This window comes from Citrobacter sp. RHBSTW-00524 (assembly GCF_013747755.1).
GTDB classification, from domain to species: domain Bacteria; phylum Pseudomonadota; class Gammaproteobacteria; order Enterobacterales; family Enterobacteriaceae; genus Citrobacter; species Citrobacter braakii.
The window spans coordinates 4,369,868-4,600,553 of record NZ_CP056421.1 but is presented as its reverse complement, the minus strand read 5'-3'; the positions used below and the strand labels follow the sequence as shown (position 1 = coordinate 4,600,553).

General features: G+C 52.3%; 198 protein-coding genes, 3 tRNA genes, 6 pseudogenes, 1 riboswitch and 1 other annotated feature (2 of these 209 cut by a window edge). Of the genes and pseudogenes, 114 read left to right on the top strand and 93 right to left on the bottom strand.

Annotated features, from left to right (window positions below):
• The 4 genes from HV229_RS22090 to ebgR form a co-directional block, all read right to left on the bottom strand.
• Positions 1 to 1,342 carry the 5' portion of an amino acid permease gene (locus HV229_RS22090; RefSeq protein WP_181546415.1) on the bottom strand. The gene continues 92 nt to the left of window position 1, outside the view, so 1,342 of the gene's 1,434 nt are visible here — the first part of the coding sequence; the start codon lies at positions 1,340 to 1,342; its stop codon lies off the left edge, out of view.
• A 65-nt stretch (positions 1,343 to 1,407) separates the two neighbouring features.
• The gene (locus HV229_RS22085) at positions 1,408 to 1,857 is read right to left on the bottom strand and encodes a beta-galactosidase subunit beta (RefSeq protein ID WP_016154597.1); all 450 of its coding nucleotides are present in this window, start codon (positions 1,855 to 1,857) and stop codon (positions 1,408 to 1,410) included.
• Positions 1,854 to 4,946 carry a beta-galactosidase subunit alpha gene (gene ebgA, locus HV229_RS22080; RefSeq protein WP_181546413.1) on the bottom strand — a complete coding sequence of 1,031 codons (3,093 nt, stop codon included), beginning with the start codon at positions 4,944 to 4,946 and terminating at the stop codon, positions 1,854 to 1,856. The genes HV229_RS22085 and ebgA overlap by 4 nt, the downstream gene beginning before the upstream one ends.
• Before the next feature lie 207 nt (positions 4,947 to 5,153).
• Entirely contained in the window at positions 5,154 to 6,137 is a 984-nt protein-coding gene (ebgR, locus tag HV229_RS22075; RefSeq protein WP_181546411.1) for a transcriptional regulator EbgR, read from the bottom strand.
• Positions 6,138 to 6,346: 209 nt separating this feature from the next.
• Between ebgR and HV229_RS22070 the strand changes: the two genes are divergently transcribed.
• Entirely contained in the window at positions 6,347 to 6,679 is a 333-nt protein-coding gene (locus HV229_RS22070; protein WP_016157522.1) for a tRNA-binding protein, read from the top strand.
• 90 nt (positions 6,680 to 6,769) lie between these two features.
• On the opposite strand, the gene ygjG is transcribed toward HV229_RS22070, so the two are convergent.
• Positions 6,770 to 8,149 (bottom strand): putrescine aminotransferase, encoded by a 1,380-nt coding sequence (ygjG, locus tag HV229_RS22065; RefSeq protein ID WP_049259762.1) that lies wholly within the window; start codon positions 8,147 to 8,149, stop codon positions 6,770 to 6,772.
• Between the two features lie 430 nt (positions 8,150 to 8,579).
• Here ygjG and HV229_RS22060 point away from each other — a divergent pair, with 430 nt between their 5' ends.
• Positions 8,580 to 10,100: a PAS domain-containing methyl-accepting chemotaxis protein gene (locus tag HV229_RS22060; protein ID WP_016154592.1), complete on the top strand. Its 1,521-nt coding sequence runs from the start codon at positions 8,580 to 8,582 to the stop codon at positions 10,098 to 10,100.
• A 53-nt stretch (positions 10,101 to 10,153) separates the two neighbouring features.
• On the opposite strand, the gene HV229_RS22055 is transcribed toward HV229_RS22060, so the two are convergent.
• Positions 10,154 to 10,828 carry a PadR family transcriptional regulator gene (locus tag HV229_RS22055; protein ID WP_161623113.1) on the bottom strand — a complete coding sequence of 225 codons (675 nt, stop codon included), beginning with the start codon at positions 10,826 to 10,828 and terminating at the stop codon, positions 10,154 to 10,156.
• A 236-nt stretch (positions 10,829 to 11,064) separates the two neighbouring features.
• Between HV229_RS22055 and HV229_RS22050 the strand changes: the two genes are divergently transcribed.
• Positions 11,065 to 11,838, top strand: coding sequence for a siderophore-interacting protein (locus tag HV229_RS22050; protein ID WP_019077743.1), 774 nt, complete (start codon positions 11,065 to 11,067; stop codon positions 11,836 to 11,838).
• Here the strand turns inward: HV229_RS22050 and HV229_RS22045 are convergent, their stop codons facing one another.
• Positions 11,839 to 12,687 carry a helix-turn-helix transcriptional regulator gene (locus HV229_RS22045; protein ID WP_016157517.1) on the bottom strand — a complete coding sequence of 283 codons (849 nt, stop codon included), beginning with the start codon at positions 12,685 to 12,687 and terminating at the stop codon, positions 11,839 to 11,841. It abuts the gene before it with no gap.
• A gap of 67 nt (positions 12,688 to 12,754) precedes the next feature.
• Here HV229_RS22045 and cfa point away from each other — a divergent pair, with 67 nt between their 5' ends.
• Entirely contained in the window at positions 12,755 to 13,909 is a 1,155-nt protein-coding gene (cfa, locus tag HV229_RS22040; protein WP_181546409.1) for a cyclopropane fatty acyl phospholipid synthase, read from the top strand.
• A gap of 65 nt (positions 13,910 to 13,974) precedes the next feature.
• Here cfa and HV229_RS22035 read toward each other — a convergent pair whose 3' ends face one another.
• Complete coding sequence (locus HV229_RS22035; protein WP_181546407.1) at positions 13,975 to 15,633, bottom strand: glycerone kinase; 1,659 nt, start codon at positions 15,631 to 15,633, stop codon at positions 13,975 to 13,977.
• 561 nt (positions 15,634 to 16,194) lie between these two features.
• Between HV229_RS22035 and HV229_RS22030 the strand changes: the two genes are divergently transcribed.
• Positions 16,195 to 17,292: a glycerol dehydrogenase gene (locus HV229_RS22030; protein WP_016154586.1), complete on the top strand. Its 1,098-nt coding sequence runs from the start codon at positions 16,195 to 16,197 to the stop codon at positions 17,290 to 17,292.
• Positions 17,293 to 17,384: 92 nt separating this feature from the next.
• Entirely contained in the window at positions 17,385 to 19,310 is a 1,926-nt protein-coding gene (gene dhaR, locus HV229_RS22025) for a dihydroxyacetone kinase operon transcriptional regulator DhaR (RefSeq protein WP_080859518.1), read from the top strand.
• Here the strand turns inward: dhaR and HV229_RS22020 are convergent.
• From HV229_RS22020 to HV229_RS22005, 4 genes are read right to left on the bottom strand one after another with little or no spacing between them, the layout of a single operon-like run.
• A complete protein-coding gene (locus tag HV229_RS22020; protein ID WP_016157513.1) occupies positions 19,288 to 19,818 on the bottom strand; it encodes a cob(I)yrinic acid a,c-diamide adenosyltransferase in 531 nt (176 codons plus the stop codon). The two genes, dhaR and HV229_RS22020, sit on opposite strands and share 23 nt — an antisense overlap.
• On the bottom strand, positions 19,819 to 20,172 hold the full coding sequence (locus HV229_RS22015) for a glycerol dehydratase reactivase beta/small subunit family protein (RefSeq protein WP_046276246.1): 354 nt from the start codon (positions 20,170 to 20,172) through the stop codon (positions 19,819 to 19,821).
• A 16-nt stretch (positions 20,173 to 20,188) separates the two neighbouring features.
• Positions 20,189 to 21,352 (bottom strand): 1,3-propanediol dehydrogenase, encoded by a 1,164-nt coding sequence (gene dhaT / locus HV229_RS22010; RefSeq protein WP_016243884.1) that lies wholly within the window; start codon positions 21,350 to 21,352, stop codon positions 20,189 to 20,191.
• Positions 21,353 to 21,374: 22 nt separating this feature from the next.
• A complete protein-coding gene (locus HV229_RS22005) occupies positions 21,375 to 21,803 on the bottom strand; it encodes a heme-binding protein (RefSeq protein ID WP_007372190.1) in 429 nt (142 codons plus the stop codon).
• Positions 21,804 to 22,194: 391 nt separating this feature from the next.
• Between HV229_RS22005 and HV229_RS22000 the strand changes: the two genes are divergently transcribed.
• The 7 genes and pseudogenes from HV229_RS22000 to HV229_RS21970 all read left to right on the top strand — a co-directional run bounded on the left by HV229_RS22000 (position 22,195) and on the right by HV229_RS21970 (position 29,580).
• Positions 22,195 to 23,862, top strand: coding sequence for a propanediol/glycerol family dehydratase large subunit (locus HV229_RS22000; RefSeq protein WP_016243883.1), 1,668 nt, complete (start codon positions 22,195 to 22,197; stop codon positions 23,860 to 23,862).
• 11 nt (positions 23,863 to 23,873) lie between these two features.
• On the top strand, positions 23,874 to 24,458 hold the full coding sequence (locus HV229_RS21995) for a propanediol/glycerol family dehydratase medium subunit (protein WP_057060391.1): 585 nt from the start codon (positions 23,874 to 23,876) through the stop codon (positions 24,456 to 24,458).
• Between the two features lie 2 nt (positions 24,459 to 24,460).
• Positions 24,461 to 24,889: a diol dehydratase small subunit gene (locus tag HV229_RS21990; protein WP_151394733.1), complete on the top strand. Its 429-nt coding sequence runs from the start codon at positions 24,461 to 24,463 to the stop codon at positions 24,887 to 24,889.
• Positions 24,890 to 24,900: 11 nt separating this feature from the next.
• Positions 24,901 to 26,715 (top strand): diol dehydratase reactivase subunit alpha, encoded by a 1,815-nt coding sequence (locus HV229_RS21985; RefSeq protein ID WP_181546405.1) that lies wholly within the window; start codon positions 24,901 to 24,903, stop codon positions 26,713 to 26,715.
• 109 nt (positions 26,716 to 26,824) lie between these two features.
• Positions 26,825 to 27,147 (top strand): annotated as a pseudogene (locus tag HV229_RS21980) (DUF1889 family protein).
• 393 nt (positions 27,148 to 27,540) lie between these two features.
• A complete protein-coding gene (locus HV229_RS21975; protein WP_181546403.1) occupies positions 27,541 to 28,857 on the top strand; it encodes a site-specific integrase in 1,317 nt (438 codons plus the stop codon).
• Between the two features lie 87 nt (positions 28,858 to 28,944).
• On the top strand, positions 28,945 to 29,580 hold the full coding sequence (locus tag HV229_RS21970) for an IS6 family transposase (protein ID WP_181546401.1): 636 nt from the start codon (positions 28,945 to 28,947) through the stop codon (positions 29,578 to 29,580).
• A gap of 217 nt (positions 29,581 to 29,797) precedes the next feature.
• Here HV229_RS21970 and HV229_RS21965 read toward each other — a convergent pair whose 3' ends face one another.
• The gene (locus HV229_RS21965; protein WP_023205627.1) at positions 29,798 to 31,189 is read right to left on the bottom strand and encodes an NAD-dependent succinate-semialdehyde dehydrogenase; all 1,392 of its coding nucleotides are present in this window, start codon (positions 31,187 to 31,189) and stop codon (positions 29,798 to 29,800) included.
• A gap of 325 nt (positions 31,190 to 31,514) precedes the next feature.
• Between HV229_RS21965 and HV229_RS21960 the strand changes: the two genes are divergently transcribed.
• Complete coding sequence (locus tag HV229_RS21960) at positions 31,515 to 32,219, top strand: IS6-like element IS26 family transposase (RefSeq protein WP_181546386.1); 705 nt, start codon at positions 31,515 to 31,517, stop codon at positions 32,217 to 32,219.
• A gap of 209 nt (positions 32,220 to 32,428) precedes the next feature.
• Here the strand turns inward: HV229_RS21960 and HV229_RS21955 are convergent, their stop codons facing one another.
• The gene (locus HV229_RS21955) at positions 32,429 to 33,034 is read right to left on the bottom strand and encodes a hypothetical protein (RefSeq protein WP_000669733.1); all 606 of its coding nucleotides are present in this window, start codon (positions 33,032 to 33,034) and stop codon (positions 32,429 to 32,431) included.
• 66 nt (positions 33,035 to 33,100) lie between these two features.
• Between HV229_RS21955 and HV229_RS21950 the strand changes: the two genes are divergently transcribed.
• Positions 33,101 to 33,798, top strand: a protein-coding gene (locus tag HV229_RS21950) for an IS1 family transposase (protein ID WP_249417776.1) whose coding sequence is annotated in 2 segments (ribosomal slippage) — positions 33,101 to 33,350 and positions 33,350 to 33,798 — 699 coding nt in all. Because the reading frame shifts where the segments join, the coding sequence is not laid out codon by codon here.
• A gap of 171 nt (positions 33,799 to 33,969) precedes the next feature.
• Here HV229_RS21950 and brxL read toward each other — a convergent pair.
• A pseudogene (gene brxL / locus HV229_RS21945) lies at positions 33,970 to 35,127 on the bottom strand (protease Lon-related BREX system protein BrxL); the annotation flags it as partial.
• A 51-nt stretch (positions 35,128 to 35,178) separates the two neighbouring features.
• Positions 35,179 to 35,883, bottom strand: coding sequence for an IS6-like element IS26 family transposase (locus HV229_RS21940; RefSeq protein WP_181546386.1), 705 nt, complete (start codon positions 35,881 to 35,883; stop codon positions 35,179 to 35,181).
• Between HV229_RS21940 and HV229_RS21935 the strand changes: the two genes are divergently transcribed.
• The 3 genes from HV229_RS21935 (at position 35,874) to pdxY (ending at position 38,403) form a co-directional block, all read left to right on the top strand.
• Positions 35,874 to 36,080, top strand: coding sequence for a hypothetical protein (locus HV229_RS21935; protein WP_181547753.1), 207 nt, complete (start codon positions 35,874 to 35,876; stop codon positions 36,078 to 36,080). The two genes, HV229_RS21940 and HV229_RS21935, sit on opposite strands and share 10 nt — an antisense overlap.
• A gap of 188 nt (positions 36,081 to 36,268) precedes the next feature.
• Positions 36,269 to 37,534, top strand: a complete 1,266-nt coding sequence (locus tag HV229_RS21930; protein ID WP_016151548.1) for an aromatic amino acid transporter — start codon at positions 36,269 to 36,271, stop codon at positions 37,532 to 37,534.
• Between the two features lie 11 nt (positions 37,535 to 37,545).
• The gene (pdxY, locus tag HV229_RS21925; protein ID WP_181546398.1) at positions 37,546 to 38,403 is read left to right on the top strand and encodes a pyridoxal kinase PdxY; all 858 of its coding nucleotides are present in this window, start codon (positions 37,546 to 37,548) and stop codon (positions 38,401 to 38,403) included.
• 470 nt (positions 38,404 to 38,873) lie between these two features.
• Here pdxY and HV229_RS21920 read toward each other — a convergent pair whose 3' ends face one another.
• On the bottom strand, positions 38,874 to 40,427 hold the full coding sequence (locus HV229_RS21920) for an L-lactate permease (protein WP_016151550.1): 1,554 nt from the start codon (positions 40,425 to 40,427) through the stop codon (positions 38,874 to 38,876).
• 580 nt (positions 40,428 to 41,007) lie between these two features.
• Between HV229_RS21920 and HV229_RS21915 the strand changes: the two genes are divergently transcribed.
• Genes HV229_RS21915 through HV229_RS21905 form a run of 3 tightly spaced genes read left to right on the top strand, consistent with a single transcriptional unit; the run spans position 41,008 to position 43,850 of the window.
• A complete protein-coding gene (locus HV229_RS21915) occupies positions 41,008 to 41,727 on the top strand; it encodes a (Fe-S)-binding protein (protein ID WP_016155592.1) in 720 nt (239 codons plus the stop codon).
• A gap of 10 nt (positions 41,728 to 41,737) precedes the next feature.
• A complete protein-coding gene (locus HV229_RS21910) occupies positions 41,738 to 43,165 on the top strand; it encodes a LutB/LldF family L-lactate oxidation iron-sulfur protein (RefSeq protein ID WP_016151552.1) in 1,428 nt (475 codons plus the stop codon).
• Positions 43,158 to 43,850: a lactate utilization protein C gene (locus HV229_RS21905; protein WP_016151553.1), complete on the top strand. Its 693-nt coding sequence runs from the start codon at positions 43,158 to 43,160 to the stop codon at positions 43,848 to 43,850. Before HV229_RS21910 ends, HV229_RS21905 begins: the two co-directional genes overlap by 8 nt.
• 49 nt (positions 43,851 to 43,899) lie before the next feature.
• Here HV229_RS21905 and gntP read toward each other — a convergent pair whose 3' ends face one another.
• Positions 43,900 to 45,243, bottom strand: coding sequence for a gluconate permease GntP (gene gntP / locus HV229_RS21900; protein WP_181546396.1), 1,344 nt, complete (start codon positions 45,241 to 45,243; stop codon positions 43,900 to 43,902).
• 260 nt (positions 45,244 to 45,503) lie between these two features.
• Here gntP and uxuA point away from each other — a divergent pair, with 260 nt between their 5' ends.
• The 5 genes from uxuA to HV229_RS21875 all read left to right on the top strand — a co-directional run bounded on the left by uxuA (position 45,504) and on the right by HV229_RS21875 (position 51,278).
• Positions 45,504 to 46,688 carry a mannonate dehydratase gene (gene uxuA, locus HV229_RS21895; protein WP_181546394.1) on the top strand — a complete coding sequence of 395 codons (1,185 nt, stop codon included), beginning with the start codon at positions 45,504 to 45,506 and terminating at the stop codon, positions 46,686 to 46,688.
• Between the two features lie 78 nt (positions 46,689 to 46,766).
• Positions 46,767 to 48,242, top strand: a complete 1,476-nt coding sequence (locus HV229_RS21890; protein WP_181546392.1) for a fructuronate reductase — start codon at positions 46,767 to 46,769, stop codon at positions 48,240 to 48,242.
• Between the two features lie 221 nt (positions 48,243 to 48,463).
• Entirely contained in the window at positions 48,464 to 49,237 is a 774-nt protein-coding gene (uxuR, locus tag HV229_RS21885; RefSeq protein WP_029139754.1) for a Uxu operon transcriptional regulator, read from the top strand.
• A gap of 647 nt (positions 49,238 to 49,884) precedes the next feature.
• Entirely contained in the window at positions 49,885 to 50,094 is a 210-nt protein-coding gene (locus tag HV229_RS21880) for a hypothetical protein (protein WP_047358398.1), read from the top strand.
• A gap of 176 nt (positions 50,095 to 50,270) precedes the next feature.
• Complete coding sequence (locus tag HV229_RS21875; RefSeq protein WP_016155597.1) at positions 50,271 to 51,278, top strand: porin; 1,008 nt, start codon at positions 50,271 to 50,273, stop codon at positions 51,276 to 51,278.
• Between the two features lie 59 nt (positions 51,279 to 51,337).
• Here HV229_RS21875 and HV229_RS21870 read toward each other — a convergent pair whose 3' ends face one another.
• The 4 genes and pseudogenes from HV229_RS21870 to HV229_RS21855 all read right to left on the bottom strand — a co-directional run.
• Positions 51,338 to 51,739: a hypothetical protein gene (locus tag HV229_RS21870; RefSeq protein WP_181546390.1), complete on the bottom strand. Its 402-nt coding sequence runs from the start codon at positions 51,737 to 51,739 to the stop codon at positions 51,338 to 51,340.
• A gap of 190 nt (positions 51,740 to 51,929) precedes the next feature.
• Positions 51,930 to 53,117 carry an MFS transporter gene (locus HV229_RS21865; RefSeq protein ID WP_181546388.1) on the bottom strand — a complete coding sequence of 396 codons (1,188 nt, stop codon included), beginning with the start codon at positions 53,115 to 53,117 and terminating at the stop codon, positions 51,930 to 51,932.
• A gap of 97 nt (positions 53,118 to 53,214) precedes the next feature.
• A complete protein-coding gene (locus HV229_RS21860) occupies positions 53,215 to 54,495 on the bottom strand; it encodes a DUF445 domain-containing protein (RefSeq protein WP_016151562.1) in 1,281 nt (426 codons plus the stop codon).
• A 74-nt stretch (positions 54,496 to 54,569) separates the two neighbouring features.
• Positions 54,570 to 54,884: pseudogene (locus HV229_RS21855) on the bottom strand (LysR substrate-binding domain-containing protein); the annotation flags it as partial.
• A 37-nt stretch (positions 54,885 to 54,921) separates the two neighbouring features.
• Here HV229_RS21855 and HV229_RS21850 point away from each other — a divergent pair.
• Positions 54,922 to 55,626 (top strand): IS6-like element IS26 family transposase, encoded by a 705-nt coding sequence (locus HV229_RS21850; RefSeq protein WP_181546386.1) that lies wholly within the window; start codon positions 54,922 to 54,924, stop codon positions 55,624 to 55,626.
• Positions 55,627 to 55,679: 53 nt separating this feature from the next.
• Here the strand turns inward: HV229_RS21850 and HV229_RS21845 are convergent.
• A pseudogene (locus tag HV229_RS21845) lies at positions 55,680 to 56,324 on the bottom strand (LysR family transcriptional regulator); the annotation flags it as partial.
• A 219-nt stretch (positions 56,325 to 56,543) separates the two neighbouring features.
• Here HV229_RS21845 and HV229_RS21840 point away from each other — a divergent pair.
• Together HV229_RS21840 and metC are read left to right on the top strand one after the other, a co-directional pair.
• The gene (locus HV229_RS21840; RefSeq protein WP_003019196.1) at positions 56,544 to 57,776 is read left to right on the top strand and encodes a dicarboxylate/amino acid:cation symporter; all 1,233 of its coding nucleotides are present in this window, start codon (positions 56,544 to 56,546) and stop codon (positions 57,774 to 57,776) included.
• A gap of 30 nt (positions 57,777 to 57,806) precedes the next feature.
• Positions 57,807 to 58,997 (top strand): cystathionine beta-lyase, encoded by a 1,191-nt coding sequence (gene metC, locus HV229_RS21835; RefSeq protein ID WP_016155600.1) that lies wholly within the window; start codon positions 57,807 to 57,809, stop codon positions 58,995 to 58,997.
• Between the two features lie 92 nt (positions 58,998 to 59,089).
• Here the strand turns inward: metC and mdtM are convergent, their stop codons facing one another.
• From mdtM to HV229_RS21820, 3 genes are all read right to left on the bottom strand, one after another.
• On the bottom strand, positions 59,090 to 60,331 hold the full coding sequence (mdtM, locus tag HV229_RS21830; protein ID WP_016151565.1) for a multidrug efflux MFS transporter MdtM: 1,242 nt from the start codon (positions 60,329 to 60,331) through the stop codon (positions 59,090 to 59,092).
• A 323-nt stretch (positions 60,332 to 60,654) separates the two neighbouring features.
• The gene (locus HV229_RS21825) at positions 60,655 to 61,305 is read right to left on the bottom strand and encodes a LysE family translocator (protein WP_181546384.1); all 651 of its coding nucleotides are present in this window, start codon (positions 61,303 to 61,305) and stop codon (positions 60,655 to 60,657) included.
• A gap of 48 nt (positions 61,306 to 61,353) precedes the next feature.
• Positions 61,354 to 62,169 (bottom strand): AraC family transcriptional regulator, encoded by an 816-nt coding sequence (locus HV229_RS21820; protein ID WP_181546382.1) that lies wholly within the window; start codon positions 62,167 to 62,169, stop codon positions 61,354 to 61,356.
• 230 nt (positions 62,170 to 62,399) lie between these two features.
• On the opposite strand from HV229_RS21820, the gene HV229_RS21815 reads away from it, so the two are divergent.
• The gene (locus HV229_RS21815; protein WP_103928879.1) at positions 62,400 to 62,891 is read left to right on the top strand and encodes an Rpn family recombination-promoting nuclease/putative transposase; all 492 of its coding nucleotides are present in this window, start codon (positions 62,400 to 62,402) and stop codon (positions 62,889 to 62,891) included.
• Between the two features lie 51 nt (positions 62,892 to 62,942).
• On the opposite strand, the gene HV229_RS21810 is transcribed toward HV229_RS21815, so the two are convergent.
• The gene (locus HV229_RS21810; RefSeq protein ID WP_181546380.1) at positions 62,943 to 64,355 is read right to left on the bottom strand and encodes a PLP-dependent aminotransferase family protein; all 1,413 of its coding nucleotides are present in this window, start codon (positions 64,353 to 64,355) and stop codon (positions 62,943 to 62,945) included.
• Between the two features lie 177 nt (positions 64,356 to 64,532).
• On the opposite strand from HV229_RS21810, the gene HV229_RS21805 reads away from it, so the two are divergent.
• Together HV229_RS21805 and HV229_RS21800 are read left to right on the top strand one after the other, a co-directional pair.
• Complete coding sequence (locus HV229_RS21805; RefSeq protein ID WP_181546378.1) at positions 64,533 to 64,697, top strand: DUF1127 domain-containing protein; 165 nt, start codon at positions 64,533 to 64,535, stop codon at positions 64,695 to 64,697.
• A 150-nt stretch (positions 64,698 to 64,847) separates the two neighbouring features.
• Positions 64,848 to 66,947, top strand: coding sequence for a DUF262 domain-containing protein (locus tag HV229_RS21800; protein WP_181546375.1), 2,100 nt, complete (start codon positions 64,848 to 64,850; stop codon positions 66,945 to 66,947).
• Positions 66,948 to 67,060: 113 nt separating this feature from the next.
• Here the strand turns inward: HV229_RS21800 and HV229_RS21795 are convergent.
• From HV229_RS21795 to HV229_RS21775, 5 genes and pseudogenes are all read right to left on the bottom strand, one after another.
• Positions 67,061 to 68,047 (bottom strand): annotated as a pseudogene (locus tag HV229_RS21795) (type I restriction endonuclease subunit R); the annotation flags it as partial.
• A 68-nt stretch (positions 68,048 to 68,115) separates the two neighbouring features.
• Positions 68,116 to 69,072 (bottom strand): GTPase, encoded by a 957-nt coding sequence (yjiA, locus tag HV229_RS21790; protein WP_016151577.1) that lies wholly within the window; start codon positions 69,070 to 69,072, stop codon positions 68,116 to 68,118.
• A 12-nt stretch (positions 69,073 to 69,084) separates the two neighbouring features.
• Positions 69,085 to 69,279 carry a YbdD/YjiX family protein gene (locus HV229_RS21785; protein WP_003830038.1) on the bottom strand — a complete coding sequence of 65 codons (195 nt, stop codon included), beginning with the start codon at positions 69,277 to 69,279 and terminating at the stop codon, positions 69,085 to 69,087.
• Between the two features lie 49 nt (positions 69,280 to 69,328).
• Positions 69,329 to 71,479, bottom strand: a complete 2,151-nt coding sequence (gene btsT, locus HV229_RS21780) for a pyruvate/proton symporter BtsT (RefSeq protein WP_003830033.1) — start codon at positions 71,477 to 71,479, stop codon at positions 69,329 to 69,331.
• A gap of 289 nt (positions 71,480 to 71,768) precedes the next feature.
• On the bottom strand, positions 71,769 to 72,311 hold the full coding sequence (locus tag HV229_RS21775) for a hypothetical protein (RefSeq protein ID WP_049269948.1): 543 nt from the start codon (positions 72,309 to 72,311) through the stop codon (positions 71,769 to 71,771).
• Between the two features lie 191 nt (positions 72,312 to 72,502).
• Between HV229_RS21775 and tsr the strand changes: the two genes are divergently transcribed.
• The gene (gene tsr, locus HV229_RS21770) at positions 72,503 to 74,164 is read left to right on the top strand and encodes a methyl-accepting chemotaxis protein (RefSeq protein WP_016151579.1); all 1,662 of its coding nucleotides are present in this window, start codon (positions 72,503 to 72,505) and stop codon (positions 74,162 to 74,164) included.
• A 39-nt stretch (positions 74,165 to 74,203) separates the two neighbouring features.
• Here the strand turns inward: tsr and HV229_RS21765 are convergent, their stop codons facing one another.
• The 3 genes from HV229_RS21765 to HV229_RS21755 all read right to left on the bottom strand — a co-directional run bounded on the left by HV229_RS21765 (position 74,204) and on the right by HV229_RS21755 (position 77,259).
• Positions 74,204 to 74,719: a GNAT family N-acetyltransferase gene (locus tag HV229_RS21765; protein WP_047358387.1), complete on the bottom strand. Its 516-nt coding sequence runs from the start codon at positions 74,717 to 74,719 to the stop codon at positions 74,204 to 74,206.
• Between the two features lie 52 nt (positions 74,720 to 74,771).
• The gene (locus HV229_RS21760) at positions 74,772 to 76,133 is read right to left on the bottom strand and encodes an MFS transporter (protein WP_181546373.1); all 1,362 of its coding nucleotides are present in this window, start codon (positions 76,131 to 76,133) and stop codon (positions 74,772 to 74,774) included.
• A 211-nt stretch (positions 76,134 to 76,344) separates the two neighbouring features.
• Positions 76,345 to 77,259 (bottom strand): GntR family transcriptional regulator, encoded by a 915-nt coding sequence (locus HV229_RS21755; RefSeq protein WP_016151582.1) that lies wholly within the window; start codon positions 77,257 to 77,259, stop codon positions 76,345 to 76,347.
• A 137-nt stretch (positions 77,260 to 77,396) separates the two neighbouring features.
• Here HV229_RS21755 and HV229_RS21750 point away from each other — a divergent pair, with 137 nt between their 5' ends.
• Both HV229_RS21750 and HV229_RS21745 read left to right on the top strand, forming a co-directional pair.
• A complete protein-coding gene (locus HV229_RS21750; RefSeq protein ID WP_047358386.1) occupies positions 77,397 to 78,419 on the top strand; it encodes a zinc-binding alcohol dehydrogenase family protein in 1,023 nt (340 codons plus the stop codon).
• Between the two features lie 13 nt (positions 78,420 to 78,432).
• Entirely contained in the window at positions 78,433 to 79,878 is a 1,446-nt protein-coding gene (locus tag HV229_RS21745) for a tagaturonate reductase (protein ID WP_181546371.1), read from the top strand.
• Positions 79,879 to 79,983: 105 nt separating this feature from the next.
• Here the strand turns inward: HV229_RS21745 and opgB are convergent, their stop codons facing one another.
• The 6 genes from opgB to HV229_RS21715 all read right to left on the bottom strand — a co-directional run bounded on the left by opgB (position 79,984) and on the right by HV229_RS21715 (position 85,711).
• Positions 79,984 to 82,275 (bottom strand): phosphatidylglycerol--membrane-oligosaccharide glycerophosphotransferase, encoded by a 2,292-nt coding sequence (gene opgB, locus HV229_RS21740; RefSeq protein WP_137380250.1) that lies wholly within the window; start codon positions 82,273 to 82,275, stop codon positions 79,984 to 79,986.
• A 230-nt stretch (positions 82,276 to 82,505) separates the two neighbouring features.
• Positions 82,506 to 82,997, bottom strand: a complete 492-nt coding sequence (locus HV229_RS21735; protein WP_016151586.1) for a DUF2501 domain-containing protein — start codon at positions 82,995 to 82,997, stop codon at positions 82,506 to 82,508.
• 70 nt (positions 82,998 to 83,067) lie between these two features.
• On the bottom strand, positions 83,068 to 83,805 hold the full coding sequence (gene dnaC / locus HV229_RS21730) for a DNA replication protein DnaC (protein ID WP_016155623.1): 738 nt from the start codon (positions 83,803 to 83,805) through the stop codon (positions 83,068 to 83,070).
• 2 nt (positions 83,806 to 83,807) lie between these two features.
• Complete coding sequence (gene dnaT, locus HV229_RS21725) at positions 83,808 to 84,347, bottom strand: primosomal protein DnaT (protein ID WP_016151588.1); 540 nt, start codon at positions 84,345 to 84,347, stop codon at positions 83,808 to 83,810.
• A gap of 123 nt (positions 84,348 to 84,470) precedes the next feature.
• Complete coding sequence (locus tag HV229_RS21720; RefSeq protein ID WP_016151589.1) at positions 84,471 to 84,944, bottom strand: threonine/serine exporter; 474 nt, start codon at positions 84,942 to 84,944, stop codon at positions 84,471 to 84,473.
• Positions 84,935 to 85,711, bottom strand: coding sequence for a threonine/serine exporter ThrE family protein (locus HV229_RS21715; RefSeq protein ID WP_016155624.1), 777 nt, complete (start codon positions 85,709 to 85,711; stop codon positions 84,935 to 84,937). Before HV229_RS21715 ends, HV229_RS21720 begins: the two co-directional genes overlap by 10 nt.
• A 458-nt stretch (positions 85,712 to 86,169) precedes the next feature.
• On the opposite strand from HV229_RS21715, the gene HV229_RS21710 reads away from it, so the two are divergent.
• On the top strand, positions 86,170 to 86,895 hold the full coding sequence (locus tag HV229_RS21710) for a response regulator transcription factor (RefSeq protein WP_047358383.1): 726 nt from the start codon (positions 86,170 to 86,172) through the stop codon (positions 86,893 to 86,895).
• Positions 86,856 to 87,533, top strand: coding sequence for a DNA-binding transcriptional activator BglJ (gene bglJ / locus HV229_RS21705; RefSeq protein WP_181546370.1), 678 nt, complete (start codon positions 86,856 to 86,858; stop codon positions 87,531 to 87,533). Before HV229_RS21710 ends, bglJ begins: the two co-directional genes overlap by 40 nt.
• 54 nt (positions 87,534 to 87,587) lie before the next feature.
• Here bglJ and HV229_RS21700 read toward each other — a convergent pair whose 3' ends face one another.
• Entirely contained in the window at positions 87,588 to 88,049 is a 462-nt protein-coding gene (locus tag HV229_RS21700; RefSeq protein ID WP_181546368.1) for a YbaK/EbsC family protein, read from the bottom strand.
• Positions 88,050 to 88,414: 365 nt separating this feature from the next.
• On the opposite strand from HV229_RS21700, the gene HV229_RS21695 reads away from it, so the two are divergent.
• Positions 88,415 to 89,758 carry a PTS sugar transporter subunit IIC gene (locus HV229_RS21695; protein ID WP_016151595.1) on the top strand — a complete coding sequence of 448 codons (1,344 nt, stop codon included), beginning with the start codon at positions 88,415 to 88,417 and terminating at the stop codon, positions 89,756 to 89,758.
• Between the two features lie 29 nt (positions 89,759 to 89,787).
• Here the strand turns inward: HV229_RS21695 and fhuF are convergent, their stop codons facing one another.
• Positions 89,788 to 90,576: a siderophore-iron reductase FhuF gene (gene fhuF / locus HV229_RS21690; RefSeq protein ID WP_047500102.1), complete on the bottom strand. Its 789-nt coding sequence runs from the start codon at positions 90,574 to 90,576 to the stop codon at positions 89,788 to 89,790.
• A gap of 108 nt (positions 90,577 to 90,684) precedes the next feature.
• Positions 90,685 to 91,761, bottom strand: coding sequence for a GGDEF domain-containing protein (locus HV229_RS21685; protein WP_016151597.1), 1,077 nt, complete (start codon positions 91,759 to 91,761; stop codon positions 90,685 to 90,687).
• 216 nt (positions 91,762 to 91,977) lie between these two features.
• Here HV229_RS21685 and HV229_RS21680 point away from each other — a divergent pair, with 216 nt between their 5' ends.
• Positions 91,978 to 92,253, top strand: coding sequence for a DUF1435 domain-containing protein (locus HV229_RS21680; RefSeq protein WP_019078313.1), 276 nt, complete (start codon positions 91,978 to 91,980; stop codon positions 92,251 to 92,253).
• A 39-nt stretch (positions 92,254 to 92,292) separates the two neighbouring features.
• Here HV229_RS21680 and HV229_RS21675 read toward each other — a convergent pair.
• The 4 genes from HV229_RS21675 to rsmC form a co-directional block, all read right to left on the bottom strand.
• Positions 92,293 to 92,378 (bottom strand) — tRNA-Leu (locus HV229_RS21675).
• A 31-nt stretch (positions 92,379 to 92,409) separates the two neighbouring features.
• Positions 92,410 to 92,495, bottom strand: a tRNA-Leu gene (locus HV229_RS21670).
• A gap of 28 nt (positions 92,496 to 92,523) precedes the next feature.
• Positions 92,524 to 92,610, bottom strand: a tRNA-Leu gene (locus tag HV229_RS21665).
• Positions 92,611 to 92,819: 209 nt separating this feature from the next.
• Positions 92,820 to 93,848, bottom strand: a complete 1,029-nt coding sequence (gene rsmC / locus HV229_RS21660; RefSeq protein WP_047358379.1) for a 16S rRNA (guanine(1207)-N(2))-methyltransferase RsmC — start codon at positions 93,846 to 93,848, stop codon at positions 92,820 to 92,822.
• Between the two features lie 103 nt (positions 93,849 to 93,951).
• Here rsmC and holD point away from each other — a divergent pair, with 103 nt between their 5' ends.
• The 8 genes from holD to HV229_RS21620 all read left to right on the top strand — a co-directional run bounded on the left by holD (position 93,952) and on the right by HV229_RS21620 (position 100,461).
• Entirely contained in the window at positions 93,952 to 94,365 is a 414-nt protein-coding gene (gene holD / locus HV229_RS21655) for a DNA polymerase III subunit psi (protein WP_003837254.1), read from the top strand.
• A complete protein-coding gene (gene rimI / locus HV229_RS21650) occupies positions 94,334 to 94,780 on the top strand; it encodes a ribosomal protein S18-alanine N-acetyltransferase (protein WP_005123887.1) in 447 nt (148 codons plus the stop codon). The genes holD and rimI overlap by 32 nt, the downstream gene beginning before the upstream one ends.
• A gap of 14 nt (positions 94,781 to 94,794) precedes the next feature.
• On the top strand, positions 94,795 to 95,475 hold the full coding sequence (gene yjjG, locus HV229_RS21645) for a pyrimidine 5'-nucleotidase (protein ID WP_016151600.1): 681 nt from the start codon (positions 94,795 to 94,797) through the stop codon (positions 95,473 to 95,475).
• Between the two features lie 92 nt (positions 95,476 to 95,567).
• Positions 95,568 to 97,157, top strand: coding sequence for a peptide chain release factor 3 (gene prfC / locus HV229_RS21640; RefSeq protein WP_016151601.1), 1,590 nt, complete (start codon positions 95,568 to 95,570; stop codon positions 97,155 to 97,157).
• Positions 97,158 to 97,462: 305 nt separating this feature from the next.
• Positions 97,463 to 98,080 (top strand): molecular chaperone OsmY, encoded by a 618-nt coding sequence (osmY, locus tag HV229_RS21635; protein ID WP_016151602.1) that lies wholly within the window; start codon positions 97,463 to 97,465, stop codon positions 98,078 to 98,080.
• A gap of 127 nt (positions 98,081 to 98,207) precedes the next feature.
• Entirely contained in the window at positions 98,208 to 98,369 is a 162-nt protein-coding gene (locus tag HV229_RS21630) for a DUF1328 family protein (protein ID WP_003019081.1), read from the top strand.
• A 245-nt stretch (positions 98,370 to 98,614) separates the two neighbouring features.
• On the top strand, positions 98,615 to 99,688 hold the full coding sequence (locus HV229_RS21625) for a patatin family protein (protein WP_019078315.1): 1,074 nt from the start codon (positions 98,615 to 98,617) through the stop codon (positions 99,686 to 99,688).
• Positions 99,685 to 100,461: a metal-dependent hydrolase gene (locus tag HV229_RS21620; RefSeq protein WP_053389011.1), complete on the top strand. Its 777-nt coding sequence runs from the start codon at positions 99,685 to 99,687 to the stop codon at positions 100,459 to 100,461. Before HV229_RS21625 ends, HV229_RS21620 begins: the two co-directional genes overlap by 4 nt.
• A 32-nt stretch (positions 100,462 to 100,493) precedes the next feature.
• On the opposite strand, the gene HV229_RS21615 is transcribed toward HV229_RS21620, so the two are convergent.
• A complete protein-coding gene (locus tag HV229_RS21615; protein ID WP_047358375.1) occupies positions 100,494 to 101,357 on the bottom strand; it encodes a YjjW family glycine radical enzyme activase in 864 nt (287 codons plus the stop codon).
• Entirely contained in the window at positions 101,329 to 102,879 is a 1,551-nt protein-coding gene (locus tag HV229_RS21610) for a YjjI family glycine radical enzyme (protein ID WP_181546366.1), read from the bottom strand. The genes HV229_RS21615 and HV229_RS21610 overlap by 29 nt, the downstream gene beginning before the upstream one ends.
• Positions 102,880 to 103,140: 261 nt before the next feature.
• On the opposite strand from HV229_RS21610, the gene deoC reads away from it, so the two are divergent.
• The 4 genes from deoC (at position 103,141) to deoD (ending at position 107,614) form a co-directional block, all read left to right on the top strand.
• Positions 103,141 to 103,920 (top strand): deoxyribose-phosphate aldolase, encoded by a 780-nt coding sequence (deoC, locus tag HV229_RS21605; RefSeq protein ID WP_016155634.1) that lies wholly within the window; start codon positions 103,141 to 103,143, stop codon positions 103,918 to 103,920.
• Positions 103,921 to 104,099: 179 nt separating this feature from the next.
• Positions 104,100 to 105,422 (top strand): thymidine phosphorylase, encoded by a 1,323-nt coding sequence (deoA, locus tag HV229_RS21600; protein ID WP_016151609.1) that lies wholly within the window; start codon positions 104,100 to 104,102, stop codon positions 105,420 to 105,422.
• Positions 105,423 to 105,472: 50 nt separating this feature from the next.
• The gene (gene deoB, locus HV229_RS21595; protein ID WP_016151610.1) at positions 105,473 to 106,696 is read left to right on the top strand and encodes a phosphopentomutase; all 1,224 of its coding nucleotides are present in this window, start codon (positions 105,473 to 105,475) and stop codon (positions 106,694 to 106,696) included.
• 198 nt (positions 106,697 to 106,894) lie between these two features.
• Positions 106,895 to 107,614 (top strand): purine-nucleoside phosphorylase, encoded by a 720-nt coding sequence (gene deoD / locus HV229_RS21590; protein WP_000224864.1) that lies wholly within the window; start codon positions 106,895 to 106,897, stop codon positions 107,612 to 107,614.
• An 85-nt stretch (positions 107,615 to 107,699) separates the two neighbouring features.
• On the opposite strand, the gene lplA is transcribed toward deoD, so the two are convergent.
• Together lplA and HV229_RS21580 are read right to left on the bottom strand one after the other, a co-directional pair.
• On the bottom strand, positions 107,700 to 108,716 hold the full coding sequence (lplA, locus tag HV229_RS21585; RefSeq protein WP_016151611.1) for a lipoate--protein ligase LplA: 1,017 nt from the start codon (positions 108,714 to 108,716) through the stop codon (positions 107,700 to 107,702).
• A 20-nt stretch (positions 108,717 to 108,736) separates the two neighbouring features.
• On the bottom strand, positions 108,737 to 109,378 hold the full coding sequence (locus tag HV229_RS21580; protein ID WP_016155636.1) for a YtjB family periplasmic protein: 642 nt from the start codon (positions 109,376 to 109,378) through the stop codon (positions 108,737 to 108,739).
• A 115-nt stretch (positions 109,379 to 109,493) separates the two neighbouring features.
• Here HV229_RS21580 and serB point away from each other — a divergent pair, with 115 nt between their 5' ends.
• From serB to nadR, 3 genes are all read left to right on the top strand, one after another.
• Entirely contained in the window at positions 109,494 to 110,462 is a 969-nt protein-coding gene (gene serB, locus HV229_RS21575) for a phosphoserine phosphatase (protein ID WP_003829946.1), read from the top strand.
• 83 nt (positions 110,463 to 110,545) lie between these two features.
• On the top strand, positions 110,546 to 111,928 hold the full coding sequence (radA, locus tag HV229_RS21570; protein WP_016151613.1) for a DNA repair protein RadA: 1,383 nt from the start codon (positions 110,546 to 110,548) through the stop codon (positions 111,926 to 111,928).
• Positions 111,929 to 111,993: 65 nt separating this feature from the next.
• On the top strand, positions 111,994 to 113,223 hold the full coding sequence (gene nadR / locus HV229_RS21565) for a multifunctional transcriptional regulator/nicotinamide-nucleotide adenylyltransferase/ribosylnicotinamide kinase NadR (RefSeq protein WP_016151614.1): 1,230 nt from the start codon (positions 111,994 to 111,996) through the stop codon (positions 113,221 to 113,223).
• A gap of 99 nt (positions 113,224 to 113,322) precedes the next feature.
• Here the strand turns inward: nadR and ettA are convergent, their stop codons facing one another.
• Positions 113,323 to 114,990, bottom strand: coding sequence for an energy-dependent translational throttle protein EttA (ettA, locus tag HV229_RS21560; protein WP_181546364.1), 1,668 nt, complete (start codon positions 114,988 to 114,990; stop codon positions 113,323 to 113,325).
• 408 nt (positions 114,991 to 115,398) lie between these two features.
• On the opposite strand from ettA, the gene sltY reads away from it, so the two are divergent.
• Positions 115,399 to 117,336 (top strand): murein transglycosylase, encoded by a 1,938-nt coding sequence (gene sltY, locus HV229_RS21555; protein WP_047358370.1) that lies wholly within the window; start codon positions 115,399 to 115,401, stop codon positions 117,334 to 117,336.
• An 89-nt stretch (positions 117,337 to 117,425) separates the two neighbouring features.
• The gene (gene trpR / locus HV229_RS21550; protein WP_019078321.1) at positions 117,426 to 117,752 is read left to right on the top strand and encodes a trp operon repressor; all 327 of its coding nucleotides are present in this window, start codon (positions 117,426 to 117,428) and stop codon (positions 117,750 to 117,752) included.
• Positions 117,753 to 117,827: 75 nt separating this feature from the next.
• Here the strand turns inward: trpR and yjjX are convergent, their stop codons facing one another.
• Positions 117,828 to 118,343: an inosine/xanthosine triphosphatase gene (gene yjjX / locus HV229_RS21545; protein WP_016151618.1), complete on the bottom strand. Its 516-nt coding sequence runs from the start codon at positions 118,341 to 118,343 to the stop codon at positions 117,828 to 117,830.
• A gap of 52 nt (positions 118,344 to 118,395) precedes the next feature.
• On the opposite strand from yjjX, the gene gpmB reads away from it, so the two are divergent.
• Positions 118,396 to 119,043, top strand: a complete 648-nt coding sequence (gpmB, locus tag HV229_RS21540; protein ID WP_016151619.1) for a 2,3-diphosphoglycerate-dependent phosphoglycerate mutase GpmB — start codon at positions 118,396 to 118,398, stop codon at positions 119,041 to 119,043.
• Here gpmB and robA read toward each other — a convergent pair.
• Positions 119,040 to 119,909 carry an MDR efflux pump AcrAB transcriptional activator RobA gene (gene robA / locus HV229_RS21535; protein ID WP_151216679.1) on the bottom strand — a complete coding sequence of 290 codons (870 nt, stop codon included), beginning with the start codon at positions 119,907 to 119,909 and terminating at the stop codon, positions 119,040 to 119,042. The genes gpmB and robA overlap by 4 nt on opposite strands.
• A 211-nt stretch (positions 119,910 to 120,120) precedes the next feature.
• On the opposite strand from robA, the gene creA reads away from it, so the two are divergent.
• The 4 genes from creA to creD are packed head-to-tail and all read left to right on the top strand — an operon-like array spanning position 120,121 to position 124,145.
• Complete coding sequence (gene creA, locus HV229_RS21530; protein ID WP_016151621.1) at positions 120,121 to 120,594, top strand: protein CreA; 474 nt, start codon at positions 120,121 to 120,123, stop codon at positions 120,592 to 120,594.
• 12 nt (positions 120,595 to 120,606) lie between these two features.
• Positions 120,607 to 121,296 carry a two-component system response regulator CreB gene (gene creB, locus HV229_RS21525; RefSeq protein ID WP_181546362.1) on the top strand — a complete coding sequence of 230 codons (690 nt, stop codon included), beginning with the start codon at positions 120,607 to 120,609 and terminating at the stop codon, positions 121,294 to 121,296.
• Positions 121,296 to 122,720 (top strand): two-component system sensor histidine kinase CreC, encoded by a 1,425-nt coding sequence (creC, locus tag HV229_RS21520; protein ID WP_181546360.1) that lies wholly within the window; start codon positions 121,296 to 121,298, stop codon positions 122,718 to 122,720. Before creB ends, creC begins: the two co-directional genes overlap by 1 nt.
• 57 nt (positions 122,721 to 122,777) lie before the next feature.
• On the top strand, positions 122,778 to 124,145 hold the full coding sequence (gene creD / locus HV229_RS21515; protein WP_181546358.1) for a cell envelope integrity protein CreD: 1,368 nt from the start codon (positions 122,778 to 122,780) through the stop codon (positions 124,143 to 124,145).
• A gap of 60 nt (positions 124,146 to 124,205) precedes the next feature.
• Here the strand turns inward: creD and arcA are convergent, their stop codons facing one another.
• Positions 124,206 to 124,922 carry a two-component system response regulator ArcA gene (arcA, locus tag HV229_RS21510; protein WP_001194359.1) on the bottom strand — a complete coding sequence of 239 codons (717 nt, stop codon included), beginning with the start codon at positions 124,920 to 124,922 and terminating at the stop codon, positions 124,206 to 124,208.
• 95 nt (positions 124,923 to 125,017) lie between these two features.
• Here arcA and yjjY point away from each other — a divergent pair, with 95 nt between their 5' ends.
• The 6 genes from yjjY (at position 125,018) to thrC (ending at position 131,284) form a co-directional block, all read left to right on the top strand.
• Positions 125,018 to 125,158 (top strand): protein YjjY, encoded by a 141-nt coding sequence (gene yjjY / locus HV229_RS21505; RefSeq protein WP_042998021.1) that lies wholly within the window; start codon positions 125,018 to 125,020, stop codon positions 125,156 to 125,158.
• 399 nt (positions 125,159 to 125,557) lie between these two features.
• A complete protein-coding gene (locus tag HV229_RS21500) occupies positions 125,558 to 126,244 on the top strand; it encodes a tRNA/rRNA methyltransferase (protein ID WP_047358366.1) in 687 nt (228 codons plus the stop codon).
• Between the two features lie 206 nt (positions 126,245 to 126,450).
• Positions 126,451 to 126,577 (top strand) — a sequence feature (Thr leader region).
• The gene (gene thrL / locus HV229_RS21495; RefSeq protein ID WP_032337689.1) at positions 126,456 to 126,521 is read left to right on the top strand and encodes a thr operon leader peptide; all 66 of its coding nucleotides are present in this window, start codon (positions 126,456 to 126,458) and stop codon (positions 126,519 to 126,521) included. (Overlaps the previous feature by 66 nt.)
• 23 nt (positions 126,578 to 126,600) lie before the next feature.
• Positions 126,601 to 129,063 (top strand): bifunctional aspartate kinase/homoserine dehydrogenase I, encoded by a 2,463-nt coding sequence (thrA, locus tag HV229_RS21490; protein ID WP_016155644.1) that lies wholly within the window; start codon positions 126,601 to 126,603, stop codon positions 129,061 to 129,063.
• Position 129,064: 1 nt separating this feature from the next.
• The gene (thrB, locus tag HV229_RS21485) at positions 129,065 to 129,994 is read left to right on the top strand and encodes a homoserine kinase (protein ID WP_016155645.1); all 930 of its coding nucleotides are present in this window, start codon (positions 129,065 to 129,067) and stop codon (positions 129,992 to 129,994) included.
• 3 nt (positions 129,995 to 129,997) lie between these two features.
• A complete protein-coding gene (gene thrC / locus HV229_RS21480; protein WP_181546356.1) occupies positions 129,998 to 131,284 on the top strand; it encodes a threonine synthase in 1,287 nt (428 codons plus the stop codon).
• A gap of 83 nt (positions 131,285 to 131,367) precedes the next feature.
• Here thrC and yaaA read toward each other — a convergent pair whose 3' ends face one another.
• Positions 131,368 to 132,141, bottom strand: a complete 774-nt coding sequence (gene yaaA / locus HV229_RS21475) for a peroxide stress protein YaaA (RefSeq protein ID WP_095715614.1) — start codon at positions 132,139 to 132,141, stop codon at positions 131,368 to 131,370.
• 77 nt (positions 132,142 to 132,218) lie between these two features.
• The gene (locus HV229_RS21470) at positions 132,219 to 133,649 is read right to left on the bottom strand and encodes a sodium:alanine symporter family protein (protein ID WP_016155648.1); all 1,431 of its coding nucleotides are present in this window, start codon (positions 133,647 to 133,649) and stop codon (positions 132,219 to 132,221) included.
• Positions 133,650 to 133,923: 274 nt separating this feature from the next.
• On the opposite strand from HV229_RS21470, the gene tal reads away from it, so the two are divergent.
• From tal to HV229_RS21455, 3 genes are all read left to right on the top strand, one after another.
• Positions 133,924 to 134,877, top strand: coding sequence for a transaldolase (gene tal, locus HV229_RS21465; RefSeq protein ID WP_016151631.1), 954 nt, complete (start codon positions 133,924 to 133,926; stop codon positions 134,875 to 134,877).
• A gap of 110 nt (positions 134,878 to 134,987) precedes the next feature.
• Positions 134,988 to 135,575 carry a molybdopterin adenylyltransferase gene (gene mog, locus HV229_RS21460; RefSeq protein ID WP_094760795.1) on the top strand — a complete coding sequence of 196 codons (588 nt, stop codon included), beginning with the start codon at positions 134,988 to 134,990 and terminating at the stop codon, positions 135,573 to 135,575.
• A gap of 124 nt (positions 135,576 to 135,699) precedes the next feature.
• Entirely contained in the window at positions 135,700 to 137,007 is a 1,308-nt protein-coding gene (locus HV229_RS21455; RefSeq protein WP_181546354.1) for an MFS transporter, read from the top strand.
• A 34-nt stretch (positions 137,008 to 137,041) separates the two neighbouring features.
• On the opposite strand, the gene satP is transcribed toward HV229_RS21455, so the two are convergent.
• On the bottom strand, positions 137,042 to 137,608 hold the full coding sequence (gene satP, locus HV229_RS21450; RefSeq protein WP_016155650.1) for an acetate uptake transporter: 567 nt from the start codon (positions 137,606 to 137,608) through the stop codon (positions 137,042 to 137,044).
• Between the two features lie 611 nt (positions 137,609 to 138,219).
• Here satP and dnaK point away from each other — a divergent pair.
• From dnaK to HV229_RS21415, 7 genes are all read left to right on the top strand, one after another.
• Complete coding sequence (gene dnaK / locus HV229_RS21445) at positions 138,220 to 140,142, top strand: molecular chaperone DnaK (protein ID WP_016151634.1); 1,923 nt, start codon at positions 138,220 to 138,222, stop codon at positions 140,140 to 140,142.
• A gap of 85 nt (positions 140,143 to 140,227) precedes the next feature.
• A complete protein-coding gene (gene dnaJ, locus HV229_RS21440) occupies positions 140,228 to 141,361 on the top strand; it encodes a molecular chaperone DnaJ (protein ID WP_008786151.1) in 1,134 nt (377 codons plus the stop codon).
• 190 nt (positions 141,362 to 141,551) lie between these two features.
• Positions 141,552 to 141,872: a LysR family transcriptional regulator gene (locus tag HV229_RS21435; protein WP_181546352.1), complete on the top strand. Its 321-nt coding sequence runs from the start codon at positions 141,552 to 141,554 to the stop codon at positions 141,870 to 141,872.
• A gap of 50 nt (positions 141,873 to 141,922) precedes the next feature.
• A protein-coding gene (locus HV229_RS21430; RefSeq protein ID WP_249417763.1) for an IS1 family transposase occupies positions 141,923 to 142,620 on the top strand; the annotation gives its coding sequence in 2 pieces (ribosomal slippage) (positions 141,923 to 142,172 and positions 142,172 to 142,620; 699 coding nt in all).
• Between the two features lies 1 nt (position 142,621).
• Positions 142,622 to 143,281 carry a hypothetical protein gene (locus HV229_RS21425; RefSeq protein ID WP_181546350.1) on the top strand — a complete coding sequence of 220 codons (660 nt, stop codon included), beginning with the start codon at positions 142,622 to 142,624 and terminating at the stop codon, positions 143,279 to 143,281.
• A complete protein-coding gene (locus HV229_RS21420) occupies positions 143,272 to 143,595 on the top strand; it encodes a phage holin family protein (RefSeq protein WP_047358360.1) in 324 nt (107 codons plus the stop codon). Before HV229_RS21425 ends, HV229_RS21420 begins: the two co-directional genes overlap by 10 nt.
• Before the next feature lie 902 nt (positions 143,596 to 144,497).
• Positions 144,498 to 146,210 carry an aryl-sulfate sulfotransferase gene (locus HV229_RS21415; protein WP_181546348.1) on the top strand — a complete coding sequence of 571 codons (1,713 nt, stop codon included), beginning with the start codon at positions 144,498 to 144,500 and terminating at the stop codon, positions 146,208 to 146,210.
• Between the two features lie 64 nt (positions 146,211 to 146,274).
• Here the strand turns inward: HV229_RS21415 and HV229_RS21410 are convergent, their stop codons facing one another.
• Both HV229_RS21410 and HV229_RS21405 read right to left on the bottom strand, forming a co-directional pair.
• Complete coding sequence (locus tag HV229_RS21410; RefSeq protein WP_181546346.1) at positions 146,275 to 147,846, bottom strand: bifunctional UDP-sugar hydrolase/5'-nucleotidase; 1,572 nt, start codon at positions 147,844 to 147,846, stop codon at positions 146,275 to 146,277.
• Between the two features lie 103 nt (positions 147,847 to 147,949).
• Positions 147,950 to 148,708: an outer membrane protein OmpK gene (locus tag HV229_RS21405; protein WP_181546344.1), complete on the bottom strand. Its 759-nt coding sequence runs from the start codon at positions 148,706 to 148,708 to the stop codon at positions 147,950 to 147,952.
• A 573-nt stretch (positions 148,709 to 149,281) separates the two neighbouring features.
• Between HV229_RS21405 and HV229_RS21400 the strand changes: the two genes are divergently transcribed.
• From HV229_RS21400 to nhaR, 6 genes are all read left to right on the top strand, one after another.
• Positions 149,282 to 150,775 (top strand): sulfatase-like hydrolase/transferase, encoded by a 1,494-nt coding sequence (locus HV229_RS21400; protein ID WP_080859392.1) that lies wholly within the window; start codon positions 149,282 to 149,284, stop codon positions 150,773 to 150,775.
• Between the two features lie 98 nt (positions 150,776 to 150,873).
• A complete protein-coding gene (locus HV229_RS21395) occupies positions 150,874 to 152,073 on the top strand; it encodes an anaerobic sulfatase maturase (RefSeq protein ID WP_181546341.1) in 1,200 nt (399 codons plus the stop codon).
• A gap of 24 nt (positions 152,074 to 152,097) precedes the next feature.
• Complete coding sequence (locus HV229_RS21390; protein ID WP_181546339.1) at positions 152,098 to 153,348, top strand: IS1 family transposase; 1,251 nt, start codon at positions 152,098 to 152,100, stop codon at positions 153,346 to 153,348.
• A gap of 118 nt (positions 153,349 to 153,466) precedes the next feature.
• A complete protein-coding gene (locus HV229_RS21385) occupies positions 153,467 to 155,182 on the top strand; it encodes an aryl-sulfate sulfotransferase (RefSeq protein WP_181546337.1) in 1,716 nt (571 codons plus the stop codon).
• A 156-nt stretch (positions 155,183 to 155,338) separates the two neighbouring features.
• Positions 155,339 to 156,505 carry a Na+/H+ antiporter NhaA gene (gene nhaA / locus HV229_RS21380; protein WP_181546335.1) on the top strand — a complete coding sequence of 389 codons (1,167 nt, stop codon included), beginning with the start codon at positions 155,339 to 155,341 and terminating at the stop codon, positions 156,503 to 156,505.
• Between the two features lie 38 nt (positions 156,506 to 156,543).
• Positions 156,544 to 157,443: a transcriptional activator NhaR gene (gene nhaR / locus HV229_RS21375; protein WP_016151636.1), complete on the top strand. Its 900-nt coding sequence runs from the start codon at positions 156,544 to 156,546 to the stop codon at positions 157,441 to 157,443.
• Positions 157,444 to 157,735: 292 nt separating this feature from the next.
• Here nhaR and rpsT read toward each other — a convergent pair whose 3' ends face one another.
• Complete coding sequence (gene rpsT / locus HV229_RS21370; RefSeq protein ID WP_003018940.1) at positions 157,736 to 157,999, bottom strand: 30S ribosomal protein S20; 264 nt, start codon at positions 157,997 to 157,999, stop codon at positions 157,736 to 157,738.
• Between the two features lie 105 nt (positions 158,000 to 158,104).
• Here rpsT and HV229_RS26395 point away from each other — a divergent pair.
• The 9 genes and pseudogenes from HV229_RS26395 to HV229_RS21330 all read left to right on the top strand — a co-directional run bounded on the left by HV229_RS26395 (position 158,105) and on the right by HV229_RS21330 (position 166,552).
• A pseudogene (locus HV229_RS26395) lies at positions 158,105 to 158,320 on the top strand (DUF2575 domain-containing protein).
• Positions 158,321 to 158,327: 7 nt separating this feature from the next.
• The gene (ribF, locus tag HV229_RS21365; protein ID WP_181546333.1) at positions 158,328 to 159,266 is read left to right on the top strand and encodes a bifunctional riboflavin kinase/FAD synthetase; all 939 of its coding nucleotides are present in this window, start codon (positions 158,328 to 158,330) and stop codon (positions 159,264 to 159,266) included.
• A gap of 37 nt (positions 159,267 to 159,303) precedes the next feature.
• Positions 159,304 to 162,120 carry an isoleucine--tRNA ligase gene (ileS, locus tag HV229_RS21360; protein ID WP_181546331.1) on the top strand — a complete coding sequence of 939 codons (2,817 nt, stop codon included), beginning with the start codon at positions 159,304 to 159,306 and terminating at the stop codon, positions 162,118 to 162,120.
• Positions 162,120 to 162,617, top strand: coding sequence for a signal peptidase II (gene lspA / locus HV229_RS21355; protein WP_003018932.1), 498 nt, complete (start codon positions 162,120 to 162,122; stop codon positions 162,615 to 162,617). Before ileS ends, lspA begins: the two co-directional genes overlap by 1 nt.
• Positions 162,618 to 162,733: 116 nt before the next feature.
• Positions 162,734 to 163,183 (top strand): FKBP-type peptidyl-prolyl cis-trans isomerase, encoded by a 450-nt coding sequence (gene fkpB / locus HV229_RS21350; protein ID WP_181546329.1) that lies wholly within the window; start codon positions 162,734 to 162,736, stop codon positions 163,181 to 163,183.
• 1 nt (position 163,184) lies between these two features.
• Positions 163,185 to 164,135 carry a 4-hydroxy-3-methylbut-2-enyl diphosphate reductase gene (gene ispH, locus HV229_RS21345; protein WP_016155658.1) on the top strand — a complete coding sequence of 317 codons (951 nt, stop codon included), beginning with the start codon at positions 163,185 to 163,187 and terminating at the stop codon, positions 164,133 to 164,135.
• Positions 164,136 to 164,201: 66 nt separating this feature from the next.
• The gene (gene rihC / locus HV229_RS21340; RefSeq protein WP_047358352.1) at positions 164,202 to 165,116 is read left to right on the top strand and encodes a ribonucleoside hydrolase RihC; all 915 of its coding nucleotides are present in this window, start codon (positions 164,202 to 164,204) and stop codon (positions 165,114 to 165,116) included.
• A 97-nt stretch (positions 165,117 to 165,213) separates the two neighbouring features.
• Positions 165,214 to 165,777, top strand: coding sequence for a glucose-6-phosphate isomerase family protein (locus HV229_RS21335; RefSeq protein ID WP_181546327.1), 564 nt, complete (start codon positions 165,214 to 165,216; stop codon positions 165,775 to 165,777).
• A complete protein-coding gene (locus HV229_RS21330; protein ID WP_047414458.1) occupies positions 165,770 to 166,552 on the top strand; it encodes a glucose-6-phosphate isomerase family protein in 783 nt (260 codons plus the stop codon). Before HV229_RS21335 ends, HV229_RS21330 begins: the two co-directional genes overlap by 8 nt.
• Positions 166,553 to 166,593: 41 nt before the next feature.
• On the opposite strand, the gene HV229_RS21325 is transcribed toward HV229_RS21330, so the two are convergent.
• The 5 genes from HV229_RS21325 to HV229_RS21305 are packed head-to-tail and all read right to left on the bottom strand — an operon-like array spanning position 166,594 to position 170,907.
• Complete coding sequence (locus HV229_RS21325; protein WP_016151643.1) at positions 166,594 to 167,412, bottom strand: PTS system mannose/fructose/sorbose family transporter subunit IID; 819 nt, start codon at positions 167,410 to 167,412, stop codon at positions 166,594 to 166,596.
• Positions 167,412 to 168,212 carry a PTS sugar transporter subunit IIC gene (locus HV229_RS21320; protein WP_016151644.1) on the bottom strand — a complete coding sequence of 267 codons (801 nt, stop codon included), beginning with the start codon at positions 168,210 to 168,212 and terminating at the stop codon, positions 167,412 to 167,414. The genes HV229_RS21325 and HV229_RS21320 overlap by 1 nt, the downstream gene beginning before the upstream one ends.
• 10 nt (positions 168,213 to 168,222) lie before the next feature.
• The gene (locus HV229_RS21315; RefSeq protein ID WP_003837349.1) at positions 168,223 to 168,717 is read right to left on the bottom strand and encodes a PTS sugar transporter subunit IIB; all 495 of its coding nucleotides are present in this window, start codon (positions 168,715 to 168,717) and stop codon (positions 168,223 to 168,225) included.
• An 11-nt stretch (positions 168,718 to 168,728) separates the two neighbouring features.
• Entirely contained in the window at positions 168,729 to 169,157 is a 429-nt protein-coding gene (locus HV229_RS21310) for a PTS fructose transporter subunit IIA (RefSeq protein ID WP_047358350.1), read from the bottom strand.
• A gap of 4 nt (positions 169,158 to 169,161) precedes the next feature.
• Complete coding sequence (locus tag HV229_RS21305; protein ID WP_016155664.1) at positions 169,162 to 170,907, bottom strand: class I mannose-6-phosphate isomerase; 1,746 nt, start codon at positions 170,905 to 170,907, stop codon at positions 169,162 to 169,164.
• 187 nt (positions 170,908 to 171,094) lie between these two features.
• Here HV229_RS21305 and HV229_RS21300 point away from each other — a divergent pair, with 187 nt between their 5' ends.
• The 5 genes from HV229_RS21300 (at position 171,095) to caiF (ending at position 178,574) form a co-directional block, all read left to right on the top strand.
• A complete protein-coding gene (locus HV229_RS21300; RefSeq protein ID WP_016151647.1) occupies positions 171,095 to 172,102 on the top strand; it encodes a LacI family DNA-binding transcriptional regulator in 1,008 nt (335 codons plus the stop codon).
• Between the two features lie 133 nt (positions 172,103 to 172,235).
• The gene (gene dapB, locus HV229_RS21295) at positions 172,236 to 173,057 is read left to right on the top strand and encodes a 4-hydroxy-tetrahydrodipicolinate reductase (protein ID WP_016151648.1); all 822 of its coding nucleotides are present in this window, start codon (positions 172,236 to 172,238) and stop codon (positions 173,055 to 173,057) included.
• Positions 173,058 to 173,512: 455 nt separating this feature from the next.
• The gene (carA, locus tag HV229_RS21290) at positions 173,513 to 174,661 is read left to right on the top strand and encodes a glutamine-hydrolyzing carbamoyl-phosphate synthase small subunit (protein WP_103283466.1); all 1,149 of its coding nucleotides are present in this window, start codon (positions 173,513 to 173,515) and stop codon (positions 174,659 to 174,661) included.
• Between the two features lie 17 nt (positions 174,662 to 174,678).
• Positions 174,679 to 177,906, top strand: a complete 3,228-nt coding sequence (gene carB / locus HV229_RS21285; protein WP_047498316.1) for a carbamoyl-phosphate synthase large subunit — start codon at positions 174,679 to 174,681, stop codon at positions 177,904 to 177,906.
• 272 nt (positions 177,907 to 178,178) lie between these two features.
• Positions 178,179 to 178,574 carry a carnitine metabolism transcriptional regulator CaiF gene (gene caiF / locus HV229_RS21280; RefSeq protein WP_016151651.1) on the top strand — a complete coding sequence of 132 codons (396 nt, stop codon included), beginning with the start codon at positions 178,179 to 178,181 and terminating at the stop codon, positions 178,572 to 178,574.
• Between the two features lie 42 nt (positions 178,575 to 178,616).
• On the opposite strand, the gene caiE is transcribed toward caiF, so the two are convergent.
• The 6 genes from caiE to caiT all read right to left on the bottom strand — a co-directional run bounded on the left by caiE (position 178,617) and on the right by caiT (position 185,747).
• On the bottom strand, positions 178,617 to 179,213 hold the full coding sequence (caiE, locus tag HV229_RS21275; RefSeq protein ID WP_047358347.1) for a carnitine operon protein CaiE: 597 nt from the start codon (positions 179,211 to 179,213) through the stop codon (positions 178,617 to 178,619).
• Between the two features lie 60 nt (positions 179,214 to 179,273).
• Entirely contained in the window at positions 179,274 to 180,059 is a 786-nt protein-coding gene (gene caiD, locus HV229_RS21270) for a crotonobetainyl-CoA hydratase (RefSeq protein WP_000004376.1), read from the bottom strand.
• Between the two features lie 54 nt (positions 180,060 to 180,113).
• On the bottom strand, positions 180,114 to 181,667 hold the full coding sequence (gene caiC / locus HV229_RS21265; protein ID WP_181546325.1) for a crotonobetaine/carnitine-CoA ligase: 1,554 nt from the start codon (positions 181,665 to 181,667) through the stop codon (positions 180,114 to 180,116).
• A 62-nt stretch (positions 181,668 to 181,729) separates the two neighbouring features.
• On the bottom strand, positions 181,730 to 182,947 hold the full coding sequence (gene caiB, locus HV229_RS21260) for an L-carnitine CoA-transferase (RefSeq protein WP_016155668.1): 1,218 nt from the start codon (positions 182,945 to 182,947) through the stop codon (positions 181,730 to 181,732).
• Positions 182,948 to 183,052: 105 nt separating this feature from the next.
• Positions 183,053 to 184,195, bottom strand: coding sequence for a crotonobetainyl-CoA dehydrogenase (caiA, locus tag HV229_RS21255; protein ID WP_003018898.1), 1,143 nt, complete (start codon positions 184,193 to 184,195; stop codon positions 183,053 to 183,055).
• A 34-nt stretch (positions 184,196 to 184,229) separates the two neighbouring features.
• Positions 184,230 to 185,747, bottom strand: coding sequence for an L-carnitine/gamma-butyrobetaine antiporter (gene caiT / locus HV229_RS21250; protein WP_181546323.1), 1,518 nt, complete (start codon positions 185,745 to 185,747; stop codon positions 184,230 to 184,232).
• A 480-nt stretch (positions 185,748 to 186,227) separates the two neighbouring features.
• Here caiT and HV229_RS21245 point away from each other — a divergent pair, with 480 nt between their 5' ends.
• From HV229_RS21245 to folA, 9 genes are all read left to right on the top strand, one after another.
• A complete protein-coding gene (locus tag HV229_RS21245) occupies positions 186,228 to 186,998 on the top strand; it encodes an electron transfer flavoprotein FixA (RefSeq protein ID WP_181546321.1) in 771 nt (256 codons plus the stop codon).
• A gap of 15 nt (positions 186,999 to 187,013) precedes the next feature.
• Positions 187,014 to 187,955, top strand: a complete 942-nt coding sequence (locus HV229_RS21240; protein WP_016155671.1) for an electron transfer flavoprotein subunit alpha/FixB family protein — start codon at positions 187,014 to 187,016, stop codon at positions 187,953 to 187,955.
• A gap of 49 nt (positions 187,956 to 188,004) precedes the next feature.
• Positions 188,005 to 189,291: an FAD-dependent oxidoreductase gene (locus HV229_RS21235; protein ID WP_181546319.1), complete on the top strand. Its 1,287-nt coding sequence runs from the start codon at positions 188,005 to 188,007 to the stop codon at positions 189,289 to 189,291.
• Entirely contained in the window at positions 189,288 to 189,575 is a 288-nt protein-coding gene (gene fixX, locus HV229_RS21230) for a ferredoxin-like protein FixX (RefSeq protein WP_000203736.1), read from the top strand. Before HV229_RS21235 ends, fixX begins: the two co-directional genes overlap by 4 nt.
• A 109-nt stretch (positions 189,576 to 189,684) precedes the next feature.
• Positions 189,685 to 191,028: an MFS transporter gene (locus HV229_RS21225; protein ID WP_016151659.1), complete on the top strand. Its 1,344-nt coding sequence runs from the start codon at positions 189,685 to 189,687 to the stop codon at positions 191,026 to 191,028.
• Between the two features lie 90 nt (positions 191,029 to 191,118).
• The gene (locus tag HV229_RS21220) at positions 191,119 to 191,352 is read left to right on the top strand and encodes a YgdI/YgdR family lipoprotein (RefSeq protein ID WP_003018880.1); all 234 of its coding nucleotides are present in this window, start codon (positions 191,119 to 191,121) and stop codon (positions 191,350 to 191,352) included.
• A 103-nt stretch (positions 191,353 to 191,455) separates the two neighbouring features.
• On the top strand, positions 191,456 to 191,986 hold the full coding sequence (gene kefF, locus HV229_RS21215) for a glutathione-regulated potassium-efflux system oxidoreductase KefF (RefSeq protein WP_181546317.1): 531 nt from the start codon (positions 191,456 to 191,458) through the stop codon (positions 191,984 to 191,986).
• The gene (gene kefC / locus HV229_RS21210; protein ID WP_181546315.1) at positions 191,979 to 193,841 is read left to right on the top strand and encodes a glutathione-regulated potassium-efflux system protein KefC; all 1,863 of its coding nucleotides are present in this window, start codon (positions 191,979 to 191,981) and stop codon (positions 193,839 to 193,841) included. The genes kefF and kefC overlap by 8 nt, the downstream gene beginning before the upstream one ends.
• Before the next feature lie 198 nt (positions 193,842 to 194,039).
• Complete coding sequence (folA, locus tag HV229_RS21205; protein ID WP_016151662.1) at positions 194,040 to 194,519, top strand: type 3 dihydrofolate reductase; 480 nt, start codon at positions 194,040 to 194,042, stop codon at positions 194,517 to 194,519.
• 94 nt (positions 194,520 to 194,613) lie between these two features.
• On the opposite strand, the gene apaH is transcribed toward folA, so the two are convergent.
• Genes apaH through lptD form a run of 6 tightly spaced genes read right to left on the bottom strand, consistent with a single transcriptional unit; the run spans position 194,614 to position 201,407 of the window.
• Positions 194,614 to 195,462, bottom strand: a complete 849-nt coding sequence (gene apaH, locus HV229_RS21200; protein WP_016151663.1) for a bis(5'-nucleosyl)-tetraphosphatase (symmetrical) ApaH — start codon at positions 195,460 to 195,462, stop codon at positions 194,614 to 194,616.
• Positions 195,463 to 195,472: 10 nt separating this feature from the next.
• Positions 195,473 to 195,850, bottom strand: coding sequence for a Co2+/Mg2+ efflux protein ApaG (gene apaG / locus HV229_RS21195; RefSeq protein WP_003018867.1), 378 nt, complete (start codon positions 195,848 to 195,850; stop codon positions 195,473 to 195,475).
• A 2-nt stretch (positions 195,851 to 195,852) separates the two neighbouring features.
• Positions 195,853 to 196,674, bottom strand: coding sequence for a 16S rRNA (adenine(1518)-N(6)/adenine(1519)-N(6))-dimethyltransferase RsmA (gene rsmA / locus HV229_RS21190; RefSeq protein ID WP_003018865.1), 822 nt, complete (start codon positions 196,672 to 196,674; stop codon positions 195,853 to 195,855).
• A complete protein-coding gene (pdxA, locus tag HV229_RS21185; protein WP_181546313.1) occupies positions 196,667 to 197,659 on the bottom strand; it encodes a 4-hydroxythreonine-4-phosphate dehydrogenase PdxA in 993 nt (330 codons plus the stop codon). Before pdxA ends, rsmA begins: the two co-directional genes overlap by 8 nt.
• A complete protein-coding gene (gene surA / locus HV229_RS21180; RefSeq protein ID WP_131380614.1) occupies positions 197,659 to 198,945 on the bottom strand; it encodes a peptidylprolyl isomerase SurA in 1,287 nt (428 codons plus the stop codon). The genes pdxA and surA overlap by 1 nt, the downstream gene beginning before the upstream one ends.
• A gap of 53 nt (positions 198,946 to 198,998) precedes the next feature.
• The gene (gene lptD, locus HV229_RS21175; RefSeq protein ID WP_115191005.1) at positions 198,999 to 201,407 is read right to left on the bottom strand and encodes an LPS assembly protein LptD; all 2,409 of its coding nucleotides are present in this window, start codon (positions 201,405 to 201,407) and stop codon (positions 198,999 to 199,001) included.
• 343 nt (positions 201,408 to 201,750) lie between these two features.
• Here lptD and djlA point away from each other — a divergent pair, with 343 nt between their 5' ends.
• Positions 201,751 to 202,566 carry a co-chaperone DjlA gene (gene djlA, locus HV229_RS21170; RefSeq protein ID WP_005124510.1) on the top strand — a complete coding sequence of 272 codons (816 nt, stop codon included), beginning with the start codon at positions 201,751 to 201,753 and terminating at the stop codon, positions 202,564 to 202,566.
• Positions 202,567 to 202,661: 95 nt separating this feature from the next.
• On the opposite strand, the gene rluA is transcribed toward djlA, so the two are convergent.
• The 3 genes from rluA to polB all read right to left on the bottom strand — a co-directional run bounded on the left by rluA (position 202,662) and on the right by polB (position 208,768).
• Entirely contained in the window at positions 202,662 to 203,321 is a 660-nt protein-coding gene (gene rluA, locus HV229_RS21165) for a bifunctional tRNA pseudouridine(32) synthase/23S rRNA pseudouridine(746) synthase RluA (RefSeq protein WP_016151668.1), read from the bottom strand.
• Between the two features lie 11 nt (positions 203,322 to 203,332).
• On the bottom strand, positions 203,333 to 206,239 hold the full coding sequence (gene rapA / locus HV229_RS21160) for an RNA polymerase-associated protein RapA (RefSeq protein WP_137379945.1): 2,907 nt from the start codon (positions 206,237 to 206,239) through the stop codon (positions 203,333 to 203,335).
• Positions 206,240 to 206,416: 177 nt separating this feature from the next.
• The gene (polB, locus tag HV229_RS21155; protein WP_080859379.1) at positions 206,417 to 208,768 is read right to left on the bottom strand and encodes a DNA polymerase II; all 2,352 of its coding nucleotides are present in this window, start codon (positions 208,766 to 208,768) and stop codon (positions 206,417 to 206,419) included.
• 600 nt (positions 208,769 to 209,368) lie between these two features.
• On the opposite strand from polB, the gene HV229_RS21150 reads away from it, so the two are divergent.
• Positions 209,369 to 209,752, top strand: coding sequence for a DUF4751 family protein (locus tag HV229_RS21150; RefSeq protein WP_016155677.1), 384 nt, complete (start codon positions 209,369 to 209,371; stop codon positions 209,750 to 209,752).
• Between the two features lie 44 nt (positions 209,753 to 209,796).
• On the opposite strand, the gene araD is transcribed toward HV229_RS21150, so the two are convergent.
• The 3 genes from araD to araB are packed head-to-tail and all read right to left on the bottom strand — an operon-like array spanning position 209,797 to position 213,772.
• Positions 209,797 to 210,492, bottom strand: coding sequence for an L-ribulose-5-phosphate 4-epimerase (gene araD / locus HV229_RS21145; RefSeq protein ID WP_047358339.1), 696 nt, complete (start codon positions 210,490 to 210,492; stop codon positions 209,797 to 209,799).
• Positions 210,493 to 210,549: 57 nt separating this feature from the next.
• Positions 210,550 to 212,052, bottom strand: a complete 1,503-nt coding sequence (gene araA, locus HV229_RS21140) for an L-arabinose isomerase (RefSeq protein ID WP_016155678.1) — start codon at positions 212,050 to 212,052, stop codon at positions 210,550 to 210,552.
• 10 nt (positions 212,053 to 212,062) lie between these two features.
• On the bottom strand, positions 212,063 to 213,772 hold the full coding sequence (gene araB / locus HV229_RS21135) for a ribulokinase (protein ID WP_075847948.1): 1,710 nt from the start codon (positions 213,770 to 213,772) through the stop codon (positions 212,063 to 212,065).
• Between the two features lie 339 nt (positions 213,773 to 214,111).
• Here araB and araC point away from each other — a divergent pair, with 339 nt between their 5' ends.
• The gene (gene araC / locus HV229_RS21130) at positions 214,112 to 214,957 is read left to right on the top strand and encodes an arabinose operon transcriptional regulator AraC (RefSeq protein ID WP_003018834.1); all 846 of its coding nucleotides are present in this window, start codon (positions 214,112 to 214,114) and stop codon (positions 214,955 to 214,957) included.
• 119 nt (positions 214,958 to 215,076) lie between these two features.
• Positions 215,077 to 215,844 (top strand): DedA family protein, encoded by a 768-nt coding sequence (locus tag HV229_RS21125; RefSeq protein ID WP_016151676.1) that lies wholly within the window; start codon positions 215,077 to 215,079, stop codon positions 215,842 to 215,844.
• 49 nt (positions 215,845 to 215,893) lie between these two features.
• On the opposite strand, the gene thiQ is transcribed toward HV229_RS21125, so the two are convergent.
• From thiQ to sgrR, 4 genes are all read right to left on the bottom strand, one after another.
• Positions 215,894 to 216,595 (bottom strand): thiamine ABC transporter ATP-binding protein ThiQ, encoded by a 702-nt coding sequence (gene thiQ / locus HV229_RS21120; RefSeq protein ID WP_153646632.1) that lies wholly within the window; start codon positions 216,593 to 216,595, stop codon positions 215,894 to 215,896.
• On the bottom strand, positions 216,579 to 218,189 hold the full coding sequence (gene thiP / locus HV229_RS21115; protein WP_131380622.1) for a thiamine/thiamine pyrophosphate ABC transporter permease ThiP: 1,611 nt from the start codon (positions 218,187 to 218,189) through the stop codon (positions 216,579 to 216,581). The genes thiQ and thiP overlap by 17 nt, the downstream gene beginning before the upstream one ends.
• Positions 218,165 to 219,148, bottom strand: a complete 984-nt coding sequence (thiB, locus tag HV229_RS21110) for a thiamine ABC transporter substrate binding subunit (protein WP_016151679.1) — start codon at positions 219,146 to 219,148, stop codon at positions 218,165 to 218,167. Before thiB ends, thiP begins: the two co-directional genes overlap by 25 nt.
• 32 nt (positions 219,149 to 219,180) lie before the next feature.
• A riboswitch (TPP riboswitch) is annotated at positions 219,181 to 219,402 on the bottom strand.
• Positions 219,403 to 219,448: 46 nt separating this feature from the next.
• The gene (sgrR, locus tag HV229_RS21105) at positions 219,449 to 221,104 is read right to left on the bottom strand and encodes an HTH-type transcriptional regulator SgrR (RefSeq protein WP_181546311.1); all 1,656 of its coding nucleotides are present in this window, start codon (positions 221,102 to 221,104) and stop codon (positions 219,449 to 219,451) included.
• A 99-nt stretch (positions 221,105 to 221,203) separates the two neighbouring features.
• Between sgrR and sgrT the strand changes: the two genes are divergently transcribed.
• Together sgrT and HV229_RS21095 are read left to right on the top strand one after the other, a co-directional pair.
• Positions 221,204 to 221,326, top strand: a complete 123-nt coding sequence (sgrT, locus tag HV229_RS21100; protein ID WP_016151681.1) for a glucose uptake inhibitor SgrT — start codon at positions 221,204 to 221,206, stop codon at positions 221,324 to 221,326.
• Positions 221,327 to 221,441: 115 nt separating this feature from the next.
• Complete coding sequence (locus HV229_RS21095; RefSeq protein ID WP_103928905.1) at positions 221,442 to 222,620, top strand: sugar efflux transporter; 1,179 nt, start codon at positions 221,442 to 221,444, stop codon at positions 222,618 to 222,620.
• Positions 222,621 to 222,665: 45 nt separating this feature from the next.
• Here the strand turns inward: HV229_RS21095 and leuD are convergent, their stop codons facing one another.
• The 4 genes from leuD to leuA are packed head-to-tail and all read right to left on the bottom strand — an operon-like array spanning position 222,666 to position 227,347.
• Complete coding sequence (gene leuD / locus HV229_RS21090) at positions 222,666 to 223,271, bottom strand: 3-isopropylmalate dehydratase small subunit (RefSeq protein ID WP_016151683.1); 606 nt, start codon at positions 223,269 to 223,271, stop codon at positions 222,666 to 222,668.
• Between the two features lie 10 nt (positions 223,272 to 223,281).
• The gene (gene leuC, locus HV229_RS21085) at positions 223,282 to 224,682 is read right to left on the bottom strand and encodes a 3-isopropylmalate dehydratase large subunit (protein ID WP_016155685.1); all 1,401 of its coding nucleotides are present in this window, start codon (positions 224,680 to 224,682) and stop codon (positions 223,282 to 223,284) included.
• Positions 224,683 to 224,684: 2 nt separating this feature from the next.
• Complete coding sequence (gene leuB / locus HV229_RS21080) at positions 224,685 to 225,776, bottom strand: 3-isopropylmalate dehydrogenase (RefSeq protein ID WP_181546309.1); 1,092 nt, start codon at positions 225,774 to 225,776, stop codon at positions 224,685 to 224,687.
• A complete protein-coding gene (gene leuA / locus HV229_RS21075) occupies positions 225,776 to 227,347 on the bottom strand; it encodes a 2-isopropylmalate synthase (protein WP_016151686.1) in 1,572 nt (523 codons plus the stop codon). The genes leuB and leuA overlap by 1 nt, the downstream gene beginning before the upstream one ends.
• 831 nt (positions 227,348 to 228,178) lie before the next feature.
• Between leuA and leuO the strand changes: the two genes are divergently transcribed.
• Together leuO and ilvI are read left to right on the top strand one after the other, a co-directional pair.
• Complete coding sequence (gene leuO, locus HV229_RS21065; RefSeq protein WP_016151687.1) at positions 228,179 to 229,126, top strand: transcriptional regulator LeuO; 948 nt, start codon at positions 228,179 to 228,181, stop codon at positions 229,124 to 229,126.
• A gap of 318 nt (positions 229,127 to 229,444) precedes the next feature.
• Positions 229,445 to 230,686, top strand: the 5' portion of a protein-coding gene (gene ilvI, locus HV229_RS21060) for an acetolactate synthase 3 large subunit (RefSeq protein ID WP_181546307.1). The gene runs 483 nt beyond the window's last position; the window shows 1,242 of its 1,725 coding nt (coding positions 1–1,242); it begins with the start codon at positions 229,445 to 229,447; its stop codon lies beyond the right edge, outside the window.

Genomic DNA, 230,686 nt, shown 5'->3' with positions numbered 1-230,686 from the left:
CGAGGAAAATAACAATCCCACCGACGTTATAGAATATAATGGTCATGATGTTACCGCCGGTCGGGAAGGTCGAGGCAATAAACCCGATGGTGAAAAGGACAATCAGCATCGATACCACAATAATGCCGGTTTTTTGCGAACCCATACGGAAGTCGCGCGGTAAGTGGTCCAGTTTTGCGCGCAGATTCAGGTAAGCCAGCATAATAAACAGCGGCGGCAGCATCGATGCGGCGGCGGTCATGTTGATGATGGTGTTCATTAAATCCTGCACGGTATTGGAGCCGAGCGTTGGGATAATCATCAGCGGGATAACAATCAGGAACTGAATCCAGGCTGCGCGGGCCGGAACGCCATTTTCATTCAGTTCGACGGTTTTTTTACCGAAAATACCCTCTGGAATTTCAGAGAAGAAAATTTTCACCGGCGTTGCGGTCCACATCAGCAGAGAGCCGAACATCGCGGTAAAGGAGACCAGGCCGACAAAGCGGTTAACGATCAGTTCCGGCAGGCCAAAGTATGCCGCCAGACCGTGGAATACCTGTACCGAACCACCGGTAAATTTCAGCTCTTTGCTGCTCACGAAGACGTTGATCAGTACCGAGGAGATGGAATAGAGCACGCCGATAAAAATCCCGGCAATGATAATGACCTTCACGAACGATTTTGACCCGCCCTTGACGTCGTTGACGTACACTGCCACCGACTCCGCACCGCCTGCCGCCATAAAGATCCAGGTGGTGATACCGAGGAAGGCCCAGTTAAAATTCGGGATCATTGCGTCTACGGTGATAGGGTCAGCAGGCTGTACGCCGCCAACCAGCGCAGTACCCGCCAGCAGGATGTAGGACAGGGTCAGCAGCAGCATCAATGTGGAGGTGACCGAAGTAATTGGTCCTAACATTTTTGCGCCGTTGGTCGAAACCCAGGTGGAGAAGGCAAACAGCACCATACTTAACACAGTGGTTGCGAACGGCGTCAGAATGTATTCGTAGCCTAAAAAAGCATATGAGGCGTAGGCGATAACACGGGGTAACAGCGAGGTAAAAAAGAACAGGTTAACGAACCAATAGGTATAGGCGGTAATAAATGCCCAACGTCCGCCCAGCGAACTTTTCACCCAAGCATAGACACCGGCTTCGGAGTTTTTATTCAGCGAAACAAATTCAGCGATGATTAAGCAGAACGGAATAAAGTAGAAGATCGTCGCGAGGAAAAACATCGGTGCGGATGCCAGACCCAGCTCAATATTATTGTTGATAACGTTATTAAAACTATAAACCGCGGCAAAGGTGAGTGAAAGTAAGCCGAACTTGCCGATGGTATTACGTTTGGTATCAGACATAGCACATCTCCGATTCCTGATTATTATAGGGTACTGGCGGCGCAACGTCGGCGCCGCCTGTGTTTTTATTTATTATGAAAATAACCATCTTCGATGGTGACTTTGAGTACAACTTTCTTCACTGCGTTATTACAAATAAAACGATAGGCTTCATGGTTGTCACAAATAACCATTTGTCCTTCGCGCACTTCTACGGTTTTTCCACAGCCTTTCAGATATTCGCGATCGGTTTCATCGCGATAATATTCAACCACCTGGAGATCCTCTTTGGCGGCATACTCTATTTTTTGCTGTCCTTGCAGGTAGTAATGGATTTCAAAATAACGACGATGACCGGTAAACAGTGCATCGGTCGCGGAGTCTGTCTCCACGCGATAGCTCAGGGAATCACCGATAGAGTGGGCAACGCCTGGTTGAATATTATCAATATTTTCAATCGCTTCGACGCAGCGCTGCCACTTCTTCCCGGATGCGTAAATTTGTTGGAACTGCGCTAAGTTGTCGATGATCCTCATTTTGTATTCTCGCTGTGCAAATTCGTGGAAAAGAGCCCGGTACCAAAGACGCGGCTGGCGGCGGTTTGAGCGCTAGATTCGCTACCGGAAACCGGCAACAACGTGAAGCCGTAGCTGAACGAACGGAACCAGACGCGCCAGGAATCAAGCACCTCGCTTCCCCACGAGTTGGAGCCTAAGCCCAGCACCTGGTGGTCCAGATTCAGGGTGATGTCATCGCTGCGCTGCAGCGCATTACAGTGCTGTGCGGCAAAGATATTTTCTGGCGTATAGCGCCAGGCGCTCAGGTTGACAGGGCGCTGCGGAACCACCAGCAGACCGTTGCCGTGGCGGTTGGTTAGCGTTGCCCAGCGCACGTCCTGACGATTGCCGTTGTTTTGCGGGAACGGATAGTTTTCGAACATCTCATCCACGCTGCTGCGCCAGATATCGATGATGTTGGCCTGTTGGCTATCGGCATAGTTTTCACCGGGACCACGTCCGTAATACGCCACCTGCCCCAAATCGCCGTTGATGCCCATCGTGAAGCCGATGCACGGAATAATGTCCCGGTACTCGCCGTAAGGCTGGCCGGAAAGCTCCACGTTCAACTGACCGTCTGCGGCAATCCGCCAGCGGTAGGTACAGCGCATACCGAAATCAAATACCGGCGGGGCGATAATCGTCTGGCTGGTTATCAACAGCGCGTCATCGGTTTGCTCAATGGCAAAATCGCGCAGATGCTCCTGCATAATCTGTAAATGATTTGGTTGCCAAAGGCCTTCGAACTCTTGTTTGTGGTTATCAATGGTTGGTTTGAAGAAATTAATCTTCGGCTCGCGGGTAATCAGCTCCTCACCGTTAACGGTCCAGCTAATGGGCTTACCGTTCAGTTTTGAGAAGGTCAGATGGAAGTTATAACCGCGTATGGTGCAGCTCTGGGGGCTGTCTTCCAGCGTCAGAGGGGTAGCGTTTTTCAGGCTAAACGGTACGGCAGCCGCCGTTCTGGCCTTCAGCGGGAACTGATAAGTCGCAATGTGGTGCCCGGCTTCGCTGTATGCCGTACGGGAATCTTTCGTCACGATGACGTTGAGGAACGCTTCGCGCGCATCCAGCTCCGGCAGTGTGCATTGCACTAGGGTATCGCTATTAGGAGGGACGTCGCGCAGTTTTATCTGCTGAGCAGAAAGCGTATCTCCTTCGGCGCGAACCTCAATATGCAAGGTGTAGTCGTCAAGCGTGGTAAACCACAGTTTGTTTTCTACCCGTAGCTCGCCGCGAACCAGATCCTGTGCGCGTACTTTTACTGGCGCAATCACCTGCTTGTACTCTTGCAGACCCGGCCCCGGGGTTTGATCGGAATAAATCAGGCCATCAAGGCAGAAGTTGTAGTTGTTCGGATAGTCGCCGTAGTCGCCGCCATATTTGTACCAGACGTTGCCGTCGTCATCTTTGGCCTGAATCCCGTGATCGCACCACTCCCAGACATAGTGTCCCTGAATGCAGTCATGCTGATAAAAGACGTTCTGATATTCCGTCAGCCCGCCGGGACCGTTGCCCATGGCGTGAGCATATTCGCAGATGATGCGCGGCTTAGGATGTGGATATTCGCCAAACTCATTCATCAGCGGCACACGGGTGTACATGGTGGAGATGATATCCACCACTTCGGCGTCACGATCTTCTTCGTAATGGATCAGACGCGTGTCATCCAGTGCTTTCGCGGCGTGATACATGGCGCGGATGTTACAGCCGTATCCGGATTCGTTGCCGAGCGACCAGATGACGATCGACGGGTGGTTTTTTTGTGCATGGATGTGGCGCACGATGCGCTCAACGTAGACGTTTTCCCACAGCGGATCGTCGGTTATCCGGCTGATATCGCCGATATTGGCGAAGCCGTGAGATTCAACGTCGGTTTCGGCCATCACGAACAGACCGTAGATATCGCACAATTCATAGAAGCGCGGATCGTTCGGGTAATGGGCGGTACGCACGGAGTTGATGTTGTGCTGCTTCATTAACAGCAGATCTTTTTCAACGCGATCCATGCCAACCGCACGGCCTTTAAGATGATCGTTATCGTGGCGGTTAACGCCATGCAGCATCACGTAGCGGTTATTGATGTAAAACAGACCGTCGCGAACTTTGATATCGCGGAATCCGACCCGCTGTGGCACGACCTCAAGGAGATTGCCGTTGGCATCTTTCAGCGTCATCACCAGATGATAAAGATACGGCGATTCCGCTGACCACTGCTGCGGCGCGCTAACCTTGAAATTAAAAGCGGTGCGGGTGTGTTGATCCACTGCCAGATTGTTAATCACGCCGCTATGCAGCGCCTGCTCACCGTCAAACAAGGTGTATTCGAGCGACGCCATCGCTGGCGTGGAACCCAGGTTTTCCAGCGCAATGTCGCAGGTGAGGATGGCGTCGCGATAGTCATCATCGAACTCGGTGCGAACGGTAAAATCCTGAATATGGGTCGCCTGTTTGCCTACCAGATAGACGTCGCGGAAAATTCCCGCCGACCACCACATGTCCTGGTCTTCAACGTAAGTGGAATCAGCCCATTGCATTACGCGAACGCACAGCAGGTTGTCACCGGTCTTCACCACCGCGCTGATATCAAATTCAGCCGTCAGGCGGCTGCCTTTGCTGAAACCGACGTACTGACCATTCACGTAAACTTCGAAGTAGGTTTCTACGCCATCAAATTTAATCAGCGTTTGTTTGCCCTGCCAGCCTTCGCTGAGGGAGAAAATGCGCTGGTAGGCTCCGGTGGGGTTATTGGTCGGAACGTAGGGGACATCAATCGGGAAAGGAAAACCTTCGTCGGTATACTGCAGTTTGCCGTGTCCTTCCATCTGCCACATGCCTGGGACGGTGATGCTGCCCCAGTCATTCATAAACTGCGACGTAAAGATTTCCGGCACCTGCAGCGGATGCTCAAAGAACTGAAAATTCCACTGACCGCTTAGCAACTGAAAGAGGCTGCTGGTTTCGCGGGCAAACGAGCGAGCCTGCGCAACGGAGTCATAAGAGAAAAAATATGCGCGTGGCGCCAGTCGATTTTCGTGGGTGAGCTGAATGTTTTCCCAGCGATTCATAAGGCCTCCCGGTGGAGAAAAATCGGAACCATTCATTGTAATGGTGAGTAAGTGTAATTGATGGTGATTTTAGTAAAAGTTTTACTAAAATATAGCGAGTGAGGTGATTTACTTTAACTGGATCACGAAAATAATGGGGGCGCAGAAAATAATGCATGACAATGCGCGCCCGGCATCAGAAGAAACCGGGCGTGTTTACTGGGGATTTTAGCGGGTGGTGCCGCGCAGTTTCAGCTTGCTGGGAACAAAAACCAGCAGAGGAAGCGCACGCCCATCGCGGGCTTTCTCAAACAGCAGGTTGACGCCCTGACTGCCCATCATTTCTGAATGGATGCGAACGGTGGAAAGCGGAGGAAAGGTGAAGCGCGCTGTCGGGATATCATTAACGCTAATCAGCGAAATGTCCTGCGGAATGTTCAGGCCACGCTCGTGAATGGCGCGCAGAACGCCAATAGCAATCGAGTCTGAAGCCACAAATAGGGCACCGGGATAGTCGGCTTTCGCCAGCATTTTTTTGGCCAGTTCATACCCTGATGAACTGGAGAAACCGCCGCGATAGATGTCCTGTTCAGAAACGACCTGCTGCAGACGACCGTATTCGACAAACGCGGCTTCACGGATATCTGCCTTGCCGGGTTCGTCTTCACCGCCGATGAAGCCAATGCGAGTGACGCCCTGGGCGATGAAGTAGTCGATACTCTCTTTACTGATGCGGGCCAGATCGATATCGACGGCGTCATATTCGCTGCCGGGTTCATGGAAATCGATAAAGCAGATGTTGTCGGTAAGCGCTGTTGCCGCATTACGCAAAGCCGGAGAAGGCTTGCCGACAATAAGAATGCCGGTAATGTTTTTGCTCTCCGGCAGCCCACTGTGCTCATAGCAGTTGGTCAGTTCGATCCCCAGCTTCTCACTCTGGGTTTCTATTCCGTGACGGATCGCGAGATAGTAAGGATCGTTGATTTCCAAATCCTGCTGGTAGCTGTAGAGCGCCAGAATATGCTGGGGGCCGAGCGCGCTGGTCTGGTTTTTACGAGCACTGCTGGTTTTGTACTCCAGTTTTTCCGCGATCTCCAGAATGCGATGCTTGGTCTCTTCTTTTACATTCAGCGTGGGGTCATCGTTTAAAACCCGGGACACTGTCGCCAGGGACACGCCAGCTTCGATTGCGATGTCTTTAAGTGTTGCCATGTTTGCCTTTTCCCTGAGTTACCTGCGCATTGTAAATGAAGTGCTTATCTATTCATCTGTTTTCAGTAAAAAAAGTACGTTTAATTGACATGCCTGGGGTAAAACTGGGCTTTCAGAGTGTGATGACTACGTCATTTTCCCGCTTTTGAGAACCATGCCAAGAAAATATTTTGCTAGTATTTAGTAAAATTTTACCAAAGGAGAACACAATGGATACCGTCGCATTTGCTGATTTTGCCCGAATGGAAATACGTGTTGGAAAAATCGCACAGGTAAAGCGCCATGACAATGCTGATAAGCTGTATATCGTGCAGGTGGATGTGGGAGAGCGTACGCTGCAAACCGTGACCAGCCTGGTGCCTTATTACAGCGAAGAGGAATTGATGGGGAAAACGGTGGTGGTGCTGTGTAATCTGCAAAAGGCCAAAATGCGTGGGGAAACGTCAGAATGCATGTTGCTGTGCGCTGAGACGGACGATGGCAGCGAAAGCGTGCTGCTGACGCCAGAACGCCTTATGCCAGCGGGTGTGCGGATTGTTTAAGTTGTGCTAATTGCCGGATGGCGGCTACGCTTTTCTCCGACCTACATTTGATCCCGTAAGCCTGAGATGCGCAGCGCCATCCGACCTGTATTACACCTGCTCCACGCTCACCCGTAATGCTGCCAGGGCTTTGCGCGTCGATCGCAATACCAGATCGCATTGCTCGATCGTTAACGTTAACGGCGGTTCGATACGGATCGTCTTTGCATTGTTTAGCGTGCCGGCAACCAGTACCCGCTGGCGGAACATCTCACTGGCAAAGTTGTAGCCGATTTCATTATCGACAAACTCAATTGCCATCAGCATGCCTTTACCGCGTACATCATGCACCAGGTCTGGGTACTCCCGCGCAAGCTGGCGGAAACCATCCAGCAACATATCGCCTTTCTGCTCCGCCTGAGCCGGTAAATTTTGCTCCAGCAGGACGTTAATGGTGGCTAGCGCAGCCGCACAAGCGAGCGGGTTGCCGCCAAACGTGGTGGTATGCAAGAAGGGATTGTCGAACAGAACGGAAAACACCTCTTCAGTGGCAATAGTTGCGCCAATTGGCATCACGCCGCCGCCCAGCGCCTTGGCCAGACACATAATGTCGGGCTGCACGTTTTCGTGCTCGCAGGCGAACATTTTGCCGGTACGACCCATGCCGGTCTGCACTTCATCAAGGATCATCAGCGCGCCAAACTCATCGCAAAGTTTACGCACGGCGGGCAAATACCCTTGCGGCGGCAGGATCACGCCCCCTTCACCCTGGATAGGTTCGAGGATCACGGCTGCGACGTCGTCACCGGTCTTTTTACACTCGCTGAGCATGGTGCGCATCGCGTTAATATCGCCAAACGGCACATGGCGGAAACCCGGCAGCAGCGGCATAAACGGTTTGCGGAAGGTTGATTTAGCCGTGGCGGACAGTGCTCCCAATGATTTGCCGTGGAATGCGCCGCTGGTGGCAATGAACGTAAATTTACCGCGCGGCGATTGATACGCTTTCGCCAGCTTCAGAGCGGCTTCAACCGACTCGGTCCCGCTGTTACAGAAAAAACTGTATTTCAGTTTACCTGGCGCCAGCGCGGCGAGGGTTTTTGCTAGCATGGCCCGCAGAGGGTCAAGTAGCTCTTGGCTGTGCAGAGGTTGTTTCGCGAGTTGATTCTGTACGGCGGAAACCACGACTGGATTACGGTGCCCCACGTTGAAAATTCCAAATCCACCCAGGCAATCGACGAACTCCTGCCCCTGGGTGTCGACAAGCGTATTCAGGCTTCCCGCTTGCCACTCTACGGCTCCGTAATCCCCGCCTGCAGTTACAGATTTTCGATACTCTAAGAACCCCGGATTGACATGCTCCTTGAAGTATTCAATCACCTCTCGGTTTAATGATTTCATTTCCTCATGATCAAGCGTGCGCTTTTCGATGAGATTTAGTGCGTGTGCGCTGCAGGCCAGGGCCGATGCGCTGGAAGGTAACCTGTTCAAAATATGCTCCCGGAGCTCGCGTATCACATGATACTGATTTAAGTATTGCAGTGATTGCGCCATTCCGGCGCGCTTAGCAAAAATCGGGATAAACACCAGGAAACATCTCATTCACGCAACATTTAATGCTGGTGTTTAACATTTGCTGGCATTTTGCCCAGGTTAAGACCGCGAAAACAGATCGGAAAAGCACTTTTCTGCGCTAAAAGTGAGCAATATTTGCACTGTGACGGTGCGTTGGTAGAAGTGTAGTTGAATAGTTACTGGATGAAAGTATTTTAAATCAATGGATTAGAATGCGTACAGATTTTGAGGTTTAATCGCAAATTGCGATCTAAATCAAATTTAACAACTAAAGATAAAAAAATTATCGCCGAAATAACATAAGCCGAAAGAGTTAACAACCAGATAACCTGCACAGGACGCAATCATGTCTTCTCATCCCTACGTTAGTCAGCAAAATACACCGCTGGATGATGATATCACCCTCATGTCGACCACCGATTTACAAAGCTATATCACCCACGCGAACGATACCTTTGTCCAGGTCAGTGGCTATCAACTGAATGAATTGCTCGATAAGCCGCACAATCTGGTTCGTCATCCGGATATGCCAAAAGCGGCGTTTGCGGATATGTGGTACACCCTGAAACAGGGCGAGCCATGGAGCGGGATTGTGAAAAACCGGCGTAAGAATGGCGATCACTACTGGGTAAGGGCCAATGCGGTGCCGATGGTGCGGGAAGGTCGTGTCACCGGATATATGTCGATTCGTACCCGGGCCACTGACGAGGAGATTGCGGCGGTAGAGCCTTTATATAAAGCGCTGAATGAAGGGCGTTGCAACCGACGTATCCATAAAGGACTGGTGGTACGCAAAGGCTGGCTGGGTAAACTCCCGGCGCTGCCGATTCGCTGGCGAGTGCGCAGCGTAATGGCAATTATGTTTATCGTACTGGCGGCCGCATTGCAGCAAATGGGCGCCGAATGGCCGTTACTGCTGATAAGCGCGCTGGTGATGATGCTGGGAACGGCTATTTTCGAATGGCAGATTGTGCGTCCTATTGAGAATGTCGCTCGTCAGGCGCTAAAAGTGGCGACCGGTGAACGAAACAGCGTGTCGCATCTTAACCGCAGTGATGAACTGGGCCTGATGCTGCGAGCGGTTGGGCAACTGGGGCTAATGTGCCGTTGGCTCATCCATGATGTCTCCAGTCAGGTGAGCTGTGTGCGCAGCGACAGCGAAACGCTGGCGAAAGGCAGCGATGATTTAAACAAGCATACGCAGCAGACCGTAGAGAACGTGCAGGAAACGGTGACCACCATGAATCAGATGGCGGCATCGGTGAAGCAAAACTCAGAGACCGCCGCCGCGGCCGACAAGCTCTCCATTGCAGCCAGCAGCGCGGCGACGCACGGCGGCGAGGCGATGGATACCGTCATCAAAACTATGGACGATATCGCCAACAGCACCCAGCGGATCGGCACCATTACCACGCTGATTAACGATATTGCTTTCCAGACTAATATTCTGGCCCTGAACGCCGCTGTTGAAGCCGCACGGGCGGGTGAGCAGGGGAAAGGGTTCGCCGTGGTGGCGGGAGAAGTGCGTCATCTTGCCAGCCGCAGCGCCAGTGCAGCCAATGATATCCGCAAGCTGATTGATGCCAGCGCCGATAAGGTGCAGTCCGGATCTGACCAGGTTCACGCCGCAGGGCGCACGATGGATGATATTGTGGCACAGGTGCAAAACGTGACGCAGTTGATCGCCCAAATCAGTCACTCAACGCTGGAACAGTCAGATGGTCTTTCGAGCCTGACTCGCGCAGTGAATGAATTAAGCAACATTACGCAGAAAAATGCCGAACTGGTTGAAGAGAGCGCCCAGATTTCCGCGATGGTGAAACATCGCGCTGGTCGTCTGGAAGATGCGGTTACGGTGCTGCATTAATATTAACGATAAAGGCGGAACGCAGGGTGAACGCGTTCCGCCTGCTCTGTAGATTAATCCAGTTGAGTAATATCCAGCGCAGCGCGATCGATAATACCGATGATTTTTTTGATCTGCGCATCGCTGGTATCACCATGATTGACCCGCAGGTCCAGCACGGCTTTGAAGTTCTCCAGCGCGCGTTTCATCTGCGGGTTCTTGCGTAATTCAAAACCCACGCAGCGGGCTTTAATACGTTCGTGGATATGTTCCAGATGCTCACGGTTTTCATCCAGCCACTGCTGGCCCTGGGTTGTGATCGCAATCTGTTTACGCCCGCCTTCCTCGTCGCTGATGGTGATCAGCTCTTGATCCTGCAAGAAATCCAGCGTCGGATAGACGACGCCCGGGCTCGGGGTATAGTTGCCCTGAGTCAGGGTTTCAATCGCTTTAATCAGCTCATAGCCGTGGCTGGCGTCGCGGGTCAGGATATCCAGAATGACCAGGCGTAATTCTCCGTGACCGAAGAAGCGCTGGCGACGACCGCCGCCGCGACCGTGGCGGTGTCCACAACCCTGTTCGTGGTGATGTTCTTTGTTGCAGCCTTCATGGCGATGTTCTTCACCTTTGCAGCAACCGGCATGGTGTTCGTTGTGGCGGCCTTCGTGGTGATGTCCTTCACCCTTGCAGCAGCCTTCGTGTTGGTGCTCTGTATGCTTGCAGCAACCTTCATGATGGTTTTGCATCATCGTCTCCTGATGTGTTTTAGATATATCTAATTTATATCTAAATATCATTTTTGCGCAAGGCTATAAAATATTTTTTATTTAACTTTATGATTTTTATCTGTTTTAAAGAGGTTGTTTTAGCCGGTTAATCAGAAGTCGACTATATCAAAAAAGTGCTTGCAATCTTTCTGATTAGCAATCATTATCATTTAAAAATTAATTTAGATATATCGTATTATCTTTCCGAAGGCGAAAAAATGACAAAAAACACCTCACGCTACCCGCAGCGCGTTCGCAATGAACTGCGTTTTCGGGAACTTACCGTCCTGCGCGTAGAACGTATTAGCGCGGGCTTTCAGCGCATTGTACTGGGCGGTGACGCTCTGGATGGTTTTAGCTCACACGGCTTTGACGACCATACCAAGGTCTTTTTCCCTGAACCGGGCAGCCACTTTGTGCCGCCGGTTGTCACCGATGAAGGTATTGTCTGGGCTGACGGCGTGCGTCCGATATCCCGTGATTACACGCCGTTGTATGATGAAGCACGCCATGAGCTGGCACTGGATTTCTATATTCATGACGGTGGCGTGGCAAGTACGTGGGCGATGAATGCCCGCGAGGGTGACAAGCTGACGGTAGGCGGACCGCGCGGTTCTTTGGTGGTGCCAGAGGACTATGCGTATCAGGTTTACGTGTGTGATGAATCGGGAATGCCTGCGCTGCGCCGACGCCTGGAGTCGCTCAGCCGTTTAGCGGTACGTCCGAACGTCACGGCGCTGGTAAGCGTGCAGGATGCCGCGTACCAGGACTATTTTGCCCATCTCGACGGATTTACTATTCAGTGGTTTATCGGCCATGACGAACAGGCGGTGAATGAACACTTATCGCAGCTAAGCGTGCCTGCAGATGATTATTACATCTGGATTACCGGCGAAGGTAAGGTGGTCAAAAACCTGAGTGCTCGCTTTGAAAGCGAGGCGTTCGATCAGCAACTTGTTCGCGCAGCGGCTTACTGGCATCAGCGTCGTTAATCAGTAATTAGATGGCGGAACGCCAAACGCCTGGCGGAATGCGTAGCTAAATGCCGCGGTGCTTGAATACCCTACGTCGAGCGCCACGGCGGTCACGCTTTTATTTTTCTTCAGCATTAATACGGATTCCAGAATACGCATTTTTTGCTTCCAGACGCTGAAAGGCAATCCGGTTTCTTTTTTGAAATGGCGTGAAAAGGTACGGGCAGACATACCCAGATGCTGCGCCCAGTATTCAACCGAATGCTCCAGCGCCGGGGATTCTTGTATTGTTCGGCAAACTTTGGTTAATTCGCGATCCTGCGGCCAGGGTAATACAAAAGCGACTTCCGGAAGCTGCAGAATAATGTCGACCAGGACGCTAACCAGCTTGCCCTCTTTTGACTGGCTATCATAATGGCCCGAAATTAAATTCGTGGCGTAATGAATAAACTCTCTGGCGAAATCACTGATAGCCACCACTTTACATTCATTGATGCTCTCTTCAAGAAAGCTCGGTTTAATATCCAGATTCTCTAAATACACATCATCCAATGCCCAAACCGCATGCTCCGTATGATTCGGGATCCAGATGCCATAATGCGCCGGGATTATCCAGCACTTGCCGGCAACATCAATACGCATACTGCCTTTGCGGGCGAAATGAAACTGCATAAAAGAGTGTGAATGCTGTGGAACATGATGATTGGCTTCCAGGACATAAGAGCGAAAGTAAACATCCTGCGGCAGTTCCGTCATGGAGTTATCCGGGAAGGAGTTCCACTGTTTTTGCACGAGAGTTTCCATAAATAGATCGTCAATGCTCCCGATGGTGTGTCCGCTGCTCGATAGATCTTGTCCGCGGATCATAATACATACACTCTTTTTTCCATAATAATCTTGCGTAAGAATTTTTAGCCCACCTTTGGTAAATACCATGAACTCGCTTTGTTCAGATGCTGTCATCGTCAATGAAACAAATGATAACTGGACCCGAATGGGAAAAGAGCTGCTTTCGCAAGCGGATATCAGGATTAATGGCTCCCGTGCCTGGGACATTCAACTTCATCATGCCGGTTTCTTTAAACGGGTACTGCAACAAGGCTCGTTAGGGCTTGGCGAAAGCTATATGGAAGGCTGGTGGGACTGCGAGCGGCTCGATATTCTGTTCTGCAAAATCCTGAAAGCAAAACTTGATCAGCAGATGCCGGGTAACCTGAAAGATATTTTACGTATTGCCAGCGCACGCCTGTTTAATTTGCAGTCGCGGAGCCGCGCGTGGATTGTCGGCAAAGAACATTATGATATTGGTAACGATCTCTTTGCGCTGATGCTTGATCCGCATATGCAATATTCCTGCGCTTACTGGAAAGATGCGACCACATTAGACGATGCGCAAAATGCTAAATTAAAAATGATCTGTGAGAAGCTACAACTTAAACCGGGTATGCGTTTACTCGATATTGGTTGTGGCTGGGGTGGACTGGCGGAATATGCGGCGCGTCATTATGGCGTGGCGGTGGAAGGCGTCACCATTTCCAAAGAGCAGCAAAAAATGGCGCAGCAGCGCTGTGAAGGACTGGACGTTAACATTCTGCTGCAGGATTATCGCGACCTCGATAAACACTACGATCGCATTGTCTCCGTGGGGATGTTTGAACACGTCGGGCCAAAAAACTACGACACTTATTTCAGCATCGCCGACCGTTGTTTAAAATCGGACGGACTGTTCCTGCTACACACCATTGGTAGCAATAAAAAAGGGATGAGCGTCGATCCGTGGATCAATAAATACATTTTCCCGAACGGCTGCTTACCGGCGATCTCCCATATTGCCGAAGCCAGCGAATCACGGTTTGTGATGGAAGACTGGCATAACTTTGGCAGCGATTACGATAAAACGCTGATGGCGTGGCACGAGCGCTTTAATCAAGCGTGGCCGGAGCTGTCATCACGTTATTCCGCCACCTTCAGAAGAATGTTTAACTACTATTTATGCGCCTGCGCCGGGGCTTTCCGCGCCAGAGATATTGAACTTTGGCAGGTGCTGTTTAGTCGCGGCGTAGAGGGCGGGATCCGCGTGTATCGTTAACGTTCTGCCTGATAAGCGAAGCGCCATCAGGCAGTAAATACCTGAGAAGCGCTCCTTGTTACATCTTAGCCCAGCTCACTCTCTGCCAGCGCTTTAAACACCATCGCTACGGCGTGCGCGCCGGGGTCCATATTTCCGAATAGGCTTTCGCTGCTCAGATACGATGCGCGACCCGCATTGGCTTTGCTCGACAAACAGGTTCGTTCGGCTCCCGCTTGCGCGGCGTCGAATGCGGCCTGCAGATTTTTCGGCTTTGTGAGCAGCGAGGTCAGGGCCGGTTGCAGCGCATCAATCATCGTGCGATCGCCTTCGTCTGCGCCGCCGTAGAACTTCATCTGCGCCAGCCCCGTATTTAGCGCTTCGACAACGTTAGCGCCCTGTTCCAGTTTCTGCCCGGCGGCGGTAAAGAAGATTGACATCAGCACACCGCTGGAACCGCCCATCACCACGGTCAGACGTTCGCCAATCAGCGCGAACAGCGTGGCAAGGTTATCCAGCGGCAGTTGCTGGCGATGCAGCAGGCTGGCAATTTCACGCGCGCCGGCGGCAAAGGTCGAACCGGTATCGCCATCGCCGACTTTGGCGTCCAGCGCATTCAGATGAGTCTCCAGATCGGAAAGGGTTGCGGTGACCAGCTCCACAACCCCGGCCACCAGGACGTTTGCCGAAGGCTGGAATTCCACGCGGGCGCTACGCTGAGATGACGCTACACAGGTGATTTCACGCGGTGGGACCGGCGTCGGCCAGTTGCTGGTTTCCACTTCGGTGAGCAGTGCTTTTTCGATGCTCTCTTCCAGCACGATGGCCGTCAGTGAGAAGCCTTTCATATCCAGCGCGGTGACCAGCGAGGCCGGGCCAATTAGCCAGTCGATACGCGAGTGCAGCGGGCTGCTGGCGAGTTCGCGGGTGATGATGGCCATTTCGGCCACGGAAACGCCGCCAAGATTATTAATCATCACCGCCAGACGACCGGTTTCAGGCAGGGCGGCCAGCAGTTTATCCACCATCAGGTTTACCACTTGCGCACTGTTTTGGGTGTCGATAACCGATGCGCCTGGTTCGCCGTGAATGCCCATACCCAGCTCCGCATGACCCGGATGATGACGAGGGGCTGCGTCGGTTTCTTGCGGCAGATGACAGCTGGAAAGCGCTACGCCCAGGCTAAAGGTGTTGCTGGCTGCGTACTGCGCTTCACGCAGGACGGTGGCGAGGTTATAGCCGCGTTCGGCAAAATAGCCTGCGATTTTATGCACCAGGATAGTTCCCGCAATGCCACGTGGGTGTTTGTTATCCGGCAGGGAGATGTCGTCGCCGACAATCAGCATTTCAACGTTATAGCCAAGGCGACGCGCCTTCTCGGCGGCGAGACCGAAATTAAGACGGTCACCGGTGTAGTTTTTCACAATCAACAAACAGCCAGCCTCACCGGTCACCGCCTGAATCGCGGTCAGTACAGCATCCACGCTCGGGGAGGCGAAAACGTCGCCGCAGACCGCAGCGGTTAGCATGCCTTTACCGATAAACCCAACGTGCGCGGGTTCGTGTCCCGAACCGCCGCCGGAAATGACCGCTACGTTATTTTTATTAAGGTCACGACGGACCACGATGCGAATGGCCGGATCGCTTTCCAGACGCGCCAGGTTATTCCATGGGCTGGCGATAATCGCCCCGTCGATGACGTCGCTCACAAGATGGGTGCGTTGGTTAAAAAAGAATTGAGACATAACGGCTCCTCGAGGTTGAGTGAAAGACAAACCCCCGAATGTAGGATCATGGTGCGGAGGCAATGAAGAGATTCTGGCGAAGTCAGCGTGGAAAAAAACAACGCTAAAATGAGTTTCATTACGGAACGCTGGCGTTGTTTTTTGTTCCGAAATGAAACTTAAAAAGGCGGGGAATGATCATAATGCGAGCTCGCTCGACTTTTTTCTCCTGCGATCAGCGCCGCTCATACGGCGCAGCCAGCCTTTTTTTGCCGGTTTTAATACAACTGCATGAGTAAAAGAGGAACTGAGCTTCGTGTTTGCTGGAGATTTGGGGGTAAATGAACGGATCGGGATCGCAAACCTTATCATTTTTGTGGATAAGCGTTCCAGAATGGAACGTGCGTCGTTTTTATCTGTTTCATATCAGAACAAAATGACGAAAGATTTTTTTGTTCACGCCTCGCCATACAGTTATTGCATCGCTCCGGTACCTCCTGTTTTTGCCGACAGCAACAGGCCAAACAGGTTAACGCCAGGGCTCACCATGTAAAAACATGTACTTATTTGAGGATGAAAGGAATGCTAAAAGTTATTCAATCTCCAGCCAAATATCTCCAGGGCCCTGACGCTTCCACCTTATTTGGTCAATACGCTAAAAATCTGGCGGACAGCTTTTTCGTGATTGCGGATGACTTCGTGATGAAGCTGGCGGGAGAGAAGGTACTCAATGGCCTGCACAGCCACGACATTAGCTGCCACGCGGAACGCTTCAACGGTGAATGCAGCCATATTGAAATTAATCGCCTGATTGCCATTCTGAAACAGCACGGTTGCCGCGGCGTGGTTGGGATTGGCGGCGGGAAAACGTTGGATACCGCCAAAGCGATTGGTTACTACCAGAAGCTACCGGTGGTGGTGATCCCGACTATCGCCTCTACCGATGCGCCAACCAGCGCGCTGTCGGTTATCTATACCGAAGCCGGTGAGTTTGAAGAGTATCTGATCTACCCGAAAAACCCGGATATGGTGGTGATGGACACCGCAATCATTGCCAAAGCGCCGGTACGCCTGCTGGTGGCCGGGATGGGCGATGCGCTCTCAACCTGGTTTGAAGCGAAAGCCTGTTATGACGCCAGAGCGACCAGCATGGCGGGCGGACAGTCCACCGTAGCGGCGCTGAGCCTGGCGCGTCTGTGCTATGATACCCTGCTGGCGGAAGGCGAAAAGGCACGCTTTGCCGCGCAGGCTGGCGTGGTGACTGATGCGCTGGAGCGTATTGTCGAAGCGAACACTTACCTCAGCGGCATCGGCTTTGAAAGCAGCGGTCTTGCAGGGGCGCATGCTATCCATAACGGTTTTACGATTCTGGAAGAGTGTCACCATTTGTACCACGGTGAAAAAGTCGCCTTTGGTACGCTGGCGCAGCTGGTGCTGCAAAACAGCCCGATGGAAGAGATCGAAACCGTGCTGAATTTCTGTCAGAAAGTAGGCCTGCCGGTAACGTTAGCGGAAATGGGCGTAAAAGACGACATTGACGGCAAGATCATGGCCGTGGCCAAAGCGACCTGCGCGGAAGGTGAAACCATCCACAATATGCCGTTCCCGGTGACGCCTGAGAGCGTACATGCCGCGATACTGACGGCAGACCTGCTGGGACAGCAGTGGCTGGCGCGTTAATCAGTCGTCGGTAAGTTTTTATCCGGCATCTTCTCCCCCCTCTGACAGTCTCTGCCGGAGGGGTTGTCTATGGTAAAACAGCGGAAAGGGATATGACGACGCACACTCAGGACATTGGGAAGGAAGTCTCTTCGGTCATTGCCCAGTCATGGCATCGTTGCAGCAAGTTTATGCAGCGGGAAACCTGGCAGGCGCCGCATCAGGCGCAGGGCCTGACCTTTGAGTCGATCTGTCGTCGCAAAACGGCGCTGCTGACGATTGCTCAGGCCGCGCTGGAAGATGCCTGGGAGTTTATGGACGGCCGTCCGTGCGCGTTGCTAATTCTGGATGAATCAGCCTGTATTCTCAGCCGTTGCGGCGATCCGCAGACGGTGGAGCAACTGGCGGAGCTCGGTTTTCGCGACGGCAGCTACTGTGCAGAAAGCATTATTGGCAGCTGCGCGTTGTCGCTGGCGACGATGCCGGGGCAGCCGACAAAAACCTCTGGCGATCAACACTTTAAACAGGCGTTGCATCCGTGGTCGTTCTGCTCTACGCCAGTATTCGATAACCATGGTCGACTGTTTGGCTCCATCTCGCTGTGCTGTCTGGTAGAGCATGAGTGCGTTTCTGATTTATCCCTGACGCTGGCGATTGCCAGAGAAGTCGGCAACTCATTGCTGACTGACAGCCTGCTGGCTGAATCCAACCGCCATCTGAACCAGATGTACGGGCTGCTGGAGAGTATGGATGATGGCGTGATGGCCTGGAACGAACAGGGCGTATTGCAGTTCCTCAATGCGCGCGCGGCTCTGCTTTTGCATCTCGACGCGCAGGCCAGCCAGGGGAAGAATATTAACGACCTGCTCAATCTCCCCATGCTGCTGCGTCGGGCGATCAAACATGCCCGCGGCCTGAATCATGTCGAAGTCACCTTTGAAAGCCAGCACCAGTTTGTTGATGCCGTCATCACCCTGAAACCGATTGTTGAAGAGCAGGGCAACAGCTTTATCCTGCTGCTGCATCCGGTGGAGCAAATGCGTCAACTGATGACCAGCCAGCTCGGCAAGGTGAGCCACACCTTTGAGCAGATGTCGACAGACGATCCAGAAACCCGACGTTTGATCCACTTTGGTCGTCAGGCGGCGAGGGGAAGTTTCCCGATCCTGCTGTGCGGGGAAGAGGGCGTCGGTAAAGAGCTACTGAGTCAGGCCATTCACAATGAAAGCGAACGCGCCAGCGGGCCGTATATCGCCGTGAACTGCCAGTTGTATGCCAACAGCGTACTGGGGCAGGATTTTATGGGCAGTGCGCCTACTGATGATGAAAACGGTCGGCTGAGCCGTCTTGAACTGGCGAACGGCGGCACGCTGTTTCTGGAAAAAATTGAATATCTGGCGCCGGAGTTACAATCCGCGCTGCTGCAGGTGATCAAGCAGGGGGTTTTAACACGCCTGGATGCCCGGCGGCTGATTCCGGTGGATGTCAAAGTGATCGCTACCACCACGGTTGATCTCGCGAATCTGGTGGAGCAAAACCGCTTTAGCCGTCAGTTGTATTACGCGCTGCACTCTTTTGAGATCGTTATCCCGCCGCTGCGGGTGCGGCGTAACAGTATTCCATCGCTGATTTATACGCGGTTGAATAGCCTGAAAAAACGCTTTTCATCCAGCCTGAAGATCGACGACGACGCATTGGCACAACTGGTGGCCTATTCGTGGCCGGGTAATGATTTTGAGCTGAACAGCATTATTGAAAACATCGCTATCAGCAGTGATAACGGCCATATTCGGCTGAGCAATCTGCCGGATTATCTGTTTGCCGAACGCCCTGGTCTGGAGACGGCATCTTCACTGCTGCCCGCCAGCCTGACCTTTACCGCCATCGAGAAAGAGGCGATTATCCATGCCGCCCGCGTGACCAGTGGGCGTGTTCAGGAGATGTCGCAACTGCTGAATATTGGTCGCACCACCTTGTGGCGTAAGATGAAGCAGTACGACATTGATGCCAGCCAGTTTAAGCGCAAACATCTGGAGTAGTTTCTTCGATTCTGGCCATCGAGAACAGCGCATCCGACAGCCGGTTGATATAACGCCTGGCCTCATCGCGTAACGTCAGCGTTCTGCCCATCGCGATGAGGATCCGCTCCAGCCGACGCGTCAGGGTTCGCGCAACGTGCAGCTGTGCCGATGCCAGATTTTTCCCCGGAATAACAAACTCTTTGAGCGGGCCGCTTTGCGCCATATTGCGGTCAATAAGCTGCTCCAGCGCCTGAATATCCTCTTCGCCAATACGCTGTTTTAAGCGTGTGAGTCCTTTCTGATCGCTGGCGAGTTCCGCCCCCAGTACGAACAGCATCTTCTGCATAGCGTGCAATTCCTGGCGTAGCTCGGCCTGGCGCGTGCTGGCATAGCAGACGCCAAGCTGGGAAATCAGTTCATCCACCGTGCCGTAGGCCTCAACGCGGATGTCGTCTTTATCGATACGGCTGCCGCCAAACAGCGCGGTCGTGCCGTTATCGCCGGTTCGGGTATAGATGCGGTACATTTATTTTATCTCGCTGAGAGGAAGAACTTTAACCAGTTGACCGGCATTGGCGCCGAGCGTGCGGATCTGTGCTGTCCCGACGCGGGTATGCCCGCAGACCAGCGCCCGATCCTCGGGCAACTGGGCATGGGTTAAGGCAATATCACCGGTGGCGTTGAGACCGAGACCCACGCGCAGCGTCGAACTTTTGGCCGCCAGTTTGCCGAGCGCCAGCGCGCAGTCATGATCGTCGCAACAGATTGCCCGGCAGGGAACGCCTTGCTCTTCCAGCCCCCAACACAGCTCATCAAGCACGCGAGTACCCTGCCAGCGTGAGTGATAAAACAGATGTACACCCGGTGATGAAAGTGACATTGCGCCCCCTGCGTTATCAGAATGCCTGACGGAAGATCTCGGCAATTTCTTTCTCGTTCCCTTTGCGCGGGTTGGAGAAGGCATTGCCGTCTTTCAGCGCCATTTCCGCCATATACGGGAAATCGGCTTCTTTGACGCCCAGCTCGCGCAGATGCTGCGGAATACCGATATCGGCTGACAGGCGAGCGATGGCGCGAATCGCCAGCTCGGCAGCATCCATGGTGGACAGACCGTCAGTGTTCTCACCCATAAACTCCGCGATGTCGGCAAATTTCTCCGGATTAGCGATCAGGTTATAGCGCGCCACGTGCGGCAGCAGGACGGCATTTGCCACGCCGTGCGGCATGTCGTACAGACCGCCAAGCTGATGCGCCATCGCGTGAACGTAGCCAAGGTTGGCGTTGTTGAAGGCCATACCCGCCAGCAAAGAGGCATAGGCCATATTCTCGCGAGCTTTCAGGTTGCTGCCCAGTGCTACGGCCTGGCGTAAGTTGCGGGCGATCAGACGAATTGCCTGGATAGCGGCGGCGTCGGTAACCGGGTTGGCATCTTTTGAAATATAGGCCTCAACGGCGTGGGTCAGGGCGTCCATTCCTGTTGCCGCAGTCAGTGGCGCAGGTTTGCCGAGCATCAGCAGTGGGTCATTAATGGAAACCGACGGCAGGTTGCGCCAACTGACAATCACAAACTTCACTTTGGTTTTGGTATTGGTCAGCACGCAGTGACGGGTGACTTCGCTGGCGGTACCGGCGGTGGTATTCACCGCGACGATCGGCGGCAGCGGATTGGTCAGGGTTTCAATCCCGGCATAGCTATAGAGATCGCCTTCGTGCGTCGCCGCGATACCGATGCCTTTACCGCAGTCATGCGGGCTACCACCGCCGACGGTAACGATGATATCGCATTGCTCTTTACGAAAAACGTCCAGGCCGTCGCGCACGTTGGTGTCTTTAGGGTTTGGCTCGACGCCGTCAAACACCACCACGTCAATACCGGCTTCACGCAGATGTTCGAGGGTTTTATCAACCGCGCCGTCCTTAATGGCTCGCAGACCTTTATCAGTCACCAGCAGCGCTTTTTTACCGCCCAACAGTTTGCAGCGTTCGCCGACAACGGAAATAGCATTCGGGCCAAAAAAGTTCACATTTGGCACCAGGTAATCAAACATACGATAGCTCATAATTTACCTTCTTAGATTTAAATTATAATTCAGAGAAACAATTCAGTGCGGTTTGCGCTAATAACATGTCTTGTTCGACAGTACCGCCACTTACGCCGACAGCACCGATTAATTTATCGTTTAACATGACAGGTAAGCCGCCACCAAAAATAACGATCCGCTGTTGATTCGTTAGCTGTAAACCATATAGTGACGCACCCGGTTGTACCGCGTCGGTAATTTCATGGGTCCCCTGCCGCAGACAGCAGGCGGTATACGCTTTATTAAGAGAAATATCACAGCTGGTGACGAACGCGTCGTCCATGCGTTGCATCAGCAGCGTGTTGCCGCCGCGATCCACCACGGAAAAGACCACCGGCACGTTGATCTCAAGCGCTTTAGCCTCGACGGCCTGCGCCATTTTTTTCGCCGCCGCCAGCGTAATGGTGGCGATTGGTTGGCTCTTATTCACAGTCTCTCCTGAAAATGTTGTAGGGCTGAGGTCACGAAAATATCGCGATACAGCTATTTTTATCATTGGGTTTGGCTTTATTTTCTCGCCGCGCGTTATTAAGTCAATAGGGTGAAAATTTAAAAAGTATTAATTTAATTTTGTGTATTAGTGTTTATTGATAATGATCATTTAACTCCGTCACAATTCGCTCCGAATATTCCTGAGAACCGTTTCAATATGGAACGATGAATTTTTATTACGTGCCAAATTGGAACGAAATTAATTTTATTTTTTTATTGCTGTGCTCATTTAGAGTTCGGCCATTGCTGATGAAAGGCGAATGCCGGGAGGTGTGTCCCCGGCAATCCGGCCCGGCGTCCCTATTTTTTATCTTTTGAGTCCATAAACTATGAGAAGATCAAAACGATTCGAAGTGCTTGCGAAGCGCCCTGTAAATCAGGATGGGCTGATTGGCGAATGGCCTGAAGAGGGGCTGATCGCCATGGAAAGCCCCTACGATCCGGCTTCGTCGGTGAAGGTAGAGAATGGTCGTATTGTTGAGCTGGACGGCAAGAGCCGCGCCGAGTTCGACATGATTGACCGTTTTATTGCCGACTACGCGATTAACGTGGCTGAAACTGAACGGGCAATGCGGCTCGACGCGCTGGAGATCGCCAGAATGCTGGTGGATATCCACGTCAGCCGGGAAGAGATTGTTGCTATTACCACCGCTATCACCCCGGCGAAAGCGGTGGAGGTGATGGCGCAAATGAACGTGGTGGAAATGATGATGGCGCTGCAAAAAATGCGCGCCAGACGCACGCCGTCCAACCAGTGCCATGTCACCAACCTGAAAGACAACCCGGTACAGATTGCCGCCGATGCGGCTGAAGCGGGGATCCGTGGTTTTTCAGAACAGGAAACGACGGTCGGGATCGCCCGCTATGCGCCGTTTAACGCCCTGGCGCTGCTGGTCGGTTCCCAGTGCGGTCGCCCCGGCGTGCTCACGCAATGTTCCGTTGAGGAGGCGACTGAGCTGGAGCTGGGGATGCGCGGGTTAACCAGCTACGCCGAAACCGTGTCGGTATACGGTACAGAGTCTGTGTTTACCGACGGCGATGATACGCCGTGGTCCAAAGCGTTTCTCGCCTCGGCCTATGCGTCTCGCGGACTGAAAATGCGTTACACCTCTGGCACCGGTTCGGAAGCGCTGATGGGCTATTCCGAGAGTAAATCGATGCTCTATCTGGAGTCGCGCTGCATCTTTATCACCAAAGGCGCGGGCGTACAGGGGCTGCAAAACGGTGCGGTCAGCTGTATTGGCATGACCGGCGCGGTGCCGTCGGGGATCCGCGCGGTGCTGGCGGAAAACCTGATTGCCTCAATGCTCGACCTTGAAGTGGCCTCCGCCAATGACCAGACCTTTTCCCACTCTGATATTCGCCGTACCGCCCGTACCCTGATGCAAATGCTTCCCGGCACCGACTTTATCTTCTCCGGCTATAGCGCCGTACCGAACTACGACAACATGTTTGCCGGGTCGAACTTCGACGCGGAAGACTTCGATGATTACAACATTCTGCAACGCGATCTGATGGTTGACGGCGGTCTGCGTCCTGTAACCGAAGAAGAAACCATCGCCATCCGCAACAAGGCGGCACGCGCCATTCAGGCGGTGTTCCGCGAACTGGGCCTGCCGCTGATTAGCGATGAGGAAGTTGAGGCCGCCACTTATGCTCACGGCAGCAAAGATATGCCCGCGCGCAATGTGGTGGAAGATCTGGCCGCCGTGGAAGAGATGATGAAGCGCAATATCACCGGGCTGGATATCGTCGGCGCGCTAAGCCGTAGCGGCTTCGAAGATATCGCCAGTAACATTCTCAATATGCTGAGACAGCGCGTCACCGGTGATTACCTGCAAACGTCGGCCATTCTGGATCGCCAGTTTGAGGTGGTAAGCGCCGTTAACGACATTAATGATTATCAGGGACCAGGCACCGGCTATCGCATCTCTGCCGAGCGCTGGGCGGAAATTAAAAATATCGCGGGCGTGGTTCAGCCAGGCTCAATTGAATAAGGTGGTACACCGTGGAATGCACAACTGAACGTAAGCCGGTTTTCACCTTGCAGGTAAGCGAAGGCGAAGCGGCTAAAGGGGACGAACGCGTAGATGAAGTGGTGATTGGCGTCGGTCCGGCCTTTGATAAGTATCAGCACAAAACCCTGATTGATATGCCGCATAAGGCGATTCTTAAAGAGCTGGTGGCAGGTATTGAAGAAGAGGGGCTGCATGCGCGGGTGGTGAGAATTCTGCGCACCTCGGACGTTTCTTTTATGGCGTGGGATGCGGCCAATCTCAGTGGTTCCGGCATTGGGATTGGTATCCAGTCGAAGGGAACCACGGTGATTCATCAGCGCGATCTGCTGCCGCTGAGTAACCTTGAACTGTTCTCTCAGGCTCCGCTGCTGACGCTGGAAACCTATCGCCAGATCGGTAAAAACGCCGCGCGCTATGCACGCAAAGAGTCGCCTTCGCCGGTGCCGGTGGTCAATGACCAGATGGTGCGCCCTAAATTTATGGCCAAGGCCGCGCTGTTTCACATCAAAGAAACCAAACATGTGGTGCAGGATGCTGCGCCTGTCACGCTGCATATTGTACTGGTGAGGGAATGACCATGAACGACAACATCATGACCGCGCAGGATTACCCATTAGCCACCCGCTGCCCGGAGAAAATCCGGACGCCTGGCGGGAAACCGTTAACCGACATTACCCTTGAGAATGTGCTGGCAGGCAAGGTCGGACCGCAGGATGTGCGTATTTCTCAGCAAACGCTGGAGTACCAGGCGCAGATTGCCGAACAGATGCAGCGTCACGCCGTGGCGCGCAATTTCCGTCGTGCGGCAGAGCTGATTACCATCCCAGATGCCCGCATTCTGGAGATCTACAACGCGCTGCGCCCGTTTCGTTCTTCATTTGCGGAACTACAGGCGATTGCCGATGAACTGGAATATACCTGGCATGCCACGGTGAACGCCGCCTTTGTCCGCGAGTCGGCAGAGGTGTATCAGCAGAGAAACAAGCTGCGCAAAGGTAGCCAGTGACGGAGGGAGGTATGCCGTTAATCGCCGGGATTGATATCGGCAACGCCACCACCGAAGTGGCGTTGGCACAGCATGGGCAGTTTATCGCCAGCGGGATTGTCGCCACCACGGGCATGAAAGGGACGCGGGACAACATTGCCGGGGTGGTCGCTTCTCTGCAGCAGGCACTGGATAAAACACCGTGGTCGCTTCAGGCCGTGGCGAAAATCTGCATCAATGAGGCCGCGCCGGTGATTGGCGATGTGGCGATGGAAACCATCACTGAAACCATCATTACTGAATCGACAATGATTGGCCATAACCCGCAAACGCCGGGTGGCGTCGGTGTGGGGATGGGAACCACCATCAGCGTGGATAAGCTGGCATCACTGAGCGAGGATTGCTTTGCACAGGGCTGGATCCCGCTGGTGGGCGAAGAGATCGATTTCCTCGAAGCGGTCTGGCTTATCAATACGGCGCTCGATCGTGGGATCAACGTGGTGGCGGCGATCCTGAAAAAAGATGATGGCGTATTGGTCAACAATCGCCTGCGTCGGGCAATGCCGGTGGTCGATGAAGTCACGCTACTGGAGAAGGTTCCGGAAGGTGTGCTGGCAGCGGTGGAAGTGGCGGCCGCCGGGCAGGTGGTTCGGGTATTGTCGAATCCTTACGGCATCGCGACCTTTTTTGCCCTGACGCCGGAGGAAACGCAAACCATCGTCCCTATCGCCAGAGCGCTGATTGGCAACCGTTCCGCCGTGGTGCTGAAAACGCCGCAGGGTGATGTGCAGTCGCGAACGATCCCGGCGGGTAAGATCTTTATTCGTGGCGAAAAGCGCGGTGGGGAAGCCGACGTAGCGCAAGGCGCGCAGGCCATTATGCAGGCGATGAGCGCCTGCGCGCCCGTGTGCGATATTCGCGGTGAAGCAGGTACGCACGCGGGCGGGATGCTTGAGCGGGTGCGTAAGGTGATGGCCTCGCTGACCGGTCATGACATGGACGCCGTGCATATTCAGGATCTTCTGGCGGTGGATACGTTTATTCCCCGCGCGGTGCAGGGGGGCATTGCCGGGGAATGTTCAATGGAGAACGCCGTTGGCATTGCGGCGATGGTGAAATCCGATCGCTTACAGATGCAGGCTATCGCCAGCGAGCTGAGTGCGCGGCTAAACACGCCCGTCGAAGTCGGTGGCGTGGAAGCCAACATGGCTGTGGCTGGCGCGTTAACGACGCCGGGATGCGCCGCTCCGCTGGCGATCCTCGATTTAGGCGCAGGATCCACCGATGCCGCCATTATCAATAACGATGGCGTAGTGAAGGCGGTACACCTTGCCGGGGCGGGGAATATGGTCAGCCTGTTGATTCAAACGGAGCTCGGCTTAAGCGATCCGTTTTTGGCAGAGGAAATTAAAAAATACCCGCTGGCCAAAGTGGAGAGTCTGTTCAGCATTCGCCATGAGAACGGCGTGGTGGAGTTTTTTCGCGAGCCGCTCAGCCCGTCGGTGTTTGCCAAAGTGGTGTATCTGAAAGACGGGGAGCTGATCCCGGTAGATAACCAAATCTCGCTGGAAAAAATTCGTCTGGTGCGCCGTCAGGCCAAAGAGAAAGTCTTTGTGACCAACTGTCTGCGCGCGTTACGTCAGGTTTCGCCCGGCGGCTCGATTCGCGATATCACTTTTGTGGTGCTGGTAGGTGGCTCATCGCTGGATTTTGAAATTCCGCAGATGATCACCGATGCGCTGGCGCATTACGGCGTTGTCGCCGGGCAGGGCAACATCCGTGGCACTGAAGGCCCGCGCAATGCGGTGGCGACCGGGCTGGTTTTAGCCGGAGAAGCAAAAAAATAGCGCAGAAAACAGCCGCGCAAGCGTTTAGCTGCGGGGTAAGTCAAAGAAAGGCGATGTTCTCTTTGATATCCCGGCGGAGTTGGGTACATAGTATCAAGGTGTCTCTCACGTGGTTAATTTTAAGGATAAGAGCATGCCAACAGCAATTGAAAAAGCCTTGGATTTTATTGGTGGTATGAACACTTCGGGTCAGTACCCCATTCAATGGATGAAAGCACCGCTAAGGGAATTCTAAAGTATTTGCATGACTTAGGTGTGCCAGCGAGTCCGGAAGTTGTGATGGCACGGGGTGAGCAGGAGGGATGGAATCCTGAGTTCACGAAAAAAGTGGCCGGATGGGCAGAAAAAGTCGCCTCCGGTAACCGCATCCTTATCAAAAACCCAGAGTATTTTTCGACCTATATGCAGGAGCAGCTCAAAGAACTCGTGTGAGCTGACTATCGAATAAAACGCTAACGGACGTTTCCATCTAAGGATGGCGGCGTCCAGAAGGGTTGCCACATGCTGCTTATTGGGCAGACATATCTAAACGAAAGATTAATAAAAAAGGACCTGCGATTTCTCGCAAGTCCTTGAAATTTGGTGGCCCCTGCTGGACTTGAACCAGCGACCAAGCGATTATGAGTCATAAAATCGGCATGCTTCTAATCGTTCGCTATTGACGCTTATTGTATTTTTAATTGTCTATAATCAATCAGTTATGATGTTGTTTTTGTTTCTGATTGGTTGTCTCGTCTCCTCATTGTACTATCGTTACCTGACCCATTACCTGACCCAAAATGGGCATCGGGTCAGGTAACGCTTATCCTTAGATAAGGTAACCTCATGGCCGCTAATCTTACCGAGACTGCTATACGCGGATTGAAGACAAAAAGCACGTCGTACTACGTGTGGAGCAACAGTGCTCAGCGTGGTACCGGCAGGCTTGGCGTTAAGGTTCAGCCTTCAGGCAGCAAAGTTTTTTATTTCCGTTACTACGTTGAGAAAGGGAAGAAAGAGAAATTCATTCAGTTGGGCATCTGGCCTGAGATGAAACTGGTGACGGCCAATGAGCTGGCGAAAAAATATGGAGCCTGGCTTGTTGAAGGAAAAGAGCCGCAGCAAGAGCTTGAGCAACAGCGCCTGGCCGAACAGCACATCATGCAGATCCATCGCTCGCAGGGCTCTTTTAAAGAGCTGGTACATGGCTACGTTAACAAGATGAAGCTCGACAATAAGCGGACCTGGGCCGATGTTCTGAAGCGTCTTGAAAAAGAGTGCTATTCAGTCATTCCTCGAGAGACCAAAGCGAAGGATGTCACGCCATTACAGATCAAAACCGTCCTCTCAGGCATTATCCAGCGAGATGCGGTGGTCCATGCGAACCGAATTCGTTCCTACCTGATGGCGGCATTCAACTATGGGCTTAAAGCCGATAACGATCCGATGAATACCAGCGTGGGCATTACGTTCGGGCTTGAAGTTAATCCGGTATCGGCCATACCGAAGCAGTCCTCTGCGGAGAAAGTGGGTGATACATGGTTAATGCTGGAAGAGCTACGTTTTGTCATGGAGCAGTTCGCTCAGGCAACTAACGTTGGGCCGTTGATGCAGCACCTTATCCGCTTCTGCGTTTATGCTGGCGGGCAGCGACCGTTTGAAATGATTGCCAGCCAATGGAGCGCGATTGACTGGCAGCAAAAGACGTTACTGGTCATAGCCGATGTATCGAAAAACAAACGGGAGCACCTGATCCCATTGACTGAATCGGCATTAAGTGAATTAGCCTCAGTGAAAGAACTGACTAAGGAAAGTAACAGCCCCTATATCTTCCCGCTCTCGACCAACGGCGAACGACCGGTACGTACCGATAGCCTGGCCCGTTCCATCATGTATTTCCGGGCTTTTAATCCTAAGTTTAAAGTTTTCACAGCGCGAGATTTACGTCGCACATGTAAAACGCTGATGGGGGAGGCGGGGATCAGCAAAGAGATCCGCGACCGTATCCAGAATCACGCTTTGAATGACGTCAGCTCGAAACACTATGATCGTTATGATTACTTGCCTGAAAAGCGCAGGGCGCTTGAGATCTGGGAAGATAGGGTCAACAACTATCAGCGACAGCAGGAAAACAACGTTGTGAACTTGTTTGGACGGAGGTAAGAGCTTGGCAAAATATGAGCTTAATGAATCGCCACGGGTTTAACAGACACCTCAGAGTCATTTAAGATGACTTAAAGAGAGGTGCCCATGAGCGGTAAGCGTTATCCCGAAGAGTTTAAAATTGAAGCGGTAAAACAGGTTGTTGATCGCGGCCATTCTGTTTCCAGCGTGGCAACACGTCTCGGTATCACCACCCACAGTCTTTATGCCTGGATAAAGGCATATGGCCCGGATTCCTCAACCAATAAAGTCCAGTCAGACGTGAAGGTCAATGGCCGCTGGGCGTATCTGTACCGGGCCGTCGACAGCCGGGGCCGCACTGTCGATTTTTATCTCTCCTCCCGTCGTAACAGCAAAGCTGCATACCGGTTTCTGGGTAAAATCCTCAACAACGTGAAGAAGTGGCAGATCCCGCGATTCATCAACACGGATAAAGCGCCCGCCTATGGTCGCGCGCTTGCTCTGCTCAAACGCGAAGGCCGGTGCCCGTCTGACGTTGAACACCGACAGATTAAGTACCGGAACAACGTGATTGAATGCGATCATGGCAAACTGAAACGGATAATCGGCGCCACGCTGGGATTTAAATCCATGAAGACGGCTTACGCCACCATCAAAGGTATTGAGGTGATGCGTGCACTACGCAAAGGCCAGGTCTCAGCATTTTATTATGGTGATCCCCTGGGCGAAATGCGCCTGGTAAGCAGAGTTTTTGAAATGTAAGGCCTTTGAATAAGACAAAAGGCTGCCTCATCGCTAACTTTGCAACAGTGCCAGGTATTGAATACAAGGGCATACCATTGGCTATTCCCATTTTGGCGCAGCCGCGTTCTGTGCTTTGTGCCAACACCAGTCAGTTTGCCAGTCGATTTGACTGTGGCGATAAAAGACCCGGCCAGGTGCTCGGGTCTTTATCGAACTAAATATGCTTCAAGCGCGATCAGAAGGGAGCGTTGATATCCACCACGTTGATCAACTTGTGGTTGACGAACTCTTTCAGGCCTAAGTCGATCAGTTCACGACCATAGCCGGAGCGGCGGATGCCGCCAAAGGGCAAATCAGCCTTAACCATGGTGGGGTGGTTGACAAACATCATCCCGGTAGAGACTTGCTTGGCTACCGCCAGACCGCGCTGTTCATCGGCGGTGAACACAGAGCCACCGAGGCCGAAGGGCGAATCGTTGGCAATGGCAATCGCTTCCTGTTCATCCTTTGCCTTGAGGATCATGGAGACAGGGCCGAAGAACTCCCAATAGTAAGCCGGGTTGTCCGGGGTCACATTGGTAAGTATGGTCGGCTGTACAAAAGCGCCTTGCTCCGGCACTTTGGGACCAACTTCGGTAGCTGTGGCACCATGCTCAACCGCTTCACGAATTTTCTGCTTCACTTCATCGGCAGCACCCTGGGAAGACAGGGGCGCCAGAGTCGTGTTCGGATCCATAGGGTCACCGGCTTTAAGCGCGGCTACGCCTTTGGTATAGCCTTCCATAAACTTGTCATAAATGGCTTCCACCAGGATCATCCGTTTGGATGAAACACATACCTGACCGGCATTCCAGTGACGGCCGAATACCGCCCAATCTATGGTTTTCTCAAGCTCGGCATCTTCCAGCACGATAAAGGCGTCAGAGCCGCCCAGCTCCAGAGTGGATTTTTTCAGCGCCTTACCGGCCTGAGAGGCAATAACGGCGCCTGCACCTTCAGAGCCGGTCAGAGCCACGCCATGTACCTTGGGTGAGTTGATGATCTGCTCGACTTGATCCCGGGTAGCATACAGGTTCTGGAAGGCGCCCTGTGGCAGTCCGGCATCCCGCATCAGGCTCTCAAAAGCGGCGGCGCACTGAGGCACATTGGAAGCGTGTTTCAGCAGCAGGGTGTTGCCGGCAGAAAGTTGCGGAGCCAAGATCCTGGCTATCTGGTAATAGGGGAAGTTCCAGGGTTCAATGGCCAGCAAGACCCCAAGAGGTTCATTGACCAGCAGCGCTTCCCCTTCGGCGGGATCGGCCACAGGCAGTTTCTGCGGTGCCAGCAGTCTCTCGGCATGCTCGGCATAGTATTCGAGGATCTGCGCCGACAGTTCTACTTCGGCCTCGGCCTCTCCAATGACTTTACCCATCTCTAGGGTCAGCAGCTCTGCATAGCGGCGCTTGCTGTCTCTGAGCAGGGCTGCAGCCCGATTGAGTATTTCAGCCTTGTTGGCAAAAGAGGTATTGCGCCAACTCAAAAAGGCCTGGTGGGCCGATTCAATTGCCTCTGTGACTTCGGCATCAGTGGCATTGGGAAATTCTTTGATGAGCTCTCCCGTGAAGGGATTGATCGTTGCATATGTCATGTGTTCCTCCCAGCGTTGCAAGTCATAGGGTATTGATGCCAACTCCTGTCATCGGGTGAAAATGTTTGAAGTTATCGTGGGTTTTGCCCCTCAGAGGCGAGTGGCAAGAAAAAGCTCAAACCTTTCTACGCTTTAAATGGCGACATTTGTGTGATCTTGATCGCATCAGTCGCCTGATGTCTACCGGTCGGTGATTTTTAATCCTTTTTTGTTAATTCTTTGTTTTTAAAAAACTTAAAAACAGCATTGACCAACAAAAATGGGCACTGTTGCAAATAGTCGGTGGTGATAAACTTATCATCCCCTTTTGCTGATGGAGCTGCACATGAACCCATTCAAAGGCCGGCATTTTCAGCGTGACATCATTCTGTGGGCCGTACGCTGGTACTGCAAATACGGCATCAGTTACCGTGAGCTGCAGGAGATGCTGGCTGAACGCGGAGTGAATGTCGATCACTCCACGATTTACCGCTGGGTTCAGCGTTATGCGCCTGAAATGGAAAAACGGCTGCGCTGGTACTGGCGTAACCCTTCCGATCTTTGCCCGTGGCACATGGATGAAACCTACGTGAAGGTCAATGGCCGCTGGGCGTATCTGTACCGGGCCGTCGACAGCCGGGGCCGCACTGTCGATTTTTATCTCTCCTCCCGTCGTAACAGCAAAGCTGCATACCGGTTTCTGGGTAAAATCTTCAACAACGTGAAGAAGTGGCAGATCCCGCGATTCATCAACACGGATAAAGCGCCAGCCTATGGTCGCGCGCTTGCTCTGCTCAAACGCGAAGGCCGGTGCCCGTCTGACGTTGAACACCGACAGATTAAGTACCGGAACAACGTGATTGAATGCGATCATGGCAAACTGAAACGGATAATCGGCGCCACGCTGGGATTTAAATCCATGAAGACGGCTTACGCCACCATCAAAGGTATTGAGGTGATGCGTGCACTACGCAAAGGCCAGGCCTCAGCATTTTATTATGGTGATCCCCTGGGCGAAATGCGCCTGGTAAGCAGAGTTTTTGAAATGTAAGGCCTTTGAATAAGACAAAAGGCTGCCTCATCGCTAACTTTGCAACAGTGCCGTATTCGCTGCTGTCCGGAGTGCGGACAGCATATGCGCAAAAAATAAACATCAGATTCTTTGTTGACGTACCGCTGGTAACATTAATGCTCTATCCAGTTGCTTTAGTGATATTTCCGGAAGTTTGTCACAGTTCATCAGACCATTTCAGCCCGCCCTTAAGAAGTGATCGGCTTATAGTTTTCAGGTCCCTTCCGTCCTGCAATCCCGGAGGTGATGATCTTCGTAATTTTGGAATCAGCCAGAAATCCCTTACTGAACTGAGCTCTGTTTTCGCGAATGAATCCTTTCAGAGCATTGTAGGTTCGCAGACGATACACACCGAGTTCAGGCAGTGAGGCTTTCAAGTTGAAATGGTTGTTTTTGATAATGTTTTCCACTTCGCTGAATATTGTGGGGGCAGTTTGCTCGTTGTTGATTTGCTGTGCTTCAATAAACGAGGCAGGAATACGATTTGCTTCCTCTTTGAGCAGACTGTCAATAATCTCGTTGGTCACTCTGGTTCTGTCACCGAGGACAAAGAAGAGATCCCACGCAAAGCGTTCTAGTTGGCGAAAGTTTCCTGGCCAAGGAGCGCACAATATTTTATCTATAACACCCTCTTCATAAACCGTAAAAAGCTGCGACAGCGCCTGCATCGATTTTCCATCGCTGGCAAAAACGGGCTGGTTAAAGGATTTCCATCGGTAGAGCGTGAGGATGAGTGTTAACAACGCGTGAGCACGGTCCTCAGCAAACAGCTCGTTGAGTGATTTGAATTTCACTACGTCTCGGAGGTGATGCTGCCAACTTACTGATTTAGTGTATGATGGTGTTTTTGAGGTGCTCCAGTGGCTTCTGTTTCTATCAGCTGTCCCTCCTGTTCAGCTACTGACGGGGTGGTGCGTAACGGCAAAAGCACTGCCGGACATCAGCGCTATCTCTGCTCTCACTGCCGTAAAACATGGCAACTGCAGTTCACTTACACCGCTTCTCAACCCGGTACGCACCAGAAAATCATTGATATGGCCATGAATGGCGTTGGATGCCGGGCAACCGCCCGCATTATGGGCGTTGGCCTCAACACGATTTTACGTCACTTAAACAACTCAGGCCGCAGTCGGTAACCTCGCGCATACAACCGGGCAGTGATGTGATTGTCTGCGCTGAAATGGACGAACAGTGGGGTTACGTCGGCGCTAAATCCCGCCAGCGCTGGTTGTTTTACGCGTATGACAGGATACGGAGGACGGTTGTGGCGCACGTCTTCGGTGAACGCACTCTGGCCACACTGGAGCGTCTTCTGAGCCTGCTGTCGGCCTTTGAGGTCGTGGTATGGATGACGGATGGCTGGCCGCTTTATGAATCACGCCTGAAGGGAGAACTGCACGTTATCAGCAAGCGTTACACTCAGCGCATTGAGCGACATAACCTGAATCTGAGACAACATCTGGCAAGGCTGGGACGGAAGTCACTGTCGTTCTCAAAATCGGTGGAGCTGCATGACAAGGTCATCGGGCATTATCTGAACATAAAACACTATCATTAAGTTGGAGTCATCACCCTTATTTGAACAGCTCTCTTTTTATTCAAACACAGCCAACAATACTCAGATGTAAGTATTTTTATATTCATGAATGGAGAGGCAAGGTCTGATGAATTTAATTACAGAACGTTCTTGAGCCATTGTCCTCTCCAGTTCATTAAAATAGTTACTACGTTAATTCACACCCAGCGCCTTATAAACAGCATCAACCGGGTCTGAGTAAAAACTCACCTGAAACTTGGTAAATAACTCTGCCGGAACCGTTGGAATATCCATAGCCGAGGACATCGGCAACAGAACCCGTTTTGCACCGCTGTCGAAGGCGAGCTGTAAACTGGCGGCAAGATCCTGCACCGGGTTAATTACCCCACCAAGCGTCATACTGCCCAACACCACCATCTGTTCCTGCACCGGTTTTGCCAGCAATATCGAACATAAAGCGATAAGCGCAGCAAGACTGGTTGCGGTGCTTGGGCCAGTATTATGCAGTTCAACGACATGAAGGTGATATTCATGATCGGAGAATTTCGCGGCCGCGCTTACCCGATTCAAATTGCCTTTGAAGTAATCGAAACCGACGCGGATAGCTTCTTTCGCGGAGGTATTTGAACCCAGACCCGATACACTATGCTTACCATTACCGGCAGTCATCTGTGTTTCAAAACGATACAGCCCGGTCATGCCGCTTTCTGCCTGAGTGACCAGATGCACAACACCCGGCTTTGGCATTCCGGCAGGAATAAGTTCGCTGCCGCCCTGTTCCGGTACGCTCACAAAAAACTCTTCCAGCGTTTCGTTGTCGATGTAGCTAAAGTTCACATCGAAGAACTCCAGACCGCCCAGTTTTTTAAGTTGCTCTTTCACGCGGCGACGAACTTCCATCGCATAGGTCAGGCAGACTCGCACATCTTCTTTGCTGTACGCGCCATCGGGATGCATGAGTTTTAACAACCCCGACACGGTACGTCGAACGGCAATAACGTCACGCTGGTTGAGGTTGTTACCCAGCTTAAAGAATTTATCAATCGCATCAGAGAAACTGCGTTTGCGCATTTCGCGCATATATTCAGCGAGATAATCCGTAATCAGCCCGTAACGGTTGGTAAAGAATTCCGGGCGCATTTTGGGGATTTCCCAACCGGGAATATAGGCATGAAAGCGGTCGAAAAATGCAGTATCAATCATCGCAGCCGGAAATGGCGCCAGCAAATGGCTGGTTTTAACGAGTGTCTCTACGCTTTGATTGATGTTGCCGACGAAAACCATCGACGCTTTACCTTCAATCGAATCTCTGCCGCGAGAGAAAGATCCTGACGCCATGTAATCTTTCAGGCACTGTTGCAAAGTTAGCGATGAGGCAGCCTTTTGTCTTATTCAAAGGCCTTACATTTCAAAAACTCTGCTTACCAGGCGCATTTCGCCCAGGGGATCACCATAATAAAATGCTGAGGCCTGGCCTTTGCGTAGTGCACGCATCACCTCAATACCTTTGATGGTGGCGTAAGCCGTCTTCATGGATTTAAATCCCAGCGTGGCGCCGATTATCCGTTTCAGTTTGCCATGATCGCATTCAATCACGTTGTTCCGGTACTTAATCTGTCGGTGTTCAACGTCAGACGGGCACCGGCCTTCGCGTTTGAGCAGAGCAAGCGCGCGACCATAGGCTGGCGCTTTATCCGTGTTGATGAATCGCGGGATCTGCCACTTCTTCACGTTGTTGAAGATTTTACCCAGAAACCGGTATGCAGCTTTGCTGTTACGACGGGAGGAGAGATAAAAATCGACAGTGCGGCCCCGGCTGTCGACGGCCCGGTACAGATACGCCCAGCGGCCATTGACCTTCACGTAGGTTTCATCCATGTGCCACGGGCAAAGATCGGAAGGGTTACGCCAGTACCAGCGCAGCCGTTTTTCCATTTCAGGCGCATAACGCTGAACCCAGCGGTAAATCGTGGAGTGATCGACATTCACTCCGCGTTCAGCCAGCATCTCCTGCAGCTCACGGTAACTGATGCCGTATTTGCAGTACCAGCGTACGGCCCACAGAATGATGTCACGCTGAAAATGCCGGCCTTTGAATGGGTTCATGTGCAGCTCCATCAGCAAAAGGGGATGATAAGTTTATCACCACCGACTATTTGCAACAGTGCCCTTACGCGCATATGGATGTGGTGGCTGACGGTATTATTAAACTTTACCAGCACAAAGAAGATATTCGCGGGCTGAAGTTTATTTACGAGCCGAAGCAGCTCCGTTTCTTTACTGCACGCTTTGACTATATCTAAATAATAATTATGGCCCCATCTCAGGATGGGGCTTTTTTGTATTTCTTTTCCATGAACAGGAAGCCTTTGCGGTGCCCGTTACCGTGACATAACTACAAAAGTAAACCCTGACTCCGACATTTTTATTATCCGCATGATGTACAAATGACAGCTGTAATTATAACGAATAGTCTACAGGAACATTTATCATGGATATTAATGCCATTGAGCGACAGAGTAGTACCCCCGGACTGATTAGCGGAACCATGTTGGTTATCGCGACCGTAGTGGGTGGAGGGATGTTTTCCCTGCCGATTGCGATGGCTGGCGTATGGTTCCCCGGTGCGTCAGTTATTCTTCTGTTTATCGCCATCATGATGTTATTAACCGGTCTGATGCTGGTCGAAGTTAATCTGCATTATGGCGCCGGTGCCAGTTTTAATACCTTTACTCAGGATTTATTAGGCCGAAAGTGGAATATTGTGGTCGGTATCGCTTTCGGCTTTGTGCTGTATATTCTGACCTATGCCTATATCTCTGGTTCGTCGGCGGTGATGGCGCAAACCGTGTTCAAATACAGCGGCGTGCGCTTTCCGGCGAATATCTCGGTGGTGATCGTCAGTATGCTGGTCGGGGCGATTGCCTGGTACAGCTCCTTGTTGGTTGGACGTATTACTACCGTGTTGATTATCGGTAAGTTTATTGCGTTCTTTGCCACCTTCTCTGGCCTGGTGGGTCATATCGAAGTGGCGAAACTCGTCGACAGCGTGGCGGTGGCGCTGCCCAATTCGCAGTACCTGCCGTATATCCTGATGACGCTGCCGTTCTGCATTATCTCGTTTGGTTTTCACGGTAACGTGCCGAGCCTGGTGAAGCTGTATGGCACGAGCGGGATCTCAAATATTACGCGTTCGATTATCATCGGCACGCTGTTTGCCCTGCTGCTGTATATCTTCTGGCTGGGCGTCACGATGGGCAACATCAGTCGTTCCTCGTTCCCGCCAATTATCGCCAAAGGCGGCAATATCGATGTGTTTGTCGAGGCCATCAGCGGGCTGTTCACCAGCCGTTATATGGATCTGATCCTGACCTTTTTCGGCAACTTTGCGGTAGCCAGTTCCCTGCTGGCGGCGACGCTTGGCCTGTTCGATTACATCGCCGACCTGTTTCACTTCCCGGATGACGGCATGGGTCGCCTGAAAACCGCGCTGGTGACCTACTTCCCGCCAGCCGCCGTGTGCTTCTTCTTCCCGAACGGGTTTGTCCACGCCATTGGTTACGCTGGTCTGGCCTTTACCATCTGGAGCGTGATCCTGCCGCCGTTCCTGGTGAAAGCGGCGCGGAAACGTTTTCCGACCGCCAGCTATACCGCGCCGTGTAATAACACCGTGCTCAATCTGGTCATTGTCTGTGGGGCGGTTGTCTATCTGACGGTTGTTCTGGACGTATTTGGTCTGCTGCCAACGTTTCGCTAGACGGAGTCAAAATGAAAAACGTGTTGTCTGTTCAGTCGTCAGTCGTTTATGGCTATGCCGGAAATAAAGCCGCCGTGTTGCCGATGCAGCTCTCGGGGATCGATGTCTGGCCGTTTTACACCGTACAGTTTTCCAACCACACCCAGTACGGGATGTGGCAGGGCATGGCGATGCCGCACGGCGAGCTGAGCGCCATCATCAGCGGGCTGGATGATCTGCAAAAACTGGCGCAATGCGATGCCGTGCTGTCCGGGTATCTCGGGGACAAACGCCATTGCGAAGAGGTGAAGCTCGCGGTCACCACCATTCGCCAGCGTAATCCGCAGGCGCTCTATTTTTGCGATCCGGTGATGGGCGACCCGCAAAAAGGCTGCATCGTCGCGCAGGGCGTGGAGTCCTTTTTTGTCGATGACGCCATTCAACTGGCTGATGTGATGGGGCCGAATCTCTATGAGCTGGGCGTGCTGACGGGCAGACAACTACGTAGTTTTGACGAGGTGGTGGAAGCGGCGCAGCAGCTGGTGGCGTGGGGCGTGAAGAAGGTGCTGGTGAAACATCTCGGCGACTGCTCGCGCGACAAACAGGCGTTTGAAATGCTGCTGGTGACGGCGGAACAGACATTACACATCGCCCGGCCGCTGTATACCTTTGCCAAAATGCCGGTGGGCGTTGGGGATCTGATTTGCAGCGTGATGCTGGCTTCACTGCTCAACGGTTATGAGGACAAGCAGGCGCTGGAGCGGACCACCAGTGTCGTCGACGCGGTGATGCGGCTGACGAAAGAGCACGACTCGTATGAACTGCGGCTGATAGACGCGCGTCACCAGATAATGGATCCGCAAATTCGCTATCAGGCAACGGTGCTGTAGCGCCGCAAGGAGGCTCTATGTTTCTGACACTGCTACGATTTCAGCATCCGCTGATCTACCGTTTTGCATGGCTTCGTCTGTGGGTCAGGGTGTTAAGAGCGTGCGGGCTGCGTAAGTGAAAGGGGAGAACATTTTCTCTGCTGCCGGATGCGGCGCTTGCGCCTTATCCGGCCTACAAATGAGCGTGAAACGTAGGCCCGACAGGCGAAGCGCCATCAGGTATTAGCGCCAGGCATTACACGCGGAAGTAGCGTGGTGGGATCAACGCGGAAAAGGCGTCGAACTTCTTCACCATCTTTTTCCAGAACAACATAACAACAATCCTCGATTTGAAACATCGGCGCTATTTTAGTCAGCGCCGACAAATCGTAAAGCCAGTCGCTTCGTTTCGATCCTGAAGCGGTGTAAACCTTTTTGGTCACCGTGTCGTCAAATACGGTTGCCGTAAATTTGACGGGGTTGACAAGGGATTACGCCATAAACCAGTAATAAAAGAGACCGACTTTCAGGCCGAGGATCACAATGTAGGCGCAGCAGTATTTCATGGTGCCAGACATTATCTGGTTGGCCTGTCCGTCCATTTTGGTGGCTGAAACCGCAATGGCGATACTCTGCGGCGAAATCATTTTCCCCCCTGTTGCGCCAGAAGTATTTGCCGCCGCGAGCCAGTTGGGATCGATATGCAGTTTACTGGCGGCAATGGTTTGCAGTTTGCCGAACAAAATATTCGAGTTGGTATCGCTGCCGGTAACAAACGTGCCCAGCGCGCCAATCACTGGGGCAAGGAAGACGTAGGAACTGCCGGTCAGATCGACAATCGACTGGGCCAGCGTGGAGATAATCCCGCTGAGATCCATCACCGTGGCCAGCGCGACAATCGCCATAATCGCCACAATGGAATTTTTAAGCTGGAAAATGGTTTTGATAAACACTTCCAGCATCCCGCGTGCGGACGCTCCCTGAATAAAACCGCCGATAAGGGTCGCAAAGATGATCAGCATCCCCGGCGTGGTCACCCATTCAACTTTCAGCGCCAGCGTGTTGCCGTCGGCGAGCGTGAAATGCAGCACCGAGGCCAGTTGGGACGCCGCGCCTTTGATCGTCGGGAACAGCGGTGAGCACAGCAGGATAAAAACAAAAATAAACAGATAGATAGAGCCTACGCGGAACAACACTTTTGCCGAGCGCGGCGTGGTTTCGCGGGTATGGCTGACCTCAATGCGCCACTCGGGATCGGTTTTCCCTTTGCGCAGGCGGCTGACCATCGCCACGGCAAACAGGCTGACCAGGCTACCGGCAAAGGCGGGCAATTCCGCGCCAAGATGAATGGCGACAAAATATTGCGGAACCAGCGTGGTGATGCCGCAAATCAGCGTGATCAGAAATACGCCACGAATGGCTTTCAGGCCGCCGCCAATAATGCAGACAATGACAAACGGCAGCAGGATATTAAACAGCGCGAGCTGCAGAATAATGGTTCCGCCTAAGGTATACACCGGCAGATTAACCTGTTCCGCCAGAATAGATACCGGGATCCCGACCGCGCCGAACGCGGTGGGAACGGTATTCGCCACGAGAGAAGCGATCGCCGCCTTCAGCGGGTTGAATCCCAGCGCAATAAGAATGCCGATCGGAATAGCGACCGCCGTGCCATAACCTGCCGCGGCTTCAAGGAATCCGCCGAAGCACCATGAAATCAGTAGCACCTGAATACGCTTATCTTCGCTAATGCTGGCGAGAATATCGCGCAGAATATCCAGCGCTTTGGTTGCCTGCATGACGTTATAACTGAAGATGGCGCCGAGGATCACAATCACAATCGGCCATAACCCTTTCAGGGCGCCATAGCCTATCGCGGCTTTCAGATTCTGTACGGGCATTTCCCAGAATATGGCCGACAGCGCGGCAGTGAATACCAAAGAGATCAACACGGAATAATGGATGGGCATTTTCAATTTCAATATTAAAAATACCATCAGTAGTAAAGGAGAGAGTGCCAGGGCAAACATAAAATATTCGTTCATTGCTATTCCTGATTGGTTCATTAAACCTGATTTATATTTATGGTGGGGAGGCTACATTGCTGGGTTAATAAAGTATGTAAACTGAATCGCTTCAGTGAATAAAGTAATTATGATTTGTAGTTTTGTAACTATTGTAATCTTTTAATTAAAATCCAATGCCAGATAAATATACTTAAGAGTAAGCTGAATACCTATAAATAGTTATATGATAACCTTTTTAATAATGCTGGTGATGAGAATAGTAAGCACCTGAAACTGTTTTTAAGGTGTTCATAACGCTGTGGTTTTAAATATAAAAATGTGAGCGAGAACGAAAGAAATAAACCTGGTTGTTGCATATGGGGGTTGATTAGGGGATTATTTGGTTTTGTCATACAAATGAAAATACAGACATATGCGACTGTCCTGACTTAAGAAGCGGAGAGTCGGCATCAAAGGAAAACGACCCGAGCATCACCATGAACCCAGGTATTAGTAAAAACAGCAAATAGAAAAACTGGGCGTGAAATACGGCTGAACCTTTGCTTGATATCGCGATATCAAGCGCAATAAACAGAAATGAAGCAATGGAGTAGTTATTGTGAATGTAAATTTCTTTGTTACCTGCATTGGTGACGCACTGAAATCACGGATGGCACGAGACTCCGTATTGCTGCTGGAAAAACTGGGTTGTCGCGTTAATTTCCCCGAGAAGCAAGGGTGTTGCGGTCAGCCAGCCATCAACAGCGGTTACATCAAAGAGGCGATCCCTGGGATGAAAAACCTGATCGCCGCCCTGGAAGATAACGACGATCCGATTATCTCGCCAGCAGGCTCCTGTACCTACGCGGTAAAAAGCTATCCGACGTATCTGGCCGATGAACCGGAATGGGCGCTGCGTGCCGAAAAGGTTGCCGCGCGTATGCAGGATCTCACCTCCTTTATCGTCAACAAGCTGGGCGTGGTGGACGTCGGCGCCAGCCTGCAGGGCCGCGCTGTCTATCATCCCTCTTGTAGCCTGACTCGAAAGCTGGGAGTAAAGGAAGAGCCGCTCACGCTGCTGAAAAACGTGCGCGGGCTGGAGCTGCTGACGTTTGCCGATCAGGATACCTGCTGCGGCTTTGGCGGGACGTTCTCGGTCAAAATGGCCGAGATATCCGGCGAGATGGTGAAAGAGAAAGTCTTACATTTGATGGATGCGCAGCCGGAATATTTGATTGGCGCAGACGTCAGTTGCCTGCTGAACATTGGCGGTCGACTGCAACGGGAAGGCCAGCCGGTCAAAGTGATGCATATTGCTGAAGTGCTGATGAGCCGCTGAGGGGAAAGAGATGTCGATAAAAACCAGCGATGTAGAATTTAAACTGCGCATTCGTCAGCAGATAGAAGATCCGATCATGCGCAAAGCCGTGGCCAATGCGCAGGAGCGTATTGGCGCAAATCGACAAAAAATGGTCGATGAGTTAGGCCACTGGGAAGACTGGCGCGATCGTGCCAGCCAGATCCGCGATCACGTGCTGAGCAACCTCGACGCTTATCTGTATCAACTCTCCGAGAAAGTGACGCAAAACGGCGGCCACGTCTATTTCGCCAAAACCAAAGAAGAGGCCACCGCCTACATTCTGCAGGTCGCGCGAAGCAAAAACGCGAAGAAGGTGGTGAAGTCCAAGTCGATGGTGACCGAGGAGATCGGCGTCAACCATGTCCTGCAGGATGCGGGAATCCAGGTGATCGAAACCGATCTCGGGGAATACATCCTGCAATTGGATCAGGATCCGCCTTCGCACGTCGTGGTGCCGGCTATTCATAAAGATCGCTATCAGATCCGCCGCGTGCTGAACGAGCGTCTGGGGTATGACGGCCCGGAAACCCCGGAAGCCATGACCTTGTTCATTCGCCAGAAGATCCGCGAGGATTTCCTGAGTGCCGAAATCGGTATTACCGGCTGTAACTTTGCCGTGGCGGAAACCGGTTCAGTATGCCTGGTGACCAACGAAGGCAACGCGCGCATGTGCACCACGCTGCCGAAAACGCACATTGCGGTGATGGGCATGGAGCGTATCGCGCCAACCTTTGCCGATGTGGATGTGCTGATCACCATGCTGGCGCGCAGCGCCGTGGGCGCTCGTCTGACGGGCTATAACACCTGGCTGACCGGCCCGCGTGAGGCGGATAACGTGGACGGACCGGAAGAGTTCCACCTGGTGATTGTCGATAACGGTCGCTCGCAGGTGCTGGGCTCTGAGTTTCGCGATGTGCTGCGCTGCATCCGCTGCGGGGCCTGTATGAACACCTGCCCGGCGTATCGCCACATTGGCGGGCACGGCTATGGCTCTATCTATCCTGGACCTATCGGCGCGGTGATTTCTCCACTGCTCGGCGGCTATAAAGATTTTAAAGACCTGCCGTACGCCTGTTCCTTATGTACGGCCTGCGACAGTGTTTGCCCGGTGCGTATTCCGCTGTCAAAACTGATCCTGCGTCATCGCCGGGTGATGGCCGAGGAGGGCATTACCCCGAAAGCTGAGCGACGGGCGATCAAAATGTTCGCTTATGCCAATAGTCATCCGGGGCTGTGGAAAGTCGGGATGATGGCGGGCGCGCATGCGGCAAGCTGGTTTATCAATGGCGGCAAAACCCCGCTCAAGGTTGGCGCGATTGGTGACTGGATGGAGGCGCGCGATCTGCCTGATGCTGACGGCGAGAGCTTCCGCAGCTGGTTTAAGAAACATCAGGCGCAGGAGAAAAAGAATGGATAACCGTACCGCGTTTTTAAACACCATCGCCCAGGCGCTGGGTCGCCCGCCGCGTTTCGAACCGCAAGCGGATGCCGCGCCGGTTAACAATTATGCCAACGAGCGCCTGACCGAACTTAGCCCGCAGCAGCGCTGCGATGCGTTTATCCAGTTCGCCAGCGAAGTGATGCTGGCCCGCTGTGAACTGACTCGCGAGGACCAGGCCGCAGAAGCAGCGCTACGCCTGTGTGAAGAATTGGGTCAGCCGGTAGTGCTGAGCGGCGACAGCCGACTGGTGGCGCTGGGCATCACCGAACGCTTGCAGCAGGAATGCAACGCCGTGGTCTGGGATCCGGCGCGAGGCAGCGAAAATATTACCGAGGCCGAGCAGGCGAAAGTCGGCGTGGTGTATGCCGAGTATGGCCTGACTGAGTCCGGCGGCGTGGTGCTGTTTTCCGCGCCGGAGCGCGGGCGTTCTTTGAGCCTGTTGCCGGAATCCTCGATTTTCGTGCTGCGTAAAAGCACCATCCTGCCGCGCGTGGCACAACTGGCAGAAAAACTGCATCAGAAAGCGCAGGCCGGTGAGCGTATGCCGTCGTGCATTAATATTATCAGTGGACCCAGCTCGACGGCGGATATTGAGCTTATCAAGGTGGTTGGGGTGCATGGCCCGGTGAAGGCGGTGTATCTGATTATTGAGGATTGTTAAGGCAGGAGAAAGAACCGCTCTGGCGCTGTGGGCCAGAGCGGTATCGACGTTATGCAATCATGCTGATGATCAACACGATTACCAGGCCAACCACGGAGTTCACCAACTCCAGCAGACCCCAGGTTTTCAGCGTATCCTTCACCGACAGGTCAAAGTAGCCTTTGAACAGCCAGAACGAGGCATCGTTGATATGGGTCAGGGTGTTGGAGCCTGCCGCCGTCGCCAGTACCAGCAACGCCGGATCGACGCCCACCAGTTGACCGGTTGCCGGGTCGAGAATGGCTGCGCTGATAATCCCCGCTGCCGTCATGGCTGAGACCACGCCCTGACCGGTTGCCAGACGAATAAGCACGGTTATCAACCACGCCATGATGTACGGAGAAATATCGCCGTGCGACATCAGCATGCCGATGGTATCGCCGATGCCGGTATCGATAATGGTCTGCTTCAGTACGCCGCCCGCGCCGATGATCAGGATCACCATGGCGATGCTTTTCACCGCGTTTTCAAAGGCGTTCATCACCCACTGCATGTCGTGACCACGCGCGGTACCAAACAGCACGAAGGCGACAATCATGGCGATAAACATCGCAATTGGCGAGGAGCCTAAGAAGTTGACCACTTCCCACGCCTGCGTTCCTTTCACCAGCCAGATGTTGGCGATGGTGGTGGAGATCATGATGATCGCCGGGATCAGTGGAACCAGAATAGAGATGCCGAAAGACGGTAGATTGTTCTGGTCAACCGGTACGTCGGCCTTCATGAATGACGGCGTCGGGCGATCGAGGTTGCCGAGGAACTTTGGCAGGATAAGCCCGGCGCAGATCACGCTCGGAATAGTCACCAGAATACCGTAGATGTAGACCATACCCATGTCAGCGCCGTAGGCGTTAACCAGCGCGACCGGACCAGGCTGCGGTGGGAACAGAGAGTGGGCGGTGGTGGCGGCGGCAACGGCAGGAATCGCCAGCTTGAGGAACGGGATCTTCGCTTCTGCGGCAATGACGATCACCAGCGGCGCCAGCATAATAAACGCCACTTCATAGAACATCGCCAGGCCGAAAATCAGACCAATAATGATCACCGACAGCTGTACATAGCGCAGACCGAGTCGCGCCAGCAGCGTATGAGCAATCTGATGCGCCGCTCCGGAATCGACCATCAGCTTACCGATGACTGCCCCGAATACCACGATAATCGCCAACTCACCCAGCGTGCTGCCAAAGCCGGATTTCATGGTGTGCAGCAGCGCCATTAAGTCCATACCCGCCAGCATGCCGACCGAGAGCGCCGCCAGCAGCAGGGCGACCATCGAGTTTATTTTGAATCTTAGATTGAGCACCAGCATCAGACCGATGCCGAATACGACCCACAGAATATTGAGAACATGCATATAACGTCTACCTTTATTGGTTGAACTATTATGATTTTGGTTGAGATGTTATCTGCATTGGTTAACCATTGATGCGATGAATGTCACATTGCGTTACATGTTTACATCTTTACTGCGCTTCCTGGCCGCAAAATGGCGATCTAATCAGCAAAAATCGTGATTTGGTTAACCAATTCATTCCTTCAGGTTGACATGTCATACCAAAAGGAGGAATTTATGTGCCATATCGTCGAGTCCATAACGTAAATGAGGAATAAAAGATGGAACAGACATGGCGCTGGTATGGTCCTAACGATCCGGTCACCTTAGCGGATGTACGTCAGGCGGGTGCCACGGGCGTGGTCACCGCCTTGCACCATATCCCGAACGGGGAAGTGTGGACGGTTGATGAGATCCTAAAACGCAAAGCCATTATTGAGCAGGCGGGCCTGGTCTGGTCGGTCGTCGAAAGCGTACCGATCCACGAAGACATTAAAACCCGTTCTGGTAACTATCAGCAGTGGATCGCCAACTACCAGCAAAGCCTGCGTAACCTGGCCCAGTGCGGCATTCGTACCGTGTGCTACAACTTCATGCCGGTTCTCGACTGGACCCGTACCGACCTGGAATACGTCCTGCCGGACGGCTCCAAAGCGCTGCGTTTTGACCAGATTGAATTCGCCGCCTTTGAGCTGCACATCCTCAAACGTTCGGGCGCGGAAGCGGATTACACCGCCGAAGAGATTGCTCAGGCGAATGAACGCTTCGCCACCATGAGCGATGAAGACAAAGCGCGTCTGACCCGCAATATCATCGCCGGTCTGCCGGGCGCGGAAGAGGGCTATACGCTTGACCAGTTCCGCCAGCATCTTGCGCGTTATAAAGATATCGATAAAGCCACACTGCGCGAGAACTTTGCCGTCTTCCTGAAAGCAATTATTCCTGTGGCGGAAGAAGCAGGCGTGCGGATGGCGGTACACCCGGACGATCCGCCGCGCCCAATCCTCGGCCTGCCGCGCATTGTTTCCACCGTGGAAGATATGCAATGGATGGTCGATACGGTCAACAGCATGGCGAACGGTTTTACCATGTGCACCGGCTCCTACGGCGTCCGGGCGGACAACGATCTGGTCAACATGATCAAGCAGTTTGGCCCACGTATTTACTTCACCCACCTGCGCTCCACGCTGCGTGAAGATAACCCGAAAACCTTCCATGAAGCGGCGCATCTTAACGGCGACGTCGATATGTACGAAGTCGTGAAAGCGATCGTTGAGGAAGAGCAGCGCCGTAAAGCCGAGGGTAAAGAGGACCTGATCCCAATGCGTCCGGACCACGGCCATCAGATGCTTGACGATCTGAAAAAGAAAACCAACCCAGGCTACTCCGCGATTGGTCGCCTGAAAGGGCTGGCGGAAGTGCGTGGCGTTGAGATGGCTATCCAGCGCGCTTTCTTTAGCCGCTAAAGCGAGTTGCCGGTCACCTGTCTGGCCGGCTTTTTCTTTTCTCTTCCGTTGGTCATTCAACGGGTTCTGGAGTTCACGATGACAACGACAATTGCCAATAGCAACCTGCCGGTTGCTCGCCCTGCATGGGACAGCTCGCGCCTGCAATCCCGCATTGTTCACCTGGGATGCGGCGCATTTCACCGCGCGCATCAGGCGCTGTACACCCATCATCTGCTGGAAACCACCGACAGCGACTGGGGGATCTGTGAAGTTAACCTGATGCCGGGTAACGACCGCGTGCTGATTGAAAACCTGCGCAAACAGCAACTGCTGTATACCGTGGCGGAAAAAGGCGCGGACAACACCGTGCTGAAAGTGATTGGCTCGATGAAAGAAGCGTTGCACCCGGAGCTTGACGGCTGTAATGGTATTTTACAGGCTATGGCGCGCCCGCAGACGGCAATTGTCTCGCTGACGGTCACGGAAAAAGGCTACTGCACTGATGCTGCCAGCGGTCAGTTAGATCTCAATAACCCGCTGATTAAACACGATCTGGCGAATCCAGGCACGCCGAAATCGGCGATTGGTTACATCGTGCAGGCGCTGCATCTGCGTCGTGAGCAAGGGCTTGCAGCCTTTACCGTGATGTCTTGCGATAACGTGCGTGAAAATGGTCATGTGGCGAAAGTCGCGGTGCTGGGTCTGGCGCAGGCGCGCGACCCGCAGCTGGCGCAGTGGATTGAGGCTAACGCCACTTTCCCGTGCACCATGGTCGACCGCATTGTTCCGGCGGCGACGCCAGAAACGTTGCAAGAGATTGCCGACCAGTTGGGCGTGTACGATCCGTGTGCTATCGCCTGTGAGCCATTCCGTCAGTGGGTTATCGAAGATAACTTTGTTAACGGTCGCCCTGACTGGGATAACGTTGGTGCGCAGTTCGTTGCCGATGTGGTGCCGTTTGAAATGATGAAACTGCGTATGCTCAACGGCAGCCACTCTTTCCTCGCGTATTTGGGCTATCTCGGCGGTTATGAAACTATCGCCGATACTATGACAAATCCGGCGTACCGCAAAGCGGCGTTCGCGCTGATGATGCAGGAGCAAGCGCCGACGCTGTCGATGCCGGAAGGCACCGATCTTAACGCCTATGCGACGCTGCTCATTGAGCGTTTCAGCAACCCATCACTGCGTCACCGCACCTGGCAGATTGCGATGGACGGCAGCCAGAAATTGCCGCAGCGCCTGCTGGATCCGGTGCGTCTGCATCTGCAAAACGCCAGCGACTGGCGTCACCTGGCGCTGGGCGTGGCGGGCTGGATGCGCTACACCCGTGGTGTGGATGAACAGGGGCAGGCCATTGATGTTGTCGACCCCTTGCTGGCTGAGTTCCAGCGCATTAACCAACAGTTCCAGGGGGCCGAACGCGTGACGGCGCTGCTGGGGCTGAGCGGCATTTTTGGCCATGATCTGGCGGAAAACGCTGATTTTGTGGAGACAATTATCGCGACGTATCAACAGCTGTGTGAACACGGTGCACGCGAGTGCGTTGCGGCGTTAGGCGCTGACGCATAATCCCCGAAGTATGACGGGTCAATCAAAATGCTGATTTGGTTGACCCGTTTTCTGTTTTTGGCTTCCCGCAAATGCTATAGTTCAGGCGAAAAAACGTTTTTTGTAGGCTTGATAAGATGCGTCAGCGTCGCCATCAGCCAACGGCACAGGTGCCGGTTGGCAGCGCATGTGCCTTATCCGGCCTACGGATCTGAATTGACGCATCTGACGGACATAACACGATGAAATCGAACACTTCTCAACAAAGACCCTACCAGGAAGTGGGTGCAATGATCCGCGATCTGATTGTCCAGACGCCGTACCAGCCCGGGGAGCGTTTGCCGCCGGAACGTGAAATTGCTGAGATGCTCAACGTCACTCGCACGGTGGTTCGCGAAGCGTTAATTATGCTGGAAATTAAAGGTCTGGTGGACGTGCGCCGCGGCGCCGGGATTTACGTACTCGACAATGCAGATGCGCAGACCATCGACAGTACGGATGTCAATCATTGCAATGACGCGGGTCCGTTTGAGCTGCTGCAGGCGCGACAGCTGTTGGAAAGCAATATCGCCGAATTCGCCGCGCTGCAGGCAACGCGTGAAGATATCGTTAAAATGCGCCAGGCGTTACAGCTGGAAGAGCGAGAGCTGGCCTCCAGCGAAGCGAACGGTTCTGAAAGCGGCGACATGCAGTTCCATCTCGCCATAGCCGAAGCCACGCATAACAGCATGCTGGTGGAGCTGTTTCGCCAGTCATGGCAGTGGCGTGAGAACAACCCGATGTGGATCCAGCTCCATAGCCACCTCGACGATACCCATTACCGTAAAGAGTGGATGGGTGACCACAAACAGATCCTGGCGGCATTAATCAAAAAGGATGCCCGCGCAGCCAAGCTGGCAATGTGGCAGCATCTGGAAAACGTCAAACAGCGCCTGCTGGAGTTTTCAAATGTTGATGACATCGACTTTGATGGTTATCTGTTTGATTCCTGGCCGCTGGATAAAGTTAACGCCTGATTTTCCTTCCTCTCCCATGCGGGCTGTTGCAGCCCGCGCGACACTTTTCAGCACAAAAGTTTATTGCATAACAACGCTTTTTTCTCGTCATGAACGTCACGTAAAAAAAGGTTTCCATCACCTCAGATGATGATTTTTCCTCCGTCGTTACGCGGTGAAAATTGATTTATATCAATTAAAAACAACTTATTTTTGCATGCGAAAAAATGCATTGTTTACCTTATTTTTACCTTTCCGTGCTTATTTTTAGACAAAACGGGCCTGTGTTAAGTGAGAATCAAACTGATTTCCGCGGTGGTCAGAGCGAGGCTGCCCGGAATAACAGTGCATAAAAACAGGCGCTTCACGGAAATGTAGACATTAATAACGGCACGTAACTTATTGGCTGTAATGATGTTTTGATTTGAGGTCATGTTTATTGTCAATAGTTTTGGCTTTTTTAATCAAATGAATAAAAGTGAAAATATGTAAAGTTAAAATTACACATTATTCTATAATCAAGTTATCTTTCATTTGAAATGCTGTTCCAGTTTTTTGTCCGTTATTAACAGTTTCATTACTATTGTCACTGTATTTTGCCGTTGACATGTTTTTACACTGACTGCATATTTCATCGCCATAAGCGTGTTTGCGTTCAGGAGATGATAATGCCCTCTCGAGATTACCCCGATATTAGAAAGGCCAGGGGTACCCGTTCAAAAGATATGGTTCTTTTAAGTGCCCGTGTCGATACCTCTCTGTGGGAATATGTTCGTACGCTGGCATTTGAAACCCGTAAAAGTAAACAAGATATTATTGCCGAAGCAATAATGTTATATCGCTCTGTTAATGAGAGCGTAAGCGAAGAATCCAAGTAATTACTCTCTGTTCGGGTTTTATTTAACCCAAAATGATATGTGTCTTGCCACTTTATTATTACCTTCATTGGTGTGTTAGAGGTTTTCCCCTTTTCCATAGGGGGCTTTTTTATGCGGGTATTCTGCCTTCATAACAAAGTTGATAGCAAAATTCACAATTAAAAGTGAGTAATAACATGAAAAAGTCAGCAGTGGCATTAGCTGTAATGGTATTAGGGGTAACCTCCGTTCATGCAGCGGAAATTTATAATAAAGATGGCAACAAACTGGATCTGTACGGCAAAGTAAAAGCGGTCCATTCCTGGACTGGCGGCACCGATGCCGACGGTACATACGCGCGTCTGGGTTTTCGCGGTGAGACACAAATCAACGATCAACTGACCGGTTATGGCCAATTTGAAAGTCAGTTTGATGCCTCTAAAGCAGAAGGTTCTCAGAATGGCGTCAATACACGTCTGGCGTTTGCTGGCCTGGATTATGGCCATGACGTTAGCTTTGACTACGGTCGTAACTACGGTATTGCTTACGACGTGGGAGCTTACACTGACACTCTTTCAGAGTTCGGCGGCGACTCCTTTGAAGATACTGACCGCTTCCTTACTACACGTACTGCTGGCGTTGCAACACTCCGCACCAAAAATCTGTTTGGAGCCGTTGATGGTCTGAACATTGGCGCGCAATACCAGGGCCAGGATGACACTAACATTAGCCCGGCAAAACAGCATGGCAATGGTTATGGCTTCTCCCTGGGTTATGACAATATTGCGGATTCCGGCGTATCTGCGATTGCGGCCTACACCACCAGTGCGGTGACTGCTCTGCAGAAACGAAGCGGCTGGGATGGCGAAAACGCAGAGTTCTGGGGCGCGGGTCTGAAATATGATGCTAATGCCATCTACGTCGCGACCATGTACGGCGAGTCCCACAACCTGATTCAGGATGCGGATAAAGCTGAGCACTTTGAAGCAATGGCTGCGTATGTGTTTGATTTTGGTCTGCGTCCGAACGTGGGTTACGTTCACGCGCGTGACAACAACAATAATGACCTGACTGAATACGTAGCGTTGGGCACGGATTACTACTTCAACAAAAACATCGTGGCTGATGTGGGTTACAAAATTAACCTGCTCGATGGCAAAGACGACGACAACCAGGTTGTTGCAGGTCTGACCTATCAGTTCTAATTTGTTGTACTAGCATAAAAGGCGTCTTAGTTAAGACGCCTTTTTTACCTCTGCCGTGTTTAAACTTGCTGACTCTCTTTCACCGGTCCACAGCTAAACAGCCATTGCCAGATGCCCACTTTTACCCATGCGACCACGCAGATAATCAGGTAAAAAAGTGGATTATGCGTAATGGTAACGTACATGACCTCCATTAAATCCACATGCAAATTTCCGGCAATTGCCATATTGATAACAAAAATTGAGGCTACCGCGCTGGCCAGTAAAATAAATACGGCCTGAAGCTGGGTTATCTCTGGTAACCTGCCAGAGGCCCATTGCCATAAAAATGTTGTTGTTAACAGGAATATAAGAAACAATCCTAACGCGCCAAACAGGCCAAAGTCTTTATAATCCTTTAGCGTGCCAATTAAACCCACCAAAATAATTAACCCCAGTAGTATTTTTTTAAACCATGACATGTACTTTTCCCGAAGATAGTGTTGATGCTGAGTTAATATGTCCATTTTTACGCATTTTAAATTGAGTTTATAAATGAACAGCCGGGAATTATAAATTGTCTGGCGGGTAATTGCTGATTATTTGTTGTTTATTAAATGTTGACATTTGATTGCGGACTAATCCTAAGATACCTCTTTATAAGGTTGTCGATTATACCCTTTTGGGGGAGGCGAAACGCTGTTTGTATAATTGTGTGAGGCTAATCAGTGCCGCAATAAACAAGGCGACGCCACCGCATAGCGTGGCATTAACGATCGCTTGAGCGCCGCTTCCCAGCAGGCTGGTTAAGAGCGGCCCGAGTATTTGACCAATGCCGTAAGTCAGGGTGACCAGGCCCAGCAGATTAATATTGCGCGGTACGCTAAGTTGACGGGCGAGCGGCATGACCAGCGAAGTGGTCCCCATAAACGTTGCGCCAAAACCCACGCTGCTTATCACCAGCAGCGGCAAGGAGTCGCTGGCGAGTGTCATGACCACGCAAGCGCTTTGGATCAGTAAATTCGCCGTCAGGCATTGCAATACCCCCCAGCGTCGGGCAGCCCACAGCCAGGCGAAACAACCCGGAATAATCGATATGCCGACCAACGACCAGAGATGGGCCGTCATCAGCGGCGACCCGGCACTTTTCGCCATCAGTGGCAGGTATGTAGCGACAATGATGTAGCCAAATCCGGCCAACCCATACAGTAGCGCCAGCAGCCACCAGGACATAGGCTGATGCTCTGTTTTTACCGGTGCTGCGGCGGGGAGCGCATGGTCGCGAGATGGCAGGAGCATAACGAGTAGCACAAAGAATACAGCGGAAGCTGCCGCTGCCCCCAGCCAGAGCGTGTGCGATGACAGCGCAAAATGCAGACCGCTGATGACATATTCATTGCCCAGCAAAATGCCTGCGCCAACGCCGGAGAACAATGCGGCGATCACAAAGGGATGCCGGGTATGATGCAGGACGATCATCGAACCAAAAATCATCATACCGGCACTGGCGACGCCTGCCAGAAAACGGATCAGCATCACCAGAGCGGGCTGCTTAACGCTTGCCATTGCCAGAATCAACCCTGCGGTAGCGAGCGCAGAAGTTAACAACATCGGGCGTAAACGTGAGGGAAGATGGAAGAGCCCGAAGGAGAAGAGCAGGCTTCCCGCCAGATATCCGGCGTAGTTGGCGCTGGCAATCCAGGAGAGCTGGTCAAACGTAAACTGACCTTCCGACAGCAGTACCGGGAGCATCGGCGTATACAGAAAGCGTCCAATTCCCATGCCCAGCGTTAAGACCAGCATGCCAAAGAGCGCGACGCTGATGGCATGACGATTTGAATCGGGGCTTCCCTGGGACATACGGACTCTCATTTCACGCTGTTAGGTTGATAATTGTTATATTACATGTGCAAATGATAATGAAAAGTAAAATAAAAATGGGCGTTTTACTTTCTCCTTAAAAATTCGCCAGTGTCAGCAGGGAAGGAATTTGCGACAACAGATATAACACCAGCCCAATAGAACCGCCGACCAGCGTGCCGTTGATGCGGATAAACTGTAAATCTTTGCCGATGTTTAGCTCAATTTGCTGCGACATATCGCGCGCATCCCAGCTTTTCACCGTGTCGCTGATGTGGCGCGTCAGGAAGGTGGCGAACTCCGGCGCAACTTTATACGCGGCCTGCTCCAGATGCCCATTCAGTGAGGCGCGCAGGGCGCTGTCGGCAACCAGTGTTTCGCCGAACCACTGTCCGGCGCTGGCGATGCGCTGCTTCACGCGCGAATCGTCAGCGTTAATGTCGGTTTTCACCCACTGGCGCAGGTCTGCCCACAGTTCGCCAAGATAACGGTTGAAGGCTTCGTCTTCCTTCAGATAGTTTTTCATGCTTTCGGCCCGCACGGCCATCTCCGGATCGTGTTTGAGCTTATCGATTAGCTTAAACGTGGCGCGATCGAAGGCGTGGCGGATCTGATGCGCCCGATCGTGGCTGATGTCATCCAGTAAGGAATTAACGGCATCAGACACCAGTTCGGCGCTGTGCTCGCCCAGCCATTCAGTTGGCAGGATCTTCGCTTTCAGCGGATGCTCGGTCTCCAGCCAGTGCACGATCTGTCGGGCGATAAACGCCCGCGAGCTGTCGCGCTGGAGCAGGGCGATAAGTTGGGCGATCAATGTGTCGAGCAACACCTGATGGCGGTTGTTTTTGGTCATGCTTTCCAGCATCAGCGCGCTGGTACCGGAGAGATCGACCTTGTCGATGGCTTTGTGCACTGCCCGCTTGATCAGCCGCTGAATGCGGGCGTCGTCGGTGAGTTCGAGAAAACCGCTCATGATCTGCAGCAGATGCTGGCCAATTCGCTGGGCGTTTTCCGGCTGGCTGAACCAGTTACCGATCAACAACGCCGGTTCATGGCGGCGGATCAGGGCGATCAGGGACTGGGTGTCGAGAAATTTTTCCTGCACAAACTGACCGAGATTCTCCCCGATCCGATCCTTATTGCGCGGGATAATCGCCGTATGTTGCGAGATGAACGGGATTGGTACCCGACGAAAAAGCGCCACCACGGCGAACCAGTCCGCCAGCGCGCCGACCATCGCCGCTTCGGCGATCGCTTTGATCCCGAGCACCCAGAAGTTAGGCGGCAGAAACAGCGTGATGACGAAGGTAGCGGCGGCAATCAGCAGCAATGAGAGCGCCAGTCGCTTGGCGCGTTTGAGTTCAGCAATTTTATTCATAGGCTTAAGGATAGAGCCAGACGGGGGGATCGCGCAAAAAATGTGGAGCGCCTCCCATTTTCAGACGACAAAGCTTACTCCGGGATCCAGTTGTCCCAGGCGGGTAAGGGGCCGAGTTCCGCCACCAGAAAATCGATAAACGATCGCACCTTCGGATTGCTGTACTTACTGGGAAAATAGAGCGCATACAGGGCGTGGGTTTCGCAGGTGATGGTGCCGTCGAGCATCAGCGGCGTTATCTCTTCTTTTTGAATATGATCGCCAATCAGATAGGTGGGCAAATACGCCACTCCCTGATCTTCTAACACCGATTTCAGCAATACCAGACTGCTGTTGGCCTGGATAGGCATATGCAGTTTTAACGGCACTGTTGCAAATAGTCGGTGGTGATAAACTTATCATCCCCTTTTGCTGATGGAGCTGCACATGAACCCATTCAAAGGCCGGCATTTTCAGCGTGACATCATTCTGTGGGCCGTACGCTGGTACTGCAAATACGGCATCAGTTACCGTGAGCTGCAGGAGATGCTGGCTGAACGCGGAGTGAATGTCGATCACTCCACGATTTACCGCTGGGTTCAGCGTTATGCGCCTGAAATGGAAAAACGGCTGCGCTGGTACTGGCGTAACCCTTCCGATCTTTGCCCGTGGCACATGGATGAAACCTACGTGAAGGTCAATGGCCGCTGGGCGTATCTGTACCGGGCCGTCGACAGCCGGGGCCGCACTGTCGATTTTTATCTCTCCTCCCGTCGTAACAGCAAAGCTGCATACCGGTTTCTGGGTAAAATCTTCAACAACGTGAAGAAGTGGCAGATCCCGCGATTCATCAACACGGATAAAGCGCCAGCCTATGGTCGCGCGCTTGCTCTGCTCAAACGCGAAGGCCGGTGCCCGTCTGACGTTGAACACCGACAGATTAAGTACCGGAACAACGTGATTGAATGCGATCATGGCAAACTGAAACGGATAATCGGCGCCACGCTGGGATTTAAATCCATGAAGACGGCTTACGCCACCATCAAAGGTATTGAGGTGATGCGTGCACTACGCAAAGGCCAGGCCTCAGCATTTTATTATGGTGATCCCCTGGGCGAAATGCGCCTGGTAAGCAGAGTTTTTGAAATGTAAGGCCTTTGAATAAGACAAAAGGCTGCCTCATCGCTAACTTTGCAACAGTGCCGTTTTAACTGATGCAGACGATCCTGTTCATCCGCCACCTTCAGCACCGGCGTGAGACCAGGGTAAACCAGGCAATCATGATCGACCAGATCGCTACGACGCTGGGGCATGCCTTTTTTGGCAAGGTAGCCGGGTGAGGCGCAGTACGCCCAGCGGACAGGCACCAGCTTGCGCATTGCGTAGTTCTGCGGTGGTGCGGTGGAGATTCGCAGGGCGATGTCGAAATCTGTTTCGTTCAGATTCACGAAGTTATCGTTGAGATCGATATACAGATTCACATCTGGGAACTGGGAACGATATTTATCCACCAGGTTCACCAGCCGGGAATAACCAAACGCAATTGAGCAGGTTATGCGTAATTCACCTTGCGGGCTGTGGTAATAACCGGAGGTGGTATTCAGCGTTTCATCGAATTCTTTCAAAAGCTTATTGGCGCGGTTAAAGAGATATTGCCCGGCATCGGTCAGGGTAATACTGCGGGTGGTACGTTTAATTAATGTCGTGCCTAACGTATCTTCCATTGCCGCCAGGCTTTTGCTGACCGCAGATGGCGAGACGTTGAGCTGCGCCGCGGCTTCTGACAATCCTCCGCAGTCGACGATTTTAATGAAAAACTCCAGATGCTTGAGTGAAATCGGCGTACTCATAGTTTCCTTTTATTCACAAGTGATTTGCAAAAACGGTACGAATAGGCCGTTACATTCGCGTTTTAAACATGCAACTATTGAATCACAGGAAACAACTTGCTGGCAAAATGAAAAAATAACAACTTAGGTGAGTTACGTCACAAAATAAAAGGAGGCGAAACGGAAACTCATCACATTGTGAATTTAATCTCATTAAATATTATTCTAAAGGTACCGATTATGTGGTCACGACTCGAACCCTACAGATCGTCGATTATTTTATTAGTTGCTCTGGTGATTGGCGGCTTATTAGGTATTTATGCCCCCTCGTTTGCAAGTAAACTCCAGCCAATCGGCCAGATATTCTTAAATCTGCTATTTATGATTATTGTGCCGCTGGTGGGGATCAGCGTCATGTCTTCGATCGCCAGTATGACCGACCTGAAAAGGCTGGGGCGCATTATGGCGATTATCTTTATTGTTTCGATCGCGATGGCCTTTATTCCGGCCGCCGGGATAGTCGCGCTGGCGCTATGGTATAACCCGGCGCAGGGCGTCACTATCGATCTTTCGCAGTCGGTGCAGGCGGGCAGCGGTAAGATGGATTTTGTCAGCATGATCACGACCAGCGACTTTATCGGACTGTTTTCTAAGTCCAATATTCTGGCGCTGATTGTGATGGCGATTATTGCTGGTGTGGCGATTGGTCAATCGGATCAGGCCGGTAAGCGCATTGCGTCGCTGCTGGAAGATGCCAATACCGTGATCATGAAGATCGTCTCGATCATTATGAAGGTTGCACCGATTGGCCTGGGCTGCTATTTCGCTGCCACTATGGCCAGTCAGGACTCTGCACTGCTGCTGACCTTTGCTCGCGCCATCGGCCTGTTCATGGTGGCCACGCTGGTCTACTTTGTTTTTGGCTCGATTCTCTATTCGTATATTGGCGGCGGTATTCCGGCGGTCAAAGCTTTCTGGCGTAATGCGATTGAACCGTCTGCGACTGCGCTGGGGACTTGCTCTTCGCTGGGGACTCTCCCGGTGACGCTGCGTGCCGGTAAGGCGATGGGGATTAACCCGGAAATCGTTGATGTCTCCATTCCGCTACTGGTTAACCTGAACAAAGGTGGCGTGGCGATGATTGCCGCGCTGAAAATTGTCTTTATCTATTCCGTGCTGGGCATGGAGTTCACCACCGAGACCTTCTTCCTGACCATGCTGATTGCGGTGCTCTCCGCCATTATCGTCGGCGGCGTACCGGGCGGGGCATTCCTCGGTGAAATCTTTATCGTCACTACGCTGGGCCTGCCAATGGAAGCGATCCCGATGTTGGTAGTGCTGGGCACGATTACCGATGCGCCTGCCACACTGATTAACGTTATCCATGATTTGAATGCGGCGCAGATTGTTGAACGGTTCGCTGGAAAAAAGCAGACCAACACTGAAATAAACTCTACTGCTGCGGTGGTATAGGTTTCACACGGATTAAGAACAGGAGATGTTATGAAAGACGCAATGAAGCTTGAGACGCAATTAGTTGTTGCGGGTCGCGACAAACGCTACACCCAGGGAGCGGTGAATCCGGTTATCCAGCGCGCCTCTTCGCTGGTGTTTGATACCGTGAAAGACAAAAAATTCGCCACCGCTAATCGCGCAAATGGCGAGCTGTTTTACGGTCGTCGCGGAACCTACACCCACTTTGCCTTCCAGAAGGCAATGAGCGAACTGGAAGGCGGCGTTGGCTGCGCGCTTTACCCGTGCGGCGCTGCGGCGGTGACCAATGCGATTCTGGCGTTTGTTCAGGGTGGCGATCATATTTTGATGACGGGCGCGGCCTACGAGCCAACCCAGGATTTTTGCAATAAGATCCTGAGTAAATTCAATGTGGAAACAACGTATTACGATCCGTTGATTGGTGCTGGTATCGTTGATCTTCTGCGTCCGGAAACGAAAGTTGTATTCCTCGAATCGCCAAGTTCGATCACCATGGAAGTCCAGGATGTACCGGGGATGGTGAAAGCTATCCGCGCGGTTAATCCGGAGATTGTCATTATGATCGACAACACCTGGGCGGCGGGTGTGCTGTTCAAAGCGCTGGAATATGGCGTGGATATTTCCATTCAGGCGGGAACGAAGTACACCATCGGTCATTCGGACGGCATGCTGGGCACGGCGGTGTCCAACGCGCGTTGTTGGGATCGTCTGCGCGAGAACTCCTATTTGATGGGGCAAACGCTGGATGCCGATACGGCCTACAACGGCAGCCGTGGATTGCGCACCCTGGCGGTACGTCTTAAGCAGCATCAGGAGAGCAGCATCCATATTGCCCGCTGGCTGTCGGCAAGGCCGGAAGTGGCGCGGGTGAATCATCCGGCATTACCGGAATGCCCGGGGCACGAGTATTTTCAGCGTGACTTTGCCGGAAGCTCAGGCCTGTTCTCGTTTGTGCTGAAAAAGAGACTGACCGACGAGCAGATGGCGAATTTCCTCGATAACTTCTCGCTGTTCCATATGGCCTATTCGTGGGGCGGATTTGAGTCGCTTATTCTGGCGAATCAGCCGGAAGAGCTGAACAGCATTCGCCCAGCCGGAGAGGTGGATTTCAGCGGCACCCTGGTCAGGGTGCATATTGGCCTTGAGGATATTGGCGACCTGATTGCCGATCTGGAAGCAGGGTTTGCGCGCATTGCTTAAGATAATGTGATGGTTGCCGGATGCGGCGCAGGCGCCTTATCCGGCCTATCACTACGACATAGGCCGGATAAGCGTCAGTGCCATCCGGCTGGTTAGTTTTCAGTGGCTAACGTTGTTGTTTCATGCTGGCGAACCCGTTTCAGTAAGCCTGCCAGGGTAAAGACGACAGCAATACCCGCCGCAACCGCGAGCAGATGAAACGAAATCCTGCCGCCGTTAAACCACAGCCAACGTCCGATTTCGACAGAAACCGCCATCACCGTCAGGATGACCATATTCAGCGACGCCGAGACCGTACCCTTCGGTAAGTTGTTGGAAAACAGCGTAAAGCGGAACAGCGTCGGAAAGATCATACCAATGCCAAACGCATACAGGCTGGTTCCCAGCACCGACCACAGCCAGACGTGCGGCCACAGCAAATTGCCGGCAATCAGCACCGCCAGTCCGCTCAGTTGAATGGGTGCCGCCCGCCAGATAAAGCGTGGCTGGGTTGGATCCTTCACAAAACGAACAACCACCATATTGGCGACGATCACCGCGCCAAAGACCGGTGCCTGCGCCCAGGCAAACTCTGATGTGCTCATACCGCCAGCGTCGATCAGGATCACCGGCGAGACCGCCACCCAGCTCATCATCGGGATATAGCTTAACGACAGCGTGGCTGCGCCAAACAAGAACACCCGGTTGCGGAAAACGTCGCGGAAATCACGCAGTACGCCGCGTGCACTGAACGGTACCGCGCCGCGCTTAACGGTTTCCGGCATTGCTAACGCTAGCCCAATCAGGGCGATAAGCCCCATGGCGGCGATAATGGCAAACAGGACTTTCCAGTGTACAAAGTGCATCAGCGCTGCGCCGGAGAGCGGGCCGATAACCGGCGCAACCAGCACAATGGAGGTGATTATCGCCATTAACTTAATGGCCTTCGTTTGCCCAAACGCCTCCTGAACCGTGACATAGCCAACGGTAGCGATAAAGCAGATGCTGGTGCCCTGTACAAATCGGGCGACCAGAAATTGCGTCATTGAGGTGGTCAATAGCGTGGCAGCGCAGGCGAGCGTAAAAATTAACGCCCCCGCAATCAGCACCGGTCGACGGCCAATCCGGTCGGAGAGCGGTCCCAGCAGCCATTGCAGCGCCATGCCGCCAGCCAGATAGAGGCTCACCGCAGCGGGGGCCAGGCTGACGTCGGCGTTGAAATCACGCACCACATTGATGATGCCTGGCTGGATCAGGTCCGTCGACAGATAGGCGGCGAAGTCATATAAAATCAACGCGACAGGAAAAAATAGCGTCGTGGTGCGTTGGGAGAAAAACGCGAGAATCCGTTGCATAAAACAGCTCCTTTTCGGGAGAAAACCCTCAACGGGAATAGCGAAATTCAATACCGTCTTTGAGACGTCAGACCGATGACAAAAAAAAGCAGACTGCAAATGTACTGAATTTCATGTAATCAAAAACGCTGCCTGCGCGAGGCGCAAACAGGAGAAACGTTTTCAGACTCGGGTCAGAAAACGTAACGATTACAGGTAACAATCAGCACATCGCACCTCGGGAAGAATTGGTTGAATGGATAATAGCCACCCAAAGTGTAATGCGGATTGGATATTAATTAAACGAGTTTATCCGCTTTATTTGCAGAAAATTACCACGTTAATCAGGGTACGATGCTCTGCAAAAACCGCAGCGCGATTGCACAACCGAAGATGATCAACACGCCGCCAGCGATACGCTCGATCCACAATATCCCTCGGGTTAACCGCCGCTGGATCTGCGGTAAGCCGATGAACATCACGATCAGCAGATCCCAGAACAACACCACGCTGGTCATCCAGATCCCGCTCATGGTTTGTTGCAGCAGCGTCACCGACGGGCCGAGCAGGGCGGTCATTAGCGCCAGATAGAACAGCGCATTTTTTGGGTTGAGCAGCGACGAGCCTAATCCCAGCAGCAGCTGTTTACCAAATCCTGGACAGGTAGACTGGGCGTCTGCTCCGGTCAGGGTTTGCGGGCGGCTGCGTATAAGCAGGCTGCCAATCCATAATAAATAGAGCGCGCCCAGCAGCTCAATAACCTTAAACAGCAGGGGAAGCTGGCGCAGGATCCCCCAACCAATAATCGCCAGCAGAATATACAGCCCGTTGCCGATGGCGATCCCCACGCACAGTCCGGCGCTGCCGCGCATCCGGTAACGTACGGCGTAACCGACCAGTAAAAAGAAGTCCGGCCCTGGGCTGAGTAGTGCAACAAAATGCGCCAGCGCCAACGCGGGAAAAGCAGACGGAAAAAGTTCAGCAAGCAGCGACATAGCGACCTCAGAAAATGAAACAGAGATCAGCGTACGCCTGACGCAACGCTAATTATTGTCTGATATTGATCGTCCCAATGCGTACTGGCGTGGTGTGGCTGCTGTGTAGCGAACAAAGGTGCGATGGAAATGGCTCTGGTCGGCAAACCCGCTCTGGTAGCCGACATCGACAATCTCGTCCCCGGCCCGTAGCCGCTGACGGGCATAGTCAATCCTCACGATGTTCAGATAATTTCCCGGCGTCAGCCCGGTGTCCTGCTTAAAGGTCCGAATCAGCGTCTCTTTACGCATGTGACACTCATCTGCCAGCTCATCCAGCGAGGGTGGGGAGTGCAGACTGGACTGCAACCGCTCGCGCAGATACTGGCTGGTGACGCTTAGGTTTTCCGGTGTTACCGACTGCAATGGCAGCGAGCGCAGCAATGCTTGTGCGGCATCAGTTATCTGCGTCGTTTGCCGTTGCGGCATGAGCGCCACAAGGTGCATGTAGCACTGGAATAATTGCGGGTCGCGGATAACAGGAGTGCGCGTACAAAGCCGTTGATTGCTGTTCAGCGCAGGCAGATGGGCAAGACACCACCGGGCATCAAGATAAAGCATGTGATAGCTGCGAAATTGCCCGTTGACGGGATTACAGCTGTGAGGTGCCAGTGGTGGGATCACAATGAGATCGCCCCCCTTCAGATGGTATTCCTTGTCATCGCACAGGCAGCAGGTTCCTCCCTCGAGAATTGCCCCAATCGAGAGCTGAGAGTGGTGATGGCGCTTATAGGCCTGCTGACTTTGCCAGGTGCTGCGAAGCTCCAGCCACGGCAGTTGCTCATCACGCCAGAACGATTGTGGAATATCTCGGGTATGCGTCACATCGTGTCCTCCATGAAAGTGATGATTTGTTATAGCACAGGCCCTGCGGTGAAAAAGCGGGAATGTGCATTGAGGTCGTGATTCTGCGTGATGCGTTCCAGACAAATGCAGACGTTACAAAGGGGCGTTTTTATCCCGGAAATCGCCTCGCAAAGAGAGAAAGTTACAGGTGAGGGTGTGGTTTACCAGCGCTACAGTCACGGCATCTTATTTCCAGGTGATGGATCGCCATGAACAAAGCACCGACTTCCACCCCGCATGATGCGGTCTTTAAAACGTTTTTGCGCCACCCTGAGACAGCTCGGGATTTTCTACATATACATCTTCCCGCTTCGCTGCGCGAACTTATGGGGCTGGTCGAGCAAATTGTTTCCCTGCTACTTACCGGACTGACTAATGACAGCCAGATAAAGACGCTGTTTAATTATATTTTACGAACTGGCGATGCACCTCGATTTAGTGAGTTTATTCGTGAGGTTGCCGAACGTTCACCGCAGTATAAGGAGCATTTGATGACGATCGCCGACAGATTGCATGAGGCAGGGCTACAAAAAGGCAGGCTGGAAGGGTTACAGGAAGGACGACAAGAAGGGCTTATAGAAGGGCGACGTGATGAGGCGCTCCGTATTGCCCACACCATGCTGGCAGACGGTATTGATATCTGCACGGTACAAAAAATTACCCGGCTTTCCGCAGAAGATATTCAGGGTTTAAGTCATTAGATATGACTTAAATCGTATAATCGCCTGCCCGGAATCACCGGGCGGTCCGGTTTACTCTATCGCCATCTTTACCGCCTCGCCGAGCTTTTGCATCACTTGCTGGTGCTTCTCGTTTGGCGGTAACGCGCAGTTGATGCGCACGCAGTTGCGATACTTTCCGGATGCGGAGAACAGCGATCCCGGTGCGACCTGGATTTTCAGGCGACAGAGCTGCTTAGCGACGCAGACCATATCGACCTGGAGCGGCAGCTCGACCCACAGCATAAAGCCGCCTTTTGGTCGTGTGACGCAGATCCCGCAGGGAAAATATTCCCGTACCCAGCAGGTGTAGATCTCCATATTACGCTGATAAATCTGGCGCATACGCCGGATATGCCGATGGTAATGACCTTCGCGCACAAAGGAGGCTGCTGCCAACTGCGTAGCGGGAACGTTAGTACCAATGACGGCGTACTTCATATGTAGCAGTTTATTGTAATAGCGACCGGGAACCACCCAACCCACGCGCAGTCCGGGGGCTACGGATTTGGTAAACGAACTGCAGAGTATTACCCGGCCGTCACTGTCCCAGGAGTGGATCGTACGCGGGCGCGGATACTCTGTGGCCAGTTCGCCATACACATCATCTTCAAAAATGACGATGTCGTGACGCTGGGCGAGGGCGAGCACCGCCCGCTTACGCGCATCCGGCATAATGAACCCGAGAGGGTTGTTGCAGTTGGGAACCAGCAGCACGCCTTTAATCGGCCACTGATCCAGCGCCAGCTCCAGCGCTTCAATGCTGATCCCGGTATCCGGATCGGTTGGGATCTCAATCACCTTGATCCCCAGGCCGCGCAGTAGCTGCATTGTGCCGTAGTAGGTGGGGGATTCAACGGCGACAATGTCCCCTGGCTGACAAACCGCCAGCAGCGCCAGCGACATTCCGCTCTGGCTCCCGTTGGTTATCACAATATCATCGGCGTTGAGGAGTGAACCGCTGTCCAGCATCAGACGGGCGATCTGCTGGCGCAGATCCTGGCTGCCGGGAAGCTTGTCGTACCCCAGCACTGCCTTCAGGTTATGCTGCACTACGCGGCTGAGTTCGCGCCAGAGCGGTTTCAGGCTCGGTTGACTGACATCTGGTGCGCCGCTGCTGAAGGGGATCACAGATTTATCGCTATGCCCTTTTAGCATATCCAGCACCAGATCCCACTGCGTTATCTCGACCGGACGCTGCACCGGGCGTGACATCGGCGGTACGGGCGGCAGCGCTTTTTGCGGCGCGACAAAATAACCGGAACGCGGCTGCGGGGTGATCAGTTGCCGCTGTTCCAGCATCTGATACGCCTGCTGGACGGTGCTGATACTGACCCCGTGCTCCTGACTCAGGTTACGTACCGAAGGCAGTTTTTCGCCATGGCGATACAACCCCTGCTCAATGCGTTCGGCCAGCAGATTGGCCAGATGTTGATAACGCGTCATGCTGTATCCCTCATGGGTATCATACAGATAAAAAAACCAGTACAGATTGGCGTGAAAAAAGCGATGCAGAACTCTTTTTAACCAATCTGTATGTTAAATAAAAGTACTTTGTGAGTCTGTATTGCTTAGGGCCAAATCCGTGAAGATAAAGCCTCAGACAAGGCGGGGAGGCAAGGTATGGAATTTCATGAGAATAAAGCAAAGCAGCCATTTATTGGGTTTGTTCTGATCTGGCGGGCATATAAGGGGTGGCGGTTACGGGCGCAAACGCGGCGCGTATTGCAACAGATGAGTAATGAGCGGCTGCGGGACGTCGGGCTGCGACGCGATCAGATCGAATAGCCGCGGATGGTGTTTCCTGAACGGTTTTGTGGCGACCTCGTTTGTGGTGGGGCGATGGAAGAGGAAGGACTGGGAGAAATTGCTCCTGGTTCTGCCAACGAAGGGAGTATTATTGAAGCACTTTTGCTTCATGGAAGGATTATTATCAGGATGAAAGCTACAGAAGCCCGATTACTCGATTTCCTCAAACGCTCACAGCAATTTGTTATTCCCATCTATCAACGAACCTATTCATGGTCTGAGCAGCAATGTCGTCAGCTTTGGGACGATATTCTCCGTGCCGGACAACGTGACGATATTTCGGCCCACTTTATTGGCTCCGTTGTTTATATAGAGCAGGGACTGTATCAGGTTTCGGGGATTTCTCCGTTACTGGTTATTGATGGTCAACAGCGCCTGACGACGGCGATGTTACTCCTTGAGGCGTTATCCCGTCATCTTGGCGATGAAGAGTTGATTGATGGCTTCTCCGCCATGAAGTTGCGCAATTACTATTTGCTCAACCCCTACGAGTCCGGAGAGCGGGGATACAAGTTGTTGCTGACGGAGACGGATAAAGATAGCCTGCTGGCACTGATTAAACAAAAACCGCTGCCTGAAAACGGTTCGCAGCGGATTGAGGCCAATTTTAACTTCTTCGATGAACAAATCAGCAAATTAGGCGATGACTTGATTTCGCTGTGTCGTGGGCTATCAAAGCTATTGATTGTCGATGTCGCACTGAATCGCGGGCAGGATAACCCGCAGCTAATTTTTGAAAGCATGAACTCTACGGGCAAGGCGCTCAGCCAGGCCGATTTAGTGCGTAATTATATCCTGATGGGGCTGGAGCCGGAACATCAGACGCGGCTGTATGACGACCACTGGCGACCGATGGAAATTGCTTTCGGACAGAAAGGCTATAGCGAATATTTTGACAGCTTTATGCGTCATTATCTGACGGTCAAAACGGGGGATATTCCTAGGACCGATGAAGTTTATGAAGCATTTAAGTTACATGCGCGTAGCCAGGCTATCGCCGAAGAGGGTGTGGATGCGCTGGTAGCGGATATTCAGCGCTATGCGGAATATTTCTGTGCGATGGCGCTGGGGAAAGAGAGCGATAAGCAACTTGCTATAGCGTTTCAGGATTTACGGGAGTTAAAGGTTGATGTTGCTTATCCGTTCCTGCTGGTGCTGTACCACGATTACCGGGAGGGCAATTTATCACACGATGATTTTCTGAGTGCGATACGCCTGGTTGAGTCGTATGTTTTCCGCCGCGCGGTGTGCGCTATTCCCACCAACTCGCTGAACAAGACCTTCGCCACATTTTATAGAGTACTGGATAAAGAAAACTATCTGGAAAGTATTCAGGCGCATTTACTGGAACTGCCGAGCTATCGACGTTTCCCGGACAACGATGAATTTAGCCACAAGTTAAAAGAGCGCGATCTGTATAACTTCCGTAGCCGTAGTTACTGGCTACGCCGCCTGGAAAATTACGGGCGCAAAGAGCGCGTGGCGGTGGATGAATATACGATTGAACATATTATGCCGCAGAATGAAAATCTGTCGGCAAAATGGCGTGAAGAGCTGGGCAGCGACTGGCAGCGGATACATAAAGAGCGGCTACATACGTTGGGAAACCTGACGTTAACCGGCTATAACTCCCGTTACAGCGATAAAGCCTTTGTGGAAAAACGCGATATTGATGGCGGCTTTAAAGAAAGCCCTTTGCATTTAAACGCCGGATTAGGGCTGTGCGAGAAGTGGGATGAAGCGGCGATGGATGCTCGGGCTGAGCGGCTGGCGAAGCGTGCCGTTCAGGTCTGGAGTGCTCCTGAGTTGGATGAAGATGTTCTTGATGGCTATCGTCAGCAGCCTGAAAAAGCGATGAACTACAGTCTGACGGATTTCCATCAACTGGAGGTCGGCTCACATAGCCGGATGCTATTTGACCAACTGGCACCAGAGATTTTAAAGCTGGATGCGAGTATCACACAGGAAGTGCTGAAGCTGTATATCGCCTTCAAGGCGGAGACCAATTTTGTGGATGTCGTACCGCAGAAAAGCCGGTTGCGCCTGTCGCTGAATATGCCGTTCCATGAACTGGTCGATCCGAAAGGGATGGCGAAAGACGTAACGGATCTTGGTCGCTGGGGCAATGGTGATGTAGAGGTCGGTTTCAGCGATATTGCCCAGCTACCGTATGTGATGGGGCTGATTCGCCAGGCATTTGAAAAACAGATGGATAGTGCGGTGGTATAGCCTCGTCGTAACCCCGGCAGCATGGAGGCTGCCGGGGATAACGACTAGCATAAGTCACTATTGATAAGAAATATAAATCAGGCCGGATAAGCCATCCGGCAATAATCAAAACCTTAAGTAGGCAACGCGAAATGCCCCGTCGCCATATCAAACATCAGGCGGGCAAAGCCCTTAGCGCACTGCGGGTTCGATAAATACTGCAGCATAAATTCTTGTCGCGCTTCGTCACTGTCCATCACCGCGTCGTCTACCGCCTTGAAAAAACCGCCTAATATTGCCTGCTCGGGACTGTTATTCCTGATTTGTTTCATCACCGTTTCATTCTCAGTGATTTTATTAAACACGGTCATTGCGCTGCTGAGCATATCTTTATCCGTCAGATGGTCGGTGATAAACAGTTCATTCATTCGCGATAAAATATGCGACAGAAATTCCTCTTTCTTGTCTTTTGGTTTTGCCGTACCCACGTCGTTACTGGGATCAAGTGTATATTTCGCATCATCTTCTTGTAGTTTCAGATGTTGTTCGTGGATCTTTGATAAGCGATAGTGGCTCATCTCCACGTTACTGAGATCAATCTCGTCCTCTTCCAGATGTTGCTCATGCAACAGCGGGCGCAGATGGCGGGCAAACAGGCTTAGTTTCTCCAGATCTTTGTCATCGTACTCGACGATCTGCGACATAAACTCGTAGAAGCGAACAAAACTGCCAAGATCTTTCTTGAAAATCTCCAGACGATCTTTTTCCTGCTTGCAGGCGTTAAAGCTATTTTCCGCATTGGCAATTAATACCGTATCGCTTGTTTTTTTGGTGCGCTCAAACATCTCTTTTGCCATCAGGTAAGCATCGATTGCCAGGGCGTAGCGCTTTTTCCAGCGTTCGACCGCCGGTTTGCAAATATTGCTGATTGCCGCGTTGGATTTATTTTTGCTGAAGAATGCTATGCAGAATTGCTCCACTTCATTCCACTGGAAAATCTGCGTGGCACGCAGTTTTTCAAACAAATCGAACACCTGCTGCGGATCGCTGACGTCGGTCAGTTCCGCCGTCTGGTAATAAGGCTGGAACACGATGAGGATCTTGTCCGGTCTGTGGGCGTAGGTTTTGAGACATGGTGGGGAATTGTAGGCCCGAAAGCTGTGTGCCATCGGGCAATCCAGAATGAGGGTTACTTCTTCAATCCCGCAAACGCGGCTCTGATCTCGTCTTCCGGCAGGTTAATACCGATAAACACCAGCAGGCTGTGGGGTTGTTCGTCGTCCCACGGGCGATCCCAGTCGGCGCTGTACAGACGCTGAACGCCCTGGAACAGCAGGCGGTTCGGCTCGCCGTCAATCCACAGCATGCCTTTGTAGCGCAGCAGCTTCTCGGCGGATTCCAGCAGCAGATTTTCCATTACCCGCGACACGTCACTGATGTTTACCGGGTAATCCAGCTCGACGACGATCGAGGAGATATCATTTTGCTTGTCGGCGATAAAGTGGAAGCGCGGTTTGGCGCTGACCACGTTCTCCTCGAGCATGAAACCGTTGGTATCGAACAGCAAGGAGAGGTCGATATCACCATGCGTGACGGTATACACCGGGGCGCGGGCGTTGATGCGCGCCAGGCGCTCACGCAGTTTCTCGCTTTCACCCGCCACGTCGGTTTTGGTCAGCAGGATGCGGTCAGCGTAGCCTACCTGTGACTGGGCGATGGTGAACTGGTTCATCTGCTCGTCGGCATGTACCGCGTCAACCAGCGCAATCACACCGTCCAACAGGTAGCGTTCGCAAATCACTTCATGGGAGAAAAAGGTCTGAATAATCGGGCCGGGGTCGGCCATGCCGGTGCACTCGATCACCAAACGGTCGAAATGGATGGCGCCTTTGTCGAGGTTGTCGAGCAGATCTAACAGTGCGTCTTCCAGCTCACTGGAGCGTGTACAGCAAATGCAGCCGTTGGTCAGGGTTTTGATCTGCGTGGCGCGGTCGCCAATCAGCTGATCGTCCACCGAGACTTCGCCGAATTCGTTTTCGATAACGGCAATCTTATAGCCGTGCTGCTCGTTGAGAATATGGCGCAGCAGGGTGGTTTTACCCGCGCCAAGAAAACCGGTGAGTAGGGTAACTGCAATCGGGGTCATTCATTTCTCCTTCTAACAGCAACTGCTTCCGCCGCTACCGTAGCGGGCTTCCTGGCGCTCGCGGAAGAATTCTTCGTAGGTCATGTACGGCTTATCGGGATGGTTGGTCTTCATGTGCTCGACGTAGTTGTCGTAGTCCGGAATGCCAATCAGCATCTTTGCCGCCTGACCGAGGTATTTTTTTGCCTGACCTAAAGTACCAAACATAAACAATCCTGATAAGCGAAAAGCCCCGCCGAAGCGGGGCTAAATACGGTTAGTGATGTGAAGAGGTCTTCACGCCGCCTTCCGGCACCGGTACATACGGCGTCTCTTTATCAGAGCGACCGTTGATGGCGCGGGCTTTCTGCCAGGTACGGAACCCGTAGAAAATGATGCTGTACACCACCACCAGGAACAGAATACTCAGGCCTGCGTTGGTGTAGTTGTTGACGACGATGTGGTTCATGTTGGCAATCTGCTGAGCGGTCAGTTCGCCGCCGTTAGCAATCTTCTCTTTGTACTGATTCGCCATGAAGAAGAAGCCTTCCATCTGCGGGTTGGTGCTGAACAGTTTCAGACCCAGCGCCCAGGTGGTGCAGATAAGCAGCCATACTGCCGGAACAACGGTAACCCAGATGTATTTGGTGCGCTGCATTTTAACCAGTACCACGGTGCCCAGAACCAGTGCCACGGCAGCCAGCATCTGGTTAGAGATACCGAACAGCGGCCACAGGCTCTTAACGCCGCCCAGCGGGTCAACAACGCCTTGATACAGCAGGTAACCCCACAGGCCTACGCAGCCCGCAGTACCGATGATACCCGCAACCAGAGAGTCGGTTTTCTTCAGGAACGGAACGAAGTTCCCCAGTAAATCCTGCAGCATAAAGCGGCCAGAACGGGTACCGGCATCCAGTGCGGTCAGGATGAACAGTGCTTCAAACAGAATACCGAAGTGGTACCAGAAGCCCATATCAGCCATCGGTAGCACTTTGTGGAACACGTGAGCGATACCAACGGCCAGCGTCGGCGCGCCACCTGCGCGGTTCAGAACGGACGGTTCACCGATGTCTTTCGCGGTCTGCAGGATCTGCTCAGGCGAAATGACGAAGCCCCAGGAGCTGACGGTCGCCGCCGCATGTGCGGTTACGTCTTTCAACTGCGCCATAATCAGCGGGGCGTTCTCGCCGCTCATTTCATGCAGGTTCGGCATGGTGATGCCAAGGCCTGCTGGCGGGGTGTTCATTGCGAAGTACAGACCCGGTTCGATAATGGACGCGGCAACCAGCGCCATAATCGCCACGAAGGATTCCATCAGCATGGCGCCGTAACCGATAAAGCGCGCGTCGGTTTCACAGGCCAGCAGCTTCGGTGTGGTACCAGAAGCGATCAGCGCGTGGAAGCCAGATACCGCACCACACGCGATGGTGATGAACAGGAACGGGAACAGCGCGCCTTTCCACAGCGGACCAGTACCATCAACGTACTGAGTCATCGCCGGCATTTTCAGTTCCGGGTTGAGGATAACAATCCCCACCGCCAGACCGACGATAACGCCGATTTTCAGGAAGGTAGCCAGATAGTCGCGCGGCGCGAGGATCAGCCATACCGGCAGCAGCGCAGAGATAAACGCGTAGCCGATCAGGGTAAAGGTAATGGTGGTGTCTTTAAAGGTCAGCGCCGGGCCCCAGTACGGGTCGTGAGCAATCACGCCGCCGAAGTAGATAGACGCAACCAGCAGCACAATACCAATCACCGACACTTCGCCCACACGACCCGGTCGCAGGAATCGCATGTAGATCCCCATGAATAGCGCGATAGGTACGGTTGAGCAGACGGTGAACACCCCCCACGGGCTTTCAGCCAGCGCTTTCACCACGATCAGCGCCAGTACCGCAAGGATGATGATCATGATTAAGAAGCAGCCGAACAGCGCAATGGTTCCCGGGATCGGGCCCATCTCTTCTTTGATCATCTCACCCAGAGATGCGCCGTTACGGCGTGAAGAGATAAACAGCACCATGAAGTCCTGCACCGCACCGGCCAGCACGACACCCGCCAGCAGCCACAGCGTACCGGGCAGATAGCCCATCTGCGCGGCCAGTACCGGCCCAACCAGCGGACCCGCACCTGCGATAGCGGCAAAGTGGTGGCCAAACAATACGTTACGGTTGGTTGGAACGTAGTTCAGACCGTCATTGTTGATGACCGCCGGCGTGGCACGCGTCGGGTCAAGTTTCATCACCTTTTGGGCGATGTACAGACTGTAGTAACGATAGGCCACCAGATAAACAGAAACTGAGGCGACCACGATCCACAGGGCACTGATGTGCTCACCCCGACGTAATGCCACTACCGAGAGGCAGAATGCACCGATGATTCCGAGAATCACCCAGGGTATGTGCTTGAATATCTTTTTCGTATCCATAGTAAAACCTGGTATCTAATTAATAATTGGCCGAAGCCGCGTGGGTTTGATCTTGTGTTTGAGGAGGTAAATTGACTGCTATGTTGGGGGGATCTTGCCAGAGAAGTACGCGCGTAAAGTAAGGTAAATAAGTGAGCGGTTGTATGTCAGCTTAAGCGGTCCCAAGTGTCAGTGAGCGGTAAGCAATGGGGGTGAGTGGGGGCATTTATGTGATTGAGATCACGGCATTATAGCGTTCGCCCATCTACATGCCGAGTTTTCCAACTGACGAAGCATCTCACTGAGATACTTAGATCACGATATAACAGTAAGGCGTTTGTTCGATGTCTTTAAGCAACACATGTTTCTTACGTGATTTAGTCAGGTAATATTTTTCATCCAGATAATAGTCAATCAGTTCATCGAGGCGCTCTTTGTCTATGCGGGGCGTTACTCCTAACGTCCAGAAGCTACGCAGCTCTAATTCCGAACGTTTGATTTTTGCGCTTTTAACCAAATCCGCAATCATATTTCTGACGCAGCTTGTCGGATCCTGGTTCTGCTTGAGCTCAAGCGCAATGTAGCTGTCCTGCGTCCATCCTTTTTTCCGCAATAAGAAATCTGCACGCACAGACACACGCTGTGGATTTTTCCGCAGATCGCAAGCGAGGGTCTGTTCACGCCACCATTCATGACCTGTCGAAGCCAACAGATTGGCAAATTCTATCTGCATCCACACTTCCCAACCGGAGATGTTGTACTGATCGATGATATTGAGCTTTTGACGAACATCTTCACGTTCAAAAAAGTGGTGTGCGAGAGTGGATAGGTGATCAAAATCGCGATTCAACATAGAAGCATCCTTTTCTTAAAAAACGGGAATCCTACACCTAAGGCGCAACAGAACGACAAATTTTTTGCGTAATTTGTCATAGGGAACGGGATTTAATGTGAAAACGATAATTCTGTGGCAATTGCTGACACCATAAAGTTTTCTCTTTCCAGGCCGAAAACCAGAGTATCTGTCTAGCGGAAAGAGAAAACATGTTAAAACGAATGAAGATTGTTACCAGCTTACTGCTGGTATTGGCGCTATTTGGCCTTTTACAGCTCGCCTCCGGCGGCTTGTTTTTTAACTCACTTAAGAATGACAAAGAGAACTTTACCGTTCTGCAAACCATTCGCCAGCAGCAGTCTGCGCTGAACGCCACCTGGGTTGAGCTGCTGCAAACGCGTAATACCCTGAACCGGGCGGGTATTCGCTACATGATGGATCAGAGCAATATCGGCAGCGGTGCGACCGTTGCTGAGCTGATGCAGGTAGCCAGCACGGCGCTGAAACTGACGGAAAAAAACTGGGCGATTTACGAGTCGCTCCCGCGCGATCCGCGTCAAAGTGAAGCCGCGTTCCAGGAGATCAACCGCACCTATGACATCTATCACGGCGCGCTGGCGGAGCTGATCCAGTTACTGGGTGACGGGAAGATCAATGCGTTCTTTGATCAACCCACGCAGAGCTATCAGGATGGTTTTGAGAAGACATACATCAACTACATGCAGCAGAACGATCACCTGTATGACATTGCGGTTGCAGATAACAACAGCTCTTACAGCCAGGCGATGTGGGTACTGGTCTGCGTGCTGATTACCGTACTGGCGGCAATTATTGCGGTCTGGTTCGGCATTAAACTGACTCTTATCTCCCCAATGAACCGTCTGATCGACAGCATTCGTCATATCGCCAGCGGCGACCTGGTGAAGCGTATTGAGGTGGAAGGTTCCAACGAGATTGGCCAACTGGCGGAAAGCCTGCGTCATATGCAGGGTGAGCTGATGAACACCGTGGGTGATGTGCGTAACGGTGCCAACGCGATTTACAGCGGGGCCAGCGAGATTGCGATGGGCAACAACGATCTCTCCTCGCGTACCGAGCAGCAGGCTGCATCTCTGGAAGAAACCGCAGCCAGCATGGAACAGCTGACGGCGACCGTGAAGCAGAACGCCGAAAACGCGCGTCAGGCTAGCCATCTGGCCCTGAGCGCTTCTGAAACCGCGCAGAAAGGCGGCAAAGTGGTGGATAACGTGGTGCAAACCATGCGCGACATCGCTTCCAGTTCGCAGAAAATCGCCGACATTATCAGCGTCATCGACGGCATTGCCTTCCAGACCAATATTCTGGCGCTCAACGCCGCGGTAGAAGCCGCGCGTGCGGGCGAGCAGGGCCGTGGTTTTGCTGTGGTTGCGGGTGAAGTTCGTAACCTGGCCCAGCGTAGTGCGCAGGCCGCGCGCGAGATCAAGAGCCTGATTGAAGACTCGGTCAGCCGTGTGGATGTGGGTTCAACGCTGGTAGAAAGCGCTGGTGAAACCATGGATGAGATCGTCAATGCGGTAACCCGCGTGACCGATATCATGGGTGAAATTGCCTCTGCTTCTGATGAACAGAGCCGCGGTATCGACCAGGTCGGTCTGGCCGTTGCAGAGATGGATCGTGTGACGCAGCAGAACGCCTCGCTGGTGGAAGAATCCGCCGCCGCCGCTGCGGCGCTGGAAGAGCAGGCCAGCCGCCTGACCCAGGCCGTTGCCGTGTTCCGTATTCAGCATGACCAACAGCGCGCGCGTGACGTTGCTGCCGCTAAACCGGTTTCAACGGTCCAGCCGCGAAAAGCTGCGGTAACGGATGCCGGGGATAACTGGGAAACGTTCTAAGTTGGTAATGCCCGATAAGGCGTAGTCGCCCGCGGGCAATTAACGCAGCATCAGGCGCATGGCGCAGCGTAGTTCGTACGTCTGCCCGTGCGCCGCTTCGTCTTCTCTTTTCTGGCGCAGCAGTGCAGGAAGCGTCTCGTCAGCCAGCATTTCAAACCCCAATCGTGCGTACAATGGCGCATTCCACGGCACATCACGGAAGGTGGTCAGCGTGAGCGATGTATAACCTTTCTCGCGCGCCTGTTCGGCAACATAGCCAATCAATCTGCGACCAATACCTTTTCCCTGCCACTCCAGATGCAGTGAAAGTTCAGCAATAAACAGCGATGACCCCAGTGTTTCGGCAACTAAAAAACCGACCGGATGCTCGTCGACCTGCGCCAGCCAGCTCATGCCAGCAGCGGCAAATGCCCGATGCTGGTCAACCGATATAATCTGGTCGTCAGCAATCCACGCCAGTTCGGGGATGAGTAAAAAACGTTGCCCCGCAGATCGTTCGATGGCGGGAAGAGCGGCAGTTTCTGCCAGAGTGGTGGAGCGTAAGGTGATGTTCATTTGTCGAGCATAACATGCCCGATAAGCGCGGTGTTATCGGGCATCATGAGGATTAATCTTTACGCGGATCGCTGATGGGTTGGCGCACCAGGAAGATGTAGGCGAGGGCTCCCACCATGGTGACGCAGCCACAAATGATCAGCGCCAGACGGAAAGAGTTGGTGGTATCAACAATAAATCCGGTGACGATTGGTGCAAACGACGCGCAGATAAAGCTGGCAAAGTTCTGGATACTGCCCACGGAGGCGGTCATGCGTGAGGCGACGGCTACGTGGATCAGGCCCCAGCACGAGGTGCCGGCGAAGTGGATACAGAACAGCGCCATACCGATCAGTAAGACGGCGGCCATCGACGTTGTGGCCTGCGGCACGATGAAAGTGAAGGCCGCAGAACAGAACATCCCGGCGATAATACAAATCTTACGGCTCTTAATCGGTGCCATACCGCCTTTCACCAGCCAGTCGGTGACAAAACCGTTAATTAACATGCCGGCTGCGCCAAACAGGAATGGGATCGCCGCCATTAATCCGGTGCTTTTTAAATCCAGGTTGTAGGAGGTTTGCAGGTAGCCTGGCAGCCACGCCAGATATAACCACGCGGTGTAGTTGATGCCGCTAAAGCCCAGCATCATGCCCCACATAGTGCGGTTGCGGAACAGGCTGCGCCATTCGGCAAAGCTCAGCGGATCGCGGCGGGCATTGACGCTACCGGCGTTCAGATACGCTTGTTCAGTAGCGCTCAGCGCAATCTGCTCGCGGTTGCGATATAACATGTACCAGCCGATGGCGAGGAAAATACCCAGCAGGCCGATGGTAATAAACATCCAACGCCAGCCCATCACCAGCATCATGGCAGCCAGAATCGGCGGGCTAATGGCAACACCGATGGTGGAAGCGGCGTTGAATAACCCCATTGGGCGACCGCGCTCTTTGATGTTAAACCAGTCGTTGATGACCTTTACGCCGCACGGGTTCATGGGCGCTTCGCCGATCCCCATCCCGATACGCACGAGAACAAACTGAGTGAAGCTGTGAACCATGCCAGACATCGCCTGAAACAGCGACCAGAAGAACATCCCCAGCCCCAGCATAATGCGCGGACCTTTGCGATCCAGCAGCGGGCCGCAGGGCAGCTGTGCAATACCGTAAGCGAGAGAAAACACTGACAGCAGTACGCCGATTTGCGTGGCGCTCAGCCCCAGTTCTTCACGAATCGTTAAGTTGGCGACCGACAGTGAACTGCGGTCGAGATAATTAATCACCGCAGCAAAAAATAATAAAATCATTGCTGTGGTCTGAATACGTTTTATTCGGCTACTGCGTTGCACCATGCCCTCAGGCGGAACGTTAATATCCGCAGATGACGACGTGCCAAACGAAGAACTCGGGTCGAGGGTAATATTATTTTTTTCCACGCCGGACTCCTGAACCTCAATAATTTATTTTCACACAGCCGGGCTGTGCAGTATTGAAAAATACCAGTGATGAATCAATTTGCTCATCACCGCTCACAAAAGTTTTTAATGCAGTCGACTTAGCGTGAGCATAGGCAAGCGGTATTTTTCCGGCGTTTTTATTTTTATAAAATCGTGCTCCCGGTAATGGTTTGCTGTTTTTTATCGGTACTTAATGAGCGGCGCTATGGCTTTGGTTGATGGAGCGAATCATCGATTGTTTGGCTGAATTCAAATGGTTACAGAGCGCCAGGGTGGCATCCAGGTCGCTGCGGCAAATCAGTGCGCTGAGGATGGTCATATGCTCATCAATGGCAATGATATTGCGCTGCTTGAGGTCGCTTTCATCCCACTGATAATGAAAGTGGAAAATCACGGAGATGATTTCAAGTGATTGATTAAAAAATATATTATCTGCTGCGGAGAGGAGTAAAGCATGAAACTCACGGTCTAACTGCGAGAACATACGAAAGCTGCTGCCGATGCTGTCGCGCAGGACCCGGTGGCGCTCAAGCAGTGTTTTAGCCTGCAGCCAGCGCGGGTCATCGTCGGGCAGATTGAGAAAATGCTGCAGGGAATGGGTTTCCAGCATCTCTCTGAGTTCAAACAGCTGTTCCGCATAGGCCTGATCGAACTGCTTCATGCTCCAATGGCCGCGTTTTTCGTTTTTGATCAGATTGTAACGTTCGAATTTTAAAAGATATTCTCTCACCACCACCGGGCTGACCCCTGCAGCTCTGGCAAGCTGTAGTTCGGAGAAACTCTCGCCTGCGCGTAGCTGACGCTGGTTGATCATGGTGAAAAAAGCCTGCTCAAAAATCCGGTTTTGCTCAGTCATGGAGGCGGTGGTACAGGCAAAACCGTCGTCATGGTCGGGTTTACGTACGATGACATAGTGGCTGCCGACCTGGGTCAGCACGCCGCACTCGCCTAAGTGGCTCAGCATATGGCGCACGGTGGTGCGGCTGATGTTGTACATCTCCGCCAGCGCGCTTTGCGACGGGAGGGGGGAAGGGATATGACCACGCGCCATATCATCGATTATCTGGTTAATCACATTGTGGCGTAAGTTCTGTGAACGGCTCATGGCTTCTCCTTTTTGCGTATTAAAACCCGATTTAAAACATTTTTATGCGCTGGGATTCACAGATTGTGTTTCTGCTTTCTCCGGCTTTTTTATTTTCGTTGATATCTGAGGCAACAAAAAAACAGGAGAGCAGAATCATGTCTACGATGAATACGTTGATTTGCCAGGAACCTAAAAAATTAGTCTGGAAAGAGCGTGAAATACCTATTCCGGGTGAGGGTGAAGCATTAATAAAAATTAAATCAGTCGGGATTTGCGGTACCGATATTCATGCCTGGGGCGGCAATCAGCCATTTTTCAGCTATCCACGTGTGCTGGGTCATGAAATATGTGGGGAAATTGTTGGGCTGGGCAAAAATATACAGAATTTGAAAAATGGTCAGCAGGTGGCGGTTATTCCTTACGTGGCCTGCCAGCAGTGTCCTGCCTGTCTGAGCGGGCGCACTAACTGCTGCGAGAAGATTTCGGTGATTGGCGTGCATCAGGATGGCGGCTTCAGCGAATACCTGTCCGTACCGGTCACCAACCTGTTGGATGCGCAGGGCATTGATCCGCAGGCGGCGGCGCTGATTGAGCCTTATGCCATTAGCGCGCATGCGGTACGCCGGGCGGCAGTGGCTCCGGGTGAGCAGGTGCTGGTGGTCGGTGCCGGTCCGATTGGTCTGGGCGCGGCGGCGATTGCCAAAGCCGATGGCGCACAGGTGGTGGTCGCCGATACCAGTCCGGCTCGCCGGGAGCATGTGGTTTCCCGGTTGGGGCTCCCGGTTATCGATCCGTCTGCTGAAGATTTTGATGCGCAGTTGCGTAACCAGTTTGGTGGTTCGCTGGCGCAAAAGGTCATTGATGCCACGGGCAATCAGCATGCGATGAACAACACGGTGAATTTGATTCGCCATGGCGGCAGCATTGTTTTCGTTGGGCTATTCAAAGGCGATTTGCAGTTCTCCGATCCGGAGTTCCACAAGAAAGAGACCACCATGATGGGCAGTCGCAACGCCACACCGGAAGATTTCGCCAAAGTGGGCCGCCTGATGTCGGAAGGCAAACTGACCGCCGACATGATGCTCACGCACCGTTACGCATTTGCCACACTGGCGGAAATCTACGAACGGGATGTGATTAACAACCGTGAACTGATTAAAGGCGTGATCACGTTCTGAGAGGATAAATGCGATGAAGACATTGAATCGACGTGATTTTCCGGGGGCAAGCTACCCAACGCGCGTGATCCAGTTTGGTGAAGGGAATTTCCTGCGAGCGTTTATCGACTGGCAACTGGATATCCTCAACGAGCAAACCTTTCTGAACGCTGGCGTGACCATCGTTCGCCCGATCAATAGTGATTTTCCACCGTCGCTGAATACCCAGGACGGGCTGTATACCACGCTTATTCGCGGTCTAAACTCGCAGGGCGAAGCGGTGAGCGAGGCGCGGCTTATCCGTTCGGTGAATAACGAAATCAATCCGTATCAGGACTTCGCGGCGTATCTGGCGCTGGCCCACAATGCGGATATTCGCTTTGTGTTTTCAAATACCACCGAAGCCGGAATTAGCTATCACGCGGCAGACCGGGTCGATGATGCGCCGCCGGTAAGCTTTCCGGCTAAACTGACACGTCTGCTGCTGGAGCGTTTTAATCATTTTGAGGGCGCAGTGGATAAGGGGTGGGTCATTATCCCGTGCGAGCTTATCGACTATAACGGCGAGGCGCTCAAAACGCTGGTACTGCAGTATGCGCAGGAGTGGCAGCTTCCCCCGGCGTTTGCCGACTGGGTGGCGACGGCAAACACCTTCTGTTCCACGCTGGTCGACCGCATTGTCACCGGCTACCCGCGAGAAGAAGCCGCCGCGCTGGAAGCTACGCTTGGCTATCACGATGCGTTTCTCGATACCGCGGAGCATTTTTACCTGTTTGTGATTCAGGGGCCGCAGTGGCTGGCCGAGGAGCTGAATCTGGCGCAGTGCCCGCTGAACATTCGGGTAGTGAGCGATATTAAACCGTACAAAGAGCGTAAGGTCGCCATTCTCAATGGCGCGCATACGGCGTTGGTGCCGGTGGCCTGGTTGTGTGGGCTGGAGACCGTCGGTGAAGCGATGCAGGATGCCGATGTCCGTCACTTTGTCGAGCGGGCGATTAGCGAGGAAATTATACCGGTATTGGATCTCCCGGCGGATGAACTGCGTGAATTTGCCGACGCGGTGAGCGGGCGTTTTCAAAACCCCTACATCCGTCACCAGTTGCTTTCCATTGCGCTTAACGGGATGACCAAATTCCGTACCCGCATTTTGCCGCAACTGCTGGCGGGCCAGCAAAATGGGCGCTGGCCCGTGCGGTTAACGTTCGCCCTCGCGGCGCTGATGGCGTTTTATCGCGCAGAGCGGGAGGGAGAACGCTATCCGATACAGGATGATGAGCAGTGGGTTAGCCTGTATGCCAGTCTGTGGCCGCGAGTTGGCAAAGATTTAACGCTGCGTGAACTGGTGGATACTGTGCTCGGCGATGCGGCGCACTGGGGGGAAGATTTGACGTTACTGCCCGGGTTTGCCGGGCAGGTGACGGCAAACCTGGAAATGATTCTGGTGCAAGGGATGCGCCAGGCAGTGAAAAGTCTGGAATAAGGTTGCCATGCAGCGCCCGGTGTGGTGTTGGGCGCTGTTTTTTTTCAGACAATAAATGCGGCTGGCTGTAAGGCTGATAAGCGAAGCGCCATCAGCCATTTCATGTTACGAGCCCTGAGCGACCACTTTGATTTCAACCATCCCGATCCCCAGCTTACGCGGCGAGTGGCCGAGAATATTGCCCTCGTTGGTGGCGACCGGATCGGGCGGGACAATCACCAGCGTATCGGCATCCGCCGGGTTATCAAAATGCAAGGTAGTGGTAGTGACATCATGGCCTAACACCAGCATCTGTTCCTCGTGGCCAACGCGCACGGGAATAGGACGATTGGCGTTGTCGCCGAAGGCTTTCGCGGTGATGACCAGATCGAATTTCTTCGGCAGCGGGGCCTTGTACTCGATGGTCACCTCTTTGCTGAGCTGCGCATTGGACCAGCGCCCCCAGGATTCGGGGCGTGATATGCCGCTAAACTGTTTAACCTCTTCCGGCGCGCCCGCCACGTTGAAGACGAAGCTGTCGGCTTTGTAGCGAATGTCGTTATCGACAATTTTCAGCGTATCGACGTTACCTTTGTAGCGCTCCATGTCGATCACCGTGTCTTTAAACACGGTTTTACTTTTCCATTTGGCTTTGTCGACGTGCTGCACGATTTGCTGTCCGCCTAACTGGCCTTGCGATACGCACCAGTCGGTGGAGAGCGCCAGCTCCGGGGCCCATAGCTGCGCCATTTTGTAGCAGCGATCAACCCAGACAAAGTTATCTCGCGGCGCGAAATCTGCCAGTTGGAAGCGCAGCGGGGCCGAGTATTCGCTTTCCGGCAGCGGCTCGACGCGTTTGTCCGATACGCGCAGCAACAACGGCAGGCGGAAATGGCTGCCGGAGAAAGAGATCATGTTTTTGTCCTGGTCGACGGTGAACTCTTTCATCTCTTTCGGAAAATTCCACAGGCGAATGATATCGGGCTTCCACGCCAGCATTTTTTCTTTGATGTTCAGGAACACTTCAGACACGGATTCGCTCGACAAACTGCTGCGGCCAAGACCGATAAAGTTATCGCCACCGAGAATATCCAGTACCGTTGCCCCGTTATCCATCGTGTTACGCTTCACCGCCAGCGTGTCCTGCTGTGGCTGGTCGCCGCGCAGCACGAAGAACAGGTTGTTGCGATCCTGCTTGTTCAGATACTTCCATGCGGTGTTGTTCATCGCCAGATGATCGGAAGAAACCACGATGACGGTATCTTTGAACCACGGTGAGGCTTTGATCTTATTGATAAATTCGGCAATGTTTTCCTGGCTGCAGCTGACCGCGCTGAAGGATTGGTTGGCCTTCCCGTCGATGTCATAACGTTTACGGTTGCAGCTACGTGAGATAAATCCATCTGGATGATGGGTATCCACAGTCAGCGTAAACAGTGAAAAGCGCTGGCCCGAACGTGAAAGCTCTTCGAATTTTTTCCACGCTTCATCCAGCACGGTATCGTCGTAGAAGCCCCAGTCGTTGCGATAGGCCGGGTCCGCAACCACGCTTTTTAACTCTTCCGCACCGTACAGATGATCAAAACCGTGAGATTTCAGGAACACGTCTTTGCCGGCAAAGCGCAGGTTGGCTCCCTGCACAAAGTAGTTTTGATAGCCGGAGTTTTTCAGGATATCGCCCAGACAGATATTGTTGGGGAAGAAGCTGGAGACCGACGCCGAGGCGTTGCCTTCAAACGGCGCAAACAGCGGAATACCACACTGTGAGGCGACCATGCCAGCGATGGTGTAATCGGTACCCGGCAGTTGCATGGTATTGCTGAAATCCAGACCTTCGTTTTTCAACGCACCGAGTTCCGGGGTCAGATCCGGGAACGCGTCGTTGTTAAAATAGGTGCGCTCGAGGCTTTCACCATAGATATAAACCAGGTTCAGCTTCGGGTTGGGAATCGTTTTTGACGGCTCTTTATAATAGGTTGGGAAATCCGGATCGCCATCGCGCGACTGCGACTTTACCAGTTCGGTTATCTGGTGAAACGCCGGGCTGGCGTCTACGGAGGCCAGCGCCAGCAGCAGGGCCAGCAGACTGTAACCCACATGATGCGGATGATGGCGACGGCGGCGCAGAATCCAGCCGAGAGCGACAAAAACGGTCGTCAGCGCCAGCGCAATCCCGACGCCAGGTAAGATATATTTTCCAATTCCCGCGCCGGTCAGGCTGTTGGTCAGCGTGTACAGAACTGCGTCATTGATACCGTCGCCGGTGAAATAGTCACTGGCATACAGCGTGATATTCAAGACAATAAAAATCCCCAGCACCGTTAACGTGGCAGCAAACCACCAGGTGTTGCGACCCGCTTTCCAGGCGTAAATCAGCACTGAAGCGAGAAACAGAGTAATGGAGATGAGTTCTGACAACGATCGATCCTCAGTAAACCGGGCAAACGCCAGGCAGGCTAATGATTTTGGGAAAGCACAATGTAATAGCGATGTTGCATTGCTGCAATTGTAGTGACATTAAATTACGTTGTTATTCAGAATTGGTTTAGATATGCGTGTTTTTAGCGGGGGATTTACTGATTATTTGACGTGTGAATTTTATGGGGAGCAGGTTGATGCCGCGCAGGGTATACGCGGCATGTCGTGCGTCAGGAAATGAAGTTCATACCCTGTTTTAACACGAGATCGCAGGCCTTGGTTTTTACCTGCTTCGCCAGCGAGCTGTTGCCAATTGTGTTCAGGTCCAGTTGTTGACCATCTTTGGCGTTGAGCAGCCCCTGAATGCCGTCCATATAGTTGGTGTCTTGTTTCTGCTCCGGAGCACTGAGGCCTAGTTTATCCAGCACCTGGTTTTTGACGTTCTGCGTGTCGGTGACCGAGGCCAGTTTCTGTTTCGCGCAATATTCCAGGATCCCGGCGGCGTTATTCATGCTGCTGGAGGTCAGCGACTGATTGCTGCCATTCAGTAGACTGGTCAGGGAAGAGAGCGACGAGCCGCCCTGCGAGCCGGAGCTTTGTTTGCTCAGTTCGCTGGCCGCGCTGGAGAGCGAATCCTGCCAGGAGGCGGCGAAAACGCTGGTCGAGATGAGCGTGCTGGCGGCAAGCGCACAGCACAGCAGACGTTTGGTTGTTTTCATCATTATATGCAACTCGTGTTATGCCTTTTCAGCGCAGTATAGCGCCGGCAGTCTTAGGAGTGGTCCTAATACGTTAATACTCTTTACCGGTTACCCGACTACGGTAGCTTTCCCAGTTAAAAATCACCCACAGGCTGTTGCCAAGGCGCATACGGTCCATTACCCGCTCGCCCAGCAGTTTGTTCATTTCATCCATATTGCTGTTGGTCAACATACCGGTCGGGCGTTTTGAAGACGAGCGGCGATCGACGATCTGGTTGATGATCACTTTTTCATAGCGGGATTCGGTCTGCACGCCGATTTCGTCGATCACCAGCAAATCGACATTGCTGAGATCGTTGAGTAGCTGTTCTTCGCTGGTTTCACGGTTGCTGAAGGTATCTTTCATGGCTGACATAATGTCCGCAACGGTGATAATCAGCACCGACTTGCCGCGCAGCAGCAGTTCGTTGCAGATAGCGGCGGCCAGATGGTTTTTGCCGGTGCCGGGCTTGCCAGAGAAAATAAAGCTGGCGATGTTGCCGTCAAACTCTTCAACGTACTGGCGAGCTTTGCTCAGGGCGTTCATCTGACCTTCGCATTCCACCCGATAGTTATCGAACGAACAGTTCTGATGCAGTGGACGAATACCGGAACGGTTGAATGTGCGCTGCATTTTCATGGCCCGGTTTTCACGGGCCAGCGCTGCGGCGCGAATTTCACCTTGCTCTTTTTGCCATGCCAGCAGCTCCTCGCCCGTTTTAAAGGCTGGCTCGACATTAGCCGGCATCATTTTTTGCAGACGTTTCATCAGGTCGCCAACGTTTTTCATCGTTATCCTCTAAAACCCGGTGGAATATGGTTGTCAGGCTCGCTGACACTGTTCACATCGCGCTTCGGCATTCCGCCATTGCTGGCCCGGCCAATCTGGATGCTGCGTGCCAGTTTTTGCTGCCACTGAATATGGTGAAAGACTTTGCCTTCGGCCTGCCAGTAGGCGACAAATGAGGCCAGTTCCTCGGCGGTGACCGGTTCTCTTAACGCCACGCCCCACAGGGCGGCCTGGCGCTGAAAGTCGGCATCGGGCTGCCAGTCAGCGTACATCGCAAATTTCCCCATTGGCACGACAACAGGAGCGGTTTGCGGCTCTTCATAAAATTGTGCATCCAGCGTCACATCGCTTCCCGGGCGTGACAGCTTCTCTTCAAGCGCCAACAACTCGGCCAGTCGTGCAGGCGTCACCGCGTAAAATGCTGGCGCGTTATTGGCGAATACGGCTACGGCACCGCCCGCAGACCTGGCCAGCACCGTATGGTGATCGTGTAGTAAGGCGTCAATGCTAGTGACGTCCGGCGTCAAAATTTTGCTGGGCATAATGTTTCTCAATACTGAACAACAACCGAGAAGGGGACTGCTTTTATAGTAACACAGAGAAGAAGGAGAGCAGCAGATGAGGGGATGATTCCCCTCATCTGCGAGGGCTAACAAAGCGTGCCGCTAAACGCGCGGGCGTTTGCGATACAGCCATAATCCCGGTACGGATAGCCCGATAGAGAGCGCTCCGACAATCGATGAGGCTTTCAGAAAATTGGTCAACAGCGTGATCATCAGCGCTTCGCTGTAACCAAAATGGCCGATTTTTACCGCCGAGATCATGGCGGTATAGGCAGAGATCCCAGGGAACATGGGGATTACTGCCGCAACGGTGAAGACTTTCGGATGCGCCAGATACCAGCGTGACCACTGGATCCCAATGCAGCCCACCAGTAGCGACGCCATAAAGGTTGACCATTCGATATTAAATCCTGCGCTCATCATCACCATTCGTGAACCGTGGCCGAGTGCGCCGAGTAACGCGCACCAGGGGAGCGCCCGATGTGGTACGTTAAATACCATGGCAAAGCCAAGCGCCGGAATCGCCGACAGGATCATGTCCTGCATTAGCGCCAAAATGAAATCAATCACGCCCATCCGCGCAGCCCCCATAAGGTCATCGACATGACTACGCCAATGCAGGTCGCCAGCGTCAGCAGACTGGCAATAGCCCAGCGAGCGAGCCCTGTATTAATGTGTCCCTTAAACATATCCGCGACGGAGTTGATCAACGGAAAACCCGGAACCAGCAGCAGCACGCTGGCGGCCATGGCGATGGTTGGAGTGTGGTTAAACGTCGGCAACGTTAGCAGCAGACCAGAAATCGAGGTTGCCACAAACGCAGTAATGCAGAAGTTGATTTGCGGGTGCAAATGCCGGGACGCCAGAATCTGGCGAATATACATTGCCACCATACTGGCGAAAAAGGTGATCACCGCGCCATCCCATCCGCCATTATTGAGTTTACAAAAGCAGGCGCAGGACAAGCCGACCATAAAGGCGACCAACCATCTTGGATAGCGCAGCGGTTTAATCTGGCTAAAGCGTTTCTCAACGCCTTTAACATCCAGCAGTTTGTGTTCCGCCAGAATAACGATGTGCTGCACCTCCGTCACGACGTGCATGTTAATTCCGCGATCCTGATTTTTTCGCGTTGAAGTCAGGCACTGCCCGTCTTTAATGGTGGTCAGGACGATGGCGTTAGAGGAGATAGCGCTTTCTACGCTATCCATGCCAAGCGCTAGCCCGAGGCGGGTGGATAGCTCGTCAACCAGCGCACTTTCTGCCCCATGCTGAAGTAAAAAAAGACCGCATTGAATACATAACCGTGTAACCGTTCGCTGTGACGACTGCTCTGTTTGCATGACTCGCTCTGACTGAAAAGGATCTCTTTGCGTGGCGGATGTCTTCTTTTTATCATGAAGCATGATCCTGTTGGCTCTGGCTAAGATCAATCTTTGCGTCGAAAAAAGATGCAGATCGTACGTTTGATGCGTTTGCACATCTCACTTGCTTATCAATAAAGACGGCGCTTATGAAAATGTAATGTTATTTATCAGGATGGAAAATACGTAAGCAACGCTAACGATCTATTGTAGTTCTTTTAATTGTACAAAGAGTGTATTCATGAGTAATTATTGGCATGATGGTTCAATAGTTTGATGCTACTGGGATTGTAGCGGTATAACTTTGTTTATAAATAAAAGCCAAGGATAAACAATTCACCTCGTCTATTGTTTAGGGTTTCCTGTTAATTAATACTTTTAATTTATCAGGGGATTTTTAATAAGTGCGAATACGGACTGGTGAGTGTGGAGGAGATATGTTGCCAGGACGCTGCAAAAACGCAATTATTATTAGTAAATTACCGATCGTACAAACCGGACTTAAAGGTGTAATGCAGGGGCAGTTCGCTGATTATGAACTTACCTACTGCCGCTCCGTCGAAGAATTGACGTTGCTGCAGCTGCGTTGTGCCGATTTGGTGATTGCTGACTTATCCGGAGACTGTAATCATCCACGTTCAGTCTGCGAACAATATTATTCTTTATTATCTCAATACCGCGATATTCACTGGGTATTTCTCGTTTCTCGTGTTTTTTATCCGCTGGCCATTGAATTGCTGATGTGCCCTGTCAGTTCGCTGTTATCTGATGCCGAGACGATTGAAAGTTTGGTGAATGTTATTCACGCAGGAAATAGCCGTGCCGAGAGAATTAGCAAGTCTCTGCTCTCTCCGCCCCTGATGCCAGAATTAGCAGACCATAGCGCCCGCTCAATTGTACTTACCCTCTCGGAGAGGAAAGTGCTGAGACTCCTGGGAAAAGGTTGGGGAATTAATCAGATTGCGACATTGCTGAAGAAAAGCAATAAAACAATCAGCGCCCAAAAGAACAGTGCTATGCGCCGCTTGTCGATACATAGCAATGCAGAAATGTACGCCTGGATAAACAGTTCTCAAGGATCGCGAGAATTGAATTTACCTTCAGTTTATGGAGAAACCACGGAATGGAAAGCCGAAGCATCAAAAGAAACGTTGCGCTGGTAGAGAAGTGCGCGATGAGTAGCGTCGGTATTAAGAGCCTGTTTAATACCATGCCGGATAACCAATACGAACTTCATATCTTTTCGAGCCAGCCTGCATTTAGTCAGGTTATGTTAAAAACGTCGTTTTCGGCGGTTATTTTCTCCCTCTCTGCAATCAGAACCGATCGCAGGGCCGGGTTAGCTTATCTGACGGAACTGGCTGTAAATTTTCCGCGTATTCGCCGGGTGGTGATTGCTGATGATGAAGCTGAAGCACGATTAATCGGCTCTTTGTCACCTTTGCCGTTAGATGGCGTTGTGAGCAAATCTTCTTCATTAACGGTACTACAGGACGCGTTATTTACAGTATTGAACGGTCCCAACCGGGGAACCGAAGGTTTTAAAAACCATTGGTATATCAATCAAAGCCGTATGCTCAGTCCAACAGAACGAGAAATACTGCGCTTTATGTCGAATGGCTATTCAATGCCGCAGATCGCTGCTCAGTTAGAGCGGAATATTAAAACCATTCGGGCACATAAATTTAATGTGATGTCCAAGCTGGGCGTGAGCTCAGATGCCGGACTGCTGGATGCTGCAGATATCCTGCTGTACCTGCGTGCAGGTGAACCTGCACCTTTTCTACAGGCGGCTTCTTAGCGGGTAATGTTAGATCGTTTCGTGCCGGGTTTCGTTATCGGCACGGAACGTGAATCATCCCTGACACACATCCACCCAGGTGGCGGAAGTCAGCTCAGCCATCCTTTCTGGCGTGATACGAACGGCGCTGTGGATGGCGCCTGCGGCGGGAAGCACTTCAGCGTAATGCTTCAACGAAACGTCGCAGTACACCGAAATCGGCATTTCCAGTCCGAAAGGGCAAACACCGCCAACGGGATGGCCCGTCGCGTTCACTACTTCATCGCTACTCAACATACGGGCTTTGGCACCGAAAGTGCTCTTTAGCTTTTTGTTATCCAGCCGGGCATCACCTTTGGCGACGACCAGAATAATGTCGTTCTTAACCTTCAGCGAAAGCGTTTTCGCGATCTGGCCTGGTTCGACGTTATGGGCTTTCGCTGCCAGATCGACGGTAGCTGTGCTCTGATCTAATTCGATAATCTCAATATCTGGTGCATATTGCGCTAAAAATTGGCGTACTGATTGCAAACTCATTCTTCTCTCCAAATTGCCTACAGGCAGCTCCATCCAGCAGAAAACCGCATAGCGTAATTTGTCATAGGGGCAAGCTCGCTGTAAATATTTTAATGTAACAACATGGCAACATTGGCAGTTTTTCGATCGTCTTCACAATCAAAGAAACCGGTTACAGTAACCGGTTGCAGAATGCTCAAATGGCGATTAATACTGAAGTTGTCACTTCCTCTGTATCACATAATAAGAGCCATCTATGAAACTGAACTCAAAATGCAGTAGCGCTGGCGTTCCTCCCTGCACGGTTGCGAAAAGTAGTAATGGGCTTTACGTGGTGGTGTTGATACCAGCACGGTTGCAGGGTTTTGCACAATGGGAGAACGGCTATGTCTACTAATCATGCTGTATTTAATGTGATTTTCCGCTTCGTTGAAAATTACGTCAGCCCTGTTGCCGGGCGCATCTCTTCACAACGTCATGTGATGGCTATCCGTGATGGGTTTATTTCGGCGATGCCCTTTATGATCGTAGGCTCGTTTCTGCTGGTTTTCGCCTATCCGCCTTTTTCTCCGGATACTACCTGGGGGTTTGCACGTGCGTGGCTGGATATGGCGAAACAGTTTGAAGGCCAAATCCTCACACCGTTTGATATGACGATGGGGATCATGTCAGTCTACATATGTGCGGCTATCGCTTATAACCTGGGCAAGCACTATGTGAAGTCACATCAGCTAGATCCCTTCATGTGTGCGATGCTATCGATCATGGCTTTTTTGCTGATTGCTGCACCGAAAACCAAAGGCACTATGCCGGTTGATAGCCTGGGCGGTACGGGGATTTTCACTGCCATCCTGGTGGCTATTTACTGCGTTGAAATGATGCGCTTCCTGAAGGCGCACAACATCGGCATTCGTTTACCCGATCAGGTGCCGCCGATGATCAAAAACTCCTTCGATCTGCTGATCCCTGTGCTGGTGGTGGTACTGACGCTGTACCCGCTGAGTCTGGTGATTCAGTCGCAGTTTGACATGCTGATCCCGCAGGCCATCATGGCCATCTTTAAACCACTGGTGTCTGCAGCGGATTCTCTGCCAGCGATACTGCTGGCAGTGCTGATCGGCCATCTGCTGTGGTTTGCCGGTATACATGGCGCGGCAATTGTGTCGGGAATGCTGCAAATGTTCTGGCTCACCAATCTCGGGATGAACCAGTCGGCGCTGGCGCAGGGCGCGCCTTTACCGCATATCTTTATGGAAGCGTTCTGGACGTTTTTTATTGTGGTTGGAGGTTCCGGCGCGACGATGGGGCTGGTGATTTGCTATCTGCGTAGCCGTTCGGCCCATCTGCGATCGATCGGGCGTTTGAGCGTTGTCCCGAGCATTTTTAATATTAACGAACCGGTGATTTTCGGTACGCCGATTGTCATGAACCCGGTGTTCTTCATTCCCTTCCTGCTGGCCCCGATGGTGAACGCGGTGCTGGCCTGGGCGGCGATGAAGCTGGACTTAATTGGGCGGGTGATTTCAGTGGTTCCCTGGACGGCCCCGGCACCGGTTGGCGCGGCGTGGGCGTTAGGCTGGGACTATCGTGCGGCCATTCTGGTTGTCCTGCTGGCACTGGTGTCTGCCGTCATCTACTTCCCATTCTTTAAGGTTTACGAAAAGCAGCTATTAGCGCAGGAAAAAGAAGAAGCACAGCGTATAGAAGAAGAAAATCAGCAGGTTGCATAACTGACGGGCGAGGGGCTACGGCTCCTCGCTTACTTCAGCGTGCAGTCACCGCATTGCTGGACATCGGGCAGGCGATAGCGCTGGCAGCAGGTTCTGCGCACTAACAGTCCCTCGCGCGGAACAACGGTACGCCACAGGGGATTATCCTGACCGCAGGAGAGTTGCTTCTCAAAAAAACAGGTCTGGCGCAGTGTGGTCAGCAATTCTTCACCTAATAACGGCTTCATTTCCGTTAAATACCAGTGAATTAAATATCCGGTATTGCTCCAGATAAGCTTCGCATTGATCTCGCCTGTCGCTTCCAGCGCCTGCACAACCGGCGTCAGCGCTGAGAGAATCAGCGTTTCCATGCGTTGCTGAGGAGACTGGGCCGTGACCTGGTGATCCTGATGCACGTCGATCCAGAAGCAGGCAGCACGGCCTGTTTCGTGGAATTCTACGTGCATGTGTTCAGGAGAGACGTCGATGGCCTCTTTTTGCGTCAGCAGGGCCACCATGAGCGGAGGCATCATCAGGCCGATATACCACTGCGCCCAGAGAGAAATCAGCGGCTTATTTTCGCGTGGCAGCGTGGGCTGATTGCGATAAATATGGTCCGAATAGACAGCCAGCAATGAACTTAGCGTCGTTGATTGCGTCCATTCATGTAGCGTCATTGCACCTGGCACGGGTGTTTCGTCAAGACGAATGAAGTCCAGCAGGTGCTCACGGGTGTTGGCTATCGTTGCGCGTACGGCAGCAGCCAGCGAGGGTATCTTTGCAGGCAGAGGGCTACGCCAGATGACATCTTCAACGATCGGTGCGGAACGATAAGCCATGTCGATATAAGGATGTTAATCTTAATGATAATGATTGCTAATCCTATAATTGACATTGAGCGATGGCAAGATCTTTGTCGCCATCCCGAGCGACACCGCACAGATAGCTCAGGCAGAAGGGCAGTTTACCCGCAGGTCATCGCTGACCAGCGTACTGTTGCGCCCAAGGCTCTTGGCCTCATAAAGGGCTTTATCCGCTCGGGCAACAGCGGCATCAATATCCTGCTCGACCAGAGGCGCAATACCAATACTCACGGTTACGTTGGTTGCCACGCTCTCGTTAAACATGTGAGGAATTTTAAGGTCGTACACCTTCTGGCGAATACGTTCGGCGGCAGCCTGGGCCTGCTGGGGATCGACCGCGGTCAGCAAAACCATAAACTCTTCCCCACCAAAGCGCGCCACCACGTCCCGGGAGCGCACGGAGTCACGAATCGCGGCAGAGACGCGGATCAGTGCCTGATCTCCCATCATATGACCGTAGTGATCGTTATAGGCTTTGAAATGGTCGATATCCAGCAGCAAGACGTAGTGCTTCGCGTTGCTCAAGGCCAACAGCGTATCGAGTCGGTGTTGCAGCCCCCGACGATTGTACAAACCGGTTAGCGGGTCGAGCATGCTGAGCCCGTTCAGGGTCTCCCGTTCTTCCAGCAGTTTGTACATTAGCTGCTGGGCGAAGCCATCGTAGCGTTTTTGTATCACATGCTGGATGGCGATCCCGGCCATGGGCAGCGCCATAAAATAGATAATTCGCAAACCATGCTCGCTGCCATTCAGCCATAAACAGACGGCGACGGAAGGCAATGAGTGAAGCGTAAACGCGATGATATTATTGGCAAAAGCGATAGAACCAATAAACAGCACGCTGAGAAGCGCGATTAATAGAAAATAATAATCATTATGACCCAGAGCGTTATATTTCAGGAAAATATGTAATGCCCATAGCAAACCAAAAACGATTGAAATAAAAGGAAGATTAATTCTTTTATCCACATATTTCCTATGCCATGCCAGCAACAATGTACTCATCACGAGAATCAGCAATGCTGGTACTGACAACGCCTTGACGGCAAACAGGGGAAAAAAAAGCGTAAACAGCGCGGAGACTGCGTTGAGTAGCAGAAACAATCGTAAAGAGAGTTGGTATTTTTTGGTGCGCAGAGCTCGCCAGGATTGTACTGTCATAGGTAAATATTGTTAGTTATCTGCAATGTACGAAGTTGTGTTGGTAAATAAAACAAATAACGAACGGGGTATCATTCGCAGAGGTTTTTATTGTTTTTAGTTGAAAAGCTAACCGGCGAGCAATTTATCACCTTAAATTATTCATGTCATCAATCGTTAAGTAAAACTCATATAATTGATAGTGCCTCCCAGCTGACAAATGAGAAAATTTATCATATGATATTGGTTATCATTATCAATGTCATAGGTGGTACCATGTTGCAACGTACGCTGGGCAGTGGATGGGGTGTTCTGCTGCCGGGAATACTGATTGCCGGGATGGCATTTAGCGACCTGTCGGTCTACGTATGGAAGGCGATGATTGTATTAGGATTACTGTTGACTTCACTCATGCTGTACCACAAGCGTTTGCGGCATTTTGTACTGTTGCCTTCATGTGCGGCACTGATCGGCGGCATTGTTCTGGTGATGATGAACGGGAATCAGGGATGAACAAAACAGGGAAGAAAATCGAGAGGGAAATAAGATAATTGGTGCGAGGGGGGGGACTCGAACCCCCACATCCTAAGGACACTAACACCTGAAGCTAGCGCGTCTACCAATTCCGCCACCTTCGCACAGTCATCTTATTTTTTGATATCGCCTCGTTGGTGCGAGGGGGGGGACTCGAACCCCCACATCCTAAGGACACTAACACCTGAAGCTAGCGCGTCTACCAATTCCGCCACCTTCGCCCAGTGCGAGCAATATCAACGTGGATTATGGTGCGAGGGGGGGGACTTGAACCCCCACGTCCGAAAGGACACTAACACCTGAAGCTAGCGCGTCTACCAATTCCGCCACCTTCGCATACCATCGACACTCAAAAAAGTATCGTTACCACGGAGGCGCATTCTAGTGGTTTTCAACTTTTCGTCAATAGTTAATTGCCCAGGACGCGCTTAATTGATGTAAAAATGGGCGCTAAACGCAGGCCGTGTAAACGAAGTGCCACCCCGCATTTAGCAAACCCTGCCGGATGGCGGTGCAGGCACCTTATCCGGCATGGGATGGCCGTTCTACTTCTTCGCCTGACGCGTCATGATGGTGCGATAGACCTTGAAGCGACCGGTCTGCGCGATAACTTCGTGGAAGCCAAACACTTCATCCAGTACCTTCGGATAAGGCAGGAAGGCGTTCGCCACGATACGCAGTTCACCGCCGCTGTTGAGGTGGCGCACTGCACCGCGAATCAGCGTTTGCGCGGCATCGAGGCTGGTCTGCATCCCGTCGTGGAACGGTGGGTTGGAGATGATCATATCAAAGCGACCCGTCACGTCAGAAAAGACGTTACTGGCGATTACGTCTCCTTCAATACCGTTGGCAGCAAGCGTTGCGCGGCTGGCTTCAACGGCGGCGGCACTAACATCGCACAGGGTTAAGCGCACTTTTGGCGAGTGGCTGGCTAAGGCGACGGAGAGTACGCCTGCACCGCAGCCGACATCCAGAACTTTGCCTTTGGTGTGCGGCGTCAGCGTGGAGAGCAGCAGTTGGCTGCCAACATCCAGGCCGTCACGGCTGAATACGCCCGGCAGCGTTTTGATGGTCAGATTTTCGGTCTGGTATTCATCCCAGTATTTTTCTGCATCAAAGACCGGCTGTTTTTCCAGACGACCATGGTACAGGCCACAGCGACGCGCGCTGTCGACTTTGTTCAGCGGCGCGTATTCGGCCAGCATCTGCTCTGCGCTACGAACGCCGCTGCGGTTCTCACCAACAACAAAAATATCGGTGCCCACCGGTAACAGCGACAGAATGTTCATCAACTGGAACTGGGCTTCCGGCTTATTCTTCGGCCAGTAGTAGATCAGCGTATCGCTATCGGCAACGTCATCGGTCTGGGCGACGAGGCTAAAGCGAACGTTGTCGCCCATCTGGCGGTTAAGCACCTGCCAGTGGTGAAGCTGCTGAGTGTGCGCACGGCTGGCGGCGCATTCAAAATGGGCAGGCAGGTCATCCTGCAAATCACCGGCAAACAGAATACGGCTTTGTTCGAAATCATCACTGTGGCGCAGCAAGACTTCACTTGCCGGGGTAAAAGCAGACATGGAGTGCTCCTTAAATTGTACAGCGGGGGATTATAGTTGTTTGATGGCACGGATTCGACAAATTTGCTATATTTGCGCCCCTGATAGACAGGAGTGTTTCGCTATGACATCCCGACGAGACTGGCAGTTACAGCAATTGGGCATTACGCAGTGGTCATTGCGTCGTCCCGGCGCACTGCAGGGCGAGATCGCGATTTCAATTCCTGCGCACGTCCGTTTGGTGATGGTTGCTGCACAATTACCCGCACTAACTGAACCGTTGATGAGCGATATTTTACGCGCATTAACCGTCAGCCCGGATCAGGTTTTACAACTGACGCCTGACCGCGTCGCCATGCTGCCGCAGGGCAGTCGCTGTAATAGCTGGCGGCTGGGAACCGAAGAGCCGCTGCTGCTGGAGGGCGCTCAGGTCGAGAGTCCTGCGTTTAATGAATTACGGGAAAACCCCGCGGCCCGCGCCGCGTTATGGCAACAAATCTGCGCATATGAACACGATTTCTTCCCTCGAACCGACTGATTTACCTGCAGCATTTCAGATTGAAAAACGCGCTCACGCTTTTCCGTGGAGTGAAAAAACATTTGCCAGCAACCAGGGCGATCGCTACCTCAATTTTCAGTTGAGGGTTGACGACGTAATGGCCGCCTTTGCGATTACACAGGTCGTGCTGGATGAAGCTACGCTGTTCAATATTGCCGTCGATCCTGACTTTCAGCGCCGGGGCCTGGGGCGTGAGCTACTGGAATACCTGATCGATGAGCTGGAAAAGCGTGGCATTTTGACACTGTGGCTTGAAGTACGCGCCTCAAATGCTGCCGCTATCGCGCTGTACGAAAGCCTGGGCTTTAACGAGGCGACGATCCGGCGCAATTACTATCCGACGGCCGATGGTCATGAAGACGCCATTATAATGGCATTGCCAATCAGCATGTAAGACAAGGTGTAATGATGAAGAAGTGGGACTGGATTTTCTTTGATGCCGACGAAACGCTGTTTACGTTTGACTCGTTTACCGGCTTACAGCGGATGTTTCTCGACTATAGCATTACCTTTACCGCTGAGGATTTTCAGGACTACCAGGCCGTAAATAAACCGCTGTGGGTGGATTATCAAAACGGTGCGATTACCTCATTACAACTCCAGCACGCTCGTTTTCAGAGCTGGGCTGAACGCCTGAAGGTTGAGCCAGGCCAGCTTAATGACGCCTTTATCAATGCGATGGCGGAGATCTGCTCGCCGTTGCCAGGGGCGGTTTCTCTGCTCAATGCGATTCGTGATAAAACAAAAATCGGTATTATTACTAACGGCTTTACGGCGTTGCAGCAAATCCGCCTTGAGCGGACGGGGCTGCGCGACTATTTTGACCTGCTGGTGATTTCTGAGCAGGTTGGCGTGGCAAAACCCGATCCCCGTATTTTTGACCATGCGCTGGAGCAGGCGGGCAATCCTGAGCGTTCCCGCGTACTGATGGTGGGCGACACCGCAGAGTCCGATATTCTTGGCGGCATTAACGCCGGGCTATCCACCTGCTGGCTAAATACGCACCACCGCGAGCAGCCAGCGGGCATTCAGCCGACCTGGACCGTGGCGTCATTAAGTGAACTGGAGCGGCTCCTGTGTAAACACTGATTGCCTCCCCCCCGTTGATGGGTAAAATAGCCGCAATTTTTCGTATTCAACTTGCACGGCCTGTTGCCGTGCTTACCTAAGAAGATTTGACTATGACGTTGTCTCCTTATTTGCAAGAGGTGGCCAAACGCCGCACTTTTGCCATTATTTCTCACCCGGATGCCGGTAAAACGACAATTACTGAAAAGGTACTGTTATTCGGACAGGCGATTCAGACCGCCGGTACGGTAAAAGGCCGTGGCTCCAGCCAGCATGCGAAATCTGACTGGATGGAAATGGAAAAACAGCGTGGTATCTCCATTACCACCTCTGTGATGCAGTTTCCATATCATGACTGCCTGGTAAACCTGCTGGACACCCCAGGGCACGAAGACTTCTCTGAAGATACATACCGTACTCTGACGGCGGTGGACTGCTGCCTGATGGTCATCGACGCCGCAAAAGGTGTTGAAGACCGGACCCGTAAGCTGATGGAAGTTACCCGTCTGCGTGATACCCCGATCCTGACCTTTATGAACAAACTCGACCGTGACATCCGCGATCCGATGGAGCTGCTGGATGAAGTCGAGAATGAACTGAAAATCGGCTGTGCGCCGATCACCTGGCCGATTGGCTGCGGTAAGTTGTTCAAAGGCGTCTATCACCTATATAAAGACGAAACTTACCTGTACCAGACGGGTAAAGGCCACACCATTCAGGAAGTGCGCATTGTTAAAGGTCTGAACAACCCGGAACTCGATGCCGCCGTGGGGGAAGACCTGGCACAGCAGCTGCGCGACGAGCTGGAGCTGGTGCAGGGCGCGTCTAACGAGTTCGACCATGAGCTGTTCCTCGCGGGCGAAATCACCCCGGTATTCTTCGGTACCGCGCTCGGTAACTTCGGCGTTGATCATATGCTGGATGGCTTAGTGGAGTGGGCGCCTGCGCCGATGCCGCGTAAAACCGACACCCGTGTCGTTGAAGCATCAGAAGAGAAGTTCACCGGCTTTGTGTTTAAAATTCAGGCCAACATGGACCCGAAACACCGTGACCGCGTGGCGTTTATGCGCGTGGTGTCCGGCAAGTACGAGAAAGGTATGAAAATGCGCCAGGTGCGCATTGGTAAAGACGTGGTTATCTCCGATGCGCTGACTTTTATGGCTGGTGACCGTTCTCACGTGGAAGAAGCGTATCCGGGCGATATTCTGGGTCTGCACAACCACGGCACTATCCAGATTGGCGATACCTTTACCCAAGGCGAAATGATGAAGTTCACTGGTATTCCGAACTTCGCGCCGGAGCTGTTCCGTCGTATTCGTCTGAAGGATCCGTTGAAGCAGAAACAGCTGCTGAAAGGGCTGGTTCAGCTGTCCGAAGAGGGCGCAGTGCAGGTTTTCCGTCCGATCGCTAATAACGATCTGATCGTGGGCGCTGTTGGTGTGCTGCAGTTCGACGTGGTGGTTTCACGACTGAAGAGCGAATACAACGTTGAAGCGATTTATGAGTCGGTCAACGTAGCGACAGCACGCTGGGTAGAGTGTTCTGACGTGAAGAAATTCGAAGAATTCAAGCGTAAAAACGAAATTCAGCTGGCGCTGGATGGCGGCGATAACCTCACTTATATCGCGCCGACCATGGTTAACCTGAATCTCACCCAGGAACGTTACCCTGACGTTCAGTTCCGCAAAACGCGCGAACACTAATCGACCTTCAGGGCACGGTATCCGCCGTGCCCTACAACTTTTCCTGTCTTTTAAATCCCTTGCGGAATGTTCTTAAAACCTCTCGTTTTTCTTTTGTTTGCACGTTTTTTAGTCAATCTGGACTGCGATCACGAAATCCTGAACTATATTTAACAATGTGATGACATAAATGTCGGCGTTAAATGCTTTTTAGGCTGCCTGTTGCAGCTTCTATTGCTGATATTTATTCCACTTACAAGATTAGTTGCTGGCTCAAGCCGTTTACGGCAGAGCGCAGCTTTTAGCAAACATACAGGAATACATCGATGACAATGACAGGACTTAAGATTTCTAAAACGCTGCTGGCCGTGATGCTGACCTCCGCTGTTGCAACGGGTTCTGCTTATGCAGAAAACTCCACGACGGATAAAACGCAATCCGGCGTCGAAAGTGCGGGGCAGAAAGTCGATAGCTCCATGAACAAAGTCGGTAATTTCATGGATGACAGCACCATCACTGCGAAAGTAAAAGCCGCGCTGGTGGATCACGATAGCATTAAGAGCACCGACATTTCCGTTAAAACCGACCAGAAGGTGGTGACGCTAAGCGGGTTTGTTGAAAGCCAGGCACAGGCCGAAGAGGCAGTTAAAGTCGCCAAAGGCGTTGAGGGTGTGACCTCCGTTAGCGACAAACTGCACGTACGTGATAGCAAAGACACTTCTGTAAAAGGCTATGCGGGCGATACGGCAATCACCAGTGAGGTAAAAGCCAAGCTGCTGGCCGATGATATTGTCCCTTCCCGCAAAGTGAAAGTTGAAACCACCGATGGCGTGGTACAGCTTTCAGGAACCGTTGAATCACAGGCTCAAAGCGATCGCGCTGAGAGCATCGCCAAAGCGATTGATGGCGTGAAAAGCGTCAAAAACGATCTTAAAACTCACTAATTAGACTTAATTCGTCCTCCCGACGTTTGTCGGGAGGCGTGTTGTGCACCACACTGAAAATATCGCCGATGGGCAGCCTGAGTGCTCATATCAAGCGGTGACATTAACTATGGTAAAGGAGAAGCGCATGTTTCGATGGGGCATCATATTTCTGGTTATCGCGTTAATTGCCGCTGCACTGGGTTTTGGTGGACTGGCGGGTACCGCTGCTGGCGCAGCGAAAATTGTTTTTGTGGTGGGGATCATTCTGTTTCTGGTCAGCCTGTTTACAGGTCGTAAACGGCCCTAGCGACATCCCCTTTATTCTTCAAGTTAAAGGTGCGTTGGCTACGCGTGCTCGCCCGTATCACTTACCAGAGTAAGCAGATCGGGATTCACGCCCTTGCCGCCTTCTTGTGACTCGAATTATTTTGGGGATTAACCGTAAAGATAACTTGCTACTAAGCCAGTCCACCGGACTGGCTTTTACGGTTTTAGCATCAGGCAATTTGCGTTACTTTGTTGTTCTATTACAAAAACAACAGGAAGGCAGAGGTGGGGCAGAGAATACCCGTCACGCTCGGCAATATTGCGCCGTTATCGTTACGTCCGTTTCAACCAGGCAGTATGGCGCTGGTGTGTGAGGGCGGCGGACAAAGAGGCATCTTCACCGCTGGCGTACTGGATGAATTCATGCGCGCGCAGTTCAATCCTTTTGATCTCTTCTACGGGACCTCCGCTGGTGCGCAAAACCTTTCAGCCTATCTTTGTAACCAGCCGGGTTACGGCCGTAAAGTCATCATGCGTTACACTACCCGACGTGAATTTTTTGACCCGGTGCGCTTTGTGCGCGGGGGAAACTTAATCGATCTCGATTGGCTAGTGGATTCGACTGCGTCTCAGATGCCACTGGCGATGGATAACGCCGAGCGCCTGTTTGCCGCAGGGAAATCGTTTTATATGTGCGCCTGTCGGGGCGATGACTACACGCCTGGCTATTTTTCGCCGAACCGGCAAAACTGGCTCGATCTTATTCGTGCCTCCAGCGCGATTCCCGGGTTCTACCGCGCAGGGGTTGCGCTGGATGGTGTGAATTATCTCGATGGGGGAGTCAGCGACGCCATTCCCGTGCAGGAAGCGGCGAAGCAGGGGGCAAAAACGCTGGTGGTTATCCGCACCGTGCCTTCGCAAATGTATTACACCCCGCAGTGGTTCAAGCGTATGGAACGCTGGCTGGGCGAAAGCAGCCTGCAACCGCTGCTGAATCTGGTCCAGCACCATGAAGCCAGCTATCGCGCGATTCAGAGTTTTATTGAGAAACCGCCGGGCAAGCTGCGTATCTTTGAGATCTACCCGCCCAAACCGCTCCATAGCATGGCATTAGGAAGCCGTATTCCGGCGCTGCGGGAAGATTACAAGACCGGACGCCTGTGTGGTCGTTACTTCCTGGCAACCGTCGGCAAGCTGTTGGCGAAAAATGCGCCGTTGCCTCGTCAGACGCCGAAGATTATGGTGCCGGGACCGGTCGTGGTTCCACCTGCGCCGGTGGCTAACGACGCTCACGCCCCCGTGGTGACCAATGCGCCTCAGGCTAACGACACGACGTTTAATAATGAGGATTTGGCGTGAGTTATCGTTTTATTGATACGCATTGTCACTTTGATTTTCCGCCGTTTACGGGCGATGAATCTGCCAGTATTCAGGGCGCGACTGACGTCGGCGTGCAAAGCATTATCGTTCCGGCCACCCAGGCGGCAAATTTTTCCCGTGTACTGGCGTTAGCGGAAAATTACCCTCCATTGTTTGCCGCCCTGGGGCTGCACCCCATTGTTATTGAGCAACATAGCGATGACTGCCTGGAGCAGTTGCAGCAGGCGCTGGATAAGCGTCCGCAAAAGCTGGTGGCGGTAGGCGAGATTGGGCTGGATCTTTATCGGGACGATCCGCAATTCGATAAGCAAGAGCGGCTGCTGGAAGCGCAGCTTAAGCTGGCGAAGCGTTACGAATTGCCGGTGATCCTGCATTCGCGGCGCACTCATGACAAGCTGGCGATGCACCTGAAACGCCATGCTTTACCGCGAACCGGCGTGGTGCATGGATTTTCCGGGAGCGTGCAGCAGGCCGAACGTTTTGTGCAACTGGGCTACAAAATTGGCGTGGGCGGCACCATTACCTATCCGCGCGCCAGTAAAACCCGCGAGGTAATGGCGCAACTGCCGCTGGACTCACTGCTGCTGGAAACTGACGCGCCGGATATGCCGCTCAACGGCTTTCAGGGACAGCCGAATCGCCCGGAGCAGGTGGTCAGAGTCTTTGATGTCCTCTGCGAGCTGCGCCCGGAACCTGCGGATGTTATCGCTGATGCGCTGTATCGCAATACGACGGCGTTATTTGATTTTTAATTGCCGGACTACGGATACGTCGCATCCGGCAATTACAGGTACAGCGCCGGGAAGATCAAATTATCCACTCCGCGCTCGCGCAATCCTTGCGCCAGTTGCTCCACATCCTCAGGCGTGGCGCTCGGCCAGTCCTTCGCTTCGCCGTACACCCCGTGCGCATGAAAGGCATTTAGCCGCACTGGTACATCACCTGAACGTTTGATAAACGCCGCCAGTGCATCGATATGCTGTAGATAATCCACGTGGCCAGGAATAACCAGCAGGCGCAGTTCCGCAAGTTTTCCCTGCCCGGACAAAAAGGTAATGCTTTGTTTAATCAGCGTGTTATCGCGGCCAGTCAACTGTCGATGACACGCGCTATCCCAGGCTTTTAAATCGAGCATTACGCCGTCGCATACCGGCAGCAGTTTTTGCCAGCCGGTTTCGCTCAGCATGCCGTTGCTGTCTACCATGCAGGTCAGGTGTTGCAGTTGCGGATCGGTTTTGATCGCGTTAAACAGCGCCACGATAAACGGCAACTGGGTGGTCGCTTCGCCGCCGCTGACCGTAATTCCTTCAATAAACAGCACCGCCTTGCGAATATGCTGCAGCACTTCATCAACGCTCAGGGTTTGCGCCATCGGCGTGGCCTGCTGTGGGCACATGTGCAGGCAGGTATCGCACTGCTGACATACGTCGGATTGCCATCTCACTTTCCCCGCACTCAGGCTCAGCGCCTCATGCGGGCAATGCAGGACACATTCCCCGCAGTCGTTGCAGCGTCCCATCGTCCACGGATTGTGGCAATTTTTACAGCGCAGGTTACATCCTTGCAGAAACAGAGCCAGGCGACTGCCCGGCCCGTCGACGCAGGAGAAAGGAATGATCTTACTTACTGAAGCGCATCTGCTGTTCATGGCTAATCACGCGAGGTTGTCGTTCCAGAATGCGGGTATTGCGCGCGGCTTCTTCGCCCAGCCAGGTGGTGTTGGTGCGTGAACCTTCGGCGCGATATTTTTCCAGATCCGACAGGCGTACCATATAGCCGGTGACGCGGACCAGATCGTTACCACTCACGTTGGCGGTAAACTCACGCATCCCAGCTTTAAACGCCCCGAGGCACAATTGCACCAGCGCCTGAGGATTGCGCTTGATGGTTTCATCCAGCGTGAGAATGTCGCTGATCCCAGCGTGATAATACGCATGATGCGGCGCGACGGTTTGCAGGTGAGTGATCGGATCCGGCTCATCGCCGTAGGGCAGACGCGCGCCCGGCGTGGTGCCGATGTCAGAACTGATCCCTGACTGTGCGTGCAGCATTGCGCGCTGCTTCCAGCCAAATTTCACCGGGGTACTTTCTACAAACTCCGCCAGTTGGGCGCTGATGCGATAGCCGAGCTGATTGGCGACCTCGTCTTTTCCGTAGCGAGCATTCTGCCCCGCCTTATCGCACAGCAGATTCACCGCCTCCGCCAGGCCATACATGCCGAACATAGGGACAAAACGTTCGGGATCAATCAACCCTTCCTGCACCAGGAAGCTATTCTCAAAGAAATGTGATTTTTCATAGAGGAATTCACATCGTGAATCAATGATGGCGATTTGCTGCTGGCAATAGTGCGGTAGGGTGCGCGTAAAGAAGTCATCGACAGAGGTGCTGCGCTCTGCGATGGCTTTCAGATTGAGCCTGACCAGCGTGCTTCCACCCCCGGCGAGCGGCAATGAGTTGTAACAGCTGACGACGCCATACTGACCTTTTGTGAAAATTTTATCATTTTCGGGGCCGTTGGAAATGTGCGGCTTACTGCACTCGCAGATATTTTGCGCCACGTTGAGCAGCAGGTTGTCAGGTGTAATTTGCGGATCATAAATGAACGTCAGATTAGGCGAAACCTGCTTTAACTCTGCATCTGCGCGTAAAATTGCACGGGTGACAGGCGTATCTGCGGGGCCGATATTGGCATGCATAAATGCATCTGGCAGGGTTCTGTCGAGATAACGCCAGAAACGTTTTATTCGAATATCGATCTCATCTTGTGTTAGAATTCTAACATACGGTTGCAACAGAACGTCGAGCTGGCCGAGATAGACCGGCATCGAGGTGACTGACGGAACGTGGTGATACAGGATGGTGAGTAAGGATAACGCGTCATCAAGATCCCTGGCTCCTTCCAGTTCCAGCCATGAGGAACCGTTGGCCAGAAAACGCGCGTAGTCGGGTAAAACATAGCGCGGTTTGAACGGGGCATGACCTTCATACATATCGCAGATCACCCCGTCATCCAGCGCCTGGCGAGCCTCAGCAGGTAGTTGCGGGTAAGGCAGCGCGTTTTCAGCCTCCAGCGCCAGGAAGTGGCGTTTCTGCTCAGGGCTGAGCACCGGACTGGTCACGATTTGTTGGCAACGCTGTTGCAGCGCGAGTTCGCTTGAAGTGGGCATCGTTGATTCCTTTTAATCCCGAAGGTGTAACGCCATTGTAGAAAGCAACGCCGCCACAACCTTTGATCCGGATGCGCCTGATGCCACCGCATCCCTTCTTGAAAGGTAATTTATTTGAAGTAGATCTCATTAGAGTAATGCAAATCTGTATGTGGTTTTCATTAACTGTGATGTATATCGAAGTGTAATAGCGAGCGGATGTTAGAATACTAACAAACTCGCAAGGTGAAATTTTATACGGCGATGCCGTTGGAGAATGTTATGACCGATTTAACAGCAAGCAGCCTGCGTGCACTGAAACTGATGGACCTGACCACTCTGAATGACGACGACACCAATGAAAAAGTGATCGCGCTGTGTCATCAGGCGAAGACCCCGGTAGGCAACACTGCCGCTATTTGCATCTATCCGCGTTTCATCCCTATCGCGCGTAAGACGCTGAAAGAGCAAGGCACTCCGGACATCCGTATTGCAACCGTGACCAACTTCCCGCACGGCAACGACGACATCGAGATTGCGCTGGCTGAAACCCGCGCGGCGATTGCCTACGGCGCGGATGAAGTTGACGTGGTGTTCCCTTACCGTGCCCTGATCGCCGGTAACGAGCAGGTTGGTTTTGATCTGGTTAAAGCATGTAAAGATGCGTGTGCGGCGGCAAACGTGCTGCTGAAAGTGATCATCGAAACCGGTGAGCTGAAAGAAGAGAGTCTTATCCGTAAAGCATCTGAAATCTCCATCAAAGCGGGGGCTGATTTCATCAAAACCTCTACCGGTAAAGTGCCGGTAAATGCGACGCCGGAAAGCGCACGCATCATGATGGAAGTGATCCGCGACATGGGCGTTTCTAAAACTGTAGGTTTCAAACCGGCAGGCGGCGTGCGTACCGCAGAAGATGCACAGCAGTTCCTGGCGATTGCCGACGAACTGTTTGGCGCTGACTGGGCCGATTCCCGTCACTATCGTTTTGGCGCATCCAGCCTGCTGGCGAGCCTGCTGAAAGCGCTGGGGCACGGCGATGGTAAGAGCGCAAGCAGCTACTAATTACTCGTCATACTGCAAGCCGCAGGTGCGTTAGCTGCACTCCCTCACCCCAGTCACTTACTGTAGTAAGCGCCTGGGGATGAGCTTCCTTGCCGCTTCCTGCGACTCGAATTGTTTAGAGTAATCATTCATTGCAGTGGGTTTTCCGCTGCATTTAACCTGATTTATCGGGGGTTACCATGTTTCTCGCACAAGAAATTATTCGTAAAAAACGTGATGGTCATGCGCTGAGCGATGAAGAGATTCGTTTCTTTATCAATGGGATTCGCGACAACACCATCTCTGAAGGGCAAATCGCCGCCCTGGCGATGACCATTTTCTTCCACGATATGACAATGCCTGAGCGTGTTTCGCTGACCATGGCAATGCGTGATTCAGGAACCGTGCTGGACTGGAAAAGCCTGCAGCTGAACGGCCCGATTGTGGATAAACACTCTACCGGCGGCGTGGGTGACGTAACATCACTGATGTTAGGCCCGATGGTCGCTGCATGTGGCGGCTATATTCCGATGATCTCCGGACGTGGTCTGGGGCATACCGGCGGTACGCTCGATAAACTGGAAGCCATCCCAGGGTTTGACATCTTCCCGGACGACGCGCGTTTCCGTGAAATTATTAAAGACGTGGGTGTGGCGATTATTGGGCAAACCAGCTCGCTCGCACCGGCGGACAAACGTTTTTATGCCACCCGCGATATTACCGCGACGGTGGATTCCATCCCGCTGATTACCGGCTCTATCCTGGCTAAAAAGCTGGCGGAAGGGCTGGATGCGCTGGTGATGGATGTGAAAGTCGGCAGCGGTGCCTTTATGCCGACCTATGAGCTTTCTGAAGCGCTTGCCGAAGCGATTGTCGGCGTGGCGAACGGGGCGGGTGTACGTACCACCGCGCTGTTAACCGATATGAACCAGGTACTGGCATCCAGCGCAGGTAACGCGGTAGAAGTCCGCGAAGCGGTGCAGTTCCTGACAGGTGAATACCGCAATCCACGTCTGTTAGACGTCACGATGGCGCTGTGCGTGGAAATGCTGATCTCCGGCAATCTGGCGAAAGACGATGCCGAAGCCCGTGCGAAATTGCAGGCGGTGCTGGATAACGGCAAAGCGGCAGAGATTTTTGGTCGCATGGTTGCAGCGCAGAAAGGCCCGACCGATTTCGTCGAAAATTATGCGAAGTACCTGCCGACGGCAATGCTCAGCAAAGCGGTATATGCTGATACCGAAGGTTTTGTCAGCGCTATGGATACCCGTGCGCTGGGAATGGCGGTTGTTTCCATGGGCGGCGGTCGTCGTCAGGCTTCGGACACCATTGATTACAGCGTTGGCTTTAGCGACATGGCGCGTCTGGGCGACAGCGTAGACGGACAGCGTCCGCTGGCGGTGATCCACGCCAAAGACGAAGCCAGCTGGCAGGAAGCGGCGAAAGCGGTCAAAGCGGCAATTAGCCTTGACGATAAAGCGCCAGAAATTACACCGACAGTCTATCGTCGTATTACCGAATAACTGTATACTGATCTGATCGCTTTTTTGCGGCGCAGATGTTGGAGAACAAGATGAAACGTGCATTTATTATGGTGCTGGACTCCTTTGGTATTGGTGCGACTGAAGATGCGGATCGCTTTGGCGACGTAGGCTCAGACACTATGGGACACATTGCAGAAGCCTGTGCGAAAGGCGAAGCTGACAAGGGTCGCAAAGGTCCACTGAATCTGCCTAACCTGACCCGTCTGGGCCTGGTGAAAGCTCACGAAGGTTCTACCGGTAAAATTGCTGCTGGTATGGACGGTAACGCGGAAGTGATTGGTGCCTACGCCTGGGCGCATGAACTCTCTTCCGGGAAAGACACGCCGTCTGGCCACTGGGAAATCGCGGGTGTTCCGGTTCTGTTTGACTGGGGTTATTTCTCCGATCATGACAACAGCTTCCCGCAGGAACTGCTGGATAAACTGGTCAAACGTGCCAACCTACCGGGCTACCTCGGCAACTGCCACTCTTCCGGTACCGTGATCCTGGATCAACTGGGTGAAGAGCATATGAAAACCGGCAAGCCGATTTTCTATACTTCTGCAGACTCCGTGTTCCAGATTGCCTGTCACGAAGAGACTTTTGGCCTGGATAAACTCTACGAACTGTGTGAAATCGCTCGTGAAGAACTGACCGAAGGTGGTTACAACATCGGTCGTGTTATCGCGCGTCCGTTTATCGGTGATAAAGCGGGTAATTTCCAGCGTACCGGTAACCGTCACGATCTGGCCGTTGAGCCGCCAGCACCGACTGTGCTGCAGAAACTGGTCGACGAGAAAGACGGTCACGTGGTTTCCGTCGGTAAAATCGCGGATATCTACGCTAACTGTGGCATCACCAAAAAAGTGAAAGCTACCGGCCTGGACGCGCTGTTCGACGCCACCATCAAAGAGATGAAAGAAGCGGGTGATAAGACCATCGTCTTCACTAACTTCGTTGATTTCGACTCTTCCTGGGGACATCGTCGCGATATCGCTGGTTACGCTGCAGGTCTGGAACTGTTCGACCGCCGTTTGCCTGAACTGATGGAACTGGTGGGTGAAGATGACATTCTGATCCTGACCGCTGACCACGGCTGTGACCCGAGCTGGACCGGCACTGACCACACCCGTGAGCATATTCCGGTGCTGGTTTACGGCCCGAAAGTGAAACCAGGCTCTTTAGGTCACCGTGAAACTTTCGCGGATATTGGCCAGACGCTGGCGAGCTACTTTGGTACATCGCCGATGGACTACGGTAAAAACATGCTGTGATACCCGTTGTCTTTCGCGCTGTAGATGCGTTGACTTCATTCGCTCACCCCGGTCACATAGGTAATCTATGCTCCCGGGGGTTCCGAATTCGTCGCCTTCCTACAACGCGAATCCTTAGGGTATTTGAATTCGTTTTGTCGGTTGGGTAAGGCAGTGCTACCCCCCCGACAAAAACAATAAATCAAAAGGGAACTGAAGATGGCAACTCCACATATTAATGCAGAAATGGGTGATTTCGCTGACGTCGTATTGATGCCGGGCGACCCGCTGCGCGCAAAGCATATTGCTGAAACTTTCCTCGAAGATGTTCGTGAAGTGAACAACGTTCGCGGCATGTTAGGTTTCACCGGTACTTACAAAGGCCGTAAGATCTCCGTTATGGGTCACGGGATGGGTATCCCGTCCTGCTCTATCTACACCAAAGAGCTGATCACCGATTTTGGCGTGAAGAAAATCATTCGCGTAGGCTCCTGCGGCGCTGTGCGTATGGACGTTAAACTGCGTGACGTGGTTATCGGTATGGGCGCCTGCACCGACTCCAAAGTAAACCGTATCCGTTTTAAAGATCATGACTTCGCAGCTATCGCTGATTTCGACATGGTGCGTAATGCAGTTGATGCGGCAAAAGCACTGGGCGTAGACGCGCGCGTGGGCAACCTGTTCTCCGCTGACCTGTTCTACTCTCCGGACGGCGAAATGTTCGACGTAATGGAAAAATACGGCGTGCTGGGCGTGGAAATGGAAGCGGCGGGTATCTACGGCGTTGCGGCTGAGTTTGGTGCGAAAGCGCTGACCATCTGCACCGTGTCCGACCATATCCGTACTCACGAGCAGACCACTGCCGCTGAACGTCAGACGACCTTCAACGACATGATCAAAATCGCACTGGAATCCGTTCTGCTGGGCGATAAAGAGTAAGTGTTGTGATGCCCGGTAGCGCTGCGCTTACCGGGCATACAATCGATGTATGCCGGACCGCCATCCGGCATTTTCAGGCCAGCGTTTAGCTCACTGCACTGGCAATCCACGCTGACAGCTCGCGTAACTCTTTCTCCTGCTGTGGGAAATCAACCAGCAGCGCTTCGCACTCCTGTTGCAGCATATCCGCACGGTACAAACACCCCTGCAGACGACCCGCCAGCGCTTCTAACGGCGCGGGATTGAGGCTGTCGGTAAAGACCTGCGTACGGGTGATATGACCTTTTTCCACGTCGAAATGCAGCTCAACGCCGCCCCAGGTGAAACGCTCGTCCAGAAGGTGCGAGAACGCAGGCGCCTGACCAAAATTCCACTCCCAACTGCTCTGACGGGCAAAGGTTTCGGCAAAGTTCGGCAGATCCGGGGTTTTGTCCGGCGAGATAATTTCCGCTTCGACACGTTCGCCGTAGTGGGCAAAAAAGGCTTCCGTGATGGCCTGACAGACCTGTTGGTGGGTGATGCCCGGCAACAGCTCCGTTAGATTCGCTACGCGTGAGCGAACCGAGGTGATGCCTTTGGCGGCGAGTTTCTTTTTATCCGGATTGAGATAGTTTGCCAGGCGGCTGAGATCGGCGTTCAACAACAGCGTGCCGTGGTGGAATCCGCGGTCTTTCGTTTCCCGATAAGCAGAGCCGGAAACTTTGCGATCGCCGTCTGGCGTTTTCACGACCAGATCGTTACGCCCGGAGGCGTCGGCGTCTACGCCCAGCGCGTTCAGGGCATGGAGGACAATAGCGGTAGAGATGGTTTTGTCGTACTCCGGTTTACCGGCCATAAAGGTAAAGCAGGTATTGCCTAAGTCATGGAACACCGCGCCGCCGCCGCTGCTGCGACGGGCGAGCCGCACGTTATCTTCTTCCATACGGCGGGTATTACACTCTTTCCACGGGTTTTGCGCCCGGCCAATCACCACCGTATCGGCGTTACGCCACAAGAACAGGACGCGCTGCGTGGCGGGCATCTGGCGAAAAATGCACTCTTCGACCGCGAGGTTAAACCACGGATCGTAAGAGTCTGAGATAAGCAGGCGTAGTGTCGTCATGGTCGATTTCCTTTCTGTTATTACTCTTTCTTCTCGTTGTCTTCTTCCTGTACCGGTTTATTGGCGGTCAGCAGGAAAGGGGATTGCTGCCAGCGGGTGCGCTTGCCTTGCAATAAGGTACGGGTGAGCACCACGCCAATTGCCAGTGACAGAAGCAGCATTAGGCGTAAGATGTTGGTGGTGTTATCCACCTGCTTGGCTTCGGTGGCGAGCGTGTGGGTATCCAGCGTCAGGCGTAGATAGCCCAGCGGACCATTTCTTCCCTGAATGGGCTCGACAATCTGCTGGTTAAAATAGCCCCCGGCTTTTTTGCCGTCCAACGCCAGTCGGTCTCGAACGTTGACGCTCTCACCGGTGCGTGTAATCAGGTCTCCCTTTTCATCGTAGACCCCCGCATCCAGAATACGGCTACTTTCCGTGAGCTGCGAGAGTACCGCTTTAATGCGCTTTTCATCCGGCGTTTCGGTACGCATCAGCGGGGCGACGTTCAAGGAGACCTGGCGAGCCAGCGTGCGCGCCAGCTCTTCGAGCTGCGGATTACGCTGCTGTTGGTGGCTTTGACTAAACCAGGACGCGCCCTGCATCAGAGCAACGAGCAGCGCAAGGCAGGACAATACAATCACTGCACGATGAAGTCGGAATTTCAGTTTTGTGCGAGCCATATTCCACCTGCTGAAAATTTGAGACTTAATGTTGCCAGAAGCGCTGGTTACAGGGTAGCCTCATGCGTTATTTTCCCCTGATGATTCCGACCCGAACGATTTTACAGGAGCTTTAATGCCTAACATTACCTGGTGCGATCTACCTGAAGATGTTTCTCTGTGGCCAGGTCTGCCTCTCTCTTTAAGCGGTGATGAAGTCATGCCGCTGGATTACCACGCGGGCCGCAGTGGCTGGCTGCTGTACGGTCGTGGGCTGGATAAACAACGGTTAACGCAATACCAGAGCAAACTGGGGGCGGCGATGGTGATCGTGGCGGCGTGGTGCGTTGAGGATTATCAGGTGATTCGTCTGGCGGGCTCGTTAACGCCGCGTGCGGCAAAACTGGCGCATGATGCCAAACTGGATGTTGCGCCACTGGGTAAAATTCCGCATTTGCGCACGCCGGGTTTGCTGGTGATGGACATGGATTCAACGGCTATCCAGATCGAGTGTATCGATGAAATTGCCAAACTGGCGGGAACCGGCGAAATGGTTGCGGAAGTCACCGAACGCGCGATGCGCGGCGAGCTGGACTTTACCGCCAGCTTGCGCAGCCGCGTGGCGACGTTGAAGGGCGCTGATGCCAATATTTTGCACCAGGTGCGCGAAACGCTACCACTGATGCCTGGCCTGACTCAACTGGTGTTAAAACTGGAAACGCTCGGCTGGAAAGTGGCAATTGCCTCCGGCGGTTTTACCTTCTTTGCCGATTATCTGCGTAACAAACTACGTCTGACGGCGGCTGTGGCAAACGAGCTGGAGATCATGGACGGTAAATTCACCGGCAACGTGATCGGCGATATCGTCGATGCGCAGTACAAAGCCAACACCCTGACCCGCCTGGCGCAGGAGTATGAGATCCCGATGGCGCAGACGGTGGCGATCGGCGATGGCGCCAACGATCTGCCGATGATCAAAACGGCTGGACTGGGTATAGCGTATCATGCCAAACCCAAAGTGAATGAAAAGACGGAGATTACGATCCGTCACGCTGACCTGATGGGCGTGTTCTGCATTCTCTCTGGCAGCATGAACCAGAAATGATTTAATTGCCTGATGGCAAAGTGACCGTAGGCCGGATAAGCGCCCACGCTGTCCGGTAAACGCGCTAACGAAAGAGGTAAAACGTGGCCAAAGCTCCAAAACGCGCCTTTGTTTGTAACGAATGCGGGGCCGATTACCCGCGCTGGCAAGGGCAATGCAGCGCCTGTCAGGCCTGGAACACCATTACCGAGGTACGCCTTGCCGCGTCACCAACGGTGGCGCGTAACGAGCGGCTCAGCGGCTATGCCGGGAATGCGGGCATCGCAAAAGTGCAGAAGCTGTCTGATATCAGCCTTGAAGAGTTGCCGCGTTTTTCCACCGGATTTAAAGAGTTTGACCGCGTGCTGGGCGGCGGTGTGGTGCCCGGCAGCGCCATCCTGATTGGCGGCAACCCCGGCGCAGGGAAATCAACGCTGCTGCTGCAAACGCTGTGCAAGCTCGCTGAGCAGATGAAAACCCTGTACGTCACCGGCGAAGAGTCTTTGCAACAGGTGGCGATGCGCGCGCATCGACTCGGTCTGCCGACGGCGAATCTGAACATGCTGTCGGAAACCAGTATCGAACAAATTTGCCTGATTGCCGAAGAAGAACAGCCGAGGCTGATGGTTATCGACTCCATTCAGGTGATGCACATGGCGGACATTCAGTCTTCGCCGGGCAGCGTGGCACAGGTACGCGAAACCGCGGCTTACCTGACCCGCTTTGCCAAAACGCGCGGCGTGGCGATTGTCATGGTCGGCCACGTCACCAAAGACGGCTCGCTGGCCGGTCCAAAGGTGCTGGAGCACTGTATTGACTGCTCGGTTCTGCTCGACGGCGACGCCGATTCTCGTTTTCGTACTCTGCGTAGCCATAAAAATCGCTTTGGCGCGGTGAATGAGTTGGGCGTCTTTGCCATGACCGAACAGGGGCTGCGTGAAGTTAGCAACCCTTCCGCTATCTTCTTAAGCCGTGGCGATGAAGTCACCTCCGGCAGTTCGGTGATGGTGGTCTGGGAAGGCACGCGCCCGTTGCTGGTGGAGATTCAGGCGCTGGTCGACCATTCGATGATGGCGAATCCGCGTCGTGTGGCGGTCGGTCTGGAGCAGAACCGTCTGGCGATTCTGCTGGCCGTGCTGCATCGTCACGGCGGCTTGCAGATGGCGGATCAGGACGTGTTCGTCAACGTGGTCGGCGGTGTGAAGGTTACCGAAACCAGCGCCGATCTGGCACTGCTACTGGCAATGGTTTCCAGCCTGCGCGACCGACCGCTGCCGCAGGACTTAGTGGTCTTTGGCGAAGTGGGACTGGCGGGCGAAATCCGTCCGGTACCCAGCGGCCAGGAGCGTATTTCCGAAGCGGCGAAGCACGGCTTTCGTCGGGCGATTGTTCCTGCCGCCAACGTGCCGAAAAAAGTGCCGGAAGGGATGCAGGTCTTTGGCGTTAAGAAGCTTACGGATGCTTTAAGCGTGTTTGACGACCTATAATAAAATACCCGTCGTCTTTCCGGCGGTATTGGGTATTACGTTTATTTTTACAGCAGGAGGCTCTTGTGTCATTTGATTATCTGAAAACCGCCATTAAGCAAAAGGGCTGTACCCTGCAACAGGTGGCAGATGCCAGTGGCATGACCAAGGGATATTTAAGCCAACTGCTGAATGCCAAAATTAAAAGCCCCAGCGCGCAAAAGCTGGAGGCGTTGCACCGGTTTCTCGGGCTGGAGTTTCCGCGCCAGCAGAAGAATATCGGTGTGGTATTCGGTAAGTTTTATCCGCTGCATACCGGCCATATCTATCTTATCCAGCGCGCGTGTAGTCAGGTCGATGAACTGCATATCATCATGGGGTATGACGACACGCGCGATCGCAGCCTGTTTGAAGACAGCGCTATGTCGCAACAGCCCACGGTGCCCGATCGTCTACGCTGGCTGCTGCAAACCTTTAAGTATCAGAAAAATATCCGTATTCATGCCTTCAACGAAGAGGGTATGGAGCCGTATCCACACGGTTGGGATGTGTGGAGCAACGGGATCAAAACGTTTATGCAGGAGAAAGGGATCCAGCCTAACTGGATTTACACCTCTGAAGAGTCAGATGCCCCGCAGTATCTGGAACATCTGGGGATCGAAACCGTGCTGGTGGATCCCAAACGAACGTTTATGAACATCAGCGGCGGGCAAATCCGTGAGAACCCGTTTCGCTACTGGGAGTATATTCCTACAGAAGTGAAGCCGTTTTTCGTGCGCACCGTGGCGATCCTCGGCGGAGAGTCGAGCGGAAAATCGACGCTGGTGAACAAGCTCGCCAATATCTTTAACACTACCAGTGCGTGGGAATATGGGCGTGATTACGTCTTCTCCCATTTGGGCGGTGATGAGATGGCGTTGCAGTATTCCGACTACGATAAAATCGCCCTGGGACAAGCCCAATACATTGATTTTGCTGTCAAGTATGCCAATAAAGTGGCGTTTATCGACACCGATTTCGTTACCACTCAGGCCTTCTGCAAAAAGTATGAAGGGCGTGAACACCCGTTTGTGCAGGCCCTGATTGACGAGTATCGCTTTGACCTGGTGATCCTGCTGGAGAACAATACTCCATGGGTGGCGGATGGCTTACGCAGTCTCGGCAGTTCGGTTGACAGAAAAGCGTTTCAGTCGCTGCTGGTCGAGATGCTGCAGGAAAACAATATCAATTTTGTGCACGTTCAGGAGCCCGACTATGACGGTCGATTTCTGCGCTGCGTGGAGTTGGTGAAAGAGTTGATGGGCGAGCAGAGATAGCGTAAATGCCGGATGGCGTTGCGCTTATCCGGCCTACAAGTCGGACTCACCTCGTAGGCCGGATGAGGCGTAACGCCGCCATCCGGCGCTTAACGGTAATTACTTCGAAATACGCTTGTACTTAATACGCTTCGGCTCCAGCGCATCTGCGCCCAGCGTGCGTTTCTTGTACTCTTCGTATTCGGTAAAGTTACCTTCGAAGAACTCAATCTTACCTTCATCCTGGTAATCCAGAATGTGGGTCGCGATACGGTCGAGGAACCAACGGTCGTGCGAGATGACCATCGCGCAGCCCGGGAACTCCAGCAGGGCGTTTTCCAGCGCGCGCAGGGTTTCGATATCCAGGTCGTTGGTTGGTTCATCAAGCAGCAGCATGTTGCCGCCAACCTGCAGCAGCTTCGCCAGGTGCAGACGACCGCGCTCACCGCCGGAGAGTTCGCCTACGCGTTTACCCTGATCAACACCTTTAAAGTTGAAGCGGCCTACGTAGGCGCGGCTTGGCATCTCGGTGTTGCCGATCTTCATGATATCCAGCCCGCCGGAAACTTCTTCCCACACGGTTTTGCTGTTGTCCATGGCGTCACGGAACTGGTCAACGGAAGCTAGCTTGACGGTTTCACCCAGCGTGATGGTGCCGCTGTCTGGCTGTTCCTGACCGGACATCATACGGAACAGGGTAGATTTACCCGCGCCGTTCGGACCGATGATGCCGACGATGGCGCCTTTCGGTACGGAGAAGCTCAGGTCGTCAATCAGAACGCGATCGCCGTAGGATTTACGCAGATTGGTGACTTCAACGACTTTATCACCCAGACGTGCTCCTGGTGGGATAAACAGTTCGTTGGTTTCGTTACGCTTCTGGTATTCGGTGTTGTTCAGCTCTTCAAAGCGTGCCAGACGGGCTTTACCCTTAGACTGACGGCCTTTAGCGCCCTGACGCACCCACTCCAGCTCTTTCTCAATGGATTTACGGCGAGCCGCTTCCTGAGACGCTTCCTGCGCCAGACGCTGATCTTTCTGCTCCAGCCAGGAGGAGTAGTTGCCTTCCCATGGAATACCTTCGCCGCGGTCAAGCTCCAGAATCCAGCCCGCAACGTTGTCGAGGAAGTAACGGTCGTGGGTAATCGCCACCACGGTACCTTCGAAGTCGTGCAGGAAGCGTTCCAGCCACGCAACGGATTCGGCGTCCAGGTGGTTAGTCGGTTCGTCGAGCAGCAGCATGTCTGGTTTTTCCAGCAGCAGGCGGCACAGCGCGACGCGGCGGCGTTCACCACCGGAGAGGTTCTCAATTTTAGCGTCCCAGTCCGGCAGACGCAGGGCGTCAGCGGCACGCTCAAGCTGCACGTTCAGGTTATGGCCGTCGTGTGCCTGAATGATCTCTTCAAACTTGCCCTGTTGCGCAGCGAGTTTATCGAAGTCGGCGTCCGGCTCGGCGTACTTTGCGTACACTTCATCCAGACCTTTCAGCGCGTTAACCACTTCGGCAACCGCTTCTTCCACGGATTCACGAACGGTATGTTCCGGGTTCAGTTTCGGTTCCTGCGGCAGGTAACCGATTTTAATGCCAGGCTGTGGGCGAGCTTCACCTTCGATATCGGTATCAATGCCGGCCATGATGCGCAGCAGGGTCGATTTACCCGCGCCGTTCAGACCAAGAACACCGATTTTGGCGCCAGGGAAGAAGCTCAGTGAGATGTTTTTAAGAATATGACGTTTCGGCGGAACGACTTTGCCGACACGATGCATGGTATAAACAAATTGGGCCACGTTGGACTCGCCTCTTTATTTATCCCGTCATACTTCAAGCTATAGATGCGTTGGCTGTGAGTTACTCGGCTCATCCATGAGCCTCGCCCTTGCGGGCCGCTGCTCCGCAGCGTTCAAATCTGTTCCTGACAGATTTGTCGTTCCCCCCAGTCACGCACTTTGTACGCTCAGGGGATTTACTCCCTCGCCGCCTTGCTGCAACTTGAATTATTTAGGGCTAATTATTGGTAAATAGTTATCAAAGGCGAAGTGTAGCCTTTTTCATTGCCCAATCCCAGCCAGCAGATCTCACTCGCAACAAAAGTAAAAAAGTGTCCGTGACGTGGCGCATTCTGCAATGTCTGGTTAGCATGAACTAATTAAGCGGCATGATGCTGCACAGACGTAACATGAGAAGAGGAAGAGCTTGTGGACAAAGCCAATCAATTTACCTGGCGCCTGCTGGCGGCCAGCGTATGTCTGCTGACGGTCAGTCAAGTGGCGCGAGCCGATTCCCTGGATGAGCAGCGCAGTCGCTATGCGCAAATTAAACAGGCCTGGGATAACCGACAGATGGATGTCGTAGAGCAGATGATGCCCGGCCTGAAGAATTATCCTCTGTATCCTTATCTGGAATATCGTCAGATTACTGACGATCTGATGAATCAGCCCACCATTACCGTTACCAATTTTGTGCGCGCCAACCCGACGCTGCCCCCCGCGCGTACTCTGCAATCACGTTTCGTGAATGAACTGGCGCGACGGGAGGACTGGCGTGGACTGCTGGCGTTCAGCCCAGAAAAACCGGGTACCACGGAAGCGCAATGCAACTATTACTTTGCGAAATGGAGCACCGGGCAAACCGAAGAGGCCTGGCAGGGCGCGAAAGAACTGTGGTTGAGCGGGAAAAGCCAGCCCAACGCCTGTGACAAATTATTCGGCGTATGGCGCGCCTCAGGAACTCAGGATCCGCTGGCGTATCTGGAGCGTATTCGTCTGGCGATGAAAGCCGGGAATACCGGTCTGGTCACGGCGTTGGCTGGACAAATGCCCGCGCAATACCAAACTATCGCTTCGGCGATCATCGCGCTGGCCAACGATCCGAATTCGGTGATGACCTTTGCACGCACCACTGGCGCGACGGATTTCACCCGACAGATGGCGGCGGTGGCTTTTTCCAGCGTGGCGCGTCAGGATGCGGAAAACGCCCGCCTGATGATCCCGTCTCTGGCGCAGGCGCAACAGCTGAATGACGAGCAAACCCAGGAGCTGCGCGACATCGTCGCCTGGCGTCTGATGGGCAATGACGTTACCGATGAGCAGGCCAAATGGCGCGATGACGCCATTATGCGCTCGAATTCCACCTCGCTTGTGGAACGCCGTGTGCGCATGGCGCTGGGAACCGGCGATCGTCGTGGTCTGAATACCTGGCTGGCGCGTCTGCCAATGGAAGCAAAAGAGAAAGATGAGTGGCGTTACTGGCAGGCGGATCTGCTGCTTGAGCGCGGGCGTGAGGCGGAAGCCAAAGAGATCCTGCACCAGCTCATGCAGCAGCGCGGTTTCTATCCGATGGTGGCGGCACAGCGTCTGGGTGAAGAGTACGAGCTGAAAGTGGATAAAGCCCCGGCAAACGTTGACTCTGCGCTGACTCAGGGACCGGAAATGGCACGTGTGCGCGAGCTAATGTACTGGAACCTGGACAATACCGCGCGCAGTGAATGGGCGAATCTGGTCACCAGTCGCACGAAGTCTGAGCAGGCTCAGCTGGCGCGTTACGCGTTCAACAATCACTGGTGGGATCTGAGCGTACAAGCGACGATCGCCGGTAAGCTGTGGGATCATCTGGAAGAGCGTTTCCCACTGGCCTACAAGGATCTGTTTACACGCTACACCAGCGGCAAGGATATTCCGCCAAGCTATGCGATGGCGATAGCGCGTCAGGAAAGCGCCTGGAACCCGAAAGTAAAATCGCCGGTTGGTGCCAGCGGGCTGATGCAGATTATGCCGGGTACGGCGACGCATACGGTGAAAATGTTCTCGATTCCAGGTTACAGCAGCCCGAGCCAACTACTGGATCCTGATACCAACATCAACATTGGTACCAGCTATTTACAGTATGTCTATCAGCAATTCGGCAATAACCGCATTTTTGCGTCGGCGGCCTATAACGCTGGACCGGGGCGCGTTCGCACCTGGCTTGGCAACAGCGCGGGTCGTATCGATGCTGTCGCGTTTGTCGAAAGCATTCCATTCTCTGAGACGCGTGGCTACGTGAAGAACGTGCTGGCTTATGATGCGTACTATCGCTATTTCCTCGGTGACAAACCGGAGTTGATGAGCGACGCAGAATGGCAACGTCGTTACTGATCGTGTCGGTTGTGTTATGCTATCGTACTCGTTAAAGAGTACAAAAGGGGGAGGCAAGCACGCTTCCCCCGCAACGATGGCGATAACTTATGACTCAGCAATCACCCTATTCGGCAGAGATGGCAGAACAGCGTCACCAGGAGTGGTTACGTTTTGTCGATCTGCTTAAACACGCCTATGAACAAGACTTACACCTGCCCCTGCTCAATTTGATGTTAACGCCGGATGAGCGCGAAGCGCTGGGCACGCGCGTGCGTATCATTGAAGAGCTGCTGCGCGGCGAGATGAGTCAGCGCGAGCTTAAAAACGAGCTCGGGGCGGGGATCGCCACCATTACACGGGGGTCGAACAGCCTCAAATCCGCACCGGTGGATCTGCGTCATTGGCTGGAGCAGGTGCTGCTAAAAAATGCCTGATGGCGCTTCGCTTTCAGGCCTAATTATGTGGCGCGGTTGTGGCCGGATAAGGCGAAGCCGCCATCCGGCACAACGCTATAAATACACTGCGTTATGAAACGGGCTGAGCGCCAGAATCACCGCCTGGTGGTATACGCTTGAGCGCGTCAGCTTGCCCGCGGTAAAGACGCCGATTGCGCCCTCTTTACGGCCAATCTCATCAATACCCGTGTAGTCCGACATCACCGGACCGAGCGCTTCGCCTTGACGGACTCTGTCGAGAATGACAGCTGGCAATGGCAGCGTGGCTGAACGGGCTTCGCCGCGCTGGACGCCATTATCAATCACTACCCAACTGAAGGTCGCATCGTCGTCAATTCCCGCTTCAATAGCGACCCAGAAATCAGCCTGCGGGTGCAGACGGCGCGCATTATCAACGCGATTTCGTGCGCCAGTGCGCGTTTCCTGGTTTCCGAAAGGTTGTTCCGGCACGCCACTCTCGACGGCGACGGGTTCAATATGGCAGGATCCTTCCCCGAAAATCTCTTCAAATGCCCGCAGAATTGCCTGAATTTTGGCAGGATTGGTGGTCGCAGAGATAACCTTGTGCATAATTAAGCTCAGTTTGAAAATTCATCGCATCGCAGTATAACGGAAAAAAAGCATGTTACAGGTATACCTTGTTCGCCATGGCGAAACGCAGTGGAACGCCGAGCGACGTATTCAAGGCCAGTCAGACAGCCCACTGACCGCTAAAGGTGAACAGCAAGCCATGCAGGTGGGCGAACGCGCCCGCACGTTTGGTATTACGCATGTCATCAGCAGCGATTTAGGTCGTACACGACGCACCGCAGAAATCATCGCCCAGGCCTGTGGCTGTGATATCACCTATGACTCACGTTTGCGCGAGCTGAATATGGGCGTGCTGGAGCAACGCCATATCGATACGCTGACGTCGGAAGAAGAGGGCTGGCGTCGCCAGTTGGTGAACGGTACGGTGGAGGGGCGTATTCCTGAAGGGGAATCGATGCAGGAACTGAGCGATCGCGTCCACGCGGCGCTGGCATCCTGTCTGGAGTTGCCGCCGGGGAGTCGTCCGCTGCTGGTCAGTCACGGTATTGCACTGGGTTGTCTGGTGAGTACGATTCTGGGATTACCGGCATGGGCTGAACGTCGCCTGCGTCTGCGCAACTGTTCTATTTCTCGCGTCGATTACCAGGAAAGTTTGTGGCTGGCGCCGGGATGGGTAGTTGAAACGGCAGGGGACATCTCACATCTGGACGCCCCTGCGTTAGACGAACTGCAGCGCTAGCGGCGAATCGGAATCAGGAATTCGCAGCGCAGGTTGATCGGGCGATCTCCCGCTTTGGCATCTTCTGCCGGGTAGTATCGCTCGATATCCTGCCCTTTACGGCGCGTCAGGTTCAGCATTGGCATGCATGTGCCGTAAACCGTCAGGATAAACTCCTGTACGCCGGTCCCCAGCCCTTCATAGGTAAACATCACATACTCGCCGCCCTGTAGCAGGATAGGCTGTGCCGACGGCACATAACCATTGGCCTGTTCCGGCGTCAGTGCTGTGGTGTAAAACACTTCCTGCTCGTCATCTTTTTCAATGCTCGGACGCGTTTCGTTCAACCCGTACAGCACAGGTGGGATCGCAGGAGCCTGGCTAAGGAAGTCGCGCCAGAACTGAATTCGCATTTCATGACGGAAATCTGAAATCTGCTCCAGCGAGCAGGAATAGCTTTGCGTGGTGCCAAGCAGTTGCGTATCTTCCAGCGTGACAAACTCGTGCGCAGGCATGGCAAATTCACCCAGTCGCATAGGCGGGCGAATACCAAACGCGCTCCAGTCCGGCGAACGGCGATACAGCGCAGGCGTTTGGGAAAACTGTTTCTTGAACGCGCGGGTAAAGGTTTGTTGAGAGTCAAAGCGATATTGCAGCGCAATATCCAGAATTGGGCGTGCAGTCAGGCGCAGCGCCACTGCGGATTTCGATAAACGACGGGCGCGGATATAGGCGCCAATAGCATGGCCCGTCACGTCCTTAAACATTCTCTGCAGGTGCCACTTGGAATAGCCTGCTTTTGCCGCCACATTGTCAAGCGACAAAGGCTGATCCAGATGACCTTCCAGCCAGATTAATAGGTCGCGAATAATGCCAGCCTGATCCATAAAATATCCTCATCCTTTCAACAACGAGTACCTGACGTCAGGTATGAGGATAATAGCATTTTTTGCTGTTTTAGCATTCAGTGTTTTTTTTGCTCATAAATGCTTTTTTCGATCATTCGAAAGCGTGATTATTGTAATCCTGTGATCTGTATACGTTTTATCTTAGAATGTCGAATAATTACACAGAGTAACTTTTAAAAATGGTAACAATATGAAATATAAGAGCTTAATCATTTCCTCAATTCTGCTGATGTTGGCGCAGGTCGCCCATGCGGAGCAGATTGGATCTGTCGATACGGTGTTCAAAATGTTTGGGCCGGATCATAAAATTGTGGTCGAAGCGTTTGACGATCCAGATGTTACCAACGTGACCTGCTACGTGAGCCGGGCGAAGACCGGCGGCATCAAAGGTGGGCTGGGGCTGGCGGAAGATACCTCCGATGCCGCCATTTCCTGTCAGCAGGTGGGGCCGGTAGAACTGAGCGACAGAATCAAGAACGGCAAAGCGCAGGGCGAAGTGGTATTTAAAAAACGTACCTCGCTGGTGTTTAAATCCTTACAGGTCGTGCGTTTTTACGACGCGAAACGTAATGCCCTGGCCTATCTGGCCTATTCAGATAAAGTGGTCGATGGATCGCCCAAAAATGCCATCAGCGCGGTGCCCATCATGCCGTGGCGGGAATAACAAGGAAGCAAAATGCAACAACCGTTGATCTGGTTGGTTGAGGATGAGCAGGGCATTGCCGATACGCTCATCTACATGCTGCAGCAGGAAGGTTTTAGCGTGGAAGCGTTTGAGCGCGGGTTACCTGCGCTGGAGAAATCTCGCCAGCGTTGTCCTGATGCGATCGTTCTGGATGTCGGACTACCGGATATCAGCGGTTTTGAACTGTGTCGACGCCTGCTGGAGCGGCATCCAGCGTTGCCGATCCTGTTTCTGACCGCGCGTAGCGATGAGGTGGATCGCCTGCTGGGGCTGGAAATTGGCGCGGATGACTATGTTGCCAAGCCTTTCTCACCGCGCGAGGTGTGCGCCCGCGTGCGTACGCTGCTGCGGCGGGTGCAGAAATTCTCTGCTCCTTCATCGACGACGCGTTGCGGCGATTTTGAACTTAATGAGCTGACCGCGCAGATTACCTGGTTCGGCAAGCCGTTAAACCTGACGCGCTATGAATTTCTGTTGCTGAAAACACTGCTGTTGTCGCCGGGGCGCATTTACTCACGCCAGCAGTTGATGGATTTAGTCTGGGCCGATGCACAGGACACCTTTGACAGAACGGTCGATACCCACATTAAAACGCTGCGCGCCAAGCTGCGGGCTATCAACCCTGAGCTTTCCCCCATCAATACGCATCGCGGTATGGGATATAGCCTGAGGAGCGTCTGATGCGCATTGGCATGCGTTTGTTGCTCGGCTATTTTCTGATTGTTGCCGTCGCCGCCTGGTTCGTTTTGTCGATTTTTGTACAGGAAATTAAACCAGGCGTCCGCCGGGCAACCGAAGGCACTTTGATTGATACCGCCACGCTGCTGGCTGCGCTGGCGCGCGATGACTTGCTCTCTGACTCTCCAGCCAACGGCAAGCTGGCGCAGGCATTTTCGCAACTGCATAACCGCCCATTCAGCGCCAATATCAGCGGCATTAACAAAGTCCGTAATGAATACCATGTCTACATGACGGACGCGCAGGGTAAAGTGTTGTTTGATTCCGCAAACCAGGCTGTCGGTCAGGACTATTCTCGCTGGAACGACGTGTGGTTAACCCTGCGTGGGCAATATGGCGCCCGCAGTACGCCGCAAAACCCGAACGATCCGGAAAGTTCAGTGATGTACGTGGCCGCGCCGATCGTAGACGGCGGACGTATTATCGGAGTGCTTAGCGTCGGTAAACCGAATGCGGCGATGGCGCCGGTGATTAAACGCAGTGAACGGCGGATGCTGTGGGCCAGCGCCGTATTGCTGGGCATTGCCTTAGTGATTGGCATCGGGATGGTATGGTGGATAAACCGCTCCATCGCCCGGCTGGCGCGCTATGCCGACTCCGTTACCGAGAATCGCCCCGTCCCACTGCCTGATTTAGGTAGCAGCGAGCTACGTAAACTGGCGCAGGCGCTGGAAAGTATGCGACTGAAGCTGGAGGGCAAGAACTACATTGAGCAGTATGTTTATGCGTTAACGCATGAACTGAAAAGTCCGCTGGCGGCCATTCGCGGCGCGGCTGAGATTTTGCGCGAAGGTCCGCCGCCGAACGTGGTTGCGCGCTTTACCGATAATATTCTGACGCAAAATGCGCGCATGCAGGCGCTGGTCGAAACCCTGTTACGCCAGACGCGACTGGAGAATCGACAGGACATTACGTTGACGCCAGTGGCGGTAGATGCGCTGTTTGCTCAGCTCAAAGAGGCACGCAGCGTGCAACTGGCGGCAAAAAACATCACGCTTACCATTATGCCTTCATCGCTTAGCGTCGCCGCCGATCCTGCGTTACTGGAGCAGGCATTGGGGAATTTGCTCGACAACGCTATCGACTTCACGCCACAGGACGGGACGATTACGCTGAGCGCGCATCAGCAGGATGAACTGGTCACGTTGCAGATAATCGACAGCGGCAGCGGGATCCCCGACTTCGCGTTGCCGCGTATTTTTGAGCGTTTCTATTCGCTGCCCCGTGAAAATGGGCATAAGAGCAGCGGTTTAGGGCTGGCGTTTGTCAGTGAGGTTGCGCGACTGCACGAGGGGACGGTGACATTGTGCAACCGACCACAAGGCGGCGCACAGGCCTCGTTTACGCTTCACGGTCACTTCACATAACTTCAAATTCTCCGCACATAGCTGTTCTACCTTGCTGATATTGCAAAGGAGAACGCTATGTTTAAATCACCCCTGTTTTGGAAAATAGTCACCTTAGGTGGCGCAATACTGCTGCTGTTAATTCCGCTGACGATGGTCAGGCAGATCATCGTGGAGCGATCGGATTACCGCGATAAAGTCGAAGATGCTATCCGACAGAGCACCAGCGGGCCGCAAAAGATGGTAGGACCGCTGATAGCCATTCCGGTAACGGAACTTTACACCTCACTGGAGGATGGCAAAGAAATCCAGCGTAAGCGTAGCTATATCCATTTCTGGCTGCCGGAGTCGTTGGTAGTTGAGGGGAATCAGAACGTTGAAGCGCGTAAAATCGGTATTTATGAGGGCCAGGTCTGGCACAATGATGTTTCGGTGAAGGCTGAGTTTAACGCCGAACGGTTAAGTGATTTAAATCATCCAAATATCAGCATCGGCAAACCGTTTATTGTGGTTGGCGTGGGGGACGCGCGTGGGATTGGCGTGGTAAAAGCGCCGCAGGTCAATGGAACGTCGCTGGCCGTTGAGCCTGGGACGGGGCTGGATGGACGTGCGCAGGGGATCCACATTCCGCTACCCGATGCGAGCTGGGTTGAGCAAAATCTGAGCATGGCGTTGTCGCTTAATTTGAGCGGAACCGGCGATTTCTCCGTCGTTCCGGTTGGGCGTAACAGTGAAATGACCTTAACCAGCAACTGGCCGCATCCCAACTTTCTTGGGGACTTTCTCCCGGCTAAGCGCGAAATTAGCGAATCAGGATTCAAGGCTCAGTGGCAAAGCAGCTGGTTTGCGAACAACCTCGGCGAGCGCTTTAACGACGAAAAGATTGGTTGGCTGGGCATGCCAGCGTTTAGCGTCGCCGTCGCCACGCCTGCAGATCAGTACCAGTTAACGGACAGGGCGACAAAGTATGCCATCCTGCTGATTGTGCTGACCTTTATGTCTTTCTTCGTCCTTGAAAGTATGACCAATCTGCGCTTGCACCCGATGCAGTATCTGCTGGTGGGGCTATCGCTGGTAATGTTTTATCTGCTGCTGCTGGCACTGTCGGAACACATCGGTTTTACGGCGGCGTGGATAACGGCAAGTCTGGTGGGGGCGTTGATGAACGGTGTGTATCTGCAGGCGATATTGCAGGGCTGGCGGAGCAGTATTTTGTTCACCGTGGCGCTGCTGGGGCTGGATGGTGTGATGTGGGTGCTGCTACGTTCACAGGATAGCTCTTTACTGCTGGGAACCGGCGTGCTGTTGTTCGCGCTTTGTGGGGTCATGTTCCTGACGCGTCATCTTGACTGGCACTCGCTGGCACAGCCAAAAGCAAAGCCAAAATCTACAGAACTTCCAGAGCTTCAGCCTGCGCAGAGCGACGAATTTCGCTTGTGGAAATAGAGCGGTAGGGAAATGAAAAACGGCGCATAAAGCGCCGTTTTTATACCAGTGAGGATTGAATTAATCCTGCAGGTCGCCGCAGAAACGGTAGCCTTCACCGTGAATGGTGGCGATGATTTCTGGCGTATCCGGCGTTGATTCGAAATGTTTACGAATGCGGCGGATCGTCACGTCAACGGTACGGTCATGCGGCTTCAGTTCGCGACCGGTCATTTTTTTCAGCAGTTCTGCGCGAGACTGGATTTTGCCCGGATTCTCACAGAAGTGAAGCATGGCGCGGAATTCGCTGCGTGGCAGTTTATACTGCTCACCGTCAGGACCAATCAGAGAGCGGCTGTTGATGTCCAGCTCCCAGCCATTGAACTTGTAGCTTTCGACGCTACGGCGTTCTTCGCTGACAGTACCCAGGTTCATGGTACGGGACAGCAGGTTACGAGCACGGATAGTCAGTTCGCGCGGGTTAAACGGCTTGGTGATGTAATCGTCTGCGCCGATTTCGAGGCCGAGAATTTTATCGACTTCGTTATCACGGCCCGTCAGGAACATCAGCGCAACGTTAGCTTGTTCGCGAAGTTCGCGCGCTAACAGCAGGCCATTTTTCCCAGGCAGATTGATATCCATAATCACAAGGTTGATATCATATTCAGAGAGAATCTGATGCATTTCCGCGCCATCTGTCGCTTCGAATACATCATAGCCTTCTGCTTCGAAAATGCTTTTCAACGTGTTGCGTGTTACTAACTCGTCTTCAACGATAAGAATGTGCGGGGTCTGCATGTTTGCTACCTAAATTGCCAACTAAATCGAAACAGGAAGTACAAAAGTCCCTGACCTGCCTGATGCATGCCGTAAATTAACATGATCGGCGTAACATGACTAAAGTACGTAATTGCGTTCTTGATGCACTTTCCATCAACGTCAACAACATCATTAGCTTGGTCGTGGGTAGTTTCCCTCTGGACCCGACAGTGTCAAAAACGGCTGTCATCCTAACCATTTTAACAGCAACATAACAGGCTAAGACATGCCGGACACCCAATAAAACTACGCTTCGTTGACATATATCAAGTTCAATTGTAGCACGTTAACAGTTTGATGAAATCAACGTATCCAAATGTTTGCTTTCATCACAAAATTGCAATATTACAACTAGTTGCACGAGCAAATTAATAAATGTAATGAATCCAACCAGTGCGATCCATTTTAAATTAAATTATCATGGATAAACAGAGGGATATGCAACTTTTGTTAACATAAAAAGCAATAGTACACCCGGGAAATAGTTTAGCATTTTTTAATGGATGCGAAATGCTTTTTCAGTGATTTCTGTTAAAAATATGTAAATTCGCACTGCGTAATATGTTGAAGCACGTCACATTATTCCTTGCAGACTGGCCAAAAAGAGTATCGAAATGCGTTTAACAATTATTCTGGTTGCCCCCGCCAGAGCGGAAAATATTGGTGCGGCTGCCCGCGCTATGAAGACCATGGGGTTCACCCAATTACGCATCGTTGACAGCGAAGCCCACCTGGAACCCGCCACGCGATGGGTCGCGCATGGTTCTGGCGATATTATTGATAATATTAGCGTTTTTTCAACGTTGGCGGAGGCGCTGTACGACGTAGATTTTACCGTCGCGACCACTGCGCGTAGTCGGGCGAAGTTCCATTACTACGCTACGCCGGTCGAACTGGTTCCTCTGCTGCAGGAAAAATCAACGTGGATGGATCATGCCGCGCTGGTTTTTGGTCGTGAAGATTCAGGGCTGACCAACGAAGAATTGGCCCTGGCGGATGTACTCACCGGTGTACCTATGGTGGCTGACTATCCTTCACTCAATTTGGGGCAGGCGGTGATGGTGTATTGCTATCAATTAGCAGGTTTAATACAACAACCCGTCAAAAACATTGAGGTGACGGATGAGCTTCAGCTACAGGCATTGCGCGCGCGCGTTTTGCGTTTATTAGCCACGCTGAACGTTTCTGACGACATCAAGTTGACGGACTGGCTGCAACAGCGAATGGGTCTGTTAGGGCAGCGAGATACGGCAATGTTGCACCGTTTTTTACATGATATAGAAAAAAGCATCGCGAAATAAAGTATCGAACTGTTTTTACTGTGTGGTGTTTTATTCTGGATTCAAGTAGGGGTGACATACTGTATTGGTCGAAACTAAAAGGGCAAGCAGTTGCTCGTGAACAAGTTTCGGAATGTGACCAATTTAAAAATTTATTGACTTAGGTCAGCAGATACTTTAACCCTAAAAGAATACAGGACAGATAATAAATAATTACAGAGCACACAACATCATGAAACGCATCAGCATCACCATTACCACAACCATCACCATTACCACAGGTAACGGTGCGGGCTGACGCGTACAGGAAACACAAGAAAAAGCCCGCACCTAAACAGTGCGGGCTTTTTTTTCGACCAAAGGCAATGAGGTAAACCATGCGAGTGTTGAAGTTCGGCGGTACATCAGTGGCAAATGCAGAGCGCTTTCTGCGGGTTGCCGATATTCTGGAAAGCAATGCCAGACAGGGGCAGGTCGCGACCGTTCTTTCTGCCCCCGCAAAAATTACCAACCATCTGGTGGCGATGATTGAGAAGACCATCGGTGGTCAGGATGCTTTAGCCAATATCAGCGACGCCGAACGCATTTTCTCTGAGCTGTTGGTGGGTCTTGCCGCCGCGCAACCGGGTTTCCCGCAGGCTCCGCTCAAAGCCTTTGTTGAACAAGAGTTTGCACAGATTAAGCACGTCCTGCACGGTATCAGCCTGCTGGGTCAGTGCCCGGACAGCATCAATGCCGCGCTTATTTGCCGTGGTGAAAAAATGTCGATCGCCATCATGGCTGGCCTGCTGGAAGCGCGCGGGCACAACGTGACGGTCATCGACCCGGTAGAGAAATTGCTGGCGGTAGGCAATTACCTCGAATCTACCGTTGATATTGCCGAATCTACGCGCCGCATTGCCGCCAGCCGTATTCCTGCGGACCATATGGTTCTGATGGCAGGATTTACCGCCGGGAATGAGAAAGGAGAGTTAGTGGTGCTGGGGCGTAATGGCTCTGACTACTCTGCCGCAGTACTGGCCGCCTGTTTGCGCGCCGATTGTTGTGAGATCTGGACCGATGTCGATGGCGTATATACCTGCGATCCGCGCCAGGTACCCGACGCCCGACTGCTGAAGTCGATGTCTTATCAGGAAGCGATGGAGCTTTCTTACTTCGGCGCTAAAGTGCTGCACCCGCGCACCATTACCCCTATTGCCCAGTTCCAGATCCCGTGCCTAATTAAAAATACCGGCAATCCACAAGCGCCCGGCACGCTTATCGGTGCCAGCAGTGATGATGACGATTTGCCGGTAAAAGGGATTTCTAACCTCAATAACATGGCGATGTTTAGCGTCTCCGGCCCTGGGATGAAAGGCATGGTGGGGATGGCGGCGCGTGTTTTTGCCGTGATGTCGCGCGCAGGCATCTCGGTGGTGCTGATCACCCAATCCTCTTCTGAATACAGCATCAGCTTCTGCGTCCCGCAGGGCGACTGCGCGCGTGCGCAACGCGCCATGCAGGATGAATTCTATCTCGAACTGAAAGAAGGCTTGCTGGAGCCGCTGGCGGTGACTGAGCGTCTGGCGATCATCTCGGTCGTTGGCGATGGTATGCGCACGTTGCGTGGCATCTCGGCGAAATTTTTTGCCGCGCTGGCTCGCGCGAATATTAATATCGTGGCAATCGCCCAGGGCTCGTCTGAGCGTTCCATTTCGGTAGTGGTGAATAATGACGACGCGACCACTGGCGTGCGTGTGACCCATCAGATGCTGTTCAACACCGATCAGGTGATTGAAGTATTTGTCATTGGTGTTGGCGGCGTGGGCGGTGCGCTGCTGGAGCAGCTTAAACGTCAGCAAACCTGGCTTAAAAAGAAGCATATCGATCTGCGCGTGTGCGGTGTGGCGAACTCGAAGGCCCTGCTGACCAACGTCCATGGTCTGAATCTGGAAAACTGGCAGTCGGAGCTGGAAAGCGCGAAAGAGCCTTTCAACCTGGGGCGCTTAATTCGTCTGGTGAAAGAATATCATCTGCTCAATCCGGTGATTGTCGACTGTACGTCAAGTCAGGCGGTCGCGGATCAGTATGCGGATTTCCTGCGCGAAGGCTTCCATGTGGTCACGCCGAACAAAAAGGCCAACACGTCGTCGATGGATTACTACCATCAGCTGCGTTTTGCTGCGGCGAAGTCTCGTCGTAAATTCCTGTACGACACCAACGTAGGCGCGGGCTTGCCGGTAATTGAGAACTTGCAAAATCTGCTCAGCGCGGGCGATGAACTGCAACGTTTCTCCGGTATTCTTTCTGGTTCGCTGTCGTTTATTTTCGGCAAGCTGGATGAAGGAATGAGCTTCTCCGAGGCCACCACCATGGCGCGTGAGCTGGGCTATACCGAACCCGATCCACGTGACGATCTATCCGGTACGGACGTGGCGCGTAAGCTGCTGATCCTGGCCCGTGAAACCGGTCGTGAGCTGGAGCTTTCTGACATTGTCATTGAGCCGGTCCTGCCAAAAGAGTTTGATGATTCCGGTGATGTTTCCGCGTTTATGGCGAAATTGTCGCAGCTGGATGACGCCTTTGCCGCGCGTGTGGCGAAAGCCCGTGATGAGGGGAAAGTATTACGCTATGTTGGCAATATTGAAGAGGATGGCGTCTGTCGCGTAAAAATAGAAGCAGTAGACGGCAACGATCCGCTGTTCAAAGTGAAAAACGGTGAAAACGCGTTGGCGTTTTACAGCCATTATTATCAGCCGCTACCGTTGGTTCTGCGCGGATACGGCGCGGGTAACGATGTGACGGCGGCGGGCGTATTTGCCGACCTGCTACGTACCCTTTCATGGAAGTTAGGAGTCTGACATGGTGAGAGTTTATGCCCCGGCTTCCAGCGCCAATATGAGCGTCGGGTTTGATGTGCTCGGAGCGGCGGTAACCCCGGTGGACGGTTCGCTGTTAGGCGATGTGGTATCCGTTGAGGCGGCTGACCATTTCAGCCTCAACAACCTCGGTCGCTTTGCCAATAAGCTGCCGCCTGAGCCGCGAGAAAATATTGTCTACCAGTGCTGGGAGCGATTCTGTCAGGAGCTGGGTAAAAGCGTTCCGGTGGCGATGACGCTGGAAAAAAATATGCCGATTGGCTCCGGGTTAGGCTCCAGCGCGTGTTCCGTTGTGGCGGCGCTGGTCGCCATGAACGAGCATTGCGGTAAACCGCTCAACGATACGCGCCTGTTGGCGATAATGGGTGAGCTGGAAGGGCGTATCTCCGGCAGTATTCATTACGATAACGTCGCCCCGTGCTTTTTGGGCGGCATGCAGTTAATGATCGAAGAAAACGGCATTATCAGCCAGCAGGTGCCAGGCTTTGATGAGTGGCTGTGGGTCCTCGCGTATCCGGGGATTAAAGTGTCGACGGCAGAAGCGCGGGCGATTTTACCTGCGCAGTATCGCCGTCAGGACTGTATCGCCCACGGGCGGCATCTGGCTGGGTTTATCCATGCCTGCTATTCCCGTCAGCCAGGGCTTGCCGCGAAGCTGATGAAAGATGTCATTGCTGAGCCGTACCGTACCCGCCTGCTGCCAGGCTTTAGCCAGGCGCGTCAGGCGGTAGCGGAAATCGGGGCGCTGGCCAGCGGTATCTCCGGTTCGGGGCCGACGCTTTTCGCTTTGTGCGACAAGCCGGATACGGCGCAGCGTGTAGCAGACTGGCTGGGTAAAAATTATCTGCAAAATCAGGAAGGCTTTGTTCATATTTGCCGGTTGGACACGGCGGGCGCACGGGTACTGGGATAATCAATGAAACTGTATAATCTGAAAGATCATAACGAACAGGTCAGCTTTGCACAGGCCGTCACGCAAGGGCTTGGCAAGAATCAGGGATTGTTTTTTCCGCACGATTTGCCGGAATTCAATCTGTCAGAAGTCGATGAGATGTTGAACCAGGATTTCGTTAGCCGCAGTGCGAAGATCCTTTCCGCATTTATCGGTGATGAAATCCCCCAGGAGATTCTGGAACAGCGCGTGCGTGCGGCGTTTGCCTTCCCGGCACCGGTTGCTCAGGTTGCCGTGGATATCGGCTGTCTGGAGCTGTTCCACGGCCCAACGCTTGCATTTAAAGACTTTGGCGGGCGCTTTATGGCGCAGATGCTGACGCATATCAGCGGCGACAAACCGGTCACCATTCTGACGGCGACCTCTGGAGACACTGGTGCGGCAGTCGCACATGCCTTTTATGGCCTGAAAAATGTGCGCGTGGTGATCCTTTATCCGAACGGCAAGATTAGCCCATTACAGGAAAAACTGTTCTGTACACTGGGTGGCAATATTGAAACCGTGGCGATTGATGGCGATTTTGATGCCTGTCAGGCGCTGGTGAAACAGGCGTTTGATGACGAAGAGCTGAAGGTCGCTTTGGGGCTGAATTCGGCTAACTCAATCAACATTAGTCGTCTGCTGGCGCAAATCTGTTACTACTTTGAGGCCGTGGCTCAACTGCCGCAAGAGGCGCGTAATCAACTGGTTATTTCCGTTCCCAGCGGCAACTTTGGCGATCTGACTGCCGGGCTGCTGGCAAAATCACTGGGCTTGCCGGTGAAGCGTTTTATCGCGGCGACCAACGTCAACGATACGGTTCCACGCTTTCTTGCACAAGGTGAGTGGGCGCCGAAAGCGACTCAGGCGACGTTGTCGAATGCGATGGATGTCAGCCAGCCAAATAACTGGCCGCGGGTGGAAGAACTGTTCCGCCGTAAGATCTGGCGTCTGAATGAGCTGGGTTATGCCGCTGTTGACGATGCCACTACTCAGGACACGATGCGTGAGCTGCATGAGATGGGGTACACCTCAGAACCGCATGCGGCGGTGGCTTACCGTGCGCTGCGTGACCAACTGAACCCTGGCGATTACGGCCTGTTCCTCGGCACTGCGCATCCGGCCAAGTTTAAAGAAAGCGTTGAAGAGATTCTTGACCTGACGCTGGCTCTGCCAAAAGCGCTGGCGGAACGCGCGGACCTGCCGCTGCTTTCTCATCACCTGCCTGCTGATTTTGCTGAACTGCGCAAGCTGATGATGACCCGCGGTTAACGGTTGTGCCCGCTGGTGCTTTGCTTAGCGGGCCTACAAACCTGTCGGCCGGATCGGGCGTTCGCCGCCATCCGGCCTTTTTACTACTGCTCCTGGCGTTTAAACACCAGTTCGCCATTTCCTGACGCTTCTTCATCAAAGAAATAGCCTTCTCTGTTAAATGCGGTCAGCTGTTCTGGCTGCGTTAAGCGGTTCTCAATAATGTAGCGACTCATCAGGCCGCGCGCTTTTTTGGCATAGAAGCTGATGACTTTGAACTTGCCGTTCTTCTCGTCGAGGAAGACCGGTTTGATAAGCTCCGCATTGAGCTTTTTCGGCTTCACGGATTTAAAATACTCATCCGAGGCGAGGTTAATCACTACGCTGTCGCCTTGCGCTTCCAGCGCTTCGTTAAGTTTATCGGTGATGGTATCTCCCCAGAACTGGTAGAGATCTTTACCTTTCGCATTGGCCAGACGAATACCCATCTCCAGACGGTAAGGCTGCATCAAATCCAGCGGACGCAAAACGCCGTACAGCCCGGACAACATCCGTAAGTGTTGCTGAGCGAAGTCGAAATCCGCTTCGCTGAAGGTTTCAGCCTGCAGTCCGGTATACACGTCGCCTTTAAACGCCAGAATGGCCTGGCGTGCGTTTTCCGGCGTGAAGTCAGGCTGCCAGTCATGGAAACGCGTGGCGTTCAGATCCGCCAGCTTGTCGCTAATTCCCATCAGCTTGCCAATTTGCGGAGCAGAGAGTTGGCGCGCCACGTGAATAAGCTGCTGAGAGTGATCCAGCAGTTCGGGCAATGTATGACGTGTCGTTGCCAGCGGACTTTGGTAGTCGAGCGTTTTTGCAGGTGAAATCAGAATCAGCATATCCAGTCCTTGCAGGAAATTTACTGCGACTTTAGCAAAAAAAACGACAGAATTGATCGATGGTTGCGATTGCCGCGCTATCCGCGCGGCGTCTCATCCCAGCTTTCGGGCGCAAGTTGTTGTCTGATATCAGGATAACGGCGCGGATCGAATTCTGGGCGCACCCCGAGTTTGCGTTGGCGTAGATAGTCGCAGGCGATCGTCTGCACAACCGGTGAAAGCAGCAGAATCGCCGTCAGGTTAGTGATGGCCATACACGCCATAATGATGTCCGCCAACTGCCAGATCAGCGGAACGCTGACTAACGTTCCGCCGATAACGGTGCTAACGGTGGCGATCCGTAATAGCCAGATGACGCGGATATTGTCCAGCTTCAGGAAAACGAGGTTGTTTTCCGCATAGATGTAGTTGGCCACGATAGAGCTAAAGGCAAACAGAATCACAATTAACGCCACGAATCCGGCACCCCATTCTCCCGTCACTGAAACCATCGCTTTCTGAAGTAACTGGATGCCTTCCATCGGTACATAGCTGGCGTCATTACCCGCCAACAGAACAATCATCGCGCTGGCCGTACAGAGAATCAGCGTATCAACTAATACTCCGATCATTTGCACAATGCCTTGTGCCGCAGGATGCGGAGGCCAGGATGCTGCTGACGCGGCCGCGTTCGGAGTTGATCCCATTCCGGCCTCATTAGAAAACATACCGCGTTGAAAGCCGCTGGCAATGGCCTGGCTTAGTGTATACCCGGCGGCACCGGCTGCGGCTTCCTGCCAGCCAAAGGCACTTTTTATAATGGTCATGATAATGCCGGGGAGCTGTCCGAAATGCCACAGACAGATGACGATGCTGCAACCGACCCACAACAGCGCCATCATCGGAACGAACCATTGCATCAGGCGGGCAACGCCTTTAATGCCGCCAATGATTGCCAATAATGACACTATTGCCAGTGCGATACCGGTAAAGAGGGGAGGGATATCAAAAGCAAAGGTCAGCGCATGAGAGACCGAATTTGCCTGAACGCTGTTAAAAATCAGACCATAAGCAATGAGTAAAAAGATGGCAAAAAGAACGCCCATCCAGCGCATGCCCAGCCCACGCTCCATATACCACGCAGGACCGCCGCGAAACTGTCCCTTGCTGTCGCGCTCTTTATACAGTTGGGCAAGAGAGCTCTCGGCAAATGACGTCGCCATACCAATGATCGCCGAGACCCACATCCAGAACACGGCTCCCGCGCCGCCAGCGGCAATCGCCAACGCCACGCCCGCCAGATTTCCGCTACCGATACGTGCGGCAAGACTGGTGCATAAAGCCTGAAAGGAAGTTAAACCGCCCGGCTGCGGGCTGATGCTGTTTTTAAGACTTTTGCCAAACTGGCGAATATAGCGAAACTGAATAAACCCTGTACGCCAGGTGAACCAACATCCTGCGCCAAGCAGGAGGTAGATCATCACCGATCCCCAGAGTATTTCATTAATAAATGAGAAAAAATCAGGCATTAACATCCCTCTTGTTGATGCCGGTAAGCGCGAATATTCCCATGTAAGCGCTACCAATAATCGACCAGTATATACCTTATAGGGTGATTGATTGCGGGAGTTTATCATAACAATCGTTATATCCCTTAATTGCGCATCACAGGCTTGGCGATGCGTAATCAGGGCTGAGCGGCTGGTCGGACAATCCAGGCGGTTGCGCTGAGAGTGCGTCGTGCTATCATCAGGGAAGATCGGTTACATCCCCCTAACAAGCTGTTTAAAGAGAATCGCTATCATGACGGACAAATTGACCTCCCTTCGTCAGTTCACCACAGTAGTGGCCGACACCGGAGACATCGCGGCAATGAAGCTGTATCAGCCTCAGGATGCCACAACTAACCCTTCTCTCATTCTTAACGCAGCGCAGATCCCGGAATACCGCAAGCTGATTGATGACGCTGTAGCCTGGGCTAAGCAGCAGAGCAACGACCGTGCGCAGCAGGTCGTCGACGCGACCGACAAGCTGGCAGTAAATATCGGTCTGGAGATCCTGAAACTGGTCCCAGGTCGTATCTCCACTGAAGTTGACGCTCGTCTGTCCTACGACACCGACGCGTCCATCGCTAAAGCAAAACGCCTGATCAAAATGTACAACGATGCTGGCATCAGCAACGATCGCATCCTGATTAAACTGGCTTCAACCTGGCAGGGCATCCGTGCCGCTGAGCAGCTGGAAAAAGAAGGCATCAACTGTAACCTGACTCTGCTGTTCTCCTTCGCGCAGGCGCGTGCATGTGCAGAAGCTGGCGTATATCTGATTTCTCCGTTCGTTGGCCGTATTCTTGACTGGTACAAAGCCAATACCGACAAGAAAGAGTATGCACCGGCAGAAGATCCGGGTGTGGTTTCCGTAACGGAAATCTACGAGTACTACAAACAGCACGGTTACGAAACCGTAGTTATGGGTGCGAGCTTCCGTAACATCGGCGAAATCATTGAGCTGGCAGGCTGCGATCGTCTGACGATTGCTCCGGCACTGCTGAAAGAACTGGCGGAAAGCGAAGGTGCTATCGAACGTAAACTGTCTTTCTCCGGCGAAGTGAAAGCGCGCCCTGCACGCATCACCGAAGCTGAGTTCCTGTGGCAGCATAACCAGGATCCGATGGCTGTAGACAAACTGGCGGACGGTATCCGTAAGTTTGCTGTAGACCAGGGTAAACTGGAAAAAATGATCGGCGATCTGCTGTAATCATTAGTGCGTGGCCCTGATATGGGTCACGCTACCTCTTCTGAAACCTGTCTGTCCTTCCCTTCGCAGTGTATCATTCTGTTTAACGAGACTGTTTAAACGGAATAATCATGAATACTTTACGCATTGGCCTGGTTTCCATTTCTGACCGTGCTTCCAGCGGCGTTTACCAGGATAAAGGTATCCCGGCCCTTGAAGAGTGGCTGGCGTCAGCCCTTACCACCCCTTTTGAGCTGCAAACGCGATTGATCCCGGATGAACAGGCGATCATCGAACAGACCTTATGCGAGCTGGTAGACGAAATGAGTTGTCATCTGGTGCTGACTACCGGCGGAACGGGTCCGGCCCGTCGTGACGTAACGCCTGATGCGACGCTTGCCGTAGCCGACCGTCAGATGCCGGGCTTTGGTGAACAGATGCGCCAGATAAGCCTGCACTTTGTGCCAACGGCGATTCTTTCCCGTCAGGTTGGCGTGATTCGCAAGCAGGCGTTGATCCTGAATCTGCCTGGGCAGCCAAAATCGATCAAAGAGACGCTGGAAGGTGTGAAAGATGCCGACGGTAAGGTTATCGTGCCGGGTATTTTTGCAAGTGTACCGTATTGTATACAGCTATTAGATGGGCCGTATGTGGAAACCGTAGCGACTGTTGTAGCATCTTTTCGTCCTAAAAGCGCAATACGCGATACAAAAGCCTGAAAGTAGCCCGATCGTGACATAAGTGCCAATGACAGTGGAGTATTGAATTGTTTACGATATAGTAATTTTTGCTTTACATATATCGACGAACAGATTCAATTACTTCACTGACTCATGGTTTGCTATGTCACAACACACTCGACCGCTGAATCGCCAGGATTATAAAACCCTTACGCTTGCTGCCCTTGGTGGTGCGCTTGAGTTTTATGATTTCATTATCTTTGTCTTCTTTGCCGCTGTTGTTGGCGAGCTCTTCTTCCCCGCAGACATCCCTGAATGGCTACGTCAGGTGCAAACCTTCGGCATTTTTGCCGCCGGCTATCTGGCGCGTCTGCTGGGGGGCATCATCATGGCGCACTTTGGCGATCTGGTCGGGCGCAAGAAAATGTTCACCCTGAGCATTTTGCTGATGGCGATACCGACGCTGGCGATTGGCCTGTTGCCTACTTACGCCTCAATGGGGATCCTCGCGCCGCTGCTGTTACTGCTGATGCGTATTTTGCAAGGCGCTGCCATCGGCGGAGAAGTTCCGGGCGCGTGGGTGTTCGTGGCGGAGCATGTACCGGAGCGTCGCATCGGCATTGCCTGCGGAACGCTGACTGCCGGCCTGACGGTGGGAATTCTGCTGGGGTCAGTGGTTGCGACGCTGGTGAACACCAGCCTGACGCAGCAGGCGGTGCATGATTACGGCTGGCGTATTCCTTTCCTGCTGGGGGGCGTGTTTGGGCTGGTGGCGATGTACCTGCGTCGTTGGCTGCAGGAGACACCCATATTTCTCGAAATGCAGCAACGTAAAGCGTTGGCGCAAGAGCTACCGGTGAAGTCAGTGGTGAGCAAACATAAAAAAGCGGTGGTTATTTCAATGCTGCTGACCTGGCTGCTATCGGCTGGGATTGTGGTGGTGATCCTGATGTCACCAGTCTGGTTGCAGAAGCAGTATGGCTTTGCGCCGGCGCTAACGTTGCAAGCCAACAGTGTCGCTACCATTATGCTGTGCGTCGGTTGTCTGCTGGCCGGGTTTATTGTCGATCGGGTCGGCGCCAGCAAAACCTTTATTGTCGGCAGCCTGATGCTGGCCTGTTCAAGCTGGTTTTTCTATCACCTGACCGGCAGCCATCCCCAGCATTTGTTCCTGTTATACGGGCTGGTGGGGTTATGCGTTGGCGTGGTGGGGGCTGTGCCTTATGTGATGGTGCGCGCGTTTCCGGCGGAAGTCCGCTTTACCGGAATATCCTTTTCTTACAACGTGTCGTACGCCATTTTTGGTGGTCTGACGCCAATCGCCGTCACGATGTTAATGAGCGTGTCGCCGATGGCTCCGGCCTGGTATGTGCTGGCGTTATCGCTGGTAGGGCTAGGTTTGGGGATTTGGCTGCGACAGGATCTTTATCATCGCGATTCGAGCGTACAGGCAGAGTTACAGCGCTTGTAAGGAATATCCCCCCGTCAGGGGGGATAGCGTCAGATTAGTGCGCTTCACCAATCGGCAGGATGGTACGGCCAAATTGTTCGTTCAGCACTTCACCCATCGCCAGGTAAATGGCGCTTGCGCCACACACTAAGCCTACCCAGCCAGCAACGTGAATGATCGCTTCGTTACCCGCAATGTTGCCCACGGCCAGCAGGGCGAACAGCACTGTCAGGCTCAGGAACACGAACTGCAGCATGCGCGCCGCTTTCAGCGTACCGATGAACATGAACAGAGTGAACACGCCCCACAGACCGAGGTAAGCGCCCAGGAACTGACCATTGGTTGCATCCGCCAGGCCCATTTTCGGCATCAGCAGGATCGCAACCAGCGTCAGCCAGAACGAACCGTAGGAGGTAAAGGCGGTTAAACCGAAGGTGTTGCCTTTTTTATATTCCAGCAGTCCGGCAAAAATTTGCGCGATACCGCCGTAGAAAATGCCCATCGCCAGAATAATAACGTCCAGAGCGAAGAAACCCGCGTTGTGCAGGTTAAGCAGAATGGTGGTCATGCCAAAGCCCATCAGGCCCAGCGGTGCCGGATTAGCCAACTTAGTGTTGCCCATAATTCCTCAAAATCATCATTGATTGAATGGTGAAATAGTTTCCCCGAATAACGATCGCTGTCTTCGGGGCGCGGCATGATAATCAGGGGAGAGGGCACTGTCTATGATCTAACGAAGGGTAAATGAATTATTTTCCCTGTGATGGGCATCACGCTTGCCAGTTACGGCGGTGCTGCTCAGCAGAAGGCTCATAAGCAGGCTGGCGGAAAGGGTTAACACAGATTTCATGGAGTTTCTCTTTGACGGCTGCAAAAGTGTGTGACTTCAGACCATATTACCGTCGTCATAAAAACGATTCATGCTCGTAATCTTTTCTTTTTATTACAATTTTTATGTGAATAACTTTCCTGATTTAATTGGTTGTATGAATTAATTCTGGTTGGCGACTATTCATTTTTCTCTCTTTTTGCCTTTTTTCTGCGAATTTAATGCCACAAGGCTAAAAAAATTTTTCATGCCCCCCTTGATGACGTGGGTTACGACCCCATCTTGTAGACAACCGCAGTGGTGAGTCTGAAAAAAAACGATTCAGGGTAGTTGAAACCGCACGTTTCGCCCTTATTACAGATTCACAACCACATGATGACCGAATTTTTAGTGGAGACGTTTAGATGGGTAAAATTATTGGTATCGACCTGGGTACTACCAACTCTTGTGTAGCGATTATGGATGGCACTACTGCACGTGTGCTGGAGAACGCCGAGGGCGATCGCACCACGCCTTCTATCATTGCTTATACCCAGGATGGTGAAACTCTGGTTGGTCAGCCGGCTAAACGTCAGGCAGTGACAAACCCGCAAAACACCCTGTTTGCGATTAAACGCCTGATTGGCCGCCGCTTCCAGGACGAAGAAGTGCAGCGTGATGAAGCCATCATGCCGTACAAAATCATCGGTGCTGACAACGGTGATGCATGGATTGACGTAAAAGGTCAGAAAATGGCACCGCCGCAGATTTCTGCTGAAGTGCTGAAAAAAATGAAGAAAACGGCTGAAGATTACCTGGGTGAACCGGTAACTGAAGCAGTTATCACCGTACCTGCATATTTTAACGATGCTCAGCGTCAGGCAACCAAAGACGCCGGCCGTATCGCAGGTCTGGAAGTAAAACGTATCATCAACGAACCAACCGCAGCTGCACTGGCTTACGGTCTGGATAAAGAAGTCGGCAACCGTACTATCGCGGTTTATGACTTGGGTGGTGGTACTTTCGATATCTCTATTATCGAAATCGACGAAGTTGACGGTGAAAAAACCTTCGAAGTTCTGGCAACCAACGGTGATACCCACCTGGGTGGTGAAGACTTCGATAGCCGTATGATCAACTACCTGGTTGACGAATTTAAGAAAGATCAGGGTATCGACCTGCGTAACGACCCGCTGGCGATGCAGCGTCTGAAAGAAGCCGCTGAGAAAGCGAAGATCGAACTGTCTTCCGCTCAGCAGACCGACGTGAACCTGCCGTATATCACTGCAGACGCGACTGGTCCGAAACATATGAACATCAAGGTGACCCGTGCGAAACTGGAAAGCCTGGTTGAAGACCTGGTTAACCGTTCTATCGAGCCGCTGAAAGTTGCTCTGCAGGATGCTGGTCTGTCTGTTTCCGACGTTCAGGACGTTATCCTGGTCGGTGGTCAGACTCGTATGCCGATGGTACAGAAGAAAGTTGCTGAGTTCTTCGGTAAAGAGCCGCGTAAAGACGTTAACCCGGACGAAGCTGTGGCAATCGGTGCTGCCGTTCAGGGTGGTGTATTGACCGGTGATGTGAAAGACGTGCTGCTGCTGGACGTTACCCCGCTGTCTCTGGGTATCGAAACCATGGGTGGCGTGATGACTGCACTGATCGCGAAAAACACCACTATCCCGACCAAGCACAGCCAGGTGTTCTCTACCGCTGAAGACAACCAGTCTGCGGTAACCATCCACGTGCTGCAGGGTGAACGTAAACGTGCCGCTGATAACAAAGATCTGGGTCAATTTAACCTGGATGGCATCAGCCCGGCTCCGCGCGGTATGCCGCAGATCGAAGTTACTTTTGACATCGATGCCGACGGTATCCTGCACGTTTCCGCGAAAGACAAAAATAGCGGTAAAGAGCAGAAGATCACCATCAAGGCTTCTTCTGGTCTGAACGAAGAAGAAATTCAGAAAATGGTTCGTGAAGCAGAAGCGAACGCAGAATCTGACCGTAAGTTTGAAGAGCTGGTTCAGACCCGTAACCAGGGTGACCATCTGCTGCACAGCACTCGCAAGCAGGTTGAAGAAGCAGGCGACAAACTGCCGGCTGATGACAAAACTGCCATCGAGTCTGCACTGACTGCGCTGGAAACTTCTCTGAAAGGCGAAGACAAAGCGGATATCGAAGCGAAAATGCAGGCGCTGGCACAGGTTTCCCAGAAACTGATGGAAATCGCTCAGCAGCAGCACGCACAGCAGCAGGCTGGCGCAGCAGGTGCTGATGCTTCTGCAAACAACGCGAAAGATGACGACGTTGTCGACGCTGAGTTTGAAGAAGTGAAAGACAAAAAATAATCGCCCTTTGAACGGGTAATTACTGGCACGGGCGAAGAGGTTTCCTCTCCGCCCGTGCACGCATGTTAGGGGCAGATAAAAAGAGATGGCTAAGCAAGACTATTACGAGATTTTAGGCGTTTCCAAATCAGCGGAAGAGCGTGAAATCAAAAAGGCCTACAAGCGCCTGGCCATGAAATATCACCCGGACCGCAACCAGGGTGATAAAGAGGCCGAAGCCAAGTTTAAAGAGATCAAAGAAGCGTACGAGATCCTCACCGATGCGCAAAAACGTGCGGCTTATGATCAGTACGGCCATGCAGCGTTTGAGCAAGGCGGTATGGGCGGCGGCGGCGGTTTTGGCGGCGGGGCCGACTTCAGCGATATCTTTGGTGACGTGTTTGGCGATATCTTTGGCGGCGGTCGCGGTCGTCAGCGCGCCTCACGTGGTGCTGATTTACGTTACAACATGGATCTCACTCTGGAAGAAGCCGTGCGTGGCGTCACCAAAGAGATCCGTATTCCGACGCTGGAAGAGTGTGATGTTTGCCACGGCAGCGGTGCGAAGGCGGGCACGCAACCCCAGACCTGTCCAACCTGTCACGGTTCTGGTCAGGTGCAGATGCGTCAGGGCTTTTTTGCCGTACAGCAGACCTGTCCACACTGTCAGGGCCGCGGTACGTTGATTAAAGACCCGTGCAACAAATGCCATGGTCATGGTCGCGTTGAGAAGAGCAAAACGCTGTCCGTTAAGATCCCGGCTGGGGTTGATACTGGCGACCGTATTCGTTTAGCGGGTGAAGGTGAAGCCGGTGAACATGGCGCGCCAGCAGGCGATTTGTACGTTCAGGTGCAGGTAAAACAGCACCCAATTTTCGAACGTGAAGGCAATAACCTGTACTGCGAAGTGCCGATTAACTTTGCGATGGCAGCGCTGGGCGGCGAGATTGAAGTGCCGACGCTGGATGGGCGCGTGAAGTTAAAAATCCCGGGCGAAACGCAGACCGGCAAACTGTTCCGCATGCGTGGTAAAGGCGTTAAGTCAGTACGCGGCGGCGCACAGGGCGATCTGCTGTGCCGTGTGGTGGTTGAAACCCCGGTAGGCCTCAACGACAAGCAGAAGCAGTTGCTGAAAGATCTGCAGGACAGCTTTGGCGGCCCGACCGGCGAGCAAAACAGTCCGCGCTCTAAAAGCTTCTTCGACGGTGTGAAGAAATTTTTTGACGATTTGACGCGCTAATTTACAGCTGTCTTATTAATTAAAAGGCCTTGGATTGAAGAATCCTGGGCTTTTTATTTTTGTATCGAATACAAAAATAATGAGTTAGATATAAAGAATAAATCTTCAGGAAAAATGATGAGAAATGATTTTTTAAAATAAAGATTTTCTTCTATTTTTTGCTCAGTTAATAGAAGAAAAGGTGAGTGAAATGCTTGTGCGCGAAAATGATTTTGACTTCAATTTAATTAAGATATTTAATGCCGTTGTGGAGTCCGGAAACGCTTCTCGAGCTTCCGAGAGATTATCCATAACACCAGCTGCTGTTTCTCAGGCGTTAAGTCGATTACAGAATATTTATTCATTTAAGCTCTTTGAACGAACCCGAAAAGGGTTGACGCCTACGAAAAAAGGATTGGAACTCCATAAGGCCTATAGCCATGTTGTGAATGTAATCAACGCTACATATTCACTTTCAAAGATTAACTACGATCCTCCAGCAATAACTTTATTAGGGAGTGATATTGGGTGATGCTGCCAACTTACTGATTTAGTGTATGATGGTGTTTTTGAGGTGCTCCAGTGGCTTCTGTTTCTATCAGTTGTCCCTCCTGCTCAGCTACTGAAGGCGTAGTGCGTAACGGTAAAAGTACTGCCGGACATCAGCGCTATCTCTGCTCTCACTGCCGTAAAACATGGCAGCTACAGTTCACTTACACCGCCTCTCAGCCCGGTACACACCAGAAAATCATTGATATGGCCATGAATGGCGTCGGATGCCGCGCCAGTGCACGAATTATGGGCATTGGCCTCAACACGATTTTACGACACTTAAAAAACTCAGGCCGCAGTCGGTAAACTCACGTATACAACCGGGCAGTGACGTCATTGTTTGCGCGGAAATGGACGAACAGTGGGGTTACGTCGGCGCTAAATCCCGCCAGCGCTGGTTGTTTTACGCGTATGACAGGATACGGAGGACGGTTGTGGCGCACGTATTCGGTGAACGCACGTTGGCCACGCTGGAGCGTCTTCTTGGCCTGCTGTCGGCCTTTGAGGTCGTGGTATGGATGACGGATGGCTGGCCGCTTTATGAATCACGCCTGAAGGGAGAACTGCACGTTATCAGCAAGCGATATACGCAGCGCATTGAGCGGCATAACCTGAATCTGAGGCAGCATCTGGCAAGGCTGGGCAGGAAGTCACTGTCGTTCTCAAAATCGGTGGAGCTGCATGACAAAGTCATCGGGCATTATCTGAACATAAAACACTATCAATAAGTTGGAGTCATTACCTGATATTGTAGAGAATTATTATCTCCATCATTTTATTAGGAATGATGAGTTAATTGAAAAGTATGAAATAAATCATTATGCAGTAAATAAAAATAGCGAAGATACTTTGGCTGAAATGTTACTTTCTGGAGTGGGTGATATTTTAATTAATCTTTCACCACCAAAAAACTTTGATATTGAAGTTCATCTTATTGACGTCTTTAGGCAATATGTTTGTATTTGTGGCAACGACAATCCACTATCAATCTTAGAGCAAATCTCACTACACCATTTTTATACTTTTTCACATGCGGTATATCAATCTGATATGTTCTCTCCGGAAGTAATGGTTTATACCAATAGCGTTGATCATAGAACAGAACGTAAAATAGGTTATCGCAGCGATTCTATGTTAGGGGTAGTCAATATAGTAGAAACAACAAATATGATCTGCATTGTACCTCTTGAGTTGGCTTCATTTTTTAAATATACCAGAGGGTATAATATTAAAATATTATCACTGCCTGATGAAATATTTTTTAAAACAATCCCTGTTTATGCATCTTTATATAAAAAAAGCAAATATTATGTTGTGCTTAGAGAGTGGATAGTGATACTGCAATCTAAATATTCATCTATAAATGATCGGGATAATTTATGTCAATGATAATAAGTTCAGAACCTGCCTTAAAATATATTATAGAGCTAGAGACTATTCTTGCGATTATTATCGTGAGTGCTTGGGGGGGAGTCGTTAGCTATCTCATGAGAGAAGCCCGGGGACGAAAGAAAAAAAATATAGCAGGATGTTTAAAACAAGTCATTATTTCATGTTTTACAGGTTTTTTACTCTCTGGCATTGCTCTTGATAAAGGTGCTGGTATAAATATGATACTCATATTGTCAGGGCTGGGAGGGGTTTTTGCTGGGCCCGTACTGAAAATGTTGAAAGATAAACTGGCACAGGTTTTTGCTAAGTGAGCTGTATTGCCCGTCCATGGGCATTACCATACTTAAAGCAAGTAAAATCTTAGTGTGATATATAGAATTATTGTAATAAATAAAATCATTGCATAATAATACAGAAACGGTTTCTGCAGGAAATGATGTTTGCTATTTAAGCATTTTATTTCTATGTTTTCATTAATCTGTACTCCTTGACGTGGAATTGTAATGAACAAATTGTCAATGCCAAAAATTCTCAGGTCTTTTCTGACCAGATAGAGTAGTTGAGTCAGATTAGCATCACTTATAAATGTACTCCTGTCCTCCCATAATGCTTCCGCAATATGATTTTTCCTTATCACCAGTTCTTGCGCATGAGTTAGGATGAAATTTAAACATTTAGAACGCATATGAGTAAGTTTTATAGTTCGCTTCCCATCTTTACTTTTTAATTCATGGCTGGCGTTATCATACATACAACTATTTTTAATAATGTAAATGGTCATTTATATACCATGGTTAGTTTAATGTGTTCAGAAATATTAAATACAAATTTTCTGTTATTCAATACATATGCATACCTGTTGCATGTAAAAACGATACGTGTCACATAAGTTATGATATTTTTAGTTTGTATTAATTTTAAATTAAATAGGAGTTATTTATTTAATTGGCCATTAGGGGGGTAGGGAGGCATTATTGAGTTTTTTGACATAGGCTGAATGGCAATTTATAGACTTTTATTTGGGGATATATGGCATAGCATATTAATAGATGGTTTTATAGTCACATAAATTTTTTGTTTCTTCATAAAGATGTTTTTTTAGATTATTTTATTACTAGTTATTTGTACGAATACTACGGTTCTGTTTATCTTACCAGCTATCGGGATTATATAGCCGATTGGAAATGAAAACTTTTTGTGAAAGGATAGAGATATGCAAATTAATAAATTACAAATTAGTCAACCAGAACCTCGTATGCCAGTTAACCAGAAAATTGATGTTGATAACGCAACGGTGCTTTCGCATAATGCAATCTATCAAACACTCCTCTCTGCAGTGATGGAAACTAATGATTATGATAATGCCATAGTTACGTTAGATCCTTATAGTACGGCACCTTTAAGCCTATATCTGGGTATTTGGGGGAAATTGAATGAAGATATCAAAATTAATGTGCAGGATAGCAAGGGGATAACGGTAGCTGTATCCTGGACCTACAGCATGCAGACCGGTGCAAACCTGATTCCAGTTTCGGGTCTGGTTGCCGGGGAGGATAATGTCGTTACCTTAATCTCAGGTGCGCAGATTGTTGGGCAATACACGGTAACCCCATCAGCATTGCCGCCATCGGATTCTGCTGATATCAGTCTTGGCTTCCCTGTCATCACTGTGACAAAGTCAGTTGACGATTCCTCATTAGTTGCAGATGGCCTTTATTTTTCAACATATTTTGATCGCTATAATCTTGCCTTTGATCAAAATGGCATCGTTCGTTGGTATGTCTCTCAGGCAATTCCTTCTTATAACTTTGTCCGAACAGACAGCGGGCATTTCCTGGCTACGTCACAAGGAATTAATCACTGCCTGGATATGTACGAATTTGACGTAATGGGCAGAGTATATGCAGTCTATCTCCTTGATAATGAGTTTCATCACTCCATTCTGCCATTAGAGAACAATCTGGCTATTGCCCCCTCGGAATATACTAATGGACGTCCAGATGATTACTCAACAGGTAAAGATGGTGTTTCCATTATCGATCTCACTTCAGGGCTTGAGGTTGCTTATTATGACATGTTAAACGTGATGGACTATTCTCGTTCGCCACGTCCATCAGGAAGTGCACCGGGTCAATCGGCTACGATGGATGACTGGCTGCATATCAACCAGAGCTATATTAATACAACCAATAATGTGCTGGTTTCATCAGGGCGTCACCAAAGTGCCATCTTCGGTGTTGATGTCGACTCGGGCCAACTGCGTTTTATTATGTCTGATCATGAAGACTGGGCCTCCGACTTTGAGGAATACTTGCTGACACCAGTCGATGAGTCAGGTAATCCGCTGTTTGATTTTTCTACTCAAGATGGAATTGATTTAGCGAACAGTAATTTCTGGACATGGGGGCAGCATAATATCGTAGAGATTCCAAATGCTGAGATCGGTATTCTGGAGTTTTTAGTTTTTGACAATGGAAATTATCGTTCTCGAGACGATGCCAGGAGCTTGTTGCCAAAGGATAACTTTAGCCGGGTAGTTCAGTTTAGAATAGATCTAAACACGATGACGGTAACACGCTCGTATGAATATGGGAAAGACGAGGTTGGTAGCAGGGGCTACAGCAGCTTCGTAAGTGCCAAGCATTTATTGAGCAATGGTAATCTGGTCATCCATTTTGGTGCAAGCACCATGGATGAAAATGGTCGTCCTCTATCTGCCCAACCGGGATACAGTGATATTGTGGATCCGCAAGATGGAAGTCAGGCGCTGGGGATGTTGGTATTACAAGAGATCAATAAGCAGACGAAACAGCTTCTTTTTGAGGCGACGGTAACGTCAGGTTATTATAAAAATGCTGAAGTAAATGGTGATGATTATCGTTATGATATTTCTGCTTTCAGAGTTTATAAACTGCCATTATTTTGATAAGTAAAAATGAATGCGGCCATGATTGTGGCCGCATTATGTATTAAATGATCTTACTAAAAAATCATTTGCTAATATCGTCAACACGCATTGTGTGATCAGGAACAATGTTCTTCACATGCTCCATGTAATCGATTATTGCCTGAGCGGTTTGTAATCCCTTAATGTATTCAACATTTTTACTATTGGTGAAACTAAATCCACCACCGCCTTTCCCGATAAAAGAATCCAGAGCAATAGTATAAAATTGACTGTCTTCTACCGGTTTTCCTTTAATATTAAACGAAACAATACGCTGCCCCAACGGTTTTGTGCTGTCGTATTTAAACTGTACCGTTTTTGACGCGTGTAGCGTCCCATTTTTCAAATCTGCGGCATGAGACATAATTGACCTGAGATCTTTACCGCTGATCTCCACACTCATTACATCATTAGTGAATGGATACATGCTCAATACATCACCATATGTAATGTTGCCTTTGGGTAATTCGGAACGAATACCGCCAGCATTATAGAATGAGGCATCGGCGTAAGGTACCTTATACATCAAAGCATCAGTAATTAAATTACCTGTAGTAGCAGATTCACCATAAGAACGGGTCAAAATCTCAGGTGAGTAGGCGACGACTCTGTCGGTAATTTTCTTAACTTTATTGTTCCACTCATCGATTTTTGCCTGTGTTTGCGGATCAGGCTTATAGGTATCTGCGTACATCGTGATTAGCTTACCATTGTAGCTATCCACTTTTTTGGTTTCAGGGTTCCAGTCGAGGACTAACTTGCCTAACTCAATCGTGTAGGCATTAGTTGAAACCACCAACGTATCGCCGACTTTAATGGGTTCTGGAGTACCTTTATGGGCATGGCCGGTGATCAGTACGTTCAACCCGTAGCCTTCAAGCGTTTTAGCCATTTCAACGTCAGCTTTCAGCGCACGGGCAACGTCTTCATCACCACCGCTGGATTGACGACCCGGTACACCTTCATGCGCGAGCAGTACTGTCAGGTCAACTTTCCCTTTCAATTCTTCCAGTTGTTTCTTCACATACGGTACGGGATCCTGGCAGTCAACACCTTCACGGACGCCTGCGGCAATTGCTTCATAAAATGCCGAAACGCCGTGCATCCCAATAACACCAATTTTCAAACCATTTTTTTCGACGATGGTATAAGGTGTTTTAATTAATGGTTTATCACTATTGCTGTAAAACACGTTGTTGAGCAGTACCGGAAATTTAAGTTTACTCAGTTGTGTGACTAGATTTTCATGTCCATGGTCAAACTCATGATTTCCTACCGAAACGGCATCATAGGGCATGGTATTCAAAATATCGATAATGGCTTCACCTTTGGTTAAGGTGCTGATATAAGGGCCAGTAAAATAGTCACCTGCATCAAAGAAAAAAACATCTTTATCTTTTTCTTTGGCATCCTTAACTATTTTAGAGATAGGAGCAAATCCTCCTACCTCACGTGTCTTCGACACAGAAGGAATAATCCCAGGTGTAACGTGAGCATGCAAATCATTTGTGTAGTAAATGGTAATATCTCTGGCATCTGCGGTAAAGGTTATAGCAGATGATAAACCAATACATAAAGATAAGAGGGACAACGAGAATTTATTATTCATATTCATATTCCATTTATTCGATATATTGACAATTACACTTCACCGCATCTGATATATCGGATGCAGAGTTTCAAACTGGGTTATTACTTTTTATTTATTTTGATAGTAATCAGAACTCGAAGCCAATCATATAATTCATACGGTCACCATAATCTTTATAACCTAATTTATTATTAAAGTAACGATAGGATACCGATGCAGTCCAGCTAGGTATAAATTTCCATGTGAAAGTCACAGCGCCATTCAGGCCAGTATGTCCACCTTGTTGCTCTGCATAGGCATCATTACGATCCATTTCAATTTCATTCCAGTTGGAAACAGCAAATTTTTCGTTAAACATTTCAAAATTATATGTAGCAACCCAACCAAGTACATATCCGTTAAGGCCAGTAGCCTGACCGTATTTTTTTGACGTATAGTCGTTGGATAAATTGTGTATAGCCACATAGGGTTTAATGAACCATGATTTTTCTACCAGACCAAGGTAGCCGACCCCATACATCATATTCAATTCATCACCAAACGTGTTCTCCATCGACATATAGAGTTTGGTCATCAACGTAAAATCAGAACCTTCTATCGGACGATAATGTCCGAGAAACTGAGTAACGTGGTTCCGTCCTTCGACTGGATGGTTGAGAACGTTCATTTCGTAAAATGAAGCAAATTCACCTCTGTCGAAAACGGCGCCAAAATCAGCCACCGCTTTCCACACTTCACCACGATCGACGTTTACGAAACCTTTATTCCAGTCACCATACCCGAGACTAATTTTCCCATATACGCGTTTTAGTTCAGCTGAATGACCATTAAAACAGGCTAAGATAAGGCATGCACCAAGTAGACTATTAATGTATTTTTTGTTCATGCTCAGCTCCGTGAGGTAAAGAAAATAATAAAGTGTAATGCTTTTGAAAAAAAGGAAGTCTATTGGTTGATGTTTTGTTTGTGAGTGATAGGTGTCGCAAAAATACCAGTGTTCGAATATTAATTTGAGAAAGTGTCGGGAGGTGTTGTTTTTTTTATGCTAACTTTATGTTTTTTTGAATATAAGGCGTGTTACCGGAGTAACGCGAATCTTTTTTTATCGATGCTTTTGATATTCTTTTTGTATGACTTATTCGCTATTAGCAACTTAGTGCCGAGAAAACAACATATGCTGACATTAACGAGATATAGAGAGGGTCAGGGAGGTGTTTGGGATCTTCGTCACTTGTTATTGTGCAGTTTTTTAATAGAATTTTCTGGTAAGTTTATATAAATAAAAGTGATATTTTAATTATTAATATAGCGCCTGTGAATGTATTTGTTTCTTTATTTTTTTCAATCACTCTTTATTGCATGCTGATGTAATAGTGAGTGCCAGAAATCAACCGAAAATATTAAGCCTTTTGGCAAGTTTATTGCGTAATTGGTGATGTGATAATTCAAAGGAGTTGAAATGAAAAGAACTGTTGTTGCCAGTATGATCGGACTGGCCTTATGTGCCGGAAGCGTATCGTCAACCGCGCAGGCTGCTACGGATAAACGTCCTAACTTAGTCATCATTCTTGCTGACGATTTAGGCTATGGCGATCTCGCGACTTATGGCCATCAAATCGTCAAAACCCCTAATATCGACAAGCTGGCGCAGGAAGGGGTGAAATTTACCGACTACTATGCACCTGCGCCGCTGTGTTCTCCTTCTCGTGCTGGTTTATTAACGGGGCGTATGCCGTTTCGTACCGGGATACGCTCATGGATCCCTGAAGGGAAAGACGTCGCATTAGGGCGCAATGAATTGACGATTGCTAATCTGCTGAAAGAGCAGGGCTACGACACGGCGATAATGGGCAAATTACACCTGAATGCCGGAGGAGATCGCACCGATCAGCCGCAAGCGAACGATATGGGATTCGATTACACTCTGGTGAATGCTGCCGGGTTCGTAACGGACTCAACTTTAGATACCGCAACAGAGCGCCCGCGTCATGGCATGGTACATCCAACCGGTTTTGTGCGTAATGGCAAGCCGATTGGCAGAGCGGAGACCTTCAGTGGAGAATTAGTAAGCTCTGAAGTCGTGAACTGGTTGGACAATAAGAAAGATGATAAGCCGTTTTTCTTATACGTCGCCTTCACAGAAGTTCATAGCCCACTGGCATCGCCGAAAAAGTATCTCGATATGTATTCACAAAACATGAGCGACTACCAGAAACAGCATCCGGATCTGTTCTACGGAGATTGGGCTGATAAACCGTGGCGCGGCACGGGAGAATATTACGCCAATATCAGCTATATGGATGCGCAGGTCGGTAAAGTAATGGATAAGATTAAGGCAATGGGTGAAGAAGATAACACCATTGTCATTTTTACCAGCGATAACGGACCGGTCACACGCGAGGCTCGCAAAGTGTATGAACTGAACCTGGCGGGCGAAACGGATGGGCTTCGCGGTCGTAAAGACAATTTGTGGGAAGGCGGCATCCGTGTTCCTGCAATCATCAAGTATGGTAAACATATTCCGCAGGGGATGGTAACGGATACGCCGGTTTATGGTCTCGACTGGATGCCGACGCTGGCAAATATGATGGATTTTAAACTGCCAACAGATCGTACCTACGATGGGCAGTCTCTGGTGCCATTACTGGAACAGAAAACGTTAGCGCGTCAGAAGCCACTCATTTTTGGTATTGATATGCCATTCCAGGATGATCCAACGGATGAGTGGGCTATTCGCGATGGTGACTGGAAAATGATCATCAATCGCGAAAATAAACCTAAATACCTCTACAACCTGAAAAAAGATCGTTTTGAAACCCTTAATCAGATTGGCAAGCAGCCTGATATCGAAAAACAGCTGTACGGTAAGTTCCTGAAGTACAAAAAGGATATTGATAACGATTCCTTAATGAAAGCCCGAGGTGAAAAACCGACGCCGGTAACCTGGGGTTAATCGGATAACAACAAAAAAATAGAGTATGCCACTTAGGGCTATGCCCGCCTGGCTCAGTATTTTTATGCTGAGCCGGGTTCTTTTATTTATGGACCTCCGTGATGCAAAGGAAAAGTTGTCAGGTAATGGTTAAGCCAACAGGATCAGTATGCAATCTGGACTGCAAATACTGTTTTTACCTGGAAAAAGAGAAACTCTATCCAGACAGAAAAGCAAATTTCAAAATGTCAGATGAAATGCTTGAATTATTCATCAAGCAACACATTGCCGCACAGGATGTGGATGACGTCATTTTTGCATGGCAAGGTGGAGAACCGACTCTGATGGGGCGCGCGTTTTACCAGCGGGCGATTGAACTTCAGCAGCGTTACGCTGAGGGGAGAACCATAGTAAATACCTTTCAGACTAATGGCGTTTTGATCGACGAAGAATGGGCTGAGTTTTTCAAGAAGAATGATTTTCTGGTGGGGATTTCTGTTGACGGTGACGCCGCGCTACATGATGAATGGCGTGTTACTCGTTCGGGTAAACCGACACATGAGAAAGTGGAGCAGGCCATTAAACGCCTGGTACGTCACGGCGTTGAGTTTAATACGCTGACGGTGGTTAACCACACTAATATGTCTCATCCACTGCAGGTTTACCAATATCTGAAAAGCATTGGTAGCCAGTATATGCAGTTTATTCCATTAGTGGAGAGGCGTAGTGACAACAGCGATGCCGAGTTGGCTGCACCCTGTGATAAACAAACGAAAATGATGCCGTGGTCCGTTGACTCACTTGAATTCGGCCATTTTCTCAATGCTATTTTTGATATCTGGATCCGTGAGGATATTGGTAATATTGGCATACAGATATTTGAGCAGACGCTGGCTGCCTGGTGCGGATTACCTCCGCATGTGTGCGTGTTTTCTCCAACGTGCGGCAGTGCATTCGCAATGGAAATGAATGGTGATGTTTATAACTGCGATCACTTTGTCTATCCGCAGTACAAACTAGGGAATATTCAGCATACAACGGTGCGTGCGATGAACAATAGTGAGCAAAATCGGCAATTCGGCAATGATAAAAGCCGTACCATGGCGCAAGAATGTTACTCCTGTCAGTGGCGGTTTGCTTGCAATGGGGGATGTCCTAAACACCGATTTCTCCCCTCAGTCTTAGGAGTATCGAATCAGAACTTTTTATGTGCTGGTTATCAGTTGTTTTTTTCCCATACTGCACTAGCGATGGGGGCGATGAAAACGCTCTATGAAAATAATATTTCGCCAGCAGAGATAAAAACAATATTTGTGTGATAGTAATATTCGCAGGGAGTGAATATGTTTTCGCGAATCAATGTTGATGCCTGTAAAACACCTACTTGTAAAAATATGGGTATATTAAATAGTCCGGATTATTTAACCCAAGGGAAGGAGATTCTGTGTAGAGAATGTGGATTTTTGTTCCCCATCATTTCTGAGTACTCGCTCAATCTCTTCCGTCAGTCGGCAAACCAGGCCTGGAAGGGATTGATTAAAGCTTGTCCTGGCTGCGGTAGTTCATCACTAAAAAAATATGGATTTTCCGCTCAAGGAGAGGCGCGACTATACTGCCTTGAGTGCCACAAAACGTTTGTTTCCCCGGGAGAACATAAGGCAGATATCCGTCAGGAAAACCTTGCCAGACTTATCCAGGAAGGCGCTTCGTTGTCTGATATTAGAGCGACACTTTCATTAGACAGCACGGGTCTAAACCGTGCGCTACAAAAATTATCCCGCAAGGTAAATGAGGCTGAACGAGAGTTCGTTTTTCCTGCGTTTGATCTGGCGATGAGTACGTGCGCTTTTCGGGTTAAATTTAATGGCGGCGACAACAGTTTGTATGCTCTGGTTACGGCAGAAGAGAGCAGTGGCAGGGTTATCGCTGTGACAACTAATTATTCCACGCAGCCTATCGAAAACGAATATCAGTACATTTCTGAATACGAGGAACGTCTGCCGCCTGGGACGTTAGCGCATCTTGTCCAACGCAAAGAACTCATGACGATGCGGCGAAATACCCTATTTGATATCGACTATGGTCCCGCCACGCTTTACAAAAACGATCCCGGGATGTTGGTAAAACCAGTTCTTCCCGCGTACCGGCATTTTGAGCTGGTCAAAGAGCTTACGGATGAGCACTCCCTCAATGTTCAGCACGACATCGATCATGAGTGTTTTATATTAGGAGGATGTATGATGGCTAATCTGCAATCTGTGCGGCAAGGTCGTTGTCATATATCATTTGTAAGAGAAATGGGGGTTTCACCTCCAGATAAAGACTTTCCTTATCGAGTGTTCCTTAGTGGCGGAATACGCAATAATGTCTGGCGAGCCTTCTCAACACGCGGTTACTCTAAAGCCGTATGTAACCTCACAGGAAATAAAAAAACGAGTATGCTACGCTACGCTACCTTAACGGGCTGCACTAAATTTATTCAGTTTTTGCATACGCATCCGTTTTTCTTTCAGCTTAGTCGCCTGTCTCCTGCCAATGTTACGGTCGTACTGAATTATTTAAAATTTGAATATAATAAAAATATAATGCGATAACGGAATATTTTTATTGATATTAATTGATGCTTTTTGATTGCCTAATTGATACATCCCCAGTGTATTTATTTTATTGTTCCGCTGTGGAACGATGAAATGAATACATTGGACACGCATAATGAAAAAGATTATTTCCCCCGATATTAAGTTGCCTACACCTCGTCCCGCTGTTAATCAGGAGATTGACAGCAATAATGAGATGGTTCTCAGTCATACAGCTGTTTATCAAGATTGTCTGGCTCGGATCACTGATGAGAATACGTTGGAAAATGCGGTCATTGTTCTAAACCCTTATGGTACAGCGCCTTTAAGTGCATATGCCGGTGTTTGGAGTGATGAGGAACGTACTGTAACGCTGAAAATTCAGGATCTGGCGCAAAGTGCGATACAAGTCGTGCAAGATTTTACGTTGAATGTGGGGGCGAATCTGCTGCCTGTACTTGGCCTCGTGGCAGATGTCGATAACCAACTGGCTATTTTGGTTGATGAAGTCGTTATCGCCACTTATACGATAGCAACCCAACCTTTACCTGCAACGGATTCTGCAGATGTGCAGTTAGGGTTTCCTGTTATCAATGTGACTCAACCGGTGACTGACGCTGACCTGATTGCGCCGGGCTGCTATTTCATTACGCATTTCGACCGCTATAACTACGCTCTGGATCAGGATGGCGTGGTGCGTTGGTACGTGACACAGGACTTCCCGTCATTCAATTTGGTGCGCATTGATAACGGTCATTTCTTGGCTACATCAGAAGCTAAAAACACCTACCTTGAGATGTATGAGTTCGACATGATGGGACGGCTGTATACTTTTTATATTCTGGATAACCAATTCCACCACTCAATTTGGCAATGGGACAGTAATACCATCGTCGCGCCTTCCGAATATACCTCGGGCAGACCAGATTCACTGAAGACTAATGAAGATGGCGTCTCAGTTGTGGATTTATCTACCGGGCTGGAAATTGCCTATTACGACATGGCCGCTATTCTTGATACCTCACGTACAGCGAGACCAACGGGGACGGCACCTGGTGAAGATCCGACCGCTCAGGACTGGCTGCATATCAACCAAAGCTATGTTAATGAAACGAATAGTTTGCTGATCGCTTCAGGGCGTCATCAGAGCGCTGTTTTTGGCATCAGCCTCGAGACTGAATCGCTGCAGTTTATTATGTCCACGCATGAAGATTGGAGCGAGGAGTATAAGCCTTACCTTCTGACTCCGGTCGACAGTGATGGTGTCCCTCTTTATGACTTCAGCAATCAGGATGATGTGGATGCGGCAAACCGTGATTTTTGGTCGTGGGGACAACACAATGTGACTGAAGTGGCTAATGACGAACCAGGAATGGTCGAATTTATGGTATTCGACAATGGTAACTATCGCTCTCGTGTTGATAGTAAAAGCCTGCTTCCACCAGATAATTACAGCCGGGTTGTACACTTTATCGTTGATTTGAACGCAATGACGGTAATGCGCCCTTTTGAATACGGTAAGGAGTTGGGAGCTCGCGGTTATAGTAGTTGTGTAAGCGCCAAAGAGGTGTTGCAGAATGGCAACATCGTTGTGCATTTCGGCGATTGCACATTTGACGAAAATGGCCGAGCTATCTCTTGCCAGCCGGGGGATAGCGACATTATTGACCCGCAGGAAGGAAATGAAGCATTGGGGAATTTGCTTCTGCAAGAAATTGAACCGGTAACCAAGTCGGTGCTTTTTGAGGCGACAATGACCTCTGGTTACTATAAAAACGAGGAAGTGAATGGCGTAGGCTATCGCTATGACATCACCAGTTTCCGCGTTTATAAAATGGGACTGTATGCCTGATTAGGTCTCAGTGTTTTGCGCTCTATGCCCGACATCTGTTCGGGCTTTTTTGTTCGTAAAAACCGATCTGTTCATCATGAATAATCTAATTTTAACGAGCTTTCTGAAGGTGTAAGATAGTATTTACGAAGTATTCACCCAATAGAGAGAATAAAAGTGAAACATCTGCATCGTTTTTTTAGTAGTGACGCCTCGGGGGGCATCATTCTGATCATCGCTGCCGTGGTTGCTATGCTGATGGCAAATATCGGGGTTACCAGTGGATGGTACCACGCCTTTCTGGAAACGCCCGTTCAACTGCGGGTTGGCGCGCTTGAGATCAACAAAAATATGCTGCTGTGGATCAATGACGCGTTGATGGCGGTGTTCTTCCTGTTGATCGGTTTGGAAGTGAAGCGTGAGTTAATGCAAGGTTCGCTGGCCAGTCTGCGCCAGGCGGCGTTTCCGATCATTGCCGCTATCGGGGGCATGATTGTCCCGGCGCTGCTGTATCTGGCATTCAACTATGCTGACCCTATCACCCGTGAGGGTTGGGCGATCCCGGCGGCAACGGATATCGCTTTTGCATTAGGCGTGCTGGCGCTGTTGGGCAGCCGTGTCCCGCTGGCGTTGAAAATCTTCCTGATGGCGCTGGCGATAATCGATGACCTCGGCGCTATTGTGATCATCGCGTTGTTCTACACCAGCGATCTCTCGCTGTTGTCGCTGGGCGTTGCCGCGTGCGCGATCCTTGTCCTGGCAGCATTGAATCTGTGCGGTGTAAGACGTACCGGTATTTATATTCTGGTTGGCGTAGTGCTGTGGACGGCCGTACTGAAGTCTGGCGTGCATGCAACTCTGGCGGGCGTGATCGTCGGTTTCTTCATTCCGTTGAAGGAAAAACACGGGCGTTCACCGGCGAAGCGTCTGGAGCATGTTTTGCACCCGTGGGTGGCATACCTGATCCTACCGTTGTTTGCCTTCGCTAACGCGGGTGTCTCACTGCAGGGCGTCACCATTGATGGACTGACTTCGGTGTTACCGCTGGGGATCATTGCTGGCCTGTTAATCGGGAAACCACTGGGTATCAGCCTCTTTTGCTGGCTGGCGTTACGCTTCAGGATGGCGCAATTGCCGGAGGGAACGAATTTCCAGCAAATTATGGCGGTCGGTATTCTGTGCGGCATTGGCTTTACGATGTCGATTTTCATCGCCAGCCTGGCGTTTGGGACCGTCGATCCTGAGCTGATTAACTGGGCGAAACTGGGGATCCTGATCGGTTCTTTGCTGTCGGCGGTAATAGGTTACTGCTGGTTACGTACCCGGTTGAACGCAGAAGCCTGACGGGATAACCCTTTCGTGACAATTTTCAGGGAGAGTGTATGTCTCATATAAACTACAACCACCTGTACTACTTTTGGCATGTATATAAAGAAGGATCGGTGGTTGGTGCAGCAGAGGCGCTTTATCTGACACCGCAGACCATTACCGGGCAGATTAAAGCGCTTGAGGAACGCTTACAGGGAAAGTTGTTCAAGCGGAAGGGGCGTGGACTGGAGCCCAGCGAATTAGGCGAATTGGTTTTTCGTTATGCGGATAAGATGTTCACGTTAAGCCAGGAAATGCTGGATATCGTGAACTATCGCAAAGAGTCGAATTTACTGTTCGATGTCGGCGTGGCGGATGCTTTGTCCAAACAGCTGGTCAGCAGCGTGCTGAATGCCGCAGTCGTTGAAGATGAACAAATCCATCTGCGTTGTTTTGAATCAACGCACGAGATGCTGCTTGATCAGCTCAGCCAGCATAAACTGGATATGATTATCTCCGACTGCCCGATCGATTCTACGCAGCAGGAAGGGTTGTTCTCAGTGCGGATTGGCGAATGCAGCGTGAGCTTTTGGTGCACCCAGCCATTGCCTGAGAAACCATTTCCGGCCTGCCTCGAAGAGCGTCGCTTGCTGATCCCTGGACGCCGTTCGATGCTCGGGCGTAAGCTGTTGAACTGGATTAACTCACAAGGGCTGAACGTTGAAATCCTTGGCGAGTTTGATGATGCCGCGCTGATGAAAGCGTTCGGCGCAACGCATAACGCTATTTTTGTTGCGCCTACGCTTTACTCCCACAATTTCTATGCCGATGATTCAATTGTTGAAATTGGACGCGTAGAGAATGTGATGGAGGAGTATCACGCCATATTTGCGGAAAGAATGATCCAGCATCCAGCGGTGCAGCGTATTTGCAATGCGGACTACTCGGCATTATTTAAGCTGCAATCAGCCTGATCGTCGTAATGCTTCCGGCTGCGATGGTTGCCTACAGCCGGAAGGATTCTACTGCTTTAATAAATTCCGGTACTGACCACCTTCGCGGATAAATACCGGAATTCTGTTCCGTGGCCAGCCGTTTTCACGCATCTCTCGATATCTCTTGGGGCGGTTATCCACCTTCGGCCAGACAGAGACTATCAGCTCAATGCCTAGTGAATGACGGTTGCTGTCGAATCCGGCTGCAAACGACGGGCATAAAAAAACCCGCTTACGCGGGTTTTTTCACAAAGCGACAACAAGCAGGCGATTAAGCCAGTTTGTTGATCTGTGCAGTCAGGTTTGCTTTATGACGTGCAGCTTTGTTTTTGTGGATCAGACCTTTAGCAGCCTGACGGTCCACGATCGGTTGCATTTCGTTAAATGCTTTCAGTGCAGTAGCTTTGTCGCCAGCTTCGATAGCTGCGTATACTTTCTTGATGAAAGTACGCATCATAGAGCGACGGCTAGCGTTGTGCTTGCGGGCCTTTTCAGACTGAACGGCGCGCTTCTTAGCTGATTTGATATTAGCCAAGGTCCAACTCCCAAATGTGTTCTATATGGACAATTCAAAGGCCGAGGAATATGCCCTTTTAGCCTTCTTTTGTCAATGGATTTGTGCAAATAAGCGCCGTTTAAATTGCAGCACTCGTTGCGTAGTGATGGCGCAGGATTCTACCAGCTTGCGGGGCGTGAATACAGCCTTTCCACGAGAAAAATTGCATTGGTGTGCCCGTGAAGGGCGTCAATTTGTTTCATAACGATGAAAACCATCCTCTTTCTGTTTCGTAGAAACAATCGCCGGTTAACGTTGAACGCGGTACAGGGTATACTTTCACGATTTTCACTGTTTTGAGCCAGACATGAAGCTGATACGAGGCATACATAATCTCAGTCAGGCCCCGCATGGGTGTGTGCTGACTATTGGTAATTTCGACGGCGTGCACCGTGGCCATCGTGCGTTGCTGCAGGGCTTACGGGAAGAAGGGCGCAAACGCAATTTACCGGTGATGGTGATGATTTTCGAGCCGCAGCCGCTGGAGCTGTTTGCGACGGACAAGTCACCTGCGCGCCTCACCCGCCTGCGGGAAAAACTGCGTTATCTGGCGGAGTGCGGCGTTGATTACGTGCTGTGCGTGCGTTTTGACAGGCGCTTCGCTGCATTAACGGCGCAGACCTTCATCAGCGATCTGCTGGTGAAGCGCCTTGGTGTACAATTTCTTGCCGTTGGTGATGATTTCCGCTTTGGCGCTAGCCGTGCGGGCGATTTCTTGTTATTACAGGAAGCGGGCGCTGAGTATGGTTTTGATATCACCAGCACCCAAACCTTCTGTGAAGGCGGTGTGCGCATCAGCAGCACCGCGGTACGTCAGGCGCTGGCGGAAGATAACCTGCAACTGGCCGAAAGCCTGCTTGGGCATCCTTTTACTATCTCAGGACGCGTAGTTCACGGTGACGAGTTAGGGCGCACTATCGGTTTTCCGACGGCAAACTTACCGCTTCGTCGCCAGGTTTCTCCGGTGAAAGGGGTTTATGCGGTTGAAGTAATGGGGCTGGGTGACAAACCTTTCCCCGGCGTCGCCAACATCGGCACACGCCCGACGGTAGCAGGCGTACGCCAACAGTTGGAAGTGCATCTATTGGACGTTGTAATGGACCTGTATGGTCGCCATATAGATGTAGTACTGCGTAAAAAATTACGCAGCGAACAGCGATTTGCCTCGCTGGATGAACTAAAAGCGCAGATTGCGCGTGATGAGTTGACTGCCCGTGAATTTTTTGGGCTAACAAAACCGGCTTAATGCCTATACGAGTTTTAAATACGGAACCGAGAATCTGATGAGTGACTATAAATCAACCCTGAATTTGCCGGAAACAGGGTTCCCGATGCGCGGCGATCTCGCCAAGCGTGAACCGGGAATGCTGGCGCGTTGGACTGATGATGACCTGTACGGCATCATTCGTGCGGCCAAAAAAGGCAAAAAAACCTTCATTCTGCATGATGGCCCTCCTTATGCGAATGGCAGCATTCATATTGGTCACTCGGTTAACAAGATTCTGAAAGACATTATCGTGAAGTCCAAAGGACTCACGGGATTCGACTCGCCTTACGTTCCGGGCTGGGACTGCCACGGTCTGCCTATCGAGTTGAAAGTAGAGCAGGAATACGGCAAGCCGGGCGAGAAGTTCACCGCCGCTGAGTTCCGCGCCAAATGCCGTGAATACGCAGCGACGCAGGTTGACGGCCAGCGTAAAGACTTTATCCGTCTTGGCGTGCTGGGCGACTGGTCGCATCCGTACCTGACCATGGACTTCAAAACTGAAGCCAACATCATTCGTGCGCTGGGTAAAATCATCGGTAACGGTCACCTGCACAAAGGTGCGAAGCCGGTGCACTGGTGCGTTGATTGCCGTTCCGCGCTGGCGGAAGCGGAAGTTGAGTATTATGACAAAACCTCCCCGTCCATCGACGTTGCGTTCCACGCCGCCGATCAGGACGCGGTAAAAGCGAAATTTGGCGTTTCTGACGTCAATGGCCCGATCTCACTGGTTATCTGGACTACCACCCCGTGGACGTTACCGGCGAACCGCGCAATCTCTCTGGCGCCTGATTTTGACTATGCGCTGGTGCAGATTGACGGGCAGGCTGTGATTCTGGCGAAGGATCTGGTTGAAAGCGTCATGCAGCGTATTGGTGCGGCTGAATACACTATTCTGGGCACCGTAAAAGGCGCCGAGCTGGAACTGCTGCGCTTTACCCATCCGTTTATGGGCTTTGACGTGCCGGCTATTCTTGGCGATCACGTTACGCTGGATGCGGGTACCGGTGCGGTCCATACCGCCGGCGGCCACGGTCCGGATGACTACGTCATTAGCCAGAAATACGGTCTGGAAATCGCTAACCCGGTTGGCCCGGACGGCGCATATCTGGCGGGTACCTATCCGGATCTGGACGGTGTGAACGTCTTTAAAGCCAACGACAAAATCGTTGCGCTGCTGAGCGATAAAGGCGCTCTGCTGCACGTTGAGAAGATGCAGCACAGCTACCCGTGCTGCTGGCGCCACAAATCGCCGATCATCTTCCGTGCGACTCCGCAGTGGTTCGTCAGCATGGATCAGAAAGGTCTGCGCGCGCAGTCGCTAAAAGAGATCAAAGGCGTGCAATGGATCCCGGATTGGGGCCAGGCACGTATTGAATCGATGGTTGCCAACCGTCCTGACTGGTGTATCTCCCGTCAGCGTACGTGGGGGGTGCCGATGTCTCTGTTTGTTCACAAAGACACCGAAGAGCTGCATCCGCGTGCTATCGAACTGATGGAAGAAGTGGCCAAACGCGTTGAAGTTGACGGCATCCAGGCGTGGTGGGATCTCGATCCGAAAGATATCCTCGGCGATGAAGCTGACCAGTATGTCAAAGTCCCGGATACGCTGGACGTGTGGTTCGACTCCGGTTCAACCCACTCATCCGTTGTGGACGTGCGTCCTGAGTTTGCAGGCCATGCGGCAGATATGTATCTGGAAGGTTCTGACCAGCACCGCGGCTGGTTCATGTCTTCTCTGATGATCTCCACTGCAATGAAGGGCAAAGCGCCATACCGTCAGGTACTGACCCACGGTTTCACCGTTGATGGTCAGGGTCGTAAAATGTCCAAGTCTATCGGTAACACCGTAAGCCCGCAGGACGTAATGAACAAACTGGGCGCGGATATTCTGCGTCTGTGGGTCGCTTCTACCGACTATACCGGCGAAATGGCCGTTTCTGACGAAATCCTGAAACGTGCTGCCGACAGCTATCGTCGTATCCGTAACACCGCACGCTTCCTGCTGGCGAATCTGAACGGGTTCGATCCGGTAAAAGATATGGTGAAACCGGAAGAGATGGTGGTGCTGGATCGCTGGGCGGTAGGTTGTGCACAAGCGGCGCAGGAAGAGATCCTGAAAGCTTATGAAGCCTATGACTTCCACGAAGTAGTACAGCGCCTGATGCGCTTCTGCTCTGTAGAAATGGGTTCGTTCTACCTCGACATCATCAAAGACCGTCAGTACACCGCGAAAGCGGACAGCGTGGCGCGTCGTAGTTGCCAGACTGCGCTGTTCCATATTGCAGAAGCACTGGTACGCTGGATGGCGCCGATCATGTCCTTCACCGCCGATGAAATCTGGGGTTACCTGCCGGGCGATCGTGAGAAGTACGTCTTTACCGGTGAATGGTACGAAGGTCTGTTTGGCTTAGGCGAAACCGAAGCGATGAATGACGCCTACTGGGACGAGTTGCTGAAAGTGCGCGGCGAAGTGAACAAGGTCATCGAGCAGGCGCGTGCGGATAAGAAAGTCGGTGGTTCGCTGGAAGCGGCGGTTACCCTGTACTCTGAACCAGAGCTGGCGGCGAAACTGACCGCGCTGGGCGAAGAGTTGCGCTTTGTTCTGCTGACCTCCGGTGCAACGGTTGTGGATTATGCAGCGGCCCCTGCTGATGCTCAGCAGAGCGAACTGCTCAAAGGTCTGAAAATCGTACTAAGCAAAGCCGAAGGTGAGAAATGTCCGCGCTGCTGGCATTACACTACCGATGTCGGCCAGGTGGCGGAACATGCAGATATCTGCGGACGCTGTGTCAGCAACATCGCCGGTGATGGCGAACAACGTAAGTTTGCCTGATGAGTAAGCCTCTTTGTTCAACAGGACTACGCTGGCTGTGGCTGGTGGTAGTCGTGCTGATTATCGATTTAGGCAGCAAATACCTGATCCTCCAGAACTTTGCTCTGGGGGATACGGTGTCGCTGTTCCCGTCGCTTAATCTGCACTACGCGCGTAACTATGGCGCGGCGTTTAGCTTCTTAGCCGACAGCGGTGGCTGGCAACGTTGGTTCTTTGCCGGTATCGCCATTGGTATCTGCGTTATCCTGATGGTGATGATGTATCGCTCGAAGGCGACGCAGAAGCTAAACAACATCGCGTATGCGTTAATCATTGGCGGTGCGCTGGGCAACCTGTTCGACCGCCTGTGGCACGGCTTCGTGGTTGATATGATTGACTTTTACGTCGGTGACTGGCATTTCGCGACATTCAACCTTGCTGATACGGCGATCTGTATCGGTGCGGCATTGATTGTCCTCGAAGGCTTCTTACCGTCGAAAGAGAAAAAAGCCGCATAAAAAATGCCGGATGGCGCTACGCTTACCGGGCCTACAATATACTGCGATCCTTGTGGGCCCGGTAAGCGTAGCGCTATCGGGCAAACAGGCGGCAGCAATTTTAAAGAGCAACCTGCATGTCTAAATCAGTACAGAGTAACAGTGCGGTGCTGGTGCACTTCACCCTTAAGCTCGACGATGGCTCCACCGCAGAGTCAACCCGCAATAACGGCAAGCCTGCGCTGTTTCGCCTGGGCGACGATTCTCTGTCTGAAGGACTGGAACAACACCTGCTGGGGTTAAAAGAAGGTGATAAAACCACTTTTGCTCTGGAGCCGGATGCCGCCTTCGGCGTGTCCAGCCCGGACTTAATTCAGTATTTCTCGCGTCGGGAATTTATGGACGCGGGCGAGCCAGAAATTGGCGCTATCATGCTCTTTACCGCAATGGACGGCAGTGAGATGCCTGGTGTGATCCGCGAAATCAACGGTGACTCGATCACGGTTGATTTCAACCATCCGCTGGCCGGGCATACCGTTCATTTTGATATTGAAGTGCTGGAAGTCGAACCGGCACTGGAGGCGTAAAATGCAGATCCTGTTGGCCAACCCGCGCGGTTTTTGCGCTGGCGTAGACCGCGCTATCAGCATTGTGGAAAACGCGCTGGCTATTTACGGCGCACCGATTTATGTCCGTCATGAAGTGGTGCATAACCGCTATGTGGTGGATAGCCTGCGCGAGCGCGGCGCTATTTTTATTGAGCAAATCAGCGAAGTACCGGATGGCGCGATCCTGATTTTCTCCGCTCATGGCGTGTCTCAGGCGGTGCGTAACGAAGCCAAAGGCCGCGACCTCACGGTTTTTGATGCGACCTGCCCGCTGGTAACGAAAGTGCATATGGAAGTTGCCCGCGCTAGCCGTCGCGGTGAAGAGTCAATTTTAATTGGTCACGCCGGGCATCCGGAAGTTGAAGGCACGATGGGCCAGTACAGTAACCCGCAGGGGGGAATGTATCTGGTCGAATCACCTGAAGATGTGCTGAAACTGAATGTAAAAAATGAAGGCAAATTGTCCTTCATGACGCAGACTACTCTCTCCGTTGATGACACCTCTGACGTTATTGACGCGTTGCGAAGCCGTTTCCCGAAAATTGTCGGGCCGCGCAAAGACGATATCTGTTATGCCACGACCAACCGTCAGGAAGCGGTCCGTGCGCTGGCGGAGCAGGCCGATGTTGTGCTGGTGGTCGGCTCGAAAAACTCTTCTAACTCCAACCGTCTGGCTGAACTGGCCCAACGAATGGGGAAAGCGGCGTATCTGATTGACGATGCGACCGATATCCAGGAAGCGTGGGTGAAAGAAGCCAGGTGCGTGGGCGTGACGGCCGGTGCCTCGGCGCCTGATATCCTGGTTCAAAACGTGATTGCTCGCCTGCAGGAGCTTGGCGGTGGGGAAGCTATTCCGCTGGCAGGGCGTGAAGAAAACATCGTTTTCGAAGTACCGAAAGAGCTGCGTGTGGATGTTCGTGAAGTAGAGTAAGTCTTTCCGGTTACGATTATGAGAAGATGCCAGACTTAACGTCTGGCATTTTTTTATGGAGAAACCATGCGCTTACCGATCATTCTTGATACCGATCCCGGCATTGATGATGCTGCCGCTATTGCCGCCGCGCTGTTTGCCCCTGAGCTGGATCTGCAACTGATGACCACGGTAGCAGGTAATGTGTCGGTGGAAAAAACCACCCGTAATGCATTGCAACTGCTGCACTTCTGGAATGCGGATATTCCACTGGCGCAGGGGGCATCGATGCCGCTGGTGAGACCGCTACGAGATGCCGCTTCCGTACACGGTGAATCAGGTATGGAAGGGTATGAATTTGTCGAACATGACCGCCAGGTGATGGCAAAACCTGCCTTCCAGGCCATTCGCGATGCGTTGATGCATGCCCCGCAGCCTGTGACGCTGGTGGCAATTGGCCCCCTGACCAACATTGCGCTGCTGCTGACTCATTATCCTGAATGCATATTCAACATTCACCGTCTGGTGATTATGGGCGGTTCTGCCGGGCGCGGGAACTTCACGCCAAACGCCGAGTTTAATATTGCTATTGATCCCGAGGCCGCCGCAAAAGTCTTCCAGAGCGGGCTGGAGATTGTGATGTGTGGGCTGGATGTCACTAATCAGGCCATGCTCACGCCTGACTATCTGGCGACGTTGCCGCAGCTTAACCAGACGGGAAAAATGCTGCACGCGCTGTTTAGCCATTACCGTAGCGGCAGTATGAATACGGGGCTACGAATGCACGACCTGTGCGCTATTGCCTGGCTGGTGCGCCCGGAACTGTTTACCCTGCAGCCGTGCTTCGTGGCGGTTGAAACCCAGGGTGAATATACCTCGGGTACGACGGTGGTGGACATTGAAGGACGTTTAGGGCATCCGGCAAATGCCCTGGTCGCGCTGGGGCTGGACGTTGAGGGGTTCCAGCAGTGGGTGGCAGAGGTACTGACGCTGGCACCTTGAGGCTGTGATCCGGCCCGCAATATGCAGATAGCGATAGCAGGTTAATCGATTAATCTGCTAATCTGATCCTGTTGTTCTCCTCGGGCCGGAGACACATATGAACCTTTCTTTTATCCAGCCACCGCAGGTGGCGTGGGCAAGCGGCGCTTTAGCTGATGGCCTGTTATTGCGTAAATCCACCCGTATTGAGGATCTTCCAGACGTTTTTGCCGATGAACACGCCCGTCAACAGCTGGTTGGCGAGCAGGTCGTGTATGACGTCGAGATGCTGGATACCTCTCCCGCTGAAGGTGAACTCTACACCGGTGTTACCCATCTTTACCCTGGCCGGGTCGGCTGTGAGTATTTTATGACCCGCGGGCATTTCCATGCGCGCCGCGAACAGGGGGAAGTCTATTTTGGTCTGCGTGGCACCGGTTTGCTGCTGTTGCAAACTGAGCAGGGCGAGGCGAGGCTGGAAAAAGTATTCGCGGGATCTGTCCACATTATCCCCGGCTTTACCGCGCATCGGTTAATCAACACCGGGGAAGAGGTTCTGTCGGCGCTCGCCGTATGGCCAGGGATTGCGGGTCATGATTATGCAGCGCTCGCCAGCGGCTTCAGAATAAGGGTCTTTGAGGAAAATAAGACGGTTCAGGCGAAGGAGGTACAGAATGGGTGACTTAGCGCATTCTTACGGCCTGGATATGACGGTCCATCATCACCCGCTTGGTTTTAGCTATGGGGATGAGGTTACCGGGCCGATGCCGGAGATTCGTCAACTCGACCAGATTCGCGCCTCGCTGCGCGATCCGCACTGTGAAGGGCCGCAAGAGGTGTATGCCATAGCGATGGATGTGGCGCGAATGCAGGATCGCGAAGAGTTGAAAAAGCGGATGCTGTTGTTTGGTGTGGTGACCTATGCGGCGGGACGGCTGGGAGAAGAGCCGGTGCGTAGTCAGGGACATATTCATCGTATTAGTCAGCACAGCGGCTGGTCTCCGCCGGAGCTTTATGAAATCTGGCAGGGAAAAGCGATCATTTATATGCAGGAATATGTTGAGGACGACCCAGGCCGCTGTTTTGCTGTAATTGCCGGACCCGGTGAGAAAGTGTTGGTACCACCCGGTTGGGGGCATGCGACTATATCCGCAGACCCGGATGTACCGTTAACCTTTGGCGCGTGGTGCGATCGTGAATATGGTTTTGAGTACGACGCTGTGCGTGCGCATAAAGGACTGGCATGGTATCCGCTGCTGCAGGGCAACAACGTTATCTGGCAGCATAATCCGCGTTACATCCCTGGACGACTGCAGGCCGTTACGCCCAGACAATATACGGAATTCTCGATTACCTCCGCACCTGTTTATCAACAATTCATCGAGGACCCGGCGCGTTTCCAATTTATCTCACGCCCGGACAAGCACCCCGAGCTATGGCAAAACTTTCATCCATAAAAAAACCGGGGCATAGCCCCGGTTGTACCGTTTTCTTTGTGTTATCCCGCAAACAGGCCCGTGGCGACGCCGAGGGCGGCCAGTATCAACAGTAAAATCATCGCTTTCACTGGTGATACACCGCGCTTGGCCATCAGATACCAGGTACCAAGCACCACAATCAGCGGCAGTAACTGCGGGAAGATACCGTCCAGCATCTGTTGAACATGGATATTCACCCCATCTTTGGTAATAAACTCCAGCCCGGTGCCAAGCTTAACGTAGCTGGCCGCCACGCCCCCCATGACAAACACACCCAGCAGCGATAACGCTTCACGCAGACGGGCAGACTTGCTGCTCACCAGCATTTCCACCGAGCCAGAACCCATTTTGTAGCCTTTCAGGAACAAGAACCACGAACCGGGAATGATGATGGCCAGCCAGGCAACGGTATAAAACAGCGGCCCGAGAATGTTACCGCCGGCCGCCAGGGCCATGCCGATGCTGAGCAGGATAGGGATCAGCATGCCAGGGATCATTGAATCGCCGATCCCGGCAATAGGGCCCATCAGGCCAACCTTCAGGGTATTGATGGTCTCCCCATCGATCGGCTCACCGTTCGCTTTTTTCTCCTCCAGCCCCAGCACCATGCCGTTTACGATCGCGCCTATCTGGGGTTCCGTATTATAGAATGAGGCATGACGGCGCAGCATTTCAGTACGTTGGGCTGCGTCGGGATAGAGCTTTTTCGCCACCGGAAGCATACTCAGACAAAAGCCAAAAGATTCCAGACGTTCAAAACTCATCGATGACAAGTTGTGCATCATCCATGCGCGCCAGCAGCGGCGAAGATCTTTACGCGTAAGTGTACGTTCTTCCATCAGAATTCATCCTCATCATCATCGGCTACCGACTTTGCATTCGCGGCCTGCGGCGGTTCCGGTTTGTAGTTGTAATGGATCAACGCCAACAGCGAACCGACGATCACCAGCGCGACCATGTTGAGTTTTAAAAATACGATGCAGACAAAACCGACGAGGAAGTAGATCAGCATGGTGTAGTTTTTGATGATCTGCTTCAGCAAAATCGCGATCCCGACGGCGGGTAAAATGCCGCCCAGTACGTTCATCGTTGACAGAACTATTTTCGGCAAGCTGTCCATAAAACCGCTGATGTATTGCGCGCCGAAGTAAACCGCAATAAAAGTTGGCACAAAACGCAGGACAAAGTTTGTCACCTGTGGCCAGATGGCGCTGTTCAGGTAAATACCGCGTTCGTCGCCCCGTTCCAGCGCCACATCTGCCCGGTGATTCCAGAAAGAGTTCAGTACCATCATCGCGTTAAACAAAATGGTTCCGGCGATACCGATGGTCGCCGCCAGCGCGACCGCGACCTCGGGGCCTTTTCCTGAAAGGATCCCTAAAGCGATTGCGGGGTAAGCGACAAAGTTGAGATCGGCCGGCATCGAACCGCCAGGCGTTACCATCGCGATATATACCGCCTGAACCGCGACGCCAATCATGATCCCGGTTTTAATGTCGCCGAGAATAATCCCGACCAGCATTCCAGAAATCAGCGGGCGGGTGATCAGATACCAGCCGCCGGTCAGCCCCAGAAGCCAGGGACTGCTGAGGGCGCCGAGATAGCAAAGTATGCCAATCAACGTAGCTTCGATAATCATCGTGCGCTCCTTATTTCAGCTTCTGACGTGCGTCCTGCCAGCTGTAGCAACTGGCATCAGGAACCAGGCGAAACTCAACCAGGTGCCCATGTTGCGTCAGCCAGTCAAAGGCGGCAATTTCATCCCCGTTGACCGACTGATTCGGGCCGATGGTGGTGGTATCAGCACGCGCGCTCATCGGACCTACATTAATCTTGCCGTTGGCATTTTTCAGGCTGATACCTGCTTCTTCAATGCGTTTGAGCGTGACGGGTGATTTGCCAATGACGAAATAACGTTTCTCGCTGGCAATGACTTTTGGCAATTTTTCAATCGCGGTGGCCGTATCAAACAACCAAACTTTGGTGTCCTGTACGGCGCCTTTCATCACCGAAGAGAGCAAAGGGTCGGCCGCGACGGCGTCGTCTATAGCAACGATCCCATCACAGGGCAGCTCTTTGGCCCAACGTGTCACGAGCTGCCCATGGATTACGCGGTCATCGATACGTACAAAAGAAATACTCATAGTGTTTTCCTTTAAAAATCGTCGGACTGAACGGATAAAACCGGGGCGGCTTTAATCAGCGTGGGTATCGTCAGCGCCAACAGCTCGACGGCTGCGGCGTGAACATCCGTTAAATGGCAAATCTCCTCGCTTTGTAACAGCATCGGGAAATTGACCCCCGCTACGACGGCAACGGGAGGAACCGTTTGTGAAGAAAAAGCATGATGACAGGCGACATTCCACGGCGTACCGCTTTGCATGTCACACAGCACCAGTACGCCGTCAGCGTCTTTTCCGGCACTGGTGAGAACCTGTGAGAACGTCGCTTTAAACCCTTCGATACCTGCCTGTTCACTCAGCGTGACGGGGTAAATATGCGGTAATTCTCCATAAACCATACGACCGCTGGCGAGAAGCGCGTCCGCCAGGGGACCATGGGTGGCAACAATTACGTTAATCATGCGCTTATCCTCTAACCCAGGCTTTAATCGTGGCGAGCTGTTGACCGACGCCTTTGCCAAACGGCGAAATACGATATTCTCCGACGGCGGCAGGGATGATAAAGGTCTCTGCATAGTTGACGACAAACGGGGGAAACGCGCCGCTCGGGCTTTCAACAACGGCCTGCGCACCTTCGACCAGGTTCAGGACGTTGACGCCGCCATGGGTATGGTGAGTGACCGGTGCCGTAAACCAATGGCGACGCGTTTCGATAAATTCGCGTTCGTGCATTCCGGTTCTTTCTTCCCGCCAACCCTCCCCTTCAGCAAGGGGTTCAATACGGTTGACGAGGTTGTCGTGCACCCATTGCGTGTCGCGCTGCCAGTCAATAACCTGCTGACCGTGATCCAGATGCACCGGACGCGGTAAGCCGTCTAACCCTAAGCGGCCCCAATCCCACAGCTTGAAGGTGAAGATATAGGGCGTTGCGCTGATCTCCAGCACCATGGTTCCTGCACCCGAGCAGTGTACGGTTCCGGCAGGGATCAGGAAGTGATCGTGTTTATGTGCAGGGATCTGGTTAACGAATCGTTCATCATCAAAGGTTTTTTCGCCACGACCCGCGGCCCGGAGGTCGTCGAGCATATCCTGCGGTGCGATCCCGGTTTTGGTCCCGAGATACACCACGGCGTCCGGCTCGGCTTCGAGAATGTAATAGCTCTCATCCTGGGTATAGTGCATACCAAACTGCTGTTGAATGTACTCAGTGAGCGGATGAACCTGAAAACTCAAATTCTGGCCGCCAATAGTGTCGAGGAAGTCAAAACGGATCGGGAATTCCGCGCCAAAGCGTGCGTGAACTTTTTCACCCAGCAGGGGGCGGGGACAGGTCAGCACCAGATCCTGAGAGGGGATCTCGATCCGCACGTTGCCAAAACGCAGTAACAGGCTGTTTTCCTCGGGCACGCAATCAAAACACCACGCGTAATTGGGGGCTGAGGGATCGAGATCGAAGCGTTGTTTCATCCATTGCCCGCCCCAGACGCCTGGGTCAAAGAAAGGGGCAACGCGAAACGGTTGTTCGGTGGTTTGTTGCAGACCGGCGCGTAACGCGTCGCCGCTGACCATCGCGGGACTATTTTCTACCGTGGTATCGAGCAAATAATCGGCGCGTTTGAGTAACGGCGTTTTGTGTTTGTCGAATACCCGCCATTCAATGAAAAAAGCACGTTTGTAACGACGAAGAATATCTTCATCCTGGTTTTCTGCACCCCAGTTACCCAGCCCGTTATGACGCATACGCTGTTGAATTTCCCAGCGCGGAAGATCGGCATAAACCAGTACGTCACCAGGGTGTGCCAGCGCAGCGCCCGAGCCGTACACGACAACCAGCCCTGTGGTAACGGCATCAATCTGTTGGCGGAGTTGGCTGAGTTTGTCGCTATCAAAAAATTCATCCAGGTGATGACAGGAGAGAACGCCGAATACGCGATCGTCGGTAAGGTTACGCGCCAGTAAATCATGCAGGGCCTGCTCATCGCGGCGGGCGGATTCAATATTTAGCACCAGTGCGGTATCTAATGTCGTAACAAGCTGTTGCTCCAGCTCGTCAAGCCGCACGCCCGGATAGCAATCCACGATCAATACGGTTTTGGCGGCGGTAGAAACCCTGGTGTTAAGCACTGAATGAATTGACGACCAACCCTGCCAGGCGTGGTTGTCATAGCCCTGAACGTTAACCTCAGGGAATTTATTATAGGTTGTACGCATATTCTGTCTCCGTGTTGGCTTATTTAAGATTAATCGATTAACCTTATTTTCATAGTGTGGTTAACGCGATTAACCCGCCATAATCAGAATCCAGTGCGGTGAAATGCACGTTAGCGTGATGTGAATCACACGTAAAAAGGCAATATTTCGGTTATTCGATTAACCTTCGAAATAAACAGGAGAGGTCATGACTACAGTCACGCTGGCGCAGGTTGCTGAACGCGCGGGAGTCTCCACGGCAACCGTTTCAATGGTGTTGCGTAACCGGGGGCGCATTTCTCAGGCCACACGTGACAGGGTGCTCAAAGCGCTGGACGATGCCGGCTATGTTTATAATCAAACCGCCGCCAACCTGCGTAACCGGAGCAGTAATCAGGTCGGATTGTTGTTACACGATATCACTAACCCTTTTTACGGTGAGATGACTGCAGGGCTAAGCCATGAGATGGAGCGGCATGACCTGCTTCTGTTTCTGGCAAACAGTGAAGAGTCAGGGGAGCGGCAGCAAAAATTTGTCGACTCGTTGATGCGCAATAATGCCTGCGGCATGGTGCTCTGCGCGGCGCGCGAAACACCGACCTCCTTCTTCGAGGCGCTGAAAAGGCGCAATATTCCCGCCATCATGGTGGTTCGCCCTCTTAGCGATCCTGATTTTGATTTTGTGGGAACCGATAACTTTCTCGGTACGCAAATGGCCACCACCCATTTAGTCAAAATGGGGCATAAGAATATTGCGTTTATCGGTGGTAGCCCAAGTTCCGGGAGCCGGGCACAGCGTATCGGTGGATTCACCAGCACGTTGCTGGAGCAGGGAATATCGCCGAATCCGCAATGGATAGTGGCGACGCAGGCCAGCCAGATTGACGGCGCAAAAGTGGCAGAGTCGCTTCTTATGCGGTTCCCGGAAATTACCGCCGCCGTTTGTTATCAGGATATTGTGGCGCTTGGGGTTATGCAGGCATTACGTAAAATGGGGCGTGAACCAGGGCGCGATTTTGCGCTGGTGGGGTTCGATGACATCACCGAGGCGGCGCTGGTACAACCTGCGCTCACCACCGTGTCGGTGGCCGCAAAAGAGATAGGTCGCAAGGCTGGGGAGCTACTTTATAGTCGCATTCAGGGAAATGACGAACCTCCGAAACGCATTATTCTGCCACCTGCGCTGGTGGTCAGAGAATCATGTGGTTTTCGCTGATCGTCATGCCTTTTACTGATATCTCTCCCTGTTTATCATTAAATTCTAATTATCGACGTTTTCGGCTGGCGGCGCAGCGATGTGCTGGTTAATCTGAAAACGATTTACGTAAAATTAACAAAAGAGAATAGCTATGCATGATGCACAAATCCGCGTTGCCATCGCGGGAGCCGGAGGGCGCATGGGGCGTCAGTTGATTCAGGCCACTCTTGGCATGGATGGCGTACAGCTCGGCGCGGCGCTGGAGCGCGAAGGTTCTTCTTTGCTGGGAAGCGATGCCGGAGAATTAGCGGGAGCCGGTAAAACGGGCGTTACCGTGCAAAGTAGTCTTGAGGCGGTGAAAGATGATTTTGATGTTTTCATCGATTTTACTCGCCCGGAAGGCACGCTGGCGCATCTGGCGTTTTGCCGCCAGCACGGTAAAGGGATGGTGATTGGCACCACCGGTTTTGATGACGCGGGCAAACAGGCTATTCGTGATGCTGCGCAGGATATTGCTATCGTTTTCGCCGCGAACTTTAGCGTTGGCGTTAACGTCATGCTTAAGCTGCTGGAGAAGGCGGCGAAAGTGATGGGTGATTACACCGATATTGAGATTATTGAAGCCCATCACCGTCATAAAGTGGATGCGCCGTCAGGCACTGCGCTGGCGATGGGGGAGGCGATTGCCGGGGCGCTGGATAAAGATTTAAAAGAGTGTGCCGTCTATTCGCGTGAAGGTTACACCGGTGAGCGCGTACCCGGTACGATCGGTTTTGCCACGGTGCGGGCGGGAGATATCGTTGGTGAGCATACCGCGATGTTTGCCGATATTGGCGAGCGCATTGAGATCACGCATAAAGCCTCCAGCCGTATGACCTTTGCCAATGGCGCAGTACGATCGGCAATTTGGCTGAAATCAAAGTCAAACGGTCTTTTTGATATGAAAGATGTGCTTGATTTACGCAGTTTATAACTTTTATTACCCTTCGTGATGTGGTTATTGTAATCATAACTATTTGATTACATAGGGCAATATTTTATTGCCCTTTTATTTTTCGCTTTTTAATTTGATTTTTTATTTAATGACCTATTTGTTGATGTTTTGCAGGGTTATTTTGTTATTTCAATGTAAATTTTGACCAAATGGTCCACTTTTATCTATCGCGCTTCCTGTTTTTACACTCTTTATCTTCCGCAAGCGTTTTCCACCCCAAGTTAGCTGATCTTTTTGCCTGTTAAATCGTGTGTTTTATCTCAGTGGCGTAAAATAATAATAAAAAATGCCCTTTTGGGTAGACTTTTACGTGGGCTATCTCTAGAATGCCGCCGTTTGCCAGAAATCCATAGGTAAGCAAATTTGCATTGATTCATGAGGTGTTAATGAATTAATATGCAAATAAAGTGAGTGAATATTCTCTGGAGGGTGTTTTGATTAAGTCAGCGCTATTGGTTCTGGAAGACGGAACCCAGTTTCACGGTCGGGCCATAGGGGCAACAGGTTCGGCGGTTGGGGAAGTCGTTTTCAATACTTCAATGACCGGTTATCAAGAAATCCTCACTGATCCTTCCTATTCCCGCCAAATCGTCACTCTTACTTATCCTCATATCGGTAATGTCGGCACCAATGAAGCCGATGCAGAATCTTCTCAAGTACATGCGCAAGGCCTGGTCATCCGCGACCTGCCGCTGATTGCCAGCAACTTCCGCGATACCGAAGACCTCTCTTCTTACCTCAAACGCCATAATATTGTGGCAATTGCCGATATCGATACCCGTAAGCTGACGCGTTTGCTGCGTGAAAAGGGCGCACAGAACGGCTGCATTATCGCGGGTGATAACCCGGATGCGGCGCTGGCGCTGGAAAAAGCGAAAGCCTTCCCAGGTCTGAACGGTATGGATCTGGCGAAAGAAGTGACCACCGCGGAGCCTTATAGTTGGACGCAAGGAAGCTGGACGCTGGCCGGTGACCTGCCGGAAGCTAAATCCGCCGATGAACTGCCGTTCCACGTAGTGGCCTACGATTTTGGCGCTAAACGTAACATTCTGCGTATGTTAGCGGATCGCGGCTGCCGCCTGACGGTTGTGCCGGCGAAAACCTCTGCTGAAGATGTTCTGAAGATGAATCCGGACGGTATCTTCCTGTCCAACGGTCCTGGCGATCCGGCGCCGTGCGACTACGCGATTACCGCGATTCAGAAATTCCTCGAAACCGATATTCCGGTATTTGGCATCTGCCTCGGCCATCAGCTGCTGGCGCTGGCAAGCGGTGCGAAGACCATTAAGATGAAGTTTGGCCACCACGGCGGCAACCATCCGGTAAAAGATATTGATAACAACACCGTGATGATCACCGCTCAGAACCACGGTTTTGCGGTCGAGGAGGCCTCCATGCCTGCCAACCTGCGCGTGACCCACAAGTCGCTGTTCGACGGCACCCTGCAGGGGATTCATCGTACCGACAAACCGGCGTTCAGCTTCCAGGGGCACCCTGAAGCAAGCCCGGGTCCACACGACGCTGCGCCGCTGTTCGACCACTTTATCGAGTTAATTGAGCAATACCGTCAGTCCGCGAAATAATCAGGAGTAAAAGAGCCATGCCAAAACGTACAGACATAAAAAGTATCCTGATTCTGGGCGCGGGTCCGATCGTTATCGGTCAGGCGTGTGAGTTTGACTATTCCGGCGCGCAGGCTTGTAAAGCCCTGCGTGAAGAGGGTTACCGCGTTATTCTGGTGAACTCTAACCCGGCGACAATCATGACCGACCCGGAAATGGCCGATGCCACCTACATCGAGCCGATTCACTGGGAAGTGGTACGCAAAATCATTGAGAAAGAGCGCCCGGATGCGGTGCTGCCAACCATGGGCGGTCAGACGGCGCTGAACTGTGCGCTGGAGCTGGAACGCCAGGGCGTACTGGCTGAGTTCGGCGTGACCATGATTGGCGCGACGGCGGATGCCATTGATAAAGCGGAAGACCGTCGTCGCTTCGACATCGCGATGAAAAAAATCGGTCTCGATACCGCACGTTCAGGCATCGCTCACACTATGGAAGAGGCGCTGGCGGTTGCCGCTGACGTAGGCTTCCCGTGCATTATCCGTCCGTCCTTCACCATGGGGGGCACCGGCGGCGGTATCGCCTACAACCGCGAAGAGTTTGAAGAAATTTGCGAACGCGGTCTGGATCTTTCCCCAACCAACGAACTGCTGATTGATGAATCGCTGATTGGCTGGAAAGAGTACGAGATGGAAGTGGTACGTGATAAAAACGACAACTGCATCATCGTCTGCTCCATCGAAAACTTCGACGCGATGGGCATCCATACCGGTGACTCCATCACCGTTGCGCCAGCCCAGACGCTGACCGACAAAGAATATCAAATCATGCGTAACGCCTCGATGGCGGTACTGCGTGAAATCGGCGTTGAAACCGGTGGTTCTAACGTCCAGTTTGCGGTAAACCCGAAAAACGGTCGTCTGATTGTTATCGAGATGAACCCGCGCGTCTCACGCTCCTCGGCTCTGGCGTCCAAAGCAACCGGCTTCCCGATTGCTAAAGTCGCAGCCAAGCTGGCGGTAGGTTACACCCTCGACGAACTGATGAATGACATCACCGGCGGGCGGACTCCGGCTTCGTTTGAGCCGTCCATCGACTACGTTGTGACGAAAATTCCACGCTTCAACTTCGAGAAATTTGTTGGCGCTAACGACCGTCTGACCACCCAGATGAAATCTGTCGGTGAAGTGATGGCGATTGGCCGCACCCAGCAAGAGTCTCTGCAAAAAGCGCTGCGCGGTCTGGAAGTGGGCGCGACCGGCTTCGACCCGAAAGTAAGTCTGGATGACCCGGAAGCGCTGACCAAAATCCGCCGCGAGCTGAAAGACGCAGGCGCCGAGCGTATCTGGTACATCGCCGATGCTTTCCGTGCTGGCCTGTCCGTCGATGGCGTGTTCAACCTGACCAACATCGACCGCTGGTTCCTGGTGCAGATTGAAGAACTGGTGCGCCTGGAAGAAAAAGTCACAGACCTTGGCATCAACGGCCTCGACGCTGACTTCTTGCGCGTACTGAAGCGCAAAGGTTTCGCCGATGCGCGTCTGGCGAAGCTGGCCGGCGTACGCGAAGCGGAAATCCGCAAGCTGCGTGACCAATATAACCTGCACCCGGTCTACAAGCGCGTGGATACCTGCGCGGCAGAATTTGCCACCGACACCGCTTACATGTACTCCACTTATGAAGACGAGTGCGAAGCGAATCCAACTCAGGATCGTGACAAGATTATGGTGCTGGGCGGTGGTCCAAACCGTATCGGTCAGGGCATTGAATTCGACTACTGCTGCGTACACGCCTCGCTGGCGCTGCGTGAAGACGGTTACGAGACCATCATGGTCAACTGTAACCCAGAAACCGTTTCTACCGACTACGATACCTCCGACCGTCTGTACTTCGAGCCGGTAACGCTGGAAGACGTGCTGGAAATCGTGCGCATCGAGAAGCCGAAAGGCGTTATCGTGCAGTACGGCGGCCAGACTCCGCTGAAGCTGGCGCGCGCGCTGGAAGCGGCAGGCGTGCCGGTTATCGGCACCAGCCCGGATGCTATCGACCGTGCGGAAGACCGTGAACGCTTCCAGCAGGCGGTTGACCGTCTGAAGCTGAAACAACCGGCGAACGCCACCGTGACCGCCATTGAAATGGCGGTTGAGAAGGCGAAAGAGATTGGTTACCCGCTGGTGGTGCGTCCGTCCTACGTTCTCGGCGGCCGCGCGATGGAAATCGTCTACGACGAAGCCGACCTGCGTCGCTACTTCCAGACTGCGGTCAGCGTTTCTAACGATGCGCCGGTACTGCTGGACCGTTTCCTTGATGACGCGGTGGAAGTGGACGTGGACGCCATCTGCGACGGCGAAATGGTGCTGATTGGCGGTATCATGGAGCACATCGAACAGGCGGGCGTGCACTCCGGTGACTCCGCATGTTCTCTGCCTGCGTATACCCTGAGCCAGGAAATTCAGGATGTGATGCGCCAGCAGGTGCAGAAACTGGCCTTCGAACTGCAGGTTCGCGGTCTGATGAACGTCCAGTTTGCGGTGAAGAATAACGAAGTTTACCTGATTGAAGTGAACCCGCGTGCGGCGCGTACCGTTCCGTTCGTCTCCAAGGCAACGGGCGTACCGCTGGCGAAAGTCGCGGCGCGCGTGATGGCCGGGAAAACGCTGGCACAGCAGGGCGTCACCAAAGAAGTTATCCCGCCGTACTACTCGGTAAAAGAAGTGGTGCTGCCGTTCAACAAGTTCCCGGGCGTTGATCCGCTGTTAGGGCCAGAAATGCGCTCTACTGGTGAGGTGATGGGCGTGGGTCGTACCTTCGCGGAAGCGTTCGCCAAGGCACAGCTCGGCAGCAGCTCCACCATGAAAAAACAGGGTCGTGCGCTGCTCTCCGTTCGCGAAGGCGATAAAGAGCGCGTGGTTGACCTGGCGGCGAAGCTGCTGAAGTTTGGTTTCGAGTTGGATGCGACGCACGGCACCGCGATTGTGCTGGGCGAAGCCGGTATCAATCCACGTCTGGTGAACAAGGTGCATGAAGGCCGTCCGCACATTCAGGACCGTATCAAGAATGGCGAGTACACTTACATCATCAACACTACCGAAGGCCGTCAGGCGATTGAAGACTCCAAGCTCATTCGCCGCAGCGCACTGCAGTACAAAGTGCATTATGACACCACCCTGAACGGCGGTTTCGCAACGGCGATGGCGCTGAATGCCGATGCTACCGAGAAGGTGACCTCGGTTCAGGAAATGCACGCGCAGATCAAAAAGTCATAAAAAAAAGGCCCGGTGATAATTGCGCTAACCGGGCCTGCAATATAATTTGGAAAGGGTTTCTGTAAAGAAACCCTTTTTTATCTCTCATAAGGTCATTCCTGGCCAACCGTGCTTTCATAACCACATTTTCAATGTAATAAGCACGATGTTGCTCACACTAATCAACATTCAAGTCGCATACTATCCATTATATCCACAATTTTAATATGGCTTAGTTTTTATTAATTTGGACAGGCCGTAGCCAGATTTTTAATTTGTGAAATGGTGTGCTTATGTGTGAAAAATATGTTGAAAGACCGCTTTATTTGTTAATTGCTGACTGGATGATGGCTGAAGATCGTTGGATCACAGCAAAGGAAATTTCCCGCCATTTTGATATTGAACACTGCAAAGCAATTAATACGCTCTCTTATATTCTGTCGGAAGTGGGAGAAATTGTTTGTGAAGTTAAGATGATCCCTAATCAAATTGCAGGTCGCGGCTGCCAGTGCCAGCGTTTGGTGAAAGTCATCAGTATTGATTCTCATCTCTACAGACGCTTGAATCACAATTTGCAGGAAAAAAAGGTGAGTGTGGCGAAAACGCCGCGACTGCCAGCGGTTCCCCCAACAGAGCTTAACCGTGAGCAGAAATGGCAGATGATGCTCTCCAAGAGCATGCGTCGATAATGGTGATTTGCCGGATCGGCGTGAGCGCTTCTCCGGCATAAATTACCGTGCTGATTTTGGCTTTACGTCCGTCGTGCCTTTCAGGCGCGGCCGGTTTTTTTCGACCTGCGTTAATGGCAAGGTTTCGTGTAGTCCTGTTTGGCAGCGGATTGCAAGGTCCTGATACTCTTTGGTGTTCAGCCGTTTCCAGTGCAGCTCCTGGTCCGTGACTTCACGCAGTACGCGAACCGGTGAACCAACCAGCATCTGCCTTGCCTCTCCCTGAAATCCGGCTTTGACAAAGCTCATGGCAGCGACAATGCTCTCTTCGCCAATCACCGCGCCGTCCATAATCACGCTGTTCATGCCAATCAGCGCATCTCTGCCCACCACGCAGCCGTGCAGGATTGCGCCATGGCCGATGTGTCCATTCTCATGCACGATAGTGTCGGTGTCGCAGTAGCCGTGCATGATGCAGCCATCCTGCAGGTTAGAACCGGCTTCCAGAATCAGGCGACCATAGTCACCGCGCAATGAGGCGTGTGGACCAATATAAACCCCGGCCCCCACGATGACATCGCCAATCAGCACAGCGCTGGGATGGACATAGGCATCCGGATGTACCACCGGAATCAGGCCCTCAAAGGCGTAATAGCTCATTGTCTTATCTCGGTTTTATTGCCGGATTGCGGCGTAAATACCTTATCCGGCATAGGCACATTAACGACCTTTCCATACCGGATCGCGTTTTTCCGCAAATGCCTGTGGTCCTTCGAGCGCATCTTCCGAGTGCAGCACCGATGGATAGTGCTTCAGCACACCGCTGCGGATGTACCGGTAGCCTTCTTCCACCGGCATTTCGCTGGTCGCACGGTAAATCTCTTTCAGCGCGGCGATAGCCAGCGGGGCGCTATTCACCAACTGCTGCGCCAGTTCGCGCGCGCTATCCATCAGTTCGCTCTGGCTGACAACGCGGTTGACGATGCCCCAGCGCAGTGCTTCTTCGGCGCTCATTCGTCTGCCGGTCATCACCATTTCGTTGACGATTGCCGGTGGCAGCAGTTTAGGTAAACGCAGTACGCCGCCGCTGTCAGGCACGATCCCGAGTTTTGCTTCCGGCAGCGCGAAGCTGGCATTTTCCGCACAGACGATAAAATCCGCCGCCAGCGCCAGCTCAAAACCGCCGCCAAACGCGTAGCCGTTTACCGCGGCGATGACCGGCTTATCGAGGTCGAAAATTTCGGTTAAACCGGCGAAGCCGCCTGGGCCAAAATCGGCATCTGGCGCTTCACCTTCGGCCGCCGCTTTTAAGTCCCAGCCCGCAGAAAAGAATTTCTCTCCGCCGCCGGTGATAATTGCTACGCGTAATTCCGGGTCATCACGAAAATTAAGAAAAGCTTCCCCCATTGCAAAGCTGGTTTTAGCGTCAATGGCATTGGCTTTAGGCCGGTCAAGGGTAATTTCCAGGATCGGGCCGTTACGGGTCAGATGTAATGATTCACTCATAGTTCATCTCCAGATAATTAGGTTTCCCGGCCGGAGGAATTCCGACCGGAAGGGTTATTTCAGATTTTTTTTGATTATTTTTCCTGAACAATTGCGCGGCAGGTCGGTTCTTATCTCCATAAAAGAAGGAACCTTGAATTTCGCCATATTGTTTTCGCAGAAGCTGAAGAACTCAGCTTCGCTTAATGTTTCGCCCTCATTAAGGACGACAAAAGCTTTAATGGCTTCATCACGGATCGAGTCTTTAATACCGACAACCACAATGTCCTGAATTTTCGGATGCGCAGAAATAATATTTTCCAGCTCGACGCAGGAGACATTTTCCCCACCGCGTTTAATCATGTTGCAGCGTCTGTCGACGAAATAAAAAAAACCGTCCGCATCCTGGTAACCCGAATCACCGGTATGTAACCACCCTTCAGGTTCCAGCGCTTTGGCAGTAGCGTCGGGTTGCGCGTAGTACTCTTTGAAGATTGTTTTTCCCGGCACGCCTTTAATGCAGATTTCGCCAATTTCTCCGGCGGGCAGGGGACGGTTGTGATCGTCACGGATTTCGGCTTCATAGCTAAAACCCACGCGACCAATAGAAGGCCAGCGCCGTTTGTCTCCAGGGCGATCGCCAATAATGCCCACGATGGTTTCGGTCATGCCGTAGGAGGTCAGCAGTCTGACGCCAAAGCGGTCGATAAAGGCATCTTTTTCCTGTTCGGATAAATTGAGATAGAACATCACTTCGCGCAGGTGATGCTGTCTGTCCGTTGGGGCTGCGGGTTGGACCATCAGCGTTCTGATCATCATCGGGATGCATTCGGTGACCGTCGCCTGATATCTACGCACCTGATCCCAGAACGCCCTGGCGCTGTACTTCTCCACCAGCACAAAGGTGCTGCCTGCGGAGAAGGCAGCCATGGCAGCCGTACACTGACAGTCGATATGAAAAGCGGGCATCACCGTCATATAGACGTCATCATCGCGCAGAGCGATTTGCCAGGAGGTGTAGTAGCCCGCAAAGCGCAGGTTGTAGTGGGTAATCACCACCCCTTTAGGCCGCGAGGTGGTGCCTGAGGTAAACAGAATTTCCGCCGTATCGTCAGTGGATAACGCAGGCGTATAGCACAGATTAGTCGACTGGTGGGCTTGCAGTTGGGTAAAGTGGCTCACGCCGTCGTCAACCGGAAGCTGCTCGCCAATCAGACAGATATGATTAAGCGGAGTGGTATTTTCCAGCCGTATCTGGCGGTACATAGGATAAAACTCGGCACTGGTGACCAGCAGGCTCACCTGGCTGTTTTGCAGGATCCAGGCGCTCTCTTCGCCCAGCAAGCGGGCATTAATCGGCACCATAATGGCGCCAATTTTTGCCAGTCCAAACCAGCAAAAGATAAATTCCGGACAGTTATCCAGATGCAATGCGACCTTGTCGCCCTTGCGGACCCCTAAGGAATGGAAAAGGTTCGCCGTGCGGTTTATCTCTTCATTGAGCGAGGCATAGCTATACTGCCGAACGATTCCTTCGCAGGATTCGAAAATTAACGCCGTTTTATCTCCGTACACCCCGGCCAGGTCGTCCCACATCTGACGTAAGTTTTGTCCGCCAACGATATCCATAATGCTTTATCCACTGAAATCAGGCGTGAGCGCTAACCAACCAGCGGGTCAGCGCGTCGCGTTTATTCCTCAACTCTGGCCAGGCCTTTGCCGACCAGCTCATTTATGTCTGCTTCGCTATAACCAATGTTTTTCAGAATGGCGGCGGTATCCATGCCGTGTGACGGCATGCCACGCCAGATTTTCCCCGGGTTGTTTTTAAATTTCGGCATGATGTTCGGCCCTTTGCAGGTGCGGCCGTCCATCGTTTGCCACTGAGTAATGGATTCACGGGCAACGTACTGCGGGTTGCCTTCCAGTTCAGGAATGGTCAGTACCTTCGCGCAGGCGATATTCAGCTCAGCAAAGCGCGCCTGGACTTCGGCGATGGTGTGCGTTGCCAGCCAGGCATCCAGTTTCTCTTCCACGAGCGGGCCGTAAGGGCATTCCACGCGATGGATAAGCTGGGTACCTTCCGGGACTTCCGGTGTGCCAAGAATGTGGGCGAGGCCAATATCATTGAAGCACTCGTTGATTTGCGTGATGCCGACCAGCTCCATGACGATATAGCCATCGGCGCATTTATAGAGACCGCAGCCAGCGTAATACGGGTCTTTGCCTTTGGTCATGCGTGGACAAATTTCGCCGCCGTTGAAGTAGTCCATCATGAAGTACTGACCCATACGCAGCATCACTTCGTACATGGCGATATCAATGCTTTCACCCTTACCCGTTTCGCGTACTTTGTGCAGGGCTGCCAGCGCTGCTGTCGTTGCGGTCATCCCGGAGAAGTAATCGGCGGTGTACGGGAAGGCCGGCATCGGCTGATCAACATCACCGTTTTGGATCAGATAGCCGCTGAACGCCTGCGCGATGGTGTTATATGCCGGAAGATTGGTGTACTCCTCGGTACCAAACTGGCCGAAGCCGGAAAGGTGGGCGATAACCAGTTTTGGGTTATGTTCCCACAGCACATCATCGGTAATGCCGCGGCGAGCAAAGGCCGGGCCTTTACTGGCTTCAATGAAAATATCGGTGGTTTCCATGAGCTTCAGAAACGCTTCCCGGCCTTCATCTTTGAAAATATTCAGCGACAGGGCGTGCAGGTTACGGCGTGAGAGCTGTGGATAGTTAGGTTGCACGCGGATGGTATCGGCCCATGCGACGTTTTCAATCCAGATAACCTCAGCACCCCATTCGGCGAACATCTGTCCGGCGAACGGGCCGGCAATTTCGATCCCTGAAAAAACCACGCGTACCCCGGCAAGTGGGCCAAAGGTTGGCATTGGTAAATGATTCATAATTTTGCTCCTGGCATTTTTTGTAGGCCCGGTAGGCGCAGCGCCACCGGGCATGTTGCCGGATGGCGGCGTAAACGCCTTATCCGGCCTACGAATCGTGCTGAATTAGCGGTATTGCTTGAGTACCGCACGACCCAACGTCAGGATCTGCATTTCATCAGAGCCACCAGAAACACGGTCAACGCGTAGATCGCGCCAGAAACGCGTGATGCGATGGTTACCCGCGATACCTACACCGCCCAGCACCTGCATGGCGGTATCGACCACTTCAAACGCGGCGTTGGCGCAGAAGTATTTGCACATTGCCGCATCGCCCGAAGTAATGGTGCCGTTATCCGCTTTCCATGCCGCTTCAAGCAGCATGTTTTTCATGGAATTCAGTTTGATCGCCATATGCGCGAACTTCTCCTGAATCAGCTGGAAACGGCCGATCGTTTCGCCAAACTGCACGCGCTGATTGGCGTAGCGCGCGGCGTCTTCAAAAGCGCACATTGCCGTACCGTAGTTGGTCAGTGCGACAAGGAAGCGTTCATGATCGAACTCTTCTTTCACGCGGTTGAAACCATTACCTTCCCGACCGAACATGTCTTTCTCGTCCAGTTCAACGTCGTCAAAGGTGATTTCACAGCAGCTATCCATGCGCAGACCGAGTTTCTCCAGCTTGTTGACCTTTATACCCGCTTTGCTCATGTCAACGAACCACTCGGTGTAAACAGGTTTATCCGGCGATGCACCATCTCTCGCCATAACCACGATGTACGGGGTATAGGCGCTACTGGTGATAAAGCACTTACTGCCATTAAGATAAACCTTACCATTTTTACGTGTATAAGTGGTTTTCAGGCTGCCAACATCCGATCCCGCTCCCGGTTCGGTGATGGCTGAGTTCCACATCTGCTTACCGGTGCCCTGGAATGCCATGATTTTATCAATCTGCTCTTGGGTACCTTCACGCAGAAAAGTGTTAAAACCGCCCGGCAATTGGTACAACACGTAAGTTGGCGCACCAAGACGACCCAGCTCCATCCAGACGGCAGCGACGGTAACAAAACCCGCTTCCAGACCACCGTGTTCTTCCGGGATCAACAGACTATCAATGCCCATATCCGCCAGCGCTTTTACAAAACGCTCAGGGTAGACGCTGTCACGATCGCACTCGGCAAAATAAGCTTCCCAGTTCTCACTGGCCATCAATTCACGAATACCGGCGACAAACAGCTCCTGCTCGTCATTTAAGTTGAAATCCATCTTTCAGCCTCTTGATCAATTGGGTTAATAAGAATTACTTGTCTTTCCAGTGCACTTTGGCGTCTTTAATAAAGGACAGCGTCACCATGATGTTGACGAAGAACAGCGGGCATCCTCCGGCGATAATCGCGGTCTGAATCGGCTTCAGCCCACCCAGCGCCAGCAGAACGATACCGATGATGCCGACCAGAACGGACCAGCCGATACGCACTAACAGCGGCGGTTCTTCACCATCGCGGACTTCACGACAGGTGGACATCGCCAGGGTGTAAGAGCAGGCGTTAATCAGCGTCACGGTGGCAATAAAGCAGAGGATGAAGAATCCCCACATGGTGGCGGTGCTGAGCGGTAGAGCAGCCCAGGTTTCGATAATGGCGCGCGCCACGCCGTGTTGTTCAATCAGCTGCGGGATGTTGAGAATGTTTTTATCCATCAGCAGCAGCGTGTTGCTGCCAAGGACTGTCCACAGGATCCAGGTCGACGCGGTCAGGCCCAGCACCATCCCGAAGCACAGTTCACGGACGGTACGACCACGAGAAATACGGGCCAGGAAGATACTCATCTGGATGGCGTAAATGACCCACCACGCCCAGTAGAAGACGGTCCAGCCCTGTGGGAAGCCGCCTTTACCGATGGCATCGGTATAGAACAGCATGCGCGGCAGATACATCAACAGCATGCCGACGGAGTCGGTGAAGTAGTTCATGATGAAGCTGGCGCCGCTGACGATAAACACCCAGCCCAGCATCAGGAAGCTCAGATAGCTACGCACGTCGCTGGCGATCTTGACCCCTTTTTGCAGGCCGCAGGCCACGCAAATGGCGTTCAATATGATCCAGCAGGTAATGATGATTGCGTCGAGTTGCAGCGTATGCGGAATACCGAACAGATACTGCATGCACTCGGTTACCAGCGGAGTGGCCAGACCGAGGCTGGTACCCATCGCAAAGATCAGCGCCACCAGATAGAAGTTATCGACGATGGTGCCGAACAGCCCTTTCGCATGCTTCTCGCCCACTAACGGTACCAGCGTGGAGCTGGGACGGATGACGTCCATCTTGCGCACAAAGAAGAAGTAGGCGAAAGCCACAGAAAGGAAACTGTAGGTTGCCCACGGCAACGGTCCCCAGTGGAACAGGCTGTACGCCAGGCCCAGCTCTTTCGCGCCCGTGGAGTTAGGCGCGAGAGCAAACGGCGGGGTGGAAATGTAGTAGTAGATCTCGATGGAACCCCAGAACAGCACCGCGGCGGATGTACAGGAAGCGAACATCATAAAAATCCAGCTGGTGGTACTAAACTCTGGTTTTTCGTCGCCTAATTTCTTTTTGGCATACGGGCCAAAGACCAACCAGAACCAGCCGAAGAGCATGACGACCATATACCATTCAAATGCCCAGCCCCAGACATTGGTGACATAACTGAATACCGCATTAATAACGACGTTAGCGGCATCGAGATCTCTTACAGTTAGCCAACAAAGTATCCCAACTATTATTAATGGCGGAAAAAAAACCTTCGGTTCAATTCCCGACTTTCTCTTTTCATTTTTCATAAGTGAATTCCAGTGTGAAAACGAAACTTATTTAGCGTGCCCGTGCATGATCTTTTGTTTATTTATTATTAATGATTTGTTGATAACTTTTAACCTCTGGGAGCGCCTCAGTGAGTAACCCATAATGAGTATTCATATCGGGTGGTTCTGTTATCTCTGTCACACTTTTTTATGCTGAGTAATTCGCTTAAAAATTTGATGTTTTTTGTTTTTAATCAATTGGTTGGTTGTGGTTTTTTAACTTTTTTAAGTGACTGGCGTTCAATATTGTTGAACCCGCAGACAATATTGAAAATTTTCATATTTGACGTGATTCTTTCAATATTGGTGAGGTGCATAACACTATTGAAAGTTACGAATTTCAATGTGTGACATTTTCAATATTGGTGATTAAGGTTTTATTTCCGAATTAAAGAGCGTGATATCTGTATTTAACACTGCCGATATAAATACGTTTCCTTCATGATTTCTGGAGATGCAATGAAGATAATTACTTGCTACAAATGCGTACCTGATGAACAGGATATTGCGATTAATAATGCTGATGGTTCACTCGATTTCAGCAAAGCGGATGGCAAAATAAGCCAGTATGATCTGAATGCGATCGAAGCGGCTTGTCAGTTGAAACAACAGTCAGGAGAGGCCCAGGTTGTGGCCATGAGCGTCGGTGGCAAAGCGCTGACCAATGCAAAAGGGCGAAAAGATGTGCTTTCACGTGGCCCAGATGAACTGATTGTTGTTATTGACGATCAATTTGAGCAGGCGCTGCCGCAACAAACTGCCAGCGCGCTGGCTGCCGCCGCGCAAAAAGCAGGTTTCGATCTGCTTATTTGCGGTGACGGTTCTTCCGATCTTTATGCTCAGCAGGTTGGTCTGCTGGTGGGCGAAGCGCTGAACATTCCGGCGATTAACGGCGTGAGTAAAATCCTCTCTCTTACCGACAGCACTCTGACGGTAGAGCGTGAACTGGAAGATGAAGTCGAAACTCTGAGCATTCCGCTTCCGGCGGTGATCGCGGTCTCAACAGACATCAACACCCCACAAATCCCTTCCATGAAAGCCATTCTTGGCGCGGCGAAAAAACCGGTTCAGGTCTGGTCGCCGACAGACATTGGCCTGAGCAGCGCGCAGGTATATTCCGAACAACACGTTGCTGCACCGAAGCAGCGTGAGCGTCAGCGCGTTGTAATTGAAGGTGACGGTGAAGAACAGATTGCCGCGTTTGTCGAGAATCTTCGCAAAATCATTTAATTATCAGGGGATGTTATGAACAAATTTTCCAGTATCTGGGTATTCAGCGATACCCCTTCTCGTCTGCCGGAACTGATGAATGGTGCGCAGGCTTTAGGTGAAAAAGTTAACACGTTTGTGCTGAGTGAAGCGGACTGCGCGACGGCATGCCATTTAGGCGCAGATGATGTCTGGTTACTCAGCGGTAAACCAGAAGACCGTATGGTCGAAGACTACGCTGATGTGATGGCCGAAACTATTCGTCAGCACAGCGAGGGCGGGGCGGTGCTGCTGCCGAATACGCGTCGCGGCAAGCTGTTAGCGGCAAAACTGGGTTTTCGCTTGTCGGCAGCGGTCTCCAACGACGCCAGTGCAGTCGCCGTGCAGGACGGAAAAGCGGCGGTAAAACATATGGTCTACGGCGGCCTGGCGATGGGGGCAGAAACAATCGCTTCACCGTTCGCCGTGATAACGCTCAGCAGTGGAACGTTTGACGCGCAGCAACCGGATACCGCCCGCAGCGGCGAGGTGCACAGTGTGTCATGGCAGGCTCCGGCTGTAGCCGTTACTCGTACGGCAACTCAGGCACGTCAGAGCAACAGCGTCGACCTCGACAAAGCCCGTCTGGTGGTTAGCGTGGGACGCGGGATCGGCAGCAAAGAAAATATCTCGCTGGCGGAGGCGCTGTGCCAGACGATTGGTGCCGAGCTGGCGTGCTCCCGTCCGGTGGCGGAAAACGAGAAGTGGATGGAGCACGAACGCTACGTCGGCATCTCCAACCTGATGCTCAAGCCGGAACTGTATCTGGCCGTGGGGATCTCCGGGCAGATCCAACATATGGTCGGCGCCAACGGCGCGCAGACGATTTTCGCCATCAACAAAGATAAAAATGCGCCGATCTTCCAGTATGCGGATTTTGGCATCGTTGGCGATGCGCTGAAGATCCTGCCTGCGCTGACGGCTGCTTTAGCGCGTTAAACCATTTCGGGCAGGATGCGAAGGTGTCCTGCCGCTGACAGGAGTACGTATGTCCGAAGATATCTTTGATGCCATCATCGTGGGTGCAGGTCTGGCGGGTTCGGTTGCGGCGCTGGTGCTGGCTCGGGAGGGCGCACAGGTGCTGGTTATCGAGCGCGGCAATTCTGCTGGCGCGAAGAATGTCACCGGTGGGCGCATGTATGCGCATAGCCTGGAGAACATCATTCCCGGCTTTGCTGAGCAGGCCCCCATTGAACGCATCATCACCCACGAAAAACTCGCCTTTATGACCGACAAAGGGGCGATGACCATCGACTATTGCAACGGCGAAGACGCCAAATCGTCGCAGGTTTCTTACTCTGTCTTACGCAGTAAATTTGACGCCTGGCTGATGGAACAGGCCGAAGAGGCGGGCGCTCAGCTCATCACCGGTATCCGCGTGGATAACGTTGTGCAGCGCAAGGGCAAAGTCGTGGGCGTGGAAGCCGATGGCGATATTCTGGAAGCCAAAGTGGTGATCCTTGCCGACGGAGTGAATTCTCTGTTGGCTGAAAAGTTGGGTATGGCAAAGCGCGTCGAGGCATCGCATGTTGCCGTCGGCGTAAAAGAGCTGATCGAGTTGCCGAAATCGGTAATTGAAGATCGTTTCCAGTTACAAGGGAACGAAGGGGCTGCCTGTCTGTTTGCCGGATCGCCCACCGATGGGTTGATGGGCGGTGGCTTTCTCTATACGAATGAAACGACCCTTTCTCTGGGACTAGTCTGCGGCCTTCATCATCTGAAAGATGCGAAAAAATCGGTTCCGCAAATGCTGGAAGATTTCAAACAGCATCCGGCGGTTGCCCCGCTGATCGCCGGTGGCAAGCTGGTGGAATATGCCGCGCACGTCGTACCGGAAGCCGGTATCAACATGCAGCCAGAACTGGTGGGGGACGGCGTACTGATTGCTGGTGACGCTGCCGGAATGTGTATGAACCTCGGCTTTACCATTCGCGGTATGGATCTCGCCATATCCGCAGGTGAAGCGGCGGCGAAAACGGTACTTTCCGCAATGAAGCGCGACGATTTTAGCAAGCAGTCGCTGGAGGAATACCGTCAGCATCTGGACGAAGGCCCGATGCGCGATATGCGCATGTATCAAAAGCTACCCGCTTTTCTTGATAACCCACGCATGTTTACCGCTTATCCGGAAATGGCGGTCAGCATTGCGCGCGACCTGTTCACCGTGGATGGTTCGGCACCGGTGCCAATGCGTAAAAAAATCCTGCGCCATGCGAAGAAAGTGGGCTTCATCAACCTGATGAAAGATGGCCTGAAAGGAGTGACCGTATTATGACATCTCCCGTCAACGTGGACGTCAAACTGGGCGTCAATAAGTTCAATGTGGATGAAGACAGTCCGCATATCATTCTCAAAACCGATCCTGATAAACAGGCGCTGGAGGTGCTGATTAAGGCCTGTCCGGCTGGCCTGTATAAAAAGCAGGATGACGGTAGCGTACGTTTTGATTATGCCGGATGCCTGGAATGCGGAACGTGCCGCATTCTCGGACTGGATACAGCGCTGGAAAAATGGGAATACCCGCGTGGGACGTTTGGCGTGGAGTTCCGCTACGGCTAAACCTGGTGCCGGATGGCGGCTTCGCCTTATCCGGCCTACAGGAACAATGCGTAGGCCTGATAAGCGTAACGTCATCAGGCATTAAGTTAAAATAAAACAGGACATAACCATGCAGCAGCCCAGGAACTTTGATGACATCAAATTCACCTCTATTCACCGCCGGATAATGCTGTGGGGAAGCGGTGGGCCGTTTCTGGATGGTTATGTGCTGGTGATGATTGGCGTGGCACTGGAACAGCTCACGCCAGCATTGAAACTGGATGCGCAGTGGATTGGTCTGCTGGGCGCCGGTACGCTCGCGGGTCTGTTTGTGGGGACGTCGCTGTTTGGCTACATCTCCGACAAGGTCGGGCGGCGCAAAATGTTCATTATCGATATTATCGCCATTGGCGTGATATCGGCGGCAACCATGTTTGTCTCCTCGCCCGTTGAGCTGTTGGTAATGCGCGTGCTGATCGGCATTGTGATTGGTGCCGACTACCCGATCGCCACCTCGATGATCACCGAGTTCTCCAATACCCGCCAGCGCGCTTTCTCCATCGGTTTTATCGCCGCTATGTGGTATGTCGGCGCCACCTGTGCCGATCTGGTCGGCTACTGGTTGTATGATGTTGAGGGCGGATGGCGCTGGATGTTGGGCAGCGCGGTGATCCCATGCATTTTGATCCTGATTGGGCGTTTCGATCTTCCAGAATCGCCGCGCTGGCTGCTGCGTAAAGGTCGGGTGAAAGAGTGTGAGGAGATGATGATCAAACTGTTCGGCGAACCGGTGGTGTTCGACGAAGAAGCGCCGCAGGAGACGCGCTTTCTTCAGCTATTTAATCGCCGTCATTTCCCGTTTGTACTGTTTGTCGCCGCTATCTGGACTTGTCAGGTGATCCCGATGTTTGCCATTTATACCTTTGGTCCGCAGATTGTGGGGCTACTGGGGCTTGGTGCCGGGAAAAGCGCCGCGTTGGGAAATGTGGTAATCAGCTTGTGCTTTATGTTGGGGTGCATTCCTCCCATGTTCTGGCTTAATAGCGCGGGCCGACGACCGCTGTTAATTGGCAGCTTCATTATGATGACGCTGGCGCTGGCCGTTCTAGGGTTAATCCCTGATATGGGCGCGTGGCTGGTGGTGCTGGCGTTTGCCGTATACGCGTTTTTCTCTGGGGGACCAGGAAACCTGCAATGGCTATACCCTAACGAACTGTTTCCCACTGATATTCGTGCGTCTGCCGTCGGGGTGATTATGTCCTTAAGCCGTATCGGCACCATTGTTTCAACCTGGGCGCTGCCAGTGTTCATCACCAAATACGGGATCAGTAATGTCATGTTGATGGGGGCGGGAATTTCGCTGATCGGCCTGCTCGTGTCCATCGCTTTCGCCCCGGAAACGCGAGGTCTGACGCTGGCGCAAACCAGCCAAATGACGATCCGCAGTAAACCCGTGACCAGGACGGGTTATTAGGAGTGTTCTGTATTTTCCCTGCAACTCAGTCAGTTAGCCTACAGTTAACGGGTATATCACTGAAAACGACTGAAAAGCAGGGAGAACACCATGCAAAAACATATTCTGATCACCTCTATTTTTACCGCAGCAGCACTGTTCACCGTTGCCGGTTGCTCCTCGAACCAGGCGGTTAAAACTACCGATGGCAAAACAATCGTGACCGACGGCAAACCGCAGGTCGATGATGATACAGGCCTGGTGTCGTACAAAAATGCGCAAACGGGTAAGACGGAACAAATTAACCGCGATCAGGTTAAAGATATGAGCGAACTGGATAACTAGTTCAGTTTTCTCCATTCAACCACTCAATAATATTGACTGTTAGCCTGCGGATTAACTGACTAAACTCACTGTTATTACAATAATGCAGTGAAACAGGCTAATCATGATCCTCATCATTTATGCGCATCCCTATCCGCAGCACTCGCATGCGAATAAGCGGATGCTTGAACAGGCAAGGATGCTGGAGGGCGTGGAGATCCGCTCGCTCTACCAGCTCTACCCCGACTTCAATATCGATATTGCCGCTGAACAGGATGCGCTGGCGCGCGCTGATTTGATTATCTGGCAGCATCCTATGCAATGGTATAGCACTCCTCCCTTACTCAAGCTGTGGATGGATAAGGTCCTTTCGCACGGTTGGGCGTATGGCCACGACGGGACTGCGCTCCACGGTAAACATCTGCTGTGGGCAGTGACGACCGGCGGCGGCGAAAACCACTTTGATATTGGCTCCCATCCCGGATTTGATGTGCTTTCCCAGCCCTTACAGGCAACGGCGCTCTACTGTGGCCTCAAATGGCTGCCGCCGTTTGCGATGCACTGTACGTTTATCTGTGATGATGAAACTCTGCAGGCACAGGCGCGTCATTACAAACAGCGTCTGTTGGAGTGGCAGGAGGTTCATCATGGATAACCATACGCTAATACAGGCGCTGATTTATCTCGGATCGGCGGCGCTGATTGTCCCCATTGCCGTGCGACTGGGACTAGGGTCAGTGCTGGGGTATCTCATCGCAGGGTGCATTATTGGACCATGGGGTCTGAGGATGGTGACCGACGCTGAATCAATCCTGCATTTTGCGGAGATCGGCGTGGTGCTGATGCTGTTTGTCATCGGTCTGGAGCTGGATCCGCAACGTTTGTGGAAACTGCGGGCCTCGGTGTTCGGTGGTGGTGCGCTGCAGATGGTGGTTTGCGGCGGTCTGATTGGTTTGTTCTGTATGTTCCTCGGCCTGCGCTGGCAGGTAGCGGAACTGATCGGCATGACGCTGGCGCTTTCCTCCACGGCTATTGCAATGCAGGCGATGAATGAAAGGAACCTGATGGTTTCGCAAATGGGACGCAGCGCGTTTGCCGTGCTGTTGTTCCAGGATATCGCCGCTATTCCTCTGGTGGCGATGATCCCATTACTTGCGGCGAGCGGAGCATCGACAACGCTTGGAGCGTTTGCGCTCTCCGCCCTTAAGGTGGCGAGCGCCCTGGTGCTGGTGGTGTTGCTGGGGCGTTATGTGACGCGTCCGGCCTTGCGTTTTGTCGCTCGCTCTGGCCTGCGGGAAGTATTCAGTGCCGTTGCGCTGTTCCTCGTTTTTGGCTTCGGTCTGCTGTTGGAAGAGGTTGGACTGTCGATGGCGATGGGGGCGTTCCTGGCTGGCGTGCTGCTGGCAAGCTCTGAGTATCGTCACGCGCTGGAAAGCGATATCGAGCCATTTAAAGGGCTGCTGCTGGGACTGTTTTTCATCGGCGTCGGGATGTCTATCGACTTTGGTACGCTGATTGATAATCCCTTGCGCATTATCATTCTGTTGGTCGGTTTCCTGGTTATCAAAACCGTCATGCTGTGGCTGATAGCGAAACCCTTACAGGTGCCGAACAAGCAGCGCAGATGGTTTGCCGTGTTATTAGGGCAGGGCAGTGAGTTTGCCTTCGTGGTGTTTGGCGCGGCGCAAATGGCAAACGTGCTTGATCCTGATTGGGCGAAATCTCTGACGCTGGCGGTGGCGCTGTCGATGGCGGCGACGCCGATTTTACTGGTAATTCTGACGCGTCTGGAAAAATCGGCGACCGGTGTAGAGCGGGAAGCAGATGAAATCGACGAGGAACAACCTCGGGTGATCATTGCCGGGTTTGGGCGATTTGGTCAGATAACCGGTCGTCTGTTGTTGTCAAGTGGGGTCAAAATGGTGGTTCTTGATCATGACCCGGACCATATCGAAACGCTGCGTAAATTCGGCATGAAGGTTTTCTATGGCGATGCGACGCGGATGGATCTGCTGGAGTCTGCCGGGGCGGCTAAAGCTGAAGTTATTATTAACGCCATTGATGATCCGCAAACCAGCCTGCAACTGACCGAAATGGTGAAACAGTATTTCCCCCATCTGCAAATTATTGCCCGTGCGCGCGACGTGGATCATTACATCCGCCTGCGCCAGGCTGGCGTGGAGATGCCGGAACGTGAAACCTTTGAGGGCGCGCTGAAGACCGGACGTCTGGCACTGGAAGGTCTTGGGCTTGGACGCTATGAAGCGCGTGAGCGGGCCGATGTATTCCGCCGCTTCAACACGCTGATGGTTGAGGAGATGGTGAAAGGGGAAAATGACGCAACGTCCCGCGCGGCGGTATATAAACGCACCAGCGAAATGCTGAGTGAAATTATTGCGGAAGATCGTCAGCACTTATCATTAATTCAACGCCATGGCTGGCAAGGCACGGATGAAGGTAAGCATACGGGCGACGTCGCCGATGAGCCGGAAGTGAAACCGTCAGCATAGGGTAAAAAATGTGATGTTCTGCAAACTTTACTGCTAATTGGCTGTTTTTGAACTACTGTAATGCTGGCGTACCACCTTAAATAGGTCGGTTCGCCAGCAGAACGGAAAATTTTCATGCTCATCCTCTTTCCGCCAGTCGACGAAAGATTGCGCTTTCCGTATAGTGGCGACAATTTTTTTGTATCCGGGAAACATTCAATGATCAGTCTGATTGCGGCGTTAGCGGTAGATCGCGTCATCGGTATGGAAAATGCCATGCCATGGAACCTACCTGCCGATCTCGCCTGGTTTAAACGTAATACCTTAAACAAGCCGGTTGTCATGGGACGCCACACGTGGGAATCCATCGGGCGACCGTTGCCAGGGCGTAAAAATATCGTCATCAGCAGCAAGCCTGGCACCGACGATCGCGTGCAGTGGGTGAAGTCTGTTGAGGAAGCGATCGCGGCCTGTGGCGATGAACCTGAAATTATGGTTATTGGCGGTGGGCGTGTGTACGAGCAGTTCCTGCCGAAAGCGCAGAAACTGTATCTGACACACATTGATGCGGAAGTTGAAGGGGATACGCATTTCCCGGACTACGAACCGGATGACTGGGAATCAGTGTTCAGTGAATTCCACGATGCTGACGCGCAAAACTCCCACAGCTACTGCTTCGAGATTTTGGAACGTCGTTAATGTGGATGCCTGATGGCGTTGCGCTAATCAGGCCTACAGATTGCACATTCGTCTGCCGGATTAGGTGTAAGCACTGCCATCCGGCAGACGGCTATCAGGCGTTGACGGCCTCGCCGGGATCCAGATTCAGATGGCGATTTGATGGCTGTACAAAGTACTGTTTGTCTTCCCAGCGCAGACAGGTGAGATCCCCGCCCCAGCAACACCCCGTATCTAACGCGTAAATACCTTCTGGCGTGCCTTTGCCCTCCAGCGATGCCCAGTGCCCGAATGCAATGCTATAGGCTTCACTGACCGGTCCAGGAATGGCAAACCACGGCTTCAGCGGGGCAGGCGCATCTTCTGGCGACTCTTTGCTGTACATATCCAACTGACCGTTGGGGAAGCAGTAACGCATGCGGGTAAACGCGTTGGTAATAAAACGCAGGCGCGCCAGCCCCGTCAGTTCCGGGGTCCAGTTATTTGGCATGTCGCCGTACATGGCATCAAGGAAGAATGGATAAGAGTCGCTCGACAGCACGGCTTCAACATCGCGAGCACAGTCCTTCGCCGTCTGCAGATCCCACTGTGGGGTAATCCCTGCATGCGCCATGACCAGTTTCTTCTCTTCATCAACCTGCAACAGCGGCTGACGACGTAGCCAGTTAAGCAGCGTGTCAGCATCCGGGGCCTCAAGCAGCGGCGTGAGCCGGTCTTTCGGTTTATTACGGCTGATGCCAGCAAACACGGCCAGCAGGTGTAAATCGTGATTACCGAGGACTAACCGTACGCTGTCGCCCAGCGATTTAACGTAGCGCAAAACGTCTAACGACCCTGGCCCACGCGCGACCAGATCGCCGGTGAGCCATAAGGTGTCTTGTTCTGGATTAAAGTCAACCTGGTGCAGCAAGGCTACCAGTTCATCGTAACAACCGTGAACGTCGCCAATGAGGTATGTTGCCATAGCTATTGTTTTAATGAATGAGTGTAGGAACGGCGAGTCGGAACACGGGAATGTCGATAGTAAAGGCGATCCCTTGTTCATCGATCATTTCGTAATGACCCTGCATGGTGCCCAGCGGTGTTTCAATCACCGCACCGCTGGTGTACTGGTACTCTTCGCCAGGTTCGATGTGGGGCTGAACGCCAACCACGCCTTCGCCCTGAACTTCGGTTTCACGGCCATGACCATTGGTGATCAACCAATAACGCCCCAACAGCTGCACAGGCGCTCGCCCCAAATTGCGGATAGTCACGGTATAAGCAAAAACGTAACGTTCATCATCAGGTGAGGATTGCGCCTCAATGTAGACGCTTTGTACCTGAATGCACACTCGGGGCGAATTGATCATGTTTAACTCTCCTTCGATGGCGCGTTTTCTGACAGATAGTTAGCCATCCGGCAGTATTGCGCGACAGAGATATTTTCCGCTCGCATCGCCGGATCAACGCCCAGCTCTGTCAGTACTTCAACGCTAAACAGGTTGCCGAGACTATTACGTACCGTTTTGCGACGCTGATTAAACGCTTCAGTGGTAATACGGCTCAGCACACGAACATCTTTAACGGGGTACGGCATTGTCGCGTGAGGGACCAGACGTACCACGGCGGAATCGACTTTAGGCGCAGGCGTAAATGCGGATGGCGGCACTTCAAGTACCGGGATCACATTGCAGTAATACTGCGCCATGACGCTTAATCGACCATACGCTTTACTGTTTGGCCCTGCAACCAGACGGTTGACCACCTCTTTTTGCAACATGAAATGCATGTCGGCGATGGCATCAGTATAGGAAAAAAGATGGAACATGAGCGGCGTGGAGATGTTATACGGCAGGTTGCCGAATACGCGCAGCGGCTGACCCATCGTTTGTGCGAGTTCGCCGAAGTTCATGGTCATGGCATCTTGCTGATAAATCGTCAGCTTCGGCCCTAAAAACGGGTGTGTTTGCAGGCGGGCGGCGAGATCGCGGTCCAGCTCAATGACCGTGAGCTTGTCCAGGCGTTCGCCTACAGGTTCGGTCAACGCTGCCAGGCCTGGGCCGATTTCGACCATAGCCTGACCTTTCTGCGGGTTGATAGCAGAGACAATACTTTCGATCACAAACTGATCGTTGAGGAAGTTTTGCCCGAAACGTTTACGGGCTAAGTGGCCCTGATGGACTCGATTATTCATTGGTATTAACAATCATTTTGATGGCGAGATTAAGCGCCGTAATAAAACTGCCGACATCTGCTTGCCCACGACCCGCAAGTTCAAGCGCGGTGCCGTGATCGACGGATGTGCGAATAAAGGGCAGGCCCAGCGTGATATTCACACCGCGACCAAATCCCTGGTATTTTAGCACGGGGAGACCCTGATCGTGGTACATTGCCAGCACGGCATCCGCGTGGTCGAGATATTTGGGCTGAAACAGCGTATCTGCGGGCAGCGGGCCGTTTAATTTCATCCCCTGCACACGCAGTTCATCAAGGACCGGAATGAGGGTGTCTATCTCTTCCGTTCCCATATGACCACCTTCACCGGCATGCGGGTTAAGACCGCACACCAGAATATGCGGATCGGCAATGCCAAACTTGGTGCGCAAATCATGATGCAAAATACCGATCACTTCTTTAAGCAGAGCAGGCGTAATGGCGTCGGCAACGGCTCTGAGCGGCAAATGAGTGGTTGCCAGGGCAACGCGCAGCGCTTCAGTCGCCAGCATCATGACGACTTTCTTCGCCTGTGAGCGCTCTTCAAAAAACTCGGTATGTCCGGTAAACGGGACGCCTGCGTCATTGATTACGCCTTTGTGCACCGGACCGGTAATCAGCGCCGCAAACTCACCTTGCAGACAACCATCGCAGGCGCGAGCCAGCGTATCCACCACATATTGTCCGTTCTCTACCGCCAACTGACCCGCGATAACAGGCGCCCGCAGAGCAATCGGCAACAGCGTCAACGTACCTGCTGATTGCGGTCTGGCTGGGGTATCTGGAGAGTATGGGAGGAGTGAAAGCGGTAAACCGAGCATTGCTGCCCGGTCACTGAGGAGTGCGGCATCCGCACAGACAACGAGTTCTACAGGCCACTCACGTTGGGCGAGCTGAACCACCAGGTCCGGGCCAATCCCGGCGGGTTCGCCGGGAGTGATCACAACGCGTTGAATACGAGTCATTAGTTGCTCAGAACTTTAACGTAGGCGCTGGCGCGCTGTTCCTGCATCCAGGTCGCAGCTTCTTCCGAGAATTTACGGTTCATCAGCATACGATAAGCTCTGTCTTTCTGCGCCGCGTCAGTTTTATCAACGTTACGCGTGTCCAGCAGCTCGATCAGATGCCACCCGAAAGAGGAGTGCACCGGGGTACTCATCTGGCCTTTGTGAAGTTTGGTCAGCGCATCGCGGAAAGCGGGATCGAAAATATCCGCTGCAGCCCAGCCCAGATCGCCGCCCTGGTTGGCAGAACCCGGATCCTGAGAAAACTCTTTAGCCGCTGCCGCGAAGGTTGTTTTACCGCTCTTAATATCAGCTGCGATTTGTTCCAGCTTCAGACGCGCCTGTTGATCGGTCATGATAGGCGATGGCTTGAGCAGAATATGGCGGGCATGAACTTCAGTCACGGAGATGCTCTGGCTTTGACCACGCATATCGTTAACTTTCAGGATGTGGAAGCCGACACCAGAACGAATTGGGCCGATGATATCGCCTTTTTTCGCGGTGCTTAGCGCCTGGGCAAAGATGCCCGGCAGCTCCTGAATACGTCCCCAACCCATCTGGCCGCCTTTCAGCGCCTGCTGGTCAGCGGAATAGGTGATAGCCAGTTTGCCGAAATCGCTACCGTTACGCGCTTCATCAACAACAGAGCGCGCCTGACTTTCAGCCGCGTTAACCTGGTCAGAAGTTGGGTTTTCCGGTAATGGGATCAGAATGTGGCTCAGGTTCAGCTCGGTGCTGGCATCGTTTTGGTTGCCGACCTGCTGCGCCAGAGCATCCACTTCCTGAGGCAGGATAGTAACGCGACGGCGAACTTCGCTGTTACGCACTTCAGAGATGGTCATCTCTTTGCGGATTTGGTTACGATAGGTCGAATAGCTTAAGCCATCCTGTGCCAGACGGCTGCGCATCTGATCCAGCGTCATGTTGTTTTGCTTGGCGATGTTGGCAATCGCCTGATCCAGTTGCTCGTCAGAGATTTTAACACCCATCTTCTGACCCATCTGCAGGAGGATTTGATCCATGATCAAACGTTCCAGGATCTGATGACGCAGCGTGGCGTCGTCCGGTAATTGTTGACCAGCCTGACCCGCATTAAGTTTTACTGACTGCATTAAGCCATCGACGTCGCTTTCCAGAACGACGCCGTTATTGACGACGGCTGCGACTTTATCGACTACCTGTGGGGCAGCGAAACTGGTATTCGCGATCATGGCGATACCGAGAAGCAGCGTTTTCCAGTTCTTCATACTTTTTCCATTTCAATTAACCGCAAAGCGGATTACGTTGTAAATCAATCAGATCATAAAGAGCTTTGATACGGTAAAATGTTCGAACGCAACATTTGGTTGGTGCCGAGACCGTAGTTGGAACTCAGGCCGCGTAGTTCGATATTAAAGCCGATCGTGTTGTCATAAACTGCATGTTTCTGAGTGTTATCCCAGCCGTTCAGCTTACGTTCGTAGCCGAAGCGAATGGCGTAACAGCAGGAGTTGTACTGCAGACCCAGCATGGAATCCGCTTCTTTGTTCACGTTGGTATCAAAGTAGTAAGCCCCGACAATCGACCAGCGGTCGGCGATTGGGAAGCTTGCCACTGCGCCCACCTGCGAAATCCCGTTTTCATATTGTGGTTTAGTCACATCACGGGAAGGCACTGCAGCCTGAATATACTCCGGGCTGGCATAACGGTAGTTCAGCTGCAGCATACGGTTTTCGTCGCGACGATATTCGATGCTGCTGTTGCTGGTTGCGATGCTGTCAAGACGGGTATCGTACTGGATTCCACTGCGTAAACCCCAGCGATTGGAGATGCGCCAGTAGGTGTCGCCAGCCCATACCAGTGAGCCCGTTTTGTCGTCATTCTCCCATTTAATGTTGTCATCGCCAGTGCGAGACTCGGTAAAATAGTAGATTTGACCCACAGAAATATTAAAACGTTCAACGGCCGCGTCATCATAAACGCGAGATGTGACCCCGGTCGTTACCTGGTTGGCAGATGCGATGCGGTCCAGACCGCCATAGGTACGATCACGGAACAGGCCGCTGTAGTCAGATTGCAGCAGGGACGAGTCATAGTTAAAAATATTACTTTGATCTCGATACGGTACGTACAGGTACTGCGCGCGCGGCTCCAGCGTCTGGGTATATCCCGGGGCCAGCATTTCCATATCGCGTTCAAAGACCAGTTTACCGTCAACTTTAAACTGTGGCATGACGCGGTTGACGGAATCTTCCAGGGAATTAGCCGCGTTAAGGGTATTTAAATTATCCGGATTAGGATTGTTACGATAATTTTTTCTTGCGAATGATTGATACTCGCTGATGTTGTTTTGCTGATAGTGCGTTGCCATCAGCTTCAGCTCAGTGTTGATACTTCCCCAATTATTCGACAATGGCAGATTGATGGTCGGTTCAAGGTGTAAACGAGTTGCTTCCGGCCTGTTGTCGTTGGTATTAACGAAATGGACTGCCTGACCATAAATCCGGGTGTCAAACGGGCCCACATCATTCTGGTAGTAGTTGACGTCTAACTGCGGCTGCGCAGAGTAACTGTTACTGTTTTGTGCGTCGAAGACCTGGAACTGCTTGGTCGAAACCGTCGCGTCAAAGTTTTGTACCGCGTAGCCGACGCTGAATTTTTGCGTGGCGTAGCCGTCGGTACTGGAACCGTATTTATTATCAAAATCATTAAAGTAGCTGGTGTCACTGACCTTGGTGTAGTCAACGTTGAAACGCCACACCTGATCCATCACACCAGAGTGTTGCCAGTAGAACAGCCAGCGGCGGGAATTGTCATCCTTCGGATGTTCATCCTCGTACACTTTATCGGAATTCAGATAGTCGAACTCCATCAGACCTGCGCCCGCTTGGGTGAGGTAGCGGAATTCGTTCTCCCACATGATACCGCCACGACGGTGCATATAATGCGGCGTGATGGTGGCGTCCATATTGGGCGCAATGTTCCAATAATACGGGAGATAGAACTCAAAATAGTTATTGGTAGAGTATTTTGCGTTCGGGATCAGGAAACCAGAGCGACGCTTATCGCCGACGGGTAACTGTAAATAAGGACTGTAAAAGACCGGAACCGGACCCAGTTTAAAACGGGCGTTCCAGATCTCTGCGACCTGTTCTTCACGGTCGTGAATGACTTCGCTACCGACGACGCTCCAGGTATTGGAACCTGGCAGACAGGAGGTGAAGCTACCGTTTTCCAGAATGGTATAGCGGTTTTCCCCACGCTGCTTCATCAGATCGGCTTTTCCGCGCCCCTGACGACCTACCATCTGATAATCACCTTCCCAGATGTTGGTATCTTTGGTATTCAGATTAGACCAGCCCTTCGGCCCCTTCAGAATAACCTGATTGTCATCATAATGGACATTGCCCAGCGCATCGACGGTACGAACTGGCTCCGGCTGGCCTTCTGCCTGCTTCTGATGAAGCTGCACTTCGTCGGCCTGCAGACGGCTGTTACCCTGTGCGATGTCCACATTGCCGGTAAACACCGCGTCATCCGGGTAATTCCCTTTCGCGTTGTCAGCAGTGATGGTGACGGGTAATTCATTAGTCTCGCCCTGTACCAGAGGACGGTCATAGCTTGGCACGCCCAGCATACACTGTGAGGCGAGATCGGCTGCCAGACCCTGATGGCTATAGAGGGCGCTGGCAATCATGGTGGCCAGAAGAGTGGGAATACGTTTTTTCATACGTTGTATTTATTGTTCCATCATCAGTAGCGTCGCGCGTGACAAACGGTCACAGCCTAACTTATCTCATCTTCACTTCGCTAGTATTAATCCTGCCCATTTTATCCCGCCACCTTTCAAGCTGCATCTTCGTTCCAGACGAATTGGTCACTGCGTTGCCGCCTTGTTGCAACTCGAAATCCAACGGGTATAGCGTTTGTGGTGTTAGGCACGGCATAGAATGACAGGTATGATAATGCAAATTATAGGCGATGTCCCACAATTGACCGCAGCCGTAAATCGGTAAAAGCACCTTATATTGTGGGACATATCCTGGCTGAGAGCAGAAAGATTTGGGGAGTCTATGCAGTATTGGGGAAAGATAATTGGTGTCGCCGTGGCCTTAATGATGGGCGGCGGCTTCTGGGGTGTGGTTCTGGGCCTGTTAGTTGGCCACATGTTCGACAAAGCCCGCATGCGCAAAATGGCGTGGTTTGCCAACCAGCGTGAACGCCAGGCGCTGTTTTTTGCCACCACTTTTGAGGTGATGGGGCATCTGACCAAATCCAAAGGTCGCGTCACGGAAGCCGATATCCATATCGCCAGTCAATTGATGGATCGAATGAATTTGCACGGCGACTCGCGTACCGCCGCGCAACATGCCTTCCGGGTGGGAAAATCGGACAATTACCCATTACGTGAAAAAATGCGTCAGTTTCGCAGCGTCTGTTTTGGTCGCTTCGATCTGATCCGCATGTTTCTGGAGATTCAGATCCAGGCGGCTTTTGCCGATGGGTCGTTGCATCCGAACGAGCGTGAAGTGCTGTATGTGATTGCTGAAGAGTTGGGGATCTCACGTACCCAGTTTGATCAGTTTCTGCGCATGATGCAGGGCGGCGCCCAGTTTGGCGGCGGATATCAGCAGCAGTCCGGCGGCGGTGGCTGGCAGCAGGCGCAACGCGGTCCGACGCTGGAAGACGCCTGCAATGTGCTGGGTGTGAAAGCGACCGATGATGCGACCACCATTAAGCGCGCATACCGTAAGCTGATGAGCGAGCACCATCCGGACAAACTGGTGGCGAAAGGCCTGCCGCCAGAAATGATGGAAATGGCGAAGCAAAAAGCACAGGAAATTCAAAAAGCTTACGAGCTAATTAAAGAACAGAAAGGTTTTAAATAATCGTTATGCCGGGTGGCAGCTAGCGCCTTATCCGGCCTACGTTAATGACTGTAGGCCGGGCAAGCGAAGCCCACCGGCCTAAATGGGACCTGCGTTTAAAAATCTGCCGGAACTTTAAACGTCATACTGTTGCCGTATTCGGGATGCGTGATAGTTAACATCTCTGCGTGCAGCAGCAGGCGCGGCGCTAACGCCAGGGCCTGTGGCGGGGCGTAGAAGCGGTCGCCCAGGATCGGATGCCCTAATGCCAGCATATGCACACGCAACTGGTGGGAGCGTCCGGTAATGGGTTTGAGCACGACCCGTGCGGTGTTATCTTCCGCAAACTCCACCACTTCATACTCGGTCTGCGCCGATTTTCCGGTCTCATAACACACTTTCTGCTTTGGCCGATTCGGCCAGTCGCAAATCAGCGGTAAATCAACCAGCCCCTCGGCCGGAGCGGGATGTCCCCAGACGCGTGCGACATACTGTTTCTTCGGCTCGCGTTCGCGAAACTGGCGCTTTAGCTCGCGCTCTGCCGCTTTAGTTAGCGCCACTACAATCACGCCGCTGGTTGCCATATCCAGACGATGTACGGATTCAGCCTGCGGGTAATCGCGCTGAATACGCGTCATCACGCTGTCTTTGTGTTCATCCAGACGACCCGGCACGGACAACAAGCCGCTCGGCTTGTTGACCACCATAATGTGCTCATCCTGATACAGGATAACCAGCCAGGGTTCCTGCGGCGGATTATAGTTTTCCATCCCCATGTCTGGCTCCGTTACTGATGCGTCACGACGATCAGGCGCAGGGCATCCAGACGCCATCCCGCCTGATCCAGGCTTTCCATCACCAGCTGACGATTGCTTTCAATGGCGCTGAGTTCGTCATCACGGATGTTCGGGTTAACGGCACGCAGCGCTTCCAGACGGGAGAGTTCAGCCGTCAGCTTCTCGTCCGCCTCTTTACGCGCCGCGTCGATCAGCGCGCGGGCCGATTTTTCTACCTGCGCTTCACCGAGTTGCAGAATGGCATGCACATCCTGCTGTACGGCGTTGACCAGTTTACTGCCGGTGTGGCGGTTAACGGCGCTGAGCTGACGGTTAAAGGTTTCGAATTCAACCTGCGCGGCAAGGTTGTTGCCGTTTTTGTCCAGCAGCATGCGTACCGGGGTTGGCGGCAGGAAGCGGTTTAACTGCAGCTGTTTTGGCGCTTGCGCTTCAACGACGTAGACCAGTTCAACCAGCAGAGTACCGACTGGTAATGCTTTGTTTTTCAGCAAAGAAATGGTGCTGCTTCCGGTGTCGCCGGAGAGGATCAGATCCAGACCATTACGGATCAGCGGATGCTCCCAGGTAATAAACTGCGCGTCTTCACGCGACAGGGCAACATCACGCTCAAACGTAATGGTACAGCCATCTTCCGGCAGCCCTGGGAAATCCGGCACCAGCATATGATCGGACGGTGTCAGCACGATCAAATTGTCGCCACGGTCATCCTGATTAATACCAACGATATCAAACAGGTTCATGGCGAAGGCGATCAGGCTGGTATCGTCGTCCTGTTCTTCAATACTCTCAGCCAGCGCCAGCGCTTTTTCGCCGCCGTTAGAGTGGATCTCCAGCAGGCGATCGCGACCTTGCTCCAGCTGTGCTTTCAGCGCGTCATGCTGTTCGCGACAGGTTTTGATCAGATCGTCAAAGCCATCGGTGTTTTCTGGCTCAGCCAGGTAGCCGATCAGATTGTTATATACCGTGTCATAGATGGTACGTCCGGTCGGGCAAGTGTGTTCGAACGCATCCAGACCTTCGTGGTACCAACGCACCAGCACGGATTGCGCGGTTTTTTCCAGGTATGGAACGTGGATCTGGATATCATGCACCTGACCAATACGGTCCAGACGGCCAATACGCTGTTCCAGCAGGTCCGGATTGAACGGCAGATCAAACATCACCAGATGGCTGGCGAACTGGAAGTTACGCCCTTCGGAGCCGATTTCAGAGCACAGCATCACCTGGGCGCCGCTATCTTCTTCGCTAAACCAGGCCGCAGCGCGGTCACGTTCAATGATCGACATCCCTTCATGGAACACGGCGGCGCGGATACCTTCGCGCTCGCGCAGAACCTGCTCCAGCTGAAGCGCAGTGGTGGCTTTCGCACAGATGACCAGAACTTTTTGCGAGCGGTGGCTGGTCAGGTAGCCCATCAGCCATTCCACGCGCGGGTCAAAGTTCCACCAGGTGCCGGTGTCGCCTTCGAATTCCTGATAAATCTGCTCCGGGTAGAGCATGTCGCGCGCGCGGTCTTCCGCGCTCTTACGCGCGCCCATAATGCCGGAGACTTTAATGGCCGTCTGGTATTGGGTTGGCAACGGCAATTTGATGGTATGCAGCTCGCGTTTAGGAAAGCCTTTCACACCGTTACGGGTATTTCGGAACAGTACTCGGCTGGTGCCGTGGCGGTCCATCAGCATCGAAACCAGCTCCTGACGCGCGCTCTGGGCGTCTTCGCTGTCGCTGTTTGCCGCCTGCAGTAACGGCTCAATGTCCTGTTCGCCAATCATGTCACCTAACATGTTCAGCTCATTGTTACTCAGCTTGTTGCCAGCCAGTAACATGGCGACGGCGTCGGCGACCGGACGGTAATTTTTCTGTTCTTCAACAAACTGGGCGAAATCGTGGAAGCGGCTTGGATCCAGTAGACGCAGGCGCGCAAAGTGGCTTTCCAGGCCCAGCTGTTCCGGCGTTGCGGTCAGCAGCAGGATGCCTGGTACGCGCTCTGCCAGCTGTTCAACGGCCATATATTCACGGCTGGGCGCGTCTTCGCTCCACACCAGGTGATGGGCTTCATCGACAATCAGCAGATCCCATTCAGCATCACACAGGTGCTCCAGACGCTGTTTACTGCGACGGGCAAAGTCCAGCGAACAGATAACCAACTGTTCGGTTTCAAACGGGTTGTAGGCATCGTGCTGCGCTTCGGCATAACGCTCATCATCAAACAGCGCAAAGCGCAGGTTGAAACGACGCAGCATTTCGACCAGCCACTGGTGCTGTAACGTCTCCGGGACGATGATCAGCACGCGCTCCGCGGCGCCTGACAGCAGCTGTTGATGCAGGATCATCCCAGCTTCAATGGTTTTACCTAAACCCACTTCGTCTGCCAGCAACACGCGAGGGGCATGACGACGGCCGACATCATGGGCAATGTTGAGCTGGTGGGGGATCAAGCTGGTACGTTGGCCACGCAAACCACTCCACGGCATACGGTACTGTTCGCTCTGAAATTTACGTGCGCGATAGCGCAGCGCAAAGCGGTCCATACGGTCAATCTGGCCGGCAAACAGGCGATCCTGGGGTTTACTGAAAACCAGTTTGCTGTCGAGCAGCACTTCACGCAGCATTACACCGGTTTCTTCGGTATCAAGGCGGGTTCCGATATAGGCAAGCAGGCCGTTTTCTTCTTTTACTTCATCGACATGCAGTTGCCAGCCTTCATGGCTCGTTATCGTGTCGCCAGGGTTGAACATCACGCGGGTCACGGGGGAATCACTGCGCGCATACAGACGGTTTTCACCCGTCGATGAGAAAAGTAAAGTGACGGTTCGCGCATCCATGGCGACAACAGTACCAAGTCCCAATTCGCTTTCTGTATCGCTGATCCAGCGTTGACCAAGTGTAAAAGGCATATATGTTCGGCTCTATATCTTTAATTGCAGGCAATACTCGTCATTTTCCGGGCTAGTCCCCGTTATTGAGAGCATATGACCCCGCTACCAGGCTAATAAATCAGTGGTAGGGGTGTTAAATGGGTCCAGGAATGGAAAGGGCGCTATGGTACTGGATGGCGGCGGTTTCGTCACGCGTCAAAATAACCCCAGTTGTCCTGTGAGTAGTGTAGCAAAATTATCGTCAATAAAGGGAAGAATTCCCTCGGCAACCGGCTGGATCTGGCGGGTCAGATAATGCTCGTAATCAAGTGCAGATAGCTGATAATCAACAGGTTCAGGTCCATTTATCGTCCAGACATATTTAATCGTGCCACGATTCTGATACTGCTGCGGACGCCCCAGTTTGACGTTCTGCTCATCGGCGAGCCGCGCGGCGCGAACGTGCGGCGGAACATTCCGCTGGTATTCGCTCAACGGGCGGCGCAGGCGTTTGCGGTACACCAGGTGTTCATCCAGTTCACCCGCCATCAGACGGTCGATAGTCTCGCGAACAAACTCTTGATAAGGCTCGTTACGAAAAATTCGCAGGTACAGCTCCTGCTGAAACTGCTGGGCCAGCGGCGTCCAGTCGGTTCGTACCGTTTCCAGACCTTTAAAGACCATGCGTTGCTCAGCGCCCGACTGAATCATTCCGGCGTAGCGTTTTTTGCTGCCGGTATCTGCACCGCGAATCGTCGGCATCAGAAAGCGACAAAAGTGGGTTTCAAATTCCAGCTCCAGCGCGCTGGTCAGGTTTTGCTGCTTCAGCGATTGCGCCCACCAGTTGTTGACATAGCTCACCAGCTCCCGACCAATCCGGGCCGCATCGTCTTCCGAGTGCGCCTTTTTAAGCCAGACAAAGGTGGAGTCGGTGTCGCCATAGATGACGTCGTAACCCTGAGCCTCAATCAGCGCTTTGGTCTGACGCATGATCGCGTGACCGCGCATGGTGATAGACGAAGCCAGCCTCGGGTCGAAAAAGCGGCAGGCGGTGGTGCCAAGCACGCCGTAAAACGCGTTCATGATGATTTTCAGCGCCTGTGAGAGCGGCTTATTGCCGCGGCGTTTGGCTTCATCACGCCCATGCCAGATCTGGGTAACGATTTCCGGCAGACAGTGCTTTTCGCGTGAGAACCAGGCGTCAAGGAACCCCTCGGTACTGTGTTCCCGATCCGGCTGTGCCATCCCTTCGATAAGTCCCACTGGATCGATCAAAAAAGTACGAATAATTGACGGGTACAGGCTTTTGTAATCCAGCACCAGCACGGAGTCGTACAAACCCGGGCGCGAGTCCATCACGTAGCCACCGGGGCTGGCGTGCGCGGGAACCTCCCCCAGATTCGGTGCCACATAGCCCGCCCGGTGCATTCGCGGTAGGTAGAGATGGCCGAAGGCGGCAACGGAACCGCCGTGCCGGTCGACCGGCAGGCCGTTTACCGTCGATCGTTCCAGCAAAAATGGCATGATCTCGGTTTTATGAAAAATACGCGTGACCAGCTCACAGTCTTTGAGATTGTAGGTGGCGAGTGCGGGCTTATCCTGGGCAAACCGGCGATCTATTTCGTCCATCCTGTCCCAGGGATTATCTATCGACTTCCCTTCGCCCAGCAGCTCCTGTGACACCGTTTCCAGCGAAAAGGATGAGAAATTCCAGAATGCGGATTTAAGCGCCTCAATGCCGTCGATAATCAGGCGACCTTTAGCCTGCGCGAAGAATACGCCGTTTTTGAAGCCATGTTCGCGCCACTCCAGCTCGCTATTGTCACGGCCAAAACGCAGGGGAATGCGGTAACGTTCAGCATGCTTTTGCAGGACGCGTAAATCGAATTGCACGACGTTCCAGCCGATTACCACATCAGGATCGTGACGGGCAATCCAGTCGTTGAGCTTTTCCAGTAACTGCGGGCGGCTTGCGACGTATTCAAGTTCAAAATCCAGCGCTGAGGCATCGCCGTTTGCCGGGCCGAGCATGTAGACAATACGCTGCCCACAGCCTTCAAGGCCGATACAGTAGAGTTCGCCGTGGCGCGTGGTTTCGATATCCAGCGAGACCCATTTCAGCGGCGGTCGATAGTCAGGGTTTGGCTTCAATCGGGCATTGACCAGCGTACCGTTGTGTCTGTCGCCTTCAACCCACACAGGTGAGGTGATAAAACGCTCCATCAGATACCGTTCCGGCGGACGCACGTCGGCCTCGTAGACGGTAATTGCGTTTTCACGCAGCAGCTTTTCCAGCCGCATGAGCTGGCGATGTGAGCGGCAATACAGGCCGGAAACGGGCTGGCGGTGGAAGTCTTGCAATTGCAGCGGCGTCAGACGATAGCCGTTTTCATTGCGTAATAATGACGCTACGCGAGGAACCTGACTGACAGGAATAAACGCGACCGACTCCTGAGGCGCGAGCGTGACCTGTAGCGGCCCGTCGTCTGTAGCCAGCCAGAATGTGACCTCAGTTCCCTGCGGGGTGTCCCGCCAGTGCCGGGTTAAAATAAAGCCTGCCTGCGCCACGCTGTGTATCCATTAAAAAACCAGGCATTATTATAGCCTGGTTTACACGATTGTACTGTTATTTTGTACAGTTAAAAATGAGAGCTGCGGGAAGTTATTGCGACAATAAAAGTAAAATGCCCTCCGCAGTAAAAGTGTTACTGGATAGGGTTTGATATTTAATAAATGAATGCCTTAATTGAAAACTCTTCCTTGAATTATTTTATTGGCCTGTCATGGCTATTTGTATCTATTATTCTTTTGTAATTATATTTGTTTCATAAATTGGAAGTCCGTTTCAGGATTTTTATGTCATTTTCGGAATCGTGCTCGTATGGTTTTGTTACTCATCCCTCGGTTCAGGAAAAATGGTTATTTTTTTTATTTGTTTTTATTCATGGTTAGTGTAACTATTTTAATCAAACACTCGGGTTACCAGGTTGAATATAATATATTTTTATGGCTTGCTATTGTCTGGATAAAAACGGATTTTCGGTTCGATTTCGTCGGGAATATCTCTCTGTATAATTTGATTTTTATCGCTGAATATAATTTTATTCATCTGATAGCTCGGGTGTTTTATATCAATAGCTTGGGTGCGTAGTGTTATGGAGGCCTATTATGGATATTTATACTCAGGCGTTACAGGTAGGATATGATCACTATTTATTTGTTAATACTCAGTTATCTAACCCTACAATTAAATCAGTAAGTCAATATATTGAGTATAGAACGTGGTCAGGTCAAATTTGGCGTACTGAGGTTATTGAACGTGGGAATGCTTTCTTTCACTGGCAAGGGCATGACAGAATAAATGGTCATCGTGATACGGTGATTAATTATCTGTTGAATGGACAGCGCTGGCAGTCAACGATTACAGATTACATTTTCTTTCATTCACTGGATGGTGAAGAGGCGCAGGGACATTATGACAACGTGATTAAATACGTTTGTGCTAATAACTGTGTGTATCGAAGTGCGTTTGCGGAATATATAAAGGAATAACCAGAGAGCGCGCCACCGAGATTTCGGGCGCGCTCAGATTGTTTTCACTGACCGTAGTAGGCTTTTGCGCCGTGTTTACGTAGGTAATGTTTATCTAACAGGGTTTGCTGCATATCCGGCAATTGCGGCGCGAGCTGGCGACAGAAGATCCCCATGTAGGCGACTTCTTCCAGCACGATGGCATTGTGTACCGCATCTTCGGCGTTTTTTCCCCACGCAAACGGACCGTGAGAGTGCACCAGCACGCCAGGCATCTGCGAAGCGTCAATGCCTTGTTTCTCAAAGGTTTCAACGATCACGTTACCGGTTTCCCGCTCATATTCGCCGTTGATTTCTTCCTCGGTCATTTTCCGTGTGCAGGGAATCGATCCGTAGAAATAGTCCGCATGGGTGGTACCCGTGGCTGGAATCGACTGGCCCGCCTGCGCCCAGATGGTTGCATGACGCGAATGGGTATGAACAATGCCGCCAATGGTCGGGAATGCCTGATACAGCAGACGGTGCGTTGGGGTATCGGAGGAGGGTTTCTTCGTACCTTCTACAACCTCACCGGTGGCGATACTGACTACGACCATATCTTCTGCGGTCATAACGCTGTAATCGACCCCGGAAGGTTTTATCACAAACACGCCGCGTTCGCGATCGACGGCACTCACGTTCCCCCAGGTCAAGGTGACCAGGTGGTGCTTAGGCAACGCCAGATTGGCTTCCAGCACCTGACGTTTGAGATCTTCTAACATGTTGATTCCTCTGTGCCGGATGGCGGGCAAGCGCAGAGCCACCCGGCAACAACATAATTAACGTTTAAAACCGTAATAGACGTCGTTCCAGCGCAGCGCGTCCTTAAAGGCCGGCAGGCGGGTATCGTTGTCGATCACGGCGATCTCGATATCGTGCATTTCAGCGAACTGGCGCATATCGTTCAGATCCAGCGCGTGGCTGAAGACGGTGTGGTGCGCGCCACCGGCCAGGATCCAGGCTTCAGATGCGGTTGGCAGATCAGGCTGGGCTTTCCACAATGCGTTAGCCACCGGCAGTTTCGGCAGGGAGTGCGGTGTTTGAACCGTGTCGATGCAGTTAACCAGCAGGCGATAGCGATCGCCAAGATCGATCAGGCTGGCAACGACTGCCGGACCAGTTTTGGTGTTGAAGATCAGACGAGCGGGATCGTCTTTGCCACCAATGCCGAGATGCTGAACGTCGAGGATCGGTTTATCTTCCACCGCGATAGACGGGCATACTTCCAGCATGTGCGAGCCGAGCACCAGATCGTTGCCTTTCTCGAAGTGGTAGGTGTAATCCTCCATAAATGAGGTGCCGCCCTGCAGACCGGTTGACATCACCTTCATGATGCGAAGCAGAGCGGCGGTTTTCCAGTCGCCTTCGCCCGCAAAGCCGTAGCCTTGCTGCATCAGACGCTGTACGGCCAGACCCGGGAGCTGTTTCAGGCCGTGTAAATCTTCAAATGTCGTGGTAAAGGCGTGGAATCCGCCCTGTTCCAGGAAGCGCTTCATCCCCAGTTCAATACGGGCCGCTTCCAGTACGTTCTGACGTTTCTCACCGTGGACTTGCGTTGCCGCCGTCATGGTGTAGGTGCTTTCATACTCATCGATTAGCGCGTTGATTTCGCCGTCGCTAATGGAGTTTACTACCTGCACCAGATCGCCTACGGCCCAGGTATTTACCGAGAAGCCGAATTTGATCTGCGCAGCGACTTTATCGCCATCGGTGACCGCGACTTCACGCATGTTGTCGCCAAAACGGCAGACTTTCAGATGGCGGGTATCCTGTTTGGACACGGCCTGGCGCATCCAGGAGCCGATGCGTTCGTGCGCTTGTTTGTCCTGCCAGTGACCGGTGACTACGGCGTGCTGCTGACGCATACGTGCGCCGATGAAGCCGAACTCACGGCCGCCGTGCGCGGTCTGGTTCAGGTTCATAAAGTCCATATCAATGCTGTCCCACGGCAGGGCGGCGTTGAACTGGGTATGGAATTGCATCAGCGGCTTGTTGAGGATAGTCAGACCGTTAATCCACATTTTGGCCGGAGAGAAAGTGTGCAGCCAGACCACCAGACCTGCGCAGCGATCGTCGTAGTTAGCGTCACGACAAATAGCGGTAATCTCGTCAGGTGAAGTACCCAGCGGTTTTAAAACCAGTTTGCAGGGCAGTTTAGCTTCAGTATTCAGCGCGTTAACGACGTGCTCGGCATGTTGGGTTACCTGACGCAGGGTTTCAGGGCCATACAGATGCTGGCTACCAATCACAAACCACACTTCATAGTTATCAAAAATCGTCATTGTCGTGTCCTTAATGTGTCAGGGTTGCCTGGTCTACCGGGGTTTGTTGCGCCGGAGCGGCAGTCGGAAGGTATTGTTGTTCAGCGCTTATCGCCCACTGCTGGTAGCGGCGGTAAAGCTGTTCAAAACGTTGAGCCTGCTCTGGTCGAGGTTGCAGCGTGTTTTCCACGGCGCTTGCCATCTGTTGCTGAGCGGCTGGGATATCGGTGTGTACTTTCGCGGCAACGGCGGCAAAGATAGCCGCACCGAGTGCGCAGCACTGGTCTGAAGCGACAATCTGTAGCGGACGGTTGAGCACGTCACAACAGGCCTGCATGATGACCGGATTTTTACGGGCGATGCCGCCTAGCGCCATTACGTTGTTAACCGCAATGCCTTGTTCGGTGAAGCATTCCATGATGGCGCGTGCACCAAAGGCGGTGGCGGCAATCAGACCGCCGAACAGCGCTGGCGCGTCGGTTGCCAGATTCAGATCGGTAATCACTCCTTTCAGACGCTGGTTGGCATTGGGCGTACGGCGACCGTTGAACCAGTCGAGCACCACCGGCAGATGATCCAGCGACGGATTTCTCGCCCAGGCTTCGGTTAGCGCTGGTAGCAGCTGTTTTTGGCTGGCTTTAATCTGGGTCTTCAGCTCCGGGTGCTGCGTGGCAAGCTGCTCCAGCGGCCAGCTCAGCACACGGCTAAACCAGGCATAGATATCGCCGAACGCGGACTGGCCTGCCTCTAGGCCAATAAAATGCGGCACCACGCTGCCATCAACCTGGCCGCAAATGCCTTTCACCGCGCGCTCGCCGACGCTGTGTTTGTCAGCAATCAGAATGTCGCAGGTCGACGTGCCAATGACTTTCACCAGCGTATTGGGCTGTGCGCCCGCGCCGACCGCGCCCATATGGCAGTCAAAAGCGCCGCCTGCAATCACCACGCTTTCCGGTAGTCCCAGACGCTGCGCCCACTCGGCGCACAGGGTGCCAACCGGCAGGTCGGCTGTGAAGGTATCGGTAAACATCGGGTATTGCAGATGGCGGTTGAGGATGGGGTCGAGTTCGTCAAAGAAACTGGCTGGCGGTAGACCACCCCAGCTTTCATGCCACAGGGATTTATGCCCGGCGCTGCAGCGACCGCGACGAATATCCTGTGGACGTACGGTATTAGAGAGCAGGGCCGGAACCCAATCGCACAGTTCAATCCACGAAACCGCGGCCTCGGCAACCGCGTGGTCCTGACGGGTCACATGCAGGATTTTGGCCCAGAACCATTCGCTGGAATAAATACCGCCGATATAGCGGGAGTAATCGATCTTGCCCGGTGTGTGGCACAAACGGGTAATTTCTTCAGCTTCTTCTACTGAGGTGTGATCTTTCCACAGGACAAACATTGCATTTGGGTTTTCAGCGAACTCCGGACGCAACGCCAGTACGTTGCCGTCGGCATCGATGGGGGCCGGGGTTGAACCGGTGCTGTCAACGCCAATCCCGACCACTTCCGCACGCTGTTTAACGCTCAGTTCGGCCAGCACGGTTTTCAGCGCCGCTTCCATTGATTCAATGTAGTCGCGTGGATGATGGCGAAACTGGTTGTTTGGGCCATCGCAATACTGCCCTTCCTGCCAACGTGGGTACCACTCTACGCTGGTGGCGATTTCTTCACCGGTAGCACATTCCACTGCCAAAGCGCGTACTGAATCACTGCCAAAATCGAGGCCAATTGCAATCGCCATCGTCTTACTCCATCCAAAAATACAGGTATGGATAAACAGTAGTTAGTAGGGATAAAAACCGTCAGGCAGGATTCGCTAATCTTATGGACTAAAATGCTGTGGCATCACAAAGTGTGACGCCGTGCAAATAATCAATGTGGACATTTCTGCCGTAGTTATAGACACTTTTGTTAGCCGATTTTAACGTTGGCGCAGTACATATTTTTTACAAAGTGCTTTTCACAAGCGGGGTTGATGGTCCATTACCGCAAACACAGCGGCCCGCAGGGGCGACGGCAATGATGTCTGGCGTAATATGGACAAATTGTTTCTTAGCAGAACATAGGGAGTATTGAAATTATGGCTGAAACGCAAAACGATCCCCTGCTGCCAGGCTATTCGTTTAACGCGCATTTGGTGGCCGGATTAACCCCCATCGAGGCGAACGGATACCTGGATTTTTTTATCGACAGGCCGCTGGGTATGAAGGGTTATATCCTCAATCTCACTATCCGTGGCGAAGGGGTTATCAATAATCAGGGCAAACAATTTGTCTGTCGGCCTGGCGATATTTTGCTGTTTCCGCCCGGAGAAATTCACCACTACGGACGCCATCCTGATGCCAGTGAGTGGTATCACCAGTGGGTTTACTTTCGCCCACGCGCCTACTGGCAGGAGTGGCTGACCTGGCCGGCCATTTTTGCCCAGACTGGATTCTTTCGTCCGGATGAAGCACATCAGCCGCATTTTAACGAACTGTTTGGGCAGATAATCAACGCCGGGCAGGGAGAAGGTCGCTATTCCGAACTGCTGGCGATTAATTTACTGGAACAGTTATTGCTCCGACGTATGGAAGCCATTAATGAATCGCTACATCCCCCCATGGACAACCGCGTGCGCGACGCCTGTCAGTACATCAGCGATCACCTGGCGGACAGTAATTTTGATATTGCCAGCGTCGCACAGCACGTCTGCCTGTCGCCTTCCCGTTTGTCGCATCTGTTCCGTCAGCAGTTGGGTATCAGCGTATTAAGCTGGCGCGAGGATCAGCGTATCAGCCAGGCCAAGCTATTGCTGAGTACCACTCGTATGCCCATTGCTACGGTGGGGCGCAATGTTGGCTTTGACGATCAGCTCTATTTTTCTCGCGTTTTCAAAAAATGTACCGGCGCCAGTCCGAGCGAGTTTCGCGCCGGATGTGAATAAAAAGTGAATGATGTGTCCTGAAAGTTGTCATAACTCGCAATCTATTCAGACAATTGATGGCTTGACGAAGTTGAGACGGGTTATCAAAATCCCTGCTTCGTAAATCTGACGGACACATTATGCAAGCATTGCTGGAACACTTTATTCTTCAGTCCGCCCTGTACTCCCTGATCGCCGTACTGCTGGTGGCCTTTCTGGAGTCACTGGCGCTGGTTGGTCTGATTCTGCCCGGTACCGTGATGATGGCGGGGCTGGGGGCGCTGATTGGCAGTGGCGAACTGAACTTCTGGCATGCCTGGCTTGCGGGCATCATTGGTTGCCTGTTGGGGGACTGGATCTCTTTCTGGTTGGGCTGGCGCTTTAAAAAGCCGCTGCATCGTTGGTCGTTTATGAAAAAGAACAAGGCGTTGCTGGATAAAACCGAGCACGCGCTGCATCAGCACAGCATGTTTACCATTCTGGTGGGGCGTTTTGTGGGACCGACGCGTCCGCTGGTGCCAATGGTGGCGGGCATGCTGGATCTGCCTGTCGCTAAATTTATCGTCCCGAATATTATTGGTTGCGTACTGTGGCCGCCGTTCTACTTCCTGCCGGGGATCCTGGCGGGGGCGGCAATTGATATTCCTTCTGAGATGCAGAGCGGGGATTTTAAATGGTTGCTGCTGGCGACGGCGCTGTTGCTATGGGTAGGGGGCTGGTTTTGCTGGCGACTGTGGCGTAGCGGCAAAGCGGCAGTCGATCGCTTAACCGCGTATTTCCCCCGCAGCCGTTTACTGTATCTGGCGCCGTTGACGCTTGGGATCGGCGTGGTCGCGCTGGTGGCGTTACTGCGCCATCCGCTGATGCCGGTGTATATTGATATTCTGCGTAAAGTCGTGGGTTTTTGACGATTCTTTTGCCGGATGGCGCTGACGCTTATCCGGCCTGGGAAATCAATCACTCGGCTTTGATGCCCAAGAGCGTCGAGGCGCTGGCCTGACCGCTTAATAACTCATCCGTTTTGCCCTGCCAGGCGATGCGCCCGTCGGCGACCACAATCGAACGGGACGCAATTCGCGCCGCATCTTCTACGCTGTGGGACACCATCAGCAACGTAAGCTGTTTATCGCGACAGACCTCGGCAACCAGCGTTAACATCTCCTGGCGCAGGGCGGGATCGAGCGCAGAGAACGGTTCATCAAGCAGCAAAATGGGTTGTTCCCGCACCAGGCAACGCGCCAGCGCTACGCGCTGTCGCTGACCGCCGGAAAGCTCACCGGGGAGGCGCTCCAGCAGTGAGTCGATCCCCATTTGCTGGGCGATGTGATGCATTTTCTCCCGCTGCGATGCGTTCAGCTTCAATCCCGGGTTAAGGCCCAGGCCGATGTTTTGCTGCACGCTCAGGTGGCTGAACAGGTTATTTTCCTGAAACAGCATCGAAACGGGGCGACGTGAGGGAGGCGTGGCGGTGTGATCTTCACCTTCAATCAACAGGGTACCGCTGGCAGGCGTGAGAAAGCCGGCGATCAGATTCAGCAGCGTACTTTTCCCGGCGCCGCTGGGCCCGAGAATCGCGACCTGCTCACCGCGTGCGATCGACAGCGTAAAGCGCATCGGCAAATGGTGATAAAGCCATGTGATATCAATCAGTTTTAACATTTCGACCCGGCAATTTTTCAATAACGGTAAACAGCGTAAAGCACAGGATCAGCAGCAATAACGCCGTAACTGCGCCATCCTGACTGCGATAAGAGCCAATCTGCTGATATAAATAAAACGGCAGGGTGCGGAAATCCTCATTACCAAATAGCGCAACCACGCCAAAATCGCCAATCGACAGCACGCAGGCAAAAGCCATCGCCTGCGCCAGCGGGCGCTTCAGGGCGCGCAGTTCAACCACTTTCAGACGCGACCACCCCTCAATTCCCAACGACTGGCACAACATACTGTAGCGGGTGGTGACGTCCCGCATTGGGTTTTCCAGCACCTTCAGCGCGTAAGGGATCGCCATCAGCGCATTGGTAAAAATGACAATGCCGTCGGCTGATTCGGGGAGTCCAATGGTGTTATTGAGCAGCAGAAAGAAGCCGGTTGCCAGCACGATGCCCGGCATGGCGAGGATCAACATGCCGCTAAGTTCCAGCATCTGACCTGCCAGCACCTGCTGTCGGGCACGCAGTTCACGACTGCTCCATAACAGCATCATGGTGAGAACAACGCACAACGCACCTGCCGCCAGCGCAATTCGTAGTGAGGTTCCCAGTGCGTGCCACAGTACAGGTTGCTTAAGAACATCCAGCATATGGCGGTTAATACCATCGACAATTACCGCCAGCAGCGGCGGCAGCAGTAGCAGCAGGGCCAGAATAATCAGCAGCGCGTCTGCCAGGCGGCTGTGCAGACGATCGTCGGGATCGCGCCAGCCCTGAACCAGCGTGGTACCGGGGGCAATGGCGCGGCTCAGACGTTGGCTGAAGAGCACCAGCGCTAAACAACAAACCATCTGGATCAACGCCAGCATGGCGGCGCGGGCGGGATCGTAATCAAAGTTCAGCGCCTGATAAATCGCCAGCTCGATGGTTGTGGCCTGCGGTCCACCGCCCAGTGACAAAACGGTGGCGAAGCTGGCGAAACAGAGCATAAAGATGAGCGCCGCGACGGGAAGGATTTGCCGACGCAGCCACGGCCATTCAACAAAGCGGAAGAAATGCCAGCCGCGCAGACCTAACTGAGCGGCTAACTGTCGCTGTTCGCCGGGAATATTCTCCAGCGACTGCAACAGCAGACGACTGGCCATCGGCAGATTGAAAAAGACGTGCGCCAGCAGAATGCCCTGCAGACCGTACGGCGAAAACGTCCATTCCAGCCCGAATGTATGCCAGATCGAGGCCAACCAGCCCTGACGACCGTACACGCTAAGAATACCGAAGACCGCGACCAGCACTGGCAGGATTAACGTCATCGCGCACAGGCGCAGCAGCGCCAGTCGTCCTGGAAAACGGCGGCGATAGAGCGCTCTGGCAAGGAAAATCGCCGGGATGACCGACAGCACTGCGGATAAAAAAGCCTGCCAGAAAGAAAAGCGCACCACGTGCCACAGGTAGTCGTCTTGCCACAGTGAGAGCCACTCCCCCCGTGGGGCGTTAAACCACAGCGCCAGAAACGCGGCCAGGGCAACGGCCACCATCAGCGTGGCGGCGGTAAGCCCTGGAACCAGCCAGCCGGGAATTAACGGCTGACGGCGCGTTGCCATTCGCTAATCCATGCCTGGCGTTGAGCCGCAACCTGCTGCGGCGTAAATTCCAGCGCGGTGGCTGGCTTATTCAGTTGCTCGAATCCAGACGGTAGGGCGACCTGGGTTACCGGATACATCCAGTTGCCGGTCGGAATCGCGTTCTGGAAGGCCGGAGACACCATAAACTTGAGGAATTTCTCGGCCAGTTCCGGCTGTTTGCTGGCCGCAGTACGGGCGGCGACTTCTACCTGCAAATAGTGGCCTTCGCTAAAGTTGGCTGCGGCGTAGTTGTCTTTTTTCTCGGCGATGATGTGATAGGCCGGAGAGGTGGTGTAGCTGAGTACCAGGTCGCTTTCGCCCTTCAGGAACAGGCCGTAGGCTTCACTCCAGCCCTTGGTGACCGTGACGGTTTTTGCCGAAAGCGCGCGCCAGGCCTCCGGCGCCTTATCGCCATAGACTTTCTGCATCCATAGCAGCAGGCCCAGCCCCGGCGTGCTGGTACGCGGGTCCTGATAAATGACGCGCCATTTTTGATCGCTCTCTACCAGTTCTTTCAGGCTTTTGGGCGGATTCTTCAGCTTGTTCTTATCATAAACGAAGGCGAAATAGCCGTAATCAAACGGAACGAAGGTATCGTTTTTCCAGCCGCCGGGCACGTTTACGGCTTCACTTGCTACACCGCTTTTGGCAAACAGTTTAGTTTGGGTGGCGGCTTCCAGAAGGTTGTTATCGAGGCCCAGTACGACGTCAGCTTTACTGTTTTTTCCTTCCATGCGCAGGCGGTTAAGCAGCGAGACACCATCTTCCAGCGCGACCAGTTTCAGTTCACAGTTGCAGTCAGCTTCAAAGGCTTTTTTTATTGTCGGGCCCGGGCCCCAGTCAGCTGCGAACGAGTCGTAGGTATATACGGTCAGTACAGGTTTGGCGAAAGCAGGCGCTGCGCACAGCAGTAAAAGCGGAAGACATTTTTTAAACACTTTGCACCTCATAAAGTTGGGTGGCAAAGGACTTGAGTTGCAGCCTCAAATCCCTTCGCCGGCATTATCCGGATCAGGTTCGACGGGTATCTCTCAGCCCATACACTTCATCATTCACGCTGCCTCTGTGTTGGCTGCGCTCGCTCACCCCAGTCACATAGTTATCTATGCTCCTGGGGACTCACTCGCTTGCCGCCTTGATGCAGCGTGAATGATTTTGTGTATGTTTTTATTTAGCACCCCGTTGAGAACGGCGTTAGTGTAATGATTTTGTTGCTATGCGGCAATCAAGAGCCGGATCTAAGGATCCGGTGGTGCAAACCACGCTGATTTAAAATCAAACCAGCCGAGGGTATTCATGCGTAACCCGCGCATACTGCGCTGCCCCTGAATGATCAGCCAGTGGTGGATTAATGGCACAATGGCCTTTGTGGCGAGCAGCTGTTGGCACCATGCCGCCAGGCTCATTTCGCCCGTCCGCCAGCGGGCCGCATCGTTTTCCCAGTCCCGCGAGATACAGTTTTGCAGTAACGGGACTTCGCACAAATGGGCGAACAGCGAGAAATCCAGCGGTAGGGTAAAGTTGGCGCTGTTGAGCCAGATATCACTGACGATTTCACCCGCATGCCATTGATCGTAGTCGATCTCCTGAATATTTAACTGTACCTGATGCTCTGCCAGCAACGTCTTCATGATCTGCGCGATAATCCGATGTTCGATGTGATCGCGATAGTAGGTGATCGTCAGCGTTTCCAGTCCGGCGGGTTTTTCACCATGGCCGGGTTTGGCATGGTGCCAGCGGGGGAGCAAACCGTAGGCGGGAAACCACAGTCGCTGGAACTGTTCGTCGGCGTGGCAGATGAGATGGGTTGGCGAAAGAACGCGGCTAACCCAATCGCGAACCTCCTGATTAGCGCCACGGTGGGTGCGCGCATCAAACAGCAGGTAGTAGCATCCTTCCTCGAGGCGGCTTTCGATCGCCTTTTCATCCTCCGTGGGGCCTTTTAGCGTCAACCCACCGCCAGGCTCTTCACCGATATCGGGTAAAACCCAAACGTTAACTTCGTCGATCAGCGCCCGGTAGCCAAAGTAATCATCAAATGCATGAATTTTCAGTTGGTTATTGGTATTGCGCATCACCGAATAGGGACCAGTGCCAATTGGGTGGCTGGAGAAGTTGCTGAGCGTCTCCCATTCTCGCGGCAGGATCATGGCGGGGACTTGCCCCAATAGCCAGGGAAGCCAGCGGTCGGGTTGGGCGAGATGGATATCCAGCGTCCAGGCCGTGGGAGAAACGATCTGCGTGATGTGCGAGTACAGCGGCAGGGCGTTAATGCGCATCAGCGAGGTGATGACATCTTCCATTTCCAGTTCGCGGCCATGATGAAAATGAATCCCCGGACGCAGGAAGAATCGCCAGTGTAATGGTGAAATCTGCTGCCAGTGATGGGCGATGTCCGCTTCCAGTTCCCCATTTTCCTCATTTACCCGAATTAAGGCGCTGAAGATTTGCCGGGCGATATGAGTTTCTGAACGGCGTAGCGCCGTACCGGGAAGCAGGTTGTGCATGGGACGATAATAGAGAACGCGCATGATGTGCCGCCCCTGGCGAAAACTGCGCCCCAGGTGCGAAACCAGCATCTGTCGTACGGCCGTTTTGTCACCGACCAACTGCACCAGTTGATCGATGCGATCCTGTTCCAGCAGGTCTTCTGCCCGCTGCTGCTGGAGTGCCAGCCCGGTATAGAGGAAAGTCAGGCGCGAGCGTTTACCTCGCCCAACTTCGGCTTCCCACGCTAACCAGCCGCGTTCTTGCATGGTATTGAGCAGGGTACGCATATGGCGGCGCGAACAACTCAGCAGCTCCGCCAGCTCGTTCAGCGTCGTGTCTTGCGTTTTGCCGTCACAGCATTGCCACAGACGGATGAACTGTTGTTGCAGACGACCAGAAGACATAAAAGGGGAACTCCTGCGAAAAACTCAGCAATTTTATTATCCCTATATTAAGCCAATAATAGATTCCGATGAAGCGATGAGACAACGAAGGGGTCATCTATGCGTCAGTTCTGGTTGAAATACTTTACCGCGACGGAAAAATCGTCCTGGTTGGCTTGCCTGAGCGCACCGCAGCGCTTAAAGATGCTCGAAGAACTGATGCAGTGGGAGGTGACAGCCTGACTCCTGAATTGGGAATTGCAGACATCATGTGTGACTGAGTATTGGTGTTAATCGCCGCGCCAGCAGATAATCACTGCTGGCTTTTTTTGTTTCTGCAGCGCTAAAAGGAACTGTAATGCTCTGGATTATGACCATGGGACGGCGCCTCAACGGCGTTTACGCGGCATTTATGCTGGTCGCTTTTATGATGGGCGTAGCAGGTGCATTGCAGGCACCCACGCTGAGCTTGTTCCTGAGCCGTGAAGTCGGGGCGCAGCCGTTTTGGGTCGGGCTGTTTTATACCGTCAATGCGATTGTCGGGATCGTTGTCAGCCTTGCCCTCGCGAAACGATCCGACAGCCAGGGCGACAGGCGCAAGCTGATCATGTTCTGCTGCCTGATGGCAATCGGAAACGCGCTGCTGTTTGCGTTTAATCGCCACTATCTCACGCTTATCACCTGCGGTGTGCTGCTGGCCTCGCTGGCGAATACCGCCATGCCGCAGCTGTTTGCGCTGGCGCGGGAATACGCTGATAACTCCGCGCGTGAAGTGGTGATGTTTAGCTCGGTGATGCGTGCGCAGCTTTCGCTGGCCTGGGTAATTGGACCGCCGCTGGCCTTCATGCTGGCGCTGAATTACGGCTTTACGGCGATGTTTTCCATTGCCGCAGGGATTTTCGCCATTAGCCTGGTGCTGATTGCGCTGATACTGCCGTCAGTCACGCGGGTGGAGCAACCTGTTGACGTACCGCTGGAACAGACCGGCGGTTGGCAGGACAAAAATGTGCGCATGTTGTTTATTGCCTCCACGCTGATGTGGACCTGCAATACCATGTACATCATCGATATGCCGCTGTGGATAAGCCTTGAGCTGGGGTTACCGGACAAGTTGGCCGGGATCCTGATGGGGACGGCGGCTGGGCTGGAAATTCCGGCGATGATCCTGGCGGGCTACTATGTGAAGCGCTTTGGCAAACGGCGAATGATGATCGCGGCCGTCGCGGCGGGCGTACTGTTTTATCTTGGTTTGATCTTCTTTCACAGCCGCACGGCGCTGCTGGTGCTGCAACTATTTAATGCAGTATTTATCGGTATCATCGCCGGGATAGGAATGCTGTGGTTTCAGGATCTTATGCCAGGGCGTGCGGGGTCAGCGACCACATTATTTACCAACAGTATTTCAACGGGGGTCATTCTCGCGGGAGTGATTCAGGGGGCTGTTGCGCAAAGCTACGGTCACTTTGCCGTCTATTGGGTGATTGCGGCGATTTCTGTGATCACGCTGGTGATGACCGGGCGGGTAAAGGACGTTTGATTTTTGGAGTGCCGGATGCGCTGCGCTTATCCGGCACCACAAGGACTAGCGCATAAACGCTGGCTGCTTGTCTTCGTACTCGGTGATGGCTGCTTCATGCTGCAGCGTCAGCCCGATGCTGTCCAGACCGTTCAGCATGCAGTGGCGGCGGAAGTCGTCGATTTTAAAGCTGTAGGACTTATCGCCCGCTTTCACCACCTGCGCTTCCAGATCCACTTCAAATTTAATGCCCGGATTGGCTTTCACCAGGGCGAACATTTCATCTACCTGCGCGTCGCTCAAGGTCACCGGCAGCAGTTGGTTATTGAAGCTGTTGCCGTAGAAGATGTCAGCGAAGCTTGGCGCGATCACTACTTTAAAGCCGTAATCGGTCAGCGCCCATGGCGCATGTTCACGGGAAGAGCCGCAGCCAAAGTTTTCCCGCGCCAGCAGAATTGACGCGCCTTTATATTCCGGGAAGTTCAGTACGAACTCTGGGTTAGGCTGTTGCCCTTTTTCATCCAGAAAACGCCAGTCGTTAAACAGATGAGCGCCAAAACCGGTGCGCGTAACCTTCTGCAAAAACTGTTTGGGAATAATCGCGTCGGTATCCACGTTGGCGGCATCCAGTGGGACAACCAGGCCGGTATGTTGGGTAAATTTCTCTGCCATGGTAGTTTCCTTATTTGATGCTGCGAATGTCGGCAAAATGACCGGTAACGGCGGCAGCGGCGGCCATGGCCGGGCTGACTAAGTGCGTGCGACCACCGCGGCCCTGGCGGCCTTCAAAGTTACGGTTGCTGGTGGATGCACAGCGCTCGCCTGGGTTCAGGCGGTCATTGTTCATGGCCAGACACATGGAACAGCCCGGTAAACGCCATTCAAACCCGGCTTCGATGAAGATCTTGTCCAGACCTTCCGCTTCAGCCTGCGCTTTCACCGGACCAGAACCCGGCACAACCAGCGCCTGTACGCCTGGCGCAACTTTGCGCCCTTTGGCGATTTGGGCCGCAGCGCGTAAATCTTCAATACGCGAGTTGGTACAGGAACCGATAAACACTTTATCGATGGCCACTTCTGTTAACGGAATGCCCGGTTTCAGCCCCATATATGCCAGCGCTTTTTCAGCCGATGCGCGCTCAACGGGATCGGAAAATGACGCCGGGTCGGGAATATTATCGTTCACCGAGATGACCTGACCCGGGTTCGTACCCCAAGTGACCTGCGGTGCGATCTCTTCTGCCTGCAGGGTAACGACGGTATCAAACGTCGCGTTGTCGTCGGTTTTCAGCGTTTTCCAGTACGCAACCGCGTTGGTAAAATCCTCACCCTTCGGTGCGTGTAAACGCCCCTGCACATAGTTAAAGGTGGTTTCATCCGGTGCGACCAGACCCGCTTTGGCGCCCATTTCAATGGCCATGTTGCACAGGGTCATACGGCCTTCCATGCTCAGCGCACGGATGGCTTCGCCACAAAATTCAACGACGTGCCCGGTACCGCCTGCACTACCGGTTTTACCGATAATCGCCAGCACGATATCTTTAGCGGTAATGCCAGGTGCTGCCGTGCCGTTAACTTCAATCTTCATGGTTTTGGCACGCCCCTGTTTCAGGGTCTGCGTCGCCAGAACGTGTTCAACTTCAGAGGTGCCAATACCAAAGGCCAGCGCGCCAAACGCGCCGTGTGTGGCGGTGTGGGAGTCGCCGCAAACGATGGTCATACCCGGCAACGTTACGCCTTGCTCAGGCCCCATCACGTGAACGATCCCCTGATACGGGTGGTTCAGGTCGTACAGTTCGACGCCAAATTCATTGCAGTTTTTGATTAATTCCTGCATCTGAATGCGGGCCATTTCGCCGGAAGCGTTAATGTCTTTGGTTTGCGTGGATACGTTATGGTCCATGGTGGCAAAGGTTTTACCCGGCTGGCGCACCTGACGGCCATGCGCACGCAGGCCATCAAACGCCTGCGGAGAGGTCACTTCATGCACCAGATGTCTGTCGATATACAACAGCGGGGTTTCGTTTTGCGCTTCGTAGACGACGTGCGCATCGAACAATTTTTCGTATAACGTTTTGGCCATGATTACACCCCTTCTGCGACGTAACGGGCAATAATGTCACCCATTTCATCGGTACCGACTGCGGCAGCGCCACGGGCTAAGTCACCGGTGCGAATGCCTTCTTCTAATGCGCGGTTGATGGCGCTCTCAATTGCGGTTGCCGCATCATTGGCGTCCAGGCTGTAGCGCAGCAGCAGCGCCAGCGAAAGGATTTGGGCGATAGGGTTAGCAATGTTTTTCCCGGCGATATCCGGAGCGGATCCGCCAGCGGGCTCGTACAGACCAAAGCCCTGCTCATTCAGGCTGGCGGACGGTAACATCCCCATTGATCCGGTGATCATGGCGCATTCGTCAGACAGAATGTCGCCAAACAAGTTGGAGCACAGCAGCACGTCGAACTGGGATGGATCTTTGATCAACTGCATCGTCGCGTTGTCGATGTACATATGCGCCAGTTCAACGTCCGGATATTCATTAGCAATTTCATTGACGATTTGGCGCCACAGAATAGACGTTTGCAGTACGTTGGCTTTATCAATCGACGTGACTTTGCGGCGACGCTGGCGAGCAGATTCAAACGCGATACGTGCGATACGCTCGATCTCGAAACGGTGATAAACCTCGGTATCAAAGGCTTTTTCATGTTGTCCGCTGCCTTCGCGGCCTTTTGGCTGACCGAAGTAGATACCGCCGGTCAGTTCGCGCACGCACAGGATGTCGAAACCGTTCGCGGCAATATCTGCGCGCAGAGGGCAAAATGCTTCCAGACCCTGGTACAGCTTAGCCGGGCGCAGGTTGCTGAATAATTTGAAGTGTTTACGCAACGGCAGCAGCGCGCCGCGTTCAGGCTGCTGATTGGGTGGCAGATTTTCCCATTTCGGGCCGCCAACGGAGCCAAACAGAATGGCGTCAGCTTGCTCACAGCCTTCAATCGTCGCTGGCGGCAGCGGCTGACCATGGTTATCGATAGCGGCCCCCCCCACGTCGTAGTGGCTGGTGGTAATGCGCATGTTAAAACGGTTGCGGATTGCGTCCAGTACTTTCAGGGCTTGCGCCATCACTTCCGGGCCAATACCGTCGCCCGGCAAAACAGCAATATGATAATTCTTCGACATCACACGGTTTCCTTGTTGTTCTCGTTGTTCTGAGCTTTGCGTTGCAATTCTTTTTCGACTTCTTCGGCGCGCCAAATGTTGTTCAGCACATGAACCATCGCTTTCGCGGACGATTCGACGATATCTGTTGCCAGACCGACGCCGTGGAAGCGGCGACCGTTATAGTTAGCAACGATATCCACCTGGCCCAGCGCATCTTTACCGTGCCCTTTGGCGGTCAGGCTGTATTTCACCAGTTCGATGTTGTACTCGGTCACACGGTTGATGGCCTGATAAATGGCATCGACCGGACCGTTACCGTTCGCCGCTTCGGCTTTGACTTCTTCACCGCAGGCCAGCTTGACGGAGGCGGTGGCGATGTCATTTGAGCCGGACTGCACGCTGAAGTAATCCAGACGGAAATGCTCCGGCTCTTCCTGCTGTTTATTAATAAAGGCCAGCGCTTCCAGGTCGTAATCAAATACCTGACCTTTTTTATCCGCCAGCTTCAGGAATGCGTCGTACAGGTTGTCTAGGTTGTATTCGTTCTCTTTATATCCCATCTCGTCCATACGGTGTTTCACCGCGGCGCGTCCGGAACGGGAAGTCAGGTTCAACTGCACCTGGTTCAGACCGATGGATTCAGGCGTCATGATTTCGTAGTTTTCACGATTTTTCAGTACGCCGTCCTGATGGATGCCAGAGGAGTGGGCAAAGGCGCCGCTACCGACAATGGCTTTGTTGGCCGGAATGGGCATGTTGCAGATTTGGCTGACTAACTGACTGGTACGCCAGATTTCCTGGTGATTAATGCGGGTCTGTACGTTCAGGATATCTTTGCGCACTTTGATCGCCATGATCACTTCTTCCAGTGAGCAGTTACCGGCGCGTTCGCCGATACCGTTCATCGCGCCTTCCACCTGGCGAGCACCGGCGTGGACGGCCGCCAACGCGTTGCCAACGCCCAGACCTAAATCATCATGGGTGTGCACGGAGATGATGGCTTTATCGATATTCGGTACGCGTTCATACAGACCAGAAATGATTGCTCCGAATTCGAAAGGCATAGTGTAGCCCACGGTATCGGGGATATTGATGGTTTTGGCACCCGCATTAATCGCGGCTTCGACCACGCGGGCCAGATCGGCAATAGGGGTACGGCCAGCATCCTCGCATGAGAACTCCACGTCATCCGTATAATTACGCGCACGCTTCACCATGTAGACTGCTCGCTCGATCACTTCATCCAACGTGCTACGCAATTTCGTCGCGATATGCATCGGCGAGGTGGCGATGAACGTATGAATGCGGAAAGCCTCAGCGACCTTCAGAGATTCTGCGGCAACGTCGATATCTTTTTCTACGCAGCGGGCTAAGGCGCAAACGCGGCTGTTCTTCACCTGACGAGCGATGGTTTGTACGGACTCAAAGTCACCCGGTGAAGAGACCGGAAAACCGACCTCCATCACGTCAACGCCCATACGCTCGAGGGCCAGCGCAATCTGCAGTTTTTCTTTCACACTCAGGCTCGCCTGTAACGCCTGTTCACCGTCACGTAAGGTGGTATCGAAAATAATGACTTGCTGGCTCATGGTTTAGGTCCTTGGTCTTTAGGGCGCCTTGCTTCGAGCATAAAAAAACCCGCGCAACGGCGCGGGTTTTTTGTCTTAACTGGAGCTGACTTAATGCTGAATGTCGTCCACCAGTCTACCGCGCAATGAGAATGCGTTTAGTAGTAGTAGACCGATAAAACGAGCAATGTAAGTCATCAATCAAGCTCCAGGCGAATGCGATATGCTTTTAGTGGTACTGGATATGAAGACTGATGTCAACCCCATTCCCTGCAAATGCTCCCGTTAAGGGGGAAAGTTTCTGATAAACTTAAGCGAATTGTGCTGAATTTCTCAGGGTATATAAAATTAATCATCTGATCGTTGAACATATTTTTCACGGTTTGACATATTTAAGCATATTTATTTGCATTTATGGTAACGAAGAACTAAAGATAACGCCTCATTTGGGATTTCATATCTTTATGATTTATCAGCTTTTATAGTCATTCTGAATGGATGAAACCAATGTGTTACCCAATAATTGATAAATTAATGTTAACTTTTAATGTGTTAATAATAGAAATGTTTAATTAAAACTTAAATACATATTCACTGTGCGTATGATTGTGTATTCGCCACGCTTATGGTTATATTGTTTTCGAAATTTAAACATATGAATCATCGCGCAGTGACATCTGCCGCACTACGCTTGTGGTGTTCTTTTGTACATTTAGATTTGTGCCTTTATGTTTTCCTAATTTTAATGTTTTTCCTTTTTCTTATTTTATATGCATGGTAAATCATATTAACGGAGATTATTTCTGCACTCCGTCTGGGAAAAGGGAGTTTAGAGTGACAGTGGAGTTAAATATGCCAGAAGTAAAAATAATAGATAAATCTAATCTCATAGAGATGGGGAAGCCACAGCTTCGCATGGTTGATCTTAATTTATTAACTGTTTTTGATGCGGTGATGCAGGAACAAAATATTACGCGTGCTGCACATACGCTGGGGATGTCGCAACCCGCTGTCAGTAATGCGGTCGCACGCCTGAAAGTCATGTTTAACGATGAGCTTTTTGTTCGTTATGGCCGTGGAATCCAGCCGACAGCAAGAGCCTTCCAGCTGTTTGGCTCCGTTCGTCAGGCATTGCAATTAGTGCAGAATGAACTGCCTGGTTCTGGCTTTGAACCTACCAGCAGCGAGCGTGTATTCAATCTTTGCGTATGCAGTCCATTGGATAATATTCTTACTTCGTTGATTTATAATCGAGTTGAACAAGTCGCGCCGAACATTAATGTCGTTTTTAAATCTTCACTAAATCTAAATACCGAGCACCAATTACGTTATCAGGAAACTGAGTTTGTTATTAGCTATGAAGAATTCCGTCGTCCGGAATTTACCAGTGTTCCGTTATTCAATGACGAAATGGTGTTAGTGGCAAGCAAAAAACATCCGCGCATTAGTGGCCCATTGCTGGAAAGCAATCTCTATCATGAACAGCATGCCGTGGTTTCGCTTGATCGCTTCGCCTCATTCAGCCAGCCGTGGTATGACACACCGGATAAACAATCCTGCGTGGCTTATCAGGGAATGGCATTAATCAGCGTGCTTAATATTGTGTCGCAAACGCACCTGGTCTCTATTGCGCCGCGTTGGTTGGCGGAAGAGTTCGCCGATTCTTTAGAACTGCAGATATTGCCTTTACCTTTAAAATTGAATAGCCGCACATGTTATCTTTCCTGGCATGAGGCTGCGGGGCGCGATAAAGGACATCAATGGATGGAAGAACTGTTGGTCTCCGTCTGTAAGAAGTAGCCGCTGGCAGAATAAATCGGGGAATACATCTGGTTTATTCTGCTTTTGTCTTTATATCTAAAATTTTGTGCTGAACTCGACTTTTTACGTATGTCCGAAAGTGTAAAAAAATAGACTAATTGCTGTAAGTCCCCCTTTTTAAGCGATTATTTATCATATCAATTGCTTATGCTGGTTTAATTCTCCATTTATTCAATTCTTACCTCCGTTTTATTCTTATTTACTCCAGTGCCACCCCTTCGGAGTCAATTGCCATGCGTCATCGTCAGCGGTTAATGTGTTGTTAAACCGTAATTCATTATAAGAGTGAGGCAAGCCATGGAGATGTTGTCTGGAGCCGAGATGGTCGTCCGATCGCTTATCGATCAGGGTGTGAAGCAGGTATTCGGTTATCCCGGGGGGGCCGTCCTCGATATTTATGATGCATTGCATACGGTCGGCGGTATTGATCATGTGTTAGTCCGTCATGAGCAAGCCGCGGTACATATGGCTGATGGCCTGGCGCGTGCCACAGGAGAAGTGGGCGTCGTTTTGGTCACTTCCGGACCAGGAGCAACCAATGCGATCACCGGGATTGCAACGGCATATATGGATTCCATTCCGTTGGTGATCCTCTCCGGCCAGGTCGCCACCTCCCTGATTGGCTACGATGCCTTCCAGGAGTGCGACATGGTGGGTATATCCCGCCCGGTGGTAAAACACAGTTTTCTGGTTAAACAAACGGAAGATATCCCGCAGGTGCTGAAAAAAGCCTTCTGGCTGGCGGCAAGCGGTCGTCCGGGGCCGGTGGTGGTGGATTTGCCGAAAGATATTCTGAATCCGGCGAAAAAACTGCCTTATAGCTGGCCGGAGTCGGTGAGTATGCGTTCGTATAACCCGACAACGACCGGGCACAAAGGACAGATAAAACGTGCTTTGCAGACGCTGGTCGCGGCGAAGAAACCGGTTGTCTATGTTGGTGGTGGCGCGGTGAATGCCGCCTGTCACGAACAACTGGGGCAAATTGCCGAAGCACTTAATCTGCCGGTTGTCTCCTCGCTGATGGGGTTAGGCGCATTTCCGGCCACGCATCGCCAGGCGCTGGGAATGTTGGGCATGCATGGTACTTACGAAGCGAATATGACCATGCATCATTCTGATGTGATCTTTGCCGTCGGCGTTCGTTTTGACGATCGAACGACCAATAACCTGGCAAAATATTGCCCGAATGCGACCGTGCTGCATATCGACATCGATCCGACCTCAATTTCAAAAACCGTCACTGCGGATATTCCGATTGTGGGCGATGCTCGGCTGGTGCTGGATCAGATGCTTGAACTGCTGCCGCAGGAGAAATCGCAGCAGCCGCTGGATGATAACCGTGACTGGTGGCAACAGATCGAACACTGGCGCGCTCGTCAGTGCCTGAAATACGACACGCAAAGTGAAAGTATTAAACCGCAGGCGGTGATTGAAACCATCTGGCGTCTGACGAAAGGGGAGGCATACGTGACCTCTGACGTTGGTCAGCATCAAATGTTTGCCGCACTTTACTATCCGTTCGATAAACCACGCCGCTGG

Excerpts from the sequence above, each read along its gene's own strand:
- HV229_RS22085 (WP_016154597.1), bottom strand. The coding sequence starts at position 1,857 with ATGAGGATCATCGACAACTTAGCGCAGTTCCAACAAATTTACGCATCC.
- ebgA (WP_181546413.1), bottom strand. The coding sequence starts at position 4,946 with ATGAATCGCTGGGAAAACATTCAGCTCACCCACGAAAATCGACTGGCG.
- ebgR (WP_181546411.1), bottom strand. The coding sequence starts at position 6,137 with ATGGCAACACTTAAAGACATCGCAATCGAAGCTGGCGTGTCCCTGGCG.
- HV229_RS22070 (WP_016157522.1), top strand. The coding sequence starts at position 6,347 with ATGGATACCGTCGCATTTGCTGATTTTGCCCGAATGGAAATACGTGTT.
- HV229_RS22060 (WP_016154592.1), top strand. The coding sequence starts at position 8,580 with ATGTCTTCTCATCCCTACGTTAGTCAGCAAAATACACCGCTGGATGAT.
- HV229_RS22055 (WP_161623113.1), bottom strand. The coding sequence starts at position 10,828 with ATGATGCAAAACCATCATGAAGGTTGCTGCAAGCATACAGAGCACCAA.
- HV229_RS22050 (WP_019077743.1), top strand. The coding sequence starts at position 11,065 with ATGACAAAAAACACCTCACGCTACCCGCAGCGCGTTCGCAATGAACTG.
- HV229_RS22045 (WP_016157517.1), bottom strand. The coding sequence starts at position 12,687 with ATGATCCGCGGACAAGATCTATCGAGCAGCGGACACACCATCGGGAGC.
- cfa (WP_181546409.1), top strand. The coding sequence starts at position 12,755 with ATGAACTCGCTTTGTTCAGATGCTGTCATCGTCAATGAAACAAATGAT.
- HV229_RS22035 (WP_181546407.1), bottom strand. The coding sequence starts at position 15,633 with ATGTCTCAATTCTTTTTTAACCAACGCACCCATCTTGTGAGCGACGTC.
- HV229_RS22030 (WP_016154586.1), top strand. The coding sequence starts at position 16,195 with ATGCTAAAAGTTATTCAATCTCCAGCCAAATATCTCCAGGGCCCTGAC.
- dhaR (WP_080859518.1), top strand. The coding sequence starts at position 17,385 with ATGACGACGCACACTCAGGACATTGGGAAGGAAGTCTCTTCGGTCATT.
- HV229_RS22020 (WP_016157513.1), bottom strand. The coding sequence starts at position 19,818 with ATGTACCGCATCTATACCCGAACCGGCGATAACGGCACGACCGCGCTG.
- HV229_RS22015 (WP_046276246.1), bottom strand. The coding sequence starts at position 20,172 with ATGTCACTTTCATCACCGGGTGTACATCTGTTTTATCACTCACGCTGG.
- dhaT (WP_016243884.1), bottom strand. The coding sequence starts at position 21,352 with ATGAGCTATCGTATGTTTGATTACCTGGTGCCAAATGTGAACTTTTTT.
- HV229_RS22000 (WP_016243883.1), top strand. The coding sequence starts at position 22,195 with ATGAGAAGATCAAAACGATTCGAAGTGCTTGCGAAGCGCCCTGTAAAT.
- HV229_RS21990 (WP_151394733.1), top strand. The coding sequence starts at position 24,461 with ATGAACGACAACATCATGACCGCGCAGGATTACCCATTAGCCACCCGC.
- HV229_RS21985 (WP_181546405.1), top strand. The coding sequence starts at position 24,901 with ATGCCGTTAATCGCCGGGATTGATATCGGCAACGCCACCACCGAAGTG.
- HV229_RS21975 (WP_181546403.1), top strand. The coding sequence starts at position 27,541 with ATGGCCGCTAATCTTACCGAGACTGCTATACGCGGATTGAAGACAAAA.
- HV229_RS21970 (WP_181546401.1), top strand. The coding sequence starts at position 28,945 with ATGAGCGGTAAGCGTTATCCCGAAGAGTTTAAAATTGAAGCGGTAAAA.
- HV229_RS21965 (WP_023205627.1), bottom strand. The coding sequence starts at position 31,189 with ATGACATATGCAACGATCAATCCCTTCACGGGAGAGCTCATCAAAGAA.
- HV229_RS21960 (WP_181546386.1), top strand. The coding sequence starts at position 31,515 with ATGAACCCATTCAAAGGCCGGCATTTTCAGCGTGACATCATTCTGTGG.
- HV229_RS21935 (WP_181547753.1), top strand. The coding sequence starts at position 35,874 with ATGGGTTCATGTGCAGCTCCATCAGCAAAAGGGGATGATAAGTTTATC.
- HV229_RS21940 (WP_181546386.1), bottom strand. The coding sequence starts at position 35,883 with ATGAACCCATTCAAAGGCCGGCATTTTCAGCGTGACATCATTCTGTGG.
- HV229_RS21930 (WP_016151548.1), top strand. The coding sequence starts at position 36,269 with ATGGATATTAATGCCATTGAGCGACAGAGTAGTACCCCCGGACTGATT.
- pdxY (WP_181546398.1), top strand. The coding sequence starts at position 37,546 with ATGAAAAACGTGTTGTCTGTTCAGTCGTCAGTCGTTTATGGCTATGCC.
- HV229_RS21920 (WP_016151550.1), bottom strand. The coding sequence starts at position 40,427 with ATGAACGAATATTTTATGTTTGCCCTGGCACTCTCTCCTTTACTACTG.
- HV229_RS21910 (WP_016151552.1), top strand. The coding sequence starts at position 41,738 with ATGTCGATAAAAACCAGCGATGTAGAATTTAAACTGCGCATTCGTCAG.
- HV229_RS21905 (WP_016151553.1), top strand. The coding sequence starts at position 43,158 with ATGGATAACCGTACCGCGTTTTTAAACACCATCGCCCAGGCGCTGGGT.
- gntP (WP_181546396.1), bottom strand. The coding sequence starts at position 45,243 with ATGCATGTTCTCAATATTCTGTGGGTCGTATTCGGCATCGGTCTGATG.
- uxuA (WP_181546394.1), top strand. The coding sequence starts at position 45,504 with ATGGAACAGACATGGCGCTGGTATGGTCCTAACGATCCGGTCACCTTA.
- HV229_RS21890 (WP_181546392.1), top strand. The coding sequence starts at position 46,767 with ATGACAACGACAATTGCCAATAGCAACCTGCCGGTTGCTCGCCCTGCA.
- uxuR (WP_029139754.1), top strand. The coding sequence starts at position 48,464 with ATGAAATCGAACACTTCTCAACAAAGACCCTACCAGGAAGTGGGTGCA.
- HV229_RS21880 (WP_047358398.1), top strand. The coding sequence starts at position 49,885 with ATGCCCTCTCGAGATTACCCCGATATTAGAAAGGCCAGGGGTACCCGT.
- HV229_RS21875 (WP_016155597.1), top strand. The coding sequence starts at position 50,271 with ATGAAAAAGTCAGCAGTGGCATTAGCTGTAATGGTATTAGGGGTAACC.
- HV229_RS21870 (WP_181546390.1), bottom strand. The coding sequence starts at position 51,739 with ATGTCATGGTTTAAAAAAATACTACTGGGGTTAATTATTTTGGTGGGT.
- HV229_RS21865 (WP_181546388.1), bottom strand. The coding sequence starts at position 53,117 with ATGTCCCAGGGAAGCCCCGATTCAAATCGTCATGCCATCAGCGTCGCG.
- HV229_RS21860 (WP_016151562.1), bottom strand. The coding sequence starts at position 54,495 with ATGAATAAAATTGCTGAACTCAAACGCGCCAAGCGACTGGCGCTCTCA.
- HV229_RS21850 (WP_181546386.1), top strand. The coding sequence starts at position 54,922 with ATGAACCCATTCAAAGGCCGGCATTTTCAGCGTGACATCATTCTGTGG.
- HV229_RS21840 (WP_003019196.1), top strand. The coding sequence starts at position 56,544 with ATGTGGTCACGACTCGAACCCTACAGATCGTCGATTATTTTATTAGTT.
- metC (WP_016155600.1), top strand. The coding sequence starts at position 57,807 with ATGAAAGACGCAATGAAGCTTGAGACGCAATTAGTTGTTGCGGGTCGC.
- mdtM (WP_016151565.1), bottom strand. The coding sequence starts at position 60,331 with ATGCAACGGATTCTCGCGTTTTTCTCCCAACGCACCACGACGCTATTT.
- HV229_RS21825 (WP_181546384.1), bottom strand. The coding sequence starts at position 61,305 with ATGTCGCTGCTTGCTGAACTTTTTCCGTCTGCTTTTCCCGCGTTGGCG.
- HV229_RS21815 (WP_103928879.1), top strand. The coding sequence starts at position 62,400 with ATGAACAAAGCACCGACTTCCACCCCGCATGATGCGGTCTTTAAAACG.
- HV229_RS21810 (WP_181546380.1), bottom strand. The coding sequence starts at position 64,355 with ATGACGCGTTATCAACATCTGGCCAATCTGCTGGCCGAACGCATTGAG.
- HV229_RS21805 (WP_181546378.1), top strand. The coding sequence starts at position 64,533 with ATGGAATTTCATGAGAATAAAGCAAAGCAGCCATTTATTGGGTTTGTT.
- HV229_RS21800 (WP_181546375.1), top strand. The coding sequence starts at position 64,848 with ATGAAAGCTACAGAAGCCCGATTACTCGATTTCCTCAAACGCTCACAG.
- yjiA (WP_016151577.1), bottom strand. The coding sequence starts at position 69,072 with ATGACCCCGATTGCAGTTACCCTACTCACCGGTTTTCTTGGCGCGGGT.
- HV229_RS21785 (WP_003830038.1), bottom strand. The coding sequence starts at position 69,279 with ATGTTTGGTACTTTAGGTCAGGCAAAAAAATACCTCGGTCAGGCGGCA.
- btsT (WP_003830033.1), bottom strand. The coding sequence starts at position 71,479 with ATGGATACGAAAAAGATATTCAAGCACATACCCTGGGTGATTCTCGGA.
- HV229_RS21775 (WP_049269948.1), bottom strand. The coding sequence starts at position 72,311 with ATGTTGAATCGCGATTTTGATCACCTATCCACTCTCGCACACCACTTT.
- tsr (WP_016151579.1), top strand. The coding sequence starts at position 72,503 with ATGTTAAAACGAATGAAGATTGTTACCAGCTTACTGCTGGTATTGGCG.
- HV229_RS21765 (WP_047358387.1), bottom strand. The coding sequence starts at position 74,719 with ATGAACATCACCTTACGCTCCACCACTCTGGCAGAAACTGCCGCTCTT.
- HV229_RS21755 (WP_016151582.1), bottom strand. The coding sequence starts at position 77,259 with ATGAGCCGTTCACAGAACTTACGCCACAATGTGATTAACCAGATAATC.
- HV229_RS21750 (WP_047358386.1), top strand. The coding sequence starts at position 77,397 with ATGTCTACGATGAATACGTTGATTTGCCAGGAACCTAAAAAATTAGTC.
- HV229_RS21745 (WP_181546371.1), top strand. The coding sequence starts at position 78,433 with ATGAAGACATTGAATCGACGTGATTTTCCGGGGGCAAGCTACCCAACG.
- HV229_RS21735 (WP_016151586.1), bottom strand. The coding sequence starts at position 82,997 with ATGATGAAAACAACCAAACGTCTGCTGTGCTGTGCGCTTGCCGCCAGC.
- dnaC (WP_016155623.1), bottom strand. The coding sequence starts at position 83,805 with ATGAAAAACGTTGGCGACCTGATGAAACGTCTGCAAAAAATGATGCCG.
- dnaT (WP_016151588.1), bottom strand. The coding sequence starts at position 84,347 with ATGCCCAGCAAAATTTTGACGCCGGACGTCACTAGCATTGACGCCTTA.
- HV229_RS21720 (WP_016151589.1), bottom strand. The coding sequence starts at position 84,944 with ATGGGCGTGATTGATTTCATTTTGGCGCTAATGCAGGACATGATCCTG.
- HV229_RS21715 (WP_016155624.1), bottom strand. The coding sequence starts at position 85,711 with ATGCAAACAGAGCAGTCGTCACAGCGAACGGTTACACGGTTATGTATT.
- HV229_RS21710 (WP_047358383.1), top strand. The coding sequence starts at position 86,170 with ATGTTGCCAGGACGCTGCAAAAACGCAATTATTATTAGTAAATTACCG.
- bglJ (WP_181546370.1), top strand. The coding sequence starts at position 86,856 with ATGGAAAGCCGAAGCATCAAAAGAAACGTTGCGCTGGTAGAGAAGTGC.
- HV229_RS21700 (WP_181546368.1), bottom strand. The coding sequence starts at position 88,049 with ATGAGTTTGCAATCAGTACGCCAATTTTTAGCGCAATATGCACCAGAT.
- HV229_RS21695 (WP_016151595.1), top strand. The coding sequence starts at position 88,415 with ATGTCTACTAATCATGCTGTATTTAATGTGATTTTCCGCTTCGTTGAA.
- fhuF (WP_047500102.1), bottom strand. The coding sequence starts at position 90,576 with ATGGCTTATCGTTCCGCACCGATCGTTGAAGATGTCATCTGGCGTAGC.
- HV229_RS21685 (WP_016151597.1), bottom strand. The coding sequence starts at position 91,761 with ATGACAGTACAATCCTGGCGAGCTCTGCGCACCAAAAAATACCAACTC.
- HV229_RS21680 (WP_019078313.1), top strand. The coding sequence starts at position 91,978 with ATGATATTGGTTATCATTATCAATGTCATAGGTGGTACCATGTTGCAA.
- rsmC (WP_047358379.1), bottom strand. The coding sequence starts at position 93,848 with ATGTCTGCTTTTACCCCGGCAAGTGAAGTCTTGCTGCGCCACAGTGAT.
- holD (WP_003837254.1), top strand. The coding sequence starts at position 93,952 with ATGACATCCCGACGAGACTGGCAGTTACAGCAATTGGGCATTACGCAG.
- rimI (WP_005123887.1), top strand. The coding sequence starts at position 94,334 with ATGAACACGATTTCTTCCCTCGAACCGACTGATTTACCTGCAGCATTT.
- yjjG (WP_016151600.1), top strand. The coding sequence starts at position 94,795 with ATGAAGAAGTGGGACTGGATTTTCTTTGATGCCGACGAAACGCTGTTT.
- prfC (WP_016151601.1), top strand. The coding sequence starts at position 95,568 with ATGACGTTGTCTCCTTATTTGCAAGAGGTGGCCAAACGCCGCACTTTT.
- osmY (WP_016151602.1), top strand. The coding sequence starts at position 97,463 with ATGACAATGACAGGACTTAAGATTTCTAAAACGCTGCTGGCCGTGATG.
- HV229_RS21630 (WP_003019081.1), top strand. The coding sequence starts at position 98,208 with ATGTTTCGATGGGGCATCATATTTCTGGTTATCGCGTTAATTGCCGCT.
- HV229_RS21615 (WP_047358375.1), bottom strand. The coding sequence starts at position 101,357 with ATGAACAGCAGATGCGCTTCAGTAAGTAAGATCATTCCTTTCTCCTGC.
- HV229_RS21610 (WP_181546366.1), bottom strand. The coding sequence starts at position 102,879 with ATGCCCACTTCAAGCGAACTCGCGCTGCAACAGCGTTGCCAACAAATC.
- deoC (WP_016155634.1), top strand. The coding sequence starts at position 103,141 with ATGACCGATTTAACAGCAAGCAGCCTGCGTGCACTGAAACTGATGGAC.
- deoA (WP_016151609.1), top strand. The coding sequence starts at position 104,100 with ATGTTTCTCGCACAAGAAATTATTCGTAAAAAACGTGATGGTCATGCG.
- deoB (WP_016151610.1), top strand. The coding sequence starts at position 105,473 with ATGAAACGTGCATTTATTATGGTGCTGGACTCCTTTGGTATTGGTGCG.
- deoD (WP_000224864.1), top strand. The coding sequence starts at position 106,895 with ATGGCAACTCCACATATTAATGCAGAAATGGGTGATTTCGCTGACGTC.
- lplA (WP_016151611.1), bottom strand. The coding sequence starts at position 108,716 with ATGACGACACTACGCCTGCTTATCTCAGACTCTTACGATCCGTGGTTT.
- HV229_RS21580 (WP_016155636.1), bottom strand. The coding sequence starts at position 109,378 with ATGGCTCGCACAAAACTGAAATTCCGACTTCATCGTGCAGTGATTGTA.
- serB (WP_003829946.1), top strand. The coding sequence starts at position 109,494 with ATGCCTAACATTACCTGGTGCGATCTACCTGAAGATGTTTCTCTGTGG.
- trpR (WP_019078321.1), top strand. The coding sequence starts at position 117,426 with ATGACTCAGCAATCACCCTATTCGGCAGAGATGGCAGAACAGCGTCAC.
- yjjX (WP_016151618.1), bottom strand. The coding sequence starts at position 118,343 with ATGCACAAGGTTATCTCTGCGACCACCAATCCTGCCAAAATTCAGGCA.
- gpmB (WP_016151619.1), top strand. The coding sequence starts at position 118,396 with ATGTTACAGGTATACCTTGTTCGCCATGGCGAAACGCAGTGGAACGCC.
- robA (WP_151216679.1), bottom strand. The coding sequence starts at position 119,909 with ATGGATCAGGCTGGCATTATTCGCGACCTATTAATCTGGCTGGAAGGT.
- creA (WP_016151621.1), top strand. The coding sequence starts at position 120,121 with ATGAAATATAAGAGCTTAATCATTTCCTCAATTCTGCTGATGTTGGCG.
- creB (WP_181546362.1), top strand. The coding sequence starts at position 120,607 with ATGCAACAACCGTTGATCTGGTTGGTTGAGGATGAGCAGGGCATTGCC.
- creC (WP_181546360.1), top strand. The coding sequence starts at position 121,296 with ATGCGCATTGGCATGCGTTTGTTGCTCGGCTATTTTCTGATTGTTGCC.
- creD (WP_181546358.1), top strand. The coding sequence starts at position 122,778 with ATGTTTAAATCACCCCTGTTTTGGAAAATAGTCACCTTAGGTGGCGCA.
- arcA (WP_001194359.1), bottom strand. The coding sequence starts at position 124,922 with ATGCAGACCCCGCACATTCTTATCGTTGAAGACGAGTTAGTAACACGC.
- yjjY (WP_042998021.1), top strand. The coding sequence starts at position 125,018 with ATGACTAAAGTACGTAATTGCGTTCTTGATGCACTTTCCATCAACGTC.
- HV229_RS21500 (WP_047358366.1), top strand. The coding sequence starts at position 125,558 with ATGCGTTTAACAATTATTCTGGTTGCCCCCGCCAGAGCGGAAAATATT.
- thrA (WP_016155644.1), top strand. The coding sequence starts at position 126,601 with ATGCGAGTGTTGAAGTTCGGCGGTACATCAGTGGCAAATGCAGAGCGC.
- thrB (WP_016155645.1), top strand. The coding sequence starts at position 129,065 with ATGGTGAGAGTTTATGCCCCGGCTTCCAGCGCCAATATGAGCGTCGGG.
- thrC (WP_181546356.1), top strand. The coding sequence starts at position 129,998 with ATGAAACTGTATAATCTGAAAGATCATAACGAACAGGTCAGCTTTGCA.
- yaaA (WP_095715614.1), bottom strand. The coding sequence starts at position 132,141 with ATGCTGATTCTGATTTCACCTGCAAAAACGCTCGACTACCAAAGTCCG.
- HV229_RS21470 (WP_016155648.1), bottom strand. The coding sequence starts at position 133,649 with ATGCCTGATTTTTTCTCATTTATTAATGAAATACTCTGGGGATCGGTG.
- tal (WP_016151631.1), top strand. The coding sequence starts at position 133,924 with ATGACGGACAAATTGACCTCCCTTCGTCAGTTCACCACAGTAGTGGCC.
- mog (WP_094760795.1), top strand. The coding sequence starts at position 134,988 with ATGAATACTTTACGCATTGGCCTGGTTTCCATTTCTGACCGTGCTTCC.
- HV229_RS21455 (WP_181546354.1), top strand. The coding sequence starts at position 135,700 with ATGTCACAACACACTCGACCGCTGAATCGCCAGGATTATAAAACCCTT.
- satP (WP_016155650.1), bottom strand. The coding sequence starts at position 137,608 with ATGGGCAACACTAAGTTGGCTAATCCGGCACCGCTGGGCCTGATGGGC.
- dnaK (WP_016151634.1), top strand. The coding sequence starts at position 138,220 with ATGGGTAAAATTATTGGTATCGACCTGGGTACTACCAACTCTTGTGTA.
- dnaJ (WP_008786151.1), top strand. The coding sequence starts at position 140,228 with ATGGCTAAGCAAGACTATTACGAGATTTTAGGCGTTTCCAAATCAGCG.
- HV229_RS21435 (WP_181546352.1), top strand. The coding sequence starts at position 141,552 with ATGCTTGTGCGCGAAAATGATTTTGACTTCAATTTAATTAAGATATTT.
- HV229_RS21420 (WP_047358360.1), top strand. The coding sequence starts at position 143,272 with ATGTCAATGATAATAAGTTCAGAACCTGCCTTAAAATATATTATAGAG.
- HV229_RS21415 (WP_181546348.1), top strand. The coding sequence starts at position 144,498 with ATGCAAATTAATAAATTACAAATTAGTCAACCAGAACCTCGTATGCCA.
- HV229_RS21410 (WP_181546346.1), bottom strand. The coding sequence starts at position 147,846 with ATGAATATGAATAATAAATTCTCGTTGTCCCTCTTATCTTTATGTATT.
- HV229_RS21405 (WP_181546344.1), bottom strand. The coding sequence starts at position 148,708 with ATGAACAAAAAATACATTAATAGTCTACTTGGTGCATGCCTTATCTTA.
- HV229_RS21400 (WP_080859392.1), top strand. The coding sequence starts at position 149,282 with ATGAAAAGAACTGTTGTTGCCAGTATGATCGGACTGGCCTTATGTGCC.
- HV229_RS21390 (WP_181546339.1), top strand. The coding sequence starts at position 152,098 with ATGTTTTCGCGAATCAATGTTGATGCCTGTAAAACACCTACTTGTAAA.
- HV229_RS21385 (WP_181546337.1), top strand. The coding sequence starts at position 153,467 with ATGAAAAAGATTATTTCCCCCGATATTAAGTTGCCTACACCTCGTCCC.
- nhaR (WP_016151636.1), top strand. The coding sequence starts at position 156,544 with ATGTCTCATATAAACTACAACCACCTGTACTACTTTTGGCATGTATAT.
- ribF (WP_181546333.1), top strand. The coding sequence starts at position 158,328 with ATGAAGCTGATACGAGGCATACATAATCTCAGTCAGGCCCCGCATGGG.
- ileS (WP_181546331.1), top strand. The coding sequence starts at position 159,304 with ATGAGTGACTATAAATCAACCCTGAATTTGCCGGAAACAGGGTTCCCG.
- lspA (WP_003018932.1), top strand. The coding sequence starts at position 162,120 with ATGAGTAAGCCTCTTTGTTCAACAGGACTACGCTGGCTGTGGCTGGTG.
- fkpB (WP_181546329.1), top strand. The coding sequence starts at position 162,734 with ATGTCTAAATCAGTACAGAGTAACAGTGCGGTGCTGGTGCACTTCACC.
- ispH (WP_016155658.1), top strand. The coding sequence starts at position 163,185 with ATGCAGATCCTGTTGGCCAACCCGCGCGGTTTTTGCGCTGGCGTAGAC.
- rihC (WP_047358352.1), top strand. The coding sequence starts at position 164,202 with ATGCGCTTACCGATCATTCTTGATACCGATCCCGGCATTGATGATGCT.
- HV229_RS21335 (WP_181546327.1), top strand. The coding sequence starts at position 165,214 with ATGAACCTTTCTTTTATCCAGCCACCGCAGGTGGCGTGGGCAAGCGGC.
- HV229_RS21330 (WP_047414458.1), top strand. The coding sequence starts at position 165,770 with ATGGGTGACTTAGCGCATTCTTACGGCCTGGATATGACGGTCCATCAT.
- HV229_RS21325 (WP_016151643.1), bottom strand. The coding sequence starts at position 167,412 with ATGGAAGAACGTACACTTACGCGTAAAGATCTTCGCCGCTGCTGGCGC.
- HV229_RS21320 (WP_016151644.1), bottom strand. The coding sequence starts at position 168,212 with ATGATTATCGAAGCTACGTTGATTGGCATACTTTGCTATCTCGGCGCC.
- HV229_RS21315 (WP_003837349.1), bottom strand. The coding sequence starts at position 168,717 with ATGAGTATTTCTTTTGTACGTATCGATGACCGCGTAATCCATGGGCAG.
- HV229_RS21310 (WP_047358350.1), bottom strand. The coding sequence starts at position 169,157 with ATGATTAACGTAATTGTTGCCACCCATGGTCCCCTGGCGGACGCGCTT.
- HV229_RS21305 (WP_016155664.1), bottom strand. The coding sequence starts at position 170,907 with ATGCGTACAACCTATAATAAATTCCCTGAGGTTAACGTTCAGGGCTAT.
- HV229_RS21300 (WP_016151647.1), top strand. The coding sequence starts at position 171,095 with ATGACTACAGTCACGCTGGCGCAGGTTGCTGAACGCGCGGGAGTCTCC.
- dapB (WP_016151648.1), top strand. The coding sequence starts at position 172,236 with ATGCATGATGCACAAATCCGCGTTGCCATCGCGGGAGCCGGAGGGCGC.
- carB (WP_047498316.1), top strand. The coding sequence starts at position 174,679 with ATGCCAAAACGTACAGACATAAAAAGTATCCTGATTCTGGGCGCGGGT.
- caiF (WP_016151651.1), top strand. The coding sequence starts at position 178,179 with ATGTGTGAAAAATATGTTGAAAGACCGCTTTATTTGTTAATTGCTGAC.
- caiE (WP_047358347.1), bottom strand. The coding sequence starts at position 179,213 with ATGAGCTATTACGCCTTTGAGGGCCTGATTCCGGTGGTACATCCGGAT.
- caiD (WP_000004376.1), bottom strand. The coding sequence starts at position 180,059 with ATGAGTGAATCATTACATCTGACCCGTAACGGCCCGATCCTGGAAATT.
- caiC (WP_181546325.1), bottom strand. The coding sequence starts at position 181,667 with ATGGATATCGTTGGCGGACAAAACTTACGTCAGATGTGGGACGACCTG.
- caiB (WP_016155668.1), bottom strand. The coding sequence starts at position 182,947 with ATGAATCATTTACCAATGCCAACCTTTGGCCCACTTGCCGGGGTACGC.
- caiA (WP_003018898.1), bottom strand. The coding sequence starts at position 184,195 with ATGGATTTCAACTTAAATGACGAGCAGGAGCTGTTTGTCGCCGGTATT.
- caiT (WP_181546323.1), bottom strand. The coding sequence starts at position 185,747 with ATGAAAAATGAAAAGAGAAAGTCGGGAATTGAACCGAAGGTTTTTTTT.
- HV229_RS21245 (WP_181546321.1), top strand. The coding sequence starts at position 186,228 with ATGAAGATAATTACTTGCTACAAATGCGTACCTGATGAACAGGATATT.
- HV229_RS21240 (WP_016155671.1), top strand. The coding sequence starts at position 187,014 with ATGAACAAATTTTCCAGTATCTGGGTATTCAGCGATACCCCTTCTCGT.
- HV229_RS21235 (WP_181546319.1), top strand. The coding sequence starts at position 188,005 with ATGTCCGAAGATATCTTTGATGCCATCATCGTGGGTGCAGGTCTGGCG.
- fixX (WP_000203736.1), top strand. The coding sequence starts at position 189,288 with ATGACATCTCCCGTCAACGTGGACGTCAAACTGGGCGTCAATAAGTTC.
- HV229_RS21225 (WP_016151659.1), top strand. The coding sequence starts at position 189,685 with ATGCAGCAGCCCAGGAACTTTGATGACATCAAATTCACCTCTATTCAC.
- HV229_RS21220 (WP_003018880.1), top strand. The coding sequence starts at position 191,119 with ATGCAAAAACATATTCTGATCACCTCTATTTTTACCGCAGCAGCACTG.
- kefF (WP_181546317.1), top strand. The coding sequence starts at position 191,456 with ATGATCCTCATCATTTATGCGCATCCCTATCCGCAGCACTCGCATGCG.
- kefC (WP_181546315.1), top strand. The coding sequence starts at position 191,979 with ATGGATAACCATACGCTAATACAGGCGCTGATTTATCTCGGATCGGCG.
- folA (WP_016151662.1), top strand. The coding sequence starts at position 194,040 with ATGATCAGTCTGATTGCGGCGTTAGCGGTAGATCGCGTCATCGGTATG.
- apaH (WP_016151663.1), bottom strand. The coding sequence starts at position 195,462 with ATGGCAACATACCTCATTGGCGACGTTCACGGTTGTTACGATGAACTG.
- apaG (WP_003018867.1), bottom strand. The coding sequence starts at position 195,850 with ATGATCAATTCGCCCCGAGTGTGCATTCAGGTACAAAGCGTCTACATT.
- rsmA (WP_003018865.1), bottom strand. The coding sequence starts at position 196,674 with ATGAATAATCGAGTCCATCAGGGCCACTTAGCCCGTAAACGTTTCGGG.
- pdxA (WP_181546313.1), bottom strand. The coding sequence starts at position 197,659 with ATGACTCGTATTCAACGCGTTGTGATCACTCCCGGCGAACCCGCCGGG.
- surA (WP_131380614.1), bottom strand. The coding sequence starts at position 198,945 with ATGAAGAACTGGAAAACGCTGCTTCTCGGTATCGCCATGATCGCGAAT.
- lptD (WP_115191005.1), bottom strand. The coding sequence starts at position 201,407 with ATGAAAAAACGTATTCCCACTCTTCTGGCCACCATGATTGCCAGCGCC.
- djlA (WP_005124510.1), top strand. The coding sequence starts at position 201,751 with ATGCAGTATTGGGGAAAGATAATTGGTGTCGCCGTGGCCTTAATGATG.
- rluA (WP_016151668.1), bottom strand. The coding sequence starts at position 203,321 with ATGGGGATGGAAAACTATAATCCGCCGCAGGAACCCTGGCTGGTTATC.
- rapA (WP_137379945.1), bottom strand. The coding sequence starts at position 206,239 with ATGCCTTTTACACTTGGTCAACGCTGGATCAGCGATACAGAAAGCGAA.
- HV229_RS21150 (WP_016155677.1), top strand. The coding sequence starts at position 209,369 with ATGGATATTTATACTCAGGCGTTACAGGTAGGATATGATCACTATTTA.
- araD (WP_047358339.1), bottom strand. The coding sequence starts at position 210,492 with ATGTTAGAAGATCTCAAACGTCAGGTGCTGGAAGCCAATCTGGCGTTG.
- araA (WP_016155678.1), bottom strand. The coding sequence starts at position 212,052 with ATGACGATTTTTGATAACTATGAAGTGTGGTTTGTGATTGGTAGCCAG.
- araB (WP_075847948.1), bottom strand. The coding sequence starts at position 213,772 with ATGGCGATTGCAATTGGCCTCGATTTTGGCAGTGATTCAGTACGCGCT.
- araC (WP_003018834.1), top strand. The coding sequence starts at position 214,112 with ATGGCTGAAACGCAAAACGATCCCCTGCTGCCAGGCTATTCGTTTAAC.
- HV229_RS21125 (WP_016151676.1), top strand. The coding sequence starts at position 215,077 with ATGCAAGCATTGCTGGAACACTTTATTCTTCAGTCCGCCCTGTACTCC.
- thiQ (WP_153646632.1), bottom strand. The coding sequence starts at position 216,595 with ATGTTAAAACTGATTGATATCACATGGCTTTATCACCATTTGCCGATG.
- thiP (WP_131380622.1), bottom strand. The coding sequence starts at position 218,189 with ATGGCAACGCGCCGTCAGCCGTTAATTCCCGGCTGGCTGGTTCCAGGG.
- sgrR (WP_181546311.1), bottom strand. The coding sequence starts at position 221,104 with ATGTCTTCTGGTCGTCTGCAACAACAGTTCATCCGTCTGTGGCAATGC.
- sgrT (WP_016151681.1), top strand. The coding sequence starts at position 221,204 with ATGCGTCAGTTCTGGTTGAAATACTTTACCGCGACGGAAAAATCGTCC.
- HV229_RS21095 (WP_103928905.1), top strand. The coding sequence starts at position 221,442 with ATGCTCTGGATTATGACCATGGGACGGCGCCTCAACGGCGTTTACGCG.
- leuD (WP_016151683.1), bottom strand. The coding sequence starts at position 223,271 with ATGGCAGAGAAATTTACCCAACATACCGGCCTGGTTGTCCCACTGGAT.
- leuC (WP_016155685.1), bottom strand. The coding sequence starts at position 224,682 with ATGGCCAAAACGTTATACGAAAAATTGTTCGATGCGCACGTCGTCTAC.
- leuB (WP_181546309.1), bottom strand. The coding sequence starts at position 225,776 with ATGTCGAAGAATTATCATATTGCTGTTTTGCCGGGCGACGGTATTGGC.
- leuA (WP_016151686.1), bottom strand. The coding sequence starts at position 227,347 with ATGAGCCAGCAAGTCATTATTTTCGATACCACCTTACGTGACGGTGAA.
- leuO (WP_016151687.1), top strand. The coding sequence starts at position 228,179 with ATGCCAGAAGTAAAAATAATAGATAAATCTAATCTCATAGAGATGGGG.